We start from the raw sequence: 180,695 nt of genomic DNA, 5'->3' as shown, positions 1-180,695 counted from the left end.
TTCTTACGGTTTTGAAATAAAAAAAGATTTTTATAAAAAGGCAAAAGAAGAGATGTTATCTAATGTGCCTTTGCAAAGCAGTTTATTTTAAACAATAAAAGAGGAGGATAAATAAATGCTACCAAAATTTAGAGCGTGGGATAAAGCGACAAACAAAATGCGAGGTTGTTATGGATTTAATGAGATGGAAAACGAAGTATACGTATCTAGTGTCGCTAATGACGAGTTTAATGGGAGATTAAGAACAGTTCATGCTGTTAAATGCAGACCTGATGAAGTTGTTCTTATGCAATCAACATTTCTTAAGGACAAAAATGGTACCGACATCTTTGTCGGCGACATAATCAAAACCGACTCAACACAGGGTGTGGTTTTATACGATGTTTTAGAGGGCTTATATCACATTAACGGAGATCCCTTGCAGTATTTCGTTAGCGAAACGAATTCTAATAATTCTCAAACCGAAATTCAAGTCATCGGAAATATCTATGAAAACCCAGAACTATTGGAGGACTAAAAATGAAAAGAGAAAAACTTGAAACCTATTTAGGTAAGAATGTCGAATTATCATTTTTTGATGGCGATGTCATTCGTGGTGTATTAAAAAAGAGTGAATATCCAAAATATTATTGTTGTTTTAGGCCTATAAAGAGTAATACATATTTTAGGACCAGTCACGTTAAAAAAATAAAAGAGTTATTGGAGGACAAGTAAATGAAAGAATTAATAAAAGAAATTGAACAGTTTGTCGATGATGCCTTAGACCCAGATGTTGAAGATTTTTTATTAATGCTAAGAGATAGGTTACTTGAACTGGAAAAGAAGGAGGCTGATTAAATGTTAACAAAAGAATTTATTAAAAAAGTTAAAGAGATTAATGAAGATTGGGAAATCGGAGTAGTGGATAAGGGTATATACATTAAAATAGGTAGTGCATATTATTGTAGTGTAAGAACTAGTGAAACCTATGCGCTCGATACAAGATATGAAAATTTTTATGAAATGAGCGAATCAGATAAAGAAAACCTTTTAAAACTATGCGTAGAATACGCTTCGACACCGATTGAAGAGCGAGAAATAAAATTATCAGATGTTGAAAAGAATGTCTTGGAAAATGTATGTGATATATATTATTTGGCAAGAAATAAAGCAGGGTGGTTATATGCTTATTATGATAAACCACACAAAGCATATGATGCATATTGGTCTACCAGCGATAATGGTGAACGTATCGAATTAAATGATAATTTATTCCCTTTCATCAAATGGGAAGATGAGGAACCGACTAAGATTAGCGATTTGTTGGAGGTTGACTAAATGAATATGAATCAATTAAAGTTTAAAAACTTATGTGCTGATTTATTTGATTTATCGACTGAGAATTTATCAGAGAGAGAATTAAACATGTTATCCAAATCGGTAAATTATGCAAAATGCATCATTGACAAAGAAAGTAAAAGGAGACAACTAAATAAAGAGGTGACTAAATGCACCTAATCATTCCAGTGCTTTTAACCGTACTTATCATGTCAGCAATTTACAGAAAGGACGAGTTTGATTGAAAGAAAAAGAATTCACCGAATCAATAAACAATTTAATTCTGTTAGGAAAAGAGCAAGGACTAAGCACAAAAGGAATTTCAGACAAATGGCATACTTTTGATGAGCTTTACTATCATCGCATGATGTTGTTTGCTATTATCTGCAATCAAAACAAAGAGATTGCATGGAAAGCTAAAAAACATAGTGACGGAACAATGTTTGAAGATAGTTTTAATGTTGGAATTAATACTCCAGAAGGTCAATATACTTATCACTATCATTTAAAAGATTGGGATATGTTTAATGTAAAAGAATTGGAATATGCGCCAGAATATGACGGGCATAAACCAGCAGATATTGATAGGTTGTTAAGTATTTTAGTGGGGAGTGAAATCGTTGAAAAAACGTAAGGCAGGCGACCGCTACCGTCCGATTGTAACGATCAAGAAGATGAAGAATGGGAAAGCAACCGTTATTGAAGCGAGTGGGAACACTTATATCTTAAGACACCCTGACCAGTATAGGAGGAAAGCATGAAGCAATTTAAGATTTTAGTAAAAGATGTTCACGGAAATCAAAGATATGTTTACTTTGATGCTAAAACGATTCAAGAAGCAGAAACTGAAGCAAAAGCAAAATATCATTCAGTAGTTGCCATTGAAGAAGTAACGCCAAGCATGGATCTGTTCGAGGTGTTTTAAAATGACGAATGATAGGCACAGAGCAGTAGCGAGAGCAAAGTATAATACGTTTTTGCGACTATCAAAAAAGATAAAGCATCTAACGCTGAAAGCTTTGAGAGGTATATTTGGAGGTGATTGATTGAAGCGCAGTACATTTAATTATATTCAGGATATATTGAGAGATTATCCGAAACTTGATAAATACATCGAAGAACGAGAAGAAGAATTGCGTTATCCGTTTAAACCAACCGATATTAATGCTGGTATTCAAGGCAATGGACGTAACGATAAGATGACTAATATGTTGATAACCATCGAAGAAGATAAAAGAATCACTGCATTAAGGCGTAATCAACGTGTTATATCGGACAATTTGGACGAATGCGATGAAGATACTAAAACAATTATTAATGAATTGTATCTCAAAAAATATCCTAGGTACACAATGAACGGATTGGTAGAAAATAAGATTATCTATTGTAGCAGAAGTCAGGCTTTTAATTTAAGAAATAGATTCTTCGAGAATATCGCTGATGATTTAGGACTAGATAAATAGATTGTGGACTTTTTGTGGATTTTGAAGGGTAGTATATGTGTTAAATTTGTATTGTGGGAAGTTAACAAACAGACCGCATTTTTAATCCCAGTTGGTGCAGTTCGCCTAGAGCGTGTGGAAAACTAACAGACTGGTCGCCGAAAGGTGAGTATATAAACAAAGTCTATGTATTGTGTTCTAAAAAATATAGACAAAACGACTTTTAGCAACTGTGGCGGAATAGGTAGACGCTTAAAAGGGATAAGACATATTACGTGGGCAACCCTTGAACAGTGATATGTTATGTAAGGTGCAAATCCTTACCAGTTGCATTGCGGACTTGTGATTGTTCCGCTCACTCGCAAAACCAAAACCACCTCCTTTCTTACCACCCTATGCGACGAGGGTGGTTTTTGGTATATTTAATTCATTAAATAATGAGGAGGCGAGAATATGGAAATCAGAGTCGTGGATAACGAGAAATCTAGAAAGGTAGTTTCGTTTTTACAGCTCGCAAATGATTACACTCCACAAGTTGGTAGAGAGATTAATTATCAAGGAAAAAGATACAAAGTAATCGATAATAATACAGGTCCGCTAATGCCAGAAAACGAAAAGTGGATTATGGTTGTAGAAATTAATTAAGTATAAAAAAAGGCATCTTAACCGGTGTCTTTTTATTATGCACAGAAAGGAGTGAGGCCGTGGCTAAATACGAGTATTGGATAACAGAAGAAGGTTTATTAGAGATCGAAGGTTGGGCAAGAGACGGCCTCACGGACAGACAAATATCTCACAATATAGGCGTGAGTGAGCAAACACTTAATAACTGGAAAAAGAAATACCCTTCAATATTTGAGTCCTTAAAAAAGGGTAAAGCCGTAGTAGATAGGCAAGTAGAGAATGCCTTACTTAAAAACGCACTCGGCTATAAATACACCGAGGAAATGGTAACAAACAAAGGCGAGGTTGTAGAAGTTGAAAAGTATGCACCGCCTAATACCACCGCACAGATATTTTGGTTGAAGAACCGAAAACCTAAAGAGTGGCGAGACAAACGTGAGACTGAAGTAAGCGGTGGAATGAATGTTAAGACTTCTAACCCGTACGACGAATTAAGTGTCGATGAGTTGAGAAAGTTGGCGGCTAAATATGGTGAAGATTGATGTTCAAGAGGTTCGAAAAGCTCTAGCTCGCAAGAGTTTTTTTGATTACTGTCAACTAACAACTCCTAAGTTTTATAAACCGTCACGGCAATATTTAATCGACTTATGTGATGACATGCAGGAGTTCTTAACAGACGATAATGATATTTTAGTGGTCAACGTTCCACCAAGACATGGTAAATCACTGACATCTACAAAATTTACACAGTGGCTACTAGGTTTGGATCATAATAAACGCGTTATGACAGGGTCATATAATGAAACTCTATCAACAAACTTTTCTAAACAGGTGCGTAATGCTATCTCAGAAGTGAAAGCTCAAGAAGATATTATCGTTTATAGCGATATTTTCCCCGGTACTAAGATAAAGTTTGGTGATGGGGCAATGAACATGTGGAGTTTAGAAGGAAGTCCAACCGTAAACTACTTAGCTACTTCGCCTACAGGAACGGCAACCGGATTCGGTGCCGATTTTATTATTATTGATGACTTGATTAAGAGTGCTGAAGAAGCAAATAATGCAAATGTTTTAGAAAAGCATTGGAGTTGGTTCACTGATACAATGCTATCCCGTTTAGAAGAGGGCGGAAAGTTACTTATCATCATGACGAGGTGGCACTCTAAAGACTTAGCAGGTCGCGTATTAACGGATTTAAGTAGAGAATACAAGATCAAGCACATTAATCTTAAAGCGAAACAAGATGACGGCACAATGCTTTGCGAAGAAGTGTTATCAGCTCGTGAATTTAACAGAAAAACAAAGTCGATGAGTCCTGAAATAGCCGCAGCAAACTACCAACAAAGTCCAATAGACATCGAAGGAGCTTTATACCGTGGATTCAAAACCTATACCGGCGAACTACCAGAATTTAAACAGATTCGATCCTATACGGATACGGCGGACACGGGGGCTGACTACCTCGCAACCTACATCTATGGCGTTACTTTCGATAATGAGGCATATATCTTGGACATCTTGTTTACAAAAGACGCAATGGAAATTACAGAACCAGCGTTAGCAGCGAAGTTGTACGAAAATAAAGTGAACGTTGCAAAATTTGAATCAAATAACGGTGGACGGGGCTTTGCAAGAAGCGTCGAACGCATATTAAATAGACAATTTAATAGCAATTACACAGTAATCAATTGGTTCCATCAAACCAAGAATAAAATAGCTAGGATACTGACTCATGCTTCATGGTGTGTGGAGCATATTTATTTTCCTGAAGGTTGGCATAATAAATGGCCAGAACTTTATGAACAACTAATGTCCTTTCAAAAAGAAGGCAAGAACAAACACGACGATGCACCCGACTCATTAACGGGGGTTGCTGAAGACGTGAGTCAATTTATTGTAGACGATAGCGACGTCGAAGAAGAATACGATATTTTAAGAAGAGGTTTCGGCTTCTTGTAAGGAGGTAATTAAATGCAAGATAACGCAACACCATTTATAAATTCTTTTGGGAAGCGAAAAAGACTTAAAAAGCGATTCCACGAAGAGTCGCGTTTAAGGTACCGCGTCAATGATATGAATAGCCTTCTCGATAACAACTATGAATTGCTAATCAAGTACATCAACCATCACCGTGAAATACAGCAACCTCGATTAATCGAATTACAAGACTATGCAAGAGGTGATAACCACACGATTTTAGAGTATAACCGAGTGAAAAATAAAGAAATGGCAGATAATCGCCTCGTTCATAACTTTGGTGATTTAGTAGCGACGTTTATTCAAGGGTATATTGCTGGTAAAGAAATAATTGTCGAATACTATGACGAGGAATTAGAAGAAGAAGAAAACGCGACAATTAATGACTTTCTACATGAAGTAGATCGACAGAACAATACGTATCAGCTTAACCGATCACTGATTAAGACGATTGCAGAAACAGGCAGAGCTTATGATTATGTTTATCAAAATCAAGAAGACAAGATCCGCATTCGTAAGTTTGATGTGAGACAGACTTTTGTTATTTATGACAACACCCACGCTGAACATTCCGTCGCTGCCGTAAGATACTACCCAAAAACGCAATTTACTTCTGAAGATGACAACACTTTAATCGTTGAAGTGTATGGTAATGATAATTACATTTACTTGTTGGAGCTTAAGCAAAACGAACTTTTTGATGAGGACATCGATGAATACGCAGTCAATCAAATCCAAATTACTGAATACCTTGGTAACGAGTTAGGAATTGGAGCCTATGAAACACATCTCAGTAAAATTGATGCTTACGACGCGGCACAATCGGATACAGCAAACTATATGCAGGATATTTCAGATGCCATATTGATGATCAAAGGTCTAATGCACATGCCTCGAAACTCTACACCGGAACAACAAATAGATTGGCTTCAAAAAATGCTGCAATCCCGTCTTATGCACTTGAAACCTCCTACTGACCAAGACAATAAACCGGTGGGAGATGTTGACGCGAAGTTCCTACAGAAGTCTTATGACTCGGGCGGTGCTGAAGCGTTTAAGACGCGTTTGAAAGACGATATTCACGCTGAAACAGGCGTGCCTAATTTAAGCGATGAAAAGTTTGGGGGCGTTCAAACGGGCGAAGCAGTCAGACAGAAAATGTTTGGTTTAGACCAACGTATTATTGACACGATGGCACATTTTGAGAAGTCACTGAAACGCCGATATGAGCTTATCGGCTACTTAGGTGTTGAAAATGGATCGATTCTAAATTTTAACATTGATCATTTAGATATTCGATTCACATTGAATTTACCGAAAGCACTTAAAGAAGCGATAGAAGCCTTCAACGCTTTAGGAGGAGAGATGTCTAACGAAACTATTTTAGAGATTACTAATATCACAGATAATGTCTCTCAAGAATTGGAACGTCTCAAGAAAGAAAAGATTGACGATGAAGGCTTAATACAAAACCTTGCTAAGAAACAAAGAATGACAGACTTGGCGGTGAATAGCGATGCCGAAGATCAAACCGAGTAATCTCCCGGACAACCTTTACTGGCGAGAACGCGTTAACGCAGAAATGATAAATCGCATCAAAGATGAAGAGTCTTTTCGCAAAGAGCTAGACACGCTTTATAGAGGAGCGCAAAAGAATATTGAAACAGAAATTGATGCTTTTCTACACAGATACGCCAGTAAAGAAGGAATTACTAAACAAGAAGCTAAAAAACGTGTATCAGCTATGGATGTAGAAGCCTTTGCTGATAAAGCAAAACGCTACGTAAAAGAGAAAGATTTCAGCCCTGAAGCGAACGCAGAACTTAAGTTATATAACTTGAAAATGCGAATGAACAGGGCTGAACTTTTAGTTTATCACGTTGACTTAGAATTAGTCGCTATGCATGACGGTCAGTATAAGTTGATGAAGAAGTTCATCGAGAATGGATTCGTTGATGAAATCATAAAGCAAAGTGGTATTTTAGGCGAAAGCGTACCTGATCAAGAAACAATCCGACGGATAGGTAAAGCTGTTTTAAATGTAAGGTACGAGGGTGCTACTTGGTCTGAAAATATTTGGCAAAAACAAGACCAACTGCGAATTGATGTAGCAAAGATGATGTCTAACAATTTGATGCGAGGAAAAAGCTCAAGAGACCTCGTACCAATACTAAGAAAAAGGTTTAAAGTGAGTACTTATGAAGCCCATCGCTTAGCTGTAACTGAACAAGCGAGGGTTCAAACCGAAGGTGCTTTAATCGTTTTTAAAGAGAACGGCTATGAGAAGTTTAACCTAATTCCAGAACCAAGCGCTTGCGATCTTTGTAAAAATGTAGCAGACAACAACCCATTTCTAGTAAGAGATATGATAATCGGACAAAACGCCCCACCCATTCACCCTCATTGCCACTGTGCAGTAGCGCCCGCCGTTGATGAAGCTGTTTTAGATGAACTGTTTAAAAAATATGAAGCAAACAAAGGAGCGATCTTATGAAAGTAAGAAAAGTTACTGCTGAATACAAGGAACTTAATACATTGAGTAAATTGGTATTTATTGCAAAAGACATCTTAAGTGGAAAGGCTCTAAAACATAAAGACGGTGAGATTCAAGTGACTTCTTATAAGTTCGTCAAAAAAGGTAATGACTAAAGAAGGGGCTTTTTAAAGCAACATAAAACGGGTCGAATTGATTTTGATATAGGAGGGAATATGAAAGAACTAATTGAAGAATTAAAAAAGATAACAATCGACGAGGAGAGACTTATCGGTGTATCACTCGATATCGGTTATGACCCAGAGTGGAATGAGACAACTATTGATGTCTCAGTAAAAGTTAAAGGGGAATTCGAACCCAAGGAATGAATTTGAGTTATAGGAGGTTAGTAAATGACAAAACCACGAGTAATAGACATTGAATTTGACGGTTCTGATTGCAATTGCTCGCTTTTAGGAAAAGCACGTATCTGGCTAAAAGCTAGACTATTTGAACTGAAATACTATATTAACCCCATTACTGTTCAATTGATATATAAAAATAAACCGTTCGGTGAGAAACTCAAATACCGAGTTCGAGTTAAAATTGTATTCTAACAACGAGAGATGTGATCGATGTGCGGCATATAGATAATGAATTAGCTAAGAAAATAAAATAACCTTTCGAAAGGAGTGAGGGAATGAAAGATAACGAAACGACGACTAACACTTTTCCGACAATAAGCATAATTCAAATCATTTTTGTTATCGCTAAGATTCTGGGTTATATCAATTGGTCTTGGTGGCTGGTCTTTGCACCACTGTTGTTCCAGATAGTTATTGCGTTGGTGTGTTTAATAATATTACTCGGAATCTACATTTACTTAGATAAAAAATAAAATAACCTTTTCAAAAGGAGGAAGTATGAGGAGAGTATTAATAAGGTTATCTAATAATGATTTAGAAGCTATAGCTAATGGTAGAGAAATAGAAATTGAGACAAATAATGTTGGGAAGATAGTTCTAACCCCGGCTATAACTCAAGATGTTGCGCTACCAATTATTAATGACCCGGTGAAACTAGTTAACACAACAATCAATAAACAACGTATCAATATTATGGAAAGTGCAAGTTGGTAAGTCCTAGAAATAGGGCTATTTATTTTGTCCAAAACGTGCTTATGACATTAAAAGACGCATGGAAATCCATAGTCAAACAAGACTCAAAAAAGGAGAAATGATTGTGAAGAAGAATCTCAGAGGACTACCTCTCAACTTACAACTATTTGCTGACTCTACTGAACCTACTGATCCAAATGCTAGCAACGATCAAGAAGAGGAAGTAAATAACGATGAAACAAACGTCGATGATGGAGAGAAGAAGTTTAGTCAAGAAGAGCTAAACACTGTTGTTGAAGAACGCTTAAAGCGAGAACGTGAAACGGCTAATAAAAAACAAAAGGAAGCTATCGATAAAGCAGTAAAAGAGGCATTAGCAAAAGAAAAGACTTTAGCTAAAATGTCGGATGCTGAAAAACGCGAACAGGAATTAAAAGATCGTGAAGAAGAAATAGCTGCAAGAGAAGCAGAAGCCGATTATAAAGAACTCTTATCAGACACTAAAAATGTTTTAGCAGATAAGCAGTTTCCTACAGAGCTTGCTGAATTAATCGTCGTTAAAGGCGACGTCGTAGAAACTAACGAACGTATTAATCGCTTCGAAGAAATCATCAAACAACGTGATGCTGAGCGTGATAAAGCTCGTCTGCGTCAAAAGGATCCTCGTGTTGGAGGACAATCATCGTCAAGCAATTTATCGGAAGGTGCAAGAATCGCTAAAGAACGCAATGAAAAACAACAAAAACCAGTTGTATCTAACTGGGGTTAAATTAACAAGGAGGAAAACAAATGCCATTTATTAAAGATGTTGAATATCAAGGGAAGGTTAACTTCTTAAAATCTGCTCACGTTGTAGCATTTACGCAAACCGCTACAAAAGCAATGGATAAAAAAGGTAAAGGGGTTATTCCAGCAGGAACCGTCTTCCCTGCTAACGACGGAACGGCTATCGGTATTTTATATAACGATGTCGACGTATCAGCAGGAGATCAACCTTGTTCGGTAATTGTTGAAGGTTATATCTTAAAAGACCGTTTACCTGTAGAGCCAACTGCTGAAGCAATTGCCGCAATGAAAGAAATTAAATTTTATTAGGAGGAAAGTAAATGCCAGACATTTTAGATATTTTTAACAATCAGAACGTCATTGACTATGTTGCTAACAAGGAATATGACGCTCAAGCGGGGGAAGCTTTATTCCCATCCATGAAACAAGAGTCACTTGAGATGGAGTATTTGAAGGGCTCTAATGAAGCACCAGTAACAGCTTCAGTTCACGCTTTCGACACTGAATCTGAAATTGCTTCTCGTGATGGTGGTCAACTCGTTCGTGAGAAGATTGCGTTTATCAAGCGTAAAATCCAAGTGAACGAAGAATTGCTATTACGTTTAAACAGCATAAAAGAAACGTCTCCTGCTTATAAATCTATTATCGACACGATTTATAACGATATTGATAATATGGTGCGTTCGGTTAAAGTTCGCGTAGAACGTATGCGTTACGAAGCTTTAGCTACTGGGAAAGTTACGGCTAATGAGAACCACGCTAAATTTGAAGTTAACTATGGTTTCCGTTCTGATCAATTACAAACTGCGGATTGGTCACAAGAGAATGCTGACATTTTAGGAGATATTGAAAAATGGATTGATTCTCTAGTTTTGGCAACCGGTATTACACCGGGGCGTATCTTAACTACCCGTCAAGTTGTTCGCAAAATTGCTAACTCTGTTAACATCAAGAAAGCGATTCTTGGTGACTCAACCAAACGTCTATCTTTAACGGAGATTAATGACTTCATGGTGGCTCACGGTTTACCTGTTTTAGGAACTGAGGACCGCATGTATCGTGAGCAAAAAGCCGACGGAACGTATGCAATGAAGCGTTACTTGCCAGAAGGATCATTCGTATTGTTACCAAACGGGGCTTTAGGAAATACCATTTTTGGTCCTACACCTGAAGAATTACGTTTACGTCAAAACCCTGCTGTAGATTTAACGAACGTTGGGAACGTATTAGCGATGGTTTACGACGAATCAGTCGACCCAGTTGCTACCTATACCAAGGCAGTAGCTACCGCTTTACCTTCATTCCCGACAGCGGGTCAAGTGGTATCTGCTACAGTATTACCTGACTTGCCAGGAGCCTAAGAAAGGAGAATTCAGTGAAAATCAAATTTAATTTACCCTATCATGATGAAAAACTAAAACGCGATGTCAAAAAAGACGAAGTCGTTGAGATGGCTCAAACTCGAGCAGATCAAATCGTAAAAGACATCAAAGCTCAAGCGAAAAAGAACTCTAACTGGAAAGCCTATGAGGAATTTAGTTATGAGAAGATCGTAGAGTCTAAGGAAGAAACTGAACCAAAGCAAGAAGCAACTAAAACAAAGGAGTAGATGAAATATGGGGACTAACTTTTTAGAAGTCTTAAAGCGTCGTTTAGATATTGTTGACGACCTGCAAGATCAAGTCCTCCAAGACATCATCAATGATACTACCCAAGAGTTTTTACTGATAACGGGTGCTAAATTGGTACTGCCTGTCTTTAACTTTATTATTACGGATGTATCGCTTAAGCGTTATAACCGCAGAGGCAATGAGGGGATGAAGAGTACGAGTATTGAAGGGCATTCAACCACATATGAATCTCCCCTTAAAGACTTTGAGCAGTATAAAGCCTATTTACGCATCTATTATCCGGATGTAGGCGAACGACTAAATGTGAAACCCGGTGAGGTGACGTTCTATTGAGAACAAACGCAAGAGTAACCTTTTTAAAAGGAGGAGTACCCACTTACGACTTCGAGATAGGTGATTATGTCGAACAAGAGCCGATTAGAGAAACAAAGGCTTGTCATCTCTCAACACTTGGTTTAGACCGAAGTTTTAGTCTTTTTGGAGACTATAAATCGGAAGTTAAGATCATTCGTTTACTACAGCCCTACCGAAAACCTTTTGATTTAGTCGAGATTAACGGGGTTCCCCACAAGTGGGTCCACAACCGACTGGATCATAAGGTTTTTTATGTAGCGGTGGATTCGGTGAATGAAGATGGGTAAATCTAGAGTAAAACTAAACTGGCGCGGTCATGAACAACTCTTAGGTAAATTTGCAAGAATGGTCACACTTGATGATGCTAAAACCATCGTAAGAGAAAACGGAAAAAGGTTAACAAACAACATCGCAAAAGAAGCCGTCTTCGTTAAAGGCTACTCTACAGGAGAGACTAAGCGCTCTATACCTCTAGGAAGTGGATTGCGTGATGGAGATTTAACAGCTTTTGCAGGACCTACCACTGGGTGGGCAGTTTATCCAGAATATGGAACACGTTTTATGGAAGAACAACCTTATGTTAAACCCGGCTTCGAACAGACCAAATTGCAATTCATTGATGACTTGGAAAGGTTGACTAAATAATGGCAAATAACACACTTGATGATCAAGTACGAAATAAACTAGGAAGTATCGGCAAACAGTTAGGTTATAGCGTCTATCCCTCCCTTCCAAGTCTTGGTACCGATTACCCATTCATGACTTTTGGGGAGATAGCCGATTCTCCTCGTGCTACTAAAGGTCCTTTGTTAGGGGCCATTAGCGTGCGGTTACATTTTTGGGGTTCAGAATTACAAAAAAGCGAAGTGTCTTTAATGGCTGACAAAATGCGAGCGATGACTCGTAACGTCCAATTAGAGACGCTTTTTTTAATGTCAAAAATTAATGCGTCGAGGAAAAGGACACTAGCGGACAATTCAACAGGATCCACTCTTTGGCACGTTGTATTAGATCTAGAATTCACTATTCACTATTAAAGGAGAGAAAAAATGGCAAAAACAGAAATAACAGCAATTAGAGGGAAAGATAAATTCTTACTATTCCGTCTATTATCAGACGCCCAAGAAAAGAAAGCTGCTAAATTAGCATTACAAACGGTCCACGAATGGAAATATAAGCGAGACTCTAACTCTAAACCGTCAAAAGACGGTGCAGTGAATGCGACCGGCGGGCTTATTGTTGAGTTAGAAATCGAGGCAATTGCTTCTAATGACCCTGTCAACAATATGCTATTCGAGTCTGTTTTGATGGACGAGAAATTAGAAGTTTGGGAAGTTAACATGGCTTCATACAAAGAAGACTCAGACGATTACGAGATGAAATACGCTCGCGGTAACTTAAACGAATGGTCAGATCCTAATGACGTAGAAGATCTAGCTGAAATTTCTACCACAATGTCTATTGACGGTCACCCTGTCAAAGGTCGCGCTAAGTTAACAGACGAACAGAAAGCAATTATTGAGTCTCTTTACGGATTCCGTAAACCTGGAGAAGTAGTAACCGCAGAAGATGGAGAGATCCCTTCAGCAGGCGCATAACATAATACTTATGAGCGGGTACTATCCCGCTCTATTTTTTTAAGTTCAATTTAAAGGAGAGAAAACAAAATGGCAAAAAGAACTCAACCAATTAAGATCAACGATACTACCTACTTAATGACTTTCGGATTAGGTTTCTTGGAACGCTTGAATGAGAAATATCGTTTAGAGATGGATAACGGTATGTCAATGGACTTTGGTATTCATCAAGCAATGATCGAGTTGTCTAATAACAACCCGTTAACCATCGCCTATATTATCCAATTCGCAACAGCCGATAATCATAACAAACCTTCGAGAGAAGACATTGAAGATTATATCGACGAACAAACTGAAGATGACAAGTCTGAGGAGAAATTGTTCTCAGATTTTTTAGAATACTTGAAGAAAGCACCTGGGGCGGCACGTATTTTCAAGAAAGCGAAGGAAGCTCAAGCGAAACTCAAGAAAGAGGAGACTCTAGAGGAGACTCAAGAAGAGAAGTAAGAAATATCTATCGAGAGGCAATCGAACTAGCTGGATCATGTCTAGGTAAAACTCTAGACGAAGCAAGGGCGATGTCTCTTGAAGATTTTAATTTTGAGTTGGGGGCTTTCAACCAACGAAAGAAGAAGTCAGATGAACAAAGACTTTATGAAATATGGATTCAAGAAAGAGTGGTTAACGTCACTGACGATGGCGGTAAGTTTAGGTATTCAACCTTTAAAGAACTTCTCGGTGAAGATGAAAAAACTCTTAAGAAACGCCAAGTTTTCTCTGAACTTAAAGAAATTGCACGACGCAAAAAAGAATTAGAAAACTTAAGGAAGGAGGAAACTTAATGGCAGAATCTTATTCTGTTGAAGCCGTCCTGTCGCTAGTAGATAGTGGTTTCACTGCGGGAATCGCCCAAGCTAGCAAACAAGTCAAAACACTCGCAAATGATACTGTTGGTTCAGTAGGAGAAATGGGTAAAACCATGATGAAAACGGGTGCTTATATGTCCGCAGGCATTACCGCACCGTTGGCAGCAATGGGAAAAAGTATTTTTACTACTGGGCAAGAGTTTGATTCAACCTTTAATGCTGTAAAAGCCGTTTCTGAAGAGACGGGAGTCTCTTTTGAAGATTTAAGGAAACAAGCAATCAAACTAGGAGCCGACTCAATCTTCGGAGCGACTGACGTTGCTTCAGCTATGGAGATGATGGGTTCAGCAGGTTTCGGTACAAAAGAGATTTTCGACTCCATGCCAGGGGTTATTGACTTAGCCGCCGCCTCGGGCGGAAATATGGCACTTGCTGCTGAGGTTGCAGCTACAGCTCTTAACCAATTCAACTTGGACATGACACAGACCGGGCACGTAGCTGACGTGTTTGCTCAAGCTGCTGCTGCCACGAACGCTGAAATCTCAGATATGGGCGAGGCTATGAAATACGCCGGACCAGTAGCAGGGTCTTTAGGTATTTCACTTGAAGAAACAGCCGCGGCGATCGGTATTATGTCTAACGCAGGTATTAAAGGCTCTCAAGCGGGTACTACATTACGTGGAGCCTTAACGCGTTTATCTGCCCCAACTAAAAAGGCTCGACTCCTTATGGAAGACTGGGGTTGGTCTGCGTTTGACGCTTCAGGAAAAATGAAACCGTTAAATCAAATCATTCCGGAATTACGCTCGGAAATGGCAGACATGACAGACCAACAGAAACAACAAGCAATAACCACACTATTTGGACAAAACGCTATGTCTGGTATGCTCGCTTTGATTAATAGTGCGCCGGGTGAATTTGATAGCTTAACCCAATCCCTAATTCAATCGGACGGAGCGGCTCAAAAGATGGCAGACACCTTGATGGAAGGTTTGCCGGGAGCTTGGGAAACACTCGGAGGGTCCATTGAATCGGCTCAACTCGAACTTTATGACTTGATTCAAGGTCCTTTGGCTGAAATAGTAACAAGGGTCGCTGATGTTATTGATGCCTTTTCTGAGCTATCAGATGCACAACAGATGCAAATCCTAAAATGGGCAGGAATGGCCGCAGCTATCGGTCCGGTTTTAACGATCATGGGCGGCTTTGTGTCAATGGCTGCGACGGTAGCTGGTGGAATGATGAGCTTTGCAGGTGCTATAGCTAGTGTTGGTACCGGGTTTATTGGATTAGCAACCTCAAGCATAGGTGCTGTCGGCAGTTTAGGCGTGGTTCAAGGAGTTATGGGAACGTTGGGAACAACGTTTACTACCTTCTTCAACGGTTTATTCCCTAAACTAGGTACGTTGATGGCGAGCTTCACAAATATTGGACTATCTGCTACAGCTGGAACGAGTAGGGCCATAGCAGCATTGGCACAATTAGGACTTGCTATAGTAGGGCCCGTTGCTGCGATCGGTGTTTTTGCCGCAGCCGTCGGTCTTTTAGGAACAGCCTTTTATGACGAAATCATGGGAATGATAAACCTTGCTACAACTCAAGGCCCAACCATTATTAGTAATCTAGCGAATGGAATAATTAGTGCTTTGCCTCAACTAATGGCAACTGGTATAAATATTATTACTGGTTTAGCTAACGCTTTAGCAGCCAATATACCAACTATTATTCAAAAAGGTGTAGAAATCATTGTAGCGCTCGTTCAAGGAGTGCAAGCAGGCTTACCTCAAATTATCAGTGCAGCAATTAACGTTGTTACTTCTCTTGTAACTTCTTTAATATCTGCTGTACCTCAATTAATGGTAGCAGGTATGCAGTTTGTTTTGGCTTTAGTACAAGGGTTGATTCAGGCAGGCCCTCAACTGTTAGCGTCAGCACAACAGATGGTGTCCACTTTTCAAAATGGCTTGAATACAGCTTTACCTGTCGTTATTCAAACGGGTATTCAAATTATCTTATCTCTTATTCAAGGGATAACTTCTGCACTGCCAAACATACTAACTCTTGGGGTTCAATTAATTACTAGTTTCGTTCAGGCTTTAATGTCAAACCTACCTCAAGTAATTGCTGGGGGAGTTCAGATTGTATCTGCTTTAATTCAAGCAATAGCCGCCGCCATTCCTAATATCATTTCATCAGCGGGAGAGATTATAAGCTCTCTTGTAAGAGGAATTATTTCAAACTTGCCAGAAATTATGATTGCTGGGGCTAAGATTGTATTTGAGCTAATTAAAGGGTTGATATCAGCTATACCAGCTATTAATAGCGCAGTTATCGACCTTATGGCCTCAATCGGAAAAGCGATTTTCGATGGAATCATGGATCTTGGAGGGAAAATAGGCGACTGGTGGGGTAATAATATGCCGAAGTGGCTCGGAGGAGGAGCAAAAGAAGCCTCTAACGCGGTCACTACTGAATTTAAAGGGATGGCAGATGAGTCAACTTCAATAATGGATTCGATGTCCGCTTCGCTTGAATCTTCTATGCAAGAGATTACCGCGGGTATGCAATCTAATGCAGCTCAAGCGGCTAACTCTGTGCCAGGCGAATTTCAAGCAATGGAATTTAATGTCGAGGAAATCTTTAACAATTTAGATACAAATATCATTTCATCGATGCAAAACATTAAGGGTGGAACGGTTGCAGCAGCTAATACAACCACCCAAGGGGTGACAACAGCCTTTCAACCTATAGGAACACAGGGTGTAATACCCTATAACCAAATGGTTGCTAATATCCAAGGATCAATGCAAGGTCTTTCAACTACCGTTCCGGGAATGGCTCTAACAACGGCAAATGGAGTTGTACAAAGTTCTCAACAGGTTGCTTTAGCTGGACAAAACTTTCATCAATTTGGCAATGATGCGACTACTGCTATGTCAAACATGGCTTTACAAGTTCCTAACCTTGCTATGCAAGCATCAACTGGTGTTATAGATAGTGCTAACGCACTTAATTTAGCGGCTAACCCGTTTGAGGACTTTAAGAATGGTGCAACCAATGCTATGAGCCTTATGGCTACGACTGTACCTGGTCTTGCTTCTCAAGCAACGTCGGCGGTTCAAGCAAATACCTCTCAAGTAGGAACGTTTGCAGACTTCTATAGTCAATTAAGTTCTGGGGCACAAGCTTATTTAGGTGAATATGATGCTGTGGTTAATTTAATGACAGCAGAAACAGCAAACAAGGCCTTTGCTAATACAGGCGAGGTTATGTCTATGGTGGATTGGTATAACCAATTACCTTCTTGGACACAGGCCTCATTAGCTGAATACGGTGTGACTGTTGATTCGTTAACAGCGCAAACGGCACAAACGGCGGTTGCTAACTCGCAGCAAGTAGAAAACGCTGTAACACCTTATCAAAACTTTGCAAATGGGGCTACTTCTGCCATGCAAGGTCTTACACCTGCAAGTGACGCAGCAGGGCAAACAGCTACTGACGTAAACGCTAGGTCGCAAGAAGTAGAGAATGCTAAAGCTCATTACGAAGCTTTGCGTGACGCTTCTATTAGTGCTATGAACCTTATGAAAGCCCAAATTAAAATTGTCTATACATTAATTGCCCAAGATGCTAATAGCTCTTCAAGAACAATGAAATCTGATGTTACTAGCAATTTTGAATCAATGAGTTCTGATGTAAAATCGAAGATGAACTCAATGAAGAGTGCTATGCAGAATGGCTTTAACGCTATGAAAGCAAATGCTAGCTCTATGATGAGTTCAATGCAATCGGTGGTTTCAAGTGGAATGTCTAATGTCGTTTCAAGGGTCCGAAGCTCAATGTCAAGTGCAGTATCAGCTATGAATGCGGCGGCAGGTCAAGCACGATCTGCGGGTTATAACATGGGGGCAGGTTTCTATGGCGGGCTATCTTCTATGGCAGGATCGATCATAGGGTTAGCCCGATCGATTGCAAACTCAGCGGCCGCTGCGATGCGATCAGCTCTTAGAATTCATTCTCCTTCAAAGGTAACTGAAGAGATTGGTGAATTTACTGGCGAAGGTCAAATCGTTGGTATGGAGAATAAGCTCAAAGCTGTTAAACAGATGGCTACTAAGTTAGCTAACGCAGCCGTTATGGAAGCACCTAGTGTAGCCAAAGTAGCACAAACAGCTATTTCAAATCGTCGCTTCGCAGACGTCGATTCGAGTGGCTTGACTACAAACACCGCCCCAACTCGTATTACTTTAGTTATGGGTGGGCATGAATGGACAACGCACGTAAATGATATTACTAAAACACAACAAGCTGAATTAAGATTAAGTTATTAGGAGGGGATTTTATGTTGTATCAATTTATTGGACCATCTGAAGTGGGATCACTCGAATCCCCTTCAGATAACCTAGCTATTAATGGCCAATACATAGATGATATTATTCCGGGTTACCGTCAAATCTATACGGCAGGTAGGGGCTTAGTTGACCGAGAAGTCGATACGCAACCAATCCCGTTGTATGACGGAGTGTGGGTGAATTATTATCAAGACCGAGAAAGAATCATCGAGATAGGTTTTATATTAGCTGCACATAGCAATGAAGAGTTGAGAGAGTCACTCACTAAATTGAATGATTTACTCAGACAAGAAGATCTCACTTTAATTTTTGATGATGAAAAAGATTGGTACTACAATGCTATTTACACTAAAGCCTCTCTTCCTGAAGAAACAGACCTTACACTAGTAGGGTCTATTTTATTTCTGTGTCCTAAACCTAGAAAACGAAGGGTTACTATTTCAGAAAACACTAATACTATCACCGAAGAAGTATATAAACAGACTACACCAAAAACAATAATTGCTAACGTGACAAAAACAACTAACCACGTTGAAATTATTAATGGCGGTCAACGAATCGTGTTAGATGGAGCTTATGATGCCGGTAAAGATATAACGATAGACTTTAGCGGCGATGAGGTTTCTATCACTTACGAGGGACGATTAATCAATTCTGATTTAGCGCTTCATTCGGATTTGGAGTTTTTCTATATCAAGAAGGGGGACATCATAACAGGTAATGGTGTAACAATAACAAAAGTGACTTGGAGGAATGAAGCCTTATGATCTATCTATTTAATAATCAAGAGGAATTAATCAAAATCATTCCCGACAAGCTCATAAAGACAAGCTATCAAACTTTTGAGTTGACAAAAGACTCATTTGTTTATGATCGTTTAGACGTTGAAATAAAAGCTCAAGACGACCAATTAATGCAAGAAGTGGAGTATATAGCGGTGCCTAGTAGAGAGGACCGCTATAAATTTCATTTCTATTTTGTTGCTAAGAAGTCTTTAGAACATCAACTACACGCTCTTGTCGGAATTAATAAGGGGATTGAAGACCTTAGTAAAGCAATTATCGAAGATATTCGACCTAACAAGACCGATGGAAAACAGCTACTTAACCGAATATTTGAGAAGACGGATTGGTCCGTTGGGGCATATATGGGCAATGCTACAGTGACCACCAATTTTTATTATAAAACGGCGTTTGATTGTATGTTAGAGGTTTTGGCACAAACAGGACTGGAAGCTCAATTCTTTGTCGAAATTAATGGAAATAAGTTAGGTAAAAAGTATATTGATTTCAAGACTAAAGTCGGTAAATCAATAGGTAAGCGTGTTGTTTATGGACATAACGCATTACGTATTTTAAAAGAAGAAGAATCTATCGGTATAGTGACTGCTTTTTACGGGCGTGGGAATTCAATTCAAGTATCCGATGCAGGTGATGTAGGAGTAGACGGAACGGTCAATGAGACAGCTGGTTATGGAAGACGAATTACTTTTGAAGATGTTGAATGGTCAGTATCAAAAGGGGATCCAGTAGACAAACCGTTAGGTCAAAAATGGGTTCAACTTCCCGAAGCGACCAGTAAGTTCGGTATTAAAACCGCCAAAGGGAATATACCTAAGTTTGGGGTATTTGAATCGAAAACAGATGACCCGGGAGAGCTACTAAGAAGAACTTTTGAGGCTTTGCAATATGAGTCTAGACCAAAAGTTCTTTTTCAAACGACATCTAGGTATTTAACAAATACAGACATTGGTGATACCGTTCGAGTAGTAAGACACGACAAGAACTTAGATTATGAAGCTCGAGTAGTCATGATTAAGTGGGATCGTAAAGTGAACGTTGCCGTGGATATGCAAATAGGGGATGGAATCGGTGAGAGCACTCGACAATCAACGGCTAAGATCATTTCAAATGTTCAAGATTCAATTATTCCGCAATTTATTAACGACATTAAACAGATTGTGAAAGATAATGGGCTATCGATTTATCTAGACGATCAAGAACCAGAAAATCCGAGAGTAAACGATCTTTGGTTTAAACCAGACCCGCGTTATCCGGGTGAATTCATCGCTCTTCTATGGAACGGCGAGGCATGGAAAGAAATAATCAGCAACAATCTAAAAGCTGAAATTGACGAAAAATTCCAACAACTCGACCAACAATCTAAAAAATTCAATGATCAATTACAAAAAGCTAAGCAAGATTTGATTAATATCGAACTGACTCCAGGTGATTCTGCTTATGAAATAGCTGTCAAACATGGCTTTCAAGGAAGTGAGGAAGAATGGTTAGAATCTCTTGAAGGTCGCGATGGTGTAAAAGGACCACCTGGAAAAAATGGGCAACCAACATACACTTGGATAAAATACGCTGATACTCCGACAAGAGGAATGTCCGACTATCCTAAAGCGAGCACTCAATATATCGGGATTGCTGAAAACAAAGACACACCCACTCAATCATCAAACTACAATGACTATAAGTGGTCAAAGATTAAAGGTGAAGATGGCCAGAAAGGGTCTGATGGGCAAGATGGAGCGCCGGGGAAAGATGGGCTAGGAGTTGCCAGGACAGACATTAAGTACACAAAGTCAACCTCTGGTACAACAAAGCCTTCAACTGGTTGGAGTACCAATATCCCAACAGTTCCTCCAGGGCAATATCTATGGACTAAAACAACCTGGACTTATACCAATAATTCTACAGAAAGTGCTTACTCTGTTTCTCGTATTGGTCAAGATGGAAATACAGGGTCAGATGGAATTCCTGGTAAAGACGGTGTGGGTGTTTCAAGTACCGTTATTGAGTATGCAACCTCAACCTCTGGCACAACAAAGCCAACAAAGGGGTATTCAAAAAACATACCGACAGCGAAGCAAGGAGATTATATATGGACTAGAACTACTTGGAAATATACAGACGGAACTGTTGAACATGGTTATTCAGTGGCCAGGATCGGTACTGATGGCAGGGAAGGTGTGGACGGCCAAACGTTATACACCTGGATCAAATATGCTGATACAGCTAGTGGTAGGGGTATGAGTGATGACCCTACTGGAAAGAAATTCATAGGGATAGCTTATAATAAGACAACTCCAACAAAATCTGGCAACCCTAGGGATTATTCTTGGTCAGCTATGTATGATTTAGAAGCTCTGGAAGACATTACATTGAAGTTAAAAGGATTATCGGAACAAGCCGAAATATTGGTTGATATTTCTGGTAATGACCAAGAGATGATTTTCTCAGACAATCGACTGGATACAGAAATAAACGGTGATGACTGGGCTTTCTTACTTGAAGATAGAACCAAAGAACTAACTCATAATGGTTCTGGTTTTGATGTCACTCAAGATTATCATTTCAGAACAATTGCCAAGTATGTACCAAGAGTGAGCAGTCAAGTGAGAGTAGAATTTGAGGTGATAGAATGACAATAAAACCAGTAAACTTTAGCCTAGTTCCCAAGAATGAAAGATATCCTAGTCATATCAAAAGCAATGTGACTGATGATTTTACAATTGACACCTTGTACCACGGTTTATTCTCAGAGTATGAATTAAACATAACTTCTGATTGGTATGAGAACGTTACTAAAAAACTAGAAGATTTTAATTTAATAGTTAACCCTAAAACTAAAACAACAAACACATCATATCTAGCAAGCACAAAAACAACAAAAGCTCCTTTAGAATTGGGGGAAACCTATATCGTTTTAGTTGAAGGAGATTTTGAAGGGTATAACGAAATTGGTGTGTGGTTAAATGAAGGGACTTATAAAGCTGTTTTTCTTAAAAACCTTGGTGGGTCAATGTGGTATGGCGAATTTTTTATTTATACCCATTGGAAAATACAAAAAGAAAAAGATATAAGGATATATAACTATCCAGCTTCTGTAACGCCCAAAAAAAATAATGTAACTTATTTTGGTTTATTCAAAAAAAATGACCTTCTGGAAGTTGAATTGATAACTAGAAAAGGCAGATTAACAATCGAAGTTGAAGAAACAAAACCCAAAAACTTTGTTAAAAATAGTCATATCCCTTACAACAAAGAAAAAATGTATGGTTGGCAAAAATACATGGAAGAAAAAACGATTGATGAAGAAGGGATAATAGAGCTAGGTAAAGGCGGCACTTTCACTGTTTCTGGATACATTGATAATACCTATCAATCAAATGGACAGGTTTCAATAATGCTAATGATAGTGTATGACACGGAAGATTTTGAATATATTCAATTCAAAACGTCAGAAGGTTTTAGTTTTGGAGAAAAGGGGATATACAAAAATACGTTTACAACTTCTCCCATTAAAAATATTAAAAAAGCATATATGAGTATGAGACATGACAGCGGAGAGGTTACAAAAATTTCGTACCCATACGCTGACAGAATAATGTTCAATAAAGGGGAATACATTCCTTATATACCAAATAAAGATGATATTCTGGTTCCAAACAATGGGAAAAGTGAAATTATTGTACAGCAAGGATATTTAGATTATAACGGTAGGAATTTATTAATAAACGGCAGAATTGAAAAAACCTATGAAACAATAGGTTGGCAATATTATGTAAATTCAATTGAAATAAGTAGGCATGGTCTGTATTTATTAAATAAAGGTGGAAATTTTAGAATTTCTGGAAAAATTAAAAATGATTTCAAGTCAAATGTAAAAGTTGGTCTCATGTTCATGGTCTGGTATACCGACAGAACCTATGAACAAAGTCACAATCATGATAAGAATATACTCCCCGGAGAAGAAGGAGTCTTCATACATGATTTCAATTTTAAGCCGAGCAAAGAGGTTGAAAGGTACGAAATAGCTATAAGAAATAACGGTGGTTCAGTTAGTGATATTTCTTATTCTAAAGTATCAAAATTAAAACTTGAGAAGGTAGAAACCTTTGGTCAACCTTATGATTATTCTATGGCTCCAGAAGAAATGATGACAAACCTTGACGGTGAATTCCAAAATAATTTAATCACTAAAGAAGTTAAGTATCATGATGTTCCTTATGTATTTAATGTTTATAAAGAATATTTCCATCTCAGTGAATATTTTAGAAAAATCATTAACAATCAAACGCCAAACCAAAAACAAAAAGTTATTCTTGAATACAAGCCTGCTACTTGGGAAGAAGTGAAACGGGTTTTATCATTGCCTTATTCAAGAACAACAGTTAACGATAATAACAGAAGACCTAGCGACTCTTATTTAAGGTCTAGTGGAACAAACGGTTCTAAAGAGGCAATTCATTATGTAGAAAAAATTGATGGGTCAATAACTCGAGGAAAAACAAAAACAACTGAGATTATAACAAAACAACCAGTCAACGAAATCTATATTCAAGGTACGGCCACCGTTGAATGGAAACGCGAAGTATATAAGACTGAGCCTATTCCTTATTCAAATATTAATCGAAACACAAATACAATGTATATCGGAGAAACCAGAATTTCGCAATCAGGAATAACTGGTGTTCGCTCTTATTATCGTGAAGTCGAATATTTGAATGGCAGCAAAACAACCAACTACAGAAATATTGATACCTCTGGGACTATCACAAAATCAAAAAGAGACCAGATAACTTTGGTTGGAACTAAACCAAGAGAAGCAACCATAACTTTCAACAACAAATTCATTTTTAAAACTAAACTATACGAATGGCAAGGGTACTCACCAATAACTATAAATGTTGAGAGTGATTTCTTAATAGGGAAAGATATAATATCTGTAAGATTTGATGGCAAAACATATATACCAAATAATGGCAAATGGATAATGCACAAAGAGATATATTCAATAGGTGGTCAAGAATTATTAGTCAATTATAACTCACTATCAGCAGCAAGAAATGATGGCTTGTTTAACGGAGTAGACTCCCACTTCGCAGACATTGAAGTTAAGTATAGAATTTAGGAGGTGAATTATGTTCCAAATAAAATCAAAAAATAAAGTAATCTCTCCTAAAATTAAAGATTTAGAAGATGGAAAAAAGCTATTAAGTTTTGATTTCTCCCCAACTTCAGCAGACCAGTCGATAGAGCTTATACATGAAGATGTTTTAGACGGCTCTGCCTATGGTCACATAGGAGATTATTATTTAGAACAAACAATGTTATGGACTGGAGATCCTAATAAACCTTATGAAAAGAACACCTCAGAAGCTTCAAGGTTGAGAGCTATTTTTGATAATTTGAATAACATATCTTTAGCTATGCAAGACCCAGCAAATGGCTATGGAAAATTTCAAATTAATGCGAATGGTATTCTAACTGAATTTCTCAATGCTGACGGTTCTTTGAAAACAAGCACCTTAACAACGGCAGGAAAAATAATTAATTTAATTCAAGGCGAAACTTCAAAAACGGTTCAGCAAATGAGCAAAAGTATTTATAATGTCACAGTTAGCAAAGAAGATATTATAAATGAAATCAATGTCCAAGCAGGTTCAACTATTTTTAGTTCTAAGAACTCGTCTGGCAAGAATATTCTCAGAATAACTCCTGAAACAACCTATATCCAAGACGCAACAATCAAAAACGCTATGATTGCTGATGCGGCCATTAATACAGCAAAAATAGGCACTATTGATGCTTTAACAGCTAATATTATCAATATTAATGCTAAGAATATAACAGGCCAAGAAGCCAACCTTATACAAGCCATGTTTAATGGGAAACACAGCATGACGAAAATTGATTCAAACGGCATGAAGGTATTAAAAACTATCGGGTCGAATGAAATTTCAACAGAATTTGTTGCTGACGGCATTCGCGTTTATGGCAATCGAAATAATGTTAATAAATGGATAGGGGCTTTGTCTTATTCAGCAGGTGGAGATTTTGCATTAGCAGGAAAAAGTGGAGCAAATCTTATTCTTGGTTATTCAACAGGTGCCGATAACAGTTATTTACAATCTTTAGCCGTTCACGGTTCGTTAGGAGACGTGAGATTGTATCGGCCTATATTACATGGAGACAGGCCACAGGGATTTCGTTTGGACAATTATTACAATGACACCGTTATTGAAGATGTTATGAGTGGTGGTGCTATCAGATGGAAATACAGCAATGGGTCTGATAAAGGATATTTCTATATTTACGAGCCCACCTCTAATAAATGGATTTGTATAAATACCAATCTACAAAATCTAGCGTCAAGACTGGCCAATCTTGAAAGAACTGTTAAAACATTACAAAGCTCTATAAGAAATATTGATAGTGGCGCAAATACAGGTGGAACGGTCAATCCAGGCAGCAGTGACACAGGTGGTGAAACGGGATCTGGCAGCAAAATTTATGTAGGTGCCAAGATTAAGTTAAATTCATCAACGATTTATAATCAAGACGGATATAGATTGACGGTTGATCCAGCCTATAGAAACCTCACCTACAAAGTCTTATATAAAGCTACCTGGAACACCCCTGCACCTTATAGGTGCCACAGAGTGTACAATGACGGCAGCGTAGAAACAAGTTATTCAGAGTTTTGGGTAAATGACGATATCGCCTATGTAGTAAATTAATAATATGGAAGGGATTTTAATATGAGTGAACAAACAATAACAATAAAAGATGTAGCCGTGAGTAACGTAATCGAAGATCTTACAAGACAAATCGCTATATTAAAAGTGAATAATGAAGTCTTACGTCTTAATCTAGAAAATTATCAAAATAAAGAAGCTGAAGAGTTGAATAAGGCAGCAACAAAAAACAAAAAGGAGGTTAAGTAATGTTTGAAGTATCGGTTAAATATCCCGTTTTTAAGAGTGACAATATGCAAGAAATCGAGAAAACAATAGCGACTATTACATGTAAACATTCAAAGGGAATAGATACAATTACTAAAGAACTTGAAGGGAACTTCATGAACTCAGAAGACAATGAAGTTGTCAAACGTGTCTTAGATGTTTTCTTTGAAGAAAATTTCAAAGAAAAAAAGGCTGAAAATGACATAGAAAACTTGAACACGAAAATTAAAAATCAGACAAAAGAGATAGAAGATATCAAAACTTATTTGGATAAGGTAAAGTCTGTGTCTGAGGTAATAATGAAGACAGTGGTCTTTGCAAAAGATTTAAACGAAGAACAAAAAGAGATTATTTTTAATTCTTATGATGGCTTTGAAATTGGCAAAAAGTATGATCAGGGGGATGTCTTTAAGTTTGACGGTAAATTGTATGAAGTATTGCAAAATCACATTTCCCAATCCGATTGGTTTCCAGAAGACACTCCATCACTTTACAAAGAAGTTTTGAATATAAAGGATAAAGTCCCAATCGAAGACCTTGAAAATGCTGAAACAACAGAGGAAGAAGTAGAATAGTAGATAAAATTAGTGGTTGTGATTAAGTGAATAGAATAAATCGAGAGGAGTAACATATGTGGGTTAAGGAAATGGCTTATTTCATAAAAGAATGGTGGTTTCTTATTTCAGTTCTTACAGGAATGTTTGTTGGTGCGTACAAGGGTGTTAATCTCATAAATGACACACTAAAAGACATTAAATACGAACTGAAAATTTGGAACTCGCGAATGGATCAATCAGAAAAAGACCGCCTAAATATTCATGCCAAGTTAAAAGAACATGAAGTCCGTATCGGAAAAAATGAAGATGACATTATAAAACATGACGAACGTATCAAAATTATTTCTAACAGGAGGAACTAACAATGGATCAAATCACACAATCATTATCAAATTTAGACGGGGCAGCAATTGCTGTCCTTTTAATTTGCTCGGTAATTATCGCAACGTTAACAGAATTGATTAAAGTTTTTGATGTGAATTCTCGTTTAAGTTCTAATCTTATACGTGTGATCACTTTATTAATCGGTCAAACAATGGCAATAATCTTTGCATGGATTTTAGGGCAAGATTGGACGTTATACACCTTTATTGGGTTAGCAGCAGCGATCATGTCAACTGGCATTTACGAATGGTCTAACAAGTTTGTCAATAGTTTATTTAAGGGGATCTCAAATGAATAGAAAAGATTTTATCGAGCAAATCGCAGGACTGGTTGAAAAATATTCCAGTCCTATTTTTAATTCGGTTAGAATAGCTCAAGCTTGCCTGGAGTCTAACTTTGGCCAATCTGATTTAGCTAAAAATGGTAAAAATTTATTTGGAATTAAGGCAAGCTATCCTTGGGCGGGAGAATTATATACAAAGATTACCAAAGAAGAAGTTACTGGAAAACTAATTAAAGTTCCGGGGGATTTTAGGAAGTATGCTTCTTGGGAGTTGTCAGTAAAGGATCATGCAAGTTTCTTTACATCTACAGACTATCGCAAAAACGTCGCATACAAAGATGTTTTAAGTGCCAAGACACCCGAACAGCAGGCAAGAGCTTTAACGGGTACGTATGCGACAGATTCAACTTATGGAGCAAAACTAATTAATTTAATCAATGAATATGATTTGAAGCAGTATGATAAGGAGGATAAAAAGATGCTAACTTTTCAACAATGTGCCGATATTCTAGGGCTTAAAATCAAGAAACAACTAGCCCCAGTTAAACCTAGAGTAAACTGTTTTGGACGAATGAATGATAATAAATATGGTATAACAACTCACAACACTGGCAATGTTGACCCTCGGGCTACTGCTCAAATGCACGCTAACTTACAATCAAGAGTATACGGTGCTTCGTGGCATTGGCAAGTGGACGACAAAGAAGCTATCCAATCATTTGAAGACGATGTTTCATGTTGGCATGCTTCAGACGGAAAAGGCCCTGGAAATATGAGAACTATTGCCTTTGAAGGGTGTATCAACCGTGGAGGAAATTATAAAAAAGCGATGGACAACATGGCTAAGTTATCAGCTATCTACTGCTATTTAAAGAATTGGGATCCCTTATTGATGATTAAACAACATTATGATTATGCCCCTAATAAAAAGAACTGCCCAGCACAAATTAGAGCAGGTAAAGAAGGTATTAATTGGTCTGTTTACTTATCGATGATTGTTAACCACATTAATACCTTACGTGGCACATCTAAATACAACCCTAAAGGATTAGATACCTTTGAAGTCAAAGGCTATACAAGCCCTAAATTGCCATTTAAAGAGTTAAAAGTAGGTGACATGGTAACCATTGAAAATGGCGGCAAATGGTACGATCCACAAAAAGAGGTGGAAATGAAACCATCTATTAATGTCACTGGGAAGCGAGCTAAGATTAAGCAAGTTAAGGACATTAAAGACGTTTCTCATTCAAAAGTAGCTTATCTACTTGAGGATTTTAATTCTTGGATTCTTGAAGAACATATTAAAGAAGCTAAAATTGACTGGGTCAAAGTGGAAGATACTGAAATCAATAAAGATGACCGTGTTGAACCTGAAATCGATAAGAACGTAGATAAAGAATTTTATGAAGTAAAAGACGGTCAATTCTATCTAGACGGTGTATTGTATGAAATCAAAAAAGCTTAAAGGGTTGATAGGTTTCATCATAACGGTTATAGGACTTTATGTAGCTTTCAAGACTCTAATAAATTAAATTCAAAAGATTCTCAAAAGAAAAACTCCCCACTTCCTAATTGGAGGTGGGGTTATTTTTATTATTCTGGGAAAGGTGGATTCCCGTTCTTCACGTTATCAAGTGAAGTTGAAAGGGAAGAAATGATATTATCTAAAACTTTATCTAAATTTATCTCTTTTTCTTCTTCTAATCGATTAAAAGTGAATGGATTCACTTTAACATCGTTTTTATCTAGCTCCATCAACAGACTTTTTATAATTATTTCTTTCTTAACATTTCTATAATTGTGCTGATTGAGTAAACTTCTAAGTCCATTCAATTTATCTTTTGATAATTCGATCGATAATAAATCGTCTGCTACTTCTCCAACTGTTTTACCGACCATGTTCGCTATTGCTAATAACTGCTTCCCTGTATATTGAGCAAAAGTTTTTTTGTTAACATCGTTCCAGGTCGATTCACGAATATTGCTAACTTGCGCCAATTGGTACCTTGTGATGTTGTGCTCTGAAAGATAAGTGTCTAATAACTCCATTTTATTCCTCCGACATGCTGAATTTGTTATTAATAAACAGTTTAGCAAGACCGCTAACCTGTTTCAACCTCAACAATTCGTCTGCATCCATTCCAATATTTTTCATAATCCACTGGTCGGACATGCCACTTTCTACTAATTCTGAAACGATATTTGTCATCAATTCAATAGAGTGACTTCCTCTTGCGCGATTATGTCGGATAGTCGATGCCATTCTGTCAGAAATTGGTTTGTCAATGACAGAGATTGGTAAATGCCCATCTTCGCGATCATAAATATCTTTGTGATTAAGCATAGTGGTATAACGATGATAACCGTCAACGATCTCATATTTATCAATATCTTCAAGATAATAACAAACAATCGGCATCGTGTAGCCATCTTCTTTGATAGATTGATACAATAATTTCATTTCTGGAGGTGCAACGTTATTGGGATTGTAGGAGTTGGCTTGAATCTTCTCAATCGGTACACGTTTAATGTTATAAACGGGACTACAATATTTTTGCATATTTCTTCACGGCCTCTTTTCTTTTTTGCATTTCTTTTTTAGTTTGGCTAAATCCCATATATTTACATAAGTGGTCGTTTTTCATAATGCAGATACACATGCGCTTATAGGTTGGTATTTCTTTAAAATCTGAACTGTCAATATCATCCAAATATTCTAACTTAACCGCTTTTTTATCGGTTTTATATCCGTGCGTGCCAATCTCGTATTTGATGCCGAGGTCATCTAATTCCTTGATGGTTTCGTCGGACAATACACCACCTTTTTCTCTCCAAAATTTTATTGAGGTTTCTAGTTTAGATAAGTAGTTTTCTTTTGTCTCTAAAGGGAGTGTGTCTAAAAGAAACTCCATGTATTGCTTCCACGTAAAATGAGCTGGCTTTTTTATGTTTTTCCACCCCATAGCAGTTGTACCACCGTAAAGACCCGTAAAATTAACACCGTTCACTCTGCTAATTAATTTGCCCCATGTATGCGGCTCGATAACCTTATACAGTTTTAAGGATTCTTGAGCAGCCGATAAGAAAGGGCTAGCGACACGCATTGAGTCGATGGGAACACCTGCATAATAATACAAGTCGTATAATTCGTTATAATCAAACTCGAATTTTGCATTAGCTGTCCATATATCCTCAGTCGTCCAATCGTAAATAGGATAAAAATTAAAAATATTATCGGCTATCTTCTTACTGTATTTTTTATTTTTATAATAAGTGATACGTTCTTTATGAATGGCACGCCAACGATGCAAGCTTTCTTGTGTTCGAATACCGACTAAGACAGCTGTCTTTTCTGCATCTTCTTTGTCGTGTATCCATTGTGATATGCGTTCTTGAAAATCATAGTCCCACATATTTTCATTATAAAAAGGAAAATCATCTTTTGTTAAGGCGTAATCTGGTATATCTCGCACCCATATTTCCTTTTTAGTTGCTTCCCACGGTCTCCAAAATGATTGAAACATGCTTGTTGAAGTGGTGACTTTAAAAGGCACGCAAACGTGATAAATGTTGAGATAATCTTTGTATTTTTTATATATTTGTTCGACATAGTTTGTTGTCGCATCATACTGTGCCTCATAATCGAGGTGGAGGACACCAATCTTTCTATTTAACTTATTTTCTTGTAAATATTTAATGCAAAGGTTTAATAGTACCCCACTATCCTTGCCACCAGAAAACGAAACATAGACATTATCAAAATGAGTCATGATATATTCGATGCGTTTCATACTCGCCTCATATACATTCAAAACGGTCATCTCCTAACTTTTCGATAATTAAGTCGTGCAAAGTCTTTTTCTTGCTAATGTTTTCTTTGATCATGGTATAAATCCCATAATTAGACTCGAAGTAGGTATATTCAATATCTTTAGTTTGTCCCAACCTTTTTATACGGTATAAGGCCTGCTCAACCTTGCTGTAATCGAAAGAAATAGAACTAAACATCACCCGATTACAAAATTGTAGATTGTGGCCAAAGGCACCAATTCCGGACATAATAAAAAGAGGCTGATTGTCCTTTTTAAATTCGTTGAGAATTGTGTCTCTATTCTTGATACCACCATGTATCACATAACCACCTACTAAATTATGTAATGTTTCTATTTCGTGCCTAAAATTACAAAACACAACACACTGTCCTTTAATATGTTTTGCGATTTCGTTGAGACGGTGATCGTCATTAAAAATGATAACCTCCATATTCCTTAATGCCTTAACGATATAATCTTCCCCCAGCGCTAAATTCTCAAGCAAAGTGTTTTTAGCGAGTTGATACTGTCTATCGACAGCACCTTGAATTTGGATAGAATGATTCGTTTCTTTTAATTTAAAATCTAGATCCACATAAAAAGTATAAGGTTCAATTAGTCGTTTTAAATAATCGACATTAACCTTGCTAAATTTATAAAATTCTTTCGGCTTTTCGTTTTTGCGTTTGTATTTAACGTGAGTAAAGAACGTTTTTAAGAAATCTTTACGGGTCATTTTTAAGATTCGGGGACTTAAAAATTCCATTTGATTATACAAGTCCCACTCATCTTTACTAATCGGTGTGCCGTTTAAAATCAATCGATAGTCTGACAAGTCTCTGATTTTTATCATTCGTTGAAATGTTTTAGACTGATCATTTTTGATAAACATAGACTCGTCTGCAATAACCATGCACCTTTTATCCTGCATTTTTTCTAATAATTTCATATACCGATTATCACTCATTGAGACCCCTTGATACGACTCAATTAAATAATCTTTTAATAAGCCCCATTTATCTATCTCCTCTAAAAGATTTGTTTTTAGAGCGTGGGGGACAATAAAAACGATTAAATCTGCGTCGGTGGAATTTGCCAGTTCAATTGCAACTCGTGTTTTCCCCGTTCCTTGCTTCATAAACAAAGCGCCTACCTTTAAACGGTTAAATTTAAGGTAGGCCTCGTGTTGTGCTATTGTTTGATTAATGATTCATCTACCTCCACACGTGCATTAATTTTAACTGGTTCAGAAACCTCCAAATAATAATCTGAGGAATTATTGTTGACCTGCGATGAAGCAAATGCTTTTTCCATATCTTCAACGGTGGCCGTTAGTTCTTTTAATATCTGTCGACGTTTGCCATATTTAAATAACTTAAATTCCCATGTTTCGGTGTAACTTAAAGACTTCCAATATCCTTTACCACCATGGTCGCGTATTAATTTTTCAGGATGCCAAAAGCTAAACCCTTTAAATTCAGAAGATTTGGGCATCGCGATTAAAACCGCTTTGCCCGTATCTACTTTAATATTTTGTGCGTTGATGGTGAATGATTTCCACATTTTATAATAACTCCTCGCGTTTAATGAGAGACCCCATTTCCAACGCTTTTGCGATTGCTTTTTCAATTTCGTTATCATTGTTTTTTCTACTGTCGACACGATATTCATTTGTGTAAACTCCGTAAAAATCTTCGTATGCGTATATGTCATAAAGATTGCCTGTGTCGTTCATTTTTAATGGGGATCCAAACTCGTCTATAATTGTATAACTTATGTCATGTTTTGCTGTTTTTAATTCTTCCAATAATTCTGCTGCCTTTTTATTCATTTCAAATTGTGTCATTTCAATTACCTCTTTCTTTTTTTGTATTTCTTAACTGTCTTTATTATACTACGATTAATCGGAGTAGTCAATACTTTTTACAATAAAAGTTGTAATTATTTTAAAAACTTTATGAGATAAAAAAGGGGCAAAAAAGGGGCAGAAAGTATATAGTAGTGTATATATTTATATGTTCTAAATAAACATAAACGTTTTAATAGAGCCTTTCGTAAAGTGTCATATGCTATAAAATTATTTGATAGACTGCTATCGACTGGAAGTGATGGATAATAAAAACTTAGCAGTATAAGCTTGTCTATGCCCGTTGCTTATGGTAAGATTTATACATGCGATGAGTCGAATACAATCTGGTAGATTGGAAGCAAGCTGTCTAGAGCTAAGAGCTCAAGCCAGGAAGGCGACAGAGCAAGTTGGAGCTGTGAACTGCAACTTGCAGTATCTTAGGATATTTTGCGATTCGTGAGTACTAGTTACTCACCGACACTCTTATGGAGTGTCCCTTATAAAAGAGCCTTTAACTTTCTGAAATTCAGTCAGTTAGAGGCTTTTTTGTATGAATTTAAAAAACAAGAGTTTTAGAGCTTAAATTTTTAATATTTATAACTAAATAATTTCAATATTAATGAACATATCATTTTGACTTTAAAATGGGCGTTGTCATGGGATTATTCTTTTAAAATAGAGGGCGTTCCGTTACAATATTGGTAATTGAACAAGTTACCTAATTCACTTAATAGTCCGTCTCAAACTTATCAATTATAAGAATGGAAGGTTGCCAATGACATTTTCCTTGGATCGAAGTAGCTTAAACAAAGAAATAGAAAAGTTTTCAACACAATTGCATGACCAAGCCTATCATTTTTTAGGTGCCAAGCAGGTTCAGTCAAATTCAAAAGGTTATCAGTTTAGTGTATGGGCACCCAATGCTTGGCAGGTATATTTACAAGGCGATTTTTCTAATTGGAAAAATCTATGGATGGAAAAACTTGATGGCGGTGTATGGAGTCTATATGTTGAAAACGCTCAAGCAGGACATTGTTATAAATATGGAATGGATCATGGAAATAATCACATTGAATATAAAATTGATCCTTACGCTATGCGATTTGAAAAACCCCCTCAAGATGCATCGATTATCGAAGATCTCACACCATTCCCATGGAATGATCAAAAGTGGCTAAAAGCACGCAAGGCTAAAGATAAATTTGACAGTCCTTTACAAATTTATGAAGTTCATCAGAGTTCATGGCGACAGCATCCCGATGGAAGATCTTATTCTTTTAAAGAGTTAGCTCACAGTTTAGTTCCTTATGTTAAAGAAATGGGTTATAACTACATTGAGTTTATGCCTCTAACTGCCTTTCCTTATGCTCCTTCTTGGGGCTATCAGGTAACCGGCTATTATGCAGTCGCTGGTCAATATGGAAGTAATGAAGATTTTAAATATTTCGTTAATTATGCTCATCAAGAAGGCATTGGTGTCATTCTTGATTGGGTACCTGGTCATTTCAATCAAAATGCGAATGCTTTGGCATATTTTGATGGTCAGGCTTGTTATGAGTATGCAGATCCTCAACGAGCTAAAAATATTAGCTGGGGTAGTTTAAATTTTGACCTTGGAAAATTACAGGTACAATCTTTTCTAATCTCAAATTTAAATTATTGGCTGTCTGAATTTCATTTGGATGGTATTCGAGCAGATGCTATTTCAAATATTCTTTATCTCGACTTTGATCAAGGTCCCTGGACGCCTAATAAATATGGAGGAAATGACAACCTTGAAGGCTATCATTTCTTACGCATAATGAATCAATGGGTTCAAGATTACTATCCTGAGGTTTATATGATTGCTGAAGAAGCCACTTCATCTAGCGGAATAACTTTGGATATTGCTCATGGAGGATTGGGTTTTGATTATAAATGGAATATGGGTTGGATGAATGATGTCTTACGGTTTTTCCAACTTCCTTACAATCAAAGGCCAGCTCAATTACGTCTCATTACTTTTGTTTTTATGTATCAATTTAAAGAACGTTACTTACTTCCTTTCTCTCATGATGAGGTTGTTCATGGGAAAAAATCCTTGCTAGCTAAAATGCCAGGTAGTCGCTATGATCAATTTGCTGATTTGAGACTTTTACATGCCTATATGTTAGCTCAACCTGGTAAAAAACTTCATTTTATGGGTAATGAATTGGGACAATTTATAGAGTGGCGTTATTATGAAGAATTAGATTGGCAAGGACTAAAGCAAGAATATAATAGTGAATATCAAGCGTTTATGCGAACTATCAATAAGATTGGCTTAAATAGGCCAGAATTTTATCAATTGGATCATCATCCAGAAGGAATAACAGTTTTGGATGCGGATGATTTAGAGAGAGGATTGCTAAGTTTTATTCGTTGGTCTAAAAACAAACAATCATACTCTGTGATAATGATTAATTTTTCAAAAAATCATTATTATGATGTGGAATTAGGTGTCCCTGAAAGTGGAGATTTTCTTGTCTATCTTAATAGTCAAGCAGATCAATTTGCAGGTTATCAACAAAATTGGCAAAAGTTTTACCAAGCAAAAAATAAAAGCTGTTGTAAGCAAGATTATTGTTGTTTGATTGAAGTTCCAGCTTTATCCGTTCAATTTATTGAACATATAAATTTGCATCAAGATAGAAAGGAGAAGGATGCTAAGCAGTTAGTATCCAAACGCTAAAATGAAAGATGAAATGATTGCGATGATACTAGCCGGAGGTCAAGGAAGTAGGTTGGGCGTTTTGACCAAGCAGATTGCTAAGCCCGCAGTGCCATTTGGAGGAAGGTATCGTATTATTGACTTTGCTTTAAGTAACTGTGCAAATTCTAACATTCATAAAGTGGGGGTCATTACTCAGTACCAACCTCTAGAATTAAATGGTCATATCGCTAATGGGGAGGCTTGGGGCTTTAATGCTAGCGGTGGTGGCACAACTATTTTACAACCTTATTCATCCACTGATGGAGAAAAGTGGTTTAAAGGGACATCAAATGCTATTTATCAGAACATAACCTATATCGATTCTGTTAATCCAGAATATGTTTTAATTTTATCTGGAGATCATATTTATAAAATGGATTATTCAAAGATGTTAGATTTTCATAAAGAAAAAGGCGCTTCTTTAACAGTTGCTGTGAAACCTGTGCCTATCAAAGAAGCGACACGCTTTGGAATTATGAACACAGATAAAAATGATCGTATCGTTGAATTCGAGGAAAAACCTGATCAGCCACAATCAAATTTGGCTTCAATGGGGATCTACATTTTCAATTGGCAGAAATTACGTAACTATTTAATTGAAGATCAAGATCAAGATAATCAATTAGAAGATTTTGGTAAACACGTTATTCCACTTTATTTAGCCAATGATGAAGCATCTTATGCTTATGCCTTTGACGGTTACTGGAAAGATGTGGGAACTATTTCATCCTTATGGGAAGCAAATATGGAGATTTTGAATCAAGATCACCCACTCTATCACTCCAATCCAGATTGGCGTGTCTACTCGAATAATCCGGTTCTACCTCCGCAAGTAGTGACGGATCATGCGGCGATCTATGATTCCTTTGTTACTGATGGATGTTATGTATCAGGAGAAATTCACCGGTCTATTCTTTCCGAAAACGTAAAGGTGGGGCTGGATTCTCAGATTACTGATTCGGTGATCATGGCTAATGCTAGGATTGGAGCATCTTGTCGAATTGAGTATGCAATTGTTGGCGAGAATGCTCGAATAGCAGATGGAGCAATGGTGATTGGAACAGAAAGAGACATTGCAGTTGTCGGTTTTGGCGATCAGATAGAAAGGAAGAATTAAATGGTTCAGCATAAGACTTGTGCAATTTTAAATTTAACAGAAGACAATCAACCTCTTTATCCTTTAACTTATAATCGTCCTATCGCAGCTTTGCCATTTGCGAGTCGTTATCGCATTATTGATTTTATTTTATCTTCTCTTTCTTACGCTCAAGTTCAATCGGTGGCTATGTTTATTGGTGAGTCCGGACGCTCTCTGTATGATCATATCCGCTCAGGAGCCTCATGGAATCTTGATTCACGGATTAGAGGAGGTATTTTCACCTTCTCTCAACAAGACTGGAAGGCGCGTTATCATCGAGAGAACGACCATGAAGACTACTATTATAATCATCGAATCTTCTTAGAAAGATCGAAAGCTAAGTATGTCTTTGTATCTGGATCGAAGATTATCGCTAATTTAAATATTAATGACTTACGTCAATCGCATATTAGAAGTAAAAAAGATGTAACTTTAGTTTATAAAAATGTGATTGCATCGACTATAGGGATGGACCATCCCAACGAACGCATCGTTGCGTTTGATGAAGAAAAAAATATCGTCGATCTATTACCTAACTCAGAAAAACCCGCTCTTGCATCCGTTAGTTCCAGCTTAGATATGTATTTTCTATCTGTAGACATTCTTTTAGCTTTAATTGACCGAGCTGATAGAGAAGAGCAGTATCTTGAAATAGATGATCTTATTCAGTTTTATTTATTGGATTATAGCATTCATCCTTATGAATATACTGGTTATACCGCAAATATTAATACGGTAGAAGCCTACTATCAAGCCAATATGGACATGTTAAACCATTTATCCTTTGCAGCTTTATTCCATACGGATCAGGCTGTTCGTACCAAATCCAAAAATGGAATTCCAACCTATTACCATGAGCGTTCCTATGTGCGAAATGCAATTTTAGCAACTGGAACGACCGTTTACGGTGAAGTAATCGACTCTTTAATTAATCGGCGAGTTCAAATTGGGGAGAATGCTAGTGTGAGAAATTCAATTATTCAACAAGGGGTTGAAATTGGAGAGGGAGCCACAGTAGAGTACGCCATTTTAGATAAAAATGTCGTGGTTAAGCCCGGCACAGTGATTCGTGGACGCCCTGATAAATTAATTGTAAAAGCTAAAAATGAAATTGTGGATGCAAGGGTAGATTAGGAGGATTTAAATGAAAATACTTTATGCCTCAGCTGAAGCGGCTCCTTTCTTTAAAACAGGAGGTCTAGGAGATGTCGCTTCTGCATTGCCAAAAGAGTTAGCGAAGGAACCCGAGCTTGATGTTCGTGTGGTGCTCCCTTTCTATAGTCAAATGGCTAATGAATATGCGCAACAGCTAGAAGAAATTGCGCATTTTCGTTTCCAACTGGGGCAACGAAATGTCTACTGTGGAATTAAGCAATTGAAGGACCATGGAGTAACCTATTACTTCATTGATAATTTGGCTTATTTTGATCGCGCTTCTTTATATGGAGAATGGGATGATGGCGAACGCTTTGCCTATTTTTCAACTGCTATCATTGAAATGCTGGAAGTAATTAATTGGATACCAGAAATTATTCATTGCAATGATTGGCAAACGGCTATGATACCCGCTCTTTTAATCGATCGTTATCACTGGAAGGAATCCTTAAAAAATATTCGAAAAGTACTCACTATTCACAATTTACGTTTTCAAGGGATTTATGATGCATCCATGCTTTCGAATGTCTTTGGCACTGGCTTTAATACCTTTACCGACGATGGTTTAAAGTACCACAACAATATGAATTACCTTAAGGGTGGTATTAACTTTGCCGATCGAGTAACAACGGTCAGTCCGACCTACGCTCAAGAAATATTAACTCCAGAATTTGGTGAAGGTTTAGATGCAGTATTAAGGCGAAATGAATGGAAACTTAAAGGAATTATTAATGGAATCGATCTAGAAATCAATAATCCCAAGACAGACAGTTATTTGCCTTATCATTATGATCAATCAGATCTTTCAAACAAAGCTAAAGTAAAAAGCTACCTTCAAAGGCAACTTACTCTTAAACAAGATAATCAGATCCCTTTAATTGGAATCGTCAGCCGGCTGACAGACCAAAAAGGTTTGCAATTAGTTGAGCAAATTATGGATGATTTACTGCAACAAAATGTTCAAATGGTTATTTTAGGTACTGGAGACCAACACTTTGAAGATTCATTTCGCTATTTCGAGCAGAAATACCCTGATCAACTGAGAGCTTGCATTCAATTTGATCTTGGACTGGCTCAGCAAATATATGCTGCCAGCGATATTTTCTTGATGCCATCTGCTTTTGAACCTTGTGGTCTCTCGCAAATGATTGCCATGCGCTATGGCACACTGCCTCTGGTGCATGAGATAGGAGGCTTAAAAGATACTGTCGAAGCTTATAATAAATATACTGGCCAGGGAACCGGTTTTTCATTTAAAGGTTTTAACCGCGACAATTTACTTTTTACCATTAATATGGCCTTAGATATTTTTATTAATCAAAAGGAAGTTTGGCAGAAGTTAGTGAAGCAAGCCATGGGTAAAGATTTCTCTTGGACTGCACCTGCTAAAGCATATAAAGCTGTTTATGATGAACTTTTAAATACATCTGTCAATTTATAGAATTTAATTAATTTTCAATTATTAGCCTTCTAAAAATGTTTCATTGAGACATCAGTTAGATGGCTATTTGAATACTTAGGCAAAAGTCATACAATCTTTCATAAATTTTCTTAATCATTTAGTATAATTTAATAAAAAGATTGACCTCGGCCTTTAGTTGGAAGGCGGTCGATATAATTCTGTCTAGGATAGAATTAACAAAGTAGGTGAATGATTAAATGGAGAAATTTAAAATGCAATCGAGTAAACATAAAATATTTCAAGGGATCAAAAATATTTGGCGCTATTACCGAGGATGGAAGTGGTTAGTGTTTATTGCTTTATCACTTACCTTATTCTTAACCTCTTATTTAGTTTTTATTGCGAAAACGACTGATGTTAAACAACTGCAAGATTCCCTGCAAACAAAAACAGAAATCTATGACAAACAAGATCAATATGTAGGTACACTCTTATCGCAAAAAGGAAGCTATGTGACCTTAGATGAGATATCTCCCTTAATGCAAGAAACAGTTGTTAAAACTGAAGACAAGCGCTTTTATGATCACAATGGATTCGATACAATTGGAATTGGTCGAGCGTTTTTGCGTTTAGTTATTAATCGCAATACTTCTGGTGGGGGAGGCTCCACCTTAACACAGCAATTAGCTAAAAATGCTTTTCTCAGCTTGGATCAAACTTTTCAACGTAAATTAAAAGAATTGTTTCTAGCACTTGAAATTGAGAAAACTTATTCAAAAGATCAAATTCTTGAAATGTATTTAAACAATGCCTACTTTGGTAATGGAGTCTGGGGCATTCAAGATGCGGCTCAAAAATACTTTGGCATTAATGCTTACCAATTAGATCAGAATCAATCAATGGTTCTAACCGGTATCTTAAAAGGTCCTTCCTTATATAATCCAATTGATGATTATCAAGCAGCTATTGACCGACGAAATGTCATTGCTGATCTTTTGGCTGATGAAGGGGTTATCTCATTTTCTAACGCAGAGGATTACAAAGCAATGTCTATACCTCTTTTAGACAATTATGTTCCAGCCAGTTCTGGACATGAATATCCATTTTACTTTGATGCGGTGATCAATGAAGCTATTCGTAAGGTAAACATCCCTGAAGAAGACCTTATGTCCAAGGGCTATCGAATTTATACTAATTTAGATATCAATGCTCAACAAGGTCTTAATAACGCTTATCAAGAGAATGCTTATTTATTTAATGATGGGGCATATGATGCGCCGATTGTTCAAAGCGCAAGTGCGATAGTTGATACTCGTACTGGGGGAATTATGGCAATTTATGGAGGAAGAGGAGAATATGTCTATCGCGGCTTTAACCGTGCTAGCGATATGTATCGTGCTCCTGGATCGACCATTAAGCCCTTAGCAGTTTATTTACCAGCTCTTGAGAATGGATTTAATATGCATTCGATGGTTCCTGATGTTGTTAAGGCTTATGGTAAGGATCAATTTGCTCCAGAAAACTTTAATCGTCAAACGGATCCTAGAGGAGAAGTCCCCTTATACTATGCTTTATCACAAAGTAAAAATACATCCGCTGTTTATTTACTAGATAAATTAGGAATTCAAACCGCAGTCGATAAACTGCATCAATTTGGTATTGAAGTTCCCCAACAAGACCAGCAGTTGACCTTGGCCTTAGGGGCTTTTTCGACAGGAGTAAGCCCTGTGCAATTAGCCTCAGCTTATGCGACTTTTGCTAATAAGGGAATAAGAAATGAATCTTACTTTATTCGACGAATTGAAGATATTTCTGGGAAAGTTGTATATGATAACGAAAAACCTAAACGTCACTTAATCATGACCAAAACGATTGCCGCAGATATGACCAGCATGATGTTAGATACATATGGTGGCAATGGTACTGGATATGGCGCAGGCCCTAATACAGGTTTGATTGCTGGTAAAACAGGAACAACTGAAGTATCAGACGGTTCAACCCAAACGCGAGACCGTTGGATGGTTGGTTATACCCCAGATTTTGCGATAGCGACATGGATTGGTCTGGATGACGTAGAAAGTGCTAATTTGGATGAAATTATGCCAACTGGCATGGGGAGATTATTTAATAGTCAAACTTCTTACATGATGGCATACTCGCCACAAACACCATTTGATGTCAGCTACGCTTCGCAAATGGAAGCAGATACCAATGGTAAAATGGGTGGTGATTGGTTGGAAAATGTTGATTTCAACTTTGACGGAGAACTTTTTTCAACACTTAAAGAGAACGGAAGTAATCTATGGGAAAAGGTTAAATCTTTTAGTAGTGAAAAAACACAAGAGGTTATCAATTGGATCGAAAACTTAGACCTACCCATTTAAAAAACGCCCAATAAAAATGGGTGCTTTCACCTCAGTTTGATTGAAAAAAAGACTAAAAATTGATACTATTATCATATAGAAATGAGGTTATTATGAACATTAATATTTATGATACAGCTAACACTTTAGAACGCGAATTACGACAGTTGCCAGCTTATTTGAATGTAAAATCGGCACTCGAAGAAATAAAGAAAGATCCTGAAAGCAATCAGTTGTTTGAAGAGTTTCGTCAGGTCTCACAGTCACTTCAGACAATGACTGAACAGCCGAGTGAAGAGAAAATCACAGAAGTTCAAAACTTGTATGCAAAAGTAATGGAAAACCCTTCAATTAAGAAGTTAATGGAAAACGAACAACAACTCGGATTTCTAATGGAAGAAATCAATCAAATTATTACCAAGCCACTACAAGACTTATATCAAGCGCCAACTGAATAAATTTGAATTTGGCAACTGGAAGCCATCGAACAATTATCTTTCGAGGTTCTTTCAGTTGCTTTTATCAACCAATTATTTTGGAGAGAGGAGACCGAGATGCGTTTCATGCATTTTGCTGACCTACATTTAGATAGCCCCTTTGCTGGAATGCAAAAACAATACCCTAGCTTACAAGAAGTTCTAATCCAAGCTCCATATAAGGCATTCCATCGAGGCGTTTCATACGCTATTAAAGAAGATGTAGACGCTGTTGTTATTGCAGGAGATATTTATGACACTCAAAAACAAACAATTTATGCTCAACATGCTTTTTTAAAAGAATTAGAACGACTGAAAGCAGCAGAAATCCCAGTGGTTATTTGTCATGGGAATCATGACTTTCTTAATAACCAACGCTTACTGATGCAATATCCTGAAAATGTTTACGTCTTTAAAGATGAGTCGATTGACCATATCGATATAAAGACAAATGATAATCAAACTTGTCGCTTCTATGGTTTTTCTTATAATAAACGTTGGATTCATGAGTCCAAGGCCCAAGAATTCCCTGTAAAAAACAATGAAACGGACTTTACCGTAGGTTTATATCATGGGGAATTGTTAAGTAAGACGCAAAAGGGAAATTATGCTCCTTTTACATTGGAGCAACTAATCTCAAAAAATTATGATTACTGGGCTCTTGGACATATCCATCAGGCAAATACTTTATCCACATTCCCGCTTATTCAATATGCTGGTAGTCCTCAAGGTAGAAATCGCCTGGAGATTGGCGACAAGGGAGCCTATTTAGTCACCTTAGAAGTCGATCAAAAGGTAAAATCTGAATTTATTCATTTAGCTGAAATTGAATGGAGAGATGAAATCATAGAGTGTCAGGAAAACTGGCAAGTTAATGATTTGTTATGGGCGATAGAATCCTTAGTCAATAACTTTAAAGATGAGGTTGATAAGGGCCTACCTTCGAAGATTATTTCTTTAACTTTAAAAAATGCACAACGTTTGCCAATCGATATACAAGAACAAATTGAAAAAGGTGAGGTTGAATCGATACTCACTGAACCCCAGTCGATCGAAAAATTCGCGATTATTGTTAGGGTAAAGCTTGAGCGTCAAATGGTATTAGATGCCTTCGAATATGATAAAACATTAAAAACTAGCTTCCAAGCGGCTTGTCAAGATATGCAAGAAGGTAAAGCATATCATGAAAGTCTAGCAGAATTATTTGACCACCCAATTATTAAGCAAAGGATGTCAGATTTATCATTGGATGAAGAATTGAAGAAGGAATCTATTCGATCGGCACAAGAGTTAATGATTCAAGCAATCGGATTTGAATTTAAGGAGGCGATTGATAGTGAAGATTAGCACCCTTGATATCTATGGATACGGTAAATGGGTTAATCAACGCTTTGATTTAGATGATCAATTACAGTTGATTTTTGGTCAGAACGAAGCTGGGAAATCAACACTCCAATCTTTTATTCGAAGTATTCTTTTCGGATTTCCTTCTAAACATCGACGGGTCAATCAAATTAATCGCTATGAACCCAAACTTAGTGAAGTATATGGGGGCAGAATTCTTTTAAAAGAAACTAGCCATGGAGATATTTGGGTGGAAAGAACTAATAGAGGTCTAACTTTAACAGATACAAAAGGGCATGAGCTTGAACAACTAGTGTTAGATCAAATCTTAAGTGGATTAGATGAAAACCTCTTTGACTCCTTTTATGCCTTTTCACTGCAAAATTTGCAGGAACTGTCAAATGTTGATGCAGAAAAATTGGGTGATTATTTCCTATCAATCGGAACGGTTGGATCAGATAAATTTCTTTCTGTGGCTAAATATTTCGAAAAAGATCTGGGGCAACTTTATAAATTAAAGGGGAAAAATCCTAAACTTAATCAAGCGTTATTGGAATTTGAAGAACTTAGTCAATCCATTGAGAAAATGAAGCAAAATATGGCGAAGTATGATGACCTGTTCGACCAACAGCAAGCTGAAATAGATCAAATTGAAGCCCTTAATCAGTCTATTCATGATTTAGAAGAAAAGCAAAGACAATTGGATCAGTTGATGACAAGGTTTGATATTTATCAAAAAGACCTCGTCGCTCAAAGAGAGTTAGAGCAATTAGTTTTTACTAAAATGGATAAGGATATGCCAGAAAAATTAGAAGAGGCTGTTCGGACCAAAAATGATAGTCAAAAGACTATACAACAAATGCAAGAGCGTATTCACAATTTAAACAATGAAATGAGTACCCTAACCCGTCTAAATTGGGGAAAAAACCACGAAGACCAAAGGAGACAATGGTCAAGTGATACCGCCCATATTAAAAAGGTGGATTTACGTTTAGAACACGTTTTAGAAAGAATTCAAGAACAAACCAATACTATGGCTCGACTGGCTCGTGAAGGACAGTTTTATCCTGAAAAAGTAAAGAAGTCCTCAGAGTTTGACCGTGAAATCGAGCAAGGTTACGAAATTCAAGCGGCCATAGATGATTTTGAAGGACAAAAAGATTCTATTCAAGCAGAGAGAAAAGTTTTCCTAGATCAGCGAAAAGAATTGCAAACCTACTCTGTCACAGTTAGACAGCAGCACGCAAAACTAGAAAGTATGCGTATGAATGAAAGAGCTCAATTACAACAAGCTACAAATATTAGGCATTATCTTATAGGGGCTCTTTCAATCATTTTAGGACTAGCAATGGGTATTTATCATTTACTTAATCAGACAGGGGCGAATTTCCGTTGGATTGCTTTGATTTTAATCGGATTAGGTATACTTTCAACCGCTTATGTCTTCTTTGAGCATCTAAAATATAAAAAGAAATTTCATTCCTCTCCAGCAATTGAGAAAATGGCTGAATTACAAAGAAAAGAGCGCCATTATCAAGATAGAAGTCAAGAACTAGGTCAAGACATCAATCAACGAGAAGCCAATCTTCGATCGGTTGAAGAAAACTTAGTCAGAAAAAGACAAGAGCAGCAACGATGGTTAGTTGCCTTAGGCTTTTATCCAACTGCAGATGCAGAAATTGTTCTTAAATCGAATCCGGTTAAAGAGTACTTTCAAGCTGAAACAATTCGTCAACAATATGAAGAAGAGCGAAATGACCTCAATGTCGAGATTGCCAAATGGCGCAAACAAATCGCTCCACTACTTGAGCGTTTTCCTTTGGGAGATCAAAGTATCAAGGTTCTTATACACCACGTTGAAGAAACTGAAGTTTCAATCGCCCGTCAAGTGGAACGTGGTAAAGCGATGGAGGAACGTATAAGAAATGCTCAAGATATCATTGCTCAAGAGAAAAAACATCTACAAGAGCAGCAAGAAATCATTGAATCAATTTATCAATCAACAAACTCCTTTGACCAAGTTGACTTTAGACAAAAAGTTCAAGCCAATAATCAAATTCAGCAACTCAAAGAAAAACGTCACTTGTATAGTGAGCAGATTAGAGGTTATGAAAATGAGATGTCAGCTATCGAAAGTAAACAGTCATTAATCAATCAATATAATAAGGTTCAAAATGAATTAACGCTTAATAAAAGTCGTGTACAACCTCATCAATATCAGCGTGCAAATATTGAAGTGGCTTTAAATCAGCTTGAGCAAGATGGAAGTTATCAAGTCTTACAACAAAAACTGGAAGATAAGAAAGCAGAAATCATTAAATATGTTCAAGAGTGGAGTAAGAAAAAAATTGCTGTCGATTTAATCTATCAAACATTAAGACAAGGAATGGATAGTCCGATTCCTGAAATGAATAAAATGGCTAATGAAATTTTTTCTAAATTAACTTATGGGCGTTATGATCAAATTAAATTGAATAAAACTGGAATCAAAGTTAAACAGTTTTCAGATGTGCTGTTTTCACCTCATGAACTTTCGCAAGGAACCTTGGAGCAATTATATGTCGCTCTACGTTTAGCTTTTATAGTGAATGCCTCTTCAATGGTATCAATGCCTATCATAATCGACGATGCTTTTGTGAACTTCGACGAAATACGTAAAGCAAGCATGTATAAAGTTTTAGAGACCATCAGTCAAAATCATCAAGTTTTATTCTTTACTTTTGATCAAATGGCTGCGGATACATTAGCGATTGATTCGATGATTAACTTAGACGAGCTAATAGAAACGAATTCAACCCAGGAGGAGAGCTAAATGAGTTTATTATATGAGATTAATGAAGGAGACGAATTTGGAATTTATGTTCTTATTAAAGCAGCAGATGTGAGAACCGCTAGAAATGGCAAACCATTTATTGCCTTCCGTTTTCAAGACCGTTCTGGATCCATGGATGGTATGTATTGGTCTGCTACTGAAGAAGAAATTAACAAATTCCAAGTCGGTAAGGTTGTTTTTCTGAGAGCTAATCGGGATACTTATCAAGGAAGTCCTCAAGTAAAAATTAAAGCACTTCGTTTAGCTGAAGAAGGAGAACCCAACGATCCAACACTTTATGTTGAACGAATTTCTATGAAAATTGATGATATAAAAGAACAGATTAATGACGCTTTATTTCTCATTCAAGAACCGAATATTAATCGAATTGTGCGAAAAATTTTGAGTGAACATGAAGAAGCTTTTTACAGCTATCCAGCTGCTAAAAGAAACCATCATGCAATGGCAGGCGGTTTAAGTTATCATACTGTTTCTATGTTGAAAATTGCTAGAGCACTTTTGGCTATCTATCCGCAAATAAATTCTAGCCTACTTATTGGTGGACTGATACTTCACGATATCGGCAAAACAATTGAACTATCTGGAGCTATCTCAACCGAATATACTTTTAAAGGTAAAATGTTAGGTCATATCGTCATTATGTCAGAAATGATTGAACAAGTATGTCAACAAATTGGTATTGATCCTAATAAAGAAGCCGTTGTTTTATTAAAGCACGTTGTACTAGCACATCATGGTAAATTGGAATATGGTAGTCCTGTTCAACCGCGTATTCTTGAAGCAGAAATTCTTCACCATATTGATAATTTAGATGCTACTGTTAATATGATTTTGTCTGTTTTAGATAAGACACAAGAAGGTCAAGAAAGTGCTCAAATTTTCCCATTGGATCGTCGTAGTTTTTATAAACCAAATTTTAGAAAGTAGGCAAATAAATGACAGATAATAGCAATCCAAAGAAATGTAATTGCAAAAATCATGCGTCTAATCATGAGAGTCAATGCCAAGTTAATCATTCTAAATCGAACTCTGAGCACTTATGTGGATGCCATCATCATGCAGAACATAACTACCATCATGGATGTGGTTGTCACCATGAACAAGTAGAAAACCCTCAAACTGATCTTGGTTTTTCTCTATTCTTTGAAGGAGAAATTAATGCAACTCCGGAAGCAGTATGGAACCATTTGACTGATAATGAATACTTATCTAAGTGGAAGTCAGATATGAGGATGATTGACTGCAAACCAGGTGGGTCATTTAAAGTAACAAGAAATGGACAAGCGCATCATTTGATGTTAACAGATGTTGAAGAAGGACATTTATTGGCCTATTTATGGAAAAATGACGATATGGTTCTAACAATTGATCCTGGAGAAAAAGATACTACGCTCTTTACTTTTGAATATTGGTTTGCTGATAGAGAAGAAGCCAATGCTGAGGATGTAGCTCCATGGATTATAAATCTTTATGAACTTGAACACTTTATTGTTCATAATGAATTAATGGATACTAAAGACTTGCCGAAAGCATTGATGGCAGAAGTTAATAACTTAATTAAAGAGCAAAAATCACGTGAAACGCTTTAATATTTTAATACAGTAAAACAAAAAAGGTTGAGGATTTTCCTCAACCTTTTTATATTTAAAATAGTTTCTATTCGGCTGGCGCTTCTTCAGCAGGAGCCTCTTCAGCAGGAGCCTCTTCAGCAGCAGGTACTTCCTCAGCAGAAGCATCCTCTGGTTGGTCAGCTAAATTGATTAAATCATCCACTGCATTTTTTAATTCAGGATCTTCAATCTTTAAGTCAGAGTTTTTAATAAGCTCTCCGACAATTCCATAGGTAAAGTTAGAGTCAGCATACTTACTTTGTTTATATGCTTCAACTACTTCTTCTTTACTCTCTTCTAATGGTTTCTTTTCACCATTGTTGATTGTTTTAATAACGTGGTAGCCAAATTCAGATTGAACAGGTTCGCTCGTCATTTCTCCATTAGCTAAAGACTTAACTGCTTCTTCAAATTCTGGAACCATTTGTCCTGGCGAGAAAGGGGCTAATAATCCACCATTTTCTGCAGAACCATCTTTAGATAATTCTTGAGCAACGGTATCGAATTCTTCGCCATTATTGATGCGCTCAATAGCATTTAAAGCTTCTTCTTCCGTATCAACTAGAATATGCTGTGCTTCCATCATTGGTTGGTAATCATTATCATAGAAATTTTGAATGGCTTCATCTGACATATCGATGCGACCTTCAACAATTTCTTGTAAAAGATTACGGATATATAATTGGTATTCATATTGTTCAGCGCTACCTAATTGTTGGTAAGATAAGAATTGTTGGAATACCTCTTCTCCACCTAATTCTTGAATTTGTGACTGAACTTCTTCAGCAGCTCTTGTTTTAGCTCCTTCAGCGTCTTCTACATTTTCAATTAAAACAGCTTCAATAATTTTTGAGCGTAGAGCAGTAGAGCCAAATTGTTCTTTCATATCTTGATAAAAATCTTCAGCAGTGATAGTTGTCTCTCCAATAGTGGCAATTACACCCTCTTGAGCTGAAACGCTTGTTAAATTCGGCAATGCAACAAGTGCGACACTTGCTGCTGTTAAAATCCAAGTACGGATTGATTTTTTCATATTAATTTTCACTCCTATAGTTCTACTATAATTTGCTATAACATAAGCATAAATATATCTTAACACTTAATGATTAGAAAAGATAATATAAGCTAGAAATTCTAAAAAACATCATAATTTTTATAAATTAAAACCTGAATTTAATTCTTATATGAGTTTAAATTAGCTGAAGATATTCCCTCAATATCTTCATTTAATTGCTTAACATTTTCTTTAATCCTTCTTATTCTTGGTTCTGTTTCATCCATGACTTTTTGTTTAGTTTGATTGGTTAAATGAGAAATAAAGTCCATAGTTTGCTTAGCTTCTGCAGTCAATGACTGAATAGCTGAATGAAAACGGGCATAGTCTTGATCAACTTGTTGGAAATCAACTTTAAAATCTTTATAAGTCTTTTTTAGTTGATGTCTTGTTTTCTCACCAGATTGTTTAGCATTCATTAACCCCGCTAGTACTCCAAGAGCTAAGCCAGTTAGAAAACCTTGTGGGAAATTTTTCATACTAATCGCCACTTTCTATTGTTTGTTTAATTGATGCTGCCAATTGCTGAAATTCATCCTGAGTGTAACCATCTGAATGGTCTTCAAAATGTAATTTAAATCCTTCTTCTTTATGATAACGTGGAATCAGGTGAATGTGTGAATGGAAAACAGATTGATAGGCGACTTCTCCATTGTTATTGAGAATATTCATGCCCTTAACACCTGGTATGCTTTTTTTAATGGCGTCGGCAATTTTCGGAATTCGACTAAAAACGGTACTTGCTAACTCTGGATCATACTCAAAAATATCTTTAACATGTTTCTTTGGTATGACTAAAGTATGTCCTTTGGTAACTTGAGTGATATCTAAAAAGGCAAAGACCTCATCATCTTCATAGACCTTAGCGCTAGGAACCTCTCCGTTGATAATCTTACAAAAAATACAATTTGTCATTTTTTTCTCTCCTTTAACTTACGTCTTGTCTCTATAGCATATCATAAGGATTTTAGAAAACGCTATTAATAACATCTTAAAATGAGTCTTCATAAAAAATTCATAAGATTAGCGTGTTACAGGCTTAATTTCATTAAATATTCCATTTTAACTCAAGCCTCCTTTAAACTAGCTATGATATAATAGTTATGTTGAAGAAGGATATATTATAGATATAATAACAATTACATGGGAGGTAGAATGAATTTGAATAAAAGTAAATTTCAAAAAATGTACCTGCTCTTAACTCTTTTAGGCATTTTCCTGGTTTTTAATTTAAATCCTTTAGCAATAGTTCACGGCCAAGAGGAAACGACAGAAGAGCAAGTAGGGATAGAGCAAACTGACGAGCCATCTAGTCAAGAAATTTTTGAAACAAGTAATGAAGCTGTTTTTGACCCTCTACCTGATGTCGGTCTATTTAAGCAACTCATTCCTTATGTGCATTATTTAAATTATCAATACGTGGGAGATGGAAGTGAATACTCTACTAAAGATATCATCATGGAATTCATGCCTGATGCAAATGGAGTTTTTCAAGTCGCAGAGTTTACAGATACAAAAGCCGTAGCCTACGTTTATCAAATTAAGCCCGATGGTCTATATGAACTCGCTTACTTTGATAATTATACGGTAGTGGAAGACCTGAGGTATTCCGCTGATGCTTCAGATGACAATGTTTCACTCATTCTACCTGTAGATATAAGTGAAGGAACAATTTTTAAATCAGGCTATCAAGAAGAAATTAAGAAAAAAGTAATTGGTAGGGTGGACTCGCTAACAATTGGTCAAGAAATTTATACTGATGTTTTGCTTGTTGAAGAGATGGAAAAGAATAACGGAGATACAATCCGTATCTATTATGCCAATGACGCAGGTTTGATTTTAATTGAGCGTCTTCATCCAGATGGCACAACCACACCAATAATTTACCTTAGGTCTAGACAAGGTTCAATCATGGACCAATAGTGGATAATTTTTACAATCTTATTTTTAGAATAGGACTAGCATCATTAATTGTTAGTCCTTTTTTATTGGCTTATTTCTTGCTTTTAGCAATTTGAGTTTGGTATAATAGGTAATCGTTAGGCCGCCGTAGTGTAATGGATATCACGGAAGATTCCGGTTCTTTCGATGGGGGTTCGATTCCCTCCGGCGGTATTTGTAATAAAGCTAAAGATTTTTAGCAAAAAATCTCATATTTTTTTAAAAAATACTTTTTAGAGAGTTCAGCCAGATTGGCTGTTTTTTATTTTAAATTAGACTAGCTAGAATAAGGGGATTGACTAGACAATCGCACAAGGGTTGACTAAGATTTAACTAGTTAGAAGACAAGCAATTAGAAAGGAAAACTTAGAAAATTAAAAAGCCCATTTTTAAGACTAAGTTTATTTCTTATTACCATTCTTGTATTAGCTGCTTGTGATAGTACCAATAAAGCAAATATTGCAAGTGATGCTTATAAGATGTCAACTTATACTCTTATTAAGGCTGCTCAAGAAGGTAATCAAGATAAACAAAGTATTGATTTAGATAATCCCTCAAATATTTATGAAAAGGAAAAAAGCGCTAAAAAGTAACAACAAAAGATAAAACGACTAGTAGAAAAACCACTACCAAAGATAAATAAATTAAGTTTGTAGTTATTTTTTTAAAAGAATAAGGGTAAAAAAGAAAATTATATAGAAAAATCACTAAGACTAGTCATAAAACACTGGTATTGTGAGCTGGTTTTTGATATGATAATTTATGTGTAAAAATTTACAGCAAATCTAGCATTCTATATGCAATAAGTTATAAAGGAGCTCTTATATATGGCAATTAGTGCAGAATTAAGAACAAAGACAGGTACCGGTGCTTCTAAACAAGCACGTCGTGAAGGTAAAATTCCAGTAGTTTTATATGGGCAAAAATTAGAAGCAACTTCTTTATTAGTTGATCGTCGCGAATTCGAATCACTTCTAAAAAAAGAAGGATCTAACGCGGTTTTTGATTTAAACTACGACGGTAAAACGCAAAAAGTAATCTTGAAAGACTTTTCTAAAGCAGCTTTAAAAGATATTTTCTATTCAGTTGACCTAGAAGCTATCTCTGCTGATCAGAAGATTATTGTTGAAGTTCCATTAAGCATTATTAACGAAGAAACAGTTAAAATTGGCATTGTGGAACAAACACTTAATACAGTGGAAATCGAAACTAAACCAGACACTATTCCGAACTCATTTGAAATTGATGTTACTGGAATGGAAATTGGTGACACTAAGACAATTGCTGACTTAGCAGTTCCAGCAGGCGTTGAAATCTTAGAAGATTCAACTGAAACAATCGTTTCAGTTTCTGCTCCAACAGAAGAACCAGAGGAAGAGGAAGAAACTGAAGTGATAGAACCTGAAGTAATTGGTGCTAAAGACGAAGAAGAAGAGTAAAAATTTGTATTATGAAGCACTGTAAACGCTTGTCGTTTATGGTGCTTTTTTTAGATAGGAGTTGAACAAACTGATCTCAAAAGAAGAGGCTATTAAAGTCAAATCCATTTTAAAAAAATCGCTGAAAGACTTAGGAGTGGATAAGATCGGTTTTACGACAGCGGAACCTTTTGACCATTTAGAGGAAAGTTTAAGAGAGCAAAAGGCGAAAGGACATACCACTGGTTTTGAACATCCTATCATTGAGGAGAGAATCTATCCTGAAAAAATCTTTGAAGGGGCCCAATCAATTATTTCGATTGCTTTGGCTTATCCTAGTAACTTTAGAAAGGAACCAGCTTCTAATAAAGAAGAACGTCGTGGTAGTTTTGCTCGTGCTTCTTGGGGGAAAGACTACCATCATATTTTATCAGAACGTATGCAAAGGGTTATTGATCTTATCCAAGCAGAAATTCCTGATGCTCGTTTTAAACCGATGGTTGATACGGGGGAATTGATTGATGTGGTTGTGGCTGAAAGAGCTGGATTGGGCTTTATAGGTCGTAATGGTTTGCTGGTCACTAAAGAATTTGGCAGTTACGTTTATTTAGGTGAAATTATCACGAACATTCCTTTTATGCCAGATCAAAGGGTTACATATGGTTGTGGCGATTGTTATCGTTGTGTGACAGCCTGTCCTACTCAAGCTCTTTTTGGTGACGGTAAGATGAATGCGCAGAAATGTTTATCCTATCAGACTCAAACCAAAGGACATTTAGCTGAAGACTATCGCCGAAAAATGACTCATGTCATTTATGGCTGTGATATTTGTCAGATTTCATGTCCTTATAACAAGGGCATTGATTTTCATCATCATCCTGAAATGGAGCCTATCCAAGACGAAGTAAAACCAATATTAAAGAATATGTTATCACTTAGCAATAGAGCCTTTAAACGACAATTTGGACATTTAGCGGGGTCTTGGCGAGGCAAGAAGCCCTTGCAAAGAAATGCAATTATCGCTTTGGCTAATTATCGGGACCGAACAGCCTTGCCGCATCTGCTTGAATTAATTGAAAAAGATCCACGACCAGTGATTCGAGCAACTGCTGCCTATGCTGTTAGTGTAATTCAAAGAGATAAAAATCAAGCGATGATTAGTATGATTTATGACCAACTGCAGAAGGAATCTGAACCAGAAACCATCAAAGAAATGAAAAAAGCTATTGAACGTCTCAAAAATAAAAAAGAGTTAAAGTCTAAAAGGAGTTAAACGATGAAAAACCATATCGTACTTTATGAGCCCCTAATGCCAGCTAATACTGGCAATATTTCGAGAACTTGCGCAGGAACTAATACTAGTTTACATTTGATTGAACCGCTTGGTTTTTCTACTGAGGATAAAATGCTTAAACGAGCAGGGCTAGATTATTGGGAGCATGTCGACATTACTTACCATGACAGTTTACCAGCCTTTATGAAGTTTTTAGGTAATCGTAAATTGTACTTGATTTCTAAATTTGCACCAAGAGTTTATAGCGAAGCTAATTTAGCTGATTCAACGATTGATGAGCAGTTTTTTATCTTTGGTAAGGAAACGACTGGGCTACCTGAAGATTTTATGCAAGCTCATAAAGATCAATCTTTAAGAATCCCGATGAATGATCAGCATATTCGTTCTTTAAATTTATCTAATACGGCTAATATTATTATTTATGAAGCTCTAAGACAACAGAACTATGAAGGATTGGAAGCCATACATCATTATCGTGATACTGAAAAGGCTCAAAGACTTAAATGGTAATAGCTTGACAAATAAAATCTATTTAATATAATAAATTTAATAGTTAGTACGAATAGTATCTGAAATAAGGGTCAAGCAGAAAGTTAGCGGTTGATGAGAGCTAATCACTTATTCAGTGAATCCACGTATTCATTCTGCTTTATGAAAGCTAAGCATAAATAAAGCCGGTCATCGCCGTTATGATACAAGTGTAAGAATTTAAATCAATTCTTAAAAACGGGTGGTACCGCGGAACAAGAGACCTTTTCGTCCCAAATAGACGGAGGTCTCTTTTTTATTACATAAAGGAGGAATTAAGATGTTAGATAGGCGCTATTTGAGAAACCATATGGATGAAGTAGTTGAGCAATTAAGTCATCGCGGAGTAAAAACAGAAATTTTAAATGAATTTAAAGAGTTGGATAAAAAAAGAAGAGCTCTATTAACTCAAGTAGAAGAGAAAAAAGGGGTCCGTAATAAAGTTTCGCAAGAAATTGCCACTATTAAGCGCAATAAAGGAAATGTGGATGAACAGATTCAAGCCATGCAAGTTATAGGGCAAGAAATAGCTGAATTAGATGAGACTTTAAATCAGCTAGACATTGCTTTGGCTCAAATTGAACATGGATTACCTAATTTACCTCATGAATCAGTACCAATAGGTGAAGATGAAGAAGATAATGTTGAAAATCGCCGTTGGGGTCAGATTACAGACTTTGATTTCGAACCTTTAAATCATTGGGATATTGCAGAGAATTTAGGCATTCTTGATTTTGAACGAGCAGGCAAAGTATCAGGTTCACGCTTTGTATTCTATAAGGGGTTAGGCGCAAGGTTGGAGCGCGCTATTTATAACTTTATGTTAGATACTCATACGGCTAGAAATGGTTATACCGAAGTTATACCGCCTTATATAGTTAATGAAAAGTCAATGTTTGGAACAGGACAATATCCTAAATTTAAAGAAGATACTTTTGAGTTGAGTGATGATCGTCAATTTGTCTTAATCCCAACAGCGGAAGTTCCTCTAACCAACTACTATCGAGATGAAGTAATTGCAATGGAAGAGTTACCGGTCAAATTTACCGCCATGTCTCCATCATTTAGATCAGAAGCCGGATCAGCCGGTCGTGATACTAGAGGTCTGATTCGTATGCACCAATTTCATAAGGTTGAAATGGTTAAATTTGCCCATCCAGAAAGTTCTTATGAAGAATTAGAATTTATGGTCAAAGATGCTGAAGGTATCTTACAAGCTTTAAAACTACCTTATCGGGTAATCACCCTTTGTACTGGAGATATGGGCTTTTCAGCCGCTAAAACATATGATATTGAAGTTTGGGTTCCAGCTCAAGATACCTATCGAGAAATATCTTCTTGCTCTAACACAGAAGCTTTCCAAGCGCGACGCGCTATGATTCGTTACCGCAACGCTGAAGGCAAGTTGAATTATGTTCACACCTTGAATGGATCTGGCTTAGCTGTTGGTCGAACAGTTGTAGCCATCCTAGAAAACTACCAGCAAGCGGACGGCAGTGTTAAAATTCCAGAAGTATTGGTACCTTATATGGGTGGAGTGACTGAAATTACCAAAGAGAATGCAATGGGATAATATACAAAGCTTTTCTTAAAATTTTTTAAGGAAAGCTTTTTGTATAAGTATTTAGAGTGTGAAATTTGAATTTTAAAAAAAGATATGCTTTAATTAAAGTAACTTATTAAGAGGAGTGTTACATTTGAACAATTTCTAAGAAAGCAGCATGAGTAGAAGTGACTTCTATTTAGTGTGAACTTTTTTAGAAAGTATCAAATGTTACATAGGGGATACTTCTATTCTATTCTAAGCTGCTAATAATGGATTTTTGGCACAAGAGTAGAAAGGAGTTTTTTTATGTTACAGGTAAATAGTCTAAGCTTATACCATCGTAAGGATTTCGTTAAAATTATTGATGACTTGTCTTTTATTATTCATCCCGGCGAAAAAGTAGCGATTATTGGCGAAGAAGGTAATGGGAAATCGACTATCTTAAAGTGGTTAATGAATGATGAATCACTTAGTAACTATCTAATTATTAAAGGCGAAAAAATTAATTCTTTCAGTCAAATGGCATACCTCCCTCAACAAATGAAGGAGGAAGATCTTAGTTTAAGTATTGAAAAGTTCTTTTTCGCAAAGGTAGATCCCTTTTTAATGGATTATAATAAAATAATCAAATTTGGAATGAAAATAGGTTTTGATTGGGAGCGACTACATTCTGAACAAATAGTGAGATCCCTCTCAGGTGGTGAAAAAATAAAATTATCACTGTTAAGGATAGCAGCTCAGCAAGCGGATTTAGTTCTACTAGATGAACCATCTAATGATTTAGATATTGATTCAATAAGGTATTTAGAAAAATTTATTAGCGAAAGTAAACAAGCAATATTATTTGTTTCACATGATGAATCGCTACTACAATCAACAGCCACTTCGATTATTCATTTAGAGCGATTGTTGCATAGAAAAGACCCATGTCATACAGTTTCGAAATTAGCTTATAAGGACTATCTTCTATATCGTGATAAGAGGATCGCGAGTCAGCAAAAAGACTTTGAGCAAAATGAAAGAATATATGCTAAAAAGTTTGCTCGTCAACAAAGGCTTGAGTCAGCTTTGCATCATCGTTTAAATCATACTAAGGATTCAGCAAGCGGACGACTACTAGCGAAAAAGATGAAGACCGTTAAGTCATTGGGCAAAAGACTTGAACGCGAACATCAACAAGGAAGTCAGCAAGTGATAATTGAAGACCCAATTAAGATATTTTTTAACCACTCCATTCCAATTGCTGATTCGCGCAAGATTATGGAGGTAAGCAATTTTAATTTAAAGGTTGAAGGTCGTTTACTAGCACCAAACATTAATCTAACGGTTCAAGGACAGGATAAAATAGGAATTGTGGGAGCTAATGGGGTAGGCAAATCAACGCTTTTAAAGCATATGTGGCTTTTATTCAATCAAGATGGTGATAGAGAAGGAATTATACCTGCCTATATGCCTCAAAATCATAGTGAATTCGTCGATACGAATTTGACACCGATTCAATTACTTGCTAAGGAAGGAAGCAGCGAAGAATTAACACAAATAATGACTTTTTTGGCCAGTATGAATTTTCTTCCTGAGGAAATGTCTCACCCTATCAATGAATTATCAGGAGGACAAAAAGCAAAATTATTATTTTTAAAAATGGATTTGATGAGAGCAAATCTTCTTTTCTTAGATGAGCCGACGCGTAATTTTTCTCCGAATTCACAACCAAAAATACGGAAAGTTTTAAGCGAATTTCCAGGAACTATTATTAGCGTCTCCCATGATCGTTTATATTTAAAAGAGGTATGTCATCAACTGTATCTACTTAAACCAGAGGGTCTTAAACTTATTGATTAAGTTCAATCGTTTATGAATTTAGTTAATAAGTAGTTTTAAAGCCGAAGTCCAAGCGTGAGACCGAAAGTCTAGCTTTTGGGCTTCCATTGGCTTTGAGTATGATGGACCAACTTAAAAAATTATTATTTATGCGAATCAAAAGAAGATAAAAACAATCATAAAATTGAAATAAAAATAAGTCCTTATACGTAAACAAGTTAGAAGTATATATTTTGTATCTTAAAGCCTGATCTGGATGAGCCCGATTTGCTTATCGCCAATCACTTCAAGCTGCTTAGAAAACAATAAAATAAGAAAGACAAGCACATATAACATGTACGCATCTTTCTGGTCCAACTTCTTGGGGGTCACTATAGGGTCAACTCTTATTTCTTTTAGATTACTTAAATAAATAATACAAAATGACAACGGCACCCAAAATAATACGGTAGTAACCGAAAGGTTTAAAGTCATTCGTTTTGATGAATTTAAGAAGTGAACGGATGACGATTAAGGAAACAAGAAAGGCAACAAACATACCTACCAAGAGGTAAACAAGTTCAGCACTAGTAAAAGCAAAGCCAAAGTCTTTTAACTTAACTAAAGAAGCTCCGAACATAACAGGTATTGACATAAAGAAAGAAAACTCTGTCGCAACTGTTCTTTCCATTCCTAATAAAAGTCCACCGAGGATGGTTGACCCCGACCGTGAAGTACCTGGAATTAAAGACAAGGCCTGAAATAGACCGGTTTTAAAAGCCGTAGGGAAAGAAATCTTTTTAAGAGTATTAACTTGTTTAGCATGACGAGCTGGCTTTTTATTTTCAATCCACAAGAAAGCAAAACCATAAATGATTAAGGCAGCAGCGACCACATAAGGAGTATTAAAATACTCTTCCATGTAATCATTGATCAATAGGCCCAGAACTCCTGCTGGCAGGGTAGCAAAAGCAACTTTAAACCAAATTACCCAGATATTTTTTCTTTCTTGGCTAGACTTTTTAAAATCCAAAGGGTTAAGTTTATTAAAATAAAGGACGACTACAGCTAAAATTGAACCAAATTGTACAACAGTTCGAAACATTTCAACAAAATTTGGATTGAGATTTAATTGAATAAATTCCTCAACTAAAATTAAGTGTCCAGTTGAAGAAATGGGTAACCACTCTGTAATTCCTTGAACAATACTTAAGAAAATAATTTTTAATAATTCCATCCATTCTAGGTTTTGCACTATATATCACCTCGTGATCTTTTTCTCGCTTATTATAGCTAACAATTAAACAAATGTCACTATGTGGTCAATTCTTAAAATAGGAGTCTGTGAAGAAATATGATAAAATGAAGTCAAGAGGAGGAATAAAATGTTTGGGTTATTTAAGAAAAAAGCTAAAAAAATCAGCCTACATGCTGTCTGTGATGGTCAAATAATTCCTTTAGAAGAAGTCAACGATCAAGTTTTTTCTCAGAAAATGATGGGAGATGGCTACGCTATTCAACCGAGTCAATCAACCATCTACTCACCAGTTCAGGGTAAATTAATGAATGTTTTTCCGACTAAACATGCGATGGGAATACAAATAGAAAATTTAGAATTACTACTTCATATGGGATTAGATACGGTGGAATTAGAAGGTAAGCCTTTTAATACTTTGGTTAATGAAGGGGATAACTTAACACCAACCACTGCTGTTTCAGAAGTTGATTATCAAGAAATTGAAGCAGCAGGTAAGGATAATGTGATGTTAGTTATCTTTGTTAATGGTTCAGAGATCATCGATGAGTTTAAGATTACTGCTAGCGGTTCAGTTACTAAAGGACAAGAAATTGGGTATGTGACATTAAGGTAAAAGGTTATCAAAAAAATGATTAGCAAATTCTATTGAATCTGCTAATCATTTTGATTTTTAACTAATCACTAACTTTTTGAATATATTTTTTAATGAAATTTACTTATTATTTAATGCTAATATACAAACGCATTCAGGAGCATAAGCTTTTGTATCGGTTAAAGAAATTATTCCACTTTCAGAATTTCTCTTAAATAAAGTAAGGTAATCAGAATCTTGATGAGCCACAATCAAATATTTTTCATCATGCGATAAGCAGAAATCTCTTGGAACTTTTCCATATGATGAAATACTTTGTAGAAGGCTTAACTTACCGCTAGTTTTATCCACTCCAAAGAGGGTAATTTGATCTTGATAGCGTGTCGAAACATATAAAAAGTTACCATCTTTTGAAATTCTAATTGCAGCTCCGGTGGCTTCTGGGTGACTATCGGTTGGAATATTATGATAACTTTCAATAATCTCTAAATGGCCATTTTGTTTTAGATGACATAAAATCGTGGTATTATTCAGCTCACCAATAATGTAGATAAATTTCTGATTAGGATGGATTGCTAAATGCCGTGGACCGGTTCCAGCTGGAATATTTAAAGATTGCTCAAGATGGGAGATTGAGCCATTCTCAGCTAAGGAATATACATAAATTTTATCACTACCCAAATCACAAACATAAAGAAACTTATCTTGATTGAAAGTAGAGGTAAAGTGGATACGAGACTGAGTTTGATTAGGATGGACAGATGAACCATCGTGGGCAACAGTCTGTATATGTTTTATTTCATCATCATTTAAGTGATAGATTTCTATAGTGCCTTCATGATAGTTTGATAGGTAGAGGACTTTTTTAGAATCTAAATAGAAAAGATGACATCCTGCTGCTTTGGTGTGATAAAAATAATTTTTTTTAATCCAGGTATCATTATGCTTTTTTTTGTATACTGCCACTCCTGAAAAAGGTTCTTCTTTTTCAATTGCAAATAAATAGCGATTATCTTTTGAGAGGGCAAGATAGGTGGGGTTTTGAATTGTATCGATTAACTCTCTTTCTGTGAAAGTTTCTTTTTGAGAATCAAAAGTGATCGATGTTAATCCTTCATTAACTCGACGGGTATAACCACCTAAAAAATATTTTTCTTTCATAAGATGGACTCCTTTCTTCTTCAAAAGTATTATAGCATAAGGGTAGATTTATATCGTAGTTAAGCCAATCATTTTAATTCTATTTGTGGTATGATTGAGATGAATTCATATAGGATAGGAGGGTATTGATGCGAAAATTAAATCAGTTTTTATTTAAGTCAGAATTCTTGAATGATCGCAATGTTATTCGGCTATTAAAATTTATTTTAATTGTCTTGGCAATCTATGCTTTTACACAAATTTCTTATTTATTTCAACCACTCTTTGATTTCTTGAACTTCTTTGCCTTTCCTTTCATTGGAACGGGCATTATGTACTATCTGTTCTCGCCCTTAGTGGTTAAACTCTCTAGACGCGGTGTAAACCGTCATTTATCAATATGGTTAATTTTTATTGGCCTCTCATTATTAGTAACTTGGGGTGTAGCTACACTCGTGCCGATAGTACAAAGTCAGACGCGCTCATTTATTAATGATTTACCTAAATATGTAGCAGGAATTCAAGATGTTTTTAACAAGCTTCCTTTACTACCTGATTTTAATGAAGTCTTTCCTAATCTGGCTAATCAAGAGGGGAGTGTTGATTTAAACGGACTTATCCAGCAAATTCAACCGCTAATTACATCGACTTTTGGTGGATTAGGTAGCGTGATAGGTACAGTTTCAACGGTTGTAACCGGCTTAGTTACTATTCCTGTCTTACTTTATTATCTTTTATTAGAAGGTTATAAGCTATTCCCTAAAATACTTTATTATATTCCTGATCGCTATAGAGAAACGACTAAGACTATGATTTATCAATCTCACTATCAGATTGGTCAATATATTCGTGGCCAAATTATTGTTGCAATTATTGTGGGCATGATTTTCGCTGCTGGTTTTTCCATTATAGGCCTAGACTATGCGATTACTTTAGGAGTACTTGCTACTTTTCTTAATGTCATTCCCTATATTGGGTCAGTCATTGCCGCTATTCCTGCCATAATTATTGGTTTAATTGCCTCTCCTTTTATGTTAATAAAGGTCTTATTGGTTATAGGGATTGAGGCTTTAGTTGAAGGAAGACTTATTCAACCGCAAATTCTTAGCTCGAATTTAAAAATCCATCCAGTTACAATTTTAATTGTTCTGTTAGGAGCGGGGCGCATATTTGGTGTAACGGGTGTGATTCTAGGTGTTCCTGCTTTTGCAGTACTTAAAGTGATCGTAACAGAACTATATCGTATTTACCGCAAACACTCTAATTTATATGGTGATGATTTAAAGAACCAATCGCTTTCTAAAGAAACTTTAATTGATATGTGTTTGGTTGAAGATGGGCAGGATGGTTTTGCTGCAGAAGATCAAGTTGATAAATTACTAAATTCCAATCAATTATTAAAATAAAATTAGTTCTTGGTTTTCTATGGAAAAATCATGAATTTATCTTTATAATAATTAAGTGTCAAGGTGAGATAGTACGCCAGTCAAGCAAGAGTATCCTTTGGATGCTCTTAATTTTATGTGAAGGATTTGTTAAGATGGGTGTAATTATTAATGGTATCGTAATCGTTATATGTAGTTTAATCGGTATGGGTTTAAAGGCAGGAATCCCTGTAAAAATCCATGAGCGATTGATGCATGGTATTGCTTTATGCGTGCTCGCAATTGGAATTGATGGCACCTTAGCTGGAGAAAATACGATTGTTATGATTTTGTCAGTTGTTGTAGGAGCAATGATTGGGGAATCAATTGATATTGATCAAAAGGTAACTTATGGGATTTCATTAATTGAAAAAAAAATATCAAAACCAGGATCTGATAGTCAGTTAGGGCAAGGTTTTATTTCAGCAGCAATGATCTTTTGTATTGGTTCAATGTCTATTTTAGGATCTTTAGAAAGTGGATTAACCGGTGATAATACCACGCTCTATACCAAGTCTATTTTAGATGGCATTACCGCCATTCTATTGAGTTCATCTTTGGGAGCAGGTGTTTTACTATCGGCAATTCCAGTAATAATCATCCAAGGCTTATTAGTAATCTTAGCAGGCTTTTTAGCTCCTATTTTATCAGTAGCAGTGGTAAATGAGATTATTGCAGTAGGATCACTATTATTGATTGGCTTAGGCATGAATATTTTAAATATTACTGAATTAAAGATTTTAAATTATACACCGGCAATCTTTTTACCCCCTATTTTCTTGACGCTATTATCTTTATTCTAATTAGGAATACTATTCTATGGAGGTATAATAATATGAAGAAAATTGTTGGCATCGTTGGAAATAATTCTACGGAATCTACCAATCGTAAGTTATTACAATTTATTCAAAAACATTTTCAAGATAGAGCGAATATCGAATTACTTGAAGTTCGAGGCCTGCCAATCTTTAATAAACCAGCGGATGGGAAATTACCTGAGGTAATCATTGAAATGGCTGAAAAAATTGAGGCAGCCGATGGAGTGGTTATTGCTACTGCAGAGTACGATCATTCTATTCCAGCCGCTTTGACGAACGCTTTATCTTGGTTATCTTATAATATATTTCCTTTTGTGGATAAACCTTTAATGATTGTGGGAACTTCCTATGGTGTTTTAGGGACTTCTAGAGCCCAACAACACCTGCGTTCAATTATGAATGCACCAGTTATTCGTGCAATGCTTATGCCTGGTTGTGAATTTTTAATGGGGAACTCTTTAGAGGCTTTTGATAAAGAAGGGAATTTAGTTTTCCCAGATAAGGTCAATCAGTTAGAAGCTTATTTTAATGATTTTCTTCAATTTATTGGTGTCACAGAACTATTACAAGAAAGGCATCAAGCAAATGTGGATGAAGCTCGCAAGTTCTATCATCAACAGTTCGAAGCTAAAGAGTAAGGGGGGATAATATGAAATTAGTAGGAATCGTAGGCTCTAATGCAGAATTTTCGTCTAATCGTTTATTATTACAGTATATAAAGCGGCACTTTGCTGAATATTTTGAATTAGAAATTCTTGAAATTAACCAAATTCCGATGTTTGATGCTAGTAATGATCAAACAGATCATCCGGCGATTCAGTTATTAAATAAAAAAATACTTCAAGCGGATGGTATATTAATAGCCACCCCAGAACATATCCATACTGTTCCACCTGCTTTAAAATCTACAATTGAATGGCTATCTTATAAAGTTACACCTTTTATTCATAAGCCTGTGTATGTTATTGGAGCATCCTATTTGGAACAAGGGACCTCGCGTGCTCAATTACATATGGATCAAATTTTGGAGTCTCCTAGAGTGGATGCTTATGTCTTCCCTGGAAATGAATTTTTACTAGGTGGTGCTAAAAATAAATTTGATGCTGAAGGGAACATTACCGACCCTAAAACAGTTGACCATTTAGAAAAATGTATAGCTAAATTTATTCGCTATGTAAAATTAATCAATCAACTGGAAAATATTCCTGAAACTACAATTGACTAGATAAATGACCCTCGCATTGACTATAAAAAAGCTGTCGATAAAAATCGGCAGCTTTTTCTTAATGACGATATTTTTTGCTTAACTTTTTAGCTTTTTGTGTGTTAGCAAAATGGAGTTTAGCTGTTTGATTGAGACTTTCAATCCCATAGCGGTCGATTAATTTTGATGCATAAAGATCAACATTTCTGCCTGCCCCTGAAGGTAGTTTGCCGCCAAAAGTTTCACCGAGCGAATGAAGTTTTTTAACAAAGGCATCTCTTGCAATAATGGAAGCACAAGCAACGGCCAGATGAATAGATTCGGCCCTTTTAGCAAAATAGACATGGGCGCGATAAACTTCCTTTTCGTTTTTTAAGTGTTGGTAATAATTCTTTTCTGACGTAAATTGATCAATTATTACTCCATCAAGTTGCTTTTTCTGTTCAGGAGATAGTTTTTTATATAGTTCTTTAATAGTAAAGTTATGTAATCTCGCCTTAAGTCCGTTAGCATTATATTTTTTAATCATTTGATTGTATTTTTGTGGATTAGCAATTGTTAAATGATAATCAACTGAGTGTATGAGATTAGCCGCAATGCTTTCGATTTCATGATCAGATAAATTTTTAGAATCTTTTACGCCAAGTTCTTTAATTAATTCTTGTTTTTCAAAAGGAAGATAGACTGCACATACAGTCAAGGGTCCAAAGTAAGATCCGTTTCCCACTTCATCCGACCCAATTAAATTCTTAAATTGAATCCGGTCAGGTAAATGAGTGTTGTTTTCGAGAAAATTCGTGTGGATTGATTGAGGCAAGTCTTTAGCCCATATTCGCGCTTCTTCTTCAGCTGCTTTTCCTTGAAAGAGGACTTTGCCAGATTTATAAGCTGTAATGGTTACATAAGCTAATTTAGCTCTAAAGAGGCTATAGGGAACGGGGTCAATTAAGTGTCTTTGGTAATTTTCTTCCATAACTTTAAGAGTTGCTGGGTTTACTTCGAGAGTGACGCTGTTCATTTATATCCCACCTTTTATGAATTGGCTATCATAATTATCAGTTTACCATCTTCTTTAATATTCGTATAGGAAAGGTGCATTATAGAGGGACTTTTGGTAAAATAGTGGGAGAATCAAGCTTAAAGAGGAGATTACATGGAAGAGAAGAACCGTTATAAGGCATTGATTGAAGGCAGAGTCTATACCATTGTGGGTCATCGTTCGAGAGAGCACATGGATGCAGTTGTTCAATTACTGACTCAACAATTACAACAATTAAAAGAACTTGATCCCAATTTGACTCAAGAAGATCGCGCTATTTTGATGGCAATTAATGCTATTTCAGACCAGATTACAAAAGAAGAAAAAATTGCAGCGCTAGAGAAAAGACTAGGCTTAGGCTAATTTTTAAAGAAATAGAATGATTATGAATTTTTTGAACAGGACTAATGAGGAAATCATTAGAGGGGGTACTTTATGTTAAGTGTTATTGTAATTTTAATTTTGGCCTTCGCCTTTTACTCTGGCTATCGGTCAGGAATGATTATGCAGATTGTAAGATTGTTAGGTTATATTATTACCTATATCATTGCTACACAATATTTTGATGTTTTGAGCAAGTGGGTGGAGATGATTATACCATTTCCAGCTGTCCAACCAGATAGTCAACTCGCTCTATATACGGAAGCTCAAACTTTTCTACTCGATCAAACTTTCTATAAATTGATTACTTTTCTAATTATCTGGTTAATCGGCTGGTTGTTAACGAATGTATTATCCATTTTATTTACCAAAGTAACTTATTATAGTGTTTTAAATATTAGTAATCGGTTAATTGGTGGTGTACTCAATTTCGCTGTTGTCTATTTTATCGTATTTATGGTTTTATACTTATTATCGTTAATTCCTATAGAATTTATCCAACAGCAATTTGTTAACAACCCATTGATTTTTAGAATGGTGGATTCCACGCCTATTTTGACCGACTTTGTAGGGAAGTTTGGCTTGGGATCCTAATGATTATTAATAGGAAAGGGGGAATCTTTGATGACTAATAGTAAAACTTTGGAGAAATTAGAGTATCATAAAATTATTCAGCAAGTCTCCCACTTTGCAAATACCGAGATGGCTAAATCTAAGATTCTCAAAATGCAGCCATCCACCGATTTGGAAACAATTCAAAAATGGCAAGAGGAAGTGGAAGAAAATTTAGCAATTCTTCAACAAGGTAAGAACATACCTATTCCTCGCTTAGTAGCGTTAAGTATGGCCTTTAGACGGCTGGAGATTTCAGCTGCTTTAAACCCTAAGGAGTTAGGACAAATTGGCCGCCTATTGACTACTACCAATCAAGTAACACAATTTTTTGCTGATTTAGAAGCTGAAGAAAAAATCTATCCTTCATTGAAGTATTGGGTGGATCAATGCGTGAGTCTTCCACAAGTTATCAAAGAAATACAATCAACGGTAAGTGATGAGGGGGCGGTTTTAAATTCCGCATCCACTCAATTGGCAGCTATTAGAAAAAATCAAAGTCAAACAGAAAATCAAATCCGCAACCAACTGAATCAATTACTAAAAACTAAAGGGAATCAGTTGAGCGATCGCTTAATAACTATCAGGAACGATCGTTATGTTCTACCCGTTAAGGCGGAGTATAAAGGTCAATTTGGTGGTACCATTCATGATCAGTCAGCAACTGGTCAGACAGTCTTTATGGAACCGAAGGTTGTTGTGGAGTTAAATAATCGCTTAGCCCAATTGGAGATAGATGAGCGTACCGAAATTGAAAGAATTCTTCTTGAAATATCTTTAATGATTGCGCCTTATGTTGAAGAAATTAAACATAATCAATCCATGATTGCCCAATTAGATTTTATTCAATCTAAAGCTGAGTATGCTAAAGCGATTAAGGCGACAAAGCCTGTTTTTTCAATTGATAACCAAGTAGCTCTATGGCAAGCCAGACATCCTTTAATTGATTCGGACGATATTGTAGCAAATGATATATTAATTGGTGAAAACTATCATATTCTCTTAATCACAGGTCCTAACACCGGTGGTAAGACGATTATTTTAAAAACGATTGGTCTCATTCAATTAATGGGACAATCAGGACTTCATGTTCCTTGCGATTCTGGTTCTCAATTAGGCGTTTTCCAATCGATTTATGCTGATATTGGAGATGAGCAGTCCATTGAGCAGTCTCTTTCTACCTTCTCCAGTCATATGACGAATATTGTGAATATAGTCGAAGAAGCAGACTATCAATCCCTCGTTTTATTTGATGAACTCGGTTCTGGAACTGATCCGCAAGAAGGTGCAGCCTTAGCTATTTCTATTTTAGATTATTTAAGGAAAGTAGGGGCTACTGTTTTAGCAACAACTCATTATCCGGAATTAAAAGTTTATGCCCATGAACGAGCAAAAACAATTAATGCCTCTATGGAATTTGATGTTCAGACCTTATCGCCAACTTATCGCTTAATGATAGGTGTACCTGGTCGGTCCAATGCTATTGAAATCTCAAGAAGATTAGGCTTGAGACAAGATATATTAGAGGGGGCTCAAGAAGGAATTTCACAAGATAGTCAATCTTTGAACGAAATGGTTGCTAAATTAGAGCGTGAAAGAAGAGAAAGTGAGCTAAAAAATAAAGAAGCTCAAGCTTTCTTAGAAAAAGCAGAACTCTTATGGCAAGATTTACGAACTGAATATGACCGCTATCTTGAGCAAAAGCATGACTTAGTTGAAAAAGCTAAGCGTCAGACTAATGAGAAAGTGGAACAAGCTCAAAAAGAGGCGGAAGAATTGCTGCAAGAAATTCGAGACTTACAGTTAGTCCAAGGACAAAATCAAACCATTAAAGAACATGTTTTAATCGACAAGAAAAAGGCTTTTGATCAATTAAAACAACCAGAAAACTTGAAAAAGAATAAAGTCTTAAAACGGGTTAAAAAGTCTAAAAAGATTCAGGTGGGCGATGATGTCGAGGTCTTATCCTATGGACAAAGAGGAACTGTGCTTGAACAAGTTGAAAAAAATGAGTATGTTGTTCAAATGGGCATTATTAAGATGAAGATTGCGGCTGACGAGCTAAAACCGATTGGTAAGGTTGAGCCTAAGCAGAAGGTTAATGTACAAAGGCAAGCTGGATCTAAGGTAAAAACGACTTTAGATATACGTGGTTTGAGGTACGAAGAAGCGATGAGTAAGTTGAAACAGTATTTAGACCAAGCTCTTCTATCCAACCATTCACTGGTCACCATTATCCATGGTAAGGGTACAGGAGCATTGAGACAGGGTGTCAAAGATCAATTAAGCAATCATCCTCATGTCGATCACTTCGAATACTCCCCACCAAACGCTGGAGGAGATGGTTCAACAAGGGTTTACTTCGATTAGTTAGTAAGCATATAAATGGTCAAAGACCTTTTTGATGTGCTAAGATACATCTATCAACGTGATTAGTGAAAGGGGCTTTAAGATGGTTAAGGCAATTACAGATTCAGAATTTCAAACGAAAACAGCACAAGGAGTAAGCATTGTAGATTTTTGGGCACCATGGTGTGGACCGTGTCGCATGCAATCTCCAATTATTGATGAATTATCAGAAGAGATGGAAGGACAAGTAAATTTCTTCAAGATGAATGTCGATGAAGAAACTAAAATAGCCGGTGAATTCGGTATTATGTCCATTCCAACCATGGTTATAAAAAAAGATGGACAGGTTGTAGAAAAACTTGTCGGTTTTCATGATAAAGATCGTTTGACTGAGGTGCTTAAAAAGCATATTTAGAATAACTAAGAAAAGGGCCCAACTTCAGAAGCTGGGCCCTTTAAATTTTAAGATATAATCATATAATTTATTTGTGATGAAAAGAGCATGTGGTATAATAAAAAAACAAAGGAGGGATTTATTAATGAAAATTGGAGTACCTAGAGAATTGAAAGCAAATGAAGATCGTGTAGGACTCACCCCTAATAATATTAAAGAACTTGTTTCAGCTGGAAATGAGATAATTGTTGAAAAAGAGGCTGGATTGGGTTCAGGGTTTACTGATCATGAATATATTGATGCTGGAGCAAGTATCGTTGAAACAGCTGCAGAAGTTTGGAAAGCAGAAATGGTTATTAAAGTGAAAGAGCCAGTTAAAGAGGAATATGACTATTTTTATGAAGGACTTATTCTATTTACCTATTTACATCTTGCTCCTGAACTAGAATTAACACAAGCCTTGCTCGATAAGGGTGTAATTGGAGTAGCCTATGAAACGGTTGCCGATAAGGGGACACTTCCTTTATTAACACCCATGTCTGAAGTAGCCGGTCGAATGGCTGTTCAAATCGGAGCGCGTTTATTAGAAAAGAACCACGGTGGTCCAGGTATTTTATTTGGTGGTGTACCAGGTGTTCGTCGTGCCAATGTGACAGTGATTGGTGGAGGGGTTGTCGGTTTTAATACCGCTAAATTGGCTTACGGTTTAGGTGCTAATGTGACAATTCTTGATATTAATCCACAACGTTTGGCTGAGATTGAAAATATTCTTGGTAATGGTGTACAGACATTGATGTCGAATGAAACAAACATTCATAAAGCTGTGATCGATTCAGACGTAGTTGTCGGATCAGTTTTAATAGCTGGACGCCGTGCACCAGTTCTTGTTAAAGAAGAAACCATTCAAGAAATGAGACCAGGTTCCGTTTTAATTGATATTGCAGTTGACCAAGGTGGAAACTTTGAGACAACTAAACCAACTACTCATAAGGAACCGATTTTCCTTAAACATGATATTATTCATTATGCAGTGGCTAATATTCCAGGAGCTGTCCCAAGAACTTCCACCATTGCTTTGACCAATGCTACTTTACAATATGCTAAAGAAATTGCTAGGGCAGGCATTAAAGAAGCTGCCAAGCAAAATGATGCGATTTTATTAGGTATCAATACTTATCTTGGACATCTAACATCCATTGCCGTGGCTGAATCGCAAGACAGAGAGTTTTTTGATATTGAAACAGTTTTATAAACAAGATAAACCACTCACCCTAGCAGAGACAATGTCTCTGCTATTTTTTTAGTATGAATTATCTTTATTTATTTGCTTAAAAGAGGTACTATGATTATATAAATGTAGGGGGTTCTTATGTTTTCACTTAATCGCAATAATTATTCAAATACTATTTTAGTTGTTAATGATATTCCTGGTGCCGGAAGAGTAGCGGGTTCAATTAATTTGCCAGTTTTAGCTGCTGCCCAATTAGAAGCTACTATTTTGCCAACTTTAATCCTTTCTTCGCATGCTGGAGAAAAAGGGGATTTAGTTCGTTATTCCATGGGAAATGCTTATCAAGAAATGCTGCACCATTGGCAGCAAGTTGACTATCATTTTGATGCAATTTTAACGGGTTATTTTGCTGATACTCAGCAGATAGATGATTTGAAAACCTATCTTTTAAAAGAAAAAGAAATCAATCCAAACATTGCATTATATATGGATCCGATTATGGGGGACCATGGTCAGTTCTATGCTGGTTTTGATCAAGACGTCGCTCATCATTTGCGTGAATTAATACCGTATGCAGAATTAGTCATGCCCAATCTAACAGAAGCTTGTTTGATTTTAGGACGAGACTACAAAGAGGACTTCAGATTAAATGAGATTGCTGATATCGCCGATGAATTATTAACTTTAGGTTGTAAAAATGTCATTATTACAGGAGCTAAAGATGATCGAAGTGATAATAATCGCTTAGGTTTCTACTATGCCAGCCAATCGGGTGAAAAAGGACTTGTAGTTCACGAGTATTTTGATGGTTACATATTTGGAACTGGAGACACTGTTGCTTCAATCATTACTGCCAGTCGAATCGCTGGTGACAGCTTGAAAGACTCTGTTAGATTGACAGCAGATATTATTGAGAAAATGATTCCTTTTTCTATTAGTCAAAATGAAAGTAATTTGGGTCCTATTCATTTTGAGCCTTTTATAAAAGAAATTTCTACATATTTCAGTCAGAAAAAAGAAAGTGGGTTTTAAATTGATTATTAAAGATGTGACACCTGAAAAAACGATTAATAAAAAAGCCAACAAGCGTTCATTTAATCCAAACTATTTGTATGTATTATTAGCATTGGCTATCTTTGTTTATTATTATCTCACACTACCACCTATCCATTACGCTTCTTATCAAAGCTGGTTTTTTCTTCTATTAATTGTGGCCGGTGTTTTTGCCATCGAATTGATTAAAGATTCCAATCAGTGGTTCAAGCAGATCAAGAATAATCCTAATCAAGTTACTGAGATTAAATTCGGCAAATTGCCAAAGAAATACCGCTTGTTCTATTGGCCGGTTGTTATTGTCTTATTAGTAGGATTAATTGGGAAGTTTGTTTTTTCTCCTTTCTTTATGGCAAAAGATTATGGTCAAATGATCTCACCAGTCAATAAAGATTTCGAGACCACTTTTCCTGAAGTTAATATTGATAATGTGCCATTAGTGGATCGAGATACAGCAGTGCGCCTTGGAGATCGCTATTTAGGAGCTTTAACTGAGCTTGTTTCTCAATTTGAAGTATCGGATGAATATACCCAAATCAATATTGAAGCAGAACCCTACCGGGTAACTCCCTTGAAGTATGCAGGACTGTTTAAGTGGTTAAACAACTTTTCAGAAGGAATCCCACATTATCTTCAAGTTGATAATGTTACTGGAAAAGTGGAAGTAAAAACACCTGAAAAACCGATTAGATATTCTTATTCAGATCATTTCGGTCGGAATATTTCTAGACATTTAAGATTCAATTATCCATTCAGTATTTTTGAAAGCCCTGACTTTGAAATCGATGATGAGGGCAATCCTTATTATATAGCTACTAGCTATGGACGAAATTTCTTTCTTAATGAGCCAGAACCTAATGGTTTAATTATTGTTAATGCGATGACAGGAGAACACCAAAAATACTCCATGGATGAGATCCCATCTTGGGTAGACCGCGTTTATTCTGCTGACTTAATCATGCACCAGTTAGACCAAAACGGTAAATATAAAAATGGTTTTTGGAACTCAGTTTTTGCCAAAGAAGGCGTAACAGAAACCTCCAAAGGTTATAATTATCTACCAATGAATGATGATATTTACCTCTATACTGGTATCACTTCTGTTGTATCAGATGAATCAAACATTGGCTTTGTATTAGTTAATCTAAGAACCAAAGAAGCTACTATGTACAATTTATCTGCTGCCGAAGAGTTCTCTGCTATGGCTTCAGCTGAAGGGTCTGTTCAAGAAAAAGGATATATTGCAACATTCCCTCTCTTGATTAACTTACAAGGCAATCCTATGTATATTTTAACTTTAAAAGACTCTTCCGGTCTTATTAAAAATTATAGCTTAGTAGATGTTCAAGATTATCAGAAAGTCTACATTGCTAGCAATATGACTCAGCTTATCCAAAAGTATGGGGAAGATAATCCTGTGGTTTTAGAGGCAATCAATGAGGACACATTAGAAAAAGTAACCGGAAAAGTTGAAAAAATCCAAGCTGTTATAAAAGAGGGGGAAACTTTCTATTATTTCATGTTAGATGGTAATGTTTATCAAGTGCCTGCAAAATTGAATGATTACCTACCATTTGTAGAAGAAGGACAAACAATCACGCTTAAATTAGATGATCGATCAAACATTCATTTAGTCGATTTGACGGAAATATTTGGCGACAAAGCGGCTCAAGAAGAAGTGATTCCAACCAGTGAAGATACTGATCCGCTGCTAGACAATGTGAAATAATCATAAAAAGTTAAGAGGAGGATATAATGTTAGAAGTAAAAAACCTATCCAAGAAATTTGGTAGTTTTCAAGCTGTAAAGAATGTTTCTTTTGACATTGAATCGGGAACGATTATGGGATTTATTGGTCCAAATGGATCAGGGAAAACAACTGTTTTTCGAATGATTTTAGATTTCTTAAATCCTGAACCTGGGGGACTAGTTACTTGGAATCAAAAGCCGATTAATAATCAATTATATGATTTAGTTGGTTACTTACCAGAAGAACGTGGTCTTTATGAAAAGATGACTATTGAAGAACAAATTGTCTATTTCGCTAGCCTTAGAGGAATGAAACACCTTGATATTATCACTCAAATAGATGAATGGATGGATAAATTTGCCGTAAAAGGTAAACGAAAAGATAAGATTAATACGCTTTCTAAAGGAAACCAGCAAAAAATACAATTGATTGCTACATTAATCCATCGACCTAAATTAGTTATTTTAGATGAGCCATTCTCCGGCCTAGATCCAGTCAATGCTGACCTTTTAAAACAAGGCATCTTAGAATTAAAAGAAGGTGGATCGAGCATTATCTTTTCTAGTCATAATATGGAAAATGTGTCACAAATATGTGATAAGTTAGCCATGATTCTTGATGGTGAGCAAGTTCTTTACGGTTCGATTAATGAAGTTAGAGAACAGTTTGGACGTATTCGCATTTATATTGAAAGTAAAAAGTGGAATGAAGCTAGCCTGCTAGAAATTGAAGGGGTAGATTCGGTAGTTCGTACCAGCCCTGATCATTACACCTTAAATCTTAGCGATGAATCATTTGGTCCTAGCATCTTCCAAATAATCACTCAAGGACAATTTATCCCAATGTTCTCTCAACAACCACCGACCTTAGAGGAAATATTTAAGTTGAAAGCAGGTGACCGAATTCATGAATAAAATGTGGCTTGTAGCAAAAGAGGTTTATCGGAAAAATGTGAAGTCTTGGGCTTTTTTCTGGATGATAGCAGGCCCCATTATTATGGGGTTGGTTATTTTAGCAATCGGTTATTTTATTTATCTTGACCAATCCAGCTCTTCAGTCGGCAATGTTGGAATTGTATCTGAAAATGCAGAGATTAATCAATTGATTGCTGCAATAGAAGATGAAAATGACTACCAATTTGACTTAAATGAAAAGCAAGCTGAAGAAGCCTTATTTGCAGAAGAAATTGATGGTTATTTAGTTGTTGAAGGTGAAAATGTAGATCTTAATGCTAAGTTCTATCGCCATAATTCAGGCAAGAATATTGCCACTTATAATATCGAAGAAGTACTTTCAGAATATCGCATTCAAAAACAAGCAGAAGCATTTAATTTAAAACAAGAAGAAGTGAATCAATTAAAAGATAGTGCTGTTGACATTGAAACTATTCGCATCCAACCAGACGATGATGGCGCTGTTACAGAGGTTTCAGAAAATGATCCAGTAACTGCCGCTAAAATTGGAGTGGCTTATGTAGTGTGTTTTGTGGTTTTAATGTTTATTATGAGTTACGTATCCATAGTCTCTCAAGAAATTGCGGCAGAGAAGGGCTCTAAAATCATGGAAATTATTCTCTCCAGTATCACCGCTACCCAGCATTTTTTAGGTAAGCTGATTGGAGTGGGCTTGGTAATTCTTACTCAATTAGTCATATATGGTATACTAGGAGTTATTATTTCCTATGTATCCGGCTTAGTATTAGCCCAATTTTTTGTAAACTCATCTGAAAATATGGAAAATATTCAAGCTGGCACACAAGCCATGAGCGAAAGTTTTGATCCGGCCATAATCAGCGATTATATTTCACAAGCTAGACCGGTGATATTATATGGAATATTGTTTGCTGTTATAGGAATGGCAATTTATTCAATACTTGCAGCTTTCTTAGGTTCATTAGTTTCTAAAACTGAAGACGTCAATAAAATGATCACCCCAATCACCTTATTAGCAGTAGCAGGCTTTTATATTGCCTTATACGGTATGCAGTCACCTAACTCAGCCATTGTTCGTTTAGGCTCCTATTTCCCATTATTTACGCCTTTTATTATGCCTTTCCGTTTGGCTAATGACACAGTTGCCACTAGTGAAATATGGTTATCGGTATTAGTTGCGATTGTTTTCTTAGCCTTATCGATTTGGTTATCGGTTGTGTTCTATAAATCAAATGTTCTAGTTTATAGTGAAAAAGGATTAATTGGTAGTTTTAAAAAGTCCTTTGCTATATGGAAAAACGAGAAAAAAGTTAATTAATTTTAAAACAAGGCCTTGCAAACAACTTCAGTAGGTTGTTAATTAAGGGCCTTGTTTTTTAGTAAATAACAAGATGACTTCCATTCTTTTTTTGCATAGATATGTTAAAATAATAATTGTGAAGTGAGGAGAATTTTATGAAAGACTTACCCATCGGTTTTATTGATTCTGGATTCGGCGGATTAACAGTTGTTAAACAGAGTTTAAAACAACTTCCTAATGAATCCGTTCTTTTTATTGGTGATAATGCTCGTTGTCCATATGGTCCGCGTCCGTTAAATGAAGTTAAGAAGTATATTTGGCAACTCAGCATTTTCTTGCGTGAAAAAGGCATTAAAATGCTTGTGATTGCTTGTAATACTGGGACTGCTGCAGCTTTAGAAGATTTGAAGCGAACTTTACCCATACCTGTTGTTGGCGTAATTGAACCCGGTAGTCGAGCTGCCATTATCCAAACTAATAATAAAAAAATCGGTGTGATTGGAACGATCGGAACTATTCAGAGTAAAATTTATGAAAAAACGATTATCAATAAAAAAAATGATGTGGTCGTAGAAGGACTTGCATGTCCGTCTTTTGTTGAAATGGTAGAGACTGGCCAAATTTATAGTAGCCAAGCTAAAGAAAAAGTGTCGCAAGAACTTTCCCCGCTATTAAAAAAAGAAATTGACACATTAGTACTTGGTTGTACCCACTATCCAATCATGCGCGGTTTAATTCAAGAAGTAGTTGGTCCTAAGGTTCATCTGATTGATTCAGGAGTTGAAACAATTAATGATGTTAGTATGCTGTTGGATTATTTTAACTTAAGTCGAACAGCAAATGATGCCTTACAACAATCTCCTACACAAACTTTCTATACAACAGGAGACATCGAACACTTTGATCGAATGGCTAGCGACTGGCTAGCTCGAAAAGATCTTGATGTCAGAAAATGTGAAATTAAAGGAGAAGTAATTTATGAAACTGATTATAGCTAGTCATAATCCAGGAAAAATAGCAGAGTTTAAAGCTCTTTTTGAAGCTTTTGATTTACAAGTTCAATCTTTGCTTGATTATCCTGAAATTCCAGAAGTAGAAGAAACAGGTACAACATTTGAGGAGAATGCACGTTTAAAAGCAGAAACAATCGCTAAGGAAATGAACTGCTTAGCCCTATCAGATGATTCAGGCTTATGTGTTCCAGCACTGAATAATGAGCCGGGTGTCTATTCGGCTCGCTATGCTGGAGAAGAAAAAAATGACGAAAGAAACCGTTTGAAACTTTTAGAAAATTTGAAAGAATTTAACGGTGATCAACGAAAAGCCTATTTCACAACCGTTATCGTATTAGCAGATCCACAAAAAGATTCATTAGTTGTTGAAGGTAATGTAGAAGGAATCATTACCAAAGAGCCTATCGGTGAGGGTGGCTTTGGTTATGATTCACTATTTTACTATCCTCAAGATCAACAAACCTTTGCTCAAATCTCTGCGGAACGTAAGAACCAAATTTCTCACAGAGGCCAAGCAGTGGAGAAGTTAAAAGAAAAACTAAATGATTGGTTGGAGGGATAGAGATGAAATTGTTAGTATTAAGTGACAATCATGGAAATTACTCTATTGTAAAAAACATCATTCAGCAGTTTAGGGATAAAGTAGATTATATTATTCATTGTGGTGATTCAGAATTTTCATTTGATGATCCTATTTGGCAGGCTGTCGATGTTAAAGTAGCAGGAAATATGGATTTTTCTCCAGGCTATCCATCTAGCGAAATTTTATCGACCCCTAAGGGAAAAATTTTGATTACTCATGGCCATTTGTATCAAGTAAATCAAGGAAACATTAATCTTTTAGAATTAGCTTTACAAAAGAATGCCAAATATGTTTTCCACGGCCATACACATCGCCTATATGCTGAAATGAAGCGAGGAATCTTATTTATGAACCCTGGTTCCATTGCAAAAGCAAGGGGCGAAATTCAAGAAAAAACATTTTCTATAGTTGAAATTTCCGATGACTTTATTAAGGTTGATTATTATAATTCACATGCAATACAGTTAGAAGATTTGTCTTATTATTTTAAACTAGATGGAGCTGATTGATCTTGATAGATCCTAACTTATCAAAAAATATTGTTGAAAATCTAAAAGAAGTTATTATCCCGGCTGATAATGTAGTCTATCTTTATGACTTTAATTCATTAATTCACGGCTTATTAGTCCTTAATCAAGTCGATTATTCGATGATTCCTGTGGTCAATCAAAATGGTCAAATAGTGGGCTTAGTAAGTATTAACATGATTGTTAAAGAAGCTATTACTTTAGAAGACATAGACTTTGACAACCTTAATTATAAATTAATTAAGCATTTAGACTTAAGGAAACCAGAATTTATAACAATGAACGAAAAGCTCGAATCAATTTTGCATAAACTGGTAGATAATAATTTTTTATGTGTGGTTGAAAACCATATAGAAAAGAAATTCATTGGTATTATTACTCGAAATATGATTTTAAAACGAATAAATGCTTTCTTGCATCGTACAAGTTTAAAAGAGTTAAGGGTTTCAAACTTCCAACAAGGGCGTGAGAAAAAATTAATAAATAAATAGCTCATTTCTAAGCCCTTATCTTTGAGTTAAATGCGCTTTCATGATATATTTAAGCTAGTAACTTAGCAAAGGAGGATTAGATATGACAATTGGTCAAATTGCAGCCATGATTGCAGCTTTAGCCTTTGCAATTCTCGTTGTATTCTTATCGATGACCTTGATGAAAATTGGTGAAATTCTGACAAATCTGAAGGAAACGGTGAGCAAATTAAATAATACCATTGATGTGGTGACTAAAGATGTTGACCATCTATCAATTGAGGTAGAAGGTTTACTGAACAAGTCAAATACACTTGTAGATGATTTAAATGCTAAATTAGGAAAAACCGATCCGTTATTTACTGCTATCGGTGATGTCGGAACATCCGTTTCAGAATTAAATGACTCGACTAAAGAAATGACATCGAACTTTGTTTCAAATATGCTTAAGAAAAACAAGAAAAAATCACCAATTGATTCAATTCAAAAAGCATCGCGAATGGTAAATCGTTTCAAAGTGAAGCCACAAGTCAAAAATTCAGAGATTTTGGCTAAGGATCCAGCTAAACAGGAAAAGAGAAGCTTAGATTCCTTTATTCAAGGAAAACCTTCTAAAACAGCTGGTGAGATTTCAATTAATTTAAAGGAGGCAAAATAATATGAAAAATAATGATGGATTTTTAGCGGGAGCTTTATTAGGCGCTCTTATTGGAGGGGCAGCTGCTCTTTTATATGCTCCTAAATCAGGTAGAGAGTTACGTGAAGATTTAAATGAAGAATTAGATTATTGGATTGATCGGGCTAATGATTATACAGACTATGCCGTGGAAAGAGGTGTAGAGATGTATGACGCAGCTTCTGATGCGAGTGAAGATTTCCGTGTAAATCTTAAAACTTCAGCTGATCATATTAAACGTTCTGCTGAAGAATTAAAGAAAGAAGCAAGCAAAGAATGGGATCATGTAAAAGAAGACCTCAGTCAATCTAAAGACATCTTGAGTGCCAAAATTGAAGATATTGAAGTTGATACAAAAGAAGAACTAAAAGATGTGAAAAAAGAAGTCGAGAAGCAAACAGATGAACTACTAAAATAAATTTAGAGGCTGGACAAAAGGCCTCTTCACCCGCTACATAAAACGCAGCGAGCTTAGAATGGAAAGGTGTTTTTCGTTCTAAGCTCGCTGCTTTGCATATTTGCTTGATTATTGGCCATTAATACCAGTCTTACAATAGTCTTCACCTTATCTCTAAGGCGAAGAAGGAGCTTAAATTTGTCTTTACATGATCGAATACAGACTCTACAGCAATTCTTCGTTGACTGTAGAGTGTCTTTCCTTCGTCAGATAAGAGCTTGGCTCGTTCGTTAAACTTGAGTGATTCATAAGACAGTTTGTAGTAGATTGCTTTTTGAGGTGCCGTGTCTGTCTCCTTCGGTCGGTAAACATCGCTCGTACTTTCATAATCATTGCGTATTTTAAAAATCTTGAATGCTATTAATAATAACTACTTCCTTTAAGCAGTATGATGGTCTGTCATTGCGCTCGATTCGGCGATTCCCATAAATTAAAAGCTCCGATGATGTTTCTTCGTTTCTTCTTTCTCGAATAGATTATATCTGATAAGGTGCTTATTCCCATGGTAGGTTAATTAAGTTAAATTTTCCTCACTGCCATATTTGGTGTCACCGACCATCCAAAAAGTTGAAGGGTAAACTGCTCTACAAATGAAATCAGTGTTAACCTATCTTTTGGGTTGGAGAAGACAGCAAACACCCTCTAATGAGCGAGTTCATTATTTATGAAAAAACTGTGAAAACTTGAGAATAAAGCTAGAAAACGCTTGCACTATCTGTCTGCTTATGTTAAATTCAAAGAGTAAATTAAAAATTTGAAAGAAGGGTAGGCATGGAAAAGCAAACAATTACAATATATGATGTAGCTCGTGAAGCTGGCGTATCAATGGCCACCGTATCTCGAGTTGTAAATGGTAATCCAAATGTAAAGCCAAGTACTAGAAAAAAAGTCTCAGAAGTTATAGAACGTTTAGATTATAGACCTAATGCTGTAGCAAGAGGACTAGCCAGTAAAAAAACAACCACAGTTGGCGTTATTATTCCTAACATTACTAATATCTTCTTTTCGGCATTGGCACGCGGAATTGATGATATAGCAGCTATGTACAAATATGACATTATTTTAGCAAATGCCGACGAAAGTGTCGACAAAGAAATTAATGTTTTTAATAATTTATTAGCTAAACAAGTAGATGGTATTATCTATATGGGTTATAATGTCGGCGAAGAACTTAAATCATTAATTAAAACTTCAAGAACACCTGTAGTTATTGCGGGTATGATTAGTGAAGATCCTGATCTCTATACAGTATCAATTGATATTCGATTAGCAATAGAAGAAATGACAGATTTCTTACTTCAAAAGGGTAACAGACCAGCTATTATCACCGATTCAGAAAAGTATTATGTCAATCGAGTGCATCGGATTCCTGGTTATAAATCAGCATTGGCTAAGCATAATATAGCGGTAGATGAAGATTTGATTATTCAAAGTGACTTTACTGATGATGAAGGAGATATAATTGTAGATCAATTATTAGCTGCTAAAGCTACCGGAGTTATCGCTACTAAAGATTTCTTGGCAGTAGCCATTTTAAATGCCCTAACTGATCGAAATATTAAAGTACCTGAAGACTTTCAAGTACTTACTAGTAAAAACTCAGTCCTTACAAAATATTCGCGTCCTCAACTATCATCTTTACAATATCCTTTATATGATGTTGGAGCGGTAGCAATGCGCTTGCTAACGAAAATTATGAATGATGAGGGTATCGAGCAGCGTCAAATCATTCTTCCCCATAAATTAGTACACCGTGGTTCAACACTGAGTGAATAAAAACATTAAAAAGCTATGAGATTTTAACTCATAGCTTTTTATTATAGAGCCTTTATTTTGCAAAATTATTCATAATATACTTCTTCAGTAACAGTCTCGCTATTTTCTGGTTGCGCCGGTATTAGATTACCATTTTCATCTGTGCTTTCAGAATGAGACTCATCATCCTCATCCGTTGTTTCTTCAGCAGAGGTCGTTGATGTTGTCTTTTCCTCAATAGATTCCATATAAGCATTCCAAAAACGTGCAGTATCTTGATCACTAGCGTTAAACATGAAGTTATAAGAGAGTGGAGCAGCAGGATTTGAATTTTTAAACAAATCTTGTTTAATAGGGCCATTTAGACTAGCAATTCGGTTATTATAGGTAATGTTTCCAGGTAAAGTTCCTGTCATTGCTACAATATTTTGGCTAACAACAGAAGCGGGTTGTGCAAAGACTTCATTAGATCCAAAAATATCAGGTCGAACTCTGAATAAGGCGTTGGCGATATTAGCCCAGTATATTTGTGAACGAACCGATTCATTGCCAAGTCCATCATCTGGGTTAACAAAGTATTCATAATATTGTGAATCATAGCCAGCCCATGTACCAATGGTAACAGAAGGAGTAGAGGCAATAAACCATAGATCTTTAGCATTCTCACTAGTTCCGGATTTGGCAATCCAGTCTCCTGGAACTTGCAGATTAGCTTTGGCATATTGTCCTGAACCGAATTCGGTTGTATCCCTTAAAATATCTACCATTAAGTAGTTTGTATCCTCACTAAATACTTTTTGTGGCTCTACTTCTTGTTCAAATACAGTATTTCCAAATGAATCGACAATCTTACTGATAATATGCCCTTGAATATAATAACCATTATTGGCAAAAGTTGAAAAAGCAGATGTTTGTTCAAAAACAGTCGGTCCGGTATTAACTCCACCAATGGAAAAGGCTAGGTTGTATGTTTCTTCTTGATCATATGCAAAGCCATCTTTAAAGCCCATGAGTTCAAGATAATCATAGACTGGTACGTTTTGCTGTATAAGCCCTTGATAAATTCGAATAGTTGGTAAATTCAGTGACTTAGCTAATGATTCTCTGACAGAGATAAACTTATTAGAAATTGATTCGCCGTAGTTGGTCGGTTTCCACTCAGTTCCATCGGGATAAGTTTCTACAAATGGTGTATCGGGTACAATTGTGGCAGGAGCAATAAGATTATTCTCAATTGCTGGTGCATAGACTGCAAGTGGTTTGATGGTTGAACCAGGAGAGCGGCGAGTGGCAAAGGCATGGTCAATTTGATTATTATCATAATCGGTCCCAGCCACAAAGCCCAGTACTTTTCCACTAGTGTTTTCAATCACCACAACACCAGTTTGAATATTTTCAACATAATAGATTTCTTCACCGGTACTAGGATCTGTATAAACCCCATCATAGCTTACTCCTAATGAGTCTACGTTTTCTTTAGCAGTTTCTTGTAATTGATCATAAATTTCTTTATCAATAGTTGAATATACTTTGTAGCCCCCGGTACGCAGCTGGTTTTCTGCTTCAGAATAATATTGATTATACCATTCAATGTCTTGTAAAACATCGCTCATCTGATTTCCATCGTCATTGACATTAATTTCCATTAATTTCTTAATGGCTTCATTCATGACGGTTTGATACAGGTAGGATTGGCGTTCGATTGGACGATTTTCAGGTTTAATAAAATCTTTACTAATATCATAATCAATCGCAGTTTCGTATTCTTCTTTAGTAATAGCCTTGTTACGATACATACTGAATAGCACAGCTTTCATTCGATTGATACCAGGATTGAAATCCTCTCTAAGTGAACTGTTATAGTTATAAGGAGTATAGCTATAAGGATCTTGAGGCAAACCAACTAAAAAGGCAGCTTGAGCTAAATTAACTTCATTTGGTTCTTTGCCGAAAATGCCTTCAGAAGCTTCACGAATTCCCGCAATATTATCTCCTTCATTATTACGTCCAAAAGGAGAAACATTGAGATAAGCGTTTAATATTTCGTCTTTGGTAAAATATTTTTCAACTCTTAAGGCCAAGAGAATTTCGTTAGCCTTTCTAAAGAAAGTAACATCATTTGTTAATAACTGCTGCTTAACTAATTGCTGAGTTAATGTTGATCCTCCAGTACCAGACCCGGTAATAAGCGTTTGAAGCACTGCTCTAAGTGTTGATTTAGGGTTAACACCGTAATGCTCATAAAAAGCTTGATCTTCAATGGAAATTAAACCTTCTTTAATATAGGGTGAAATATCTTCTAAATTAGTAACAGATCTAACGACGTCCGATCTTATATCAGCAATAAGGTCGCCAGAGTCATAATATAAACTAGATTGTTGTTCGACTTGATTAATAGCTTCAGCCATCTCTTGTTTACTTGGTGGAGTCGTATCAGATACTAATGAAGTGAAGTAGCCTAATCCAACACCTGATAAGAGAAAGCCAAAAAGAAGACCTACAACTACAAAGTAGATGAATAGACGTCTAAATACATTAAAGATAATCGAAAGGACTAAGGAAATTTTTGAAAACCGGTCAAGACCTTCCAAAGATAGTTGACTACGCACTTCTTTTTTTCTTTTTCTTCTTTTATCAAGGTAAGTCTGAAAAAGATTTTTATCCGTTGAGTGGTTGTCACTTTCACTTTCAGTTTTTTGATTTGACTTCTGTTGAGGTCTGTTTGATTCTATAGCGTCTCGACTGAACTTACTAGATTTATTACTGCTAGTATGATTATTAGTCTTATTTTCTAGCTTTAAATCAGTGTCAGTTTCAGTTTTTTTAATAACTTTCTTCTCTGAGCGATCTTTTTTAATCGATTTATTGTGTAAATTGCTTACTGACTCACCTATAGGAGTTTCTTTTTTGACTTTAAGCGATTGATAATGATTAGAAGAAAACTGTCTTCTATCCTCATTTGACTGAGGAATAGCCTTATCAAAATTATTAAAGCTCTTATTTTCAAGTTCACTAATTCTTTTCAATCTTCTTGCTCGAGCTTCTTCGCTATTAACATAGTTAGAAGATTTCTGGTCGATTAATCTTTGCCGCCTTTGATTGAGATTAGGCTTACTATCTTTTAAATGATGACCCTCCAAAGGTGGCAGATGATTCTTGCTTTCTTTATTAGTCATTTCATTATCCCCTTTATCGGCTTAAATTATGCAGAATGTGTTTTACTTAAGCTTTCTCCAATTGCATTTAATCTTTCTTCCCATTCTTCTGTGGAAAAGTTATGTTCAGCGACATAGCGGTTTCGAGGATGACGACGACAGGCCTCACTACATCCACGTAAATACTTATCTTCATTTGCTTCAGAAGTCAATATTTGTTCATTACATTCTGGGTTTGCACAATTTACGTATCTTTCACATGGTGTTCCATCAAAATAATCTTTTCCGACTACTGTAGGATTTACTTGATTAACTGGGACAGCAATACGTTCATCGAAAACATACATCTTACCTTCCCAAAGCTCACCTTTAGTTTCAGGGTCTTTTCCATAAGTATCAATACCACCATGTAATTGCCCCACATCTTTAAAACCTTCTTTAAGTAACCAACCTGAGAATTTCTCGCAGCGGATACCACCTGTGCAATAGACAACAACGCGTTTGTCCATAAATTTTTCTTTGTTTTCTTTCACCCAGTCAGGAAGTTCACGGAAATTACGAATTTCAGGACGGATCGCACCCTTAAAATGACCTAAATCATACTCATAGTCATTACGAGTATCAAGAACAACTGTATCCTTGTCAAGTAGAGCATCTTTAAATTCTTTAGGGGATAGATATTGTCCTGTAATTTCATGTGGATCAATATCATCATCTAAGTTTAAAGCTACAATTTCTTCACGCGTTCTCACAGACATCTTTTTATGCGCATAATCATCAGCAAGATCTTGTTTAAACCATAAATCTTCAAAACCTTCTAGTGAATGAACATAGTCCATATACTTTTGTGTTTGATCTAGGGTGCCTGAAACGGTTCCGTTTATTCCTTCTTCACCGACTAATACGCGCCCCTTTAAACCGATACGACAGCAAAACTCTAAGTGTTCTTTGGCAAATAATTCAGGGTCTTCAATTCTTTGATATTTGTAATATAACAATACACGATAATTTTTCTTCATAGTATACCTCCTGTAGTTGCAAGCTACATTTATTTTCATATCTTCATATTATACGTAAATATAGTAAATGTCACAAGTTTTTACAATTTTTAATCTGATTGTTAAATAAGTTTACTAGTATTTTTTTGATTTTTTGAGTGAAGTTTATAATATTTAGTACAGTAAATTTTCGTTAATAAAAAGGGCAGAAGCTTAAACTTCTGCCCTTTTTATTAATTTTATAAGATAATTCATAAATAGTAAGTAGTGCGTTACCTACCTAAAAGAGCTACCATAAAGTTTAAAATTGGAATTTTTTGATTAAACGATCAATTACAGGCAATTTTAGGATAATCACTAAAATAATTGTGTTCAATGGAAGAGAAACAGCGTTTTTAGCGATACGAATTGGCATGAATGCTGCCCAAGCTTTACCTTGCATCATTTTAATCCATAGAGATCCAAATCCTAAGTTTACAATAAAGGTTACCAAAACAACTGCTATAAGAATATTTTTCCAATTACGTTCTTTACGCCACAAAAACCAACCATAAATGAAACCAGCTAAACCGGCACTAAAGGTATAACCGAAGAAGAAGCTATAGCCATTTAGAAGAGCAGTGATAATGTCATTAGCTACCGATATAACGATAGCCCACCATGGACCAATTATAGCGCTGGAAATAGCAGTACCGATAAAGCCAACTCCAATTTGGGCAATTTCACCTACTCTAAACGCTGGTATATAAGCTAACATAATACGAAACGCTAATAATAAAGCCATGGTAGTTAATTGTAGGGTGGTTAGTTTTCCTTTATTACCATATGAAATAATACGACGGGAATCAGGTTTTTGCATAAAAAATACGCTCCTTTTTTTGACAAGAGAGCGCTACAATTAATATTAATGCAGCGAATGCAAAGATAGTATCGCAAGAATAAATTCTTTTCGTTTGTTGGCCACATCCCATCCAACAACACTTGACGTTCTATCTTTTACTCTGTCTAATGATATACATCAGTGTAACTTACTTTCAAAGAAATTGGAAGGGAAAATCGTTTGGGAGGACTTGTGGTATAATGTAAAAAAAGGAGGGTTAATATGAAGAGCGTTTTAATCATCGCTAATCCAGGTTCAGGTAAGGGTAAGGCCAAAGCATATGCTGAGCAGTTAGCTGATTTACTAATTAATACATACGATGCTCAAGTCAAACACCGAACAACTGAAAAACCTCAAGATGCCTATGATTGGGCAAAAACTACCCCTGCAGATGAATACGACACTATTATTTGTTTGGGCGGTGACGGCACTATTAAGGAAGTGGTATCCGGTTTAATGGAGAATTCACAACCACCTCATTTTGCTTTTTTACCTTTGGGGACTGTAAATGATTTAGCAAGATCTTTAGGAATCTCTCTAAACCCAGTAAAAGCCATTAATCAATTTAAATCTTTAGAGTTAAAAAAATTGGATATCGGGCAAGTTAACGAGCAGTATTTTGCGAATGTTCTTGCGCTAGGAGCTATTCCTTCAGCAGTATTTGAAACTGAATCTAAAGTAAAAAATAAGATTGGGGTATTAGCTTATTTATTTGATGGCTTTAAAGCGATGTTTGAAGAGGAAGATTTTGATTTAGACATTAGTGTCGATGGAAAGGAATCTCATCACCTTAAAACCAATCTTATATTATTAACACTCACTACTAGTGTGGGAGGAATGGAAAATCTTCTTTCACAAGACCAGCTATTTGATGGATTGGGTCATCTTTATGCTTTTAAGGGTTCATTGGCTATATCAAGTATAGCTACTTTTATTGAAGAGAAAGGCTTGCCTCGACACGAATTAGATAATGAGTCCATCTTGTCGTTAAAGGGTAAAACATTCGATATTAAACTCGCTTCCTTGAATGAAGAACGTGAACTAAAAGCGAACATTGATGGCGATAAAGGCCCAAGTTTACCATTAAAAATTAAGATTCATAGTCAAGCACTTTCTGTATGGGTTCCAAAGGTAGAGAAAGAGTAACCTTTAGAATAAAAAAGAAAAATGTGGTATAATAACAATTACAGAGGGCAATTTAAGAAAAGAGGGATAACGTGTCGAAAAAAATTTCAGATGGGCAACGAAGTCTAATTGAAAAGGAGTTAAGACGCGGGACAAGCAAGTCACGTATCGCTTCGCTATTAGATGTAGATTATGAAACGGGTCTTGAAATGATTGAATCAGTAAAGTTAGCAATTCGACCAGAAATAGGGGATAAGATTACTTTCAAATTTAGAGAAAGTAGCATGACAGGAATAATTACAAAATTGCTTTCTAATAGTGCTGTTGTAGATATTTATTGGCAAGAATCAGATATGATGATGCAAGATATTATTGAAGAGAAGACCATAGTTAATTTCAAAGATATTATTGATTTTATATCCTTACCACCACAAGAAGAGGATAAGCATGTCATTCTTGATCCACAACCTACCGTGCACCATAAAAACACCAAGGAAAATGATACACAGTCAGAAGAAGAGAAGTAAAATTAGAGCGAGTCTACTATAGACTTGCTCTAATTTATTTAGAAAGTTTTCTTTAAATTTCTATCTATAGACTTAGTTGTTTGATTTCATCGATAGCCTGTTGGAGAATTTCATCCATTCGCTCATTTTGATCGGATTCTTCACTTTTTTCTATATGGTAATAACTTAAAAAGCTATTAAACCATGCAACAGGGTCTGAGATTTTTTCTTTGATAAATGGATAGTATACCATCACCAATAAATTTATTTCTTCTAGTAGACCATCATAAATATGAGGATTATTATTGACCGTATAATCTTCAAGAAGAGCTTTTATTTGTAAATAGGTCGAATCTTCTTTATAAGGGACTAGAGATAGGCTATCGATGATTTTAATTTCTTCAAACCATGTCAGTTTTAGATGGGCCTGGTAATTTCGAACTATATAATGATGCAATATATCACTTTTAACGAATTGACTTATCTTTTTGTCAGCCAATAATGCAGTCAAGATTGGATGTTTAAGGGAGTAATCTAAACTATAGAAGTTTTTGATTTCTTTTAAAAGTTCATATAAGGTTAGTTCTTTCAATTGTTTCAACTTTGAATCTAACCCCTTCGTATTTATAAGGAGTTGAAGTTCTTTAGAAAGAGCTTCTTTTTCTTTAATTTTTTCAATTTGTTTAACAATCAAAGAGATATCCCATTTTTTTTGATCAAAATATTCTTTGATTTCATATAACTGAATCAATAGTTTTTGATGAGAAAAAAGATAAGGTAAAGAATGAACATAAAGTATCGCTAATTCATAGTCAAGGTCTTGTATGGAGTGGTCTGAAAGAAAATTTTGCCATAACTTTTTGACAGCTTGACTTTTATTTTGAATAATATGAATAGAAATTAGTTCTTTAAACACTTTAAGGGAAGGTTCTATCTGATAGCTTTCTTTCAAAAAGTTAGATGCACTTGCATAATCATTTTGTTCAAGCGCATTCATGGCTTTGCGATAGAAATATTCGCTCTTATTTGGCATATGAATAAGATCTGTCAATTGAGGAGACTCCTTTCAAAATAGAGAGGGTGAAAAACCTATGTGGATACAAATTGATGCCGCTTTTGATCCTAAAACTAAAGAAGCGGGCCTAGCTTTTTTGGTATTCAATGGTGAAAAAGTTGCTACTTTTAAATTTTATATTAATGAATGTCTGGATAATCACCAAGCTGAGTTTTTTGCTTTAAGATTAGCTATGCAATGGATCAAGCAAGAAAAATTAAAAACAGATCAACTCATTCAAATTAAAACCGATTCTAAGATTGTTTTCCAATCGATTGAAAAACGTTTTGCCAAAAAAGACTATTTTAGCAAGCTTTTAAAAGTTATTCTCTTTGAAATGGACCATTATCCTTTACTTTTTCTAAAATGGATTCCTGAAAAAGAAAATCGAGCAGCTGATCAAGCAGCAAAACAAGCCTTACGTAAACAAGGGAAAGTAAAGACTTTAGACCCTTATTTATTTGTAGACCAAAATTGATAATAATTTACTTTTAAGGCACCGTTATATAACTTGCGTTTTTTGCTAGCTTTTTCACCATAAAATTTCTCAAATGAGTCATCACTTGAGAGAATATACTTCGACCAAGTGGTCATCAAACGGTAAATAGTACCCATGTCCTGGTATAGTTGGTGTACCTTATCTTCATCTAGCAAGCGGTCTCCATAAGGAGGGTTGGAGATTAAAATGCCATATTCTTCATTCGGACGGTAATCTGTTAACTGCATTTGTTTAAAAGTAATATCTTCTCCCACACCGGCATTTGCTGCATTTTGCTTGGCGATTTCAATCATTCTTCCATCTATATCGCTTCCAAAGATATTGAGTTTTATTTCATGGTTAATTTTTTGACGTGCTTTTGTTTTTTCCTTTGACCATACTTCTGGATTAAAGAACTCCCATTTTTCTGCTGCAAATGACCGATTTAATCCTGGAGCAATATTGCGTCCCATTAAGGCAGCTTCAATTAAAATTGTTCCAGACCCGCAAGTTGGATCATAAAGAGGACGGTCAGGGAACCAAGTAGTCAATTTGACTAAAGCTGCTGCCATATTTTCTTTTAGAGGCGCGCCACCTTTTTCAGTTCGATAACCTCGTTTAAATAGACTGCTTCCACTTGTGTCTAAAGTAATCATCGCCACATCTTTTAGTATCGATATTTCAATAGGGTAGTAATCACCTGTTTCGCTCAAAGGCATTTTACGAGCATAGTGATCCATTAGCCGTTTGGCAATGGCTTTTTTGACAATTCTTTGACAGTTAGGGACAGAATAAAGTTTTGATTTCACCGACTTACCTGAAACAGGAAATTCTCCATCCATGGGTAAGAGGTCTTCCCAGGCAATCGCATAGGTTTGGTCAAACAATTCTTCAAAAGAGGTTGCTTTAAATTCGCCAACCACTACTTTAATTCGATCAGCTGTTCTCAACCATAGGTTTGTTTTAGCAATATCTTCTGCAGTTCCTTTAAAGCGCACGCGACCATTCTCTGTTTGTGTTTCATAGCCTAAATCCTTGAGTTCTTGATTAGCTATTCCCTCGATACCTGCAGCTGCTGTAGCAATTAAGTGATATGTTTTCATGGATAATCCTTCCTTTTAAAAAAACACGATTCAACAAGCTTTTAGGCTCAGAATCGTGTTGTTGACTATATGCATCTATAAATACCTATATTAGTAAATTTCGATAAGCCATGTTCTGTCAATATTTATTCCATAGGCAAGAATAAATAAAGGGTAATCATCTATCTACAAGATAACTTGTCTCTCTTTCAGTTAAGCAATGCTTACGCATTTTCCCATACAGAGAGTGCCCCTACCAAATTTGGGTTGCTCGCTCGAGGGGTTTACCGCGTTTCAGCTTTTTGTTTCCAAAAAGATCGTCTCTGTGGCACTTTATGAATTACTTATTCTTAGCTAAGCCTTAGAATATTCACTCGCCGTTCACCTTAAGGCTACCTTAGCTTATTGTTTCGCTAAGCACGAACACTACAAGCGTTTCAGCTTGTGCGAGCATGGACTTTCCTCAGCCAAATGAATTGACCGCGATTACCTGAAATTTACTATGATCATTAATTTTGACTATACTCTGTGTTTGAAATTTTGGCTCCGAAAACATGTTTTTCTAAGTTAGATAAACGTTTAAGGATATCAAAGTTGGTTACGCCAGAACCTGGAGTTGTTGAAACGTTTTTCTTAGCTAATGATAACTGCTTAGTTAATTCATCTATTTTAGCAATGAGTCGCTCATTTTCATTCTTTAAGAACACTACATCTTTTTGATAAGAATCATAGTCACGAATAATACTATCGAGATACTCATCGACTTCAGCAGCATTATAGCCACGCATGGAACGAGAAAATTCTTTTTGTAAGATATCTTTTGCTGTTAAGTTTTTTTCTGCCATGAAGTTCACCTCGTTTATTAGCTTTTATATTAAATAGAATATCAACTACTATTTTATCCTTTTCTTTTGAAAATTTCAAAAAAAGTTACAAATATTCTAAAGTCTATTATTTATTATTACATGCCCTTATTAAAATAGCTAGACTTAATCTTGAAAAAATAACTTCTTTTGATTGAAAAAAGATAAACAGTCCTCCATAATGTGAATAAGCTCAGCTTTAAATTTTTTAGATGCATTGACTGGGGGGGTTTAATGACTCATTGGACAAAAGTGACTATCTATCTTGAAACTAAGAAGCCTGATGAAGTGGAATATGTTTCTCATCTCTTATTTGAGTGGGGGGCGAAAGGGACGCAGCTTATAAATGTCGATGGATATATGGAAAATAAAGAAAATTTATTTGGAGAAATTCCTTTAGCTCCATCCCTTAAAGAACAAGATAAACGGGGGCTTGTCTTAGGTTTTTTTGAACAAGATATAGAAAAAGACTTGTTCGATAGTTATTTAGAAGATAACCTTTATTTCGATTATAGTTGGGAAAAAGAGCCGATTGAAATGGAAAATTGGCAAAAAAATTGGATGAAAAACTACCGAATTCAAGAAATTTCACGATTTATAAAAGTTGTTCCGGTATGGGATGCTTATTCTCCAAAATATAAGGATGAGAAAGTTATTTATTTAGACCCAGGAGTTGCCTTTGGAACAGGTGATCACCCGACAACCCGACTCGGCGCGCAAGCTTTAGAAATGGTTATGCGAGGTGACGAGAAAGTTTATGATGTTGGAACGGGATCTGGTATCCTTGCATTGATAGCTTTTGCTCTCAGCGCACAAAAAGTGGTGGGATACGATCTTGATCCTCAAGCAATCGCAGCTGCTAAACAAAATCTTACTTATCAAAAATGGCAAAATATGGGCTATTCTGATGATTTTCAACCACCTATATCATTTCATGTCAATGATTTATTAAGAGGTGTTGAAGAAAAAGTAAATATCATCATGGCAAACATCCTACCTCATATATTACTCAAGCTCTATCAGGATGCCTATCAGCTTTTAGAAAAGGGTGGCTATCTCATTCTTGGAGGCATACTGACTGAGAAGGCAGAACAAGTAATCGATTCTTTATCAACAGATCAGTGGGAAATAATCCAAATTAATTATTATAAAGGATGGGCTGGTATCACGGCTCAGAAGAAAGAGTGAGTTATGCATCAATATTTTATCGATGATTCGAATCAAATAGTAGAAATTGGCAAGAAAGTTGTTTTGAATCCATCAGACAGTCATCATTTGGTCAATGTTTTAAGGGCTAAGCAAGGGAAGGAGTTAATAGTTGTATACGATCAAAAGAAGTATCTAGCTTCTTATCTCAAAAAAAAGAATGATTATGCTCTATTAGAAATCATGTCACCCTTAAGTGAGACTCTCAGTCAAACGGAGTTACCGGTCGAGGTAGTTGTAGCTTGTGGTTTATCCAAAAATGACAAAATGGATTCAATTGTTCAAAAAGCTACAGAATGCGGCATGAGCAGCTTTCAACCATTAGCTTTAAAACGTGATGTAGTCAAATGGGACCAGAAAAAAGCTGGTAAAAAAGTTGAAAGACTACAAAAAATTGCTGATAGTGCTGCAGAACAGTCAAAACGTTTAAAAAAGGTTGAAGTTAAGCAGCTTTTAAATTTAAAAGACTTTGTTAATCAGTATCGTACTCATGACATTAAACTAGTGGCATTCGAAGAAAGTGCTAAAGAAGGTCAACACCATCTGTTAGCCAAAATATTAAAAAATATCGAAAAGAATAAAAAGATAGTTATGGTATTTGGATCGGAAGGTGGATTAGAACAACAAGAGGTATCTTTCTTAGTAGAAAATGGCTTTGAGATTTGTAGCTTAGGTCCAAGAATCTTACGGGCAGAGACGGCACCTATTTATCTTTTAAGTGTCCTATCATATGTCACTGAAATTGAAAGGGAGTTTTAAAATGGAATTAAATAAATATATCGATCATACTTTATTAAATGCAAATGCAACCAAAGACCAAATTAAGCAAATTTGTCAAGAAGCCTTGGAATATCAATTCATGTCAGTTTGTATTAATCCAGTATGGGTTACTTATGCGAGTGATTTGTTGAAGGATTCAGACGTCAAAGTCTGTACAGTGATTGGTTTCCCTTTAGGAGCGAATACTTCATCTACTAAAGCTTTTGAAGCAAAAGAAGCAGTGAAAAATGGGGCTAGTGAAATTGATATGGTAATCAATATCGGAGCGGCTAAAGCTGCTGATTGGGAAACAGTAGAAGAGGATATCCGTCAAGTCGTTCAAGCTGTTCCAGAAGAAATTATTGTGAAAGTTATCATCGAAACTAGTTTACTTGAAAAAGAAGAAAAAGTGAAAGCTTGCCTTGCAGCCAAAGCAGCCAAAGCAGATTTTGTTAAAACTTCCACTGGCTTTTCAACAGCAGGAGCTGTGAAAGAAGATATTGCTCTAATGCGTTCGACTGTTGGTGAAACAATGGGAGTCAAAGCTTCTGGAGGCGTTGGCGATAAAGAAACTGCATTAATAATGATTGAAGCAGGCGCAAACCGTATTGGTGCTTCTAAAGGGATTAAAATTGTTTCTGAATAAAATTTTAAAACAACTGTGTCTTTCGACCAGTTGTTTTTTAGCATAAGCTAAGATTGATAGTATTAAAGAGGCTAATATTGTTTTATAGTGAGTATTTAAGTTATAATAGTAGAAAAATTATCTAGAAAGAGTGGTGATAATATGGGTAGAAATGATGTCTATACTGGTGAAGAAGTTATAGCAATTTGTCGATCTTATATGAATGACAGTAAGGTAGCTTTTGTAAAAAAGGCATTAGCAGTAGCAACCAAGGCCCATGAAGGGCAAGAACGTCTCTCAGGAGAACCCTATATTAATCATCCAATTCAAGTAGCAGGTATTTTAGCGAATATTAAATTAGACCCTGATACAGTAGCTACTGGCTTTTTACATGATGTAGTGGAAGATACGGACTACACTTTGGAAAAAATCCAGGAAGAATTTTCAGAATCCGTCGCCTTCTTAGTAGATGGCGTTACTAAACTCGGTAAGATTAAATTTCAAAGTAAAGAAGAACAATTAGCAGAAAATCATCGTAAAATGTTGATTGCCATGGCTAAAGATATTCGTGTGGTAATGGTTAAATTAGCTGACCGTTTACATAATATGCGCACTTTGAAATTTCAAAAACCCCACAAACAAATTGAAAAGTCTCAAGAAGCATTAGATATTTATGCACCCTTGGCTGAACGAATTGGTATGAGTGTCATTAAATGGGAATTAGAAGATATTTCTTTAAGATATATTAATCCTCAAGCCTATTATGATATTGTCCATCAAATGGACCAAAAAAGAGATGAGCGCGAAGAATATATTCAAGTTGTCATTGATCAGATAAAAGATGCGATTGACGAACTGTCCATGGACTCTACTGTTTATGGAAGACCGAAACATATTTATTCCATTTACCGTAAAATGGTCGATCAGAAAAAAGAGTTTGATGATATCTATGATTTATTAGCGGTTCGCGTTTTAGTCGATTCGATTAAGGATTGCTACGGAGTCTTAGGCATTATTCATACAAAATGGAAGCCGATGCCAGGACGCTTTAAAGATTATATTGCTATGCCTAAAGCTAATATGTACCAATCAATTCATACGACTGTTATTGGACCTCAAGGCAAACCTGTTGAAGTTCAAATAAGAACGCACCTTATGCATGAAGTGGCAGAGTACGGACTAGCAGCTCATTGGGCCTACAAAGAAGGGAAAACAGTCGATGAGCAACCACGAGATAACATTCAACAACAGTTAAAATGGTTTCATGATATTGTTGAGTATGAAGATGATGCAGGGAATGCTAGTGAATTCATGGAATTTATTAAAGAAGATGTTTTTAAAGATCAAGTTTATATCTTTACTCCTAAAGGCGACGTCTTTGAATTACCATTAGGTTCAGGTCCAGTCGATTTCGCTTTCCATATCCATACTGAAATAGGAAATAAGACGGTTGGAGCAAAAGTTAATGGTAATATCGTTCCTCTTAATTATCGCTTGAAAAATGGAGATATTGTTGAAATATTAACCAATCCGAGTTCTGTTGGCCCTAGCCGTGATTGGCTCAAGTTTGTTAAAACTTCTAAAGCACGCAATCGGATCAAACGTTATTTTAAAATGCAAGAGCGTGAGAAAAATAGCGAAATTGGACAGGAAATACTTGAAAAAGCCCTGAAAGAAAACGAAACATCTTTAAAAATAGAACTTAAAAAGAACAAAGAAAAAGACTTACTTGAGAGATTTAACTTCAATGAGATGGAAGATCTTTATGCTTCTATCGGCTTAGGAGAAATCTCACCGACTTCTATTATGCATTTTTGGAATATTAAGAAAGTCGACAAAAATGTAAAGCTATCTAATGTCATTTCTAAAGATAGGGAGACCGACTCTAACAAAGAAAAAGTAGGAAATGAAAAAGGATTAGTGGTTGACGGCGTTGATAACTTAATGATGCGACTTAGTCGTTGTTGCAACCCGGTTCCCGGTGATGAGATAGTTGGTTATATAACAAGAGGCAGAGGCATTTCTGTTCACCGCAAAGATTGTTCCAACTTAAAAAGTGAAATTGAATTGGATGATCGAACGATTGCAGTGCATTGGTCCGAAGAAAAGCAAGAAGAACATGAGTATGAAACAGAAATACAAGTCATTGGTTTTGACCGGTCGGGTATGATTAACGACGTTTTAAACGTTGTCAACCATACGGTCAAAAACCTTAAAGCAGTCAATGGGCGCATTGATGATCAAAGTCAAGCCATCATCAAACTTAAGGTTTTAGTTGCTGATACACAACAATTACATGAATTAATTGTTAAATTAAAGAACATCCCAGATGTTTACGAAGTTAAACGTCAAGGCAATTAGGAGGTCAAATGAAAGTAGTTATTCAAAGAGTGAACCATGCCAGTGTAACAGTTAATGAAGAAGTAGTAGGAGCCATTAAAGAAGGACTTCTACTTTTAGTCGGATTTGGACCTGAAGATACGGTTAAAGACTGTGAGTATTGTGCTAGAAAAATTGTAACTATGCGGATTTTTGACGATGAAGAAGGAAAAATGAATTTATCGTTGAAAGATACTGGCGGCAGTATTCTCTCAGTCAGTCAATTTACCCTGTACGCTTCTTGTAAGAAAGGGAATCGCCCTAGCTTTACCAATGCTGCAAAACCAGACCAGGCTGAAGAATTATACCATTATTTCAACCAAGAGCTTGACAAAAAAGGTTTTAAAGCTAAAACAGGTATTTTTGGAGCTGACATGAAAGTTGAATTTGAAAACAATGGACCTGTTACAATAATTTTGGACTCCAATGAGTAAACAATACCCCTGATAGAGACCTTATCTATCAGGGGTATTTATTTCTAATTGATTTCCAACTTGATTAAAATAAGTTGAGAGTCCTTCAGTAATAGCATCAGCTAATTTTTGATGGTAGTCATCCGTTAACATTAACTCCAAGTCTTCGCTGTTTGTAATATAACCGAGTTCGAGCAAGAGGGAGGGGACGGTATTTTCGCGTAAAACATGAAAGTTTCCATACTCCACACCCAAATTAGGTCGACCAGATGTTATCAACCCAGAATGTAAGGTCTTCGCAAATTCTTCGTCATTTAAATGATAGAAATATGTACGAACACCTTTGACCTGAGTGTCATAGGAGGAATCGAAATGTAACGAAAGAAATAAGTCTGGCTGTTTTTGGTTACTGATTTTAACCCTTTCAGCGAGGTCTAAAAATTGGTCGCTTTCATTAGTTAAGATAACTTTAGCCCCGAAAGCTTCAAGTGTTTTCTTTAATACTTTAGCAATCTTATAGGTAAAGCTTTTTTCAGCATACTTTTGATCTTTACTCAATGTACCTGGGTCTTCTCCACCATGGCCAGGGTCTAGCATGATGGTCGCTTGTTGGAGTTCAGATTTAATAGGTAGAAAGCGATGGTCAATTGAATAGTAAGGCTCAGATAGAGAGAAGGAATCAATATATCCTTTAACTCCTTGACTATCTTCTACGTAGTAAAATGATTCCTGAGGACTATATTCAACATAATCAAGCCTTGTAAATTCTTGTAGGTAATTCGTTTGATAAATCATATTAGAAAAAAAGTCTGCTTCTTCTAATAAGTATTCTTCTTTTTTGCGCATGATAAGCTTGTTTTTCAAGCTTTCTTTTTCTTTTTCTTTTTTATTAATTCTGCTATCTAAAGCATTCTTTTCGGCAATTAAACGCTCCGCGTCTTGTCGATTCAATAATTCTATCTCGTTTATGTTTACAAAGGCTGGTTTACCTTGATAATTAACTTGAGCCCAATTTTTTTCTATATAATTAATAGGGATGAGGCTTTCCTTAGGAATATTTGAGAGAATAGGACTTTTAGAATCAGCTTTTTGATAAAGAGCCGTTGATTTTTCAAAAGAGGCTGCTAAATCTTGGTCACTTTTAAGTTCCTTGTTTTCGATTAGCCACTTGGGTAACCAACCTTCAACTTTCCCTTGATAGCGCACTTTAAGCCAACCGGTTTGTTCTTGAATAATTTCAATAGGAAAGTCAGGATCAATTTCGGTTAAAACCTCGGAATTAGTAGTTGGAAAAGAGTGCAGAACGATTCCTTGACGATCAATTGGTAAAGCTTTTAAATTGCTAAGATTAACAATTCCCCATACTGTTATGACGCTAATTATAAGTGTTAATAAGAAAGGAGTAAGTCGCTTTTTAGTTAAGTGTTTCAAATTTTTGGTCCAAACGATAGCCATCCTATATTCCTCCACTATTCCTCTATTAATTGCATTATAGTTGATTAATTGAATTAAAGGTCAACTCTAGATGGACTGTTACACAATAGTAACTAGATTGTTAATCATTTGCTATAAAGTAAACTAAAGAAGAATTTTAATTCAACTTGACAAATCAATCATCATTGAGTAATCTGAACATAATTAATCAATTCGGTGAAATAGACAAGTAGCTCTGTAATATACAGTGAGCAACGTTGAGTGAAAAGTTGCATTTGAGAGTGAAGACACTATGGAGAAGAATAATCAAAAGTTATTCCGTCAATCACGTTACGATTAAGAGGTAATGGATAAATTCATTACAAATATAGGTGGTACCACGTTAATGCGTCCTAAGTGAAAACTTAGGGCGCTTTTATATTAGGAGGGGTAGAATGATTCAAAAGATGAAAGGCACCGTTGATATCTTGCCAGAGGATAGTTATCGTTGGCAATATGTCGAAGATGTAGCAAGAGATTTATTTGATCAATATATGTATCGTGAAATACGGACACCGCTTTTTGAGTCCTATGATTTATTTTCACGTTCAGTTGGTAATACTTCAGATATTGTCTCTAAAGAAATGTATGACTTCTATGATAAAGGAGAACGACATATTAGTTTACGCCCCGAAGGGACTGCGGGTGTTGTGAGAGCATACGTTGAGAATAAATTGTTTGGTCCAGAACATGCACAGCCTTTTAAGGTTTATTATTTAGGTCCTTACTTTCGTTACGAAAGACCCCAAGCAGGACGTCAACGACAGTTCAATCAAATGGGCGTCGAAGTTTTCGGGTCAGAAAATCCAGCAACGGATGTGGAAGTTATCAGTTTAGCTTGGCATTTCTTTCAAGAGTTAGGTTTAAAAAATATTACTTTACAAATTAACTCACTAGGAAAGCCAAACGATCGGCAGGCTTATCGTCAAGCGCTTATTGCTTATTTTGAGCCACATATTCATAATTTAAGTGATGATTCTAAAAAAAGACTGCATGACAATCCACTGCGTGTACTAGATTCAAAAGATGCTAAGGATAAAGCTTATGTAAAAGAGGCTCCAAGTATTTTAGATTATTTATCTAAAGAGAGTAAGGAGCATTTTGGACAAGTTCAATCCATGCTCAAGCAACTAGAAATACCTTTTGAAGTCAATGACAAGGTGGTAAGAGGTTTGGATTATTATCAGGATACTATTTTCGAGTTTGTAGTAGATGATAATCGGATTGGTGCTCAATCAACGGTTTGTGGTGGTGGTCGCTATGATGGACTGGTTCAACAAATAGGCGGACCTGAGAAGCCTGGCTTTGGTTTTGGATTAGGGCTTGAACGTCTCATGTTATTAATGGATCAACAAAAGATTGACATTCCACCATATGAGCCTCTAGACTTATATGTCTTATGTCGTGATGAGTCGGTTAATCAATTAGCAACCGAGTTAGTTCAAAAGGCTAGATATGCTGGATTGATTGCAGAAAGAGATTACTTATTTAGAAGCATAAAGTCTCAGTTTAAAACAGCCGGCAAATTAGGGGCCAAATTAACTATTATGTTGGGTGAGCAAGAAGTTGAGTCTGAGATATTAGTCGTTAAAAATCAAGAAAATGGGACTGAGACCGAGATTTCAAAAGGTGACTTATGGTCTGATTTTTATGGCGTTTATCGCCGTTTAACAACGGATACGAGTGTAATTGATAAATATTTTAGGGGTGAATAAAATGACAGAAAGAACTGTATATTGTGGATTAGTAGATGAACAGTACCTTGGTAAAGAGATCACATTAAAAGGATGGGTACAAAAAAGAAGAGATTTAGGGAGTTTAATTTTTGTTGATTTACGTGATCGTGAAGGCTTTTGTCAAGTGGTCTTTAATGCTGAGAGACTTTCAAAAGAAGATTTTGAGCTAGCCAATCGGATTCGTTCAGAATACATTATTGAAGTGACTGGAGAATTGGCATTAAGAGAAAACAATCAAATGAATAAGCAAGTTAAAACAGGACGTTTTGAGCTGTATGCCAATGCTTTAACCATCTATACTAAAGCTAAAACGCCTGCTATATATATTGAAAATGATTTGGATGTGGATGAAGAAGTTCGCTTAAGAAATCGTATGTTAGACTTACGTCGTCCTAAAATGCAAGCAAATATTCGCCTACGTCATAATGTAACGCGAACAATCCGTAATTTCTTAGACCAAAGAGGATTTGTTGATGTTGAGACACCTATGTTAACCAAATCCACTCCGGAAGGTGCTAGAGACTATTTAGTACCTACTCGCCGTGAAGGGGGATCCTTTTTTGCATTACCTCAATCACCCCAACTATTTAAGCAGCTGCTGATGGGTGCAGGCATGGATCGCTATTATCAAATAGTTAAATGCTTCCGAGACGAAGATTTACGTGGTGACCGTCAACCAGAATTTACCCAAGTCGATATTGAAACCAGCTTTTTAGGTCAAGAAGATATTCAATCATATATAGAAGAGATGCTAAAAGAAGTTGTCAAAGAAACAAGAGGAGTAGAAATTAAGCAAGCATTCCCAACCATGACTTATGCTCAAGCAATGGAAGAATACGGGTCAGATAAACCAGATATTCGCTTTGACATGAAATTAAAAGACCTCTCTCAATGGGCTGAACATAGTGAATTTGGCGTCTTTAAAAATGCTGTAAAAGATGGAGGGCAAGTCAAAGCCATAAACCTTAAAGGCTTAGCTGATGAATACACACGCAAGACAGCAGATGCCTTATCAGAAGTTGTTAAACCCTATGGAGCTAAAGGCTTAGCGTGGATTAAAGTATTAGAGGAAGGCTTTAATGGACCAATCGCTAAATTCTTTACTGAAGAAGACCAAGACCAGATTAAAGAGACGTTGGAAGCTAAAGAGGGAGACATCCTCTTCTTTGTGGCTGATCAAGCCAGTGTCATTGCTGATTCCTTAGGCGCTTTACGTAATCATTTAGCCAAGAAACACACCTTATACGATGTTGAAGAGTTAGCTTTTTTGTGGGTAACCGATTGGCCATTATTTGAATATGATGAAGATAATCAAAGATATGTTGCTATGCATCATCCGTTTACTGCTCCGCAAAACGACGATGTCCAAGCATTAAAAGATAATCCAGCGGATGCTAAAGCTAAAGCCTACGACATTGTTCTTAATGGTTATGAAGTGGGAGGTGGATCTCTAAGAATTTATCAACGTGAGATGCAAGATCAAATGTTTGAATTATTAGGATTTACTGCTGAAGAAGCTAAAAGTCAATTTGGTTTCTTATTAGAAGCAATGGATTACGGCTTCCCTCCTCATGGTGGTATCGCTTTAGGCTTAGATCGATTAGTGATGATACTTGCACAAGAGCCTAATATTCGTGAAGTCATTGCCTTTCCAAAGAATGGTCGTGGTCACGACTTATTAACAGATGCACCAAGTCATGTTTCGACCGATCAATTGGATGAGTTATATTTACAATTAAAAGCTAAAAAATAATTCCCATTAAAATTTGAAGTAGTTATTAATACCACTATCTTTCTGACGAAAGATAGTGGTATTCTAAAATTTAAGGGATAAATGTGATGAATATCTCATTTAGAATGTTATCAATTCAATTTATCGAAGTGACCGATTTAACGGAAACGTTTTCTATCGTATGTTAGACTAGAGCTAACAAATAATTAAGGAGGAAATAAAATGTCCCACAGTATTAATGTTAATTCTGAAATTGGTCGCTTGAAGAAAGTAATGCTTCACCGTCCGGGTAAAGAATTAGAAAATTTGATGCCAGATTACCTTGAACGCTTATTGTTTGATGATATTCCTTATCTTGAAGCAGCGCAAAAAGAACATGATGAATTTGCTAAGTTATTAGAAAGCCTAGGTGTTGAAGTACTTTATTTGGAAAAATTAGTGGCTGAAGCAATTGATGCAGAAGGATTGAAAGAACAATTTGTTGATGAGTGGATGGCTGAAACAGGGTTAGAGCCAGGCCAAAATTATGACCAAGTTAAACAGTATTTAATGGATATGGAAGATACCTACGAAATGGTATTAAAAACGATGGAAGGATTCAAGAAGAGTGAGATTAAGCATGAATCAAATGGTTTTGATGAATTGCTGTCAAACTATCCTTTTTTAGTGGACCCAATGCCAAACTTATACTTCACCCGAGATCCCTTTGCAACGATGGGTAACGGTGTTTCTCTTAACCACATGTACTCAGATACACGTAACCGTGAAACATTATATGGAAAATATATCTTTAACTATCACCCAGAATATAAAGGAACTACCCTTTATTATGAACGTGATGAAGATACACGTATCGAAGGTGGAGATGAGTTAGTTTTATCTAAAAACACTCTAGCAGTTGGGATTTCTCAACGTACTGATAAATATTCAATCGAGAAATTAGCTCGCAACTTATTTAAAGAGACTGAATTCAAAGAAGTATTAGCATTCTTAATCGATAACAACCGTAAATTCATGCATTTAGATACTGTATTTACTATGATCGATTATGATAAATTCACTATCCACCCTGAAATTGAAGGCGAATTAAAAGTCTTCTCAGTAACTCCTGGTGAAAATGGTGAAATCAAGGTGACTGAAAAAGAAGGGCTGTTAGAAGACATCTTAGCAGAAGCTTTAGGTTTAGAAAAAGTTACCTTAATCCGTTGTGGTGGTGATGACATCGTAGCTGGAGCACGTGAACAATGGAACGATGGTGCCAACACCTTAACGGTAGCACCAGGTGAAGTAATTGTTTACAACCGTAATACTGTAACCAACAAATTATTGATTGAAAATGGTATTAAGATTCACCAAATCGAAGGTAGTGAATTAGTACGTGGTCGTGGTGGTCCTCGTTGCATGTCAATGCCATTTGTTCGCGAAGATATTTAATTTTTTGATAAACACACAGATATAGGAGGGAATTTATGTTCCAAGGAAGAAACTTTTTAAAAGAAATCGACTTTACTGCCGACGAATTAAACTACTTAATTGATTTCTCAATTCACTTAAAAGACTTGAAAAAACGTGGGATTCCACACGAGTATTTAAAAGGACAAAACATTTGTCTATTATTTGAAAAAACATCTACTCGTACAAGAGCAGCCTTTACAGTAGCTGCTAATGACTTGGGTGCGGCTCCAGAATTCTTAGGTGCTAATGACATTCAATTAGGTAAAAAAGAATCTGTAGAAGATACAGCACGCGTTTTAGGTAGCATGTTCGACGGTATTGAATTCCGTGGTTTCAGTCAAGAGATGGTCGAAGACTTAGGTAAATACGCTGGAGTTCCTGTGTGGAACGGTTTAACTGATGAATGGCATCCAACTCAAATGATTGCTGATTATATGACCTTAAAAGAAAATTTTGGAGAGCTAAAGGGTAAAAAGTTAGTATATTGTGGTGACGGTCGTAATAATGTGGCTAATTCATTATTCATCACTGGAGCTATTATCGGTGTTAATGTGACCATCGCTTCACCAGAAGAATTATTCCCAGATGAAGAATTGGTAGCAAAAGCTCAAGAGTACGCGAAAGAATCGGGCGCTACTATTGAAATTACATCTGATATTAAAGCCGCTGTTAAAGATGCTGATGCATTATATACAGACGTTTGGGTTTCAATGGGTGAAGAAGACAAGTTCGAAGAACGTGTTAACTTATTAAAACCATACCAAATCAATAAAGAATTGACTGACTTAATTGAGGGAGATTATATTATCCTTCACTGCTTACCAGCTTTCCATGATACAGAAACAAAATATGGTAAAGATGTAGCAGAAAGATTCGGTGTTAAAGAAATGGAAATTACTGACGAAGTATTCCGCAGTAAACAAGCCCGTCAATTTGAACAAGCTGAAAACCGTATGCACTCAATCAAAGCGATTATGGCAGTTACTAACGGGAACTTGTTCATTCCTAAAGCTTAATAACAATAACATTACCCTATAAAAAGTGAAACGGGGCATGAAATCCGATTGTGGCCATGAACCGCAATCGGATTTTGTTTTAAAAAGGAGGAGGAAGAAAATGGAAAAGATGAAGAAACGAAAGATGTTGAATGCTTTTACGATACTATTTATTATTACGGCGGTTATCGCTGTATTAACGTGGATTATTCCATCAGGCGCCTATGAGGTGGATCCTGAAGGAAATTTTATTGCTGGAACTTATCACACAGTAGAGCGTACACGTCAAGGGTTGTGGGATTTATTTGCCGCTCCAATTCGTGGTTTTTTAGGTACAGAAACCACTCCGGGAGCTGTTGAAGTTTCGCTATTTGTTATGATCGTTGGTGGATTTTTGGGAGTTGTTACGGAAACAGGTGCTATTGACGCCGGAATCGCCTCTACTATCAAAAATAATAAGAATAATATGACCGGTTTAATCTGGATCTTAATGGCTATTTTTGGACTAGGTGGCTCTACCTATGGTATGGCTGAGGAAACCATGGCCTTTTATCCACTCTTAATTCCCTTAATGGTAGGTGTCGGGTTTGATGCTTTAGTGGCTGTGGCGATAATTTTGATTGGGGCTGGATTAGGAGTATTATCTTCAACCGTTAATCCATTTGCTACCACAATTGCTTCAAATATGGCTGGTATATCAATAATAGATGGAATGGTATTAAGAGTAATTTTCTGGATAGTCACATATATAATTGGAGCTTGGTATGTTACGCGCTACGCTAAAAAGGTAATGGCTGATAAGAATAACTCTCTGATAGCTGATCAAATGGAAGCGGACAAAGAAAAATGGAAAGTGCCCGAAGATATGCCAAAAGTTACTAAAAAACAAAAGGGCGTTCTTTGGTTATTTGCGCTTACATTTGTTATTATGATCTTAGCTTTAATTCCATGGACAGATTTAAATAATAACTTTACTTTCTTTAAAAATGCTCATGAGTTCCTACTAGGCATACCAGTAATTGGAGATTTGATTGGACAATCTTTAGAAGACCTACCTTTTGGTATGTGGTATCTAGTTGAGATTTCAGTTCTCTTTTTCTTAATGTCAGTTATTATCGCAGCATACTATGGAATTAAAGAAGATCGTTTCGTAGAAGTCTTTATCGCGGGAGTAAAAGATTTAATGTCAGTAGCTCTAATTGCTGCAGTCGCTCGTGGTATTCAAGTAGTGATGAATGATGGTCAAATCACCGCTACTGTATTACACTGGGGAGAACAAGGGTTAGCGAATTTACCAAAAGGTGTTTTCACAGTCTTAACTTATATCTTCTATATCCCAATGTCCTTCTTAATTCCATCGACTTCTGGTCTAGCAGCAGCTACTATGGGTATCATGGCGCCATTAGCCCAATTTGCTGATGTTTTAGAAAGTATTGTTGTCACTGCCTTCCAATCTGCCAGTGGTATTGTTAACCTAATTACACCAACATCAGGTGTCGTAATGGGTGCTTTAGCAATTGCAAATATTGACCTATCAACTTGGTGGAAATTTATGCGCAATTTGATTATCATAGTCTTTGTAGTGACCATTGTTTTACTACTTATTGGAGCTTACTTAGGAATTTAAAGGAGTGTTTAAATGGATTACCAATTAACTAAAAATCATCAAGAACCAGCTATTGAAACTTTGCGCCAATGGGTTGCTATTCCATCTGTATTAGATGAAAATGATGCGGAAACTCCATTTGGTCAACCCATTCAAGAAATGCTAGAATTTGCTTTAAAAACTTGTCAAGAAATGGGCATGGAAACCTATATTGATCCAGAGGGTTATTATGGTTATGCAGAAATGGGTCAGGGTGAAGAGTTGTTTGGTGTTCTATGTCACTTGGATGTGGTTCCAGCTTTAAACCCAGATGAATGGACAACGCCTCCATTTGAAATGGATATCCGTGATGGAGCCTTATTTGGTCGTGGAACACAAGATGATAAAGGGCCTTCTATTGCTGCCTTGTATGCATTAAAAGCTTTATTAGACCAAGGACATGAATTAAATAAACGTGTTCGCTTTATCTTTGGAACAGACGAAGAGAACTTGTGGCGTGGGTTAAACCGTTACAATGAAAAAGAAGAGCAAGTAACAATGGGTATTGTTCCTGACTCATCTTTCCCTCTAACCTATGCAGAAAAAGGCTTACTACAGTTGCACATCACCGGTCCAGGTTCAGATGCTTTTGAAATGGAAAATAAAGGAGCCCTAAATGTGGTGCCTGATAAAGCTATTTACAAGGGTGATAAAAAAGATGAATTAGTACAAATTCTTGAGGATTTAGGCTACAAATACCAAGTAGACGGTGAAACTTTAACCGTTTTAGGTAAATCCGTTCACTCTAAAGACTCCTTAAAAGGAGACAATGCTTTAACGCATCTAATTGAAGGAATGTCTGAATTATATGACCATCCTGTCTTAAAATTCGTTAAGGATCATTTTGCGAAAGACGTGAATGGTAAGAGTATCTTTGGTGAGGTTGAAGACCAAGCATCTGGCAGCCTAACATGTAACATTGCTAACCTAGAGGTTACGGCTGAAGAGTCCAAACTAGGTATTGATATGCGTATTCCAGTAACTGCTGACAAAGATCAATTGGTAGAACAATTAGCTAAAGTAGCAAAAGAGTACAAACTCAAGTATAATGAGTTTGATTATCTAGCTTCGTTATATGTTCCAGTTGACTCTGAGTTAGTAACTACTTTGTTAAAAGTATATCGCGACTTAACTGGCGATATGACTGAACCAATTTCTTCTGGTGGCGCTACCTTTGCTCGTACAATGAAAAATTGTGTGGCATTTGGTGCCCTTCAAGAAGGGGTAGAAGATACAATGCATCAAATAGATGAAAGAATGCCACTCGATAATTTCTATCAAACCATGGAAATCTATGCCCATGCATTGAAGGCTTTAGTTACTAAGGCCTAATGAAAGGATTGAATATATGAAAAAACGTAAAATTGTTGTCGCTTTAGGTGGGAATGCGATTCTATCTTCCGACCCAAGCGCTCAAGCACAAAAAGACGCTTTAAAAGAAACAGCAAAACATTTAGTGAAATTAATTCAAAATGGAGACGAGGTTATTATTACTCACGGTAATGGTCCCCAAGTTGGAAATCTATTGCTACAAAACATTGCAGCTGATTCTGAGAAAAACCCAGCTTTCCCATTAGATTCATTAGTGGCTATGACCGAAGGCTCAATTGGTTATTGGTTACAAAATGCCATGCAAAATGAATTAAATAAATTAGGTATCGATAAGCCAGTAGTTAGTTTGGTCACTCAAGTTATTGTAGATAAAAACGATCCAGCTTTTGATAACTTATCAAAACCAATTGGACCATTCTACAGTGAAGAAGAAGCCAAACAACAAATGGCTGAAACTGATGCTAGCTTTAAAGAAGATGCTGGTCGTGGATGGCGTAAAGTTGTTGCTTCACCTAAGCCAGTTGCTATCAAAGAAGTTGATTCCATCAATACCTTAGTAAATGCTGGTAATGTAGTGGTTGCAACTGGTGGTGGCGGTATTCCAGTACTTGAAGACAATGGCCAATTAGTTGGAGTAGAAGCAGTTATTGATAAAGACTTTGCTTCACAAAAACTAGCTAACGATCTCGGAGCTGACTTGTTTATCGTTCTAACAGGTGTGGATTATGTCTATGTAAACTACAACAAACCAAATCAAAAAAAATTAGAAAAAGTTTCGATCGAAAGCTTGAAAGAATATATTAAAGAAGAGCAGTTTGCACCGGGATCTATGTTACCAAAAGTTGAAGCAGCTATTGCATTCGTTGAAAATACAGATCATGGTAAGGCTGTCATTACTTCATTAGAAAATCTTCAAGCATTAATTGAAAATGAATCAGGAACGATTATTAAAAAATAAGAACTTGTTATTTTTTTAAAATTAATATACAATGAGACAAAATTAATAATTAAATCTTAAAGAGAGTAGATTATGCAAGACTGAATAGCAAGTTGGGATGATGGGAGCCGATGAGTCTTAATTAATTGAACCGCACTTTATTATTTGGGTGAATGAAATGAGTAGTTCATCACGTAGGCAACTGCGTTATCAATTTAAGACCTTAAAATTTAAGGTGAATTAGAGTGGTACCGCGTATAACCATATGCCTCTAGAAGGAATTCTAGAGGCTTTTTTGTATAGAAAGGAAGATTTTATGTTAGTAAAAAAGCAAATTGTTGAAACTTTATATCCTGTATTATCAGAGCACTTGACCCAAGAACAGATCGAAAATTTAATTGAACAACCTAATAATAATGAGCACGGAGACTATGCTTTTCCAGTTTTCTCTTTGGCTAAAATATTTCGCAAAGCCCCCCATCAAATTGCTGAAGAAGTAGCAGAAAAAATTGATACTTCTGCATTTGAAAAAGTTCAAGTAGTCGGAGCTTATATCAACTTTTATATTAAGCGCGACGACTTGGCTAGCAAAGTCTTAAAAGAAGTACTTGAACAAGGTGAAAGCTATGGTCAAACAGATATTGGTAAAGGAGGTAACGTTCCAATTGATATGTCGTCTCCTAATATCGCTAAGCCAATGTCAATGGGACACTTACGGTCAACCGTATTAGGGAATTCGATTGCCTTAATTTTGGAAAAATTAAATTATAATCCTATTCGTATTAACCACTTAGGTGATTGGGGAACGCAATTTGGTAAATTAATTGTTGCTTATCAAGGTTGGGGTGATGAAGAAACAGTAAGGAAAGATCCAGTTAATGAATTAGTAAAGTTATATGTTGATTTCCATGAAAAAGCTGAAGAAAATCCCGAATTAGAAGATCAGGCAAGACAAGTCTTCAGAGCCCTAGAAGATGGCAATGAAGAGTATCATAGACTATGGACTTGGTTTAAAGAAGAGTCTATTAATGAATTTAAACGTGTTTACAATCTTTTAAATATTAAATTTGATTATTATACTGGAGAATCGTTCTATAATGATAAGATGGGCGAAGTTTTAGATTATTTAGCAGATAATAATATCTCTAAAATCGAACGTGGAGCCACAATTGTTGACCTTGAAAAGTATCACTTACCTGTTGCTTTAATTAAAAAATCAGATGGAGCTACTTTGTATCTGACTAGAGACTTAGCGACTGCTTACTATCGCAAGCGTACTTTTGATTTCGTGATGAGTTTATATGTTGTTGGTAATGAGCAAAGTGATCACTTTAGACAATTAAAAGCTGTTTTAAATGAAATGGGTAACGATTGGGCTGAAAATATGCACCATATTCCATTTGGCTTGATTACTTTAAATGGTAAAAAGTTATCCACTCGTAAAGGTAAGATAGTTTTACTTGAAAAAGTGCTTAATGAAGCGATTGAAATTGCCGATAAACAGATCACAGCTAAGAACCCTGACTTAGAAAATAAAGCTGAGATTGCTAAACAAGTGGGTGTGGGGGCTGTTGTCTTCCATGACTTAAAAGCAGATCGTCTCAACTCTTTTGATTTTAATTTAGATGATATCGTTCAATTTGAAGGTGAAACTGGTCCATATGTTCAGTATACTTATGCGCGTTTAAATACAGTGCTTAATAAATATAGTAAGGAAATAAAGCCAACGGAAGAGTTGAACTTAGATCATGAACACTCATGGGAAATCATTAAATTAATTAAACAGTATCCAGAAGTCGTTATTAAGGCAGCTGAGCATTTTGAACCATCAGTCATTGCAAAATATGTTATTCAATTAGCACAATTGTCCAATAAGTATTATGCCAAAGTCCGTATTTTGGAAGAAAATGATCAGTTAGAATCAAGAATTCAATTGGTTAAAGCGATTACGATTGTTCTAAAAGATGCATTATCATTGCTAGGTATTGGCGCTCCTGAAAAGATGTAATGAGAACCTCCTGTTAACATTTATTGGACACCTTTCATTGTTTGATTTATATATTCACAAGTGAGATAATATCTATGAATAAATGACATAAAAGGTGAGTAAATATAGTGGCATCTTTTGAATTGAATTTTGAAAATTGAAAACTAAATTTCTATACAAAAGACTCCTTTTATCGTCAGTAAACAATTTACTTTGACAAAGAAAGGGGTCTTTATGGTTAATCGGGCAATTGAAAATTATATTAACGATATATATAACTATGATTTTTTCAATCGACTTTCAATTGATGAAGTCAATCAAATTACTTCTAACTCTATTTTTCATCACATTCCAAAAGGTCAGTTAATCTTTTTTCAAGATGATCCAAATATTTATTGTTATTTCGTCTTTAAAGGATTGGTTCGTCTTGAAAGAGAAAATGCTTCAGGAGAGTTTTGTTACTTAGATTATGTGGCGGAGGAAAGTTTTTTTCCTTATGCGGAATTCTTTTTTAAAGACCACCATCTTTATGATGCCTATGCAGCTACAGATGTTGATTTAGCTTACATCCCCAAAAACCTAATGGAAAATATTGTCTTTAAAAATGCGGAACAATTCAAATTTCTTTATGAAAATTTAGCCAGTGTCCAATATTATTTGGAAAAACGTGTGCAAATGACGGCTATACCAAGTGCTTCTAGCCGAGTAATTCAGACCCTGGCTTTATGGATGTATGATATGGGGCGTTTTATGGGTGATCATGTGGTTATTCCACATCCATTGACTATTAACGAAGCGGCGACAGTAGCCGGTACGACAAGAGAGACAGCAGGAAGAGTCATTAAAGATTTAACTCAAGAGAAAAAAATTACTTTTACACGTAAAAAAATAATTTATCATGATTGGAAATATTTTAACGACCTGATTCAGTAACTATCAAAGAGGTGAGAAAACAATGAAAATTTATACGCGAACAGGAGATCAAGGGAATACGCGTTTAATTGGCAACCGTGTGGTAGCCAAAAACAACCCCTTAGTTGAGGCATATGGAAGTATTGATGAACTCAATTCTTATATTGGTATCCTTATTGCAAGCCCTAATTTAGCCGATGAAATTCGTCAAGATTTATTAGAAATTCAACAATTACTATTTGATTGTGGGACAGATGTTGCAAACGCAGATGAAAAGATTCCTTATCGTACCACAGAGACTGCTATTACTTGGTTAGAAGAACGAATTGATGCTTACGATAAAAGAGTTGACCCTATTGAATCTTTTATCTTGCCTGGAGGAACCATGGAAGCCAGTCAACTTCAATATGCTCGTAGTATTGCTCGTAGAGTTGAAAGAAGGCTGGTTAGCCTACCAATTTCTGAAAAGTTAAATCCGAATGTCTTAAAATTTCTTAATCGGCTTTCCGATTATTTGTTTGTAGGTGGTCGCTTAGTTAACCACCTTAATAATCAAGCAGAACCGAAGTATGTAAGATCGGGGAAAGTGTTTCGCTAAGTGGTTTAAATTAATTGTGAGGAGATAGAAAATGAAGATTGGTGTTATTTCTGATCTCCATATTGATTTACAAGCAGAGCCCTACGCTCAAACAATTATTGATTTACTGGCTAAAGAAACTGATGAGTGGAATTTGTCTTATTTAATTATAGCTGGAGACATAGCGAATCATCAGTCTTTAGTTTTTTCATTCATTAAGGACTTACAAGCAGCCATAACCATCCCTTTATATTTTGTTCCAGGAAATCACGATTATTGGTCTACTAATCAAGAAACCCAAATTATTTATGATAGCTATTGTAACCATCCGAACTGTTTAATAGGAAAGCCACTTTCTCTAAATCAAGATTGGGGATTAGTCGGGCACTCCGCTTGGTACAATCATTCGGGAAATTTTGGACGTCATGATGAAAAATTTCTTCAAGCAGGTAGATACCAAGGTTATATGTGGGAGGATAAACTACATATTCATTGGCAGCAATCTGATCGCCAAGTCTCAAGAGAATTTGCCAGAACAATAGAAAAAGATATGATCTACCTAAACAAAGCTAATTATATTCTAGTCACTCATTTTGTAACAGATTTTGATTTGCAAATCTTACCAGATCCTAAATTTCAAGAAGACATAGATTATTTTAATGCTTTTATTTCTACTGATGATCTTAAGCCTTTTTATGATAAATATCCCATCCGTCATAGTTTTATGGGACATGTCCACCGCAGACAGAAACTGACTAAGCAAGGATGTAATTATTATTTAACAAGTTTAGGAACACCTAGAGAGTGGGAAGAGGGATCGACTTTGTTGGACAATCTAAAGGAAGCTTTGAAGGTTATTGAGATAGGAGAGTAGAAATGGAAAAATATCGTGATATACATATTATGCCATTAAGTAATGATGAGTCCTTAGTTATTGCTTGTGACACTTCAGCTTCAATCGGCCAAAAAGAAGCTGATGTTTTAAGCGTTTCACCCCAAATTACTGCAGCTTTTGCTGTTCGCGTGGTACTTATGGAGGTTCTTTCTGTAAACGCCCAGCCACAATTATTAATAAATATGTTTGGCAATGAAATGAATCCAACTGGAGATTTAATGCTTGATGGTATAAAAAAAGAACTGGCATTAGCAGGTCTTTTTGATTTAGCAATGAATGGCTCAACTGAGGAAAATATGCCAACTAAGATGACATCCCTTGGACTCACCTTGCTTGCAAAGGCCAAAATCGCTGATTTAAAAATAAAAAAAGTCCAACCAGGGGATCAAGTCTATCAAATAGGAAAACCTTTAATGGGTCAGGATTTAATTGACCAGGTCGATCAAATAGTTAGTTATCAAGAGCTTTACCACTTATTAAATCTTAAAGATGTCATTCATGAAATAGTTCCAATTGGGTCTCAAGGTGCGATTGCTGAAGCACAGCAAGTGGCTAAATTTAACCAACTTGATTTTAGATTAGGTCAAGATTCACCTCAATTTTATCAATCAGCAGGGCCTGCAACATCTCTCTTAATTGTAATAAAACCAGCTTTTAAAGCTAATTTATTGACAATTTTTAAAGATATTAAATGGGTGGGTGAGTTATATTGATTGAGTCTATTATTTTATATTTTCAATTTTTTACAGCAATCCCAATTAATCAATCAGTCGATCAAGCAGCTACTAAATTAAAAAAAGGGGTAATCTATTTCCCAGCTTTTGCTTTTATATATGCCGGAATCTTTGCTTTGTTCTTTTTTTTATTTCGTAACTTTTTCTCATCCACCATCGCATGGTCTCTATTAATTATCTTGGATATTTTACTAACTAGAGGCTTTCATTATGATGCTTTGGCTGATACTGCTGACGGACTATTATCCTCTAAAAAAGCTGATGAGATGGTTCGAATTATGAAAGATTCAGCAATTGGAGCCAATGGTGCTTTGATCTTAATTTCGACTATTTTACTTACCTTTGTTTTAGGAAGAGAGTTTTTAATTAATTGTTTTGAAAATGAAATAGTTTTTGTTATTGCTTGGGCTGCCAGTGGTCGTAGCTGTTTACCCTTAATGTTTTATCAGTTAGTGTATGTTGGTGATAACCCCAATGGCTTAGGTAGTCTTTTCCTAGGCGTTTCTACTTGGAAAATTGTGGCCAGTCAGATTTTAACAATGGCTTTCTTTTTCCTATTAGGGTGGCCGTATCTACTTAGTTATATAAGTCTTTTGCTTACCATGTATTTTTATCGCTATTTCGTGTATCATAAAATTTCAGGTATGACAGGAGATACCATGGGAGCTGCTGCTTTAATTGGTCAAATCATTTATATGCTGTTTGTTTTACTTCTTTTTAATAAGAATTAGGATTGTCATTTTCTTTAATAATTATGCTATAATGATGCTAAGCTCTTTGATAATTAAGATAGAATAGGGGAAGCACGTGAGAGTCGTGCGCAGTCCCTTGCTACTGTATGGATGAAAATCTAAGTCAGATTACCTATTTTATCAAGGATGATTGTTATTTCTCAAGGTCTCGTAACAAGGTTCGTTAACAAATACGTTTATTAACCAGACAAGTAGCCTAGTCTGGTTTTTTTAAGGAGGTAAGATGAAGGCAAAAGATTTAGTAACCCTTGCTCATATGATGTCATTGTCAATCATCTTAGCACAGTTCAAGCTATTCTTGACAGTAGCTTTTGATTCAAGTCCAGCTTTTATACTCTTGCTAGCTATGAGAAGATCTGCTGGCGCGATAGTTGGTGCTATAGGACATTTAACAACGGCAATGAGCTCAGCTTTTCCCTTAAGTATTCCACTTATCTTTTATTAATGGCACTTATGATACTAGCTCAGATTAATTTTGTTATGATTTATCGTAAATTTAAATCTTTGAAATATGGCCGGTTATTCTTCCAACTCTAGGCGCCTGCTTGTTTAATGTTTTATTACCACTTCTATGTTTTCAACCGATTTTAGGGGCTGCAATGCTGGTAAGTTTCTTTTGGCCCTTAAAGCTAGCTACTCTTGCTAATATATTGTTAGCTTTGCGACTTTTTGAAGGTCTAACAAAAATAAATATATCGATGTTTAGGAAGTGAGTGAATGGGGGAAATTATTTATTATACTGGAGGAGCTAAATCTGGTAAATCTAGATTAGCTCAAGAAGAAATTTATAGACGAAAGCTTCAAAATATTGCTTATATAGCAACCCAAGCCAATAAGTTTTCTGATTCAGAAGTAAAAAGGAGTATTGAAAAACATCGTTTATCAAGACCCAAAGATTGGGATACTTATGAACAGGCTCATGATTTGGATCAATTGGTTAAGCAACTTTCAAATAATTATCAAATTGCTTTAGTCGATTGTATGACGGTTTGGCTAACCAATATTCTTTTTGATAAATGGCAATTCTTAGCTAACAATCAAGAACTATCTTTTGATGAGTATGTCAATGAACTAAAGGGTGAGCAAATCCAAAAGCTAGAAGATTTTGTTATGGAAGAGCTTAATGCTTTTTTAAAAGAAATAAAAGCTTCATCAACGGATTTTATCATTGTGTCAAATGAGCTAGGTCTAGGATTGGTTCCAGAGTATAAACTCGGGCGCATTTTCAGAAATATTCATGGTTTAATGAATCAAGAAATTGCCAGACAAGCGAACTTAGTTTATTGGGTGGTTTCAGGAATTGCAGTGAATATAAAGTAAAAAAATTTAAAGAAATAAAGGAGAAAATTAAATGAATAAAAAAATTGCTGTTTTAATGATGTTTGTGATGACTCTGTTTACCGGACAAATGGTATCTAGTGAAGAAACGACGGTTCTCACATTGACCGATATGGTTGGTAGAGAAGTTGTGCTTGAAGAGGGACCCGTTGATGAAATTGTCACTTTAATGCCAGCAGATGCTGAGATACTCTTTGAAATAGGAGCAGGAGACACTATTGTGGGTCGAGGAACTTATGTAGACTTCCCGGCAGATGAAGTGGAAGAGATTCCAGCTATCGCTACTGGTGAAAATTTAAATATTGAAGAAATTATTGCCCTAGACCCAGAAGTGGTTGTGATGACTGCTATGTCCTTAACTGAAGATCAAATGACTGCTATTGAAGACGCAGGAATTACCGTCTTGGTGACAGATGCCCAGACAATTGAGGAAGTCTATGGAGCAATCGATTTGCTCGGTCAATTAGTTGGTAAAGAAGAAGAAGCAGACCAATTAATTGAAGAAATGGAAACAGTCTTTAAAGAGTTTGAAGAAAAAGCTGACCAAGAAGAAGAATCTAAGAGTGTTTATTATGAAGTTTCTCCGCTAGAGTTTGGCTTATGGACTGCTGGTTCTGAAACCTTCATGGATGAAATTGGACAGATGTTGAATTTAGAAAATGTTTTTGCAGATCAAAAATCCTTTGTTGAAGTCTCAGAAGAACAAGTTTTATTAGCCAATCCACAAGTAATCATTACTACTTCTCTTCCTATGGATGAAGAGGCTCCTTCTCCTGAAGAAGAAATTATGCAACGCAAAGAATGGGATGACCTTTCAGCTGTAAAAAATGATAAAGTTTTTGCAGTAGACAATTCTGCTTTCACTAGACCTGGACCGCGCTTGATGGATGCTGTCAAAGAATTATATGATCTAGTTTATGGCACAGAATAAGAGCTGGCAGCTTTCACAATCAGCTAAAAAAAGTGTCGTAAAATTAGTCCTGATGGTGTCAATAACTCTCTTAATACTAGCTATGGCTTTGATTATAGGAAGTGTGAAAATTTCTTTTACTGACTTGTATCAAGTGCTAGAAAATCAAGTCTTAAATCAATCAATGACCGACTTGGAACAACAGGCAACCATCTTACTTGCTGTTAGACTACCTCGTTTACTCACTGCTTTTTTAATCGGCATGGCCCTTTCTTTGAGTGGAATGACCATGCAAAGTTTGTTAATGAACCCCTTGGCTGATGGCTCTACCTTGGGAGTTTCAGCTGGAGCAAGCTTGGGTGCTGGCATTGCTATCGTCATTGGGATTCCTTCCTTTATCCAAAGGCAAGGAATCTTTTTGATGGCGGTGATCTTTGCTTTTGGATCACTAGTATTGATTTTATCTTTTTCTTATTATTTGGATAAACAGTTAAAGAATATGACTGTTATCTTAACTGGAATCGTCTTTACCATGCTGGTCTCTTCATTAATGAATATTTTAATGATTATCAGCAAAGAAAAGCTGCCTTCTTTAGTTTTTTGGACTTTAGGGTCGCTTTCAGGCTCCAGGTATACCGATGTTTGGGTAATGGGTGTTTGCGTCATAATAATGGGTGGCTATATTGTTATGAAATGGCAAGAATTGAACGCTTTTTCAATGGGGGAAAACATCGCAAGAAATATTGGGATAAACATAGTCTCTGTTCGAATTAAATTGTTTATTGCCACTTCCATCCTGATTGGTGTTGCTGTTTCAATAGGCGGTTCGATACCTTTTGTAGGTTTAATAACCCCCCATATTAGTCGTTTAATTGTAGGCTCCAATCATAGACGTTTGATTCCTTGGACTCTATTTATTGGTGGTAACTTTATGGTGGTAACCGATTTATTAGCTCGCACCATTGCCTCCCCCCTTGAAATACCAATAGGGGCAATCACTTCCTTATTTGGCAGCTGTATTTTTATTCTTATCTTTGCTAGGGGGAAGCGTAATGCTTAAAGTTAATAAACTCAAAATGGAATTAGATAAAAAAATAATTTTACATGACATTAATTTTGAAGTAGCCGAGGGTGATTGGTTGATGATTTGTGGACCAAACGGATCAGGAAAAACCTCATTAATAAAAGCTCTATCTGGTCAAAATCCCTACACTGGAGAAATTGAGATCTATGGCAGCAACCTTCGGCTTTTAAAAAGCAATCAAAAGGCAATGATTTTTGGTGTTTTAGACCAACATCCTGGTTCAGACTTTGATTTTACTGTAGAAGAATTGGTGCGTATGGGACGCTACCCACATCTTAAAGGCTGGTTTAAGAGCTGGACAGACATAGATCAAGAGGTGCTTGAAAGAGTCCTGCTTCAAACCAATCTATATCAAAAGCGTAAGCGATCAGTTCAAAGCTTATCAGGAGGAGAAAGGCAGCGAGCATACTTAGCTCAACTTTTTTTACAGGATCCTAAGTTATTAATATTAGATGAACCAAGTAATCATTTAGACTTAATATATGAGCAAAACCTTTTTAGAACACTTAAAGAGTGGTTGCAGCAGCCAGGACGATCCATTATTACAGTTATGCACGATTTGAGTCTTGCTAAAAAATATGGAAATCGGGCTCTATTGTTAAAAGAGGGACATCAAGTAGTTTTTAATGATGTGTCTAAGGCTTTGTCTTCAGAAAAATTAAATAGCAGTTATCAAATGGATATTGCGAGTTATTTAAAAGAAAAATATCAACAATGGCAATGATAATAACCCCTAAATGTTTTTACGTCAACATTTAGGGGTGTTTTTGAAGGGTGTGAGACAGCTAATAAGATAATATCTGCTTCGATAAAAATTTTGGGCTCTTTTCCATCAGCATAGCGCATGGCAAATTCCACGGCATTATTACGGTCAAAATATTCATGGTTTAACTCGTTTTGAGCACCGATAGTTTGACTTGTTTTTTCCGGTAAGTTGTGATACCACTTGAGTAAAGGGTGGCGATAAATTAAAGAAATGTAAATTATTCATTATGCAAAAAGATTCGGCCTCTTTAGCTTGATGATTTTTAGCCTCTTGTAGAACCCCTTGCAAGCGCGAGCTTGTTGAAATGAAGACATATTTGTGCAATAATATATGAACATATGGGAATTGATAGGCTACTGCTTTAGCAACTCTTAAGGTGGTCTCACCAATTGAATCCGATATGATAAAAAATGAAGTGGTAACGGATTTGCTTGATTCCTAATGGCTATCCAGTTAATGAATTAATTTAAGTTTACCATATTTCTTGAAAGAGGTGACAGAATTGAAAGAAGTTAGATTAAATGAAGGTCAGTTAGCTCCAGAAGTTCAACAACTTATTGATCAAGGTTTAAAGACTCTAAAAAAAGAAGGATTTAAAATGACCAAGAAGCGCCGAGAAATACTTTCCCTTTTTGCTGAAAACCAACGCTACCTATCTGCTTTGGGCATTCATAAAGCATTGGAAGAGAAGTATCCGACCATGTCTTATAATACTACTTATCGTAACCTCTATGATTTCGTTGAAGTGGGTATTCTTGAAACGACAGAATACCAACAAGAACAACTATTTCGATATAATTGCCATTTAACTCACGGCACAGACCATCACCATCACCATCATTTTATTTGCACCAATTGTGGTAAAACAATTCTACTTGATGCTTGTCCCATGCAACATATTACAACCGATTTATCTTCAGTTGAAATAAGGAGTCACCGCTTTGAAGTCTTTGGCCTGTGTGCTGAATGTAAAGAAGTATTACAAGATAATCCCGCATAAACTTCACAAAAGTTTTTCTTTGTTCTTGAAAAGCTTAAGATTCATGCTATAATATAGGGAGGACTTTGTTTAGATTATTATTTCTAAGGAAAGGTTACTATAAGCTCGGGGGGAGGGGAACCAGATGTCAAAAACAGTAGTTCGTGATAACGAATCATTGGATGACGCTCTTCGTCGCTTTAAGCGTAACGTTTCTAAAACCGGTACTTTGAGAGAGGCTCGTAAGCGTGAATTTTACGAAAAGCCAAGTGTTCGACGTAAAAAGAAATCAGAAGCAGCTCGTAAACGCAAGTTTTAAGCGTATCGCCTAAGCAACAATATAGAATAAAATATTCTGTTTAAAAAGAATCAGTTTTCTGGTTCTTTTTTTTATTTTTAAAAAAATATCATAATAAGTATTAATATATCGGTCTTTTATTCCATTTTATAAGCATTTTATGGTAATCTTAACTTAGTTTATTAATAAAGGAGACGACTATTTGAATAACAACGAAAAATTCTCAAAACAAGTCACCGTCACAAACACAGATTGGCTAATTTCCTTGTTGGGCAATCATGATAAATACATACGTATGATTGAAGATAGTTTCGAAGTAGAAATAACCAACCGCGGTGAAATAATTAACATTATTGGTGAGCGTGAAGAGACAGTGGAGTCTGTTCGTCAAATCCTCCTAAACCTTATTCAACTTTTGGAAAGGCGAATTACCCCTCGATCCATGGATGTCATGACAGCTATTAAAATGGCAAAAAGTAATAAATTAGATTTTTTTCTCAACCTTTATGAAGAAGTGGTGGGTCGTTCTGCAGATGGAACAGCTATTCGTGCCAAAAACTTTGGACAGTTACAATACGTTAGAGCTGTTAACCGACAAGACGTTGTCTTTGGTATGGGACCTGCTGGAACTGGAAAGACCTACTTGGCTGTTTTGATGGCTGTCCAGGCTATGCGAGAAGGTAAAGTGAAAAAAATAATACTGACACGCCCAGCAGTCGAAGCTGGAGAAAACCTTGGTTTCTTACCAGGTGATTTGAAAGAAAAAGTAGATCCTTACTTAAGACCAATATACGATGCCTTATATAACATTTACGGAACGGAACAAACCAACCGTCTAATGGAAAGAGGCATTATCGAAATTGCGCCATTGGCTTATATGAGAGGTCGAACCCTAGACGATGCTTTTGTTATTTTAGATGAGGCTCAAAATACAACAATTGCACAAATGAAAATGTTCTTAACTCGATTAGGCTTTGGCTCAAAAATGATTATAAATGGCGATCAGTCACAAATTGACCTACCTAAAGGGGTAAAATCTGGATTGATTGACGCCTATCATAAATTAAGAAAGGTTAAACGCATTGAATTTGTATCTTTTGATGAGTTCGATGTGGTTCGTCATCCAGTAGTTGCGGATATTATTAGAGCTTATAGCAAAGAACCCATGATTGAAAACCTTCTAAGGAGAGAAGAAAATGAATCGTCGACTACAGTTACTTCATGAGCGTTTAGGTAAAGTCTTTATACCTCTTATAACATTCATACTATCCTTAGCAATTTTTTTAATTGGCTATCAACACGTCAAACCAGAAGTTTATCACTTTGAATTGAATCAAGTAGCAGATGAAACAATTTTAGCGCCTGTGACGATGGAAGATGTTGAGCAGACAAAAGCCAATCAACAAAGAGCTAAGGATGCTATTAATGATATCTATTTATATCAAGAAGATATCAGGATTCAGGAAATTACGCGGATTGAGCAGTTTTTTGGCTTTGTTCGTGAGGCTCGTAATGGTAAGTACTCACGAGACGGTGTAATTGATTCTTTAAAGAATGCATCTAAAGAAAAGCCACTGGATCAATCTTTTAATGAAAAGGTCAATAATTTACCAACTAAAAAAACCAACTTCGATAATTTATCCGAGGAGCAAAAGCGAACAGTGATTCAAGCACAATTACAAATGGTAGATGAAAATGTTTTTAATTTGTTTGATCAGCTTTCTAACCGCTCAATTGATCAAGTTTTTAAAATCAGTCCCTTAGAACTATCTGAATTACAATCGAATTTAACTGATTTTATATCCGAGAGTCTTGCTCAAGAATTAGGTCCTGATCAAGTTGATAAAGAGTTGGACAAATATCGTTTACAAATCACATCTTCCGATATGTCAGAGCTTGCTCAGCAAACGACTTTAAACTTTTTAGGCGCCTTGATAAAACCAACGATGGTATATTCGGAGTCAGAAACAAATCGCTTAAAGGAAGAAGCAGCTTCCAAAGTTCAAACATCTTATATTCTACAAGGACAAGTTATTGTTCAAGAAGGTCATATTATTAATCAAAATAATATGCGACAACTTGAGATGTTTGGTTACTTGGATGCATCGACTAAGCAATATCTTATGCCAGTCTTTGTTCTATTAATTTTTGTCCATGCTTTTCTATTCGTTTATATCTTTTCTGATAAATTAAATTGGACAGATTTAAGCCGTGCGAATATGCAGGCTACTGCTTATATGATTATTGTTTTTGGGTCGTTGATCATGGCCAAGATGGGACATTTCTTCCAACAGGCAGGTCTAGAGTATGGTATGTTGCTTCTACCTTTGATGATTTTACCAGGATATTTAAAAGAAAAATCTTCCTATAAAGTAACATTGTTAGCATTTCTATTTATTAATATCTTTGCTATTTTTATAGTTAGTGATTTAGACAATCAAACTGTTGTAACCTTCATCAGTTTATTTTACCTATTTACTACCATTGTTTCCGTTTTACTGACTACTTTTTCTGATCGTCAGGCGATGAAAGTAGAAAAAAGAGTGGCCTTAAATATCATTTGGCAGTTCATAATTGCTTTGCCTCTAATGGCTGTTCTTACAATTCCTATATTATCTCGTCAGGCTTTTATCATCCTAATAATGACAATTGCAGCTAATTTACTTGGCTTGTTATTAATCGCTGTTTTTGAACCCTATTGGGAGCAACTTTTATCCAGTCGTTCAGCCATGACGATGAATCAGTTAGCTAATTTAAATCATCCCTTATTAAAATTGTTGATTGAAAAAGCACCGGGAACCTATCATCATTCAATTATGGTGGCTAATTTAGCAGCGAATGCCGTGGAAGCCATAGGCGGGGATTCCTTGACCACCCGGGTAGCCTCTTACTATCATGATGTTGGAAAGACAGTCCATCCCCTATTCTTCGTTGAAAACTTATCTGGAGGCATTGAATCACCTCACCGCATGGTAGGGCCAGATGAGTCTGCTAAAATTATTATTGATCATGTTGCTCAAGGTGTAAAATTATTAGAAGAGTACCGTATGCCTCAGTCTGTTATTGATTTATGTAAAGAACACCATGGCACAACCATGACTAGCTATTTTTATTACCAAGCTAAAGAGCAAAAAATGCCTATTAATCCAGAGACCTTTAGATATCCTGGCCCGATTCCACAATCAAAAGAATCCGCTATAGTGATGATTGCAGATTCAATGGAAGCAGCCTCTCGAACAATGAAAGAACATACTCAAAAGAGTATTGAAGAATTACTGGATTCCATAATTGCGAGTAAGATTAACGATGGCCAATTTGCCGATTGTGGGTTGACGGTTGATGAACTAAAAACAGTAAGAAAGTCACTAATTTTAGGGATAGCTAGTATGTATCACACACGTGTGGAATATCCTAAATAAGGAGAAGAAAATGCAAGTTGAATTAATTGATGAAGGTCAGAGGCTGACTGAAAAACAAAAACAGATTATCTTAGACTTAATTGATCAAGCAGGCTTAAAAATCGCTGCTCCTACTCAAGCAGAATTAGACATAACCATCGTCGATAATCACACCATTCGCCAATTGAATCGCGACTACCGTGGTATTGACCGAGCAACGGATGTGCTATCTTTTGCTTTAATGGAGGGGGAAGAACCAATAGATTGGTCAGTTATCAATTCAAATGAAGTTCAAGAGCCAATCAATCTTCACTTGGGAGATATTATTATTTCAATCGAACGAGCGCTTGAACAAGCCAGTGAATACAACCACTCTCTAGAAAGAGAGTTGGGATTTCTAGCTGTCCACGGTTTCTTACACTTAAATGGTTATGATCACCAAACCATTGAAACTGAGAAAGAGATGTTTGCAATTCAAGAAGAGGTGCTGAGTGAATATGGACTCACAAGATAATCCTTTTAAGAATTCAAATTTTTTCCAGTCTTTTATTTGTGCCAGCCAAGGATTTTTTCAAGCAATTAAAAGTGAAAGAAATCTAAAAATCCACTTATTTTTTGCTTTAGTGGCAGTCCTTTTAGCCTTTTATTTTAAATTTGAACCACTGAAATGGACGATTTTACTATTAACTATTGGCCTTGTTATCTTTTCCGAATTAATCAATACAGCAATAGAAGCGGTTATTGATTTAATTGTAGCAGACCAATGGCATCCCTTAGCGAAAAAGGCAAAAGATATCGCTGCTGCTTCTGTTTTAATGACAGCAATCATTTCCATTATAATCGGGGCTATACTATTTCTCCCCTATTTATTTTAAAAGGTGACAATTAATCATACTAAAGGAGTTTAAATGAAAAAAGATTTTAAATCGGGTTTTGTAGCTATTCTTGGCCGTCCCAATGTTGGGAAATCAACTTTATTAAATCAAATTATTGGCCAAAAAATAGCGATTATGTCTGATAAAGCCCAAACAACCCGCAATAAAATTCAGGGTGTCTATACCCGTGAAGACTCACAAATCATTTTTATTGATACCCCCGGAATCCATAAACCCAAGCATGCTTTAGGAGACTTCATGATAAAAACAGCCTATTCCTCTTTGAGTGGGGTGGATGCAGTGATTATGGTAGTCAATGCGACAGAAAAAATAGGACCTGGCGATCAATTTATTATCAATCGTTTAAAAGATGTCCAGCAACCAGTCTTTTTAGTTATTAATAAAGTAGATCTGATTGAAAAAAATTTGCTTTTTGATATTATCACTAAATATCAAGATGCTTATGATTTTGATCAGATTATCCCTTTATCTGCACTTACAGGTGAAAATGTCGAAGCTTTATTAGACCAACTGACACTCAGCTTGCCAGATGGCCCCCAATATTACCCGGCTGACCAGGTAATGGATCATCCTGAGTATTTCCTCGTTGCGGAGTTAATTCGTGAAAAGATTTTAATGTTAACACGCGAAGAAATTCCTCATTCAGTAGCCGTCCAAGTCCAATCCATGCAAAAAAATGCTGATGACAAGGTAGAAGTACTAGCTACAATAATCGTGGAACGTAAAAGCCAAAAGGGAATAATTATTGGTGCTCAAGGATCAATGATTAAAAAGATAGGTCATCTGGCACGACGTGATATTGAAAAGCTTTTAGCAACCAAAGTCTATTTAGACTTATGGGTCAAGGTGCAAAAAGATTGGCGGGATCGTCAAAGTAATTTAAATGAATTGGGCTATCAGAGTGAGAATTATTAATAAGGAGAGTGCCAATGAACGAAAAATTTACCGGAATTGTTTTGTTTATTCGGCCGTACCGCGAAAAAGATAGTCTAGTTAAAATTTTTACACGTGAATTTGGTACTAAAATGTTTTTTGTAAGAGGTTTACAGTCACTCAATCATCCCCTTAAAAAGCATTTAATCCCATTGACAGAACATCAATATTGGGGAACTATTAACCAACAGGGTTTGTCCTTTTTGAAAGAAGGTCAAACCCTTAACCTCTTTCGATCCATTCAATCTGATCCCTTTAAGCAAGCGCATGCTGCTTATATAAGTCAACTAGTGGATGCCAGTGTGAATGATAATAGCAAAGATCAACAGCTATTTGATTTTTTCCAAGCTACTCTAAGCAGTCTCAATGAGCGTGAAGATGCCCGGCCTATTCAATTACTTTTGCAACTTAAACTTTTGCAACGCTTCGGGCTTCAATTAAATATGAAAAATTGTGTAGTCTGCGGATCGAGCCAGAGGATTGAGGACTTTTCGATGGTCCATTTGGGTGTTTTGTGTCATAACCATTTAGATAAAGATCCCAACCGAATGCATCTTAGTTCTAAGCAAGTCAAAATTTTACAACTCTTTAATGAAATTAAACTGAATCAATTAGGACAAGTCTCAATTTCAGACCTTTCTTACAAAAAAATTGATGAATTGATCTTCACCATCTACCATGAACAAGTAGGGATTAAATTAAAAGGAGAATCTTATCTCAATCAATTATATAAAGTAGCCGACCAATTGAAAATCAGTAAAAATCAAGGAAGATAATTGACAAAAAGCTTTATAATTAGTAGAATTTTAACAAGCCAAAGCAATTAAAAGAAGATAGTAAAGCGACTCTAGGCAGGTGAAAGCTAGAGCAAATCGAATGGTCCTTTGGGTTAACAAATGAATTTTAAGAGTGCTAGTCTAACTAGAATTAGGGTGGAACCGCGAATTTATTTCGTCCCTATGACCTCCAAAGGGGTCATAGGGACTTTTATTTTAAGAAAGAGGTGTCAAAATGGCAGTTGAATCGTTACAAGATATGATTTTAACCTTGCAAAATTTTTGGTCAAAGAAAGGATGTTTGATCCTTCAATCCTATGATACTGAAAAAGGAGCCGGAACCATGAGCCCCTATACCTTTTTAAGGGCTAATGGACCAGAACCTTGGAATGCCGCTTATGTCGAACCGTCAAGACGACCTGCTGATGGAAGATACGGTGAAAATCCTAACCGCTTATACCAACACCATCAGTTTCAAGTGGTTATGAAGCCTTCTCCTCTTGCTATACAAGAATATTACCTGGATTCATTGATTGAATTAGGCATTGATCCCCTAGAGCATGATATACGGTTTGTAGAAGATAATTGGGAAAACCCTTCCTTGGGTTGTGCGGGACTGGGATGGGAAGTTTGGATTGATGGTATGGAAGTGACTCAATTTACCTACTTCCAACAAGTGGGGGGATTAAAGTGTGATCCGGTAATGTCAGAGATTACTTATGGCTTGGAGCGTCTTGCTATGTATATTTTTGATGTGGAAAATGTTTATGATTTAGAGTGGGCCAAAGGCGTGAAGTATGGCGAAATCTTTTTCCAACAAGAATATGAGCAGTCTAAATATTCTTTTGAATTAGCTGATACTGACTTATTAATGAAGCAGTATGAAGCTTATGAAAAAGAAGCCAACCGTTTACTTGAGGAAAACTTAGTTCATCCAGCCTATGATTATATTTTAAAGACCAGTCATACCTTCAACTTAATGGATGCTAGAGGGATGATTTCGGCATCAGATCGCCCTGCTTATTTAGGACGTGTTCGTAAATTAGCTCGCGGTATTGCTAAGACCTTCGTACAAGAAAGAGAAAAACTTGGATTTCCATTATTAAAAGAAAATAAGAACTAGGAGGATTGCTATGAGAGATTATTTATTAGAAGTAGGAATGGAAGAAATTCCAGCTAGATTTTTATTGAAATTGCGTGATCAATTAGCCGAAAAACTTGCAGCATTTCTTGCAGAAGAAAGAATCAGCTTTCAATCCATTGAAACTTACGCAACTCCTAGAAGATTAGCTCTAAGAGTAGAAGGTTTATCTGATCAGCAATCAGCTTTAGAAGAAGAAGTAAGAGGACCGTCCGTAAAAGTTGGACAAGATAACGAAGGGAATCTGACGAAAGCTGCATTGGGCTTCTTAAAAGGTCAAGCCTGTCAAGAGGAAGACTTATTTGTTAAAGAAGTTAAAGGAACTGACTACCTCTTTGTGAATAAGGTGGCTGAGCAGAAGAAAGTAGAAGAAGTGTTAAAAGCTATCCCAACTGTTCTTGCCAGTATGCATTTCCCAGTTACCATGCGGTGGTCAGATTTAAATTTAGAATATATTCGTCCGATTCATTGGATACTTTCATTACTAGAAGATCAGGTGATTAACTTTGAATTTGCTGGTATTCAGGCGAATAATTTTTCACATGGTCATCGTTTTCTAACTAAAAATGACAAAGTTATAATTAAAAATAGTCGTGACTATGAAAACGCACTAGAAAAGATGTATGTGATTGCCAGTTTTGAAAAACGACAAGAGAAGATTTACCAGCAAATTCAAGCGATTGAAGATGAAAGGGGCTGGGTTATACCGGAAAATGATGAATTACTAGAAGAGGTAACAGCCATTGTCGAGTGGCCAACTGCTTTTTACGGCAGTTTTGAGGAAAAATATTTAGAAATTCCCCAAGAAATGGTCATCACAGCAATGCGTGATCATCAACGTTATTTTTATGTTTTAGATCCTAAAAGCAAAGAATTGTTGCCTTATTTTATTTCAGTACGAAATGGTAATGATCAGCACATTGATCAAGTCATTAAAGGTAATCAAAAGGTATTAAGAGCTCGTTTAGCAGATGGTTTATTCTTTTACCAAGAAGATTTAAAATTATCTTTAAAAGAAGACTTAGCTAAATTATCAAGCTTGAAAGAGCATTTTAAGTTAGGTACTTATAGTCAAAAACAAGAACGTGTTAAACACTTGCTTGAAGAATTGATGGATTTTATCGATTTATCTGCTCAAGATCAAAAGACCATTTTGCGTGCTAGTGAGATTTACAAGTTTGATCTTGTGACTCAAGCGGTAAATGAGTTTGCCGAATTACAAGGTGTCATTGGTGGGATTTATGCCAAACATTATGGTGAAGAAGATAGTGTAGCGCAAGCAATTGCTCAGCAATACCTACCAACTTCGGCTGGAGGGAAATTACCTGATAAACCTGCGGCTGCCGCCTTATCGATTGCAGATAAATTAGACAGTCTAATTGCTTACTTCAAAGCGGATATGATACCAACAGGGTCTAATGATCCTTATGCATTAAGAAGACAAGCCATGGGATTAATTGACATTCTTTTAGACCAATCTTGGAATATCGATTTAAAGAGCTTGTTAGTGAAGATTAACCATGAAGATGCTGATTCAGCAGCCGATTACTTAAATGATTTGCTTAGTTTTATAGAAGCTCGGATTCAAGTTAGATTAGGTAATCTAGGAATGGATTACGATATTATTCAAGCAGCACTCGCACAAAAACAACTAAATCCTGTAAAAATAAAAGAAACGGCTAAAAGTTTACAAGACTTCAAAGCTGCCAAACCGGTTGAGTTTTCAAAAATGATTGAAAACTTGGCACGAGTAGTTAATTTAGGTGAAAAGGTTAGCGAGCAAGTTAAAATCACTGATAACCTAGCTGAAAGTCAACTAGAAAAGGACTTAATTGAAAAGATAGTGGCAATAGAGGACTTACAAGACACCTCAAGATTAATGGAATATTTTGAAAGCATTAGTCCAATGATTGCTTCATATTTAGAACTACATATGGTTAACGCTGACCAAGAAGCTCTTCGCCATAATCGCTATCAAATGATGTACCAATTAACACAAACAATTCTCAGTCTCATGGATCCTAGAAAAGTGGTCCATAAATAAGAGTAAAGGAGCGATAATAATGTCTACCTTTTTAGATCGCGCAAAAGTGAAGGTAATTGCTGGTAAAGGTGGCGACGGAATGGTCGCTTTCCTAAGAGAAAAATATCGACCAGATGGTGGACCTGCAGGAGGAGATGGCGGCCGCGGTGGCGATGTCATTTTTCGAGTGGATGAAGGCCTTCATACTTTGATGGATTTTAGATACAATCGTCAATTCAAAGCGCATAACGGGGAAAATGGAATGAGTAAGAGTAAATATGGAGCGAATGCAGAAGACCTTTATGTAAAAGTTCCACCAGGAACCTCTGTTTATGACGAAGCAAGCGGTAGACTCATTGCCGATTTAGTGGACCATGGACAAGAAGTAATTGTTGCTAAAGGAGGGAGAGGGGGGCGTGGAAACATACGCTTTGCCACGCATAAAAACCCTGCTCCTTCAATTGCTGAAAATGGAGAACCAGGTCAAGCCTTGGAGTTACAATTGGAACTTAAAGTTCTAGCAGATGTGGGCTTGGTTGGTTATCCAAGCGTGGGCAAATCAACCCTATTGTCCATTATTTCTAATGCTAAACCCAAAGTAGCAGATTATCAATTTACTACCTTAGTACCCAACTTGGGAGTGGTTAAAATTGCTGATGGTCAGGAATTTGTCGTTGCAGACATGCCGGGCCTTATTGATGGTGCTTCTGATGGTGTTGGTTTAGGTATTGATTTCTTACGCCACATTGAAAGAACTAAAACGTTATTACATATTGTGGATATGGCAGCGGTACATGAACGCGATCCCTTTGAAGATTTTTCTTCTATTATGCAAGAGTTAGCTAATTATCATCCTCGTCTTTTAGAAAGACCCATGTTGATTGTGGCTAATAAAATGGATTTAGATCAAGCTAAAGATAATTTAAAAGTATTTGAAGAAAAAATATCTGATTATTATCAGAATTTAAATCTTTCTATTCCAAAAATTTATCAAATTTCAGCTTGGCAAGCCCAGGGAATTGATTCATTGATGCGAGCAACAGCTCAATTAGTTGCCTCCAGTGACTTTATACCCTTGGAGGAAAAAGAAAGTGATCATAAAAATTATACGATCGACGAAAGCCCTGATTTTACTGTTCGTAAACTTGAAGAAGGTTATTGGGAATTAGAAGGTGAAAAGATTATCAAGCTTTATAAAATGACCAATACAGCTCATGATGAAAGTTTACAACGCTTTGCACGTCAACTGCGATCAATGGGTGTCGATCAAGCCTTGAGAGAAGCTGGCGCGAAAAATGGCGATACAGTTTACTTAGAGGATTATCAATTTGAGTTTATTGATTAGGTGGTTTTAATATGCAAAATAAAGTTAAACAAGGGCGTATCCCAATTTTTGACGGTCTTAAGGGAATCGCAATACTGCTAATCATTGCTTATTACTACTTTGAACATATTGTTCCAGGTGGTTTCCTTGCAGTTAATCTATTTCTTTTCATAGCTGGTTTTTTTAACTTTAGACATTTTTATTTAAAAGATATACAAGCTAGAAAAGAGTCCTTTTGGCAATTTATATATAAGCGTTTTGAAAGACTTTTTTTCCCTACTTTATTCGTAGTTTTAACTACGTCTACCTATATTTTACTTTTTAACCGTGATTTTTTATCTAATATTCGGTGGATGGGATTAAGTTCACTCACATTTATTAACAATTATTATCAGATTTTTAATCAACAGTCTTACTTTGTTCAAGCGGCTAATCCAAGTCCCTTTACACATTTGTGGTACGTCTCTTTATATGGACAATTGGTTATTTTAACACCTATTTTAATATTTTTACTTTACAGTTGGCATAAAAAACCTCAAGTAACTATTCGTATGTTATTGATTATTTCAGCCTTATCCGCTTTTTTAATGGGTTATCTTTATAAAGATAACCAAGATCCTACCCGAATTTACTATGATCTTTTAACAAGATTATCTGCTTTTACTCTTGGGGGTTCTTTAGGATTAGCTCTTCCAGTTAATTTATCACCTAAAAAGATTTCATCAAAGAAAATTATGACCATGAATTTTATGGGTTTACTTGCAGTCATTTTTGCTTTCTTCATGATTAAATTCATGTTTGCAACCAAACCTTTTGCTTATCGTTTTGGTTTAACTTTGTTTTCTTTGATTTCTGCTGTAATTGTTGTTTCAAGTATTCATCCAGCAACTATTTGGAACAAAATCTTTCGTTTTAAACTATTTACCTGGATAGGCCAACGATCTTTTTCTTACTATCTATGGTACTATCCTGTCTATCTTTTAATGCCTCAAAACATTAGCTTTATGAATAGGTCTCCATGGTTAAATTATGGTTTTCAGTTACTTTTGATCATTATTTTAGCTGAAATTACTTACCAATTATTTGAAAAGCGCAGAATTAGTCTTCCAATTGGACAAGACTTTAATTGGCGCAAAATGAAGCATCAATTTGATTATTTAAGCTCTCACCCTCAATCATTAAGAGTAGTGAAATTTATCACAGCGTGTTATATTTTTAATGTCGTGATGGGGGTTATCGCTCTGGCTATTTCTTCACCAGCTAAGGGTGTAGAATCAAGTAAGGAAATTCAAGCCATTATTGAAAACAATATGAATATTGCTGAAGAGTCAAGAAAAAATGAAGAAAGACAAGTAGTTGTTAATAATATCGAAGGCTTAGATCAAGAAGTCTTACTCTATGCTAATGCTTTGGAGATAACTTTCATAGGGGATTCAACTTTAGCTGCAGCCACCGAGCGCTTGAATGATGTATTTCCTAAGGCTGTTTTTGATCCGAAAGTCGGTCGACAACTTTATGAATCTTATGATACGGTATATGGTCTCAATCAAACAGGCGGATTAAAGCCTACTGTGGTAACCATGTTAGGCTCTAATGGAACATTTACAGTTGGTCAAATGGATGATTATATTCAAGCAGTCGGTCTAGACCGTGATCAGTATTATGTCAACGTTTTGGTTGATCGCATTTGGACAGATGATGCTAACCGTCAATTGGTAAGAGCGGCTCAAGAATATGGAAATGTTAGAATTATAGACTGGGCGAATTATGCCCGTGGACACGCTGAATGGTTTGCTGAAGATGGCGTTCATCTAAATGATGAGGGATCATTGGAGTTATCCAAATTTATCGCTAAGGAGATATACCGTCAGCGCTAGTCATAGAAAGAGGTTGATGGAAATATGAAATTACATTTTTTAGGCACAGGTGCTGGGATTCCATCCAGACAAAGAAATGTTTCTTCGCTGGCTTTAAAGTTATTAGATGAGTTGAATGAAATCTGGTTATTTGATTGTGGAGAAGCAACCCAGCATCAAATCTTGGAAACAACCATTCGACCTAGAAAAATAACTAAAATTTTTATTACTCATCTTCATGGAGACCATATTTTTGGCTTGCCAGGACTTCTAAGTTCAAGATCTTTTCAAGGTGGAGAAGACTGTTTAGAAGTTTATGGACCTAAGGGGATAAAAGATTTTATTAAGATTTCCTTAAAATATTCAAAATCCAAACTTGCATACAGTTTAAAAATAACAGAGTTGGTAGACCGAGGTGGCGAGTTAATCTTTGATAATGGCTGGAAGGTTAATTATTTACCTTTAGAACATGGGATTCTTTCTTTTGGCTACCGAGTAGAAGAACCAGATTTACCTGGTCAACTTTTAGTTGAAGAGTTGAAAAAATTTGAGATACCTAATGGTCCAATTTATGGTCAACTCAAACGCGGAGAACGTGTTCAATTAGAAGATGGCAGATGGATAGATGGCCAGAATTTTCTTGCTCCGGATCGACCTGGTAGAATCGTTACCATTTTGGGGGATACCCGTTATTGTCAGAATTCTAAAGTCTTAGCCAGAAAAGCGAATGCTTTAGTCCATGAGGCTACTCATGAAGCAGCGGAAGAAAAAATGGCAAGAGCTTATTACCATTCGACCAGTCATCAAGCAGCCCAAGTGGCTAAAGATAGTCAAGTAGAGGCTCTTTATCTCAATCATATTTCAGCTCGCTACTTAGGAAAGGCTCTCAAGCAACTTGAAAAAGAAGCTTGTTCTATTTTTCCTAACAGTCATCTTGTTAATGACTTTGATGAATATGAAATCCCACTTAATTAATGAGTTTATGATGTGTAAGGAGAATAACGATGTTGTCTAAATACCAATGGCAATTGCCAGAAAATTTAAATGGAAATCAAAACTATCAAAAATTATTAATAGCGGGAGAAGACTATTCGCCCGCTTTTTTAGCAATCTGTTTTAATCGTGGTCTTCATGATCTATCGGCAATAAAAAAAGCCACCGAACAAGAGCCAACTTTATATCATGACCCCTTTGCCTTATATCAAATGGATATAGCAGTAAAACGCATCCATTTAGCCATTGAAAAGGGAGAAAAAATTTTGATTTATGGTGATTATGATGCAGATGGAATCACTTCTTCTTTAATTTTAAAAGAGGCTTTAGATGCTTTAGGAGCTGACAGTCGAGTCTATCTACCCAATCGTTTTAAAGATGGCTACGGTCCCAATATCGATCGTTATCAAGAGTTTATTGAAGAAGGGGTTCAATTAATCATCACGGTTGATAATGGAGTGGCAGGTCATGAAGCAATTGAATTTGCTCAAGAAAAGAAGGTCGACGTTATTGTAACTGACCATCACGAGTTACAGGAAACGCTGCCAGCTGCATATGCCATCATACATCCTCGTCACCCTCAGGGAAGTTATCCTTTTGGAGATTTATCTGGAGCAGGTGTCGCATTTAAAGTAGCAACAGCCATCCTTGGTGAAATACCAATAGAAATGTTAGATTTAGCAGCTATTGGTACGGTTGCTGATATGGTCTCTCTCTTAGATGAAAATCGAACAATTGTTATTGGAGGAATCCATCAGTTAGAAGTTACTCAGCGGCCCGGACTACAGCTTCTATTAAACCAACAATTACAGTCAAAAGATGATATATCTGCCGAAACGATTGGTTTTATTATTGGTCCTCGACTCAATGCTGTGGGACGGTTGGGAGATCCTCGACCGGGATTCGATTGGTTGGCAGCTTTTACCGAGCAAGAGGCTAGTCAGTGGCTTGAGTTTATTGAACAGGAAAATTATAAAAGACAGCAATTAGTCACTCAAATTTATCAAGAAGTTACATCAAAATTAGATGTTTTAAAGGAGTTGCCTCGAATTATTTGCCAGACTTCTCCAAATTGGCATCCCGGAGTTTTAGGAATTGTAGCTAGTCGCATTTGTGATAAATACCAGCGCCCATGCCTACTTTTCAACTTTGACAAGAAAAATCATCAGTATAAAGGTTCAGCTAGATCAAAAGAAAACTTTAATCTTTTCAAAAATCTTAGTCAGCTAAAAGGACTATTAAAGCATTTTGGTGGTCATAGCCAAGCGGCTGGTATGACAATTGAAGAAGATAATTGGCAAAAATTTCAGACTGAATTAAGCCAGTTAGCTGATAAACACAAAGATCAAATTTTAGCCAAAACTTCCTTGTCGGTTGATGCTAGACTAAGTTTGACAGATATTAATTTAAAATTAATCGAAGAGATTCAAAAATTAGGACCTTTCGGTATGCATAATCCTAAGCCTATTGTTTTATTTAAGGACTTAAAGATGATTGAAAAAAGAGTAATTGGAGCGAATAAACAACATGTTAAAATGAAATTTAATCAATCAGGCACTGCAAACTCACTAGCTGCCATAGCGTTTAGTATGGCGGATGACTTTGAAGATTGTCAATTGGGTATTCAGTTGGATATGGTTGGAGAACTGTCAATTAACGAATGGAAACAACAAAAAGAATGTCAATTAATTGTCAAAGATTTTAAATTGGAAGGGCAATTGTGGATTGATTACCGAGGGAAAACACATTTTGATAAATTAAAACAGCTGTCTGAGGTGGTTTATTGTTTTCAAGATAAAAAAAATGCGGCACTCTTTTCTGAACAGTTGAAAAACGACTATCAATTGATTAATTATGAAGCATTACCCATTAATTTTAAATATGAAAATCTAGTGTTGATTGAGCCCCCCCAAAATCTTAATAAACTAAAAAAACTTTTAAAGAGTCACGGATGGGAAAAAATTTATTTAGCCAGTGTTGTTGTAGAATCCAGATATTTAGCAGGCTTGCCCCAGCGTCAAGACTTTGCAAAATTGTTCCAACTGCTTAAGCAAGAAGGTAGTCTTCAACTAAAAGATTTACAAGTTCTTTCTAGCTATTTATCAATTCCATTAATAAAAATAAAAACAATGATTGTGGTGTTTTTTGAGGCGGGTTTTGTTACAATAAAAGATGGACTTGTAATCATGAACCAGCTTAAGCAAGCCAACAAACTTGATTTAATGGAGTTGCCTGCCATGAGCAAGTATCAAGAAGCCATGGAAGCAGAAAAATTGTTGAATTTTCAAACACTTGATCAAGTGAAAAGCTGGATAAATAAGGAGACTTAAAATGGATTATACAAACTATATCGCTCGTGTTGATAATTACCCAGAAGAAGGTATTATTTTCCGTGATATCACACCTCTCATGGGCAATGGTCCCGCTTTTGAAGCAGCGACTCAAGAGATAGTAGACTATGCTAGAGAATTAAAGGTGGACATGGTCGTAGGGCCGGAAGCGCGTGGTTTTATTATTGGATGCCCAGTTGCTTATGCACTTGGAGTGGGCTTTGCCCCTGTCCGTAAAAAAGGTAAACTTCCTAGAGAAACAATTGAAGTAGACTATAGTTTAGAATACGGATCAAATGTCTTACAAATCCACAAAGATGCTATTCAACCGGGCCAAAGAGTCTTAATAACCGATGATTTATTAGCAACAGGTGGAACCATTCAAGCAACTATCCAATTAGTGGAAAATCTTGGAGGAATTGTCGCAGGGTGTGCTTTTCTTATTGAGTTAGATGACTTAAAAGGAAAAGAGAAGTTGGGAGATCACAAGTATTTCACACTAATGCACTATTAGAAATAAAAAGAGCCTAACCAGTTTTAATCTCTGGTTAGGCTAATCTTTAATTGAGTTGATTAGAAATAGCGATTAAGACTAACTACTTTGCCTAAAATTGAAACGTCGGGCAAGATAATATCGTCCATGGTATCATTTTCAGGGCGAAGTACGATATGATCTTTTTTCTTATAAAAAGTTTTACATGTTGCTTCATTATCTTCAGTCATAGCAACAACGACTTCACCATTATTGGCAGTTGCTTGTCTGCGGACGGTGATGATATCGCCATCCAAAATGCCAATATTAACCATGGATTCACCTTTAATGATCAGCATAAATAATTCGCTTGAATCATATTGAAGATCGGTAGGCTTAGGATAATATTCCATAGCTTCTTCTTCAGCAAGAATCGGAGCACCTGCGGCAACATAGCCGAGTAAAGGTACTTTATCGGATTTGATGCCCAATTTTTTAATTCCCAAGGCCGTTATTTCAATCGTCCTTGTTTTACTGGCAGATCTTTCAATCAGTCCACTTTCTTCTAATCGGTCAAGATGACCGTGGACAGTGGATGGAGAAGAAAGTCCAACACGCGCTCCAATTTCGCGAACAGTGGGTGGATAACCATTTTCATTGAGTAATTCATAAATAGATTGTAGCACATTTAATTGCTTGGTCGTTATCTTAATCATTTCACTCACTCTTTCTATAGGATAATTTAATTGTAGCAGAAGTAGAATTATAAATCAAACAAATGTTCGTAGCAAAGGAGGAACGCTATGCTTTCATCTTCAAAACTAGCAAGAATTAATGAGTTAGCTAAACTTCAAAAAACTAAAGGCCTTACGGATTCAGAAAAAGAAGAACAGAATCAATTAAGACAAGAGTACTTAAAAGTCTTCAGACAGCACATGGTAAGACAGGTTGAGGGAGTTAAAATTGTCGATTCAGATGGAAATGATTTAACACCTGAAAAAGTTAAAAGAATTCAAAAAGCTAAAGGAATGCATAATCGTAAAGATTAATAGGTTAGAGTATTTAATCGGTTAAATTTTTAAAAGGAGAGATGGTATGTCAACATTTTCATGGGTTTTAATTGTTATTTTAGCATTGGTAGCAGGAGCAGTGTTAGGTTTCTTTATTGCTCGGAAGTATATGATGAATTATTTTAAAGAAAATCCACCTATTGATGAGCGCATGATTACGACTATGATGGCGCAAATGGGGCAAAAGCCTTCCAAGAAAAAAGTTCAGCAAATCATGCAGTCTATGAAGATGCAATCGAAATAGCTTTGTTTGAAAATATGTTTTTTCTTTCACAATTTTTGTTACTGTTTTCTGTCCTTAAGGAGCAGAAAAGGCGCAGAAAATTAGGTTTTCTTTAATCAAGTATACAATAAATTATTTTTAAGATTAAAAACCTCCTCCCTAGAGCAGCTTAACGACAGCTTCAAGGGTAGGAGTTTTTTTATAAAGCGTAATAATTATTTCTTTTTAGCAGGAACATAGCTAAAGCTTGGGTCTAATTGATGATCCAAATTATCAAAAGCCTTGGCCAATTCCTGGTCTATTTTAGCTAGTTGATCTTTATTATAATCTAATTCAGGATTATATTTAATGGCAGGTCCAAAAGCTATTTTAGCTCCTTGTCTCTTAAAGAATGATTTAAAGTCTAAAGGTGGTTGAATAGCAATTGGGATGATGTCTTTTTTTGAAAGACGTTGAATGAAAGCAGTTCCACCTTTAATTTCAGTTGTGTACCGACTACCAGAAGGAAAGATACCTAAATTCAAATTTTTTTCAGTTAATTGTTTGACGGCTATTTTGATCGTTTTAGGACTAGGTTTTTCTCGATTAACTGGAAAAACATGTGCCTTTCGTAAAATGCTAGCTAACAAAGAATTATGAAAAATTGATTCTTTTGACATAAAAGAAATTTCAAGTGGATAAAGTGCAATGGCCAAGTATAATGGATCCCAAAAAGAGCGGTGAGTGGCTGCTAGAATAAAAGTTGATTGATTGGGATCGGGAATGTTTTCTTTACCAATTATATAGGATTTCCCATTAAAAAGACGAAAGAGACAGCGTAAAATGGCTACGGCAAACTGATAAAAAGTCATATTCAATTTCCTTTCAGTTACAATGTTTGTTATTATTTTACCAAGATTCAATCAAGATTCAAGTCAGCATATTCTTAAGGATTTATCAAGTTTTTTTATAGGAGGAATGAATGATGTTTAAAATATTGAATTTCACTATTTTATTGTTAGTTAGTCTTACTTTTACAAGAAACGTTATAGCTAATGGTAGCTTAGGAGGGGTCTATTTAATTGAGACATACCCTATCAAGGAAAATTTATTTATACAAGGATTTGAGCTTGATCAAGAGGCCCAACTCTTAATCGGCACAGGTTTATACGGAGAATCAGCTTGGGGTTATTTTAATTGGGAAAAAGGCTTGTTAGACCGCTCCATTGGATTAGATAACCAATACTTTGGAGAAGGGATTTCTTTGCGTGACAATGAACTTTGGCAGTTAACTTGGAAAGAGGGCAAAGTTTTCAAATGGGATGTAAAGACCAAAGAACTAGTCAACACTTATGAAATAAAAGGTGAAGGATGGGGATTAGCTTATAATGAGGAAAAAGATCTGTTCTACTTGTCTGATGGGTCATCAACTATCTATACTTATAATCCTGACAACTTTAAATTAGTTGATCAAGTGGAAGTGAATTTAGAAGGAGAGCCATTAGATCAGTTAAATGAGTTGGAATATGCCAATGATGCAATTTACGCTAATATTTGGTATGATAATCGCATTGTTAAAATTGATCCCCAAAGTGGTCAAATACTTAAAACATATGATTTGACTCCTATGCTCGATCAGTTGGATCTTACAGCAGAACAAAGAGAAACAATGGATGTCTTAAATGGGATTGCTCATATTGAAGCGGATCAATTTTATTTAACTGGAAAAAATTATCCATTAATTTTTAAAGTGGAATTGAAATAATAGAAAGGAAGGTAAATAGTGGCTGCTATAACTTATGAATTAATCAAAGAAGAAAAACATACGGGAGCTCGATTAGGGATACTTCATACTCCACATGGCTCATTTGAAACCCCCATGTATATGCCGGTAGGAACATTAGCTACCGTCAAATCATTATCACCTGAAGAGTTAAAAGATATGGGAGCGGGTGTGATATTAAGTAATACCTATCATTTATGGTTAAGGCCTGGTGAAGAGATTATTGAGCAAGCAGGCGGGCTTCACAAGTTTATGAACTGGGATCAAGGGATTCTAACCGATTCAGGAGGGTTTCAAGTCTTTTCTCTGAGTGAGATTCGTGATATAGAAGAAGAAGGCGTTCATTTTCGTAATCATATTTCAGGAGAAAAATTATTCTTATCTCCTGAGAAAGCCATTCAAATTCAGAATGCTTTGGGATCAGATATTATCATGTCCTTTGATGAATGCCCAGACTATCATCAGCCTTATGATTACGTTAAAAAGTCGATTGCTAGAACTAGTCGTTGGGCAGAAAGAGGATTAAAAGCACATCAAAATCCTGAAAAACAAGCACTCTTTGGCATTTGCCAAGGGGCAGGTTATAAAGACTTGCGCTTACAACACGCTAAAGACATGATTGCTTTAGATTTCCCAGGCTATTCCATTGGCGGCTTATCAGTGGGCGAGACTAAAGAGGAAATGAATGAAGTCCTAGATTACTTAATGCCAGTTTTTCCTAAAAACAAACCACGCTATTTAATGGGGGTTGGTTCTCCTGATGCCTTAATTGATGGTTCCATTCGTGGTGTGGATATGTTTGATTGTGTCTTAGCTACTCGCATTGCTCGAAACGGTAGCTGCATGACTTCGCAAGGAAGATTAGTGGTGAAAAACGCTAAATATGCACGTGATTATAGCCCCATTGATCCTAAATGTGACTGTTATACCTGTCGTAATTATAGTCGCGCTTATATTCGCCATTTAATGAAGAGTCAAGAAACCTTTGGGTTACGTTTAACTTCGATACATAATACCCATTTCTTATTGCAATTGATGCGTGATGTTCGTCAAGCCATTCGAGAAGATAATTTATTAGAGTTTCGTCAAGCTTTTCGTGAAGAATATGGTTATAACAAACCAAATGCTCCAGAATTTTAATGGAGAAAGTCTTAAAAAACTGTTATAATATAAGAGATATTTAGAGGAGGAATTTTTAATGGGAAATAGTTATTTTGCTTTTTTACCAATGCTTATTATGTTCGCTTTATTTTACTTTATGTTGATTCGTCCCCAAAAAAAAGCGGCCGATGCAAAGCGCCAAATGATTGAGGCAATGCAAGCAGGTGATGGAGTAGTTACAATTGGGGGATTGCATGGAATAGTAGATGAAGTAAAACAGCAAGAAGGCCTTGTTGTAATTGACTGTGAAGGTATATATTTAACCTTTGAAATCAGTGCGGTAGCAAATGTTCTTAAGAGTGCGGGTACAAATGATGAAACCGTCTACTCTTCTGAAAATAAAACCACTGTTGAAGGGAAGTTAGAAACGGATGCTAATGTGTAAGTCTTAGCATCTTAAATGAATAATTGAAACATTTATTAGTAGGTAATTATTACTTATTAATAAATGTTTTTTCACTTATTCTATCTAGCTTTATAGTATTATTATTAGGATATGAAGCCTTTAGGAGGCTAAATATGAGATATGGCTTACTTACTTTCGATGATCCTAAACCGGATACAAGTCGCAAAATATTACATGTGGATATGGATGCCTTTTATGCTTCCATTGAAATTCGTGATAATCCGTCCTTAAGCAATCAACCTGTAGTTATTGCTAAACATCCAAAATTAACTAATGGACGGGGGATTGTGACCACTTGTAATTACATAGCGCGTCAATACGGTATTCATTCTGCAATGTCTTCTTTGGAAGCTTATAAGCGCTGTCCTCAAGCTGTTTTTATCAAAGGCAATATGGCTTATTACCGCTCGGTTTCGCAAGAAATTCGCAAAATTTTTTATCAATACACTGACCAAGTGGAGCCTCTATCCCTAGATGAAGCCTATTTGGATGTATCGAAAAATCATATAAAGGAAGAATCAGCTTTAAAAATCGCTCGTCTTATCCAGGCTCAAATTTATGAAGAAATTCATCTAAGTTGTTCAGTAGGAGTTTCTTATAATAAATTTATTGCTAAATTGGCTTCAGATTTTCATAAACCGAATGGTATTACCTTGGTTTCTCCGGATGAAGCCATACCTTTTCTTCATGCGCTCCCAATTAAAGATTTCTATGGGGTAGGCGCTAAGTCTTTAAGTATTTTTGAAAGCCATAACATTAAAACTGGCTCAGACCTAGCAAAGTTTTCACTCGAAGAATTAATTGCTAAATTTGGAAAAATGGGACACTCACTTTATTTTAAGGTTCGAGGTATTCACAATGTGCCTGTCAGTCAAAATCGGCAAAGAAAATCGATGGGAACTGAACAAACCTTTCAAACTTTCCTTTTAGATGAGGAGGTTATTAAGGAAAAAGTACGCCAACTAGTAGTGAAAATATCGCAAGATCTAAATGCTAAAGATTTATATTGTCAAACGCTCACTCTTAAGATACGTTACAGTAATTTTGAAACAGTGACCAGGCAAGACAGCTTTGCCTATCCAACTAATGATCGTTATCAATTAATGAATAAAGCTATAGAATTGTGGGAAGATCACGGTGAGGCAAATAGAGAGATTCGTTTATTAGGAATTTCAGTATCCAAGTTATTAGACCCTCAAAGTGAACCCTTACCCATTCAATTAGATATTTAATAGAAGGATATAAAATGGAAGGGTTTCTTCAACTGAACCCCATCTTTCAGTCGGGTATAGTCGGCATAGGAACATGTTTATGTACTGTATTTGCTGCATCTTTTGTTTTTTAGTAAAGAAAGTAGACAATAAATTACTAGCCATGATGCAGGGATTAGCAGGTGAAATTAAGGTGGCAGCTTCTTTCTGGTTACTTTTAGCTCCTGCTTTAGAATAACTTGCCAGTGTTGGTTTTAAAATTCCTGAACGGTTTCCAGCAGCAGTTGGCTTTTTAGTTGGTGGTGTCTTCTTACGCTTAATGGATCAGTTTGTTCCGCACTTGCATTATGCTGAAGACTATGATTTTCGTTCAAGTGGAAGAATTAATTCCAGAATCACAAACAGAAGGCAATACAGACTTAGCAACCATGAGTTTTATGGTAGGTTTTGTGATTAAAATGATTTTAGATGTGGCTTTAAGATATATTATTAATAAATAAGATTTTGAGGTGATTCTTTGGGAACTAAGCATGAACGCATTATCCAATACATTCAATCCTTGCCTATAGGAAACAAAATTTCTGTCAGAGGCATAGCTAAGCAATTGCAAGTGAGTGAGGGAACTGCTTATCGTGCTATCAAAGATGCTGAAGAAAAGGGACTTGTTTCGACTATTGAACGGGTAGGGACTATACGTATTGAACAGAAAAATCACTTATCAGTCGGCCATTTAACCTTTGGTGATATAATCCCTCTAATTGATGGCGAGGTCTTAGGGGGGGAAAAAGGACTGGATAAACCCCTGACCAAATTCATTATTGGAGCGATGACCTTGCAAGCTATGGAGCGATATTTTGAAAGTCAGACCCTGATTATTGTTGGTAATCGGTCTGAAGTTCACCGACACTCTCTAAAGAATGGTATCGCTGTATTAATAACAGGTGGCTTTAAAACAGACCACGATATTATAAGACTAGCAAACCAAGAAGAGCTACCCATTATAACGACTAGTTATGATACTTATACTGTTGCCTCATTAATCAATCAATCAATCAACGAGCAAATGATTAAGCAAGAAATTGTAACAGTTGAAGAAGTCTATACTCCTATTGAAAGAACGGTATCATTGGAGCCTTCAGATACTATTGAGAATTTTAAGAAGAAATCGAGTGAAACTGGTTTATCAAGATTCCCAGTGGTGACCAATAAGCGTTTAGTAGGAGTCGTAACTGCTAATGATTTAATGGGAAGAGGTAACAGTGTTTCAATTGAACGGGCGATGAGTAAAAATGTCATTACTGTTAAGCCGCATATGAGTTTAGCATCTGTTTCATATAAGATGATTTGGGAAGATATTGAAATGATTCCCGTTGTTGCTGACAACTTGCAACTTTTGGGTGTCGTTTCTCGCCAAGATGTTATGAAGGCCTTACAAAATATTCAACAGCAACCACAAACAGCTAATACCTTCGAACACGATCTGTTAAAACACTTGGTTGAAGTTAACCGTAATGATTTTAAAAATCGTTATGATTATCAGTTTGAGGTCCAACCCCAGATGGTTAATACTTTGGGGACTTTATCCTATGGAGGGCTTTGCGAGTTGATTGCCCAAGTTGCAATTATCAAGGTAAAGGATTTAACAGGTCATAATAATATTCTTGAATCACTTAATCTTAATTATTTCACATTTATTCAATTAGGAAACTTGATTGAATTTCAAGTTGAAATTTCTAACTACAATCGACGTTCGGCAATTTCTCAAGTGAAAGTTTTTGTTGAAAATATTCTGGTCGCTCAAGCAACAGTTGGTTCACAAATGGTAAATAAAAGACAGAAGGAGTCTAACTAATGACAGTTAAGCAAAGCTTAATCGAAAAGTTAATAAGTCTAATTGATCAATATGATCGTATTATTATTCATCGACACATCAATCCAGATCCAGATGCGATTGGTTCACAATTAGGGCTGAAGGCCACAATCAAACATAATTTTCCAGATAAGACTGTCCTAGCTGCTGGCAAGATGGGCAAGGGAATTGAGTGGTTGGGCCGTATGGATAATGTTGACAGACAGGATTATGAAGATGCTTTGGTAATTATTTTAGATACACCAGTTTTTGAACGGATTGACGGAAATGATCACATTCAAAATAATACTTTAATCAAAATAGATCATCATCTGGTAGTTGAGCACTTTGCTGACTTGGAAATTGTTGAAATTCTAAGTTCTTCAACTGCAGAACTCATTACTAAAATGATCATGCATTCTCAAGGTCAATTGACCCTTTCACCACAAGCTGCTACATTCCTATATGCGGGCATTGTCGGTGATACAGGACGGTTCCTCCATTCAAATACCACTCAAGCAACCTTTGAGGCGGTAGCTTATTTGATGGCTCATCAAGCTGAAAATACTCAAATTAACCGCAAGATGAATGAGTTATCACTCAATGAATTGAATTTCCAATCATTTGCCATTGATCAAATTGAATTGTATGAAAAGGGAGTAGCAACAATGACCTTGAAACAAGCAGATTTAATTCAAAGAGGAATGACGGTTGATGGAACCAATGCGGTTACCAATTTACCAGGACGTTTAAAAGAAGTATTAACATGGGTTATTTTTATTGAAAAAGAAGACTCACATGGAGAGTATCGTGCACGTATTCGCTCAAAAGGCCCAAATATTCATCAAGTAGCGATCCAGTTTAATGGCGGTGGTCATGAAATGGCTTCGGGAGCCAATGTTTATGATGACGAAGAGAAAAAAGAGCTAATTGATCAAATGATTAAAGTTAATGCTCAGTTTTTAAAAGATCAAAACATTTAATAATCTAATCGATAAAAAGTTCTTTCCCTTTATCGTGGCATTGCACCCCATAAATGGGACAGAATAAAAAACACCTTTATTAGGCTGCTTGTTGACGTTTTAATTTGATTTTGAGTGGATCTATCTCGCTAAGTTCTTCTAATCCTTTGCCATAAGTCTATTGTTTACCTCCAGCTTGATTGAAGCGCTAGGTTTGACTTTAACGGTCCCAAGGCCAGCAAGTTTTTACTTGAGATGTGTTCTTAATGTTTCATTCATCTATTATTTGTTTATTAGTCCGGCCTTCATTTTTCATTTCAATACATTTCGATTTTGTTTCTGCAGAGTAAGCTAGGTGATTAACCCTAATCAAACACCTCCATTAAATTCATTTCACACGAATTCAACGGAGGTGTTTTTATGTTTGCCTCACTATTTGGGGGCAGTGCCTAGTACAGGTTAAAGTGAAAGGATCTTTATTTTGTTTTGTTATTCATTAAACCATGAGCGATTGTCCTTTTCGATCAGATAGTCACCTGCTTCTGGTCCGTTAGACTGGGCAGGGTAGAAAGCCAAATCGGGATCTTTTTCTTCTTGCCATAGAGCATGAATGGAATCGATAAATTGCCAAGCATACTTGACTTCTAGGTAGTGAGCGAAATTACTCAGGTCGCCGTTCATACAGTCAAAAAGTAATTTTTCGTAGTCACCTGGTATAACCTTGGTAAGTTCTCGTGGAAGATGATAGCATAAATTGAGCTCTTTAATTTCGTTACGATGGGTAGAATCAGACTGGGATAAGCACAAACGAATGCCAGCATGAGGAGCTAATTCAATTTGTAAATAGTTAGCTGGAACATTTTCAGCTTGCTTCTTATAGATTATTTTAATATCGGTCTGTTTATTATTAAGATGCTTACCTGAGCGCAAATAGATGGGGGTGTTTGCCCATTTATCTTGCTCAATGGCTATTTTTAAAGCCATATAGGTTTCGGTTGTCGAGTCACTGGCAACGTCTTTTTCTTGACGGTAAGCTACGTGACTTTGGTCTTCACTTTGTATGTATTGCCCACGTACCACATGTTTTTTTAAAACTTCTAAGTCAGCATAGTGTTTCAATTGTTTCAATCGATCAATTTTTTTCTGCCTTAAAGCCTCATTACTCCTATTAGCAGGTAGGTCCATAGTGATCAAGGTTAATAATTGCAGGGCATGATTTTGGATCATATCGCGACTGACCCCACTAGTTTCATAATAGGCTCCACGATCTTCGACTCCAATTTCTTCATCTAAAGTGATTTGAATGTGGTCGATATTGGCTGGATCCCATAGGAATTGGCTGAGAAAGTTGTTCATCCGAATGGGTAGAATTTGATTGACAATACTCTTACCTAGATAATGATCAATTCGATAAATTTGATTTTCATCAAAGGACTGAGTTAACTGAGTCTGTAATTCTTCAGCTGTTTTTTCATCATATCCAAAAGGTTTTTCAATAATTAGTCGATTATATCCCTGGTCAGTGAGTAAGCCTTGATTTTTTAATTGACTGGTAATAACTGGGAATAACTTAGGAGATAAAGAAATATAAAAAATCTGATTTCCTTGAGTTTGATATTTTTCTGAGAGAGAAAGAGATAGCTTTTTAAGTTGGTTATACTGTCGACTTTCCTTTACATCATTAGCTTGATAATAAAAATGCGAGAGAAAATCTTCAATGTTCTCATTCGCTTGTTTAGCTTGTGAAAGACTTTCTTTAACCACTTGACGAAAGAATTCATCGTCCCATGCTCGTCTAGCGGTCCCAATTATTGCAAAATGGTCAGCTAAAAAGCCTTTATTATATAATTGATAAAGGGCAGGGTATAATTTACGGTGGGCTAAGTCACCACTAGCCCCAAAAATAGTCATAATTAAGCGATATTCTTTCATCTTTATGATGCCTCCATTTTTACATAGTTTTTATTATATCAAATTAGATCTTGGATTCAAGATTAAGAATCCGTCATATTTTATCAGATAGCTTTATGGTATACTTTTTTACGAATGACGTTATTATAAGCAAAAGAATATATAGAGGAGAAATATATGAATTTTAATGAATTAAATATAAAAGCATTTATTAAGCAAGGACTGGATAGAATATCATTTAAAAAGTTGACCCCGGTGCAAGAAGAAGTGATCCCTCTTGCCTTAAAAGGCGAGAGCCTTATTGTAAAGTCTCAAACTGGGTCAGGAAAAACACATGCCTTTCTTATTCCGTTATTGGAGCAATTAGATCCTAGCGATCAAAAAGTTCAAGCAGTTATTACAGCTCCTAGTCGTGAATTAGCCAATCAAATTTATGAATTTGCGACGGAATTAGTAGGTGATCAAAGTGAGAGTATCAGAATTTCACGTTTTATAGGTGGAACGGATAAGGAAAGACAGATAGATAAATTAGCCAACCAACAACCGCATCTAGTAATTGGAACGCCAGGGCGAATTTTTGATCTGATGCAAGCCAATGCTTTATGGGTACAAACAGCTAAGACGATGGTTGTGGACGAAGCGGATATGACTTTTGATTTGGGTTTTTTATCAATTGTCGATGAAATTGCTTCTAGAATGGCAGAGAATCTGCAAATGATGGTTTTTTCTGCTACGATTCCTCAGCAGGTAGCAGTGTTCTTAAATAAATACATGACCGGACCCAAAGAGATTACGATTAAACCGAAGCAAGTGCTAACTGACCAAGTGGAAAATTACTTAATTGATATCAAAGGGATCAAACGAGAGGAAATGGTCTATAATCTATTAACAATGGGTCAGCCCTATTTAGCAATTGTTTTTTGTAATACTAGAAATTATGCCGATGACTTAAGTGAATTTTTAAAAAGCAAGGGCTTAAAGATAGCCACCATTCATGGTGGCATGCAACCAAGAGAAAGAAATCGTTTAATGAAACAAATTCGAAATCTAGAGTTTCAATATGTGGTGGCTTCTGATCTTGCGGCCAGAGGAATTGATATTCCAGGTATTTCGCACGTTATTAATACCGAATTGCCAAAGGACTTAGAATTCTTTGTCCATCGTGTCGGTCGAACAGCGCGAAATGACTTAACCGGCACAGCCTATACCTTTATGGGGCCTGACGATGAAGCGGCTATTGAGAGCTTAGAAGCCAAGGGTATTAAATTTACTGAAGTCAAATATAGTAAGGGTGAGTTAAAAGAAGTTGATCATCGGAGTCGACGCTCCGTTCGCAAAAATACACAAGAAAAAACACAAGATCCTAAGGTAAAACAATTAATTAATCGCGCTAAGAAGACTAAAGTCAAGCCGGGCTATAAAAATAAACTGAAGCAAGAAATAAAAGAGCATAAACGCTCAGTTGGCCGACGTAAAAATAAATTGAGAGCTAGACAAGAACGAAAAAATAAGACAAATTAAGGGACTCCTGAATTAGGAGTCCTTTTTGTCTTCATCTGTTTTAATATCTTCTTCTTTGATAATGTTGATATCCATATGAGATAACAATTGATGCATGAAGAGAGTATGTTGTTTAAAAGTATGGTAGATAATAAAGAGTGTTAGGCCCACAAAGAGATAGAAAGGAACATAAAAGCCTGACCATAATAATTGAATGATTTCTATCATTAAGATTGGCACAAAAGAACAAACCATAACTAACTTCATTCGCACCATAAAAGGTAAAGGAAAGTTTAAACGCATGTTCAAGATACCGGTTAATAAAGAGGTAATAACTAGAAAATAAAAGTGAGCGAAGACCGCGGCTATCCAAGTCATTATTATAGTAAAGAAGAGTTGAGTTAAACTAAATTGACTAGCATAAGTCAAAACGGCCGCTAGATTTTCTTTATTAGTGACCATATCATGATTAAAGGCAAAAACCTGACCATTTTCGGGTGTATAGACCAGTATTTGGTTTTTAACTAGTAACAAGTTGAAGGTGCTCGTCAATTGAGGGTCTCTATTATCTACTGACTTTAAAATTAAACCTTCTCCTTCAGAAAGATTGGTCAACTGATCGTCTATAATTAATTGAAATTGTCGTGATTCATAATATAGAGCTTTCTCGCCTTCATTAAGCTGGAGTTCACCCGCATTAATGTGGAAATCAGGTAGATAATTAATGCTTTCATTAATATCTGTTTGAATGGATCGCAGTGTTGGAAAAAGGGCTTTTCCAAAATTCAAAGCCATTAAAATGGTGATAATTAAAGGAAGGACTAATACTTGCTTCCATTTGACATTGAGGCTCTCGATATAAAAGCGTGGATTATTCAAGCCATTTTTAAGGATAAAAAATAATTTTTTCAAATAAAACATCCTTTATTCTATAATTTAATAGAGCTATCTTATCCAACTATTCAGCATTATGCAAGTTGGACGCCTATATTTATTATAACATGAATTATTTATTTTTATGGCGAAATTTGTTTTGATCTACTATTAATAAAGCAATAGCTAGAAAGCTAACCAAGCCACCATAATAGATAGAGTCGGGGAAATAAGTCATCTTAATTGTATGTTTACCTTTGGTCATTGGAATAGCCATTAAAGTATCATTTAAAACTGGAAGGGCTTCTACAGACTGATTGTCCACTTTAACATGCCAATAAGGATCATAAGGCAATGTCATCAGCAAATATCCTTCTTCTTGCTCAATATTAATTTGGCCTTCCAAAGTATTTTCTTCAAAAGAAGTAATTTTTAGAGACTTGTTTTTTCTTTTTGTGATTAACTGCTGATAGTTTTTAAGGTTGAATTCATAGAGATTTATAAGGTTGGCTTTAAAAGTGTTTTTCTTTAACTTAACTCTAAGTGAATGTTCTTTACCTGATTTTTTAAAAGCCGCATCCATAATTTGGCGGCTGTTAGTAGGCGAATAAAACTCATAAGGCTTACTATCTAGTATAAGTTCAACTCTGTTGTTAGAAAAATGATTGGGAAAAGTAAAATAAAAGGGATTGTTTGATTCAGTATCAAAGGATAGGGCAAAAGAAGCATCCCTTTTGGGATTTTCTTTTTTATAGGTATAGAAGTCCCCATCTCCTTTATTGGTCACATTCAGATTTAGATAATCAATTTTTTTGAATTTTTTTTGTTCAAAGAATTGTAGCTTTTCACCGTCAAAGTTCAGCAAGTCTAATAAGATTTCTTGATTTTCAATGGGCTTATATTTTTTAAACTTAGCTTTTATAACCACAGGAGATACTTCCATTCCTAGTCCCAAAACATTCGGATTTTTATAGTAGACATAGCGCTTTTCTTTTTTGAGTTTTTGATGCGCTCGAATATCAAAATCGCTGACTTCTCGATATAAAGCGTAACTTTCAACCGTGGCATACATATTTGTATTGGAGGTGATATCGATGAGGTAGCGAATATTCAAAAAATCATCGGTAAACAGGGTCCCACTGGTGTAATAAATGGAATTACTAGTGTGTGGAATTCCCAAATAACCATACAGTTGGCTAGTAGAAGCCTCTAAGGTTGATCCAAAATGATTGACGCTAGGATAATTAGCGAAAAAGGATTCATTTTTTGTTCGATTAAAGGTCTTATGGATGCGATAGAATTCATTTTCTTTAGGTTGAACAGGGGCAACCATCTCATCCAATAAGGCAATATAATCTTTAAATCGAGAAGGTTGCACATAATGATTATTAGATGACAAAATGAAGTAACCGTTTAGAGTCATATCTCCACATGTTAGAAGGAGTATTAGGAAAAGCAAACCCTTATTGGGCTTGCGATTAAGATAGAAAATAAAACTAATTAAGAGCATGAAGATGAGGCTATAAAAGATTTTTGCATCACTTAAAAAGCTATAATTATCATTCAAAAAATAAAATAAACAAAAGACTGTTAAAGAAAAAACTATGGTGAGTATTTGATAGAGTCTGATCTTATGAACGTATTTATAAGAGCGAATCGCTAAAATTAATAAAAAGAATGAAACTAAGAATGAAAAACGAGAAGGATACCAAATCGGAAATTGACCAAGGTGCCATGCCTTATCTAAATTAGTGAAAGTAAAGGAGGCAAAGTAAAAGACTAATAACATAAAGCTGATTAGTTTTTCTTTCATTCTTATCTTAGCTGAGAGAAAGTATAAGATAAGAAGAACTACCACAGTCATGCCCACATAAAAATTGGCTGAACCGTTGGATAACTGATTAAAATTAAAAGCACCGATAAAGTTTTTGGCCAGTAAATCCATCAAGGAGTGTTCACTTGAACAATCAAAAATAAAATCGAAGGATCCTTTCTTATGAGCATTTTTGCTGCTCAGAGTTGAAATAAAAGTAGGGAGTAAAAAGAGTCCTGACAATCCGGTTGAAAGCAGTGAATATTTTATAAAAGAAAAGTATTGCGAAAAAACTTTTTTGATTGAAAGGTGTTTCTCATCTTCGAAAATGACAAAAAGACTATAACCCATTAAAAAGATCGAAATCATATAAGCTATGTAATAATGACTGATCATTGCAATCGCTAAACTAAAAACATAAAGAAGCGGTTTGTTCTCTTTGAGTAGATAATCTAGACCTAGTGCAATTAGTGGTAACCAGAATAATCCATCTAACCACATGATATTCAGTTGGTAGGCCATGGTATAAGACATGAAGGTATAGGCTTGACTAAAAGCTATATTCATGACTGGCTGGATGGTGTATTTTTTTTCAACAAAATAATAAAAACTGGCCGAAATGGCTAGCAGTTTTATGAGGGTTAAAAATAGAATGGCGAAATCTAAATTTTCAGTTTTAAAAAATAGTAAAATCAGATTAAAGGGACTCATTAAATAATACGCCCATAAGCCAATCATCTCACCACCAATTCCTTTTTCAAAAGAATAAAGGAAGAGTCTAGGATTTTCTGTGAGTGCTCGTTGATACAAACTGAAAAAATCGATGTATTGCTGGCTTAAATCAACGGTGAGCAGGGTACGTTCTTGTTGATCTCCTATGGGAATAAATTTCATCAAATAGGCTAACATACTTGCTATTAAGAAGCTAATAAATATATTCACTAAAATAAAATATTTTCTACTTTTAATTTTCACGAAAAAACTCCTTTTTCTTGAAACATTGCTTATCTATCTTAGCAAAAAATAGTGATAAAATCACAAAATAATAAATGTTAATTTATGACTTAACGGATAAAGTTTCAACTTGAGGTATAGTTTGCTATAATAACTTAGACTTTAGAAATAGATTACAGAAAGTATGATGAAGATGCCTAAAAAATTAAATAAAAATAAAAAAAAGAAGCGTTCACATATACCTAGGCGATTAAATCTTTTATTTTTTACAGCCTTTTTAGCTTTTACAGCCCTTTTTATTCGTCTGGGCTATTTGCAACTATATAAAGGAGAAAGTCTTACTAAAATGGTTCAACGAACCGAATCAACCATTTCAACGGGGGCTGTGCCTCGTGGAATGATCTATGATAGCCAAGGTGATGTGATTGTCGGTAATCAACCGGAACGAGCTATTCTCTTTACCAGAGATCGTGCCTCGAGGGTAGATAATGGAGATCTTATTAAAATTGCTACTCAGTTAGCCTCTTTAATTGAATTACCAACTCAAGGAGTTACCGAAAGAGATAAGAAAGATTATTTTATCGTAAATAATATCGACGAAATTCGTAAACGTTTAAATGATGAGGAACTGCTTTTATCAGGCAGTCAGGCTTATGAAGCTCAATTATCAAAAGTTGAAGACGAAGATTTAGAATTTTCGGAAGCCGAATTAAAAATTATTGCCATCTATAAACGTATGGCAGCTGCTTACGAGTTATCGACCGTTACGATAAAAAATAAAAATGTTACCCAAGAAGAAATAGCTAGGGTGAGTGAAAACTTAAGAAACTTACCCGGCATTCAAATTGGGACTGATTGGCAAAGAGTTTATCCTAAAAAGGATATGCTTCGTTCTATCCTAGGACAAGTTTCGACTGAAGAGCGCGGTATTCCAAGAGAAGACGCTAAGGAATTATTGCTTAAAGGTTATGCTATGAATGATCGAATCGGAATTTCTTATTTAGAAAAGCAATATGAATCGATATTAAAAGGCTCTAAATCAGTTTTTAATATTGTGACAGATGCTAAAGATGATATTCTAAAAAATGATAAAGTCTACGAAGGTTCAAAAGGAAACAATCTGGTATTAACTATCAATACAGATTTTCAAGCTAAGTTAGATGAGATTGTTGAAAGCAGTTTAGTTAATATGGGAGCCGAACAGGGATTAAATGATCGAGTTTATGTGGTAGCCTTAAATCCAAAAAATGGTGAAGTATTAGGCATTTCCGGTAAGAGATATGCTTATGATAAAAAAAATGATACCTATAATCGTGAGCAAATTGTTGATGACGCTTTAGGAGCCATTAACACATCCTACGGTATGGGGTCTAGTGTCAAGCCTGCCATGATCTCAATGGGTTATAAAGAAGGCGTTATTTCTTTAACAGATAATGTAATTGTTGATGAACCATTAAAATTCCAAGCTTCTCAAGAGAAAACATCCCTATTCAATCGAACAGGGCAAATTCCTATTGATGATATGATTGCATTGCAACGTTCTTCAAATATTTACATGATTAAGTTAGCCATGCGTATCGGTGGGCAATACAATTATGAAGAAGAGGGACGATTGAATATTAATCCTCGGACCATCGATATTTTGAGAAGGAACTTTGCTGAATTTGGCTTGGGAACTAAGACTGGTATCGACCTCCCCAATGAATCAACGGGATATACACCTGCTAGTAATATGTTAGTTTCAGCACTTGATTTATCGTATGGTCAATTCGACTTATACACACCGTTACAGATGGCTCAATATGTCTCTACAATAGCTAATAACGGCAAACGTTATTCACCTAGATTGGTTAAAGAAGTTCGCGGAACTGATAAAAACGGTCAATTAGGTGGGATTGTTACCACTATTCCACCAAAGTTAATGAATGTCATTCAAAATGAACCTGCCCAAATGCAAAGAATTCAAGAAGGAATGCGAATGGTTTCCCATACCCAAGAAGGAACTGCTTCATTTTATTTGCAGGATTATCCTTTTCAAGTAGGGTCGAAAACGGGAACGACAGAAGCCTTCTATGCAGGACCTATTCAATATGCAAAAAATGATCCTGTTATAAATGGTACTTACATTGGTTATGCACCCTTTGATGATCCTGAGATAGCTATTAGCGTGATTGTCCCTTACCTTAACCAGTCTTCATACGGTGGTGAAGCCACTCGAATAGCACGGGACGTGTATAATGCTTACTTTGAATTGAAATCAGCCACTAGAGAGACTATTATTGATTATAAGAATAAGAAAAATTTAACTTCGCCTTAATTAGGGTTAAATTTTCAGAAAGATTTATTTAAATCTTCACAAAGGTTTGCTAAACTGAGAAAAAATAGATGAGGTGAAATAATGGATATTTGGATTTTAGTACTGGCTCTATTGGTGCTGGCAATTATTGTCTTGGTGATGTCTTTGTTTACCAAAGACTCTACAGGTAATGCAAGCTTAAATAAAAAGCTTGAAGATCACGCAGAAAAAATCAGACAGTTACAACATTCGATTAATCAACTCAAGGTGGAAGATACTTCCATTGAAAGTGTTGAGGAAGAATTTATGCAGCCTTTAACAGCTCAAGATGTTTATTTTGCACCCAAAGAAGATGCTGAAGAATTTGAAGCAATTGAAGCAGTTGAAGAGCATGAAGCTCTTGAAGTTGCAGAAGAAGTGGTTCAACCGCGTGTCAATTATGATGTCAATGATCGCAATCGCGAAGACATCATTCGTTACTATTCACAAGGTTATACCTTAAAAGAAATTGAAGATGAGGTTGATGAAGAGCTCGTAACCATTCAATACGTGATCGATGAATATATTGAAAACCGCTAGTTAGGAGGTTTAATATGAAAAAAGAAAAATTAAGATCATTAGGGGTGGGGCTTCTAATTGCCAGTTTACTAACGGCTGTTTATGCTACCTTTGTTCAAGGGTATGTGCCAATCGAGGGAGTGACCTTACCTAGCTTACTTGATGGGCAAGAAACCAGGCAATTAAAAGACAAGGTTAAAGAAAGTGAAGCCAGTTTAGAAAAACTAACAGGCGATAATGAAAACTTAAAAAAACAATTAGAAAAAGTGACCACCGATAACGAATCCTTAACAGAAAAGGTTGCTAAACAAAGAGAATCAATTGATTATTTAGAGTCACTGAGAGATGAGAGTGATAATACTGAAGAACAAGATGAATCCATAGATTCTAATGATGAAACTGCAAGTGAAGATAATAACCAAGCTTCTGCTGAAGGAGCCTTTGTAATTCGTCAAGGAGAGAATGCTAGTCAGATTTCTCAGCGATTAGAAACAGAAGGATATATTACCTCCGCTCAAGAGTTTCAAAACCTTATCGAACAATGGCAATTATCTTCATTAATTCAAACAGGCGAATATCAATTGAACTCTGATATGACCATTCATGAAATTGCTAGCCAGTTAACTCATGGAGCTTATTATTATCAATAAAAAACCATAGCTAAATTTTAGAAACAATGGTATAATTTTATAGTGCTGTTCTTGGAAGAGTAAATATTTTTTAGTTTGGAGGGAAAATCATGCGCGTAAACATCAATTTAGAATGTACTGAATGCGGTGAACGTAATTACTTAACTAATAAAAACAAACGTAACAATCCTGATCGTCTGGAAGTTAAAAAGTACTGCCCAAGAGATCGTAAGGTAACATTACACCGTGAAGTTAAAAAATAATTTTTATGAAAGTCTGGGCCATTAATGACCTAGACTTTTTATTTTTAACTGAATTAGGCTCAATAGGAAAAAATAGCTACTTAGTGTATAATGGACTTCAAATTATTAAAGGAGTTTCAAATATGAAAAAGAGACGTATTTTAGCCTTACCCTTCGTTACTTATTCCTTAGTAGCGATCAACTTAATGGTCTTCATTTATATGTTAATAAGATTTCAAACAACAACATCCTTAGAGGCTTTAATAAAAACGGGAGCGAAGTCCAATGAATTAATTCTTTATGGTGGAGAATGGTGGCGATTAATTACACCAAGCTTTATACATATTGGTTTTGAACACTTGCTTTTTAATAACCTTTCTCTTTATTTTATAGGGCAAGACTTAGAAAAAATTCTTGGACACGGACGCTTTTTAATAATTTATTTACTTGCTAGTTTTGGGGGCAATGTATTTTCTTTTGCCTTTAATGACAATGTTTCAGCAGGTGCTTCGACAGGTATTTTCGGCTTGTTTCTAGCTTATATTGTCTTAGCGAAAATGTATCCCAATATGATTGTTTTAAGGCAAAGAGCCATTAATTTTTCACTGTTAATTATTTTGAATGTCATTACTGGTTTTTCTTCTCAAGGGATTGATCAGTGGGGACATTTTGGTGGAGCGGTATACGGTGGTATGACGACCTTAGTCTTAGGTCTAGGTCACCGATTGCATGCCAGTGTTGATAAGAAGATAAGATCAAGGGTTTTTTGGGGAATATTTATTTTGACTGCTCTCTTAATTATGGGTAAAATTTTTAACTATCGCTAGGAGGCTGTATATGAAAAAGATTATCGGCATCGATTTGGGTGGAACGAGTGTTAAAATGGCCATTATTTCACAAAAAGGTCAAATTATTGAAAAATGGTCAATACCAACCATGACTCAAAATAAAGGTCAAAAAATTGTTCCTTCGATTATCGAATCTATTCAAAACAAATTAGAAGAAAGACAAGAAGTAGCAGAAGATTACCTAGGCATTGGAATGGGTAGTCCGGGCACTATTTTAGAAGATGGTTCAGTTAAGGGAGCCTATAATTTAAATTGGGTACACCCTCATCCCGTTAAAAGCCAATTTGAAAGAGCAATCAACCTTCCCTTTATGATCATTAATGATGCTAATTCAGCTGCTCTTGGTGAACTCTGGCAAGGAGCAGGCAAGGGTTGCAGTGATTTAGCAATGTTAACTTTAGGAACAGGAGTTGGAGGAGGAATTATCTGCCAAAATCGTTTGATTAAAGGAGCTTCGGGTTCAGCGGGAGAAATTGGCCATATAACAGTGGACTTTACCGATCGTTTTCCTTGTTCATGTGGTAAAAAGGGATGCTTAGAAGCGATTGCTTCAGCCAAAGGTCTCAATAACTTGGGTCAACTTCTTGCTAAAGATTATCAAGGCCAATCTTCTTTGTACCAAATGTTCCAAGCTAGCCAAGTGGTTGAAGCTGAGGATTTAATGGTAGCAGTAAAAGCTAATGATGACTTTGCTCTGGAAATTTTTGAAAACTTTTCAAAATACATAGGCTTAGCTTGTTCATACTTAGCAAACATTCTCAATCCGCAACAGATTGTTATCGGAGGGGGTATCTCCAAGGCTGGAGACTCCCTTAAGGAATCCATTGAAAAACAATATCAAAAATTTGTTTTTCAACCTATCAAAGATCAAACACAAATAAGCTTAGCTGAATTAGGCAATGACGCCGGAATTTTAGGAGCAGCTTATTTAATTTTAGTAAAAGAAAGTAGGAAATAATGATGAGTATATTTGAACTGTTTTTGTGGATAATTGTAACTGTTCTTTTAGTTTATGGTATTTTCTGGGTAAGCCTTTGGATAATGCGCAAGCGATCAGCCCAATTGGTCGCTAGTGGAGAATTAAATGAAATTATTCGCAAAGTCCAAGTGGTTGATGTTCGTGAAGCAGGAGAATTTGATGCACGTCATATTTTAGGAGCTAGAAGTATTCCAATGTCGCAATTTAAAATGCGTTTTAGTGAAATTCGAAAAGATATTCCTGTTTATTTAGTGGATGATAATTATTTTTTAAGTTCAAGAGCTGCTAATATATTAAGAAAGAATGGATATGACCAAGTCTTTATTCTAAAGGGTGGAATGGAAAAATGGTTTGGGAAAACCAAATCGAATCAATAAAAAATGAAGTGGCAGAATCCACTTCATTCCTATTATCCTTTATAATGAAAAAAAGAAATTACGAGACTAAAAATGACACCAGCTAACATGGTAATCACCATAATAATCGAAAAGATTTTTATACGTCGATCGTATTTACTTTTCTTTTTTTTGTTGGCTTTCATTGGCTGGAACCTCCTATCCATTGATAAAAATAGTGTAACGCAAACGCCTATAAAATGCAATTTGTCTTTATTAAGTTAACTTTAATTCAAGTTAAAAGTTTGTTAGAATGAGATAATCATGAAAGTGAAGGAGATAATTAGATGACATTAGCTCAAATTGGTGTAGTTGGAATGGCTGTAATGGGAAAGAATTTAGCGTTAAATATTGAAAGTAGAGGTTATCGTGTAGCAATTTATAATCGCTCACAGTCTAAAACAGAAGCAGCCATAAACGAAAATAAAGATAAAAATTTAGTAGCTAGCTATGACTTGGAATCCTTTGTTCAATCAATTGAAAAGCCTCGTCGTATCTTGTTAATGGTAAAAGCAGGTCAAGCGACTGATTCTACAATCCAATCACTTTTACCTCTTTTAGACCAAGGAGATATTTTAATCGATGGAGGGAATACCTTCTTTAAAGATACTATGAGAAGAGCAGAAACTTTAGCTGACTCTGGCATACATTTTATTGGGATGGGAGTTTCTGGTGGGGAAGAAGGTGCCTTACATGGTCCTGCCTTAATGCCTGGTGGACCAAAAGAAGCCTATGAATTAGTTGAGCCTATCTTAAAAGAAATTGCGGCAAAAGCACCAGCTGATCAAGAACCCTGTGTAGCTTATATGGGAGCAAATGGTGCCGGTCATTATGTTAAAATGGTTCATAATGGTATTGAGTATGGTGATATGCAATTAATTGCCGAATCCTATGCAATCATGGATAAATTATTAGGAATGTCTGCAGATGAGATTGCTCAAGTCTTTGAGGAATGGAACCAAGGAGAATTAAATTCCTATCTAATCGAGATCACCGCCAAGATTCTTAAGGAAAAAGACCCTGAAAGCAAGCGACCAATGGTTGAAATGATTATTGATAAAGCTGGTAATAAAGGGACTGGAAAATGGACCTCGCAATCAGCTTTAGACTTAGGCGTTCCCTTACCTACAATTACAGAATCGGTTTATGCGCGCTTTATCTCTGCTTTAAAAGAAGAACGTGTTAAGGCTTCTCAAATTATTCAAGGACCTTCGCATGATACTTCTAGCTTCCAAAAGGATCGTAAACAGTGGATAGAGAAAATTCGTCAGGCACTTTATTTTTCAAAAATTATGTCCTATGCTCAAGGGTTTGCAGAATATCGCAGCGCTTCCGAAGAATATCAATGGGATTTAAATTATAGCCAAATTGCCCGTGTCTTCCGTGCAGGGTGTATTATTCGTGCGCGCTTTTTGCAAGATATTTCTGATGCTTTTGATCGTAATAGAGAATTAGATAACCTTTTATTAGATAATTTCTTCACTCAAATCACTAATCAGTATCAATCAAGTGTTCGCGAAATTGTTTCTTTATCAGTTCAAGCGGGTGTTGCTGTTCCTGGATTTTCAAGCGCAATTGCTTATTATGACTCGTATCGTAGTGAAGTACTTCCAGCTAATTTAATTCAAGCACAGCGTGATTATTTCGGAGCGCATACTTATGAACGTGTGGATAAAGTTGGCAGCTACCATTTCATTTGGGATGAATCGCGTGAAGAAAGAGTAGACCAATAGTCTAAGACCTTAATAAACGTTAATTGGTTAGTAAGTTAAGTCTATAGGAGGAAGTTCGCATGGTAAAAAATGTAAATCAACGTGTCTTAATTGTTGAAGATGAGAAGAACTTAGCTCGCTTTGTTGAGCTTGAGCTTCAACATGAAGGCTATGAAACAGCTATCTGTTATGATGGGCGCAGTGGTTTGGAAAAGGCCTTAGAAGAAAAGTGGGATGTTATTTTACTTGACCTAATGTTACCTGAATTAAATGGGTTGGAAGTTGTACGCCGTATTCGTCCAGTTAAAGATGTACCTATTATTATTATGACGGCTAGAGATTCTGTCATTGATCGTGTTTCAGGTCTTGACCAAGGAGCAGACGACTACATCGTTAAACCATTTGCCATTGAAGAATTATTAGCCAGACTCAGAGCACTTTTCCGTCGAATCGAGACTGAAGATGAATCAAGAACTCAAAATCAACCTTATCTAAAATTTAGGGACTTAGTGGTTGAAAAATCAAGCCGTATGGTGAAAAGACAAGGTGAGTTAATTGATTTAACTAAAAGAGAATACGAATTATTAGTCTTTTTAATGGAAAATATCAATATGGTTATGCCACGAGATGTCTTATTAGAACAAGTATGGGGCTATAAATCCGAGGTTGAAACTAATGTGGTGGATGTTTATATCCGTTATTTGAGAAATAAAATCGATATTCCAGGAGAAGAATCTTATATTCAAACGGTTCGTGGTACAGGCTATGTCATCAGAAACTAAATCATCTTCTGTCTTTACTTTTAAGAAAGACCAACCCCTTTCGCTTAAATGGAAATGGGGTATTTTCTTATCCTTAGCAATGATTATGCTGTCATTTATTTCACTTTTAATCTATCGCCAGTTAACGATTCAAATGTACGATGAACAATCAAAGGAAAGTCATCAGATGCAATTTGAATTTTTAATTAAGGGGCTATCCGACCAAGATCAGCCTTTCCAAGCTCAACAATTCCTTGACCAAAATGAACAAGATAGTGAGACAAAAGTTAAGTTTTTAATAGATCACTATTCTAACGACCAAACTATCATTCGCCTATATAGTCCCGAACAAAAGTTATTAAATGAAAGTCAGCATTTTCAATATCCTATTGGATCATCTAGTAAAGAGCTTGAAAGGCAAAATATAAAAGGAAAGAATTATCTAATCGGCTCTAGTCGGATTTCGAGTCGTATTAATCAAGAATTATTAGGCATTGTTCAATATATTGTTCTACCTGAGGCAAAAGTAGCGTATGTTCAAAAGTTAAATTATTTTTTGATTCGTTGTTTTCTAATAACGACTTTGATTTCAATATTATGTGGCTTTTTAATCGCTCATTATTTTTTAAGGCCCTTAACTTATGTTATTAACACTTTAGATTTATTAGAAGGAGATACTCTCTCTCAGGTTCGTGTTGTTCGACCGCGAACCAATGATGAGTGGAGCGATTTAAGTTTACATGTTAATAAACTGCTCGATAAGATTGAGCTTTATGTAAAGGGTCAAAAACAGTTTGTGGAAGATGTTTCGCACGAATTAAGAACGCCGGTAGCGATTGTTGAAGGACATTTAAAGATGCTAAATCGCTGGGGTAAAGAAGATCAGCAGGTTTTAGATGAATCTATTTCTGCTTCGCTGCAAGAAATTACACGAATGAAGGAATTAGTCCAAGAAATGTTAGACCTTTCAAGAGCAGACCATGTAGACGTGGATTACAAAGACGAAGTAACCGAAATCACCACTGCAGCTTCTCTAGTCCACCATAATTTTGAAATTTTATATCCAAACTTTCATTTTTATTTAGATAATGAGAAAAGTAAAAAAGTTTATGTCAATATTTATCATCATCACTTTGAACAGATCTTAGTAATATTACTTGATAACGCTGTGAAATATTCGACAGATCGTCCGGAGATACATATTTCAGTCAGTCAAACCATGAATAAGGTTGAAATTGCTGTCCAAGATTTTGGAGAAGGAATGACAGCAGAAGATAAAGAGCGTGTTTTTTCAAGGTTTTACCGAGTGGATAAAGCACGAGCGCGTGCCAAAGGTGGTAATGGCTTAGGGTTAAGTATCGCTAAACAATTAGTAGAAGGCTACCACGGAAAAATTCGGGTGGAGTCTGTCTATCAAAGAGGATCGATCTTCTATGTTGAGTTTCCGATTTTAACGGACCAACACTTAATTTATAAAAGTGAAAGGATTGCCAAAGAACTTGCTAAAGAAGAAAAATAAAACGAGCCTCAGCACAATAATGTGGTGAGGCTCATTTTATGTAGATTTATTTATTCTTTCTTTGCTTTCCAGCATTTCTAGCTTTTGGATTTTTAACCGGCACAATACGGTCAGCATTTACTTTTTCTAATTGTTTTTTCGTTTGTCTCGCTTTTTTCTGTCGCTTTACTCGCGGCATATTTTGATACTTTTTGACTTTTTCATCAATATCTTTTTGAATTTTTGGTCGTGCAACCTGATTCATATAGAATTGTTGAGCTAAAGTGAAAAGAGAACCAGTGAAGAAATATAGTCCGATTCCCGCGTTAGAAATATAAGTGAAATAACCTAACATAATTGGGTTCATATACATCATTGATTGTTGCATTTGATTGGCTTGAGGATTATCGGAAACGGGTGTAGCTGTTCCTTTTTGCATTAACCAACTAGATAAGAAGGTAGTTGCTGCAACTAAACCAACTAATAGTAAACTCTTTCCACCCAAGTGAATACCTAAGAAAGAGGACTCTGCAATTTTATCGGATGTACGAACCGCTGTATAAACAGCTGAAATAATTGGCATTTGAATTAATAATGGTAAACAGCCAGAAACGTTCGATAACATGTTAATGTCATATTTTCCGTAAACTTGCATTAACTCTTGTTGCAGAGCAGCTTTTTCTTGTGGATTATCTGTTCCTTTCATTTCTTCTTGAATTTCTGCAATTTCAGGTTGGGCATATTTCATTTTAGCTGAGCTTTCCATTGATGATTTAGTCATCTTATAAGTCGATGGAAGCATAAACAAACGAGTGATTAGGGTAACTATCATGATTGCAATCCCATAAGAACCGCCAAAAATATCTGCTAAAAAGTCTAAGAAGTTAGCAGTTGGTACTCCTAAATATTCATAGATAGGTCCAGTTGGGTTACCCGATGCATCATAGCGAATACAGCCTGTTGCTATCAATGAAACCATCGAGATAAGAAAAATTAACTTCCAATATTTTTTTATAAATTTCATTTTTCACGCTCCATCTAATTGATATAATTAACGATATATTATTTTGTGTTATTTTACAACAAATACAATGACTTGATACATTCTAAGCTAAAATTTGTGGTTTATCAAGTTAGTAATCATATAAAAGAGTATTTCTAGAAGTTGAATTTTAATTGGTATAAGCCTTTAATAAACTTAGAAATACGATAATTTGTTCGATATCATTTATCATAAATGATATAATAACCCATGCACGAGAGTTCTGAAAGGATGTGATGTGAATGGCTCAAAAGAAAAAACAATCCAAGCGTCAGAGTCAATCACCCAATCAAATGAAGTACCAATCAATCTACTTATTTTTAGGTATATTAATTACTTTCTTAAGTTTAGTCGCTATTTTCAATTGGGGCATTATGGGTTTAATGCTAACTAATGGTTTTCGTTTAATGGTAGGTGAAAGTTACGGACTTCTCTTATATACCAGTTTATTCTTAGGTTCCATGATGATGCTAAAAGGAAGAGTAATTAATGTACCTTTGAGACCACTCTTAGGTGGTTTTTTAATTATAATCGCATTAGCAGGGTCTTTACACTTTATTGAGTATTACGATTACTTACAAAATAATACTCAGCAGTCGGCGTTTGAGCATGCATTTCGAATCTACCGTAAGGAATTATTATCTCAACAAAGTATTTCTAGCTTAGGGGGTGGATTGGTCGGAGCAGGTCTTTATGTCAGTATCGGATATTTATTTGGTAAATGGGGATCTTATCTCTTCTTCTTTGTTAGTTTCTTTATCGGCTTAATTTTTCTTTTAGATCGCCCTTTAATTACCGGTTGGCAAGCCATTCAGCAATTATTTAGCCAAATGACTAATCTTTTTAAAGAACTTTTTCCTGATTTTTCAGAACTTAAAGAGGTTTACCAAGATAAAGGTGATGATCTTAACGATGAACGAAACATCATCGCTGCTAGTCCATTGGAAGAAAATCCTGATGAGGTTATGAATATTGAAGGCAACGAACTTAATGAATCAAAGCAAGAAAAGCAAAATGTATTTACAACACTATTTAGTCGTTTCTATTCCTTCTTTATGAAAACAGAAGAAACACAAAGTCTTCCTCCAAAGGATGTTTCATTTAACAATCGAACAGCTTATATGCCAACCTTCGAAAGAGAAGACCAACCCGCTTTTAACCCCACCACAGAATATGAATTTAAGCCTTATCGTCAAGAAGATTATCAGCAAAAATCTTTAAACTCCAAACGTTTATCCCAAGAAGAAGGACGTGTCTTGGATTTAGACTTCTTTGATCAGATGCACGATCAAGAAACAGCGCATTCTCAAGCTGATAGTCAATCGATTGATTCAATGACAAAAGAGCAGCTGAATCCTTTACCAACGAAGGAAGTAGAAAGTCTAGAAGAAATTGAAACAGCCATAGCACAAGACGAAATGGCTGATGAGGCACTTTCTAAACAAACGCCTAATAAAGCAGATGTCTTAGCTACTGCTAGTCATTGGCAAGACGCTAGTAATCAAAGGCAAGCTCTAACTGACGATGACTTAGATCAGGTTTTAAGTAAGGAAGAACTACAAAAGCAAACCAAAACCAAACAAAAGAAATCTAAAACCTATCAGTTCCCTGGGAAAAAGCTACTAAAAAAATTACCAGTAGTCGACCAGTCGGAAGAATATCAACGTATTAATGACAATATAAAAAAATTAGAATTGACTTTTGAAAGTTTTGGGGTCGATGCCAAGATAGTGAAGGCCAATTTGGGTCCTTCAGTCACTAAATATGAAATTGAACCTGCTGTGGGAGTTAAGGTAAGTAAGATTGTGTCCTTATCTGATGACATTGCTTTGGCACTAGCAGCACGTGATATTCGAATGGAAGCCCCTATACCCGGCAAATCGCTAATAGGAATTGAAGTTCCAAATACCCAAGTCAGCCCAGTCGCCTTTAGTGAAATTGTCGATGCGGGCTTGGAATCTGATAAACTCTTAGAAGTGCCTTTAGGACGAGATATTTCAGGTTCAGTTTGTCTGGCTGACTTAACCAAGATGCCCCATTTATTAATTGCTGGAGCAACAGGTTCAGGTAAGTCGGTTGGTGTGAATGTAATTATTTGTTCTATTTTAATGAAGGCAAAACCTGAAGACATTAAATTTTTAATGATTGACCCGAAAAAGGTCGAATTAACCCTCTACAACGACTTACCCCACCAGTTATCACCGGTGGTTACCAATCCACGCAAGGCAGCTAGAGCTTTAAATAATGTGGTAGAAGAAATGGAAAGACGCTATGAACTATTTGCTACAAGCGGGGTGAGAAATATTGATGGCTATAACGAACAAGTGGAGAGTTGGAACAAAGAAGAAGGAACTGGCTACGAGAAATTACCGAAGATAGTCGTTATCATTGATGAGTTAGCAGACCTCATGATGGTGGCCTCTAATGATGTTGAAAATGCCATTATCCGTTTAGCTCAAATGGCGAGGGCAGCCGGTATCCATATGATTATAGCGACGCAAAGACCTTCGGTTGATGTTATTACTGGAATTATTAAGGCCAATATTCCTTCTCGTTTAGCCTTTGCTGTTTCTTCTGGAACAGATTCACGCACAATTCTAGATTCGGTCGGTGCTGAGAAATTACTGGGTCGTGGTGACATGCTCTTCCAACCCATGGGCAAGAATAAACCGATCCGAGTTCAAGGAGCTTATATATCTGATGAAGAGGTAGAGCGCATTACTGACTTCATCAAGCAACAAAGACAAGCCGATTATGATGATAATATTGTCGTCAGTGAAGACAGTGTCTTAAACTCAGAAGCCTCTGATGATGAATATTATCTTGAAGCAGTGGAGTTGATTAAGGAACAGGATACTATCTCTATTTCACAACTCCAACGCAAATTTAGAATTGGTTATAATCGTGCAGCCCGTATGATTGATGACCTAGAAGCACAAGGTTTAGTTTCCGCACAAGATGGGAGTAAGCCAAGGCAAGTCTTAATTGAATCAAATGAAGATTAATTTTTAGACCAAGGATGATTAAAATAGTTTTAAAAAAACATGGTCTATTAAAATAAATTTGTTACTGAAATTTATGCTATTATCCGATATAATATGAGGGACTATGAACATTAGCAATGGAGAAAGGAGTTTCGATCAACATGGATCATGCTGTTATCGAAATGCGAGATATTTCCAAGAAGTTTGGCGATTTTTTTGCAAATAAAAAGATTAATTTAGAACTTAAAAAAGGAGAAATTCATGCCTTACTTGGTGAGAACGGGGCAGGCAAATCAACTTTAATGAATATCTTATCCGGTTTACTAGAACCTAGCTCCGGTCAGATTTATATGAACGGTAAGGCTGTGACAATCGGATCTCCAAAAAGAGCAGTCGAGTTAGGAATCGGCATGGTGCACCAGCATTTTATGTTGATTCAAGCCTTCACCGTAGTTGAAAACATTATTCTAGGTGAAGAACCGACCAAGGGACTGGTGGTGGATAAGGCTCAAGCACGCGAAAAAATTGTTGAGCTTTCTAAAAAATATGGTTTGTCAGTAGACCCTGATGCTAAGATTGAAGATATTTCAGTGGGTATGCAACAACGAGTGGAAATTCTAAAGACCCTTTACCGTGGTGCAGATATTTTAATTTTTGATGAGCCGACGGCTTCTTTAACACCGCAAGAGATTGACGAGCTAATGGAAACAATGCATAAATTGTCTAATGAAGGCAAGTCTATAATTATTATTACGCACAAGTTAAAAGAGATTAAGCAAGTGGCTGACCGTTGTACTGTTATTCGCCGAGGAGAGTCAATTCAAACCGTTGATGTGGCTGAAACTTCAACGGTGGATTTAGCGAATATGATGGTAGGAAGAAACGTTAACTTTAAAACCGAAAAGAAATTAGCACACCCGACCGATGTAGCTTTGTCAGTTCAAAATATCCATATTGAAGATCATCGAGGCATCGTAGCTGTAGACAAGCTCTCATTTGAAGTGAAACACGGTGAAATTGTTGGGATTGCAGGGATAGATGGTAATGGGCAATCTGAATTAGTTCTGTCCATCACTGGTTTAATCCCACCTAACTCAGGTGAGATTTACTTAAATGGTGAGAATATTACCCACTATACAACGCGTCAAATTGCGCAAAAAGGTCTGGCTCATATTCCTGAAGACCGTCACAAATACGGTTTAATTCTCGATCGAAAATTAGAAGACAATATTGTATTGAAAGATTATTATCATTCGCCCTTTTCAAAGTCTAATTTCTTGAACTTTAAAGAAATAGAAAAGCGGGCAAAAGAACTAATTAAAAAATATGATGTCCGAACGGTCTCCGAAAAGGTCAATGCCCGTTCGCTTTCAGGAGGAAATCAACAAAAAGCGATTATTGCGCGTGAATTGGAGATGCATCCCGATATTTTAATTGCAGCGAATCCTACACGTGGGTTGGATGTAGGGGCTATTGAATTTGTTCACCAAGCATTAATCAATGAACGTGATAAAAACAAGGCAGTTCTGCTAATGAGTTTTGAGTTGGATGAAATAATGAACTTATCTGACCGTATATTAGTTATGTTTGATGGTAAGATTGTAGCCGATATCCCGGCTGCTGAAACTAATGAAGAAGAATTAGGTTTATTAATGGCCGGGACGCCTTTTGAAGAAGTAATGGCTAATCGTAATAAGAAAGAAGGGAGTGAAGGTAACTAATGTCAAGATTAACTAAAATATTTACTTCCGTAGCCTCGGTCATTATTGGTTTGGTTTTTGGAGCCCTTTTAATGTTGGCCTTTGGTTATGATCCAGTGACAGGTTACAAATTTTTAATTACAGGAGCTTTTGGTAATCCGTTTTCCATCGGTCAAACCTTCCGAGCAGCAGCTCCTTTAATTTTTACTGGACTGGGTTTTGCGGTGGCTTATACGGCTGGATCGTTTAATATTGGTCTTTCGGGTCAAGCCCTATGGGGTTGGTTTGTATCCGTAGGGGTGGCCTTGATGATGCCCGAATCACCTGCTTGGCTAGTCATTCCTTTGGCTATTATCGCCGGAGCATTAGCCGGAGCCTTGTGGGCAGCTATCGCCGGCGTTTTAAAAGCCTATTTTGGCACCAGCGAAGTCATCGTAACCATCATGTTAAATTATATCTCTATTTATTTTGTCGATTATTTAATTCGCTATGTCTTAACCGATCGAGCAGATAGAACGCCTTCAATTGGTCAAAATGCCAGCCTAAGAATGGAATGGCTCAGTCAATTAACTAAAAACTCCACCCTACATGGTGGGATTTTCCTAGCAGTGATTGCTGCGGTAATCATTGGCATCTTAATGTCACGCACGACGACTGGTTTTGAATTAACCTCAGTGGGTCTCAACCGTTATGCTTCTAAATATGCCGGAATGTCTGACAAGAAAAACATTGTGCTTGCCATGCTCATCTCTGGTGCCTTAGCTGGTTTAGGGGGCGTAATGAATGGCTTGGGTGAATTTGGATTCATTAACCTTCAAAATGGTGTGGCACCGGCTATTGGTTTTAACGGAATGGCTGTCGCTTTACTAGGAATTAATAATCCAATCGGTATTATCTTCTCAGCTATTCTCTTTGGTGCTTTAGAAACAGGGGCATCGACCATGGCGCTATTTGCTAAAATTCCTTCCGAAATCGTAGATATTGTCATGGGTATTATCATCTTCTTTATTGGAGCGAACTTTATTATTACTTATTTTAAAGATAAATTATTCCCACAAAAACAAAGTATAGCCACTAAAGCTAATTCAGAAGGAGGCGAAGTCTAATGTCAGTTAATCTGCTAACACTTATCGTTTCTTCAACCCTTGTTTATTCAGCTCCTCTAATTTTTACAGCCATTGGTGGTGTTTTTTCAGAACGTTCTGGGGTTGTTAACGTGGGGCTAGAAGGAATCATGGTTATTGGTGCCTTAGCTTCAGTTGTTTTTAACTTAAATTTTGCGGATCAATTTGGCGATCTGACCCCTTGGTTGGCCTTGATAGCAGGAGGTCTGGCAGGTATCCTCCTTTCAGCTATCCATGCATTGGCCACTGTCCATTTAAGATCTGACCATATCATTTCAGGAACCGTTATCAACTTGATCGCGCCAGCTTTGGGTGTCTTTCTAGTTAGAGTATTATTTGATGGTAAAGGTGAAACACCTTCCATTAGAGAGTCCTTTGGTTATGCGACTTTCCCCATTTTATCGGATATTCCTTTTATTGGACCGATTTTCTTTAAAGCTACTTCAGCCCCCGCTTATGCTGGTATTTTACTAGCGGGTATCGCTTGGTTCGTTTTATTCAAAACACCTTTTGGCCTAAGGTTACGCTCAGTAGGCGAACACCCTCAAGCAGCGGACACACTAGGTGTCAATGTTTATGGCATGAAGTATGCTGGTGTTTTACTTTCAGGCTTTTTTGGTGGTTTAGGTGGGGGTGTTCTAGCGAATACCATTACCTTGAACTTCTCACTTTCGACGGTTGCCGGGCAAGGGTTTATGGCGATGGCGGCCATGATTTTCGGTAAATATAATCCGCTTGGCGCAATGGGAGCGGCTATTTTCTTCGGCTTTGCCCAATCCCTAGCAGTTTTAGGGTCACGTATTCCTTATATTGAGAGTATTCCATCTGTTTACTTACAGATTGCACCTTACTTAGTGACAATTATTGTCCTGGTCGGAGTGGTTGGTCAGTCCAGAGGGCCTGCAGCTAACGGAATTACTTATGTCAAATCGAAATAAAATACTTAGACTGATCATGAATTCATCATGACAGTCTTTTTTAAATGAAAAGTTAGGAATGAAAAAGATGAATGGAAATAATAAACGTTATCAAACGTGGAATAAGCATTTAAAGGATCATTTTGGCGAAAAGGTCTTTAAAGTCTCACTGGACGGTGGCTTTACTTGTCCTAATCGTGATGGTACAGTTGCCTTTGGCGGTTGTACTTTTTGTTCGGAATCTGGTTCGGGCGACTTTGCTCAAAGTCGGTTGGATCCGCTACCTATTCAATTAGGAAAAGGGATCCAGCAAATGCACAAAAAATGGCCTAAAGTTCAAAAATACATCGCTTATTTTCAAAACTTTACCAATACGCATGCTCCCCTACATGTTTTAAAAGCGCGGTTTGAACAAGTCATTCATGAAGAGGGTGTGGTAGGCATAATGATAGCGACGCGTCCAGATTGCTTGCCTGATGATGTGGTTGAATACTTGGCAGAATTGAATCAAAAGTATTATATGTGGGTAGAATTAGGACTGCAAACTGTTCATGACCAGACCAGCGTCCATATAAATAGGGGACACGATTACCAATGCTACTTAGATGGTGTTGCCAAGTTGAGAAAACATCATATTCCTGTGTGTACCCATTTAATTAATGGTTTGCCTGGTGAAGACTACGCCATGATGATGGAGAGTTTGAAACGAGTAGTAAAAGAATCAGATATTCAAGGCTTAAAGCTTCATCTCTTGTATTTGATGGAAGGCACTAAAATGGTCCAAGATTATCAGACGGGGCGGTTAAGATTTATGACACAGGAGGAATATGTGCAATTAATCTGTGACCAATTGGAGTATGTCCCTCAGGATATTATTATTCACCGATTAACCGGCGATGCACCGCGTGAGCGATTGATTGGACCTCAATGGTCACTGAAGAAGTGGGAGGTCTTAAACGCTATTGATCATGAGCTTGAAAGAAGAGGATCCTATCAGGGGATGCGAAGTTAATCCATTAAAATAAGGCACCATGGGGTTAGATAGTGAACTTTATGGTACTTTATTTTTAAAAGATTTGATAACCAGCTTTTTGAAAAAGAACAAGAGAAAATAACCTCTTTTTATTCAAAGTATCGATCATTGCATCACTATTTTATTTCTAATAATAAAAGAATAAGGACTGAAAAAACTATCAGAACTTCTAATTAAAGAAACTACAGATCTCTTATTTCAAATTATTAAATATCTCTTGACCTGTCCCTTAGGGGGGCTGATATATTTGATTTAAAAGGAGGTATGTACTATGTTGATGAATGAAGTGAGAGAAAAAACAGGTCTAACACGTAAAGCCATAGAATATTATGAAGAAAAAGGATTTATTAGTCCAGAAAGAGAGTCGAATAATTACAGGATTTACACTGATGAGGAGGTTGATATACTGAAGAAAATATCTATTTATAGAAAATTAGGTTGCTCAATAGAGGAAATTGAAGGTATTTTACAAGAACCCAATAAGTCAATGTTAGCCACTATCATTCGAGATAGAGAAATAAAATCACAATTAGATAATAAAAGAGTTGAAATATTGAAACTACTCCTTGAGGGATTAGATATAAACACTTTAAAAGAACAATTGATTTTAATCGATCAACAGGAATCGATTTATTCTAAGTTAGTAAGAGTATTTCCAGGATATATTGGTCAAATTTTCTTTTTATCATACAAAGCTTTTTTAACAGATACGTTGAAAGAGGATAAGATAAAATATTATGAAGACTATATTGAATTTTTAGATACTATGCCTGACTTTGAGTTAGATGAAGATGAGAAGATAGCAATAGACCAAGCATCAAAAACCATTTCACTAACAGACATTGAAGAGGTAAATGAGGAAAAAATGAAGTCTATTTATAATGCAGACAAATGGTTAGAGGAAAACAAAGAAATGTTAGAAAGATATCAGTCTTTTAAGGAAAGTAGTGTTTACCTAAACAATCTAATATATCGTATTCAAGAAAAAATGAAGAAGCATATGCAAGATTCAGGTTATTATGAAAAAGCTATTCCTTTGATGAGAAAGTTTAGTCCAGCATATAATGATTATTATGAAGAGTTATTAGCAGCAAATCAAAAGTTGATAGATAAAAACATATAAACTCAAGTAGGGTAATTATCGTAAAAGGACGATAGAAATTAAAATCTATCGTCTTTTTTGTACCAAAAATCAGAAAGGAAAGATGGATAGGATAAGAAGCCCTACTTGATAAGCAAGGTAAAAATATAATAAAACACATGGCGATTGGAAATGAATGAATCCATTCGTTTTTTTAAGACATGAAATTTGAAAAAAGGCATGAAGTATTTAATAGTTGGAGAAAGTGGAAAAGGAAAGTCCACTTTACTCAATATACTATTTGGCAACCTCCAACCTTTGGACGGAAAAATATTGATTGATAATAAAGAATTGTCTTATCGTCAGTTAAGAGAAATTATTTTTTATAATAGTCAATTTTCTAATGTTTTTTCGGATAATTATGCTAATAATGTCACACTGTTTGATAGTTTTACAATAAAAGAAGAAATTAGTTTACCTGAAAAGCACAAAAATAAAATTTTAAAGAGTGATAATTGTAGTCAACTTAGCGGTGGACAGAAACAAATGATCAAATTGCAAAGAGCTATACTTTCTCAAATGCCTATTTTATTAATGGATGAACCATTTTCCGCGATGAATTCTGAACTCGAAATCGATCTCACTAAAAAATTAGTGCAATTAGATAAAACAATCATATTAGTCAGTCATAATACGAATCCTGATTACTTAAACCTATTTGATGAAGTTATTTATTTATAAAATGGGAAGCCGTCTTAAAGAGTTACATTTATCTGGGGTAGAATACATAAGTTTTGAGAATTGAGATTGTTTCCTTCTAAAAATTTAGTGTGTCTTTATAAAATCTAATTCATTTAAACTTTACTTCTACAAAATATAAGGAGTATAGCTTATAAAAGGAGCTCAGTAATGCAAGAACAGTTATTAGAGAAGATGAAGTTTAATTCACAAAACTATAATTTGGATGAAATAAAATGGTTAATTAATAATAGAGGTCATCCTAACTCAGAAAGTAGAGATAAATTAATCTGTAGGACTTTTGTCAGAGGAATGGCAAAAGAATTATTTTCAATAGATCAAGTTAGGTATATGATTGACCAATTGTTAGAGAAAGATTTTATTTTATTTGAAATTGATAAAAAAGGGGAAGCTACTTTAAAACGCTCTTTTTCCTTATTACTTCTCTCCTTAATTGTTACATACGACAATGAAAAAGGCTCAATATACTATAAACTTTTAGACAAAGAAGCGTTTAAAAAAATTGAAAATGATACCTTGACTTACTTTTAAAAAGAGTTGGATTTTTCGGGATATTCTGATCATTTTGGGTGGGTTCACACCTTTGCGCATGCTGCAGATCTAATGGTTGCAATCGTTAAACACCCCTTATTTAATAAATCGAATCTGGAAGCTATCTGGAAAGCGATTATGAACTACTTTAGAAAGATAGAAATAAAACCGGTAGATGATGAAGAGGACCGTCTAGTCTATATTATTAAAGAATTATTTGTTCATAACATTTTACACGAGGATAAATTCAAAGTGTGGATTAATCGAGAAAATTTTCCGCGAAGAAATAATAAAGAATATTACCAATGGTCGGCATTTCGTTCATTTTGTATGGCAATATATATTGAATTAGATCAGTTAGGTCTTGCTAGTGATGATCTAAAAAAACGTTTGTATGATCCTATAAACAGCTAATTAACCATTTAAACATTAAAAGTCAGAACTTATTATAATAACCGTATAGGGTCAAATTCTGCAGAATGTTTATCAAGAAGCGAGAGATACACTCTAAACTGGTGTTAGTTTTCTAACTTCAAATTATCTTTATATAAATTTTAGCATGGCGTATCGAATATGTAATGTGAACAATTTCAATCCAAATGTAAGCGCTTATTGATTATGTTTAAACTATTTGGTACAATATATGTGTTAAATTTGAAATTAACGATATTAGATGCTGAGAAGCTAGATGCAGTTTAGTTATATTTTTTAAAACCTTTAAAATTTAAAAGATTCTAAGGCATTAAACAAAAAATGCATCTTTTTTTTAAAAAGAAGTTTAGTTTTTTATTAGTAATAATTTCTTTTGTTGGGATTGCTCGTCCTCAAGTGGCAACCGCTGCACCTTCATTCAGAGTATTGAAGTATTACTAGTTTGATAGAAATATTTTTACTTTTACCTGTTCTAGTAAGAATTGACATTTTTATATTAATACAGCAACATGGACAAAATGTTAAATTATAATTGATAGGAGGAAATTATGCTCTCTTTAAAAAATGTATCAATTAGCACGAGGCTATCGGTATTAGAAAATGCATCCTATAATTTTTTAAATGGATTTATTTATGGAATTGTTGCTCCAAATGGGGCAGGTAAGACGACTTTGTTTCGTTCCATTGCAGGGTTAAAAGAAATTAATAAGGGTGAGATTCGTTTTAATAATCAAGCCGTAACTAATCAAAGAAAAAATTTCTTTTATTTAGAAGATATTGAATGGCTGGATCAAAACTTAACTGGCATGGATTATTTAAAACTTGTTCATTTAAAATGGGAATCTTCTTTAAATACTGAAGAGATTGTTCACTTATGTCGCATCGATAATTTTGTGAATGTGCCTATTCGAAAGTATTCCAAAGGCATGAAGCAAAAATTGATTTTTGCATTATATTTAATCAGTGACGCAGAATGTTATTTAATGGACGAAATATTGAACGGATTAGACAGTGATTCCAGAACGATGTTTTTTGAACTATTAAAGAAAAACCGAGAAAAAGATAAAATAATCATTATAACTTCCCATTACCTTGAAGATCTTAGGATCATTTGTGATTCTATCGTTTATTTGCAAGATAAACAATTGAAAGAAGGTGAAAAGTAATGATGGAAGTAATGCTCTTTATTAAGAAATTATTAAGAAGCCGTTTAAATGTTATGCCACTACTTATTCTTCTTCTGAGTATAGCTACCATCTTGTTTTTAAATTATAAATCCATTGATTATTTTTCTCTAAAAAACACTTTAATTGAAGAAAACGTTAAATTTGATAAAGATATTGTAGAAATCAATAGTTTAATTGATGGTCAAGATGAAACAAACGAGCAAATAAGTTCGATTGATCAAGAGAATTTAATCAATGCGAAAGATTTAAAAGAAAAAAATAAAAAGATTCTGAATGCATTGGAACAGAAGAACTATCAGGAAGCTTACACTATGATGGCTAATAAAATTTCTAACACGAGTTCAATTGTAGAAGGAAATTCAAAATTTTATGGGTCTTCGTATCAAGAAATCATGGAAGCTTTGAAACGTGATGAAAAATTTTATAACTATCTGTCAGCTCACAAATTAAAAGCTGATAATATCCAGCCAGTATTTGGAGCAACTTTTATGTTTTCTATATGGAATGAGTATATGCCTTTTCTATTTACCTTTCTTATTATTTTTATTCTCTCACAAATATTTGCTTCTGCTTTTCATGATAAACTAATGATCTATCGATTGATTCCAGATAATTATTTCAAAAGATTTATACGAAATACTGCTATCGGTAGTTTGATTTCTTCTACCATATTTTTCCTAACTCTTATATTCGCTTATATCCTAGCCAGTCTATTCTTTGATAAGGGCTCTTTTAATTATCCAATATTAATTTACAGTGAAAAATTAGCAGCCAGTTGGATTGCAATGAGCCGTTTAATTTCAAACGCTCTGATTCTACAGTTGGTATCAATTATTACAGTTATATCGACCATATACTTAATAGCAATGGTTTTTAAGGATAAGATGCTTACAATGTTTGTGGCTCTGATTGTTATTTTAGGGAGTATGAGTTTGTCGTATATTTTGGTTCCCTTGCAAAAAGTGGCGCATTTAATACCGTATAATTATATGCAATCTGTTGCTGTCGTGACCGGACAAATAAATAACCAAATAGAAATAAGTCATTTAAATTTTAATAGCGGTATTCTATCAAATATCTTTTGTATCTTAATAATCGTTGCGGTTATATTTATAATAGAATTTAAAAGAAGTAGCAAGCTAAGTAATTTCAAAGGAGTCAAAGATGAAAGTTTATAATCTTTCCTTATAGATTCATAAAATAGTTTAATAGGAATCAGTTAACAATGTAAGTCTTTGTCTAAAAAGATGGGAGCATTATATTAACGAGTGCTAGGATAAGGAATAATAGAAGGGGGCTGTATCATAAGTCTCAAACCGAAAAACCACTATAAACGTTGTTTAAACAATGTTTATAGTGGTTTTTATGGTATAATGAAGATATAAAAAAGCAGAAAGTTGACGCTTTCTGCTTCGCCAATGCCTCTCCTCTAACACAAAAGAAAGGACATAAAAAATGCACTTTCATTATAACACCAATCAATTAGCTTTGGAAATCTCTTATGCCTATATTCCTGAAGAAGCACATGTTGTCCACTTTATTGATGGCTTGGTCAACCAATTAGCCATTGATCATCCTTATGTGTTTGGTCGCCCGAGAGAATACCCTTTATCTGCCGTCTTAAAGCTCATTCTCTTTGCCTATACTCGAGAGATATTTACCAGTCGGAAGATTGAACGCTTTGCGGCTGAAAACCTACCGGCTCAATGGTTAACACAAGGTAGAGTCCCTTCACATACCACGATCTGCCGATGCCGAGTGGATGAGAGCATTCAAGACATTCTAGATGCTGGGTTTGATGGACTTGTAAACTATTTAATGGAACAACGTCTGATAGACGATGCTTTATTTATTGATGGAACAAAAATTTTAGCGAATGCGAATAAATATACCTTCGTCTGGAAAAAGAACATCATCCGTTTTGATGAAGCCAATGAAGCACAAATCAAAGAGCTGTTAAAAGAAACCAAAGTAGCCTATCAAGACATGACACTTCCTGAGGGAACAGACTTAACGATGGATCAGCTGGAAGAAGTGATGACACAGTTAGAGCGCTGTCTCGAAGCTTTAGAAAAAGAAGTGGAAGAAACAAAGAAACAATCGCCTAATCCGGCCAAGCAATCACGTCGTCGCTTAAAATCTCTCAAGCACCCACTCAATGAACGCATTGAAAAGAAACAAAACTATGAAAAACATCGTCATCTTTTAGGTGACCGTCATTCTTATTCTAAAACGGATACTGACGCGACCTTTATGCGGATGAAAGAAGATCCAATGCGAAACGGTCAAACTAAACCTGGCTATAACCTACAAATCGCCACCAGTAATCAATATGTATTAGCTTATGACATCTATCCCAATCCAACCGACACACGAACGCTTCAACCATTCTTTGAGACCCACCGTGCACTCATTGATTCGATGACTTATGTTTCGATGGACGCTGGGTATGGTTCCGAGTCCAACTATGCCTACTTAGAAGACCATCATCCCGATACCATCGCCATCATCCCCTATAGCACGATGTTAAAAGAACAGACAAAAAAATGGCAATCCGATGAAAAGAAAGTCTTCAATTGGACTTATCATGAAGCAGATGATTATTATATTGACCTTCAAGGGGTACGTTTCAATTTCAGTGCTTACCGTGAGCGAAAAAATCATTATGACGAGATTCAACAATTCAAAGAATACAAAGCTGAAACGCACACTTCAGGAGGCGAACGCATTGAAGCCGCATTTACTCCGAAAGGTTCCATCCGAAAAATCAGCGTCAATCCTTCTTGGGAATATTTTAAAGCTAAACAACGTGCACTGGCTGAAGAAGAAACCACCCAAGCCATTTATGCCCGCCGAAAAATCGATGTTGAAACTGCCTTTGGCTATCTCAAGGGCTCTTTAGGTTTCACCCGAGTCCACCTTCGAGGCAGACGGAAGGTGAAAATTGAATGAGGCATTGCATTGCTGGCATACAATATCAATAAACTGGTGTTATATATCCAAGAACAAGAAAAAATAAAGACCCGAGACAAAATGCGTGGACATTTTATCTCGGGTCTTATTTTAAAGGTTATAGCAAAAATGGACTTATGATACAGCCCCTGTTTGGTAAGCAATTTATTGAATAGTATAGTCGCAGCAGCCTCCTATGGTAGTGGCAAAAGATAGATTTAATTTAAAATAATCTTTTCGAAGTTTAAAATATAAGAGATGATAGCTATTTTTAACAACGACTTTAAAAAGAATTAAAACTAACATCATTTCTCATCTTTTTTTTCATATTTCTTTTTCTCCTGACGCCATACAGCATATTGAGTGCCTAAAATAGCACCTATATAAACAGGTATCGCACCTCCTATTTCACCTTTTAAAAAATAAAATACACATTCACCTAAGAGATAACCTAAAGTCGCCCCTAAAAAAGATTTTAAATGAGGTTTAAAATCATATTTATTCATAAACATTTTCCCCTCCATCAACTTAATTATTTATATTTTAACACAGTATAAAAACGTTTTCAAAAATCTTATATCTTTGAATAAAAAGTTTAAAATTAAATTTAGAACGATTGGAAAATACTCAAAAAAGAAAAGAGCGGTGACAGTATCGGTTTATCATTAGAAAAAAATTTATGCACCACGTGAACAAGTATTCGGACTTCAATGGTCATTGAAAAAGTGAGAGGTCTTAAACGCTATTTATCAGAAGTTAGAAGAAGAGGCGACTATCAGGGGATGCGGAGTTAATCCATTCAACTAAGGCACCATGAGGTTAGATAGTGAACCTTATGGTGCCTTATTTATATTATTTAAATGATAAATTATTCAACAATTTGATATATTTGACCGTTAAGGTCTTCAAAATCATTCCAATTCGATTGAGATTCCAGTGTCAGTATGACTTCTTCGTATTCATTGATGACTTCAATTTGTTCTTCTTCAGTTACTTGGTAATTGATGTTTTCTAATTTAATTGCTTCAACATCATTTTCATTGAGCTTTTCTAATTGAACATTTGCTTCTTTAGATAATTCAAAATCAGATGGATTTTGAATTTCAAGGTCTAATTGATTCACTAAATCTTGGCTTGGGTTTAATACATAAAGGGTATTAAAGTCAAAAAGATAACCTTGGTTACTATCATTTAAATAAAGAGCGCTTTGGTTAGGTAACTTCAGTAAATCTTCGATTTTGAGATCGAAATCAGAAATCGTTTCATTTTCTGCAATTGATAGGGTCAAAGGCGATTCGGTGTCCATCAATTGATAGTAAGCTGTGACTGTTGTTTGTTCGCCAGAATCTACTTCTTCATACTTAGGAAAAACTTCTTGATCAGGATCTAATTGGTAGTTGGCTGGTTCTAGTTTATTCATTGAATCTTCTTTAAATTGAGAGAAGAAGACTTGTTGATCCCAAGCGTGAGCATAATCCATTACTTTTTGATCAGAAGTATTTTCGAATTCATATTTGACAACCAGCATTGGTAATACTTGGTCTTGATTGCCAGCAGTAGCAGGTGCTAATAATGAAACATATTTAATGGTATATTCGCCACTTTCAGTTGTAAAGTTATAATTCAAAGGTAAACCTTCTTTTTCTTCTTCAGAATCTTCTTTTAAGTCACTTAAATGTTGAGTAAGCTTTTCGTGTTTTGAAGGGTCTTCGTTATTATTTTTAGTCTTAGTCTGGCTTTGCTTATTTGACTCAGAATCTGATTGGCTAAAAATCTCAGGGTAAAGCTTTTTGAAATTATTGTATGGCATAGTAATATCGCCACCTGTCGGCAGTTTTATTAAGTATTGAATTGCTGCTTCGCGTACAGCGTCTTTTGGAAGTTTTGTCAGCATTTCATCCGTAACACCGTAATAATGAAGGGAATATAGATATTCATCGTAGAATCCTTGATCAACTTTTTCAGCCGCTTCTTCGTAAGTATAGGATAGTCCTTTGTCTTTTGAATTGCTTGATTCCTTTTCAGTACTTGTTTGCTTATTTTCAACAATTTCAGGATATAACTTTTTGAAATGAGCATAAGGCATGGAGATATCGCCACCAGTCGGTAAAGCCATTAAATATTCAATGGCTGCTTCACGAACTGTTCCTTTAGGAAGTGATGCCAGCATTTCGTCTGTAATTCCATAATAATGCAATGAAGAAAGATATTGATCATAGAAATCTTCATCCACTCTTTTAGCGGCTTCTTCATAAGTATAGCTGAGGCCTTTTTCTGAGCTTTCAACTTCAGTTTGGTTTGCTTCAGTTGTTTCTTGCGCAGAAATATTTATCGGTAAGCTAGCTCCCGCCAGAGAAATGATTGACAGGGTAGAAAGTAAATTTCTTTTAAATGACATAATATAACTCCCTTTACATAAAAATTCGATATTTAAATTTTATCACAAAATACAGCTTTACACTATCAAAAAATTTTTACTTTTAATAGATAAATTAACCATTAATTACTATTGACAAATTTTAATCTATTATAGTAAGATGCAAACGCTCTATATGATATGAAAGAGACATCGTAATGGATGAACCAATTTAAAAACTAATTTTTTCTGAAATAAAATATATGAATAAAAATCTCTGAAAAATCCTATAAGGTCTCCATGTAAAAATATGACCTCAATTTAAAATTTTCCAAAAGAGAATTTATTAATCTATATTTTTGTTAAAATTAAAAAATTTGATAATGATTGATCATTGTAAAACTTTTATAGCTTTTCAATGAAATTTTAAAGGGAGGTAGGTTTTAAGTAGATGAAGAAAACAAACTCTTTTTTAAAGAAAAGTTTCCCTCTTTTAGCAAATTATGGAATATCATTAGCAGGAGATACTTTATATTTGTATGCAATTAATTGGTTTTTAGTTTCTCAAACTAAAACCACATCATTGTTAGGGACCGTCAACGGAATAAGTAGTTTTGTACTTCTAATCGCTAATATTTTTGCAGGCCCTATTGTTGATCGTTACAATAGAAAACATTTACTTATTTTCTCTGACTTAATTAGTTTTATATCGTGTCTTGTCTGTGCTTTTTTACTTAATGACTATGTCGAAGACAAGTTAATTTTAATCACTACAAGTTCAGTCTTGAGTTTGTCTATGGCAATAAATTCACCTTCAGCTAAAGCTGTTGTACCTAATGTTATCTCTTCTGAAAATATTGAGTCTTTCAATTCTTTGCAAAACACGTTATCAAGTGCTATTAAAGTTGTTTCGCCATTAGTTGGAGCATTATTATTATCTGTATTTAACAACTTTAATGTTTTTATTCTTATTAATTCTCTTTCTTTTTTAATTTCAGCGATTCTCATATCAACAGTTCCTTACAATAATATCAAACAAGACTCTAATAAACAGAGTTTTGTGAAAAGATTGGTTTCAGGGTTAAAATATGTAATAAATAAAAGAAAGATATTAGGAATCCTAATATTTCAGACTGTAGACAAAGTCCTCTAAATCACCAACCTATGGTGATTTAGAGGACTTTTTGATATATAATAAAAAGAAAACGGGTGATTTCTATGATGTCCACTAATGCAGAAAGTAAAACGTTCGAAGCACGTCATCAGATGGCTTTTCATGCGCTCGAAGACCTTGTTCCAGAAGAACATCTTCTGAGAAAAATTGATCGACATATTGATTTTTCTTTTATTTATGGACTGGTAGAAGATGTTTATTGCTTAGATAATGGACGTCCGAGCATTGACCCAGTGACACTGATTAAAATACCTATGATTCAATATTTATTCGGTATTCCAAGTATGCGCCAAACCATTCAAGAAATTCAGGTGAATGTCGCATATCGTTGGTTTTTAGGGTTATCTCTCACTGACCCAGTGCCACATTTTTCAACTTTTGGAAAAAATTATAAGCGTCGTTTCGAAGGGACAAGTATCGCCCAACAGATCTTTAGCCAGATTCTCACACAGTGTTTTGAAGCGGACATGATTGATTCTAAAGCTATTTTCATTGACGGCACCCATGTTAAAGCTTGCGCTAATGGTCGGAAATATACGAACGAAGAAGTACTTATTCAAGCCAAATGGTTGGCGGATGAAATGCTAGAAGCTGTCCAAGAAGATCGTGAGATCCATGGAAAAAAGCCTCTAAAAAATACAGAAAAGGAGTCCTCAACAAAATCCCAAAAAATCAGTCCTAATGACCCGGAGGCGGGGTGGTTTCATAAAGGAGATCATAAGCAAGTTTTTGCCTATAACATCCAAACAGCCTGTGATTGTAATGGATGGGTATAAAACACCCACAATCGCCCAATTCCTATTAAAACAAGAAATTACACCGGTGTTTCCTTATACACGGCCAAGACGTAAACGGGAGA

The 180,695-nt window shown here is 35.8% G+C and carries 181 protein-coding genes, 1 tRNA gene, 1 other RNA gene, 2 pseudogenes, 1 riboswitch and 2 other annotated features; of the genes and pseudogenes, 154 read left to right on the top strand and 31 right to left on the bottom strand.

Going from position 1 to position 180,695, the window contains the following annotated elements:
• The 40 genes and pseudogenes from ACQV18_RS02755 to ACQV18_RS02560 form a co-directional block, all read left to right on the top strand.
• A pseudogene (locus ACQV18_RS02755) lies at positions 1-91 on the top strand (site-specific DNA-methyltransferase); the annotation flags it as partial.
• 24 nt (positions 92-115) lie between these two features.
• A complete protein-coding gene (locus tag ACQV18_RS02750; RefSeq protein ID WP_428875927.1) occupies positions 116-517 on the top strand; it encodes a YopX family protein in 402 nt (133 codons plus the stop codon).
• Positions 518-519: 2 nt separating this feature from the next.
• Entirely contained in the window at positions 520-714 is a 195-nt protein-coding gene (locus ACQV18_RS02745; protein ID WP_428875928.1) for a hypothetical protein, read from the top strand.
• Entirely contained in the window at positions 715-837 is a 123-nt protein-coding gene (locus ACQV18_RS02740; protein WP_428875929.1) for a hypothetical protein, read from the top strand.
• Complete coding sequence (locus tag ACQV18_RS02735) at positions 838-1,317, top strand: hypothetical protein (RefSeq protein ID WP_428875930.1); 480 nt, start codon at positions 838-840, stop codon at positions 1,315-1,317.
• Between the two features lie 241 nt (positions 1,318-1,558).
• Entirely contained in the window at positions 1,559-1,951 is a 393-nt protein-coding gene (locus ACQV18_RS02730) for a hypothetical protein (RefSeq protein WP_428875932.1), read from the top strand.
• A complete protein-coding gene (locus ACQV18_RS02725; protein WP_428892520.1) occupies positions 1,938-2,078 on the top strand; it encodes a hypothetical protein in 141 nt (46 codons plus the stop codon). Before ACQV18_RS02730 ends, ACQV18_RS02725 begins: the two co-directional genes overlap by 14 nt.
• Positions 2,075-2,242, top strand: coding sequence for a hypothetical protein (locus ACQV18_RS02720; protein WP_428884880.1), 168 nt, complete (start codon positions 2,075-2,077; stop codon positions 2,240-2,242). The genes ACQV18_RS02725 and ACQV18_RS02720 overlap by 4 nt, the downstream gene beginning before the upstream one ends.
• Before the next feature lie 121 nt (positions 2,243-2,363).
• Positions 2,364-2,780 (top strand): transcriptional regulator, encoded by a 417-nt coding sequence (locus tag ACQV18_RS02715; RefSeq protein ID WP_428884879.1) that lies wholly within the window; start codon positions 2,364-2,366, stop codon positions 2,778-2,780.
• Positions 2,781-3,212: 432 nt separating this feature from the next.
• On the top strand, positions 3,213-3,404 hold the full coding sequence (locus tag ACQV18_RS02710) for a hypothetical protein (RefSeq protein WP_428872875.1): 192 nt from the start codon (positions 3,213-3,215) through the stop codon (positions 3,402-3,404).
• 59 nt (positions 3,405-3,463) lie between these two features.
• Entirely contained in the window at positions 3,464-3,925 is a 462-nt protein-coding gene (locus tag ACQV18_RS02705; protein ID WP_428872876.1) for a helix-turn-helix domain-containing protein, read from the top strand.
• Positions 3,912-5,342 (top strand): phage terminase large subunit, encoded by a 1,431-nt coding sequence (gene terL / locus ACQV18_RS02700; protein WP_428892519.1) that lies wholly within the window; start codon positions 3,912-3,914, stop codon positions 5,340-5,342. Before ACQV18_RS02705 ends, terL begins: the two co-directional genes overlap by 14 nt.
• A gap of 12 nt (positions 5,343-5,354) precedes the next feature.
• A complete protein-coding gene (locus ACQV18_RS02695) occupies positions 5,355-6,899 on the top strand; it encodes a phage portal protein (protein ID WP_428892518.1) in 1,545 nt (514 codons plus the stop codon).
• The gene (locus ACQV18_RS02690; RefSeq protein ID WP_428892517.1) at positions 6,877-7,854 is read left to right on the top strand and encodes a minor capsid protein; all 978 of its coding nucleotides are present in this window, start codon (positions 6,877-6,879) and stop codon (positions 7,852-7,854) included. The genes ACQV18_RS02695 and ACQV18_RS02690 overlap by 23 nt, the downstream gene beginning before the upstream one ends.
• Positions 7,851-8,009, top strand: a complete 159-nt coding sequence (locus ACQV18_RS02685; RefSeq protein WP_428875942.1) for a hypothetical protein — start codon at positions 7,851-7,853, stop codon at positions 8,007-8,009. Before ACQV18_RS02690 ends, ACQV18_RS02685 begins: the two co-directional genes overlap by 4 nt.
• Before the next feature lie 60 nt (positions 8,010-8,069).
• Positions 8,070-8,222: a hypothetical protein gene (locus ACQV18_RS02680; protein ID WP_428892516.1), complete on the top strand. Its 153-nt coding sequence runs from the start codon at positions 8,070-8,072 to the stop codon at positions 8,220-8,222.
• A gap of 24 nt (positions 8,223-8,246) precedes the next feature.
• A complete protein-coding gene (locus ACQV18_RS02675; protein WP_428892515.1) occupies positions 8,247-8,450 on the top strand; it encodes a hypothetical protein in 204 nt (67 codons plus the stop codon).
• 83 nt (positions 8,451-8,533) lie between these two features.
• Positions 8,534-8,731, top strand: a complete 198-nt coding sequence (locus ACQV18_RS02670) for a hypothetical protein (RefSeq protein ID WP_428892514.1) — start codon at positions 8,534-8,536, stop codon at positions 8,729-8,731.
• 25 nt (positions 8,732-8,756) lie between these two features.
• Entirely contained in the window at positions 8,757-8,972 is a 216-nt protein-coding gene (locus ACQV18_RS02665) for a hypothetical protein (protein WP_428872884.1), read from the top strand.
• Between the two features lie 103 nt (positions 8,973-9,075).
• Positions 9,076-9,720, top strand: coding sequence for a capsid assembly scaffolding protein Gp46 family protein (locus ACQV18_RS02660; RefSeq protein WP_428892513.1), 645 nt, complete (start codon positions 9,076-9,078; stop codon positions 9,718-9,720).
• 20 nt (positions 9,721-9,740) lie between these two features.
• The gene (locus ACQV18_RS02655; protein ID WP_428892512.1) at positions 9,741-10,046 is read left to right on the top strand and encodes a hypothetical protein; all 306 of its coding nucleotides are present in this window, start codon (positions 9,741-9,743) and stop codon (positions 10,044-10,046) included.
• Positions 10,047-10,057: 11 nt separating this feature from the next.
• On the top strand, positions 10,058-11,098 hold the full coding sequence (locus tag ACQV18_RS02650; protein WP_428872888.1) for a major capsid protein: 1,041 nt from the start codon (positions 10,058-10,060) through the stop codon (positions 11,096-11,098).
• 14 nt (positions 11,099-11,112) lie between these two features.
• Positions 11,113-11,346: a hypothetical protein gene (locus ACQV18_RS02645; RefSeq protein ID WP_428892511.1), complete on the top strand. Its 234-nt coding sequence runs from the start codon at positions 11,113-11,115 to the stop codon at positions 11,344-11,346.
• Positions 11,347-11,353: 7 nt separating this feature from the next.
• Complete coding sequence (locus ACQV18_RS02640) at positions 11,354-11,701, top strand: phage head-tail connector protein (RefSeq protein ID WP_428872891.1); 348 nt, start codon at positions 11,354-11,356, stop codon at positions 11,699-11,701.
• A complete protein-coding gene (locus ACQV18_RS02635) occupies positions 11,698-12,009 on the top strand; it encodes a hypothetical protein (protein ID WP_428892510.1) in 312 nt (103 codons plus the stop codon). Before ACQV18_RS02640 ends, ACQV18_RS02635 begins: the two co-directional genes overlap by 4 nt.
• Positions 12,002-12,367 (top strand): HK97-gp10 family putative phage morphogenesis protein, encoded by a 366-nt coding sequence (locus tag ACQV18_RS02630; RefSeq protein ID WP_428892509.1) that lies wholly within the window; start codon positions 12,002-12,004, stop codon positions 12,365-12,367. Before ACQV18_RS02635 ends, ACQV18_RS02630 begins: the two co-directional genes overlap by 8 nt.
• Positions 12,367-12,759, top strand: coding sequence for a hypothetical protein (locus ACQV18_RS02625; protein ID WP_428872896.1), 393 nt, complete (start codon positions 12,367-12,369; stop codon positions 12,757-12,759). Before ACQV18_RS02630 ends, ACQV18_RS02625 begins: the two co-directional genes overlap by 1 nt.
• A 12-nt stretch (positions 12,760-12,771) precedes the next feature.
• Positions 12,772-13,320, top strand: a complete 549-nt coding sequence (locus ACQV18_RS02620) for a phage major tail protein, TP901-1 family (RefSeq protein ID WP_428892508.1) — start codon at positions 12,772-12,774, stop codon at positions 13,318-13,320.
• A 69-nt stretch (positions 13,321-13,389) separates the two neighbouring features.
• The gene (locus tag ACQV18_RS02615) at positions 13,390-13,806 is read left to right on the top strand and encodes a tail assembly chaperone (protein WP_428872899.1); all 417 of its coding nucleotides are present in this window, start codon (positions 13,390-13,392) and stop codon (positions 13,804-13,806) included.
• Positions 13,807-13,877: 71 nt separating this feature from the next.
• Positions 13,878-14,141, top strand: a complete 264-nt coding sequence (locus tag ACQV18_RS02610; protein WP_428892507.1) for a hypothetical protein — start codon at positions 13,878-13,880, stop codon at positions 14,139-14,141.
• Positions 14,141-18,496: a phage tail tape measure protein gene (locus ACQV18_RS02605; RefSeq protein ID WP_428892506.1), complete on the top strand. Its 4,356-nt coding sequence runs from the start codon at positions 14,141-14,143 to the stop codon at positions 18,494-18,496. Before ACQV18_RS02610 ends, ACQV18_RS02605 begins: the two co-directional genes overlap by 1 nt.
• 11 nt (positions 18,497-18,507) lie before the next feature.
• A complete protein-coding gene (locus tag ACQV18_RS02600; protein WP_428892505.1) occupies positions 18,508-19,284 on the top strand; it encodes a distal tail protein Dit in 777 nt (258 codons plus the stop codon).
• The gene (locus ACQV18_RS02595) at positions 19,281-21,950 is read left to right on the top strand and encodes a phage tail spike protein (RefSeq protein ID WP_428892504.1); all 2,670 of its coding nucleotides are present in this window, start codon (positions 19,281-19,283) and stop codon (positions 21,948-21,950) included. The genes ACQV18_RS02600 and ACQV18_RS02595 overlap by 4 nt, the downstream gene beginning before the upstream one ends.
• Entirely contained in the window at positions 21,947-24,439 is a 2,493-nt protein-coding gene (locus ACQV18_RS02590) for a G5 domain-containing protein (RefSeq protein WP_428892503.1), read from the top strand. Before ACQV18_RS02595 ends, ACQV18_RS02590 begins: the two co-directional genes overlap by 4 nt.
• 10 nt (positions 24,440-24,449) lie before the next feature.
• Positions 24,450-26,048, top strand: coding sequence for a hypothetical protein (locus ACQV18_RS02585; RefSeq protein ID WP_428892502.1), 1,599 nt, complete (start codon positions 24,450-24,452; stop codon positions 26,046-26,048).
• 21 nt (positions 26,049-26,069) lie between these two features.
• A complete protein-coding gene (locus ACQV18_RS02580; protein WP_428872907.1) occupies positions 26,070-26,255 on the top strand; it encodes a hypothetical protein in 186 nt (61 codons plus the stop codon).
• Entirely contained in the window at positions 26,255-26,848 is a 594-nt protein-coding gene (locus tag ACQV18_RS02575) for a carbohydrate-binding protein (RefSeq protein ID WP_428875963.1), read from the top strand. Before ACQV18_RS02580 ends, ACQV18_RS02575 begins: the two co-directional genes overlap by 1 nt.
• Positions 26,849-26,904: 56 nt before the next feature.
• Positions 26,905-27,192 (top strand): hypothetical protein, encoded by a 288-nt coding sequence (locus ACQV18_RS02570; protein WP_428872910.1) that lies wholly within the window; start codon positions 26,905-26,907, stop codon positions 27,190-27,192.
• A gap of 2 nt (positions 27,193-27,194) precedes the next feature.
• Entirely contained in the window at positions 27,195-27,512 is a 318-nt protein-coding gene (locus ACQV18_RS02565) for a hypothetical protein (protein WP_428892501.1), read from the top strand.
• The gene (locus tag ACQV18_RS02560) at positions 27,505-28,962 is read left to right on the top strand and encodes a glucosaminidase domain-containing protein (protein WP_428892500.1); all 1,458 of its coding nucleotides are present in this window, start codon (positions 27,505-27,507) and stop codon (positions 28,960-28,962) included. The genes ACQV18_RS02565 and ACQV18_RS02560 overlap by 8 nt, the downstream gene beginning before the upstream one ends.
• A gap of 128 nt (positions 28,963-29,090) precedes the next feature.
• On the opposite strand, the gene ACQV18_RS02555 is transcribed toward ACQV18_RS02560, so the two are convergent.
• From ACQV18_RS02555 to ACQV18_RS02530, 6 genes are read right to left on the bottom strand one after another with little or no spacing between them, the layout of a single operon-like run.
• Positions 29,091-29,546 (bottom strand): helix-turn-helix domain-containing protein, encoded by a 456-nt coding sequence (locus tag ACQV18_RS02555; protein WP_428892499.1) that lies wholly within the window; start codon positions 29,544-29,546, stop codon positions 29,091-29,093.
• 1 nt (position 29,547) lies between these two features.
• On the bottom strand, positions 29,548-30,057 hold the full coding sequence (locus ACQV18_RS02550) for an IbrB-like domain-containing protein (protein ID WP_428872914.1): 510 nt from the start codon (positions 30,055-30,057) through the stop codon (positions 29,548-29,550).
• Entirely contained in the window at positions 30,041-31,288 is a 1,248-nt protein-coding gene (locus tag ACQV18_RS02545) for a DUF3440 domain-containing protein (RefSeq protein ID WP_428892498.1), read from the bottom strand. Before ACQV18_RS02545 ends, ACQV18_RS02550 begins: the two co-directional genes overlap by 17 nt.
• 7 nt (positions 31,289-31,295) lie before the next feature.
• Positions 31,296-32,447 carry an SNF2-related protein gene (locus ACQV18_RS02540; RefSeq protein ID WP_428892497.1) on the bottom strand — a complete coding sequence of 384 codons (1,152 nt, stop codon included), beginning with the start codon at positions 32,445-32,447 and terminating at the stop codon, positions 31,296-31,298.
• Between the two features lie 53 nt (positions 32,448-32,500).
• A complete protein-coding gene (locus ACQV18_RS02535; RefSeq protein WP_428872918.1) occupies positions 32,501-32,872 on the bottom strand; it encodes a hypothetical protein in 372 nt (123 codons plus the stop codon).
• Between the two features lies 1 nt (position 32,873).
• Complete coding sequence (locus tag ACQV18_RS02530; RefSeq protein WP_428892496.1) at positions 32,874-33,155, bottom strand: hypothetical protein; 282 nt, start codon at positions 33,153-33,155, stop codon at positions 32,874-32,876.
• 778 nt (positions 33,156-33,933) lie between these two features.
• Between ACQV18_RS02530 and glgB the strand changes: the two genes are divergently transcribed.
• From glgB to ACQV18_RS02480, 10 genes are all read left to right on the top strand, one after another.
• A complete protein-coding gene (glgB, locus tag ACQV18_RS02525) occupies positions 33,934-35,868 on the top strand; it encodes a 1,4-alpha-glucan branching protein GlgB (protein ID WP_428874636.1) in 1,935 nt (644 codons plus the stop codon).
• Between the two features lies 1 nt (position 35,869).
• On the top strand, positions 35,870-37,006 hold the full coding sequence (locus ACQV18_RS02520) for a glucose-1-phosphate adenylyltransferase (protein ID WP_428872923.1): 1,137 nt from the start codon (positions 35,870-35,872) through the stop codon (positions 37,004-37,006).
• Complete coding sequence (glgD, locus tag ACQV18_RS02515) at positions 37,007-38,161, top strand: glucose-1-phosphate adenylyltransferase subunit GlgD (RefSeq protein ID WP_428872924.1); 1,155 nt, start codon at positions 37,007-37,009, stop codon at positions 38,159-38,161.
• 10 nt (positions 38,162-38,171) lie between these two features.
• Positions 38,172-39,623, top strand: coding sequence for a glycogen synthase GlgA (gene glgA, locus ACQV18_RS02510; protein ID WP_428892495.1), 1,452 nt, complete (start codon positions 38,172-38,174; stop codon positions 39,621-39,623).
• Positions 39,624-39,841: 218 nt separating this feature from the next.
• A complete protein-coding gene (locus ACQV18_RS02505; RefSeq protein WP_428885094.1) occupies positions 39,842-41,968 on the top strand; it encodes a transglycosylase domain-containing protein in 2,127 nt (708 codons plus the stop codon).
• Between the two features lie 92 nt (positions 41,969-42,060).
• Positions 42,061-42,405 (top strand): YlbF family regulator, encoded by a 345-nt coding sequence (locus ACQV18_RS02500; RefSeq protein ID WP_428872927.1) that lies wholly within the window; start codon positions 42,061-42,063, stop codon positions 42,403-42,405.
• A 96-nt stretch (positions 42,406-42,501) separates the two neighbouring features.
• The gene (locus ACQV18_RS02495; RefSeq protein ID WP_428892494.1) at positions 42,502-43,770 is read left to right on the top strand and encodes a metallophosphoesterase family protein; all 1,269 of its coding nucleotides are present in this window, start codon (positions 42,502-42,504) and stop codon (positions 43,768-43,770) included.
• A complete protein-coding gene (locus ACQV18_RS02490; protein WP_428874641.1) occupies positions 43,760-46,579 on the top strand; it encodes an AAA family ATPase in 2,820 nt (939 codons plus the stop codon). The genes ACQV18_RS02495 and ACQV18_RS02490 overlap by 11 nt, the downstream gene beginning before the upstream one ends.
• Positions 46,580-47,527, top strand: a complete 948-nt coding sequence (locus ACQV18_RS02485; protein WP_428872931.1) for a 3'-5' exoribonuclease YhaM family protein — start codon at positions 46,580-46,582, stop codon at positions 47,525-47,527. It abuts the gene before it with no gap.
• An 8-nt stretch (positions 47,528-47,535) separates the two neighbouring features.
• The gene (locus ACQV18_RS02480) at positions 47,536-48,189 is read left to right on the top strand and encodes an SRPBCC domain-containing protein (RefSeq protein ID WP_428885092.1); all 654 of its coding nucleotides are present in this window, start codon (positions 47,536-47,538) and stop codon (positions 48,187-48,189) included.
• 67 nt (positions 48,190-48,256) lie between these two features.
• Here ACQV18_RS02480 and ACQV18_RS02475 read toward each other — a convergent pair whose 3' ends face one another.
• The 3 genes from ACQV18_RS02475 to ACQV18_RS02465 all read right to left on the bottom strand — a co-directional run bounded on the left by ACQV18_RS02475 (position 48,257) and on the right by ACQV18_RS02465 (position 50,179).
• Positions 48,257-49,243 carry a peptidylprolyl isomerase gene (locus tag ACQV18_RS02475; RefSeq protein ID WP_428892493.1) on the bottom strand — a complete coding sequence of 329 codons (987 nt, stop codon included), beginning with the start codon at positions 49,241-49,243 and terminating at the stop codon, positions 48,257-48,259.
• 140 nt (positions 49,244-49,383) lie between these two features.
• The gene (locus tag ACQV18_RS02470; protein ID WP_428876383.1) at positions 49,384-49,743 is read right to left on the bottom strand and encodes a YtxH domain-containing protein; all 360 of its coding nucleotides are present in this window, start codon (positions 49,741-49,743) and stop codon (positions 49,384-49,386) included.
• Between the two features lies 1 nt (position 49,744).
• Positions 49,745-50,179: an HIT family protein gene (locus ACQV18_RS02465; RefSeq protein ID WP_428874644.1), complete on the bottom strand. Its 435-nt coding sequence runs from the start codon at positions 50,177-50,179 to the stop codon at positions 49,745-49,747.
• Positions 50,180-50,419: 240 nt separating this feature from the next.
• Between ACQV18_RS02465 and ACQV18_RS02460 the strand changes: the two genes are divergently transcribed.
• The 7 genes from ACQV18_RS02460 to ACQV18_RS02430 all read left to right on the top strand — a co-directional run bounded on the left by ACQV18_RS02460 (position 50,420) and on the right by ACQV18_RS02430 (position 57,833).
• The gene (locus tag ACQV18_RS02460) at positions 50,420-51,187 is read left to right on the top strand and encodes a hypothetical protein (RefSeq protein WP_428892492.1); all 768 of its coding nucleotides are present in this window, start codon (positions 50,420-50,422) and stop codon (positions 51,185-51,187) included.
• A gap of 120 nt (positions 51,188-51,307) precedes the next feature.
• A tRNA-Arg gene (locus tag ACQV18_RS02455) sits at positions 51,308-51,379 on the top strand.
• A gap of 653 nt (positions 51,380-52,032) precedes the next feature.
• On the top strand, positions 52,033-52,644 hold the full coding sequence (locus ACQV18_RS02450; RefSeq protein WP_428872939.1) for a 50S ribosomal protein L25: 612 nt from the start codon (positions 52,033-52,035) through the stop codon (positions 52,642-52,644).
• 70 nt (positions 52,645-52,714) lie between these two features.
• Positions 52,715-53,896: a tRNA epoxyqueuosine(34) reductase QueG gene (gene queG / locus ACQV18_RS02445; protein ID WP_428892523.1), complete on the top strand. Its 1,182-nt coding sequence runs from the start codon at positions 52,715-52,717 to the stop codon at positions 53,894-53,896.
• A 3-nt stretch (positions 53,897-53,899) separates the two neighbouring features.
• Complete coding sequence (gene trmL, locus ACQV18_RS02440; RefSeq protein ID WP_428872940.1) at positions 53,900-54,427, top strand: tRNA (uridine(34)/cytosine(34)/5-carboxymethylaminomethyluridine(34)-2'-O)-methyltransferase TrmL; 528 nt, start codon at positions 53,900-53,902, stop codon at positions 54,425-54,427.
• 33 nt (positions 54,428-54,460) lie between these two features.
• Positions 54,461-54,684 (top strand) — a binding site (T-box leader).
• Between the two features lie 41 nt (positions 54,685-54,725).
• Positions 54,726-56,018: a serine--tRNA ligase gene (gene serS, locus ACQV18_RS02435; RefSeq protein WP_428872942.1), complete on the top strand. Its 1,293-nt coding sequence runs from the start codon at positions 54,726-54,728 to the stop codon at positions 56,016-56,018.
• Between the two features lie 279 nt (positions 56,019-56,297).
• On the top strand, positions 56,298-57,833 hold the full coding sequence (locus ACQV18_RS02430; protein WP_428872943.1) for an ATP-binding cassette domain-containing protein: 1,536 nt from the start codon (positions 56,298-56,300) through the stop codon (positions 57,831-57,833).
• A gap of 379 nt (positions 57,834-58,212) precedes the next feature.
• Here the strand turns inward: ACQV18_RS02430 and ACQV18_RS02425 are convergent, their stop codons facing one another.
• Complete coding sequence (locus ACQV18_RS02425) at positions 58,213-59,028, bottom strand: undecaprenyl-diphosphate phosphatase (protein ID WP_428873012.1); 816 nt, start codon at positions 59,026-59,028, stop codon at positions 58,213-58,215.
• 148 nt (positions 59,029-59,176) lie between these two features.
• Between ACQV18_RS02425 and ACQV18_RS02420 the strand changes: the two genes are divergently transcribed.
• Complete coding sequence (locus ACQV18_RS02420) at positions 59,177-59,662, top strand: PTS sugar transporter subunit IIA (protein ID WP_428892491.1); 486 nt, start codon at positions 59,177-59,179, stop codon at positions 59,660-59,662.
• A 99-nt stretch (positions 59,663-59,761) separates the two neighbouring features.
• Here the strand turns inward: ACQV18_RS02420 and ACQV18_RS02415 are convergent, their stop codons facing one another.
• The gene (locus ACQV18_RS02415; protein WP_428872945.1) at positions 59,762-60,802 is read right to left on the bottom strand and encodes a lactonase family protein; all 1,041 of its coding nucleotides are present in this window, start codon (positions 60,800-60,802) and stop codon (positions 59,762-59,764) included.
• A 128-nt stretch (positions 60,803-60,930) separates the two neighbouring features.
• Between ACQV18_RS02415 and ACQV18_RS02410 the strand changes: the two genes are divergently transcribed.
• The 4 genes from ACQV18_RS02410 (at position 60,931) to ACQV18_RS02395 (ending at position 64,248) form a co-directional block, all read left to right on the top strand.
• Complete coding sequence (locus ACQV18_RS02410; protein WP_428872946.1) at positions 60,931-62,187, top strand: AI-2E family transporter; 1,257 nt, start codon at positions 60,931-60,933, stop codon at positions 62,185-62,187.
• A gap of 101 nt (positions 62,188-62,288) precedes the next feature.
• Positions 62,289-63,008, top strand: coding sequence for a DUF554 domain-containing protein (locus tag ACQV18_RS02405; protein WP_428872948.1), 720 nt, complete (start codon positions 62,289-62,291; stop codon positions 63,006-63,008).
• Positions 63,009-63,040: 32 nt separating this feature from the next.
• The gene (locus ACQV18_RS02400) at positions 63,041-63,661 is read left to right on the top strand and encodes an NADPH-dependent FMN reductase (protein ID WP_428872950.1); all 621 of its coding nucleotides are present in this window, start codon (positions 63,041-63,043) and stop codon (positions 63,659-63,661) included.
• Between the two features lie 11 nt (positions 63,662-63,672).
• Complete coding sequence (locus ACQV18_RS02395; RefSeq protein ID WP_428872952.1) at positions 63,673-64,248, top strand: NADPH-dependent FMN reductase; 576 nt, start codon at positions 63,673-63,675, stop codon at positions 64,246-64,248.
• 58 nt (positions 64,249-64,306) lie between these two features.
• Here ACQV18_RS02395 and rnhC read toward each other — a convergent pair whose 3' ends face one another.
• Complete coding sequence (gene rnhC, locus ACQV18_RS02390) at positions 64,307-65,245, bottom strand: ribonuclease HIII (protein ID WP_428872954.1); 939 nt, start codon at positions 65,243-65,245, stop codon at positions 64,307-64,309.
• A gap of 135 nt (positions 65,246-65,380) precedes the next feature.
• On the opposite strand from rnhC, the gene zapA reads away from it, so the two are divergent.
• From zapA to ccpA, 16 genes are all read left to right on the top strand, one after another.
• Positions 65,381-65,629, top strand: coding sequence for a cell division protein ZapA (gene zapA, locus ACQV18_RS02385; RefSeq protein WP_428872956.1), 249 nt, complete (start codon positions 65,381-65,383; stop codon positions 65,627-65,629).
• Positions 65,630-65,701: 72 nt separating this feature from the next.
• Positions 65,702-66,241 carry a CvpA family protein gene (locus ACQV18_RS02380; RefSeq protein ID WP_428872958.1) on the top strand — a complete coding sequence of 180 codons (540 nt, stop codon included), beginning with the start codon at positions 65,702-65,704 and terminating at the stop codon, positions 66,239-66,241.
• 30 nt (positions 66,242-66,271) lie between these two features.
• Complete coding sequence (locus ACQV18_RS02375) at positions 66,272-68,629, top strand: endonuclease MutS2 (RefSeq protein WP_428872960.1); 2,358 nt, start codon at positions 66,272-66,274, stop codon at positions 68,627-68,629.
• An 82-nt stretch (positions 68,630-68,711) separates the two neighbouring features.
• Positions 68,712-69,023 carry a thioredoxin gene (gene trxA, locus ACQV18_RS02370; RefSeq protein WP_428872961.1) on the top strand — a complete coding sequence of 104 codons (312 nt, stop codon included), beginning with the start codon at positions 68,712-68,714 and terminating at the stop codon, positions 69,021-69,023.
• A 124-nt stretch (positions 69,024-69,147) separates the two neighbouring features.
• Complete coding sequence (gene ald / locus ACQV18_RS02365; RefSeq protein ID WP_428872963.1) at positions 69,148-70,254, top strand: alanine dehydrogenase; 1,107 nt, start codon at positions 69,148-69,150, stop codon at positions 70,252-70,254.
• Positions 70,255-70,371: 117 nt separating this feature from the next.
• A complete protein-coding gene (locus ACQV18_RS02360) occupies positions 70,372-71,265 on the top strand; it encodes a bifunctional hydroxymethylpyrimidine kinase/phosphomethylpyrimidine kinase (RefSeq protein WP_428892490.1) in 894 nt (297 codons plus the stop codon).
• Between the two features lies 1 nt (position 71,266).
• The gene (locus ACQV18_RS02355) at positions 71,267-73,015 is read left to right on the top strand and encodes a hypothetical protein (protein WP_428876392.1); all 1,749 of its coding nucleotides are present in this window, start codon (positions 71,267-71,269) and stop codon (positions 73,013-73,015) included.
• A 26-nt stretch (positions 73,016-73,041) separates the two neighbouring features.
• Positions 73,042-73,950: an ABC transporter ATP-binding protein gene (locus tag ACQV18_RS02350; protein ID WP_428892489.1), complete on the top strand. Its 909-nt coding sequence runs from the start codon at positions 73,042-73,044 to the stop codon at positions 73,948-73,950.
• Complete coding sequence (locus ACQV18_RS02345; RefSeq protein WP_428872969.1) at positions 73,943-75,286, top strand: ABC transporter permease; 1,344 nt, start codon at positions 73,943-73,945, stop codon at positions 75,284-75,286. The genes ACQV18_RS02350 and ACQV18_RS02345 overlap by 8 nt, the downstream gene beginning before the upstream one ends.
• A 137-nt stretch (positions 75,287-75,423) precedes the next feature.
• Positions 75,424-76,266, top strand: coding sequence for a glutamate racemase (racE, locus tag ACQV18_RS02340; protein ID WP_428892488.1), 843 nt, complete (start codon positions 75,424-75,426; stop codon positions 76,264-76,266).
• On the top strand, positions 76,247-76,843 hold the full coding sequence (locus ACQV18_RS02335; protein ID WP_428872973.1) for an XTP/dITP diphosphatase: 597 nt from the start codon (positions 76,247-76,249) through the stop codon (positions 76,841-76,843). Before racE ends, ACQV18_RS02335 begins: the two co-directional genes overlap by 20 nt.
• Before the next feature lie 2 nt (positions 76,844-76,845).
• Positions 76,846-77,373 carry a metallophosphoesterase gene (locus ACQV18_RS02330; protein WP_428872975.1) on the top strand — a complete coding sequence of 176 codons (528 nt, stop codon included), beginning with the start codon at positions 76,846-76,848 and terminating at the stop codon, positions 77,371-77,373.
• Positions 77,370-77,882 carry a cyclic-di-AMP-binding protein CbpB gene (gene cbpB / locus ACQV18_RS02325; RefSeq protein ID WP_428874651.1) on the top strand — a complete coding sequence of 171 codons (513 nt, stop codon included), beginning with the start codon at positions 77,370-77,372 and terminating at the stop codon, positions 77,880-77,882. The genes ACQV18_RS02330 and cbpB overlap by 4 nt, the downstream gene beginning before the upstream one ends.
• 82 nt (positions 77,883-77,964) lie before the next feature.
• Complete coding sequence (locus tag ACQV18_RS02320; RefSeq protein WP_428892487.1) at positions 77,965-78,519, top strand: DUF948 domain-containing protein; 555 nt, start codon at positions 77,965-77,967, stop codon at positions 78,517-78,519.
• A gap of 1 nt (position 78,520) precedes the next feature.
• On the top strand, positions 78,521-78,955 hold the full coding sequence (locus ACQV18_RS02315) for a YtxH domain-containing protein (protein ID WP_428872980.1): 435 nt from the start codon (positions 78,521-78,523) through the stop codon (positions 78,953-78,955).
• 810 nt (positions 78,956-79,765) lie between these two features.
• Positions 79,766-80,770, top strand: coding sequence for a catabolite control protein A (gene ccpA / locus ACQV18_RS02310; RefSeq protein WP_428872981.1), 1,005 nt, complete (start codon positions 79,766-79,768; stop codon positions 80,768-80,770).
• A gap of 65 nt (positions 80,771-80,835) precedes the next feature.
• On the opposite strand, the gene ACQV18_RS02305 is transcribed toward ccpA, so the two are convergent.
• From ACQV18_RS02305 to ACQV18_RS02295, 3 genes are all read right to left on the bottom strand, one after another.
• Positions 80,836-83,925, bottom strand: coding sequence for a transglycosylase domain-containing protein (locus ACQV18_RS02305; RefSeq protein ID WP_428892486.1), 3,090 nt, complete (start codon positions 83,923-83,925; stop codon positions 80,836-80,838).
• A 26-nt stretch (positions 83,926-83,951) separates the two neighbouring features.
• Positions 83,952-84,923, bottom strand: coding sequence for a rhodanese-related sulfurtransferase (locus ACQV18_RS02300; protein ID WP_428892485.1), 972 nt, complete (start codon positions 84,921-84,923; stop codon positions 83,952-83,954).
• Between the two features lie 280 nt (positions 84,924-85,203).
• Positions 85,204-85,761: a folate family ECF transporter S component gene (locus ACQV18_RS02295; protein WP_428872986.1), complete on the bottom strand. Its 558-nt coding sequence runs from the start codon at positions 85,759-85,761 to the stop codon at positions 85,204-85,206.
• A 49-nt stretch (positions 85,762-85,810) separates the two neighbouring features.
• Positions 85,811-85,908: riboswitch (THF riboswitch) on the bottom strand.
• Positions 85,909-86,004: 96 nt separating this feature from the next.
• On the opposite strand from ACQV18_RS02295, the gene ACQV18_RS02290 reads away from it, so the two are divergent.
• Positions 86,005-86,928, top strand: coding sequence for a diacylglycerol/lipid kinase family protein (locus ACQV18_RS02290; RefSeq protein WP_428881708.1), 924 nt, complete (start codon positions 86,005-86,007; stop codon positions 86,926-86,928).
• Positions 86,929-86,999: 71 nt separating this feature from the next.
• Positions 87,000-87,434 (top strand): DUF2187 family protein, encoded by a 435-nt coding sequence (locus tag ACQV18_RS02285; RefSeq protein ID WP_428872988.1) that lies wholly within the window; start codon positions 87,000-87,002, stop codon positions 87,432-87,434.
• A 64-nt stretch (positions 87,435-87,498) separates the two neighbouring features.
• On the opposite strand, the gene ACQV18_RS02280 is transcribed toward ACQV18_RS02285, so the two are convergent.
• The gene (locus ACQV18_RS02280; RefSeq protein WP_428881709.1) at positions 87,499-88,464 is read right to left on the bottom strand and encodes a hypothetical protein; all 966 of its coding nucleotides are present in this window, start codon (positions 88,462-88,464) and stop codon (positions 87,499-87,501) included.
• Between the two features lie 40 nt (positions 88,465-88,504).
• Here ACQV18_RS02280 and ACQV18_RS02275 point away from each other — a divergent pair, with 40 nt between their 5' ends.
• Positions 88,505-88,945: a ribonuclease HI family protein gene (locus tag ACQV18_RS02275; RefSeq protein ID WP_428874657.1), complete on the top strand. Its 441-nt coding sequence runs from the start codon at positions 88,505-88,507 to the stop codon at positions 88,943-88,945.
• Here ACQV18_RS02275 and ACQV18_RS02270 read toward each other — a convergent pair.
• The 3 genes from ACQV18_RS02270 to gpsB all read right to left on the bottom strand — a co-directional run bounded on the left by ACQV18_RS02270 (position 88,921) and on the right by gpsB (position 90,872).
• The gene (locus tag ACQV18_RS02270) at positions 88,921-90,048 is read right to left on the bottom strand and encodes a THUMP domain-containing class I SAM-dependent RNA methyltransferase (RefSeq protein ID WP_428892484.1); all 1,128 of its coding nucleotides are present in this window, start codon (positions 90,046-90,048) and stop codon (positions 88,921-88,923) included. The genes ACQV18_RS02275 and ACQV18_RS02270 overlap by 25 nt on opposite strands.
• Positions 90,049-90,147: 99 nt before the next feature.
• An RNA gene (rnpB, locus tag ACQV18_RS02265) (RNase P RNA component class B) lies at positions 90,148-90,525 on the bottom strand.
• A gap of 11 nt (positions 90,526-90,536) precedes the next feature.
• Positions 90,537-90,872 carry a cell division regulator GpsB gene (gene gpsB / locus ACQV18_RS02260; RefSeq protein WP_428872992.1) on the bottom strand — a complete coding sequence of 112 codons (336 nt, stop codon included), beginning with the start codon at positions 90,870-90,872 and terminating at the stop codon, positions 90,537-90,539.
• A gap of 252 nt (positions 90,873-91,124) precedes the next feature.
• Between gpsB and ACQV18_RS02255 the strand changes: the two genes are divergently transcribed.
• From ACQV18_RS02255 to dtd, 5 genes are all read left to right on the top strand, one after another.
• Positions 91,125-92,078 (top strand): 50S ribosomal protein L11 methyltransferase, encoded by a 954-nt coding sequence (locus ACQV18_RS02255; protein ID WP_428872993.1) that lies wholly within the window; start codon positions 91,125-91,127, stop codon positions 92,076-92,078.
• 3 nt (positions 92,079-92,081) lie between these two features.
• Positions 92,082-92,855, top strand: coding sequence for an RsmE family RNA methyltransferase (locus ACQV18_RS02250; RefSeq protein ID WP_428874660.1), 774 nt, complete (start codon positions 92,082-92,084; stop codon positions 92,853-92,855).
• A gap of 1 nt (position 92,856) precedes the next feature.
• Positions 92,857-93,501, top strand: coding sequence for a deoxyribose-phosphate aldolase (gene deoC / locus ACQV18_RS02245; RefSeq protein WP_428872995.1), 645 nt, complete (start codon positions 92,857-92,859; stop codon positions 93,499-93,501).
• 141 nt (positions 93,502-93,642) lie between these two features.
• On the top strand, positions 93,643-95,841 hold the full coding sequence (locus ACQV18_RS02240; RefSeq protein WP_428872997.1) for a RelA/SpoT family protein: 2,199 nt from the start codon (positions 93,643-93,645) through the stop codon (positions 95,839-95,841).
• Positions 95,842-95,849: 8 nt separating this feature from the next.
• Positions 95,850-96,293: a D-aminoacyl-tRNA deacylase gene (gene dtd / locus ACQV18_RS02235; RefSeq protein ID WP_428872998.1), complete on the top strand. Its 444-nt coding sequence runs from the start codon at positions 95,850-95,852 to the stop codon at positions 96,291-96,293.
• Between the two features lie 21 nt (positions 96,294-96,314).
• On the opposite strand, the gene ACQV18_RS02230 is transcribed toward dtd, so the two are convergent.
• Positions 96,315-97,727, bottom strand: coding sequence for an N-acetylmuramoyl-L-alanine amidase (locus ACQV18_RS02230; protein WP_428881714.1), 1,413 nt, complete (start codon positions 97,725-97,727; stop codon positions 96,315-96,317).
• 186 nt (positions 97,728-97,913) lie between these two features.
• Positions 97,914-98,104: a binding site (T-box leader), on the top strand.
• 36 nt (positions 98,105-98,140) lie between these two features.
• Between ACQV18_RS02230 and hisS the strand changes: the two genes are divergently transcribed.
• The 18 genes from hisS (at position 98,141) to ACQV18_RS02140 (ending at position 117,490) form a co-directional block, all read left to right on the top strand.
• Complete coding sequence (hisS, locus tag ACQV18_RS02225; RefSeq protein WP_428881715.1) at positions 98,141-99,460, top strand: histidine--tRNA ligase; 1,320 nt, start codon at positions 98,141-98,143, stop codon at positions 99,458-99,460.
• Between the two features lies 1 nt (position 99,461).
• On the top strand, positions 99,462-101,234 hold the full coding sequence (aspS, locus tag ACQV18_RS02220) for an aspartate--tRNA ligase (RefSeq protein WP_428876420.1): 1,773 nt from the start codon (positions 99,462-99,464) through the stop codon (positions 101,232-101,234).
• A 201-nt stretch (positions 101,235-101,435) separates the two neighbouring features.
• Complete coding sequence (gene arcA / locus ACQV18_RS02215) at positions 101,436-102,647, top strand: arginine deiminase (RefSeq protein WP_428874662.1); 1,212 nt, start codon at positions 101,436-101,438, stop codon at positions 102,645-102,647.
• A 35-nt stretch (positions 102,648-102,682) separates the two neighbouring features.
• Positions 102,683-103,684, top strand: coding sequence for an ornithine carbamoyltransferase (argF, locus tag ACQV18_RS02210; RefSeq protein ID WP_428874663.1), 1,002 nt, complete (start codon positions 102,683-102,685; stop codon positions 103,682-103,684).
• 100 nt (positions 103,685-103,784) lie between these two features.
• Positions 103,785-105,290, top strand: coding sequence for a YfcC family protein (locus tag ACQV18_RS02205; protein WP_428873834.1), 1,506 nt, complete (start codon positions 103,785-103,787; stop codon positions 105,288-105,290).
• A gap of 12 nt (positions 105,291-105,302) precedes the next feature.
• The gene (locus ACQV18_RS02200; RefSeq protein ID WP_428892483.1) at positions 105,303-106,640 is read left to right on the top strand and encodes a M20 family metallopeptidase; all 1,338 of its coding nucleotides are present in this window, start codon (positions 105,303-105,305) and stop codon (positions 106,638-106,640) included.
• A 16-nt stretch (positions 106,641-106,656) separates the two neighbouring features.
• Entirely contained in the window at positions 106,657-107,598 is a 942-nt protein-coding gene (arcC, locus tag ACQV18_RS02195) for a carbamate kinase (protein WP_428873832.1), read from the top strand.
• A 295-nt stretch (positions 107,599-107,893) separates the two neighbouring features.
• A complete protein-coding gene (gene argS / locus ACQV18_RS02190; RefSeq protein ID WP_428876423.1) occupies positions 107,894-109,585 on the top strand; it encodes an arginine--tRNA ligase in 1,692 nt (563 codons plus the stop codon).
• Positions 109,586-109,798: 213 nt separating this feature from the next.
• Positions 109,799-110,497: a Crp/Fnr family transcriptional regulator gene (locus ACQV18_RS02185; RefSeq protein ID WP_428873830.1), complete on the top strand. Its 699-nt coding sequence runs from the start codon at positions 109,799-109,801 to the stop codon at positions 110,495-110,497.
• Positions 110,498-110,519: 22 nt separating this feature from the next.
• Positions 110,520-111,074 carry a cob(I)yrinic acid a,c-diamide adenosyltransferase gene (locus ACQV18_RS02180; RefSeq protein ID WP_428874667.1) on the top strand — a complete coding sequence of 185 codons (555 nt, stop codon included), beginning with the start codon at positions 110,520-110,522 and terminating at the stop codon, positions 111,072-111,074.
• A 31-nt stretch (positions 111,075-111,105) separates the two neighbouring features.
• Positions 111,106-111,927 carry a metallophosphoesterase gene (locus ACQV18_RS02175; RefSeq protein WP_428892482.1) on the top strand — a complete coding sequence of 274 codons (822 nt, stop codon included), beginning with the start codon at positions 111,106-111,108 and terminating at the stop codon, positions 111,925-111,927.
• Positions 111,928-111,929: 2 nt separating this feature from the next.
• Positions 111,930-112,661, top strand: a complete 732-nt coding sequence (locus ACQV18_RS02170; protein WP_428892481.1) for a hypothetical protein — start codon at positions 111,930-111,932, stop codon at positions 112,659-112,661.
• On the top strand, positions 112,658-113,413 hold the full coding sequence (locus ACQV18_RS02165; RefSeq protein WP_428892480.1) for an adenosylcobinamide-GDP ribazoletransferase: 756 nt from the start codon (positions 112,658-112,660) through the stop codon (positions 113,411-113,413). Before ACQV18_RS02170 ends, ACQV18_RS02165 begins: the two co-directional genes overlap by 4 nt.
• A gap of 244 nt (positions 113,414-113,657) precedes the next feature.
• Entirely contained in the window at positions 113,658-113,879 is a 222-nt protein-coding gene (locus tag ACQV18_RS02160; RefSeq protein ID WP_428873824.1) for a hypothetical protein, read from the top strand.
• Between the two features lie 272 nt (positions 113,880-114,151).
• On the top strand, positions 114,152-114,754 hold the full coding sequence (gene cobU / locus ACQV18_RS02155) for a bifunctional adenosylcobinamide kinase/adenosylcobinamide-phosphate guanylyltransferase (RefSeq protein WP_428874672.1): 603 nt from the start codon (positions 114,152-114,154) through the stop codon (positions 114,752-114,754).
• 31 nt (positions 114,755-114,785) lie between these two features.
• Positions 114,786-115,703, top strand: a complete 918-nt coding sequence (locus ACQV18_RS02150) for an ABC transporter substrate-binding protein (protein WP_428892479.1) — start codon at positions 114,786-114,788, stop codon at positions 115,701-115,703.
• Positions 115,690-116,742 carry a FecCD family ABC transporter permease gene (locus ACQV18_RS02145; protein WP_428873821.1) on the top strand — a complete coding sequence of 351 codons (1,053 nt, stop codon included), beginning with the start codon at positions 115,690-115,692 and terminating at the stop codon, positions 116,740-116,742. Before ACQV18_RS02150 ends, ACQV18_RS02145 begins: the two co-directional genes overlap by 14 nt.
• A complete protein-coding gene (locus ACQV18_RS02140; protein ID WP_428892478.1) occupies positions 116,735-117,490 on the top strand; it encodes an ABC transporter ATP-binding protein in 756 nt (251 codons plus the stop codon). The genes ACQV18_RS02145 and ACQV18_RS02140 overlap by 8 nt, the downstream gene beginning before the upstream one ends.
• Here the strand turns inward: ACQV18_RS02140 and ACQV18_RS02135 are convergent.
• Positions 117,475-117,735, bottom strand: coding sequence for a kinase/pyrophosphorylase (locus tag ACQV18_RS02135; RefSeq protein WP_428892522.1), 261 nt, complete (start codon positions 117,733-117,735; stop codon positions 117,475-117,477). The genes ACQV18_RS02140 and ACQV18_RS02135 overlap by 16 nt on opposite strands.
• Entirely contained in the window at positions 117,647-117,934 is a 288-nt protein-coding gene (locus ACQV18_RS02130; protein WP_428892521.1) for a kinase/pyrophosphorylase, read from the bottom strand. The genes ACQV18_RS02135 and ACQV18_RS02130 overlap by 89 nt, the downstream gene beginning before the upstream one ends.
• Positions 117,935-118,034: 100 nt before the next feature.
• On the opposite strand from ACQV18_RS02130, the gene ACQV18_RS02125 reads away from it, so the two are divergent.
• The 15 genes from ACQV18_RS02125 to ACQV18_RS02055 all read left to right on the top strand — a co-directional run bounded on the left by ACQV18_RS02125 (position 118,035) and on the right by ACQV18_RS02055 (position 134,993).
• Complete coding sequence (locus ACQV18_RS02125; protein WP_428873819.1) at positions 118,035-118,532, top strand: Fur family transcriptional regulator; 498 nt, start codon at positions 118,035-118,037, stop codon at positions 118,530-118,532.
• Between the two features lie 124 nt (positions 118,533-118,656).
• Positions 118,657-118,830 carry a 30S ribosomal protein S21 gene (gene rpsU, locus ACQV18_RS02120; protein WP_066126806.1) on the top strand — a complete coding sequence of 58 codons (174 nt, stop codon included), beginning with the start codon at positions 118,657-118,659 and terminating at the stop codon, positions 118,828-118,830.
• Between the two features lie 181 nt (positions 118,831-119,011).
• A complete protein-coding gene (locus tag ACQV18_RS02115) occupies positions 119,012-120,034 on the top strand; it encodes a PhoH family protein (protein ID WP_428874675.1) in 1,023 nt (340 codons plus the stop codon).
• Positions 120,006-122,228, top strand: coding sequence for an HD family phosphohydrolase (locus tag ACQV18_RS02110; protein ID WP_428874676.1), 2,223 nt, complete (start codon positions 120,006-120,008; stop codon positions 122,226-122,228). Before ACQV18_RS02115 ends, ACQV18_RS02110 begins: the two co-directional genes overlap by 29 nt.
• Before the next feature lie 10 nt (positions 122,229-122,238).
• Complete coding sequence (gene ybeY, locus ACQV18_RS02105) at positions 122,239-122,721, top strand: rRNA maturation RNase YbeY (RefSeq protein ID WP_428874677.1); 483 nt, start codon at positions 122,239-122,241, stop codon at positions 122,719-122,721.
• Positions 122,705-123,082: a diacylglycerol kinase family protein gene (locus ACQV18_RS02100; protein WP_428873815.1), complete on the top strand. Its 378-nt coding sequence runs from the start codon at positions 122,705-122,707 to the stop codon at positions 123,080-123,082. Before ybeY ends, ACQV18_RS02100 begins: the two co-directional genes overlap by 17 nt.
• A 33-nt stretch (positions 123,083-123,115) precedes the next feature.
• Positions 123,116-124,018: a GTPase Era gene (era, locus tag ACQV18_RS02095; protein WP_428873814.1), complete on the top strand. Its 903-nt coding sequence runs from the start codon at positions 123,116-123,118 to the stop codon at positions 124,016-124,018.
• Between the two features lie 14 nt (positions 124,019-124,032).
• Positions 124,033-124,812 carry a DNA repair protein RecO gene (gene recO, locus ACQV18_RS02090; protein WP_428892477.1) on the top strand — a complete coding sequence of 260 codons (780 nt, stop codon included), beginning with the start codon at positions 124,033-124,035 and terminating at the stop codon, positions 124,810-124,812.
• Positions 124,813-125,047: 235 nt separating this feature from the next.
• Positions 125,048-125,935: a glycine--tRNA ligase subunit alpha gene (gene glyQ, locus ACQV18_RS02085; RefSeq protein WP_428874679.1), complete on the top strand. Its 888-nt coding sequence runs from the start codon at positions 125,048-125,050 to the stop codon at positions 125,933-125,935.
• Between the two features lie 10 nt (positions 125,936-125,945).
• Positions 125,946-127,997, top strand: a complete 2,052-nt coding sequence (glyS, locus tag ACQV18_RS02080) for a glycine--tRNA ligase subunit beta (protein WP_428873811.1) — start codon at positions 125,946-125,948, stop codon at positions 127,995-127,997.
• A 19-nt stretch (positions 127,998-128,016) separates the two neighbouring features.
• Complete coding sequence (obgE, locus tag ACQV18_RS02075) at positions 128,017-129,321, top strand: GTPase ObgE (RefSeq protein WP_428873810.1); 1,305 nt, start codon at positions 128,017-128,019, stop codon at positions 129,319-129,321.
• Between the two features lie 11 nt (positions 129,322-129,332).
• Complete coding sequence (locus tag ACQV18_RS02070; protein WP_428892476.1) at positions 129,333-131,177, top strand: acyltransferase family protein; 1,845 nt, start codon at positions 129,333-129,335, stop codon at positions 131,175-131,177.
• Between the two features lie 24 nt (positions 131,178-131,201).
• On the top strand, positions 131,202-132,131 hold the full coding sequence (gene rnz, locus ACQV18_RS02065) for a ribonuclease Z (protein ID WP_428873808.1): 930 nt from the start codon (positions 131,202-131,204) through the stop codon (positions 132,129-132,131).
• Between the two features lie 29 nt (positions 132,132-132,160).
• Positions 132,161-134,479 (top strand): single-stranded-DNA-specific exonuclease RecJ, encoded by a 2,319-nt coding sequence (gene recJ, locus ACQV18_RS02060; RefSeq protein ID WP_428892475.1) that lies wholly within the window; start codon positions 132,161-132,163, stop codon positions 134,477-134,479.
• Position 134,480: 1 nt separating this feature from the next.
• Positions 134,481-134,993, top strand: coding sequence for an adenine phosphoribosyltransferase (locus tag ACQV18_RS02055; RefSeq protein ID WP_428873806.1), 513 nt, complete (start codon positions 134,481-134,483; stop codon positions 134,991-134,993).
• Between the two features lie 59 nt (positions 134,994-135,052).
• Here ACQV18_RS02055 and lexA read toward each other — a convergent pair whose 3' ends face one another.
• Positions 135,053-135,667, bottom strand: coding sequence for a transcriptional repressor LexA (lexA, locus tag ACQV18_RS02050; RefSeq protein WP_428873805.1), 615 nt, complete (start codon positions 135,665-135,667; stop codon positions 135,053-135,055).
• 87 nt (positions 135,668-135,754) lie between these two features.
• Between lexA and ACQV18_RS02045 the strand changes: the two genes are divergently transcribed.
• Positions 135,755-136,000, top strand: a complete 246-nt coding sequence (locus tag ACQV18_RS02045; protein ID WP_428873804.1) for a DUF896 domain-containing protein — start codon at positions 135,755-135,757, stop codon at positions 135,998-136,000.
• Between the two features lie 46 nt (positions 136,001-136,046).
• On the top strand, positions 136,047-136,265 hold the full coding sequence (locus ACQV18_RS02040; protein WP_428873803.1) for a YneF family protein: 219 nt from the start codon (positions 136,047-136,049) through the stop codon (positions 136,263-136,265).
• A gap of 194 nt (positions 136,266-136,459) precedes the next feature.
• Here ACQV18_RS02040 and ACQV18_RS02035 read toward each other — a convergent pair whose 3' ends face one another.
• Positions 136,460-137,095: a lysophospholipid acyltransferase family protein gene (locus ACQV18_RS02035; RefSeq protein ID WP_428874685.1), complete on the bottom strand. Its 636-nt coding sequence runs from the start codon at positions 137,093-137,095 to the stop codon at positions 136,460-136,462.
• Positions 137,096-137,205: 110 nt separating this feature from the next.
• Here ACQV18_RS02035 and ACQV18_RS02030 point away from each other — a divergent pair, with 110 nt between their 5' ends.
• The 8 genes from ACQV18_RS02030 (at position 137,206) to ACQV18_RS01995 (ending at position 143,616) form a co-directional block, all read left to right on the top strand.
• Positions 137,206-137,988: a glutaminyl-peptide cyclotransferase gene (locus tag ACQV18_RS02030; RefSeq protein WP_428874686.1), complete on the top strand. Its 783-nt coding sequence runs from the start codon at positions 137,206-137,208 to the stop codon at positions 137,986-137,988.
• An 18-nt stretch (positions 137,989-138,006) separates the two neighbouring features.
• Positions 138,007-139,146 (top strand): tRNA guanosine(34) transglycosylase Tgt, encoded by a 1,140-nt coding sequence (gene tgt / locus ACQV18_RS02025; protein WP_428873800.1) that lies wholly within the window; start codon positions 138,007-138,009, stop codon positions 139,144-139,146.
• A 58-nt stretch (positions 139,147-139,204) separates the two neighbouring features.
• Positions 139,205-139,552, top strand: coding sequence for a preprotein translocase subunit YajC (gene yajC, locus ACQV18_RS02020; RefSeq protein WP_428873799.1), 348 nt, complete (start codon positions 139,205-139,207; stop codon positions 139,550-139,552).
• A 134-nt stretch (positions 139,553-139,686) separates the two neighbouring features.
• The gene (dinB, locus tag ACQV18_RS02015) at positions 139,687-140,805 is read left to right on the top strand and encodes a DNA polymerase IV (protein WP_428873798.1); all 1,119 of its coding nucleotides are present in this window, start codon (positions 139,687-139,689) and stop codon (positions 140,803-140,805) included.
• 79 nt (positions 140,806-140,884) lie between these two features.
• Positions 140,885-141,022, top strand: coding sequence for a hypothetical protein (locus ACQV18_RS02010; RefSeq protein ID WP_428873797.1), 138 nt, complete (start codon positions 140,885-140,887; stop codon positions 141,020-141,022).
• A gap of 121 nt (positions 141,023-141,143) precedes the next feature.
• The gene (locus tag ACQV18_RS02005) at positions 141,144-141,284 is read left to right on the top strand and encodes a hypothetical protein (RefSeq protein WP_428892474.1); all 141 of its coding nucleotides are present in this window, start codon (positions 141,144-141,146) and stop codon (positions 141,282-141,284) included.
• Positions 141,285-141,301: 17 nt separating this feature from the next.
• Entirely contained in the window at positions 141,302-142,636 is a 1,335-nt protein-coding gene (locus ACQV18_RS02000; protein WP_428873796.1) for a DRTGG domain-containing protein, read from the top strand.
• Positions 142,636-143,616 (top strand): DHH family phosphoesterase, encoded by a 981-nt coding sequence (locus ACQV18_RS01995; protein WP_428873795.1) that lies wholly within the window; start codon positions 142,636-142,638, stop codon positions 143,614-143,616. Before ACQV18_RS02000 ends, ACQV18_RS01995 begins: the two co-directional genes overlap by 1 nt.
• Before the next feature lie 468 nt (positions 143,617-144,084).
• Here ACQV18_RS01995 and zwf read toward each other — a convergent pair whose 3' ends face one another.
• Positions 144,085-145,527 carry a glucose-6-phosphate dehydrogenase gene (gene zwf / locus ACQV18_RS01990; protein ID WP_428874687.1) on the bottom strand — a complete coding sequence of 481 codons (1,443 nt, stop codon included), beginning with the start codon at positions 145,525-145,527 and terminating at the stop codon, positions 144,085-144,087.
• Positions 145,528-145,683: 156 nt separating this feature from the next.
• Here zwf and ACQV18_RS01985 point away from each other — a divergent pair, with 156 nt between their 5' ends.
• Positions 145,684-147,027 carry a DEAD/DEAH box helicase gene (locus tag ACQV18_RS01985; protein ID WP_428892473.1) on the top strand — a complete coding sequence of 448 codons (1,344 nt, stop codon included), beginning with the start codon at positions 145,684-145,686 and terminating at the stop codon, positions 147,025-147,027.
• 12 nt (positions 147,028-147,039) lie between these two features.
• On the opposite strand, the gene ACQV18_RS01980 is transcribed toward ACQV18_RS01985, so the two are convergent.
• Positions 147,040-147,918: a DUF1189 family protein gene (locus ACQV18_RS01980; RefSeq protein ID WP_428875809.1), complete on the bottom strand. Its 879-nt coding sequence runs from the start codon at positions 147,916-147,918 to the stop codon at positions 147,040-147,042.
• A 94-nt stretch (positions 147,919-148,012) separates the two neighbouring features.
• Positions 148,013-150,667, bottom strand: coding sequence for a YfhO family protein (locus tag ACQV18_RS01975; protein WP_428892472.1), 2,655 nt, complete (start codon positions 150,665-150,667; stop codon positions 148,013-148,015).
• Between the two features lie 172 nt (positions 150,668-150,839).
• Between ACQV18_RS01975 and ACQV18_RS01970 the strand changes: the two genes are divergently transcribed.
• From ACQV18_RS01970 to ACQV18_RS01940, 7 genes are all read left to right on the top strand, one after another.
• On the top strand, positions 150,840-152,963 hold the full coding sequence (locus ACQV18_RS01970; protein WP_428874690.1) for a peptidoglycan D,D-transpeptidase FtsI family protein: 2,124 nt from the start codon (positions 150,840-150,842) through the stop codon (positions 152,961-152,963).
• 81 nt (positions 152,964-153,044) lie between these two features.
• A complete protein-coding gene (locus tag ACQV18_RS01965) occupies positions 153,045-153,521 on the top strand; it encodes a terminase gpP N-terminus-related DNA-binding protein (protein WP_428873789.1) in 477 nt (158 codons plus the stop codon).
• Positions 153,522-153,535: 14 nt separating this feature from the next.
• Positions 153,536-154,150 carry an endolytic transglycosylase MltG gene (locus ACQV18_RS01960; protein WP_428873788.1) on the top strand — a complete coding sequence of 205 codons (615 nt, stop codon included), beginning with the start codon at positions 153,536-153,538 and terminating at the stop codon, positions 154,148-154,150.
• 89 nt (positions 154,151-154,239) lie between these two features.
• Positions 154,240-154,392: a 50S ribosomal protein L33 gene (gene rpmG, locus ACQV18_RS01955; protein ID WP_090290502.1), complete on the top strand. Its 153-nt coding sequence runs from the start codon at positions 154,240-154,242 to the stop codon at positions 154,390-154,392.
• A gap of 122 nt (positions 154,393-154,514) precedes the next feature.
• Positions 154,515-155,198, top strand: coding sequence for a rhomboid family intramembrane serine protease (locus ACQV18_RS01950; RefSeq protein WP_428892471.1), 684 nt, complete (start codon positions 154,515-154,517; stop codon positions 155,196-155,198).
• Between the two features lie 10 nt (positions 155,199-155,208).
• On the top strand, positions 155,209-156,177 hold the full coding sequence (locus ACQV18_RS01945; protein ID WP_428874691.1) for an ROK family glucokinase: 969 nt from the start codon (positions 155,209-155,211) through the stop codon (positions 156,175-156,177).
• Positions 156,177-156,575, top strand: a complete 399-nt coding sequence (locus tag ACQV18_RS01940; RefSeq protein ID WP_428873785.1) for a rhodanese-like domain-containing protein — start codon at positions 156,177-156,179, stop codon at positions 156,573-156,575. The genes ACQV18_RS01945 and ACQV18_RS01940 overlap by 1 nt, the downstream gene beginning before the upstream one ends.
• Before the next feature lie 32 nt (positions 156,576-156,607).
• Here ACQV18_RS01940 and ACQV18_RS01935 read toward each other — a convergent pair whose 3' ends face one another.
• Positions 156,608-156,739, bottom strand: coding sequence for a hypothetical protein (locus tag ACQV18_RS01935; RefSeq protein WP_428873784.1), 132 nt, complete (start codon positions 156,737-156,739; stop codon positions 156,608-156,610).
• Positions 156,740-156,880: 141 nt separating this feature from the next.
• On the opposite strand from ACQV18_RS01935, the gene gndA reads away from it, so the two are divergent.
• The 3 genes from gndA to ACQV18_RS01920 are packed head-to-tail and all read left to right on the top strand — an operon-like array spanning position 156,881 to position 160,585.
• On the top strand, positions 156,881-158,326 hold the full coding sequence (gene gndA, locus ACQV18_RS01930) for an NADP-dependent phosphogluconate dehydrogenase (RefSeq protein WP_428874692.1): 1,446 nt from the start codon (positions 156,881-156,883) through the stop codon (positions 158,324-158,326).
• A 59-nt stretch (positions 158,327-158,385) separates the two neighbouring features.
• Positions 158,386-159,087, top strand: coding sequence for a response regulator transcription factor (locus ACQV18_RS01925; protein ID WP_428873782.1), 702 nt, complete (start codon positions 158,386-158,388; stop codon positions 159,085-159,087).
• Positions 159,071-160,585, top strand: a complete 1,515-nt coding sequence (locus ACQV18_RS01920; RefSeq protein WP_428873781.1) for an ATP-binding protein — start codon at positions 159,071-159,073, stop codon at positions 160,583-160,585. Before ACQV18_RS01925 ends, ACQV18_RS01920 begins: the two co-directional genes overlap by 17 nt.
• Positions 160,586-160,631: 46 nt before the next feature.
• Here ACQV18_RS01920 and yidC read toward each other — a convergent pair whose 3' ends face one another.
• Complete coding sequence (gene yidC / locus ACQV18_RS01915) at positions 160,632-161,588, bottom strand: membrane protein insertase YidC (RefSeq protein WP_428873780.1); 957 nt, start codon at positions 161,586-161,588, stop codon at positions 160,632-160,634.
• Between the two features lie 260 nt (positions 161,589-161,848).
• On the opposite strand from yidC, the gene ACQV18_RS01910 reads away from it, so the two are divergent.
• The 12 genes from ACQV18_RS01910 to ACQV18_RS01855 all read left to right on the top strand — a co-directional run bounded on the left by ACQV18_RS01910 (position 161,849) and on the right by ACQV18_RS01855 (position 176,306).
• On the top strand, positions 161,849-164,611 hold the full coding sequence (locus tag ACQV18_RS01910) for a DNA translocase FtsK (protein WP_428892470.1): 2,763 nt from the start codon (positions 161,849-161,851) through the stop codon (positions 164,609-164,611).
• A 140-nt stretch (positions 164,612-164,751) separates the two neighbouring features.
• A complete protein-coding gene (locus ACQV18_RS01905) occupies positions 164,752-166,311 on the top strand; it encodes an ABC transporter ATP-binding protein (protein ID WP_428881727.1) in 1,560 nt (519 codons plus the stop codon).
• Entirely contained in the window at positions 166,311-167,396 is a 1,086-nt protein-coding gene (locus ACQV18_RS01900) for an ABC transporter permease (RefSeq protein WP_428873777.1), read from the top strand. Before ACQV18_RS01905 ends, ACQV18_RS01900 begins: the two co-directional genes overlap by 1 nt.
• Positions 167,396-168,352, top strand: coding sequence for an ABC transporter permease (locus ACQV18_RS01895; protein ID WP_428873775.1), 957 nt, complete (start codon positions 167,396-167,398; stop codon positions 168,350-168,352). Before ACQV18_RS01900 ends, ACQV18_RS01895 begins: the two co-directional genes overlap by 1 nt.
• Before the next feature lie 58 nt (positions 168,353-168,410).
• Entirely contained in the window at positions 168,411-169,343 is a 933-nt protein-coding gene (locus ACQV18_RS01890) for a TIGR01212 family radical SAM protein (protein ID WP_428884925.1), read from the top strand.
• Positions 169,344-169,635: 292 nt separating this feature from the next.
• Complete coding sequence (locus tag ACQV18_RS01885) at positions 169,636-170,487, top strand: MerR family transcriptional regulator (RefSeq protein WP_428892469.1); 852 nt, start codon at positions 169,636-169,638, stop codon at positions 170,485-170,487.
• A 186-nt stretch (positions 170,488-170,673) separates the two neighbouring features.
• Positions 170,674-171,186, top strand: a complete 513-nt coding sequence (locus ACQV18_RS01880) for an ATP-binding cassette domain-containing protein (RefSeq protein WP_428892468.1) — start codon at positions 170,674-170,676, stop codon at positions 171,184-171,186.
• Positions 171,187-171,354: 168 nt separating this feature from the next.
• A complete protein-coding gene (locus ACQV18_RS01875; RefSeq protein ID WP_428892467.1) occupies positions 171,355-171,735 on the top strand; it encodes a hypothetical protein in 381 nt (126 codons plus the stop codon).
• A gap of 6 nt (positions 171,736-171,741) precedes the next feature.
• Positions 171,742-172,149, top strand: coding sequence for a DUF2785 domain-containing protein (locus ACQV18_RS01870; RefSeq protein WP_428892466.1), 408 nt, complete (start codon positions 171,742-171,744; stop codon positions 172,147-172,149).
• A 566-nt stretch (positions 172,150-172,715) separates the two neighbouring features.
• Positions 172,716-173,333 carry an ATP-binding cassette domain-containing protein gene (locus ACQV18_RS01865; protein ID WP_428892465.1) on the top strand — a complete coding sequence of 206 codons (618 nt, stop codon included), beginning with the start codon at positions 172,716-172,718 and terminating at the stop codon, positions 173,331-173,333.
• Positions 173,333-174,532 carry a hypothetical protein gene (locus ACQV18_RS01860; RefSeq protein ID WP_428892464.1) on the top strand — a complete coding sequence of 400 codons (1,200 nt, stop codon included), beginning with the start codon at positions 173,333-173,335 and terminating at the stop codon, positions 174,530-174,532. Before ACQV18_RS01865 ends, ACQV18_RS01860 begins: the two co-directional genes overlap by 1 nt.
• A 277-nt stretch (positions 174,533-174,809) precedes the next feature.
• Complete coding sequence (locus tag ACQV18_RS01855) at positions 174,810-176,306, top strand: IS1182 family transposase (protein ID WP_428892463.1); 1,497 nt, start codon at positions 174,810-174,812, stop codon at positions 176,304-176,306.
• Between the two features lie 305 nt (positions 176,307-176,611).
• On the opposite strand, the gene ACQV18_RS01850 is transcribed toward ACQV18_RS01855, so the two are convergent.
• A complete protein-coding gene (locus ACQV18_RS01850) occupies positions 176,612-176,812 on the bottom strand; it encodes a hypothetical protein (protein WP_428892462.1) in 201 nt (66 codons plus the stop codon).
• A gap of 362 nt (positions 176,813-177,174) precedes the next feature.
• A complete protein-coding gene (locus tag ACQV18_RS01845) occupies positions 177,175-178,704 on the bottom strand; it encodes a DUF5067 domain-containing protein (protein WP_428892461.1) in 1,530 nt (509 codons plus the stop codon).
• A gap of 409 nt (positions 178,705-179,113) precedes the next feature.
• On the opposite strand from ACQV18_RS01845, the gene ACQV18_RS01840 reads away from it, so the two are divergent.
• The gene (locus ACQV18_RS01840) at positions 179,114-179,815 is read left to right on the top strand and encodes an MFS transporter (RefSeq protein WP_428892460.1); all 702 of its coding nucleotides are present in this window, start codon (positions 179,114-179,116) and stop codon (positions 179,813-179,815) included.
• A 68-nt stretch (positions 179,816-179,883) separates the two neighbouring features.
• A pseudogene (locus ACQV18_RS01835) lies at positions 179,884-180,695 on the top strand (transposase); the annotation flags it as partial.

The organism is Facklamia sp. P9177 (assembly GCF_050409585.1).
GTDB lineage: Bacteria > Bacillota > Bacilli > Lactobacillales > Aerococcaceae > Facklamia.
This window is presented reverse-complemented; position numbering and strand designations above follow the sequence as displayed.

Coding starts and splice junctions, on each gene's coding strand:
- ACQV18_RS02750 (WP_428875927.1), top strand. CDS start 116: ATGCTACCAAAATTTAGAGCGTGGGATAAAGCGACAAACAAAATGCGA.
- ACQV18_RS02745 (WP_428875928.1), top strand. CDS start 520: ATGAAAAGAGAAAAACTTGAAACCTATTTAGGTAAGAATGTCGAATTA.
- ACQV18_RS02740 (WP_428875929.1), top strand. CDS start 715: ATGAAAGAATTAATAAAAGAAATTGAACAGTTTGTCGATGATGCCTTA.
- ACQV18_RS02735 (WP_428875930.1), top strand. CDS start 838: ATGTTAACAAAAGAATTTATTAAAAAAGTTAAAGAGATTAATGAAGAT.
- ACQV18_RS02720 (WP_428884880.1), top strand. CDS start 2,075: ATGAAGCAATTTAAGATTTTAGTAAAAGATGTTCACGGAAATCAAAGA.
- ACQV18_RS02710 (WP_428872875.1), top strand. CDS start 3,213: ATGGAAATCAGAGTCGTGGATAACGAGAAATCTAGAAAGGTAGTTTCG.
- terL (WP_428892519.1), top strand. CDS start 3,912: ATGGTGAAGATTGATGTTCAAGAGGTTCGAAAAGCTCTAGCTCGCAAG.
- ACQV18_RS02695 (WP_428892518.1), top strand. CDS start 5,355: ATGCAAGATAACGCAACACCATTTATAAATTCTTTTGGGAAGCGAAAA.
- ACQV18_RS02690 (WP_428892517.1), top strand. CDS start 6,877: ATGCCGAAGATCAAACCGAGTAATCTCCCGGACAACCTTTACTGGCGA.
- ACQV18_RS02685 (WP_428875942.1), top strand. CDS start 7,851: ATGAAAGTAAGAAAAGTTACTGCTGAATACAAGGAACTTAATACATTG.
- ACQV18_RS02680 (WP_428892516.1), top strand. CDS start 8,070: ATGAAAGAACTAATTGAAGAATTAAAAAAGATAACAATCGACGAGGAG.
- ACQV18_RS02675 (WP_428892515.1), top strand. CDS start 8,247: ATGACAAAACCACGAGTAATAGACATTGAATTTGACGGTTCTGATTGC.
- ACQV18_RS02670 (WP_428892514.1), top strand. CDS start 8,534: ATGAAAGATAACGAAACGACGACTAACACTTTTCCGACAATAAGCATA.
- ACQV18_RS02665 (WP_428872884.1), top strand. CDS start 8,757: ATGAGGAGAGTATTAATAAGGTTATCTAATAATGATTTAGAAGCTATA.
- ACQV18_RS02655 (WP_428892512.1), top strand. CDS start 9,741: ATGCCATTTATTAAAGATGTTGAATATCAAGGGAAGGTTAACTTCTTA.
- ACQV18_RS02650 (WP_428872888.1), top strand. CDS start 10,058: ATGCCAGACATTTTAGATATTTTTAACAATCAGAACGTCATTGACTAT.
- ACQV18_RS02640 (WP_428872891.1), top strand. CDS start 11,354: ATGGGGACTAACTTTTTAGAAGTCTTAAAGCGTCGTTTAGATATTGTT.
- ACQV18_RS02630 (WP_428892509.1), top strand. CDS start 12,002: ATGGGTAAATCTAGAGTAAAACTAAACTGGCGCGGTCATGAACAACTC.
- ACQV18_RS02625 (WP_428872896.1), top strand. CDS start 12,367: ATGGCAAATAACACACTTGATGATCAAGTACGAAATAAACTAGGAAGT.
- ACQV18_RS02620 (WP_428892508.1), top strand. CDS start 12,772: ATGGCAAAAACAGAAATAACAGCAATTAGAGGGAAAGATAAATTCTTA.
- ACQV18_RS02615 (WP_428872899.1), top strand. CDS start 13,390: ATGGCAAAAAGAACTCAACCAATTAAGATCAACGATACTACCTACTTA.
- ACQV18_RS02610 (WP_428892507.1), top strand. CDS start 13,878: ATGTCTCTTGAAGATTTTAATTTTGAGTTGGGGGCTTTCAACCAACGA.
- ACQV18_RS02605 (WP_428892506.1), top strand. CDS start 14,141: ATGGCAGAATCTTATTCTGTTGAAGCCGTCCTGTCGCTAGTAGATAGT.
- ACQV18_RS02600 (WP_428892505.1), top strand. CDS start 18,508: ATGTTGTATCAATTTATTGGACCATCTGAAGTGGGATCACTCGAATCC.
- ACQV18_RS02595 (WP_428892504.1), top strand. CDS start 19,281: ATGATCTATCTATTTAATAATCAAGAGGAATTAATCAAAATCATTCCC.
- ACQV18_RS02590 (WP_428892503.1), top strand. CDS start 21,947: ATGACAATAAAACCAGTAAACTTTAGCCTAGTTCCCAAGAATGAAAGA.
- ACQV18_RS02585 (WP_428892502.1), top strand. CDS start 24,450: ATGTTCCAAATAAAATCAAAAAATAAAGTAATCTCTCCTAAAATTAAA.
- ACQV18_RS02580 (WP_428872907.1), top strand. CDS start 26,070: ATGAGTGAACAAACAATAACAATAAAAGATGTAGCCGTGAGTAACGTA.
- ACQV18_RS02575 (WP_428875963.1), top strand. CDS start 26,255: ATGTTTGAAGTATCGGTTAAATATCCCGTTTTTAAGAGTGACAATATG.
- ACQV18_RS02570 (WP_428872910.1), top strand. CDS start 26,905: ATGTGGGTTAAGGAAATGGCTTATTTCATAAAAGAATGGTGGTTTCTT.
- ACQV18_RS02565 (WP_428892501.1), top strand. CDS start 27,195: ATGGATCAAATCACACAATCATTATCAAATTTAGACGGGGCAGCAATT.
- ACQV18_RS02560 (WP_428892500.1), top strand. CDS start 27,505: ATGAATAGAAAAGATTTTATCGAGCAAATCGCAGGACTGGTTGAAAAA.
- ACQV18_RS02555 (WP_428892499.1), bottom strand. CDS start 29,546: ATGGAGTTATTAGACACTTATCTTTCAGAGCACAACATCACAAGGTAC.
- ACQV18_RS02550 (WP_428872914.1), bottom strand. CDS start 30,057: ATGCAAAAATATTGTAGTCCCGTTTATAACATTAAACGTGTACCGATT.
- ACQV18_RS02545 (WP_428892498.1), bottom strand. CDS start 31,288: ATGAAACGCATCGAATATATCATGACTCATTTTGATAATGTCTATGTT.
- ACQV18_RS02540 (WP_428892497.1), bottom strand. CDS start 32,447: ATGAAGCAAGGAACGGGGAAAACACGAGTTGCAATTGAACTGGCAAAT.
- ACQV18_RS02535 (WP_428872918.1), bottom strand. CDS start 32,872: ATGTGGAAATCATTCACCATCAACGCACAAAATATTAAAGTAGATACG.
- ACQV18_RS02530 (WP_428892496.1), bottom strand. CDS start 33,155: ATGACACAATTTGAAATGAATAAAAAGGCAGCAGAATTATTGGAAGAA.
- glgB (WP_428874636.1), top strand. CDS start 33,934: ATGACATTTTCCTTGGATCGAAGTAGCTTAAACAAAGAAATAGAAAAG.
- ACQV18_RS02520 (WP_428872923.1), top strand. CDS start 35,870: ATGAAAGATGAAATGATTGCGATGATACTAGCCGGAGGTCAAGGAAGT.
- glgD (WP_428872924.1), top strand. CDS start 37,007: ATGGTTCAGCATAAGACTTGTGCAATTTTAAATTTAACAGAAGACAAT.
- glgA (WP_428892495.1), top strand. CDS start 38,172: ATGAAAATACTTTATGCCTCAGCTGAAGCGGCTCCTTTCTTTAAAACA.
- ACQV18_RS02505 (WP_428885094.1), top strand. CDS start 39,842: ATGGAGAAATTTAAAATGCAATCGAGTAAACATAAAATATTTCAAGGG.
- ACQV18_RS02500 (WP_428872927.1), top strand. CDS start 42,061: ATGAACATTAATATTTATGATACAGCTAACACTTTAGAACGCGAATTA.
- ACQV18_RS02495 (WP_428892494.1), top strand. CDS start 42,502: ATGCGTTTCATGCATTTTGCTGACCTACATTTAGATAGCCCCTTTGCT.
- ACQV18_RS02485 (WP_428872931.1), top strand. CDS start 46,580: ATGAGTTTATTATATGAGATTAATGAAGGAGACGAATTTGGAATTTAT.
- ACQV18_RS02480 (WP_428885092.1), top strand. CDS start 47,536: ATGACAGATAATAGCAATCCAAAGAAATGTAATTGCAAAAATCATGCG.
- ACQV18_RS02475 (WP_428892493.1), bottom strand. CDS start 49,243: ATGAAAAAATCAATCCGTACTTGGATTTTAACAGCAGCAAGTGTCGCA.
- ACQV18_RS02470 (WP_428876383.1), bottom strand. CDS start 49,743: ATGAAAAATTTCCCACAAGGTTTTCTAACTGGCTTAGCTCTTGGAGTA.
- ACQV18_RS02465 (WP_428874644.1), bottom strand. CDS start 50,179: ATGACAAATTGTATTTTTTGTAAGATTATCAACGGAGAGGTTCCTAGC.
- ACQV18_RS02460 (WP_428892492.1), top strand. CDS start 50,420: ATGAATTTGAATAAAAGTAAATTTCAAAAAATGTACCTGCTCTTAACT.
- ACQV18_RS02450 (WP_428872939.1), top strand. CDS start 52,033: ATGGCAATTAGTGCAGAATTAAGAACAAAGACAGGTACCGGTGCTTCT.
- trmL (WP_428872940.1), top strand. CDS start 53,900: ATGAAAAACCATATCGTACTTTATGAGCCCCTAATGCCAGCTAATACT.
- serS (WP_428872942.1), top strand. CDS start 54,726: ATGTTAGATAGGCGCTATTTGAGAAACCATATGGATGAAGTAGTTGAG.
- ACQV18_RS02430 (WP_428872943.1), top strand. CDS start 56,298: ATGTTACAGGTAAATAGTCTAAGCTTATACCATCGTAAGGATTTCGTT.
- ACQV18_RS02425 (WP_428873012.1), bottom strand. CDS start 59,028: ATGGAATTATTAAAAATTATTTTCTTAAGTATTGTTCAAGGAATTACA.
- ACQV18_RS02420 (WP_428892491.1), top strand. CDS start 59,177: ATGTTTGGGTTATTTAAGAAAAAAGCTAAAAAAATCAGCCTACATGCT.
- ACQV18_RS02415 (WP_428872945.1), bottom strand. CDS start 60,802: ATGAAAGAAAAATATTTTTTAGGTGGTTATACCCGTCGAGTTAATGAA.
- ACQV18_RS02410 (WP_428872946.1), top strand. CDS start 60,931: ATGCGAAAATTAAATCAGTTTTTATTTAAGTCAGAATTCTTGAATGAT.
- ACQV18_RS02405 (WP_428872948.1), top strand. CDS start 62,289: ATGCTCTTAATTTTATGTGAAGGATTTGTTAAGATGGGTGTAATTATT.
- ACQV18_RS02400 (WP_428872950.1), top strand. CDS start 63,041: ATGAAGAAAATTGTTGGCATCGTTGGAAATAATTCTACGGAATCTACC.
- ACQV18_RS02395 (WP_428872952.1), top strand. CDS start 63,673: ATGAAATTAGTAGGAATCGTAGGCTCTAATGCAGAATTTTCGTCTAAT.
- rnhC (WP_428872954.1), bottom strand. CDS start 65,245: ATGAACAGCGTCACTCTCGAAGTAAACCCAGCAACTCTTAAAGTTATG.
- zapA (WP_428872956.1), top strand. CDS start 65,381: ATGGAAGAGAAGAACCGTTATAAGGCATTGATTGAAGGCAGAGTCTAT.
- ACQV18_RS02380 (WP_428872958.1), top strand. CDS start 65,702: ATGTTAAGTGTTATTGTAATTTTAATTTTGGCCTTCGCCTTTTACTCT.
- ACQV18_RS02375 (WP_428872960.1), top strand. CDS start 66,272: ATGACTAATAGTAAAACTTTGGAGAAATTAGAGTATCATAAAATTATT.
- trxA (WP_428872961.1), top strand. CDS start 68,712: ATGGTTAAGGCAATTACAGATTCAGAATTTCAAACGAAAACAGCACAA.
- ald (WP_428872963.1), top strand. CDS start 69,148: ATGAAAATTGGAGTACCTAGAGAATTGAAAGCAAATGAAGATCGTGTA.
- ACQV18_RS02360 (WP_428892490.1), top strand. CDS start 70,372: ATGTTTTCACTTAATCGCAATAATTATTCAAATACTATTTTAGTTGTT.
- ACQV18_RS02350 (WP_428892489.1), top strand. CDS start 73,042: ATGTTAGAAGTAAAAAACCTATCCAAGAAATTTGGTAGTTTTCAAGCT.
- ACQV18_RS02345 (WP_428872969.1), top strand. CDS start 73,943: ATGAATAAAATGTGGCTTGTAGCAAAAGAGGTTTATCGGAAAAATGTG.
- racE (WP_428892488.1), top strand. CDS start 75,424: ATGAAAGACTTACCCATCGGTTTTATTGATTCTGGATTCGGCGGATTA.
- ACQV18_RS02335 (WP_428872973.1), top strand. CDS start 76,247: ATGAAACTGATTATAGCTAGTCATAATCCAGGAAAAATAGCAGAGTTT.
- ACQV18_RS02330 (WP_428872975.1), top strand. CDS start 76,846: ATGAAATTGTTAGTATTAAGTGACAATCATGGAAATTACTCTATTGTA.
- ACQV18_RS02320 (WP_428892487.1), top strand. CDS start 77,965: ATGACAATTGGTCAAATTGCAGCCATGATTGCAGCTTTAGCCTTTGCA.
- ACQV18_RS02315 (WP_428872980.1), top strand. CDS start 78,521: ATGAAAAATAATGATGGATTTTTAGCGGGAGCTTTATTAGGCGCTCTT.
- ccpA (WP_428872981.1), top strand. CDS start 79,766: ATGGAAAAGCAAACAATTACAATATATGATGTAGCTCGTGAAGCTGGC.
- ACQV18_RS02305 (WP_428892486.1), bottom strand. CDS start 83,925: ATGACTAATAAAGAAAGCAAGAATCATCTGCCACCTTTGGAGGGTCAT.
- ACQV18_RS02300 (WP_428892485.1), bottom strand. CDS start 84,923: ATGAAGAAAAATTATCGTGTATTGTTATATTACAAATATCAAAGAATT.
- ACQV18_RS02295 (WP_428872986.1), bottom strand. CDS start 85,761: ATGCAAAAACCTGATTCCCGTCGTATTATTTCATATGGTAATAAAGGA.
- ACQV18_RS02290 (WP_428881708.1), top strand. CDS start 86,005: ATGAAGAGCGTTTTAATCATCGCTAATCCAGGTTCAGGTAAGGGTAAG.
- ACQV18_RS02275 (WP_428874657.1), top strand. CDS start 88,505: ATGTGGATACAAATTGATGCCGCTTTTGATCCTAAAACTAAAGAAGCG.
- ACQV18_RS02270 (WP_428892484.1), bottom strand. CDS start 90,048: ATGAAAACATATCACTTAATTGCTACAGCAGCTGCAGGTATCGAGGGA.
- gpsB (WP_428872992.1), bottom strand. CDS start 90,872: ATGGCAGAAAAAAACTTAACAGCAAAAGATATCTTACAAAAAGAATTT.
- ACQV18_RS02255 (WP_428872993.1), top strand. CDS start 91,125: ATGACTCATTGGACAAAAGTGACTATCTATCTTGAAACTAAGAAGCCT.
- ACQV18_RS02250 (WP_428874660.1), top strand. CDS start 92,082: ATGCATCAATATTTTATCGATGATTCGAATCAAATAGTAGAAATTGGC.
- deoC (WP_428872995.1), top strand. CDS start 92,857: ATGGAATTAAATAAATATATCGATCATACTTTATTAAATGCAAATGCA.
- ACQV18_RS02240 (WP_428872997.1), top strand. CDS start 93,643: ATGGGTAGAAATGATGTCTATACTGGTGAAGAAGTTATAGCAATTTGT.
- dtd (WP_428872998.1), top strand. CDS start 95,850: ATGAAAGTAGTTATTCAAAGAGTGAACCATGCCAGTGTAACAGTTAAT.
- ACQV18_RS02230 (WP_428881714.1), bottom strand. CDS start 97,727: ATGGCTATCGTTTGGACCAAAAATTTGAAACACTTAACTAAAAAGCGA.
- hisS (WP_428881715.1), top strand. CDS start 98,141: ATGATTCAAAAGATGAAAGGCACCGTTGATATCTTGCCAGAGGATAGT.
- aspS (WP_428876420.1), top strand. CDS start 99,462: ATGACAGAAAGAACTGTATATTGTGGATTAGTAGATGAACAGTACCTT.
- arcA (WP_428874662.1), top strand. CDS start 101,436: ATGTCCCACAGTATTAATGTTAATTCTGAAATTGGTCGCTTGAAGAAA.
- argF (WP_428874663.1), top strand. CDS start 102,683: ATGTTCCAAGGAAGAAACTTTTTAAAAGAAATCGACTTTACTGCCGAC.
- ACQV18_RS02205 (WP_428873834.1), top strand. CDS start 103,785: ATGGAAAAGATGAAGAAACGAAAGATGTTGAATGCTTTTACGATACTA.
- ACQV18_RS02200 (WP_428892483.1), top strand. CDS start 105,303: ATGGATTACCAATTAACTAAAAATCATCAAGAACCAGCTATTGAAACT.
- arcC (WP_428873832.1), top strand. CDS start 106,657: ATGAAAAAACGTAAAATTGTTGTCGCTTTAGGTGGGAATGCGATTCTA.
- argS (WP_428876423.1), top strand. CDS start 107,894: ATGTTAGTAAAAAAGCAAATTGTTGAAACTTTATATCCTGTATTATCA.
- ACQV18_RS02185 (WP_428873830.1), top strand. CDS start 109,799: ATGGTTAATCGGGCAATTGAAAATTATATTAACGATATATATAACTAT.
- ACQV18_RS02180 (WP_428874667.1), top strand. CDS start 110,520: ATGAAAATTTATACGCGAACAGGAGATCAAGGGAATACGCGTTTAATT.
- ACQV18_RS02175 (WP_428892482.1), top strand. CDS start 111,106: ATGAAGATTGGTGTTATTTCTGATCTCCATATTGATTTACAAGCAGAG.
- ACQV18_RS02170 (WP_428892481.1), top strand. CDS start 111,930: ATGGAAAAATATCGTGATATACATATTATGCCATTAAGTAATGATGAG.
- ACQV18_RS02160 (WP_428873824.1), top strand. CDS start 113,658: ATGAAGGCAAAAGATTTAGTAACCCTTGCTCATATGATGTCATTGTCA.
- cobU (WP_428874672.1), top strand. CDS start 114,152: ATGGGGGAAATTATTTATTATACTGGAGGAGCTAAATCTGGTAAATCT.
- ACQV18_RS02150 (WP_428892479.1), top strand. CDS start 114,786: ATGAATAAAAAAATTGCTGTTTTAATGATGTTTGTGATGACTCTGTTT.
- ACQV18_RS02145 (WP_428873821.1), top strand. CDS start 115,690: ATGGCACAGAATAAGAGCTGGCAGCTTTCACAATCAGCTAAAAAAAGT.
- ACQV18_RS02140 (WP_428892478.1), top strand. CDS start 116,735: ATGCTTAAAGTTAATAAACTCAAAATGGAATTAGATAAAAAAATAATT.
- rpsU (WP_066126806.1), top strand. CDS start 118,657: ATGTCAAAAACAGTAGTTCGTGATAACGAATCATTGGATGACGCTCTT.
- ACQV18_RS02110 (WP_428874676.1), top strand. CDS start 120,006: ATGAATCGTCGACTACAGTTACTTCATGAGCGTTTAGGTAAAGTCTTT.
- ybeY (WP_428874677.1), top strand. CDS start 122,239: ATGCAAGTTGAATTAATTGATGAAGGTCAGAGGCTGACTGAAAAACAA.
- ACQV18_RS02100 (WP_428873815.1), top strand. CDS start 122,705: ATGGACTCACAAGATAATCCTTTTAAGAATTCAAATTTTTTCCAGTCT.
- era (WP_428873814.1), top strand. CDS start 123,116: ATGAAAAAAGATTTTAAATCGGGTTTTGTAGCTATTCTTGGCCGTCCC.
- recO (WP_428892477.1), top strand. CDS start 124,033: ATGAACGAAAAATTTACCGGAATTGTTTTGTTTATTCGGCCGTACCGC.
- glyQ (WP_428874679.1), top strand. CDS start 125,048: ATGGCAGTTGAATCGTTACAAGATATGATTTTAACCTTGCAAAATTTT.
- glyS (WP_428873811.1), top strand. CDS start 125,946: ATGAGAGATTATTTATTAGAAGTAGGAATGGAAGAAATTCCAGCTAGA.
- obgE (WP_428873810.1), top strand. CDS start 128,017: ATGTCTACCTTTTTAGATCGCGCAAAAGTGAAGGTAATTGCTGGTAAA.
- ACQV18_RS02070 (WP_428892476.1), top strand. CDS start 129,333: ATGCAAAATAAAGTTAAACAAGGGCGTATCCCAATTTTTGACGGTCTT.
- rnz (WP_428873808.1), top strand. CDS start 131,202: ATGAAATTACATTTTTTAGGCACAGGTGCTGGGATTCCATCCAGACAA.
- recJ (WP_428892475.1), top strand. CDS start 132,161: ATGTTGTCTAAATACCAATGGCAATTGCCAGAAAATTTAAATGGAAAT.
- ACQV18_RS02055 (WP_428873806.1), top strand. CDS start 134,481: ATGGATTATACAAACTATATCGCTCGTGTTGATAATTACCCAGAAGAA.
- lexA (WP_428873805.1), bottom strand. CDS start 135,667: ATGATTAAGATAACGACCAAGCAATTAAATGTGCTACAATCTATTTAT.
- ACQV18_RS02045 (WP_428873804.1), top strand. CDS start 135,755: ATGCTTTCATCTTCAAAACTAGCAAGAATTAATGAGTTAGCTAAACTT.
- ACQV18_RS02040 (WP_428873803.1), top strand. CDS start 136,047: ATGTCAACATTTTCATGGGTTTTAATTGTTATTTTAGCATTGGTAGCA.
- ACQV18_RS02035 (WP_428874685.1), bottom strand. CDS start 137,095: ATGACTTTTTATCAGTTTGCCGTAGCCATTTTACGCTGTCTCTTTCGT.
- ACQV18_RS02030 (WP_428874686.1), top strand. CDS start 137,206: ATGATGTTTAAAATATTGAATTTCACTATTTTATTGTTAGTTAGTCTT.
- yajC (WP_428873799.1), top strand. CDS start 139,205: ATGGGAAATAGTTATTTTGCTTTTTTACCAATGCTTATTATGTTCGCT.
- dinB (WP_428873798.1), top strand. CDS start 139,687: ATGAGATATGGCTTACTTACTTTCGATGATCCTAAACCGGATACAAGT.
- ACQV18_RS02010 (WP_428873797.1), top strand. CDS start 140,885: ATGTACTGTATTTGCTGCATCTTTTGTTTTTTAGTAAAGAAAGTAGAC.
- ACQV18_RS02005 (WP_428892474.1), top strand. CDS start 141,144: ATGATTTTCGTTCAAGTGGAAGAATTAATTCCAGAATCACAAACAGAA.
- ACQV18_RS01995 (WP_428873795.1), top strand. CDS start 142,636: ATGACAGTTAAGCAAAGCTTAATCGAAAAGTTAATAAGTCTAATTGAT.
- zwf (WP_428874687.1), bottom strand. CDS start 145,527: ATGAAAGAATATCGCTTAATTATGACTATTTTTGGGGCTAGTGGTGAC.
- ACQV18_RS01985 (WP_428892473.1), top strand. CDS start 145,684: ATGAATTTTAATGAATTAAATATAAAAGCATTTATTAAGCAAGGACTG.
- ACQV18_RS01970 (WP_428874690.1), top strand. CDS start 150,840: ATGCCTAAAAAATTAAATAAAAATAAAAAAAAGAAGCGTTCACATATA.
- ACQV18_RS01965 (WP_428873789.1), top strand. CDS start 153,045: ATGGATATTTGGATTTTAGTACTGGCTCTATTGGTGCTGGCAATTATT.
- ACQV18_RS01960 (WP_428873788.1), top strand. CDS start 153,536: ATGAAAAAAGAAAAATTAAGATCATTAGGGGTGGGGCTTCTAATTGCC.
- rpmG (WP_090290502.1), top strand. CDS start 154,240: ATGCGCGTAAACATCAATTTAGAATGTACTGAATGCGGTGAACGTAAT.
- ACQV18_RS01950 (WP_428892471.1), top strand. CDS start 154,515: ATGAAAAAGAGACGTATTTTAGCCTTACCCTTCGTTACTTATTCCTTA.
- ACQV18_RS01945 (WP_428874691.1), top strand. CDS start 155,209: ATGAAAAAGATTATCGGCATCGATTTGGGTGGAACGAGTGTTAAAATG.
- ACQV18_RS01940 (WP_428873785.1), top strand. CDS start 156,177: ATGATGAGTATATTTGAACTGTTTTTGTGGATAATTGTAACTGTTCTT.
- ACQV18_RS01935 (WP_428873784.1), bottom strand. CDS start 156,739: ATGAAAGCCAACAAAAAAAAGAAAAGTAAATACGATCGACGTATAAAA.
- gndA (WP_428874692.1), top strand. CDS start 156,881: ATGACATTAGCTCAAATTGGTGTAGTTGGAATGGCTGTAATGGGAAAG.
- ACQV18_RS01925 (WP_428873782.1), top strand. CDS start 158,386: ATGGTAAAAAATGTAAATCAACGTGTCTTAATTGTTGAAGATGAGAAG.
- ACQV18_RS01920 (WP_428873781.1), top strand. CDS start 159,071: ATGTCATCAGAAACTAAATCATCTTCTGTCTTTACTTTTAAGAAAGAC.
- yidC (WP_428873780.1), bottom strand. CDS start 161,588: ATGAAATTTATAAAAAAATATTGGAAGTTAATTTTTCTTATCTCGATG.
- ACQV18_RS01910 (WP_428892470.1), top strand. CDS start 161,849: ATGGCTCAAAAGAAAAAACAATCCAAGCGTCAGAGTCAATCACCCAAT.
- ACQV18_RS01905 (WP_428881727.1), top strand. CDS start 164,752: ATGGATCATGCTGTTATCGAAATGCGAGATATTTCCAAGAAGTTTGGC.
- ACQV18_RS01900 (WP_428873777.1), top strand. CDS start 166,311: ATGTCAAGATTAACTAAAATATTTACTTCCGTAGCCTCGGTCATTATT.
- ACQV18_RS01895 (WP_428873775.1), top strand. CDS start 167,396: ATGTCAGTTAATCTGCTAACACTTATCGTTTCTTCAACCCTTGTTTAT.
- ACQV18_RS01890 (WP_428884925.1), top strand. CDS start 168,411: ATGAAAAAGATGAATGGAAATAATAAACGTTATCAAACGTGGAATAAG.
- ACQV18_RS01885 (WP_428892469.1), top strand. CDS start 169,636: ATGTTGATGAATGAAGTGAGAGAAAAAACAGGTCTAACACGTAAAGCC.
- ACQV18_RS01875 (WP_428892467.1), top strand. CDS start 171,355: ATGCAAGAACAGTTATTAGAGAAGATGAAGTTTAATTCACAAAACTAT.
- ACQV18_RS01865 (WP_428892465.1), top strand. CDS start 172,716: ATGCTCTCTTTAAAAAATGTATCAATTAGCACGAGGCTATCGGTATTA.
- ACQV18_RS01860 (WP_428892464.1), top strand. CDS start 173,333: ATGATGGAAGTAATGCTCTTTATTAAGAAATTATTAAGAAGCCGTTTA.
- ACQV18_RS01855 (WP_428892463.1), top strand. CDS start 174,810: ATGCACTTTCATTATAACACCAATCAATTAGCTTTGGAAATCTCTTAT.
- ACQV18_RS01850 (WP_428892462.1), bottom strand. CDS start 176,812: ATGAATAAATATGATTTTAAACCTCATTTAAAATCTTTTTTAGGGGCG.
- ACQV18_RS01845 (WP_428892461.1), bottom strand. CDS start 178,704: ATGTCATTTAAAAGAAATTTACTTTCTACCCTGTCAATCATTTCTCTG.
- ACQV18_RS01840 (WP_428892460.1), top strand. CDS start 179,114: ATGAAGAAAACAAACTCTTTTTTAAAGAAAAGTTTCCCTCTTTTAGCA.